The sequence below is a fragment of the Peribacillus sp. 05N428 genome (genome assembly GCF_056397085.1).
Genome location: NZ_JBFTMS010000006.1, coordinates 57672 through 251511 on the forward strand (window position 1 = coordinate 57672; position 193840 = coordinate 251511).

A 193840-nucleotide genomic window follows, 5' to 3' on the forward strand; every position below is an offset into this window, starting at 1 on the left:
TTTTTCCAATAATTCTTGATTGGATAATGAATCTTTGTATAAGTTCGAAACGACCCCAAAAGAGTCCCTGTTATCCAAAAGGTAAGGAATGTCCAATCCATTCGGATCATATAAACCTCCAAGTTCATCCGCTATTCCGACAACCTTAGCCCCCATTTCATGTAAATACAATGCTAAATGACTGCCAACATTCCCGAATCCCTGGATGATTACCCGCATGCCTTCAATAGGAATCCCCTTTAAATCACAAATCATTTGAAGTGTATATAATACGCCCTTGGAAGTGGCTTTTTCCCTGCCCTTCGATCCTCCTAATCTCAGAGGCTTTCCTGTAATGAAGCCAGGTGAATCGAATTCCCTGATGTGATCATATTCATCCAGCATCCAGGCCATGATTTGTGAATTCGTATACATATCTGGTGCCGGGATATCTTTTGTAGGGCCCACTATTTGACTTACTGCCCTGACATACCCTCTGCTTAATCGTTCAAGCTCAGATGAACTCATCTGTCTGGGATCACACACAATGCCGCCTTTTGCCCCTCCGTATGGAAGATCGGTTATTCCGCATTTCAAGCTCATCCATCCGGCCAATGCCTTAACTTCTTCAGGAGTGACATCCGGGTGAAACCGGATTCCCCCTTTCGTTGGGCCGGCTGCATCATTATGTTGAGCACGATACCCTTGAAACATCCTTGTCTCGCCATTATCCATTTGAATAGGAATACAGACTTCCAGAAAACGCATTGGCGCTTTCAGAAAATCAAAAACCTGCTCTGGATAGTCCAAAACATGAATCGCTTCTTTTAAGATATCCTGGAATTCTTGCAATGGATTATCCAATTGACGTTTTTCAATAACCTTAATTTTCTCTGTCATTTTAGCACCTCTCTTTTATTCTTATTACTTATTAAGCAACTTTCATGCCAGCTTTGAGGATATTGTATGAATAGCACCATACCGCCATTTGCCCTCATCCATATCACACATACAATCATCAAGACATATGTATTAATTCATAAGCAATTCAGATTTGCATATGTAAAAAGGGATGATTAAATACAAAAAAGAGCACCAGATAAATGTATAAACATTCATTGAGTGCTCTTTTTTTGTTTATCCTGAAAAAGAAAGTGTTGATCTGTAGCAGATGCCAAATGATGGTACAAATCTAATCAACGGCAGTCAATCCTAGGAACCAACTGTTCAGCTTAAAAAAATACTCTAAATATATATTGAAACTTCTATTTACCAACCAACAGGTTTAACTCATCTACAAACCTTTTTGTGATAATTTCCGGGCGAGTAATGGCCGTTCCTACTACGACTGCAAAAGCACCACTTTCAATAGCTTTTCTAGCATGATCTTTCGTATGAATATGCCCTTCAGCGAAGATGGGGATATTTAAGGCAGAAGAGAGTTTTCGAATAAGGTCATAATCAACCTCCTTCACGTATTTTGTTTCCTCTGTATACCCACACAATGTGGTTGATATTATATCAGCACCGAATTTTTCTGCGATTAGTCCCTCTTCATAAGTCGCACAATCTGCCATTACTAAAATATTGGGATGCTCACTATTGATTTTACCTATGATTCTTTCTAACGTTTCTCCATTAGGGCGCTTTCGTTGAGTCCCGTCTAATGCTACGATTGACGCTCCAGCCTCAATAATGCTTATAGCACTTTCATAGGTAGGAGTAATATATACTTCACATTCTTCGGTCCATTGCTTGTGAATACCTAATACAGGCAATTTTGTTACCTTTTTAATCGCTTTAATATTTTCTGGCCCGTTAGCCCTAATACCAACTGCGCCTCCCTTTTCTGCAGCCTTGCTTAATGCGCCCATGATTTCCGCCCCATACATCGGCCATCCCCTTCTAGCCTGGCACGAAACTATCAATCCATTCTTAATAGATTCCAGTACGTTTTTTTTATCCATAATTGCCACCTAAAAAACCCCCAAGAATTTACCAGCTAATCCTACCATAAAGCAAAGGAGGATTAACCAGTAGATAGCTTTTTGATATTTAAGTAATGCCCATAAGAAACCAAGTGTTAAGAGGAGGGGTAAAAGCCCAGGTAAAATTGAATCAAGAAGTTCTTGTAAATTTATTTCTTTTCCACCAAAGTTCCATTTAGCAGCCACGGCCACTTTAACAAAATTCACTACCATTGATCCTGTTACCATTAATCCTACAATAGTAGCTCCCTGAACAAACTTATTTAGCACATCAGAGTCTTTCATTTTTAGGATTAGGCTTATCCCAAACTGGTACCCATAGACAATACCGTAGTAACGAGAAAAAATATTGAGCAAGACGTTTGGCACAATAAATATAATGGGTCCAAGTGAATTTCCATCCAACGCCAAACCAGCGCCGATTGCAGCAAAAATGGTCATAAAAGTTGCTTTAAAAACAGAATCGCCAATTCCAGAGAGCGGTCCCATCAATGCGGCTTTCGTAGAAGAAATTGTGTCAGATGTGATGGGATTACCTTGTGCTCGTTGTTCTTCAAGTGCAAGAGTAACACCTATGATGGCATTGGAAGTATACGGATGGCAGTTAAAAAATTCATTATGACGAACAACCGATTCTTTTAAATCCTGATTATTTGGATAGAGTTTTTTGAGTGCCGGCAATATCGCATAGCAGAATCCTAAACTGCCATAACGCTCATAATTTATAGACGTCATACTGAAGAAAGTGCGGAAGAATGTTTTCATTAAATCTTTCCTTGTCAGAATCGTCGTTTTAGCTGTACTCTTGCTGGGGGAATCACCGGAAATTCCACTATCATTTCCTTTCGTTCCCACTGCTGTAATGCTGACCGCGATTCCAAGACCCAAAAAGGCTATCGAAAGTACATTTAGTTCCAAGTAGACTGCCAGAACAAATCCAATTAGGAAAAATGACCAAAACTTCTTGAAGTTCATCATTTTCAGGAGCATGGCCATTCCAATTGCGGGTAGGATTCCTGCTGTAATCTTTAATCCTTCCATAAACCAAGAAGGCATTGAGCCTACGATATTATTTACAAATTCACTACCAAAATAAACGGCTAAAAAAGTTGGAATGAACATAACTGTAAAAAAAACGATTATTCCAAAAAGGTGAAGCCGTTCTGCCCTTTTTAGATTTAGCTCTTGTAAAGCATTGTCTGCCCGATGCACTAGATAAATATTAAAATTCCAAGCTAGCATGATTAAAAATTGTGCTAAAATACCGATTGGTAATGCCAGAGCAATTCCAACCTCAGGCTTCCCCCCAGCACTAATCGCGAAAATAGTCCCCATTAGACCAGCAATTTGTGCATTAGGAGGAACACTACCTCCAATGGGCAAGACCCCCATAAACATCAATTCCACACTGGCCCCTACAATCAATCCAGTCTGTAGGTCTCCCATCATTAGTCCTAACAATGGCCCAGCAAAAATGGGACGGCTAATCATCCAATATCCATATCCATAATTTTCGGTCATGAGAATTGCAACAAAACCACTTAACAAAATCGCTGATATTAACTCAATTTCCACTTTTCCTCCCCCTTTTTACACTGACTATCTTTTCGACCATTAAATCTTGGTGAATAAATCAATCGATTTATCATTAGGAGAGGTTCTGATCTCACAAGGGATCCCGTGATCTCTAATCTTGAGGAAAGTAGATTTATCTTCTTCATCCAAATAGACTGTTTTACTTATTTCCTGTTTTCCTGCTTTATAGTACATGCCACCTACATTTATAGAAGGCAGAATGATACCTTTTTCAATGAGAGATAAAAGGACTCGAGGACTTTTTACTACAATAAACGTTTTTTCCTGATCAGACTGCTCAACCAGATATTTGACTGCATCTTCGACAGAAAGGATAGCATATCTTTTCCCCGAAGGTACTGCCAAGCTTAGTAACAAAAGTTGTGTAGGGTCGGTTGCAACCCTATCATCAATTACAATAAATTCTGTAACTTGATAAGCAACACTCCATGAATAAGCAACTTGCCCATGTATGAGTCTTTCATCGATACGGGTAACAACGATACTCATTACAATTCCTCCTTTATGGGGTTAACTGTAGAGTTTATATAGCTAATACTCATAGAGGTATTAGCTATAAGCTCTTCGGGACTTACAGGTGAAAGGCAAGATTCAATAACTAAACCTAAATGAAAACCAGCGATTACTTGTACCCGGCTATCTTTCAACACTTGAAGTGTAGCTGCATTGCATGGGGTACCCCCTTTAATATCTGCCAGAATGATTATTTCTTTGTACCAATCCAACAATTGATTGACTGCCGATTCCAGTTCTCTTGCAAATGAATCTAACGTTACTTGATCATCCATGCTTAATGCAAAGAGTTGATTCTGTTTCCCTGCTATAAGCTCTACACAGTCTTTCATAGTCGAAGCTAAATTCCCATGACTTACAAGTAAAATGGCCCGATTCAAACTATCTCCTCCTTATAACATATTTTTTTGAATATTCATACAAACTCATCTTATTAAAAAAGAATTAAAAAATCAAGTTTTTATTAATAAAATAAGAAATAAAATTTCTTTTATGGCATTTTTTTTTGCATTATGTGCAAAAAACATTTCATTTATGATATAAATGAAACAATAGGGATTTACATCATTTAATAAAATATTTAATAAAGGGGACATATCATGAGCTTAACTTTATTACAAAAAATAAATGAAAAAGCCGATTCCTTGTCTCGTGCTGAACGGCAAGTAGCCAAATATATATTGGACCATGCAGATTTGGTGCAAACTTACACGATTTCTGAAATATCAACCAACGCAAATGTTTCCCAAGCTAGTGTTGTGCGTTTTTGTAAAAGAATGGGTATAGACAGCTTTAAAACCTTTCAACATACATTGGTGAAAGAAATGAGTTCAAATAATGCCAACATTAATGATCTTTCTTTACTGCGTGAAAATGATACGCCCTATCAACTTTTCCAAAAAGTAACTATGAGCAATAAATTTGCTTTAGACTCTTTAGTACAAACTCTTAACAAAAAAGAGTTTGAAAAAGCAGTAGAATGCTTAAGCCTAGCAAAGAAAATTGCATTTTTTGGTGTCGGGGGCTCCTCTACTGCTGCATTGGATGCTAGTAATAAATTTGCTAAACTTGGCGTTACTACAGGAATGAACACTGACTTTCATACAGTGATTTCCTATATTTCCAATTTCACACCAGAAGATGCATTGGTCATTTTTTCCACATCCGGAAAAACAAAAGATATATTGGAGATGGCTTCATATGCGAAAAAGATAAACGTACCAGTATTGGCAATAACCGCTTATACAAAGTCTCCTTTATTGAAAATAGCAAGTATACAACTTTGTTTTCCTGACATCGAACATGATCAACGAATCGGTAGTATAGCATCTAGAATCATGCAACTTAACATGGTTGATGCTCTTTACTTAAGTGTTTTTCATCGAATCGATAAAAAAACCATAGATAAATATCAAAAAGCACGTGAAGAAATTCTACGTCTAAGAAGATAGCCTGCTTAAGGATGTGTTTTACTACATTTCGTTAGAGGCGTGAATATGTATTAATTCATAGTCATTTCAGGATTGCATACAAACTGACGCATCCTTATCGGATGCGTCAGTTTGTAGACAAAAGGAGCTTCCATCTAAAATTTTAAACATAGTTGATTGGAACGGAAGGTGCGAGACTCCTGCGGGAATAGCGAGTCTAAGGGAGACCCCACAGGCGCAATTGCGCCGAGGAGGCTCCCGGACCGCCCGCGGAAAGCGAGTGCCTGAAGTGGAAATTAACGTCCAAATTTGTACAAGCCAAAAAAAAATGTAGACAAACTCGATTTTCATCGAGTTTGTCTACATTCTGAAGCATCCTTATCGGATGCGTTTTTCCTTGCAAAGTCTTATAGCTGAATTTCTTCAACTTGGTATTGGGGCGGTGCCTTCCTGAATGCCTTTGTGATATATAATAGATAACAAAAACCAATAATGAACCAACTTGTCCCCATTATTAGGGAACTTGCCTCAAGGTTGATCCATAGAATGCCAATTGCTATAGCTCCAATTAAAGGCATAATTAAGTATTTGATACACCCCTTTACCGTTCGGTGCTCCTTTTCCCGAATGATAAAATGGCTGATCACTGAAAGATTTACAAAGGTAAAGGCCATTAATGCACCAAAGTTGATCAGTGACGTTGCTGTCACTAAATCAAAGAATAAAGCCGACATTGAAATGACTCCAACTATGAGTACATTAATCGCTGGTGTCTTCCACTTAGGATGAATGAATCCAAACCATTTTTCCGGAAACACTTTATCACGGCCCATAACATACAAAAGACGGGAAACGCTGGCATGCGATGCTAGTCCAGAGGCTAGCGTATTGACGAAAGTCGTACAAAGAAAAATGGATTGAAATAGCTTCCCGCCTACATAAAGGGCGATTTCAGGTAATGCAGCATCCGGTTCCTTAAAACGGGATATGTCCGGAAAAAAGAGCTGAATAAAGAAAGATGCGGTAATGAAGATGATTCCACCCCATAGCGCAGTTAAAAATATCGCTTTTGGTATCGTTTTTTTCGGATCTGGCGTTTCCTCAGATAGGGTCGTTACCGCATCGAATCCCAAAAAGGAAAAACAAAGGATCGTAGCCCCGGTTATTATGGCCGAGAAGTCCATCCCTTCATTTACGAAAGGCATTAATGTAAACACTTCTCCTGTACCTTCCCCATCATTCAAACCTTTGACAACAAGAATGATGAACACTGCCATGATGGCAATCTGAATTAAAACAAAAAGCGCATTAAAGTTAGCAAGTACATTGACGCTCCTGAGATTGAGAATGGTGACGATTGCTACGAATAATACTACCCAAATCCATGTAGGAACTCCTGGAAATAATGCTGTCAGATAAATTTTGGTCAACAATGCATTGACCATAGGTAAAAACAAATAGTCTAACAACGAGGACCATCCTACCAGGAATCCTAAATGCGGGTTTATCGCCTTTTGCGTATAAGTGTAGGCAGAACCTGCAGCAGGAAAAACCTTTACAAGTTTTCCATAGCTGGCAGCTGTAAAAAGCATCCCCACCAATGCAACGATATAAGCAGTCGGCACATGGCCGCCCGTAATCCCAGATACAATGCCGAATGTATCAAATACAACCATGGGGGTCATATATGCTAACCCCATCATTACGATTTGCCATAATTTCAGTGATCTTTTCAATGTAACCTCATTTTCCACCTATCATTCCTCCTTGAAACCGCTTTCAAACTAGTGAGTTCAATTTCTTAACTAGAATAATCCCCATGCCTCCCTCTTTTTTAAAAGTTTTACCTGTATACCTTTATGCAATTTCTGTGCCACATGATTTCGGTTTATTTCGACAAACGAAAAACGCCTTAATTCCTGTATTCTTACCCGCAATTGATTGATTCACAGATATGAAGTCTTCCAGCATCTCTTCATTGACGATTCAATTTCCCATAACTTATTCGCCTTTGCATACACAAAGCCCATGTTATCTTGTAAAAACCCTCATTAAATCACTCACAGTGACTTGGCATGATAATTGCATGATTAATCATCTATAGGAATTCATTTAATGAGTTTCAAAACTACTATAGTTATAAGAAAATGGAGGAATAGAAAAATGAAATATCCTTTATCACCTGATGTTAAACCAGAGTTTTGTACCACCGGATCATTTATGCGCTTACCTTCTACAAGAGAAAATGCCAAATTGGCAGTGGTAGGTATGCCTTTTGATACAGCTGCTTCATTCAGGGTAGGAGCCCGGTTTGCTCCACAGGCAGTCCGCCAAGCATCCATGACGTTGTTTCCTTATCATCCCATTCACAAGGTATTTCCGTTTGACGAATGTAATGCAATTGATATCGGGGATGTTTCGGTGATTCCCCATAATATACATCGAAGCTATGAGTTAATTGAAAAGGCTATGTCAGACTTGATGAAAAACGGCATCATTCCAATAGGCATCGGAGGAGATCATTCAGTAACATTGGCTAATCTAAGAGCAGCCGCAAAAATCCACGGTCCTGTTGCACTTCTTCATTTTGATTCACATACAGATACCTGGGATACTTATTACGAAGAAAAATACTGGCATGGTTCCCCGTTTATCCGTGCATATGAGGAAGGTTTGCTCCAAACGGATAAAGTTTTCCAGATTGGCATCAGAGGTACGCTCAATCATCCAGGAGATTTAGATTCCAGTACAGAACTAGGGTACAATGTGATAACTACGCCCGAGCTGAAGAAGAGAGGAATCGAAGATGTCGTGAAGGAAGTCAAGAAAACCATTGGGGATACACCATGTTTCTTGACATTTGATATTGATTTTGTCGATCCATCCTGCGCTCCTGGAACTGGCACATTGGAGGTCGGCGGTCTAAATAGCTTTGAAACCCTTGAGATGATACGCTCTCTGCAAGGATTCAACTTTATTGGGTTCGACCTGGTGGAAGTCCTCCCGCCGTATGATCCAACACAAATTACATCACTATTGGCAGCCACCATCATTCATGACTTTGCCAGTCTAGTAGCCTTACAACTAAAAGAAGAAGAAGAACAAGAAAAGGAGAATTCAGCCGAAAAAAGTTTATAGGACAAACACTGGCCATATAGGCCGATACTGTTAATCGATCAGATAGAACCAAGCTAATGATATAAAACTCTAAGTACAAAATAAAAAAGTCCTGAAATTCAAAAAGCACCAGTTTATGAAAACAGATGCTCAGACTGTAGACAAATTTGAAGAAAGTGAATTTGTCTACAGTCTTTTTTCTTTAAAAATGTTCCAGCTGATTTCAGAAATCCGCTCCCTTTCCGCCGACTGTCTGCCAAGCCTCCTCGACGCAAGCGTCTGTGGGGTCTCGGCTAGCCAGCTATTCGGCAGGAGTGTCGCAAATTTCTTCCATCCATTGATGATTTCATAAAACAGAAAAAAACATTAAGGATCATCTAATCTTCCTTTAAAATCATGGTTCTATGTGAAATCATTCCGAACCCCCTTTTGTCGACAAACTGAGCATCTTAGGTGAAAGCAGATGCCTTTTTTTCTATGTAATCTTTACCCTTGTCCTGCTGCTTCGACTATAAATCATTCCATAAAACAACTTCGAGCTTCTATCGGTGTGGAAAAATAAAAAACACATCCCTTTGAAAATGGGATGTGCCATCCTTTTATTCGTCTGATTCTGCCCCAGGCCGATTGGATTGTGTTGGCAGGGTGTCCCAAAAGCTTGCATCGACAGTTTCAATTGAATCATCGGCAATAGCTCTGACAGCTGCATCCAAAGTGGTTACCGTTTGCTTAATTAGATAGCCATTACTTTTTTGTCCAAGCGCTACAGACTCGACATTGTGGTCCGACATACCTCGCATCTCAAAGAGCAGTGTGGCAATGTCATAACGGACGGCTGCACCATTACGGCCTATATTTTCTCCAGAACCGCCATCATACCTACCAATATGCCCCCAACCAGTTGGTTCAATGGAGTTATATACGACAGCACCCAATTTTTTTGAGGCTTCTAACACTTCAGGCTTTACGTTCGCGTTTGTAGGATAAAGAATTGAACCTGAAACAAGTTCACCGTCCGTTTCGCTTAGCGTCCCTTGATGATGTAAATCTATCATGTAATCTATATCGTATTTCGCAAATACATTTTTGTGTAAAGCCTTTACTTCTACTTGCATGTTATCAGTTTTTTTATCATGCTCACGGTTTAAGTCGATCCCATTTGCATTTGCCCGTGTTAAATGCCGATCACCTTTTGCTAAATAGTCATCAAGAGGGAAATTAACATCTCCCATGGCTCCATCTGCATTTAACATGGGAATGATCAGTATATTGACATTATCCAAAATACCTTTAGTCTTGTTCGTGCCTAGATGTTTAATGAATTCGAGTGCACCCTCGGTAGTCAGTTGTTCATTTCCATGCTGTTGCGTTAAAAATAGTATGGTAGGATTCTTAGGATTTGACATGTACTTCGCTAGGTAAATGTCCCTTCCTTTTACCGTTTCCCCGATTACTTCCAGTGCCAGCCTTTCTTGTTTTGCATCCTGCGTTTCAAGATAGCTCACCAGGCTTTCATATGTATGAAGATTTGAAGTTGTCACTTGACCATTTCCAGCACTGGGGCCATTTCCAACCGCTCCGACTGGTAACGCAACAGCTGTTACTGCGCCTAACGTCATTAAACTAGATAATGAAACTGATAGAACTTTCTTTTTAAAATTCAAAATAAACCCTCCTTATTAAATATAATAATCAAGAAACATAACTATTATTAATATTCTGACATTTTTACTACTTTATGTTAATAGTGAAAAATGACTATGTTTCCAAATAGTTTTCTTCTACGTAATATAACTTGAAAAGAATTACTTCTACAAAGGCGATATTCAAAAAACATTTTTGTTCCCGTTGAAGAAAATCGAGTTTGTCTATTTTTATGGCTTGTACAATTTGGACGTTGATTGGAACGTAGGGCACTCGCTTTCCGCGGGCGGTCGGGGAGCCTCCTCGGCTTTCGCCTGCGGGGTCTCCCCTAGACCCGCTTTTCTAAGCAGGAGTCTCGAACACCCGCTCCAATCAACTTTGTCTTACCTTTTAGATAGAACACTTTTGCCTAGAGTTCCGTCTGGTTACTTCAATATAGGCTGGAAGTTGATAGAACTATCATTTCCTCAATTTCTATTATTGCCTGCCCTCCGTCAGTGGAATTGACTCGTATTGTTCCGGATTGATTTTATATACAGAGCCATCAGTAACTCCATCAATTATTCCATATAACCCTCTTTCAACCGCTTTAATAAGCATGCCTTTTTTCTTTTGGCCAAAAGATTGTGTTTGACCTCTAACTTCAAAGAGTACTGTCCCACTTCCGTTTAAAGCAAAGGCTCCTAAAGCCGTTCCAGGAAGGTTTTGGTTTTGCGGATATAAGGATATATTCCCATATGGAGAATTACCTTGTTCTTTCATGGCATTATATACCGCCACATTCAATTGTCTGGAAAAATCATAATTATAGTTTTTTGCATATTTGGCATAATCTTGTCCTGAAGGCGAGCTTGGATCAGGTACAAATTGAGCGGAAATCGAGTAGGAGACTAAATCATCCGTTCCATCAACTTCATAATAGGGAGCTTGGTGATGCAAGTCCACAAAAATCTCCACCTTTCCGTATTGCTTCAGTAGAGACTTGTAAACATCACGTGTTGTTTGTGATTCAGGTGTTATGAACCAACCAGGGGTGGATGATTTTCCAGGGAAGTCTTTAGCTTGGGGAATATAATTTAAATCAGGATTAAAGTCACGATTGACATCGAAACCAGGTTTGGACTCATAATCGAATGATTCATTTTTGTATGTATAATAGTTCCAAGATGGATTCGCTCCTGCTAACTGCGGAAACTGGTCGACGACCTCTGCCCAGGTCATATCATTTCCCCTACGGTTCAATTCAGCGGCATCGGGATTCATTTTAGGCAAAGCGACAAGGGTAATTTCTTTACGAATTTTTTCCGCTTCAGGTGAGTTGGTCCCCAAAAACTTCAAGATATTCAAGATGGCATCCGTACCAGTTTTCTCATTTCCATGGATCTCACTTTGAATGAAAACGACTTTGTCGCCAGTTCCCACGGTTGCTTTATAGATTTCTCTATGTCTATTGGAATATCCAGCTACATCCACTTTTACTTTACCTTGGCTATCACTCGCAATTTGTTCTAGCTTTTTCCCTAGTTCAGCATGATCTGTAAAACCTGAAACCGAATAAGTTTGTTGAATGGGTGTTCCCGGGGATGTTTCATTAGCTGCAAATGCTGGTGCCGCAATACTCGCCGATAAAACGGCAACTCCCAGAGTTGAAATAACTTTCCTGTTTTTCATATGACAACAATCACTCCCTTAAAATATTTTTCTATCTCATTATACAAAATGGAAAAGTAGAAATATGTTGGAATTTGATGTCGTATTATGACTATTTTATGATGCTGCCACCAGCTTTAGCTAAAAGTTGGGAGCTGCACTAATGTATACTCTTTTTATGTTAGCTGTGCAAAAATGCATATTTTCCCACAACAACGATTCCGACATTGTTATCTCGGATCGTTGTTGCCGGATGCCTTTAACCATATATATATATTGGCTATGCATTTAGTCGAATTGATGATTTGTACTATAACATCACATTACGTTATAATAAAAGAAAAAAATAAGAGAAAGGGGAAAATATGAAACTCAACACTCATAGTTCTACACCATTATACATGCAATTGAAACAATCTATTATCGAAGATATAAACAAAGGGATATACTCTCCTGGCGAAAGATTACCAACCGAAACAGAATTATGTGACATATATGGGGTAAGTCGCATTACTGTTAGAAAAGCGGTTTTGGACTTGGTGGAAGAGGGTCTTCTAATACGCCAACAAGGAAAGGGAACATTTGTCCAATATCCTAAAGTAAAAAGGGAACTATTTGCTGTTAACGGTCATGCTGAATATATGTCAGAATTAGGGAAGATACCTAAAACTAAAATCCTTTCATTTGGGATCATACCCGCACCGGCTAATATTTCTAAATCCTTGGAGATTACTCCTGAAAATGATGTTCTTGAATTACAACGGATCTTATACTATGATAATCAACCTCTCACCTTGGAAATTTCTCATTATTCCTTAAAGGTTCTGCCTAATTTAAATGAACATGTCCATAACTCCGTTTCCATGTATGACACCATAAAGCATAAATATAATATAACTCCTGTTCATAACACGAAACTTTTAAATATGGTATTGGCAAATGCAGATGAAGCAAAATTTTTAGAGTGCGAAGTGGGAGATCCCCTTTTCAAAGTGGAGAAAGTGGCATATGACGCAAAGAAGCAGCCCATCCATTCCTCTTTCTTATATTATCCTGCCAATCGTGTGACCTTTACGATTGATAGTTCCATGTCGCAAGAAAAAGGTAACGAATCCCCCTCCTAATCCGGGATCTCGTTACCTTTTTCCATCTATAAATCGTTAAACCAGCATATGGTCAGGAATATATTCTTTACCATACCCAAAAGCTCCATAATCCTGACAGGTTTGGGAGGCAGCTAAAGCTCCTTTTTGTAAAGCTATATTTACATCTTGCCCTTGGACATACGATGAGAGAAAACCAGCAATAAATGAATCTCCCGCCCCCAATGTATCTACAACTTTGGTTTGGATAATAGCTTGTTCATATAATTGATTTTCAATTGATAAGAGTGCTCCCTTTTCCCCACGAGTAACACATACCACTTTTGAGCCCAACGAATGCACCTTTTGAATCAGTGCATGGCACTCTGCAGCGTTTAAATTACTTCCTGAAAAAAATGCATATGTCACATACGGACAAACTTTTTGTAAATAGGGTTCCTCTTGATTTGTCGAAAAATCAAAAGAAATGTCAATGAGTTGGCTTAATGATGGGAGGTTATGCTCTATATGGCTATAAACACTTGTATGAAGAAGGTCGTGTTGCCGAATATAATCCAAATCCTCGTCATTCAGTACAATCCCCAATCTGGATTGAATTCCCCCTCTATTGGAACCAATGAAAATTCGGTCCCCGTCCTTATCCAACGCGACGACGGCCATACCATTCTCTCCTACTGCTTGTCTTACTCTACTAATCTCCATCTTTTCCTTTTGCAATACCTCCAACACATGGTCTGCCGCCCCATCATTTCCTACAATGCCAATATATGAAGATTGCTCATCATTTAAACGATTGCACATTACTGCCACATTTAATGAATTGCCGCCGGGATATATCTTTCCTTGGTCTTTATAAAAATCTACTACGTTATCCCCAATTCCAATTAGCTTCATGCCTGTTCCCCCTGTTATCATTTTACACTTCCACTAGCAATTCCACGGATAAAATACTTCTGCATGAATAAAAATAAAATGACGATAGGTGCCGCTGAAATCGTTAATCCAGAAAGCAACACTCCCCAATCGGTTTGCAATGCATCTCGGAATTGCATTAAACCGGCAGGTATCGTACGTAAACTATCATCGTCTATAAAGATGATGGCGAACATGAATTCATTCCATGTATAGTAGGCTGTTAAAATTACCGTCGTTAATAAAATAGGTTTACTCATGGGAATGAAAATCCTAAAAAGGATTCCAAGGTTTGTGCACCCATCCAGCCGGGCAGCCTCTTCCAGTTCTTTCGGAATGGACAGGAAGTAGGCACGAATCAACAAGATGGTTAGCGGAATTCTGTAAGCTACATAAGGTAAGATTAACGCCCAATGGGTGTTATATATCCCAAGCTTCTGAATGATATTATACAAAGGGATCAGGCTTACTTGGGGAGATAGCATCAAACCGCCTAAGCATATGACCAAAATGAAAGCCTTTCCACGAAAATCGAAGCGAGATAATCCGTATGCACCTAACGCACTTACTAAAACCGTTAGCATACAAGTCATGCCAGTAACCATGACACTATTTAAAAAGTAGGAAGAAATCCCACTATTCCAAGCTGTAACATAATTTTCAAACAACCATGTATGAGGAAGTGACCAACTATGGTTAAAAATTTCCTCTGTGCTTTTGAAAGAACTGATGACCATCCATAATAAGGGATATGCAACAACAAGAAAGTAGGCGATTAAACCTGCATAAACAAGGGCTATTCTCATATTATAGGTTTTTCTTTTCCTTGCATACTCTAGATTTTCCACAACTAATTCCGGTACTCCGATCGTTGATTTAGGCATCTCCATTATTAGTCCTCCTTTCCCGTTTTAAATATTTTCATTTGAACAAGAGAAATAAGTAACGTAATAATTAAGATAACCGTTGCTATGGCAGAAGCATATCCCATCATATCTTTTGAAAAAGCCGTTTTATATAAATAGGTACTCAGGACTTCCGAAGAAGTTCCCGGTCCCCCTCCAGTTAAGATATATGGCTCATTAAACACTGTAAAGGCACCTGTCAATGTTAATATTACGGCGACGAATGTCATTTCCTTCGTTGCTGGAACCGTAATGTGAAAAAACGTTTTTATTTTATTCGCTCCATCCATTTCAGCTGCTTCATATAGTTCAGGTGAAATTTTTTGAATGGATACGATATATAGCATGGCTATATAACCTATTGATTGCCACTGTGAGACAGCAATGACTGCATAGATTGCCGTTTCACTATCACCCAACCAGGGCAGTGCTAAATTATTCAATCCAATCATTTTAAGAAACTGATTTAACAATCCTACTTCCGGGTTGTAAAAAAATGAAAACAGTAAGGCGATGACTGTCATTGAAACGACGACTGGTAAAAAATAGACTGTTCGAAATATAGGTGAAAATTTACGGATTAATTTATCTTCTAAAACAGCTGCAACAATTAACCCTCCAAAAACCTGGAAAACAATCGAAATGACAGCATAAAGAATATTATTTTTTAAAGCTTCATAAAATACGGGATCTTTAAATAAAGTAAAGTAGTTATCCATCCCTACAAATGCTTTATCTGGTGAAAATGTACTCCAATTATACATACTATCGCCAATATTCTGGAAAATGGGAATATAAACAAGCAATAAAAAAACTAAGGCTGGAAGAAGATATAGATAAGGTACAAATTTATCGGGTTTTATCATTAAAATATCACTCCCTTAATAAAACGGAAAAATGATTTCCCTTATTTCCCCGCTTCAAATCTAACGGTATCAGCAGCTTTTTGAACATCTCGCATAATCTGCTTAGGTGTTTTATCTCCATTTAACATCATTTGAGTTCCGGTTAAATAGGCATCTGCAATACGCGCATCGATGCTCATGTCAAACCATGGGGCCATTTCTTTTGTGTTTAATATGCTTTGGACCGCTTCCAGCTGTTCTGGGGAAGAATTATTTTCATTCACCGTACCTTTAACTGCACTATACTTGCCCACATCAGTGACTAGTTTTTCTCCCATATGTTTAGTGGTTAGAAACTTTAAAAACTCCATCGCTTCTTTGGGATGCTTTGTCTTGGAAGAAATCATAAAGCCTTCAGGCGATCCCGTTAGATTTGTTTGATTACCCTTTCCTCCTTCTACCTCAGGAAAGTTAAACATTCCAAGTTCAAACTTAGTGGGTCCAAATAACTTGATCTCTGCCGTTTCTGCATAAAACATAGGTGCTTTACCATTTGAAAATTGCTGTCTTGCATATTCATGATCTATTGAATTAGTATTCTCATTAAAATAAGGTAACAACTCCTGGAATTTCTCAAGCGCTTTTATGTAGTCGTCATCCTTGAATTTTCCGGTTTTTCGATTATAATCCATTGCCAGCACTTCAGGACTAACCAGACGTTGATTCAATGTGCCCACATAATGGGAAATTGTCCAAGTATCTTGACTGCCGAATTGAAGAGCTGTGTAGTTATTCTTTTTTAACACTTTTAATACATCGATAAATTCATTCCAGGTTTTAGGTGGGTGTATGTTCAATTTTTCGAAGACATCCTTGTTATAGAAAAACATTTTTCCATCCATTGTTACGGGGACACCATACACCTTATTATTAAATGTATATGGTTTGACTTGGGATGGAACGAGTTGAGAAGACCATGTCGGATCGTTTTTATAATAAGAAGTTAAATCCAAAGCTTTATTGCCTCGCACAAACTGACTGGCAAATTCATCACTCCAAGAGAAATAAACATCAGGTGGATTATTTGTACCTGTCATAACTTTAATTTTGTCTTTATACGAATCGTTTAGGACTGCTTCGGTTTTAATATGGATATCGGGGTTTTGTTTTTCAAATTCTTCTACAACTTCATTAAAGTAGGTTTTTTCCGGTTCCTTTGGCCACCTATGAAAAAATGTTAAGGTAGTTTTTCCATCATTTGATTCTGAAGATGTTCTTTCACCAGAACATCCCCCAAGCATTAAAGATAAACTTAAAAATGATGCGAATAAAAGTTTTGTTTTTCTCATGAATACCCTCCTTTTAATAAATGCTTTTATCACCAGGAAATTATACTATAATGTTATAAAACATTATAGTATAATTCGCAAATAAAATATACAGAATATTAAGTTTTCTGTGACTATCAGTATTCTACTTTCCACATATAACGCCTTTTGCTTAAGGGATGATTACGCGCTTCCGCTAATTCTTCTGCATATTGACGTAATACACGATTTAAGATAAGCGGTGCAATATATCCTTTTACTTCTTCATCAATACCATCAAGATCATACTGTTTTGCATCTAACACCGTTAGCTTTTTGCCATAACGCTGAGAAAAAGATAATGCTCTTTCTTCCAATGGTCTTGTTTCATCCAATCCCAAAAGAATGATAAACGGTACATTTTCGTCAATAATTTCGAATGGTCCATGGAAGTACTCACCAGCATGAATGGCATGTGAGTGTATCCATTGCATTTCCATTAAGATACAAATGCTGAAAGAATAGGCCGTCCCATAGTTTGAACCACTTGCCATTGTATAGATAACAGGTTCTTTTGCATGAGATTGTGCGAATACCCTTGCATTGGAAGCTTCTTGCTCCAGGGCTTTTTCATACACTGGCTGTAAGTTCTCCAAACTTGATACCAGTTTTCCAAACTTTTCATTGTTTTCCGTCATATGAAGTACACCAAAAACTAATTGATATAAAACACTGAGGTTTGTATCGAAGGCGTTTACACCATTCCCCCATTCATATTTAATATAAAGGTCCGCATTTTGGGCCAATGGTGATGCTGGTTCGTTCGTTAATGCCACTGTAAACGCACCTTTACTTTTTGCAAACTTAGCCGCTTCAGCTGTTTCAGGAGTTGTTCCGGACATAGAGCATAAAATGACTAAAGATTCCTTCCCTAGTTGTTGCGGATTGCGATGTATAAACTCATTTGAACTATACAGATCGGAGGTTATATTTTGAGATTCACGATCCAGTATATACTTAGCTGAATACATAATGGCAGAAGATCCCCCGCATGCTACCAAATAAATATTGTTAATTTTCCTACCCTTTAATTGATCCAATACTGTTTTTACATTACTTTTTACATTCATAACCGATTTACTCATTTCCCCACTCCTTTAATATTTGATATACAACATTATGTAATGTTATATATTGTTATATTAAATCATCAACTTTCTTTAGTCAACAAATTTGTCAGAATATTTTATTTACTCCCTTTACATGAATCTGCTTCATGCCGGTTCTGTTCCCATCAAAATTTTCATGGCAAATTTATTTGTTTACAGATGTAAGTAATGTCCACATGAACATGAACATGAACAGCAAAAGTGCTGGAAACCCTTCTTACTTTTTTCTGATTTTCCCAACCATTAATAATAACAATGGCAGAATAAAACATATCGTTAAGGATAATGGTGTCCAAGCTGTAGCCATAAAGTTTTGATAATGCACGATATCGGGATGCGAAAAAATTGTAAAAGTGAGAATTAGAAATGCTAATGGGAATAGAAGAATTTTGTAATTTTTTATTCCTAGCAATTGAGATATTCCTAAAGCGAGTCCATAAAAGCATATGGTCAACTTAAAATACTCTGTAAAAACCCATATGAAGGCCACAATGACCTCGACCCTTTCAAAAAAATTACCAATGCTTATCCTCATTCCCAGTTTATAAGAAGGGTAGGTTAACCTTGCTGTATTATCAGCCCCCAATACAAGGATACAGAAAATGACCACTAAGAATAGAACGCCGCCACCTAATATAGTCCCTAAATAAAAGTTTTTCTTCATTTCAGCCTTTTCATGTACATATGGAGTGATCATTAAAAAGAAAACAAGCTGAACATAAGGCAGGGCTAAAGAGTGATATGACCCCCTCATTATCGGTTTCATGCCTCCTTCAAATACAGGTTGCAAATTTTCGAAATTGATGTCCGGGATAAGAAATACGAATAATATGAAAAGCAGCAGTACAAGCCAAGGAAAAAAGATTAATGCCGTTCTGCAGATGACTTCCAATCCTAGCCGTGCACCAAATAAGCTTGTTACTATAAACAAAATCATAATCATTTCCATAGGTGTCTCAACCAGAACCTGTGTTGAAAAAAAATTCCCAATCTCACTAAGTAGCGCTGAAGAAAGGTAATATAAATATAATAGGAATAGCAGTGCCGAGATCTTCCCGATCCATATCCCAAATATTTTTTCATTAACTTCTATATAATTCATGGATGGGTAAAGTAAGGCAAGCCGGGTAAATAAGAGAACGAAACATAACCCGATGAGAGTAGCTATAATATAGGCAATCCAGCCATCCTGTTTCGCTAATGAAACAAGTACGGAAGGTAAAGTAAGTATCGCTCCTCCAATGGTGAATATGATGACCATTATAAGAAATTCACCAGAGCTGATTTTTCCTTTTTCAAGCATATCCGATACCTCCCTAGGATAAAATGCGATCCATGAAATGAGCGAGTGGACTATATATTTTCGTTATCCAGTCGATAGGGGTCGGAATGGTAATATCCTTGATTATTAAAATACTTAATGTCATGCCAACTAAAAGCAATAAAATGAATGACAATTTCCTTCCAGCATTTCTTTTTAATTAGGGGGGGTATTTCAAAAAATGAAATAATAGCTCCAGTACAAACTGTTCCAATAATTGCCCACATTGGTCTTTACTCCTCAATTTCTTTTTGAAAGGATTCTGATATCGTCCCCAAATTGCGAATCTTTGCTTCAACGGATACATTCACGTCCAAATTTGCGAATTCCTGTTCCCAATTTTCCTGTAAACGTTTCCATTCTTTAGGATCGGTTCTATGAATTTCGTCACCAAAACCGAAGATGTCACTTTGATATTTCTCTTGTAGCGTCTTTATAGATCCTTCTATTTTAGCTTTAATATCTTTTTCGTATCTTTTATTCAATTCTTCGATTTTTTCGGGTTTAGTTAAATCGATTGTGCATTCTACCTCACCTATACTCCCTTCTGAGGTGACATTTATATCAATTTTTGGATTTCCATTTTCCACTTTCCCTTTGATTTTCGTTTTTGAACTAGTCGTGTTGACCGTAATTTGATCACCTTCACATGGTATGTTTACCGCAGTGGACTTAACATGATCTGTAATGTAACTAACACCTTTACTGTCGTTCCTGTTTAACCAGCCGACAAGTTTATCCTTCTTGAATACTCCAAGATAATCCAATCGCAAACCGGATTTCGGGGAGATATTTTGTGCATTCGTAACATTGCTTCCTGATTCGGGATCACCATAAACTAGAATCCCCGTTAGCATGGCCTGTCTGCCTTTGCTGACGATACTGCTGACCAGCTCATCTAAAGTGACCGTCCTTGTCGGCGCCCATCTTCTCTCTGAATTTTCCAAGGCATCAAAAACTTTATTTGCCGGTATTTTTTCAAGGGCCGTTTGGACATTAAGCGTATCATAAGCAGTTGCTCCCTTCGCAACGGTCATATAGAAATCGGAACGCAACTCCTTTTGCCGGGAAAGGACATCCAGAGGCTTTGCAATTCCTGCCCTGGCCATTTCCTCACCAAAGACAATTTCACGAAGATGTGCGACATATAACCTCCTTGGTACATCAGTTGATAGGCTTCTAATTGCTTCAGCAATGGTTGCACCGCTTTTCCTGAAGGTTACAACTTCCGTGCGGCCAGACCTGGCATCACCTGCCAACTCACTCGAATTCAGAACTTGGACGGATACAAGATACCCATCTTCCGTTTTATCAATTCCCATGGCAGTAACGATGGCAAGTTCATTCAACTCAATGCTGCTCCAACAGCCGGATAAACAAATCATAGGTAACGTTAAAAATACCTTTAGCATTTTTTTCATCGTAAAACCCTCATCATCTCATCATTTTATCTAGGTGGTTTCGGAGAACTGACATCTCCTCTGTCGGTATCATTTTTACTGATCAATCGAGGCCGCTTTAATAATGACCAATGTGGCATACGAATGATGTTGTCTTTTTGATCTTGTAAAATGAATGGTGCATTTGGAGCTAAATATGGTAAACCAAAAGATCGTAAGCTATTTAAATGCAGGACCATCACGATCAGCCCCAAAATGATCCCGTATAATCCAAATGTAGCGGCAAGGATCATAAACAAGAATCGAAGCATCCGAAAAGCGCTGGCCATACTATTGGCTGGGAACACAAAGCTGCAGATGGCTGTTAAGGACACGATGATAACCATTGTTGCTGAAACGAACCCTGCTTCGACAGCAGCCTGCCCAATAACTAATGCACCAACGATGGAAATGGATGAACCGATTGCCCTAGGCATCCTCACACCTGCCTCACGCAAAATTTCAAACACTACCTCCATCAGCATCGCCTCTACAAAAGCAGGAAAAGGGACTCCTTCTCGTTGTGAAGCTAGACTTATGAGTAATGGAGTAGGAAGCATTTCTTGATGAAAAGTCGAAACAGCTACATAAAGTGACGGTGTTAGCAAAGCAAGGAAAAAGGATAAATACCGTAATACTCGAATTAATGTGGCAATGTCTGCCCGTTGATAATAGTCTTCACTGGACTGGAAAAAATGCACCATCAGTGCTGGAACGATAAGGACAAACGGCGTTCCGTCAACAAGTATCGCAATCCTTCCTTCTAAAATGGCAGCGGCCACAGCATCAGGGCGCTCCGTATTATAAACCGTTGGAAATGGAGTGTATACTTCATCCTGGATAAGCTCTTCAATGTATCCACTCTCAAGAATCGCATCTATATTGATTCGATTTAACCGGATTTGCAATTCTGAAACCGTTTTATCATTGGCAACACCTTTTAAATACATAATCGCTACGTCTGTTTGCGTTTTTTCTCCAATCTGCTTTGTTTCAAGCCATAAGTTAGGATCTTTTATTCTCCGTCTTATTAAAGCGGTATTTGTTCGCAGTGTTTCAGTAAACCCATCCTTTGGCCCTCTTACTACTGTTTGGGAGGAAGGTTCTTGAACTCCGCGATCGACCCAACCTCTTGAGCCGAGTGCCAATCCTTTTGGGGAGCCGTCCATCAATAACATCGTGTCTCCCGATAAAACATGGTTAAAAAGCTTTTGAAAATCAGTTATTTCCACTATTCCCCCTACAGGAAGAGTATGTGATTTTATTATTTCAAAACAATCATGGACCGCTACTTCCAAGTCAGAGTTCCGAATTTCAACCATCAAAGTGTCGAGGATTAAATCCTGGATGGAAGCAGAATCCGTTAATCCATCTGTGTAAATGATGCCTAATTTAATTTCCCCATTTTTACCAGCTTGGAAATCCCTTATAACGATGTCTGAACTATTTCCTAACGTTTTCTTAATATGGTCTATATTATATTGAAGATCAGGGGATATAAGTTTTGTTTGATGATTCTTTGAGTCCTTCCTTCCGTTTTGGGATTGAACTGGATTTTGGTCCTGATTTTTAGTTTTGCTGGAGTTTGGATTTCCGCTTTGATTTAGGTCTTCTTGTTGTTGTTTATTTTTCACCGATTGTTTATCTTCAATTAACTTCCTCAATGGGATAGGAACTCGAGATTTCAATGCTAACCCCCTCATAACCAAAAGCTTGTTAAAATTATGTTTTCACCTTGGCTGCAATTATATCCATGTAAGTAAAATAAATTGCCGTGCAAAAAACATAATATACATGATAATCGTTTATCAAAATTCTACTTTTCTCCAACAAATTAAAACCACTTCCTACCATCTTTTCAAACTCGGAAACAATTTGCCTTTTGGAGTCAATTCAGCAGGTTGCACAATCTAAATCAAATTCATTGGAAATTATGTATAAAAGGATCCTATGAGTAAATGCATAGATTGCCAATATTCGCATAATCCATTATTGGACTAAATTGAAAGAAAAAAGGATGGTTTAAAGCAAAAAAAACTCTGCAGACTTCCACAGAGTTTTTAAAAGCTTTCAACTAATTTTTGGATGGCTTAGATTAGGGAGCAAAGAACTTTTTTCCTTTAACTTGTTTTCATTCCAAGTTTATTAATACCTGGTTTTTCCAAACTCAACTTTATAATTGTTTTGTCTCCATTTTCCCAATACTCTTGAAGTCGCAACATTTCATTTCCGGTATATATGTATGAAAAAAAGCTACACCCAATAGGTACCCTTCCCCATCCTAAAAAATTGTACATTTATGGGTGACAAGGCGCCGATTTCAAGCTTCCAATGTAATATATTCAGCTCCTTGTTCTTTTGCCCAATTATGTATATAACTGAGCAGATTATATCCAAGGCCACTAGGACGATGATTTACATCAGTAACCAAATCTTGCACATAAACATAGCGTTCATTATATGAATCTTCACGCCAGCTAATACCTGCTAATGCTACGATGCTTGTATCATGATATAAAGCAAATAACTGTTTTCCCTCCTTACGCATTTCATTTAATAAATCTAGATATTCCTTTAATGTCAAATCAGTACGTAACTGACTCAATATAGGATAAGCCTGTAAAAATTGATGTTCTACAGTTAACTCCACTATATTTTCCACTGGTATTTTCATACTAATATTCTCCTAACATTTTAAGTTTAACTGCTCCGTCTTCCCCTTTATGAATCCGGATTAATTTTCTGACATTTAAGCTTATCAAATATGCTCGATAACCTAGAACTTAAATGTTTTTCAATAATTGAGTGTCCAACAGTTTCCCATCCTCTTCCTTTCTCCAAATATTAGATATACCAATAAATCATATGCAAGTATTGTGCCATACCAAAGGATATGTACAAGTTCAGTACAATTAATATCGTCCTGGAAAGTAGAGAAGGGCCTTATCAAATACTATGAGGAATTACTGAAAAATTAGGCCGCAGTTAAAACAATATACGGTTCCTAAACCATTAAAGTTCGGGACTAAGGAATTAAATTACATACTCTTGGACAGGGACAGTAATTCGATGATTGTATAGTAGAGCTATATCAGTAAAAAGGCAGAAAATCGCGACCGATTGATGATACGGGGCTGGATTGTTGAAGATAGGCAATTGATGTCCGTGTGAATAACTTGAACAAGAATAGCCAAAAATAGGGAGTATTAAGAAGGAAGGAACAAACAAATAGGTGAATATAAGGCCTGGCAGTTTCAAAATTTCATCACATCAATTGATGATTTTAATCCTTTTGTATTCGGTAGGAACGGTTATTTTACATACTCCTTCTCCTTTAGCTGGTTTTGCAAAGCAGGATGCGTGGCTTGCTGCATTATTTGGAACAGGAATCGCATTAATTTTTGTATGGTTTTACATCAAGGTTGGAAATTTATATCCTGATCTCGCTTTAGATCAAATAAATGAAAAGGTTTTCGGTAAGTTAGTCGGAAAGATGATCAATCTCACATTTTTCTTCTGGTCTTTTTCAACTGCTGCCGAGACCACTTATTATGTGGGGAATTTCATTAAAACTTTTTGGATGCCGGATACTCCTCTTATAGCTTTAAATATATTGTTAGCTGCAGTAGTGATCTTTACAGTCCGCCTTGGTTTTGAAACTTTTACACGCACGTTGGAAATATTCTTCATACCCGTATTACTATTACTTACTATTTTTTTGGTTTCCATCATTCCTCAAGCAAACATTCAAAACATTCAGCCAGTATTTGAAGGAGGCGCTAAACCATTAATACGGGCGATACTTTTTTATGTCAGCGTGTTCACGCTGTCTCCTGTTATGTTTTTAATGATTTTCCCTTCCAAAGTCAGTGAAAGAAAAAAAGGGGGAAAAGCTTTTTATATTGGCACTTTGATCGGAGGAATCATATTAATTCTGGTTATCATGATGGATATCTTGGTTCTTGGACCCCATAACACCGCAAGAAATATCGCTCCAAGCTATACGATGGCCAAAAAAATAAATGTAGGGAATTTCCTAATGCGGATCGAAGCAGTAATTGCCACTATTTGGATTTTCACAACCTATACGAGGACGGTTATGTATTTTTATGTTTCGGTTGTCGTATTTTCAAACATTTTCAATATAAAAGATTATCGGCCATTTACTACAGCTTTAGGGATGATAATGGTTTTTTATTCATTGATTGTTTTTCCGACGGTCTCTTCATCCGGGGAATACAATAAAAATATATGGTTATTCCATGCAGCGGCTTTTGGTCTGGTCATGCCTTTATTATTGTTTATAACAGCTAAATTTAGAAACATCATTAAAAAGCCCCCACGAATGAGGTGAGTATATTGAAACATAAAATAATCATTATTTTTAGTTTGGTATTTATAGCATTCATGACTGGTTTACTCATCTTTTACCTCAAAAAAGATGATTCTTCCCGATGGATGGTAGCTCTTGGGGGAATATTGGTAAGTGCCATGCCCATTTCATTACTGTTTGTAAAAAATAATCCCTTTAACATTCCTATCATAATCGGCTATTATGTTTTTGTTTTCTGTACGACATTTTTAGGATCCATCGCAAATTTTTATGTTGATTTTAAATGGTGGGACTCTGGACTTCACTTCTACAAAGGCATCTTCGTGGGTTTTGTGGGGATTGCCCTTTATAAACTATACATCCCTCAAAAAGCGAGAAAAGATGTTTCAAGGTGGGTCATTTTCCTTTTTGTTCTCTCACTTTCAGTCACTGCCACTGTTCTTTGGGAAATATATGAGTTCGCAGGAGATCTCACTTTTACTCATACCATGCAGCGAGGCGGTAACAAAGATACCATGTACGATATAATTTTCGGACTAACCGGCGGCCTGCTCATTTCCATTTATTCTAGTGTACAAAAATTAAAATTATGATGATTTGTTGAGGTAATCATATGAATCGTAAGCTAGTTATTTCATTAAGTTTAGTGTATGTACTTTTCATGGGAGCTTTATCTATTTATTACTATACAGCCGATGAAACTTTCAAATCACTGGTTTCGATAGGCGGTGTGGTATGTGGGGCAATTCCCCTTTCACTGGCCTTATTTACCAAGCTTCAATTCAATTTGCCAATTGTCATTTCCTATTTGATCTTCTTATTCGGTTCACAATTTTTAGGATCTATTTTAGGTTGGTATGGATTGGGTTGGTGGGACACATTTTTGCATTTGTTAAGCGGTTCCCTTCTTGCTTTTTCGGGAATTGCTTTATATGAACGATTGGTATACAGAAATGCAGGCAAAGAGATATCCCCTTGGTTCGTCTTTTTGTTTACCCTTTCTTTCTCGGCACTTGGTGGTGTCATATGGGAGATCTACGAATTTTGTTCTGATCAATTATTCGGAATGACACTACAAGGCGGGGGAAATAAAGATACAATGATCGATTTAATCGCGGATACGATTGGAGGACTTATCATTGCAGTGTGGGCCGGAGTGCGGACAAAGATTAAGTTAAAAAAAATATAAAAAATATTCCAGTTGATTTCAGAAATCCGCTCCCTTTCCGCCGACTGTCTGCCAAGCCTCCTCGACGCAAACGTCTCCGGGGTCTCGGCTAGCCAGTTATTCGGCAGGAGTGTCGCAAATTTCTTCAATCTAATGAGGTTTCTTTCTATTTAAATGAATAAAAAGTCATGGTGTATAACCAAGTTTGTTTTGAAATTATGGTATCCATTCCATCAGAAAAATCGTGAAAGGGATTCGGATAAGACCTTTCACCCCTATGCTGTGAACTAACTGAGACCAACATATTCCATTATCGGTCTAAGGTCTTTTAAAAAAAAACATTCCAGTTGATTTCAGAAACCCGCTCCCTTTCCGCCGACTGTCTGCAAGGGGGTTCGGGATGACCATTTATCCCTTTTATAGACAAAAGGAGTTCCATCCAAAAACATTGTTGATTGGAGCGGGTGTGCGAGACTCCTGGGGGAATAGCGAGTCCAAGGGAGACCCCAAAGGCGCAAGTGCGCCGAGGGCGGACCGCGCGCGGAAAGCGAGTGCCCTACGTTCCAATCAACGTCCAAATTTGTACAAGCAAAAAAAAATGTAGACAAACTCGATTTTCATCGAGTTTGTCTACATTCTGAAACGACCATCTTACCGATGGTCATTTTTATGTTCATTTAAATATGATGGAAATTATTTTTTCCGTCGTCATGGCACTATCTACCACATATGTTCCAGGTCGCAATCCGTTGGCCTTGCCTTTCTTTTCAACCGCGTCGGAAAATTCATTGGCATTTTTGATGACTTTAGCTTTTTGTAGGGTTTTACCCACATCGATGCTTGTCGAGCCTTTAGATACAGTAAGAACTGTACGGTATATGATTTTTTCCGTTGGTTCTTTTACCGTTTCTTTTTCCGCCTCCGCCTTATCTTTAACCGACTGTGCTTCAGCAATCTGATCTTCCCATTCTTTTTCGGAATGTATGACATACCCTTCTGAAGCCAGAGACTCTTTCATTTCATCTTCTGATAGTTTCTCTGACGTGCCGGTCACTTCACCTGGACCAAAGAAGTACACTGCACCGCATAAGCCTGCGGCAACAACAAGGCCTCCGGCAAAGCTGCGCATTGATTTAGATGTCATTGGCCACATTTCTCCTTTCATTCGTCGTTTTCATGTAAGGAGTAAGCATCCGTTCTATTTCTTCTTCCGGCTGTTTTGTCTTAAGTGCGATGCTTTCAAATGAATAGCCTCGCTTATGTAGGTCGAGTACTTCACGCAACATGTTTCGCTTTTCGGAAGACATTGCCAGAATGCCTGCCTCTTGCACCGTAATTTCAGCATCTATCTCGATGTTCCTGATTTTTTCCTGTAATACATTCATTTCATCCCCAAAAGTGCTGGCAATCTGTTCCAATTGACTGTCCACTTTTACAGAATCCTTTTTAATAAACGATAAAATGAACAGTAATACTGCTGCAGCGAACAAAATGATCAGAGCCCATTCCATCATTCTATGTCCCTCCTTAATCTTTGAATCTACTATCTCGCTTTCTAATTATATATTGATTTGTTCCAAAACTCGATTTAAAAGTACTAAATACCACAATAGTCACGTATTTATGACAAAAAAAAGGCGCGGGAAGGTCATCCATGATTATTAATAATGAAAAAACGAAAAATAAAGCTTCCATTTGAGGACCATTTTACCATAACCCATTCAACATTTACACCAATGTTAGTATATTAAGGCAACATACTGCAAGAACGCTGTCTAACTAGGTTATTCAAACGTATAAATGGCATTCTTTTCACATCACTGCTTGTACTTTCCCTTTAAAAGATTCCAAGGGTATATTAAATGACAAACATGTTTCCAAACGATAAGATATATATAGGTTCCTTTTCCTATTTCATTAATAGGTACGATTTTACAGTGCCATTTATTTATTGGTGCAAGATAATAAGGAGGAAACAATGAATATCAAAATAAATAATATACCGGGTTTCATGCAAGACGAAATCGAACAACTTCAATTAAAGTTGTCCCCCTTGTTGAAGAAAAATATGAAATACGGTTTTTTTTCAACGGTGATGATAGGCTTTTCCATCATTAATCTTTTTTTTCTTTTATTTAAGAACGACTCTTTACCCATCTCGAAAATCGCACTTGGAATCTATGCATTGGTGGGAGCTGTAGGATTTGCCTTATTAAAAGAAAACAAACACAATCAAAGAGAAATAGTGAAAATGAGTCAGAAATATATGTTGGAGAGAATCAAAAAAAGCAACTATTTAACAGATGCCAGAAAAAACAACTACTTTAAACGAGTAAATGAGCATCCGCTTACTGCCATGAATGTTTTTTTTGAGTTTCTTGCTGAAGAACAACAATGGAAGAACAAATCCTCCCACCCCGAATAAATAAAAGGAAGTTCGCAAATTTCATAACTTTATCGGTGTTCAAATAAGGCAAAAAAGGCAGCAAAAAAAAACAACTCAACCAGTATGCTCCGGTAAACTGCCGAATCACACTGGTTGGTTGCTTAGGTTTTTTGATTTACAAATTCTCCCTGAACGTTCCTTTTTTAGTGCATTCCAATAGCGAGCTCAGTGGTTAGTTCTGGAGCTTATTTTCAATGAGTTCATGAAAATAGACTGCAGCATGTTCTGTTGGAGAAAAGATTCCATTTGTAAATGCCTCGGAACTTAATCCTTTTTGCAGTTTTTCCACTAGATCAAAATCTTCCTGCCGTACTTGATCAACAAATTTAAAATATTCTTCTTTTTCTATGTTTGTTTTTTCATCTAAGGAATAATCCCGATAAATACCTAACGACGTCACAGCATCAACGGGAATTACTTGAATGGTATTCACGTTTCCGTCTCCTGGATAAACGTTAATCATCATATTCGGCCAAACCCAATAAAAACGCGCTTGTTCCCCTTCGCCATTCTTGCTTGCTGTCATATATTGATAGGTGAATTTGTCGTGTGTCGTTGTGCAAAAGTTTGCTAAATCAAAGGATTTTGCAAAACCAGGATGAGCAATGGAACAATGATCACATTCAAGGTAATTGTCAACAACGGCCTTCCAATTAGCTTTTACTTCACGGCGGGTTTCCCTAACTAATTTCAGTGAATCAAAGAATGGATACTCTTTCATTTCCTCTAAAAATTCCTGATATGCTTCTGCCATAGAGGGTGCATTTTTGTCAAGATTGACAAAAATCATGGCATTCTGAACTTCTAAGCGAATGGATTTCATACAGCTGTGTATTCCCAGTTCATTCGTTTTAAAATTAGGGGCTCTATTTACACTTCCGTCTAATTTGAACGTCCATCCATGGTATCCGCATTGTAAAATTTTCTTATTTCCTTTATCGGCGTTTTCTACTTTCATTCCGCGATGAGGGCAAATATTGTAGAAAGCACGCAGTTCACCATCGGTACCATGTGAGACGATAATAGGCTCTCCGGCGATATCTAATGTCATGAAATCGCCTACCTTTTCCACTTGGCTTGCATGCCCCGCCAATATCCAACTCTTTCTGAAGATTTTTTTACTTTCTTCATTGAATACCTCTGGATCGACATACCGTGAATAAGGCAGTGTAGGGCTGAACTGTACATTTTCTTTCGTGGACATATTGAATCCCCCTCCTGTTTTTGATCTAATTTAAAAGTTTAAACACGCTTAGTTCAATTTGCGTTATACCCGATCCATATAGACTGTCTTGACCTCTGTATAGAATTCAACGGCACTCTTCCCTTGTTCACGGCTGCCCGCACTTGAATTTTTACATCCGCCAAATGGCATTTGCGGTTCGGTTCCTGCTGTTTCCGAATTGACATGAACAAGACCCACTTCCACATCTTCAATAAACCGTTGAGCCAATGTTAAATTATTCGTACAAATGGCTGCGCTCAACCCATACTCTGTATCATTCGCCATCTTAACTGCTTCCTGATAATTTCCGGCCTTAAAAAGGGCAATGACTGGTCCAAAGATTTCTTCACGCGCAATGCGGGCATGTTGAGGAACATTTTCAAAGATTGCCGGCTTGACATAAAAACCATTCGCCAATTCCACTTCTGCCGGGATTTCTCCTCCGCACAAAAGTGTAGCTTCTGATTTGCCAACATCGATCATTTCAAGCACGCCATCGCGTTGTGATTTAGATACAGCCGGACCGATATATGTTTCTTCGTTGAGCGGGTTGCCCACCTTTAATTCTTTCGTACGAGCCACCAGAAGATCCCGGAATACTTCATAAATTCCTTCCTCCACAATCACCCGGCTAGTGGCTGTGCATTTTTGCCCTGTGGATTTAAAAGCTCCGCCTATAGCTATTTCCACTGCTTTTTCAAGATCAGCATCGGCGAGGACGACAAGCGGGTTTTTCCCTCCCATTTCCGCTTGCACTTTCTTTCCATGCTCAATGGCTTGTTTTTGAATTTGCTGACCTATTTGATTCGAGCCCGTAAAAGATATAGCCTTCACATCAGGATGTTCCACTAATGCAGCACCAATGACGGAACCCCTTCCGAATACACAATTGATGACACCAGGCGGAAGACCCGCCTCATCAAAGGCTTTTATCACATGATAGACAGACTTAGGTGTAAGATCAGCCGGTTTAATCACGACTGTATTCCCGTAAATCAGGGCAGGCGCCAATTTCCATACAGGGATGGCGATAGGAAAGTTCCATGGTGTAATCAACCCCACCGGACCTAGCGGGGTGCGGATAGTGTATAAAAATGTATTGGCATTGGCTGAAGGAATTACTTCCCCGATTGGCTGCCGGGCTTCAGCAGCATAATATTCAAGTATGCTGGCAGCTCGATTGGCTTCCCCCATCCCTTCCAAGAATGTTTTTCCTTCTTCCTTTATCAAATCTTGACCTACTTCCTGAATATTCTTTTTCAAAATATCAGCTGCTTTCTGCAAGTATGAAGCCCGTTGCTGAAACGACAACTTTTTCCAGTCAGGAAATGAATTTTTTGCGGCTGCCACTGCATCATGTAAATCAGCCGCAGCACTTGATGGAAATTCTCCTAAATTTTCACCATCATGGGGACTAAGATTTTCTCTATACTCTCCTGTAGTGGGTTCTTTCCATTTTCCATTAATATAATTTAAGTAACGCATACTATTTCCTCCGTATTCTATTATTCTACTTCTCTAAATTATAGGTTTTGCTTTTAACTGCACTTCTAAAACGACCGTTTTCTTATATCTTGGATATAATAATCACTATTGAATAAAATCATTGGTCTGTTCATTTGTTAAGGCTGGCACCTCGACGTTCCTTCGCGCATATCTAAAATAGTAAAAAATATAGCAAGCAATGACGAAACCTAATCCCCAATACAACGAAGTTCGCTGTGTCGGATCATAAGCGGTAAACACGAAAATACCTAGACACATAATGATGCAGAGAATTGGGGCAAACGGGAAAAAGGGTACTCTAAACTTCAGATTTTCAACCTTTCCGCCTGTTCTGATATACTGCTTACGGAATCTGTACTGTGCGAACGCAATCGCCATCCAAGTAAGCACCCCTCCAACCCCGCTTATGGAAAGCAGCACAACGAATAACGTTTCTTCCGCTACTACACTAGTAAGCAGCGACAGCAAGGCAAAGACCATGGTGACTAGTAAGGCGTTCATAGGTACACCGCGCCGATTGAGCTTTCCAAATGAAGAATGTGCCATACCGTTTTGAGAAAGGGAGAAAAGGATCCTGGTACAAGCAAACAGACCCGTGTTTCCTACAGAGAGGACCGCCGTCAAAATTACGAAATTCATAATGTCTGCTGCATAAGGAATGCCTACCATTTCAAACACGGTAACAAATGGACTTTCCAGTACCCCAACTTCTTTCCAAGGAACGATGGCCGATAGAACAAAGATTGCTAGTACATAGAAAAGCAGCACACGTATTACGATGTTTCGAATCGCTCTCGGAATGCTTTTTTGCGGGTTTTCCGTCTCTCCTGCTGCAACACCCATGATTTCCGATCCCTGGAAAGCATATACGACTGTCATCATCGATATAAACACACCCGTGAACCCTGTAGGGAATAGTCCATCTCCTATAAAATTGGAAAGGAACGGGGCAGGATGTGCATCCTCCATATGAATCAATCCAAACATCGCTGCTGCACCGATAATTATGAAGAGAATGACGGCAAGCACTTTAATCCCGGAGAACCAATACTCTGTCTCTGCAAAACTTCGCGTAGTCAATGCATTTATAGTGAATAAAAGGACCGTAAATATCACACACCATATCCATACTGGTATATCGGGAAACCATCTGGTCATGAGCAAACCGGCCGCTACAAATTCCAGGCCTACGTAAAGAGCCCAGCTTAGCCAGTAAATCCAGCCAATGACAAATCCAGTGGCGGGACCAATAAATTTCGTTGCATGGACCTGAAAGGAACCGGATACCGGCATCACTACCGATAATTCACCGAGACAAATCATCGCCAAGTACATTAATAAACCACCGACCAAATAGGCAACAATCGCTCCTAAGGGTCCAGCTTCACCGATTGCATATCCTGATCCCAGGAAAAGACCTGTTCCAATTACCCCACCTAAGGAGAGCATGAATAAATGTCTACTCTTCATTGAACGCTGTAATTCTTTTGGCTGATTTTCATGTTCTGTTTGCATGAATTCCCCCCCGTTCCTGATTGATAAACTGCCTGAACACTTTCATGATTAACACAAGTTAACGAGAGTTTCACGATAACGCTTCGGAAGGCACTGCATATTCTGGAAGGTCGCTGATTGTCGGTTTAAATATTTCATAAGCTACTTCTCTTTGATATTTTTTTTGTTTTTTTGCTTGAGTAAACAAATGATACGTATTTTTCCTGCATAGTTTTTCTATATCATCGACGACAGCTTGTGGATTTGGTTTAACTAGTCCGAAAATAACCGCATCATAAAATCTTATCGCCCCCAGGTTGGCAACGAAATCATTGACAACATCTATTCCTCTCTGTCTTATGATTTCGTCTCCCTCAGAAGAAAGGGGAATGTTCGCCGCCTCCACAATCAAGCTCGCTTTTACGCTTTTGGCATTGGATATGTGGATGACATCCTCCAATGCGGACGGAATTAAAATGTCGCAATCTATGTCGAGCCATTCCGTGTTTGGCCTTACATCATAATGCGGTTCAAAAAAGGCTTTATCCATTTCCCCGTACATATTCTTATGATCAATAAGCTTTTGGACATCCAATCCTTCGTCACATGTAACCAAAAGGGCTGCATCGGAAATTCCCACAACTTTATAACCTAACTGGGACATTTTCAATGCGCAACTTGCCCCTACACAGCCGAATCCTTGAATGACAACTCTTGCTCCACCTTTTCCGTTTTTAAATTTCCATGCCTCATCTGCGGAGAAAGCCACACCATAGCCTGTTACGACATCGTTTAAAAACAACCCGTCGATTTTTGTCGTCAACAGTTCATCGAAATCTTTTATCCCTTGCAGAACATTCGGATTCTGCTTCATTGATTTCGTTAGGGGGATATCAATGCCAAATTCATTAAATATTTTGAGTACATCTTCATATTTGGTACCTAAATCACTGCCTAACGATACCCCTATATCTATATAAGGCATCATCGCAATCAGAAATCTTCTTAACACTGCATATGCGTCTGGCGCTTTATAATCATAGGCAATGCCCGCTTTACAACCGCCAGTCGTCTCAGACTCACAGGCTACATACTTATAAGCCATCGCCTCGGCCAGCCTTTCGACCTCTTCTCTTGTAACTGTTGGGTGCATTCTTGTACCGCCGCCTGTGTATCCTTTTACAAAGTTATGGACGACCAGCCAGCCTTTAGCATCTGTTTCCGTATCATTCCATTCAACAACTATATATGGTTTTAACAACTATGATACCTCCCTTACATGCCTTTTATTGGGTCCTGCTAACTTCCAAAGTTAATTGTTAGACACTAACTTTTCGTATACTTCCTTCTTGTCCTGGCCTACAGATAGAATCTTTGGATTGACTGCAACTTCTATTACAGACGGCAGCCCTGAAGTAATCGCCCGTTGCAGCGCTGGCGCAAAATCAATATTTTTTTCAACCTTTTCACCATGTGCCCCAAATAAGCGGGCCAATCCAGCAAAATCAGGATTAGATAAGTCAGTTCCAACGGCCCGGTTTGGAAAATGCCTTTCTTGATGTGCTCGAATTGTTCCGTAAATATTGTTGTTCACAACAATTGATATGGTCGGAATTTTATACCTTACAGCGGTTTCAATCTCTTGGAGAGTCATCATGAAGCCACCATCCCCCGAAATAGAAACAACATGTTTGTGAGGCTGCGCCAGTTTTACCCCAATAGCAGCAGGCAGTCCATATCCCATTGCACCCGACGTTGGCCCCACGTATGTGTTTTCTTGTTCAAAACGATAATATCTTGATAGCCATCCAAAAAAGTTGCCTGCATCATTTGTAATGATGGTATCCTTCGGCAGGCAGACAGCCAGATCATGCATCAATCCGTCCATATCCACGTAATCTTCTGTGTAATCGGCCTTCGGTTCAGAAAATTCCATATATTTATCGTGCAATTCTTTCAGATGATCTTCGCCTGAAATAAAAGATCCTGAATCTGGCGCTTGCAGTGCTTGTTCCAAAAAGCTCTTGGCATCCGCTTCAATGGCAAGAGAAGGAGCATACACTTTACCAAAAATATCGGGACAAATATCCACATGGATCAGCTTTGAATTTTTAGAAAGCAAGGTGTAATCTTGTGTTCCTACTTGGGAGAATCGTGTCCCTAATGCCAAAACTACATCTGCATCCCGGATTGCATCAAGTAAATATTGAGGTGTCCCAAATCCAAGCCACCCTGCATAGCAAGGATGTGAGTTCGGAAACGCGTCAAAACGACGGAAAGCTGTAACGACAGGAAGTTTCATTGCCTCCACAAACTGTACAAGCAACCTGTTGGCCTTAGCATGAATCACACCTCCGCCAGCAATCAATACGGGGCGCTCCGCGTTTCGTATCGAATCCATCGCCTGCTTCACATCTTCCATATGTGGTTGAGGAGGAAGCGAGCGATATGAAGGGGTTATGTTCAACTCTGCCTCGTCTTCCAACATGTCATGCGGCAAAGCCACTAACACAGGGCCCGGACGCCCCGACCTCGCAATATGGAAAGCCCGTTGCAATAATTCCGGGATTCTTTCCACACGATCGATCTCTACCGTCCATTTACATAAATGACTGAAAAAACCCGTCAAATTCACTTCCTGGAATGCTTCCTTTTCTTTAAAAGGGCGTTCGACTTGGCCAATAAGCGCAACCAAAGCGGTTGAATCCTGAGCAGCAGTATGAATGCCGATAGCTAAGTTTGTAGCACCCACTCCACGCGTTGCCATACAGACTCCCACCTCTCCTGAAGCCTTGGCATACCCTTCCGCCATAAAAGAGGCACCTCCTTCATGCCTTGCGGAAATAAGTTCTATTTCAGGATGTTGGTACAGTGCATCCATTACACTAAGATAACTTTCACCTGGTACACAAAAAGCTTTTTTTACCCCTTCTTTAGCCATTACTTCTACGACTGCTCTTCCTCCACTGACTTTCATAATCAAGCCTCCCGCTTTCGAAAACGTGTTTTTATTCTAGTAATCTACGATTATATGAATATTGGACTGATTCCCACTGTCATTTAACAAGCTTTTCCATTCCTGAAGCCTGTTTATTATCTTCTTTCATCCGAATTGAAGTTTTTCTTGTAACGGCACTCACTCCTAAAGTTACTGCGATGTTGATGAATAACACAGCTAACCCTACATCAAGATCTTGTATTGCTTGCGGCAGAGATGGAAATAATGTAGCAAGTGTCGTACCTGATGTGGTCGAGTATACAACAATTAGAATTCCTACGATCATTCCGGCAAATGCTCCTTGAACCGTGACAGGATTCTTTTTCCACAGACTGAAAAATAGTGCTGGAAACAACTGTGCCATGAAGCTATATGCCATAAGATACAGCGTAAAAATCGACTCCCCGCCATTGAACGTAAAATATAGAGTCACTATAGAAATGACAGGTACTAACATCCTGCTCAATCTTTGTAGCTGGTCATCTGATGTATTCGGCTTCCATACCTTATATACATTTTTTGAAAGTATCGTAGCCGTAGCCGTCAAAACGAGTGAACTGGGAATAAGGGCGGCCATTGCCCCTGATGCTCCAATAACTCCGACAAACCAGGGATCAAATGACATCTTCGCCATTTTAAATAAAGCTAAATCTGCTTCTGCTCCCTGTAAATTCGGGACTTGGAGAATCGCAGAAAAACCAATAAATAAAGAAAAAATGATGATTACTTGATAAATTGGCATAACCCCAGCATTCCAACGAAGTGATTTCGGACTTTTTGCTGAGAACACTCCCGCTAACATATGAGGAAACATATAGAATGCCAGTGCTGTCATGATCGTAGCTGATATAAACCAAGAGATACTCAAACCTTGTTCCGGGAAAATCAAAAATCCTTGTTTTGCTGTATCGATTGCTTCAAACATCGGCTGTATACCATCGTAATAATGAAGTGGAAAATAAATCCCCATAAAGACGACAACAGCCAGAATCATGATATCTTTAATGACCGCGGTCCACGCCACTCCATGCATCCCAGATGCCGTTACATAAATTGTGATCGCAATTACCCCAACAACTATAGCCACATTCGGAGATATGGACCCATAGGAGGCTTCCGATACGATTATTCCTAATCCTTTCAACTGCATGATCAGATATGGAATAATTGAAATGACGCTAATTACCGCCACAAGAACACCTAGAGCAGGACTGTTGTACTTTTTGTCATAAAAATCAGATTGAGAAATGACATTATTTTTTTTGGCATACCTCCAAATAGGCGGTAACAGCCAATAGGCGATTACAAAATAGAAGCAATTGAAAGCGTATAAGGCAGGAGGCATACCAGATCGATAAGCTCCGCCGCTTGCCCCCAAAAACGTATATGTCGTAAACATTTCACCTGCTATCAAGAAGAAGAGCAAAAAGCTGCCGAAGCCTCTTCCGCCTATAGCCCATTGTTCCAAACTCATATTTTTACCTTTTCGAGCTTGAAGCCCTAACCAAATACACAGAACCAGAAAGAAAAGGATAACAAGCAGGGCTTCATTCATCAGTCTTCTTCCTCCTCGGTTGCAGGATCAAGTTTATTAGCAATTATCAAAAAAACTGATGTAAGACAGACCCATAATATGGCCCAAAAAAGAACAAATGGCATCCCTAAAACATAAGGTTCAATTCGATTGATAACCACAAGCGAGCCAAGTGCCGGTATTGCACTTATCACATAGATTATTTTCTTCATTTGTTCACCACCCTTATCAACAAATGCCAAACTCGAATTTTCCAAACCTCATTTTTCAGAAAAAACAGATAATTATTAATGTATTATTACATTGACACCCCTTTAATTAAGGGCTCATTTACAGCCCAGTTCGGTTTCGCGCCAGTAAGAACTTGTTCCACCTGCATTGCGGCATGTACAGCCATGCGTACGGAACCTTCCTTCGTCAAAGCGGCATTATGAGGACTGACAATCACATTATCCAATTTAAAAAGTGGATTCCATTTATCAGGAGGTTCAACTTCAAATACGTCTATTCCAGCACCGGCAATCTCGCCTGCTTGCAAAGCGTTTACTAAATCAATTTCCTTCACCACACCGCCCCTGGAAGCGTTTACAAAAAAGGCGGAAGTTTTCATCCAGGAAAACTCACGGCTTCCTATTATTCCTTTTGTTGTTTTCGTTAACGGCAGATGCAGACTAATAACATCAGCGTTTCTGAATACCCATTCTAAATCTGTTGCTATCTCCAGCTCAGAATTCGGGCTGGCTGTAACATAAGGGTCGTAGCCAATTACTTTCATATCGAAGCCTTCGGAAGCCTTTTTTGCCAGTATTCTACCGATTCTCCCTAGTCCGATAATCCCCAAAGTCTTGCCTTCCAAGTCCATGCCAAAAAGTTGATTACGGATAGCAAAATTCCCGCTGCGCAGCTCTTTATCAGCCAAGCTTAAGTTTTTGGACAATGATAAAATTAATGCCATTACATGTTCCGCTACAGAATTCGCATTCGCCTCTGGGGTATTTGTTACATATATGCCACGCTCTGTAGCGGCTTCGATATCGATATTGTCCAAGCCCACTCCATACTTAGCTATTACTTTGAGGTTTTCAGCTGCTGTAATAACTTCTCTATTTATTACAGCCGTTGATCTCGTTAGTACTGCATCACAACCCTTGATTTCTTCCATAAGAATTTCTTGCGACAAATCAGACCCTACTTTAATCTTAAAGCCTTTTTCTACTAAATAACTTTTCCCCTCTTTCTCAATATCTTGAGGAATATACACTAAATGACTCACACATTCCCACCAACCTTTCATGTTAACCTTGAAGGAAAAACCTTTCCTACTACATTGTTTATATACAATTATTGTGCCAAGATAAAAAACATCCGTTTATTCAAGAAAGAAGCCAATTCGTTCTCAAATTAAGAGATAAATAAAGTAAACAAATTGTTTCATAATGAATTAATTTGTTTCAATCCGTTTCAATTTGTTTCAATATTCAAATCTTTCATCTTTCTCCATAAAGTCGTGCGACTCATGCCTAACTCAAAGGCAGCTTTTCCTTTATTAAAATTCACCTTCATTAACGTTTGAACAATTCTTTCACGCTCGGATAAATGTATCCCAGGTGACATATCCATCTCTTCGTTTTGGTCCGAAAACAGTATTTTCTTATTACTTTTATTCGGAAAATACATCTCGATATCATACACATCAATTAATTTGTTCTTATAAAGAGCACATAATCGCTCACAAAAATTTTGCAATTGGCGAATATTCCCCTCCCAATTCCCTTCACTTAGCTTTTTCATGGCACTATCCGTGATCTTGATTTGTTTTTGTTCCGAATGACCTTTCCGAATAAAGGCATTCACCAATAACGGAATATCTTCTCTGCGTTCCCGAAGCGGAGGCAATACAAGGTCCAGCACACTCAAGCGATAATACAGATCCTCCCGAAAGTCATTACTCTTTACCATTTGCATGAGGTCTTTGTTCGTTGCCGACACTATTCTCACATCAACCGGGATTACTTTATCATCACCGATGCGCATGATTTCACGCTCCTGCAGGACACGCAGCAGCCGGCTTTGCATTTTTGGGGAGATTTCTCCTATTTCATCTAAAAAAATCGTACCTCTATGGGCCAGTTCAAAAAATCCTTGTTTTCCGCCTTTCATGGCTCCCGTGAAAGCTCCTTCTGCATATCCGAAAAGCTCACTTTCCAATAGATTTTCGGGAAGGGCTGCGCAATTAATGGCTACAAACGGGTTATTTTTACGGTTGCTATGATTATGTATGCTTTGGGCGAATATTTCCTTGCCCGTTCCAGTTTCTCCAATTATAAGAATGTTTGAATCTACTTCACTATAACGTTGAGCCGTTTCAATCGTCCTCTTGATTTCCGAACTCCGATACAATATATCATCAAATGTGTACTTCGCCACATGTCCGCGTGAATGAAGCTTTCTAAAGAACTTCCCTTCCATCTCCTGAATGCGGGTAACGTCTTGAAAGGCGACCATATCCCCCACTTTTTTACCTTTTAAAAATATCCCGACTTTTTTTACCGATAATTGAATGGATTGGTAAGCAACGGTATCTTTTTCGTATTCATCGTCGCTTAAAAGCATATTACGAAATTTTCCGGGCCTTATTATATCGTATACAGAATTTCCAATTAAGCTCCCCTTGGAAATGGCTAATATCTCCTGAGCGGCCGTATTGAATACGGATATTTGTCCTTTTAAATCTATTGCAATAACCCCTTCATAGGCATAATTAAGAATCGTTTGGTAACGCTTGGTCTTCTCCTGTTCCCTTCTGCTGACAAGAGCTACTCGTTTCGCCTCAATCAACGCCTGCCGAAATGATTCCTTTCCAGTATCAACCAGAATGGCTCCCAACCCTATTTCTTCGGCATATTTACATGTACTTAAACCACTTAACACAACCTCACAGCCATCTCTGGCGGCTAAATCCACTAAACTGACTGAGGACTCGATATCATTTAATATATAGGACTGAATTGGCAAATCAACGATATCCGAAAGGTTTTCAACACCATAAATCATATTTAACGCACCTATGACAGCCACTTTTTTACTGCCAAAACGAGCCTTGCAATCATGCAGGGAACGAATGAGGTCAATGCCCTGTACAGGTATATCAACGATAGGAATGAATTCATTGCATTCTTTTAATAGTTTCGTGATTAATCCCCTTGAGATGATTACATCGGCATCAAGCTTCAACTTCCCAATCTTATCGGCATCCTCAACTACCTCCTCTAATACAAACTTCACCGATCCGTCATCATTGTTTTCCGATGCTTCCAACTTGTTGAATTCCTCAAATCTTTCAAAGGCGTCCGTAATATACCCTTTTCGAGGAACAACGAGTTTTATTTTTATCAAAACACCCACCTCCAACCTAAATCATTTTGCTTTATTGGATAAAGCTCAAAGCCCTGGTCATACAAGGTCTTGATAGTTCGAGTTAGCTAAGAATGCCGTAGAGTTTTTCAAAGCCAGAATATGAAAAGTTAATGCCTTAAGTACGCATGAGATTAATTCCCCATTTTATCAAGATATTCCATCTTTCACTTTTAAAAATAAAAAACCCTGTTATCGTGGGTTTTTTCATTACAAGGGTTTCGATTGGTATTAAATATCACAAAAAGAATGGTCATTCAATTCTTCTCAATAAAACTTGCTTTTCATCACTGGTAACGCTTTTTAACATTATAATCAGTATAATGATTCTCAAGGGGAAAATCATCATGAATAAAATATCTATAATTTCTTAAAGTGGCATCGGCTTCTGCTTTTTCACCATAATCCCCCTCCCTTTCTCGCTAATAGGACTATATTCCTTTATTCTTCATACCAATGTGGAATTCCTTTTGATTTTATCGTTAGTGACAATAAAATTAGCCTCCAAACAGATTAACCCCGTTCAAGAATCCTGAACGGGGTTTTTCAATAAATAAGAGCTGTTTAATTTTGAGTTTGTATGGAGTTTAGTTCTCAAACAATAAGTCTGTTCATTCAAGGTGGTTTTACTTGCAAACTTAAAAAGGGTCGGCTATGACAAGGATTTTCCCTGCTTTAATATCCTCCAGATATTGATCGACTTCGGCTTCCTCCAGTCCAATGTCCAATAATGGCTTTCTCAATCCGCCTGCTCCCGATGCTGCCCCGGCTGCCGCTCCCCCAAAAGTGGCGAAAATCGGTCCTGCTGCCAATATCGGACCTATTCCTGGTACGGCCAATGCACTCATTCCAATAAGCAGGCCTGTCAATCCGACAGCTCCGCCGGCTGCTGCCCCAGCTACTAATCCATCAGTTTTTGCCGGGCTGACTTCCTCGGCTTCATTTGGTAATTTATCGATGTTTTTTGCCAATACTGATATTTGATCGGATGTATATCCTTGTTCCTTTAAGTTTCCGACTGCTGAAATCGCTTCATTTTCATTTTCATATATTGCTATAAACCTCTTGTCCATGGTATCTGCTCCTTTAAAAGTAATGTATTGTACAATACCCTTAATTGAGTTTTAATAACCTTCCATGAAAGAAATGAATCCTATTCCCGGATTTGCCCCTGGCCATAAATGAAGTACTTGCTTGATGTTAATGCAGGTAAACCCATTGGTCCGCGCGCATGCAGCTTTTGTGTGGAAATGCCGATTTCTGCGCCATAACCGAATTCAAAGCCGTCGGTAAAACGGGTTGAAGCATTGTGATAAACGGCTGCGGCATCCACTTTATTCAAAAATGCTGAAGCATTTTGTTCATCCCCGGTTAAGATTGCTTCAGAATGCTTGGAACCGTATCGGTTTATGTGATCAATGGCATCGGATACACCTTTTACAGTTTTCACGCTGAGTTTTAAAGCCAGGTACTCAGTTGACCAATCTTCCTCCGTAGCCGTTTTCGCTCTCGGAAAGGAGCTGCAAACCGCTTCATCTCCATATAATTCAATACCCTTTTCGTCCAGGAGTTCCAGAATACGCACTCCATTTTCTTCAAACCATTTTTCATGGATCAGAAGCCCCTCAATAGCATTGCATACGGATGGGCGCTGAGTTTTACCGTTTAAGACAATTTTCTCGACCATCGTAATATCTGCGGTCTGATCGATGAAGATATGGCAATTGCCTGCACCTGTTTCAAGGACGGGAACAGTGGACTCCTTAATGACCGTTTCAATTAAATTCTTTCCGCCGCGAGGAATCAAAACATCTAAATACTCATTAAGATGAAAAAGTTCCTTAGCGGTTTCACGACTTGTATCCTCGATCAACTGAACAGCTTCTACAGGGATTTCCGTATTCTCCAATGCTTTATGAATGGAAGAGACTAGTGCCATATTGGAGTGTTTGGCTGACGAGCTGCCTCTTAAGATGACAGCATTCCCCGTTTTCAAGGATAATGTAGCTGCATCGATGGTCACGTTAGGCCTTGCTTCATAAATCATTCCGATTACCCCGATCGGCACCCGTTGCTTTTTAATCAATAAACCATTCTCTTTTTCAATCGTCTCCAATTGTTCCCCAATCGGATCATTTAAATCGATTAGAAGCTCAATGGCCGCTGCCATGTCATCAATACGGTTACCATTCAACATAATTCGATCTAATATAGACTCGCTGAGACCTTTTTCCCTGCCATCTTCCAGATCCTTTTGGTTTTCCTTTATCAAAAAATCTTTATCGATAATAAGTTGTTTCGCAATTTTCCCAAGAGCCTCATTCTTCTTTTCCGTACTCAAACCGATTAGCTGATAACTGGCTTTTTTGGCTGCCTTTCCTTTCGCCGTCACTTCACTCATTTCCAAATGCCCCCTTTTTTATTGAAATTGATTTTTTATGCTCTCACCCATTTATCGCGATGGATCACTTCTATGGAAGTGATTATAAGCTCGGATGTCCTCTTTCCCATCGCCTGTTTTAATTCTTCGTCGGAATAAAGAACCTCACCCCGCCCTAATAACCCATTTGCACCAAAGACTTCGACAACATCACCCTTATTGAAGACTCCTTTAATTTCATAAATTCCAGCTGGCAGCAGACTGCTGCCATTTGAAACTAAGGCCCTTTCGGCACCTTCATCAACGAAAATTTTCCCGGATACTTTTGAATGAAGTGATATCCATTGTTTGTTTTTCGTTACCGTCGTCAAGAGATCATTCCCAATATACGTGCCATCACCATTGCCTTCAAGGATTGTTAGAAGTTTATCACTCCCCAAACCAGAACCGATGAATACTTTCACCCCTAGAGACAATGCCGTTTGCGCTGCAATCAGCTTCGATTTCATCCCACCGGTTCCGACATTGGAACCTGCACCTTCTGCCATTTGCAATAAATCATCCGTTATTTCGGATAGCTTATCAAATCGTTTAGCCCCTGGATTTGTCTGTGGATTGGAATCATAGAGCCCATTAATATCCGTTAATATGATCAAGTTGGACGCGTGGACTAATCCGCTTACCAAGGCGGATAGCATATCATTATCACCAAAAGTCAACTCCTCGACCGATACTGTATCATTTTCATTTATGATCGGAAGGATGCCGCGTTCAAGCAATTCCATCAATGTCGCATAGGCATTTTTATATCTATCCTTTTTCGAGAAATCTTTCCTAGTTAATAAAATCTGCGCCGGAACGATTCCAAAGTTCCCTAATTGTTCCATATATGATTGAATCAATAGGCTTTGCCCCACCGCTGCAGCAGCTTGTTTTCCTTTGAGAGTGACAGGTCGCGTAGGATAGCCGAGCTTGCGAAAACCTGTCGCTACAGCACCAGATGAAACAAGGACAACTTCATGCCCCGCTTTCCTTAACGCTGCCACTGCCTGGATATGATCGGAAAATTTGTTTTGGTCGATTTCACCTTGTGTATTGGTCAAAGAACTACTTCCTATCTTTACAACGATGCGTTTCTTTTCCATCGATTACTTCCTCCAATAAATATCTAAGACATGAAAAAAAGCCCTTTTCATCCTCGAAATAAGGACGAAAAGGGCTGCTCTCCGTGGTACCACCTTCATTGAATGCAAGTTCATGCATTCCACTTTGCCTGATAACGCCAGGATTTGCGCCTATGTTTTGCATAGGACTCAAGAAGCAGGTTCTGCGCTTTCCTGTCGCGGGTCTTCCAGCAATCGACGCCGCTCTCTGTCACAGTGATTCTCGCATACTAATCTTCTCTCAACGTTCATTGTTTTAATATAGTATGCAAAAATATCTGCTTGATGTCAATAACATTCCTTCGATGAATGAACCTTATAGCGCCATGGCTGGGCCGAAGAATTCATAGTGGATTTTATCCGTATCTACCCCAAGCTCTTTCAGGTAAGTGATGATGGCCTTCATGAAAGGCACAGGGCCGCACACATAATAATCAGCCTCAGGTTTAACAATACTGCTCAATAATTCCTTATCAACATACCCTTGCTTTGCAAAATTCGGGAGGTTCTTATCATCCTCACTCGGATTTTTAAAGACAAAGGATAATTGATAGTTGGTAAGTTTGTGTCCTAGTTCTGTCAGTTCCATTCTGAACGGCTGTAAATGGCCATTATCGGTTGCATGAATGAATTGTACATCACGCTCAGGTGTTTGTTCAGCTACCGCATGGACCATGCTCATGAAAGGCGTTATGCCAACGCCTCCGCTCAAGAATACTGCCGGTGTTCGTTTATCCAAGTCGATGGTGAAATCACCTGCAGGAGCCGTTACGTCAATACTGTCACCCATCTGAATGGATTCATGCAAGTAGTTAGAGACCCTACCATCAGGAGAGGTTCCCGGCTTTTCTTTTTTAACGGAAATACGGAAATAATCTTTTCCCGGAACATCAGATAAACTATACTGACGGTTGAATAAATAGCGTTCACCCGGTATCTCGATCCGAACGGTAATATATTGTCCTGGAAGAAATGCCGGAACCTTATCTCCATCTGATGGCTTTAGATAAAAGGATGTGATTACTTCACTTTCCCGTACTTTTTCCACCACTGTGAATCGTTTGAAATCAGACCATCCGCCGACCTGATTGGAAGCTTCGTCGTACATTTCCTTTTCGATGCTAATGAAAACATTCGCAATGACTCCATACGCCTCTCCCCAAGCTTGAAGGATTTCTTCTGTAGCCGAATCTTGTAACACTTCTTTGATTGCGCCTAATAGGTGTTCTCCAACAATCGGATAATGTTCGGCTTTGACTGCAAGGCTTCTATGTTTTTGTGCTATTTGCTTCACGGCAGGTAAAATCGTTTCTAGTTGATCTATATATTTAGCTGCTGCCAATACCGTGTTGGCAAGTGCAGTTTGCTGGCGCCCCTTTTTTTGATTGGCATGATTGAAAACATTTAATAATTCAGGATGTGCTTCGAAAAGATTTTTATAGAATACAGTTGTGATAGTTGTACCATGCACTTCTAATACAGGTACGGTTGATTTGATAATATCGATGGTTTTCTGGGATAGCATAGGTAAACCCCTTTTCATAAACAAGTATTTTGAATACATGTTTATATTAGAACTTAAATGCATTAAAAGCAATATTTTTTATACATCTTTTCAGATAATAAGTTTTCATGTTTATAAAATGTTCACATTTATGATATAGTCAAATGGGGATAGAATGTGAGGCGATAAACATGAGGTTGACGAGTTATTCCGATTACTCACTTAGAGTGTTGATTTACCTGGCTACCCACGACCAAAGCAAATTATCAAATATCAAAGAGATTTCTGAAGTATATCAACTGTCTAAAAATCATTTGATGAAAATTGTTCATAATCTAGGTAAATTAGGCTATATTGAGACGATACGTGGAAGAAATGGCGGTTTCCGGCTTGCAAAATCACCCGCTGAAATAAATGTAGGGGAACTTGTGCGGAGAACCGAAGAAGATTTTTATTTAGTGGAATGTTTTAAAGATCACGATAACTGTGTGATTTCTCCCGTTTGTTCATTGAAATTTGTCCTTAACAATGCCTTGGATGCTTTTTTAAAGGTCCTTGATCAATATACGATTGCAGACTTCAGCGAAAATAAAGTAATGCTCAAAACCTATTTTGATTCGGTAAAGCAGAATGACGAAAAGCCCGATTTTTTATAATCGGGCTCTTTTTCATTAACCGATGATTCGTTCGATTTGCCATTCTTTTTCCATTCGTAAATCTATGATCTCTGTACCGGTTTTCAACAGAGCTTTAAGGGGATCGTATGGATCGATCATGATGATCGTCCCGTTTCGTCCATTGGTAAGGGTGACTTCTTTTCCGACTAAAGTGGACATTAATCGGTTTACAAACTCCATTAGGATCTCAGGATTAAATTTACCGAACTTATCGCTGTTCATTTGCTCAATCACCTTATAAAACGGCATGGCCCGATGATATACACGATTTGAAGACATCGCATGGAATACATCGGCTATTGCGACGATTTTCGCATGATGATGGATATCATTCCCCATCAGACCATGTGGATAGCCTTTCCCATCTTCCCGTTCATGGTGCTGAAGGGCTGTTAATGCAATCGATGGTGGGATTCCTGGGATACTTTTAAGTAATTCATAACCATAAATGGCATGGCGTTTCATTTCTTCATATTCTGCCGCAGTCAGTTTACCCGGCTTTTCCAATATACTATCCGGAATCCTTGTTTTACCCACGTCATGCAGTGTGGCTGCCAGTGTCAGTGTTGAAAGGTTTTCTTTCGATAATCCAAGCTTCATCCCTAGATAAGTGGCAATGATCCCGACACCGATATTATGCTTATAGGTGTACTCGTTATTTGCTTGCAGCTCTTCGAAAAGGTAATAAACATCAGGATTCTTTGCAGCTTCTGCAATGACAGGTGCAACTTTTGCTTTAATCAATACAATCTTATCAAGCTGTATTTTTCCTTCATTTCGTATATCTTGAAAGATGTTTTTCAATTGAAGCGAAGCTTCGTTGATTCTTTCCTGAATATTTACGTTAGGTCGTACATGATCTACCGTTAAAGAAGTTGCATCTTTTTTCAATTCTTCCCTTATGAAATCAATTCTGGGTATGGTAAGAGGCGTTTTCGCATTATATAGTTTCCCTCTTCTATTTTTCATTGCTCTCACACTTTTCTCTATTTTTCACCTATAATACCATATCCTTCATTGCCTTGTGTCTTAATGAAAGCAATTTTTGGGCACTTAAGTTCGGTCACTAAGTTCATTGCCCAGCTGTTTTAATTTTTCACCAACCGTGCATTCTGAAATACAGAACTGATGGGCATACGTACGCCCCTTCTCTTTTCGAAAATGCTTTCTTAAAAAACAATCTTGGCAAAATGAAGCGAGAACATCTTCCACTTCTTCATATATTTTTTTCCTGTTCATTGTTGTTATGGCTCCTTTGACCCAGCAATTTCTATTTTACTGAAAATGGCTTTTCCTTGCAGTGCAAGTGTGGCCAGGCGATCGGCTTCCTGGTTTTCCTTTCGAGAAATCGGCTTGCAGACAGGAATGATCTTTAATTTATCCAGTTTCGCTTCAATGCGGTCCAGCCATTTATTTAAGTTTTCTTCCATACAGGGCCATTCACCTGAAAGTTGATTTAAGACGACGAGAGAATCCCCTTTAAAGACACAGCTTTGATGGTGGATTCCAAGTTCGTCCATCTGCCTGACCGCTTCATGAAAAGCCGCATATTCAGCTTCATTATTGGATTCGAATTGCTCGAATTTCACATTGGTGCGTAACCGCCAGAACTTTTTTCCTTGACGATAATAAATGGCAACACCAATTCCTGCCACCTTTTCATCTTTTTGAAAACCTCCATCAAAGAAAACCGTCACATCCTGCGGTTCTTCCTCAATTTCCGTCAGGAGTTTCTTTAACTCCTTCTTGGTCCATGTTGTATCGAATTCATCCTTGAATTCCACTTCTTTCAGCCTTCCTGCCTTTTCAAGATCTTCCGTAATGACCAGTGCAGTCCCGGCATCGAGCCAATCCGAAACGAAATCGGCAGATGGTTTTTTTGAAGCTTGATATGTCCATTGCATAATTACCTTCAAAGATTTCCAGCTCCTTATCCATTCACGATTCATGCAGAACAGCTTACAAATTTCATACCTTTTTTTCGTCATACCCTTTATAATATATTGTAAGCATTTTAATCACTCTTTTAATTATAGTTCCCATATCAGCCTGAAATTCTCATGTTTCAATCTTAATTTTAAATGAAACGTAACATTTTACAGTTAAACTCGAGGAGGAGCACATCTTGATCGAAGTGTATATTGATGGTGCCAGTGCGGGCAATCCAGGGCCTAGCGGTGCAGGTGTTTTCATAAATAATAACGGTGTGGTCGAGAGGCATTCCTTTCCTCTTGGGAATATGGAAAACCATGAAGCGGAGTACCATGCCTTAATCAAAGCATTGGAGATTTGTGTGGCCAATAAGTATCAAGTCGTTTCTTTTCGAACGGACTCCCAAGCCATCAACCAGGCCATTGAAAAAAGATTTGCAAAAAATAAGTATGCCCTTTTGCTGGAACGGGCTTTAAAGCTTTCCGACGAGCTTGATTTATTTTTCATGAAATGGATTCCAAATATCGAAAATAAGTCCGCGGATGAGTTGGCAAGACGGGCCATTCGCTTGAATAAGGCTGAGGAAATTCATGAACAAGACAGCTGATTTTTCATTATTATTCGTTGTATTCATCTGGGGCGTCACTTTTGTCATGGTCCAAAATGCGCTATCTTTTCTTGACCCCTTCACGTTTAATGCCGTCCGTTTTTTCATGGCCTTCGTATTCTTGCTCATCCCTTATTTATTGACTCTACACAAAAAGGGGAAAAACGGGAGCAAGGGCCTTTTTAAAGCTGGGTTTCATATTGGTGTATGGCTTTTTCTCGGTTATGGGCTTCAAACGATCGGATTGAATTATACAACGCCTGCAAAGACTGGCTTTATAACAGGATTAAGTGTTGTCATGGTACCTGTTTTTTCCCTGCTGCTATTAAAGCATAGGCTTTCCCGAAATACAATAATAGGTGTCGCAGCCGCAACCATCGGACTTTATTTAATGACTTTCGCTGACCGCTCCAATTTGAATATCGGTGATTTACTGGTATTTTTATGTGCAATCAGTTTTGCCATGCAAATCATCACTACCGCTAAATATGCCAAGACCCTTCCCGCTTTACCGCTGACGTTGGTTCAGGTTTCCACCGTATCTTTATTATCATTTGTTTCAGCTTTCATTTTCAAAGAGAATCATTCCGTCATCTTCAGCTCAGAGGTCATGTTACAGAAGGATGTATGGACTGCTTTATTGGTTACGGCAGCCCTTGCCACGGCGTTCGCCTTTTTCGCACAAACCTTCTTCCAAGCCTATACGACACCTACAAGAGTGGCGCTGATCTTTTCAATGGAACCGGTTTTTGCAGCGTTATCCTCATACATATTGATAGGGGAAAAATTGACTTCCGCTTCCATCATCGGCTGCGCATTCATATTCTTGGGAATGATTTTTGCAGAACTGCCTGTTAAGAAAAAGAAACCGGTGACACAGGGGTTTTCTTGAAAAGCCCAATAAAATAAATCGGACTTCCAGTTACGAAGTCCGATTTATTTAAGTAGCCCCTGATCTTTTGCAAACGATACCGCTGCACTACGCGTTTCAATGCCATTTTGTTTTAAGTTTTCCAAAAAGGAGATATAAAAGCTGCCATCAAAATTCTTTTGTACCTTCAATGTCAACTCTATTGCTGCATTGACTAAAATATCACTTGCATCCGTGTAGCGCTTACCAAAATAAATAAAACCAATCGCGTCATTACCAAAAGTGAATCCCTTACCCTCTAAAAAACTAACATACTCTTCAGTTGATTTCGCCACTTCTGCATCCACTCCATACTTCATGCCTTATTTTCATCTTACCGTATATAAAAGAATTTGACTATCCATTTTTCGACAAAAAAATCATCGTACAAAATAAAGGACCTCCCATTAGGGAGGTCCCAGACTGTACAATTTGAACGTTGATTGGAACGTAGGACACTCGTTTTCCGCGGCCGGTCCGCCCTCGGCGCAAGCGCCTGCAGGGTCTCCCTTCAACGCGCGGGCTAGTAGAGCCCCAATCTCTTAAATTCAGGCGGAAATTTAAAGGGAATTTCAAAAGGGGAGCTCCCCTTTTTTGATTAGATCATTCGCAGTAAAGTCCTGAATTCATGATCCCTAGCCAGATTTTTGACCTTTTCGCGATCATACTGATAGACCGCATCGTCCAAAGGACATGAAATTGGTACATCACATTTTATTTCTGCTAGCTTTCTGGATAAATGAAGCATATCGACAGCGGATTCAATTTTAGCCCGTTGCCCATTCGTCAATGAAGCAACATTTTCAAGAATGCCTTCGATACTTTGATACTGTATCAATAATTTCAATGCTGTCTTCTCCCCAATTCCTTTAACCCCGGGATAGTTATCAGCTGTATCACCCATTAAAGCTTTTAAATCGATCATTTGCCTTGGTGTAATCCCTTTCCACTCAAAAAAGCTATCGGGATTATGCACCTCATAGTTACCATACCCTTTTTTTAATAATAGTACGGAGATGTTTTCCTCTATTAACTGAAGCATATCTTGATCGCCAGTCAATATACCCACTCGGCTATGCTGTGCAGATGCTTTGGCAATTGTTCCGATACAGTCATCCGCCTCATAACCAGATAGTCCTATGTTAGGGATATCGAATGCTTCAACCGCTTTTTTCGCTAAGTCGAATTGAGGGATCATTTCGACTGGAGCTTCTGATCGATTCGCCTTGTATCCATCAAATAATTCATTTCTGAAAGTCTTGCTGCCCATATCCCAGCATACCGCTACATGACTGGGTGAAAAGTGATTCACCGCCGTCAGCATATGCTTCAAAAAACCTTGAACGGCATTGGTCGGGATGCCTTTGGAGTTAATCATGAATTGACCAGTAACGGCCGTTGCATAAAAAGCTCTAAATAAAAGCGCCATTCCATCGACAAGCATAAAGGATGGATGCTGCTCATTTTCTTTCATTAACACATTATCACCTCTATCATGATGTACTTCCATTTTAACATAACTGTCCCTTTTTTTAAGGATCGTTTAATTGGAAAAAATATTATTCAATTGGATTATCATCATACGATATCCAGTCACTGAAACTGCCAATATAAATCTTCACATCTTTAAAGCCCGCTTCTTTCAGGGCGATATAATTGGGTGAGGCCGTTACACCTGAACCGCAGTACACAATGATTTCCTTATCTTTACCGATGCTTGTAAAATTCGACTGAAGATCTTCCTTCTTTTTAAAATAGCCATTTTCCAAAACGTTCGTCCACACCTTATTTACTGCACCAGGTATATGGCCGGCTTTTTTATCAATTGGCTCCTCGATTCCCTCGTAGCGCTTAGATTCCCGTGAATCCATTAATACGATATCGTCAGATCTATTCAAAGTGTAATCCTTCACTTTTCGAAAAGATGCAAAAACGTGTTCATTTAAATCGATACGATATTCGGTTGGCATATAATTCATTTGAATCGAGTCAATCGGATAGCCTGCATCCCTCCAGGCGCGATATCCCCCGTTCAGGACAAAGACTTTCTGATGCCCAAGGTAGCTTAACAACCAGACAAACCTGGAAGCAAAAGAACCTTCCCCGCCATCATAAGCGATAAGTACAGTATCGTTGGTGATTCCATTTGATTCCAGTTTATTTTTAATGGTTTCCAGATCAGGAAGAGGATGTCTTCCGCCATGTTCTTGAACCTGACCCGATAAGTCCTTTTCAAGATCGAAATAAACAGCGCCTGAAATATGGTCTTTTTTGTAATCATTATACCCTGCGTCAGGAGAGCCTAATTGAAAGCGGCAGTCACAAATTCTGATATCTCTAGAATTCAACAACGGCAACAGCTCTTCTTTTTCGATTATAAAACTCATCTCATATCCCCCTATTCCAAAATGGCCCAAATTAATTCATTAAGTTCCATTTCCATGTTCTTCCCTTGATGTAGCCTAGTTATCTCATTCTTTATGGAAAGTGATTTCCCTTCTATTAGCGAAAGATTATTTTCACTTTCATTATTTATTACACATTCTTCCATTTGTTTTGCTTTAAATATCCGGGTCATCCTGTTTTTCATTCCTTGATCCGTTGAAACCGTATCAAGTAATTCCCATACCGATAATGGTGGCAGAGAACCCCGTTGGATGATATATTCAAGGGTTAAATACGAACGGTATACTTGTACCCATATTTTTAGCTCTTTTCTTTCGGAACCCCTTGTTTTTGTCAATTGTTGAAGATTGTCGCTCATCATCCGATAGTAATGGTGCCCCAGTGCCTTTTTGGAATAGCAACCCGCTATCAAACCAGTCATCTTCCTATAATAATCCGGATGGGTTATCAACCTGATAGGTGACTGAAACAATTCAAATAGAGCAGGGTTACTCTTTAAGGTAAGTCGGGATGATTTAAAGAGATCCCAGCCTTCCATGTCAAATAGGCCTTCTTTCACTTGAATGACTTCAACTGGTTGCCTCAAGCTCAAGTATGATCGCTTATCATTATGAACATATATAAACCGAACATCGTAATCCGATTGGACCGATGATAAACCAAAAGAATGGCTGCCAGTAACAGCAGCCATCAATATGGTTATATCCTCATTCTTTTCCAGGTATCTCAAGCGTGAAATAAGGTTTTCTTTCATGAATGAACCTCGTTTCTATTTCGAATGCATTTTAGCCAATTCCGCTACAGCATTTTCATAATACGGTAAATCAACCGTTTCCTCCAATGCTGCACGTAACCCTGCAAAGATATCCGATACTTCCGTCTTAAACTCTTTTTGAATCGCGAGTAACTCTTGATCGAGGACTTCATTATACATTTCGTAAATCCGCTCACCCTGTTTTTTTGCATATATAAGGGCAGGTTCATCCAAACGCTTCTGAAGACCTTCGCTCATTTTCGCTTTTTCATTCTTTTCAAAGAAAGATTTTGGATTCTTGAATAATGCCAATTCCTTTTTGAATTCCCCTGTATCCAATTGGGCAAAAGCTCCAGTGAATTCAAGGGATTCCCTCTCATTGGGTTCATATGGCTGTAATGAAAGGGTTCTTCTTATTTTTTGCATTTGCTGAAGCAAACTGCCCTGTTTCTCATCCAGTAATTTATTTACGAACATTTCCGTCCTTAAAGCCGTAGCCCGCATTTCCTGGGCAAGGTCAAAGCCTAACGCATCCAATAAGTTCTTCATCGATTGCTTGAGGACAATTTTCAGGTCGCCTCCATCATCTTTTAAAACAGCTGGATTGAACGATTCTTTGAAGAAATCATTAAACCGGAAGAAGACCCGTTGTTTACTATAGAAAGTCAATTCGTCTATCTCTTTTTTCAACCGTTGCTTTTCGGCATCCCCTTTAATGACTGAAAGGAGTTCCGAAATGGCCTGTGACTCATGAGAAAGGGTCTCCAGGGCTTTTCGTTTCGCTTTCTCATCCTGTCTGGAAGCTGTAATTACATCTCGTAGCAATTCTTCGGTTCTTTTTACGGCCGCTTGAGCCGATTCAATCGCAAGTCCAGTTAAATCGTTTTCTATGAAAGAATCGAATTGGCCTTGGAATTCCATGATTCCGCTATTAGGAAGGAATGAATGCTTAAACGAACCAGGCGTTTGTTTTTCCATCAACGCCCCCTTACTCGTAAGCGGGAACAGTTTTGGAAAACGGATACCGAATCCATTCAATTGATCTGTGACATAATCCATCACTTCGTCCAATTCGTCAGTCGTTTGTGCCAGGTCGACGGCATTGACGATGAAAAACATCTTATCCATAGCGAAAGAATCTTTCACACGTCCAAGCTGTATCAGGAACTCCCTGTCTGCGCGGGAAAATGGATGATTATAATAGGTCACAAATAGGATGGCGTCCGAATTCTTTATATATTCGAAAGCTGCTCCTGTATGGCGTGCATTAATCGAATCGGCCCCAGGTGTGTCAACAAGGACCATCCCCTGCTTTGTCATTTCACAGTCATAACGCAATTCGATCAGATCAACAAGACATGACTTGGACTCTTCCGCAGCAAACCGTTTAAATCCTTCAAGGTCTACCGTAACCACATTTCCTAAATCATTTTGGTACTCGGGAAGCCCTTGATGAAACGCCCTAAGAAACGATAAGTGCGTTTTACCCTTATCAACTTCCCCTGCCTTCGCAATGATTTGCCCTGCTAGTTGAAGTGCTTCATCCAGAGTCTTTGCCGATTTATCAAAAGCTGCCAATGCCAGGCTTACATCCTCCAACAGCATCGCTTCGGTCTTTAATTTGACGGTTGCCGTTCCATGTGGATGCTCAGCGTCCGAAGACATGATTTTGTTGATTGCGGCAGTTGTCGGATTTGGTGAGACAGGAAGGACGCTTTCTCCCATCAAAGCATTGGCAAAGGAAGATTTACCCGCACTGAATGCACCGAAGAGGGCAACCGTGAACGTCTGTTGTTCCAAGCGATTTGCCTTCTCTTTCAATTCTTTATAAAGCGATTGAAACCCTCTCAGAGGTTGGATCAGCTCGGCCGCCTGTTTTAAACTCGCTGCAGTTTCCATCAGCTTTTCTTTTCCGCGTAAATCAGTAGCATCAGATGAAGATACAGTCACGGAAGGTACAGCTTCCTTGATTTCTTTAACATGATCACTTACAGATTGTTCGTTGACGGACCTTGAATTACTTACTTTATCGGTTGTCATGATTTTGACTGTAATGTTTTTTTCCTCTTCATTCCATTCAGTTAACAGCATATCGATTTCACGCTCATCGACCAATGATTCAGTTTGATGGGCAATGGCCTCTAAACGTTCCGTTTGGTACTCGATTTCCGCGTTCATCGCAGCAGTAACTTTAAGAGCTTCCGCAAATTCAGAAAAACCTTCAAGTTCCTTATCGATGGACATGGACTGCTGTTCCACTATTCCTTCCATAACGGTAACCATATCATTCAAAAATCCTTCTGATACATCACGTGCTTTCTTTTTGATGGCAGATGCCAAATCATTCGTATAGTTTAAAACGTATTCACCCGTAATATCGACTTGAGGCTTCAAAGAGTTTTTTATGTAAGATTCCGTTACCTCGATCTGAAGTGCCTGAGCCTTACTTTCAAGTGTTAAATCATGGATTTCCGCTTGATTAAGCGTTTTAACCGCCAGTTCTTTAAGATGCCATTCAAGCTGGGTTTTCACCTTTTCTTGTAGATCGCTCAAGAACGCCTTAATACGTGCCTCACGTTCGGCATCTGTTTTTTTCTTGGCAAATAATAGACCCATTTTAAAGTCCGGCTGAGCCGATTCCAAGAATGATTTACCTAGGTCCCGTGTTGCCGCCGGCATGATGTATGCGCCTTTTAAAATGGTTTCCAATGCATCGGCATATTGGCCCTTGATTTCCTCTATGCGTCCAGTCAATGATTTTTTTTCTTTCAATAGGCTGTCCACCTGATTCGTCAGGTGTATCCGCTCTTCATGAGGCAGTTCTGATAATACTTCAAAATCATCGGCATGTTCCTCTTCATACTGCTCCTTCAGCCAATTAAGATGTCTTTCGACAAGGGCATTAGCCGATTGCATGATGGCATCTTTCCCATCATTTAAACCTTTGCCCGCCATGTCATATATGAATTGCTTGACCACTTCTATTTCATTTTCGGTATTGTTCAAGTCTCTTACGGATGTATAAAAAATACCATCAGGATATACATTCCAGTTCGCAAAAGCTTCAGAAACGGAAAGCTTGAAGTCTTGAAATCCAAGCTCGTTCTCATCATGCTTATCGATCATATTGATAATTAAGTATGTCGGTTTTTCAGCCTCCAACAATTCTTTCGTGAATAGGAAGTTCACTTCTGATTGAACGTGATTGTAGTCCATGACATAAAAGACGACATCAGCTAGATGCAGGGCAGATTCCGTAGAAACTCTATGTGCATCGTCTGTCGAATCGATTCCTGGCGTATCCATGATCGCACATGAATCCGGCAGTGAAAAATCATTGGAACTTATCGTTATTGCCGATACTGAATCTCCATCCTTGGCAAATTTCTTGACCTCTTTAAAATCATAAGGTGCAGGAAATAAGACTGGTGGCTGATGATGGTAAAAGACTTTGGCATAGTCTTCCCCTTTTTGTACCTTTACCGTATTTGCACTCGTAGGAATCGGACTTGAAGGCAATACTTGATCACCAAGGAGAAAGTTGATCATACTAGATTTCCCCGCTGAAAAATGCCCGCAAAAAGCAATGATGAACTCCTCATTATTCACTTTCATGATTAACTGTTTCATTTTATCTGCATTGCCTGTATCACCTGCCGATTGAAATTTCTCATACATGGCAGTCAAAATTCCCAATTTGGACTGTTGCTTTAATGTTTCTTGAATCATGAATCCATACCCCTTAATCTATCGTCATTTTGATATTCTTATTGTAAACGATTTCGTTTGTTATTCATACCGTCAGCTTTATTTTTACTATATGATTCATTACAGGCCATGTTCAAAAAAAAACCACCAATTGGTGGATTCGCGCAATTTGATCATATTAGAATGCAAAAAAAAAACCAGGATGTTTACCTGGTTGTTGGGGTGGGGTTAAAAGCAGCTCGGTTTTCCATTGGTGACTCGGTATAAGGTTTTACTGCCTTTGCCGGTTTTTGAATATTATTCAATACATGTTTCATCACAAAACCATATGTAGCGATTGTCAATAAAATGAATACCCAAACCATTACCAACACCATCCTCTTTTATATTGATTAGCTTTTAGTTTTTAGTTTTTAGTTATAGTAAATGTTCGAAATCCGAATGAGAATAATTTTCATCTTCATTTAGAATCTTATCACGAACGATAATCATTTTCAATAAGTAATTAAATTTTTTTATTATTCTCCCTTAAAAACCGTAGAATATTCCGTGTGTTCCTTTAATGCCTTCTCTTCCAGTGGGATTCTTACCATCATCATCCAAACATTCAATAAACTAAAGATGATAGCAGTATAATATGCATTGAATAATAAGGAAATAACTAAAATCTCAGTTGCCACTATGATATAGTTCGGATGTTTGAAAAATTTATAAGGACCTTTAATGACTACATCGGCATCAGGAACCACTATGATTTTTGTATTCCAATGTTTTCCCAATGAACGGATTACCCAAATCCTTCCTGACTGCGCAATTAGAAAAAGGGTCAGCCAAATCGGCCAAAGTCCAGATATACCCCTTTCAAGGGCGCTCACTTCAATAATGAGAACAATAAAAAAACTAAGATGCATTAGAACCATCCATTTGTAATGGGACTCACCGTATTCTATTGCTCCTCCAGCTTTCAACTGTTTTTCATTTTGTTTGGCGATATATAATTCAACAAGGCGCTGTATAGCGATCAAGATAATGAAAATGGCGAAGATCATCACTTCCACCTCATTAACACAAGTTCAGATGAAAACCCAGGCCCCAATGCAGCAGCCAGTCCCACCTCACCTTTATTCCCGCCCCGCTCCATGAACCTCTCCAGAACGTACAAAATAGTTGCTGAGGACATATTGCCGAATTCACGCAATATGCTCATTGACTCTGCCGTCATGCTTTCATCGAACCCGAGGGCTTCGTGATAAGCATCAATTACTTTCTTGCCTCCAGGATGAGCGATGAAATTTTTTACATCGTTTAGATCGAATCCATTCTCCATTAAGAACTCTTGAACATTAGGTTTAAGCCAATCCTTGATGATTGTAGGGATATCTTTCGAAAAAATAACGTATAACCCTTGATCTTTAACATCCCACCCCATAACATCCAATGAATCCGGCATAAGCGTCGATTGCGAATCCAAAAATTGCAAATGTCTAACTTTTTTTGAAAACTGTTCACTCGGCACTTCATCACCGCAAACCAAAACACAGCTTACTCCGTCGGAAAATAAGGAAGTCCCAATTAAATTGCTTTTGGAGATATCATTCCTTTGAAATGTCAGACTGCATAACTCCACGCTTAAAACAATGACCTTCGCAGTCGGGTATGCTTGGCAATATTCAAAAGCACGTGATAGGCCACTCGCTCCCCCTGCACAGCCAAGCCCCCAAATCGGAATCCTTTTAGCATGCGGATTAAATGTAAGTTCATTCATTATCCTGGCATCAATGGTCGGGGTGGCAATCCCCGTGCTTGAGATAAAGAAGAAAGCATCTAGCTCGTTTGCCTGCAGTCCTTCTTTTAAAAATTCTGTGTTGGCTAAGCATTTTTCTATAGCTTCTTTCCCAAATTTGATTGCCTGCTGTATATATAAATCATTCCGATCGGCAAAAGAATGATCCTCTTTAAACCAATCAAGATCATTTGAAAAATATCGATTTTCCACTTGTCCATTCTTAAAGGCCTTTAGTAACCGTTCTATATTCTTAAATGATGCCCCAAATATTTCTCTCGAAAATTCCATGATTTTTTCTTGTGAAAGCAAATGTGGCAGCTTTACATGAGATGCAGATAATAAATATGGCATGATTCCACCCCTAATTATTCATGATATGGTTAATATACCCACCAGGACATCAATTATGCTTTATAGCTAAATGGTTATATGTATAGGCATTTAATAATATTTTTTTAAATTTTCATCTAAATAACTAGGTAATTAAAAATAAAGAATATAACCCATACAAGCGGAGGAATACTTCCACGAATATCACCTTTCATGCCGACAAGGACGCTAATGGATTTCCTGTACGAAAGGCTGTCTTTTGAGGTACGGCTTTTGAATATCCAAGGAATAACGGAGTTAATGATCGAGGGAACAAACGGATGGGCTGAGTAAAACGGTGAAATCATGTTTGGCATGCCGTTAGAAGGTGAAATGCTTAAATCCTTTGCAGCAGAATTCGGCAGCATGCTTGCCGGTAACTATTACCGCCTCTTTAGCAGGAGACAAAGCATTGATTGGTATCATACCCATATGGGCAATATCGATTAAAGGGCGAGGTACCCTTCATATCATCTTAATAATCGAAAAGTATTCACGATAAAATAAAACCCCCTTACCTATAATTTGGTAAGGGGGCGCTTTCAGTCTTCTTTCTTTACTGAAGATTGATTTTGCACTTGTATAATGATGTTTTGAAACTCCTCTTTTCCACACACACTGCACCTATACTCATGGCTTAGTATGGTCCGGCAATGAATACAATATTTTTTCTCCATCCCTATCACTACTTTCCTGAACATATACTATCAATATATTCAAAAAGTGAAGAGAGTTTCCTTTTATCTGACAAAACTCCAAATTCATTATCAATGATATGCTTCGGCCCTAAAAAAAATGCCCAAAATCCTCTTCAACTGAGAATTTTGGGCATGTAAATGGGTGAATCTATCAAGATTACCCGAATCTATTTTTAATCAGGCTACATTTTGCCTTTCAATACGAGCTTCCTTCACCTTCCCTTTTGTAGGGATGATGTTAAAGACGATATTCAAGAATATGGCTGTCAAACTTCCGGCAACAATACCGTTTTCCGTTAGGATTTGAAAGCTTTCCGGAATTTGCGCAAATAGCTCAGGAACGACGGTCACCCCTAGTCCCATCCCTACTGAACAAGCGATGATCAATAAATTTTCTTGAGAAGCAAAATCCACTTTGCTCAACATCTTAATTCCAGCGGCAATTACCATCCCGAACATCGCCACCATTGCACCGCCAAGCACGGATGAAGGGATAATTGTCGTGAATGCACCGATTTTTGGAACAAAACCTATGAAAATAAGAATGCCAGCCGTTGTGTATATGACATTTCTTGTTTTAATGCCTGACAATTGAATCAAGCCCACATTTTGTGAAAAAGCTGTATACGGAAACGCATTGAACAAACCGCCAATCATGATGGCAAGTCCTTCAGAACGATATCCGCGAGCCAGATCGTCTTCTGAAATCTCTTTGTCCGTGATTTCACCAAGAGCATAATAAACACCAGTCGATTCCACCAAGCTGACGATCGCCACCAACGTCATTGTAATGATTGCCGTGACGTTGAATGTCGGGGTTCCAAAGTAGAAAAAATGAGGCATATGCAGCCAAGTGGCACTGACAACCGAGCTAAAGTCCACTTTCCCAAGGAAGAAAGCTGCAAATGTTCCTACCAACAGCCCCAATAAAATAGAGATGGAGCGTACGAATCCTGATGAGAATTTATACATGAATATAATGAATAACAAAGTTCCGAAACCAAGAGCTACATTATTCAAGTCTCCGAAATCAGCAGCTCCTTGGCCACCACCAAGGTTGTTGATGGCAACAGGAATGAGCGTAATGCCAATAATCAAAACGACCGATCCAGTGACAATGGGTGGGAAGAACCTTGCCAGTTTTCCGAAAAACTTACTAATGATAATGACGATCAATCCCGACGCCAAAATAGATCCATAAATGGAGTTGATTCCATATTGCGTACCAATTGCAATCATCGGGCTTACCGCTGTAAATGTGCAGCCCAGGACGACCGGAAGCCCAATTCCAAAGAATTTATTTTTCCATACTTGCAATAAAGTTGCTATCCCGCACATCAAAATGTCTATCGAGACTAAATAAGTTAACTGCGCTGCAGTCAATCCCAGCGCCCCACCGACTATCAATGGAATGACGACTGCACCGGCATACATGGCAAGAACATGTTGTAATCCTAATGAAGCAACTTTTAATGGTGATTGATTAGACATTGACGGCTTCTCCTTCCTTTTCCTCAGCAAACGTTATCTCACCGAATTTCAACTCAGCAATCCGTGCAAGTGATTCCACTTGAAAACCTTGTTCCCTAAGATCCTTACCACCGCTTTGGAATGCTTTTTCAATCACGATCCCGATTCCGGCCACTTCTGCTCCAACCTGCTTACAGATTTCCACCAAACCCCGGGCTGCCTGTCCGACAGCAAGGAAGTCATCGATGATCAAAACCTTATCTCCAGCTTCAATATATTTATTGGAAACCGTAATGGTATTGGTTTCTTTTTTTGTAAAGGAATGAACGGACGCCGTTACTAAATCATTTGTTAAAGTAAGTGATTTACGTTTACGGGCAAAAATGAGCGGAACTTCCAATTCCAGCGCAGCCATCAAACCAGGTCCAATGCCAGAAGATTCAATTGTCAGCACTTTCGTTATTTCCTTTTGTTCGAAACGTTTTACGAATTCTTTACCAATTTCTTTCATTAACATAGGATCCATTTGATGATTTAAAAATGAATCTACTTTTAAAATATCTTCTGATAAAGCTTTACCCTCGGACAAAATTTTATCCTTTAAAAGTTGCATGAAGGTTCCTCCCAATCTTGGATGTTTATTGACCCATAAACCATGCAATTGTTTCCAGGCATATAAAAAAGCCCAAGAAACATTGCGGCACTTTTTTGGAGTGAAGCAATACTTCTTGGGCATGAATGAAAAATGAATCAGCAAAAGCCTTCATTATGCAACAAGATCTATTACTCACCCATAGTCGAATTATTTACGGTAATCCGGTAGAAACTTGCAGGCCATATCCCTGCTATTATACGAGTGAAACTTAATATTTTATTAATATATGAATTATAACAACGCTGACTCTATTTGAAAAGTTATTTTTGTTAAAAACCGAACTTTCAATTAAAAAAATAAGTCATCATTCGTATTATTAGAAAATTGTGAAATCACTAACCCTAAACAGGAATGGATTTACCTATAAAGAAAAAACATCGCGCCTGCGGGGTCTCCCCTGGACTAGTTTTCCCGCAGGAGTCTCGCACACCCGCTCCAATCAACTTTGTTTTAACTTTTAGATAGAACCCTTTTGCCTAAAGTCTTGATTGTTTATAAATTTATAAAACTTGAGGGAATGAGGATGCTTTCTATTATGATTCTTTTCAGCGAAATCAACTTGAAATGATTACTTTAAATCAACTTGTGCCAGCGAATCGTGAAATGGAGGCTGCCATTGACTTCTTTTTCATTTATGATTTGGTGAAAGGTATGTATTCAGAGGTAGGACGCCAAAGTATTGATCCAGTTATATCAGTTAAACCGCCCTTTGGGTGAACTATTAATGTACTCCACGGCTATCGTGAGTACAAATCTCCAAAACACATCTGTGCAACATCCTCATCTTTATCACAGTGTACAAAAAGAATATCTGGCAAACATATGTGGAAGAAGCACATCATCTGCGTCATCATTAAGATGTAAAAACTATATATGCGAAACGTAAAGAAACGATTGATCGTGTATTCGCATATGCAAAAGAATGGTATGCAAAAATTGTCGATGCAGGCGATGCTTACTTTCGCTGCGATTTTTTTAAAAAAGATGGCCAATTGGACATAGTAAGGTCCAAAAAATGGCCTAACCTAGTGGGTTTGTAGAGCCCCAATCTCTTATTTTTAGGCGGAAATTTAAAGGGAATTTCAAAAGGGGTTCGGAATTTTTTAATTCCGGACCCTTTTGTCTACAAACTGAGAAGAGCTTGACATTTAATGCAAGTCCTTCTTCCTTTTATTCATTTGATTTTATAAACTTCTTTATATTTATCTTCAAGATACTTTATTAAATACTGAACATTCAGGCCTTCCCCTGTCGTTTCTTTCAAAATCTCCAAAGGTTTTTTTGCTTTTCCATATTTATGTATCTTTTCATTAAGCCATTCCCTGATTGGCGCAATATCCCCCGCTTCCAACAGTCCATCAAAATCAGGCAAATCTTTAAGCATCGCTTGCTTGATTTGGGCTGCATACATATAGCCCAATGCATAAGAAGGGAAATAACCAAAGCTGCCATCTGCCCAGTGTACATCTTGCAACACGCCCATGGCATCATTTTCAGGAACTATTCCCAAATAATCCTTGTATTTTTCATTCCAGACTCCCGGTAAATCCTTCACTTCAAGTTCTCCATTAAAGAGAGCCTTTTCCAGTTCATACCGAATCATTATATGCAGAGGATACGTCAGTTCATCTGCTTCAATACGGATGAACGATGGTTTCGATTCGTTAATGCCCCGGTAAAATTCATCCAGCGTCACGTCATTGAATTGTTCGGGGGCATATTCTTTTAATAAGGAGAATTTATTTTTCCAGAAGCTATGGTTCCGTCCAATGAAGTTTTCGAAAAATAAAGATTGTGATTCATGGATCCCCATGGATGTCCCGGAATCAAGAAGTGTTCCGGTTAACTCATTGGCGATATTCTGTTCATAAATGGCATGTCCACATTCATGAATGGTACCAAAGATTGCCCCCCTAAAATCATTTTCATCGTATCGGGTCGTCACCCGGACATCGCCCCTATTTATTCTAATTTCGAAAGGGTGAACCGTTTCATCCAGCCTGCCAGCCTTGAAATCGTATCCTAGCTGTTTTAGAATTTCCAAGTTGAGTTGATGCTGTTTTTCTTTAGGAAATTCTTTATAAAGGAACCCTGTTTCAGGTCTATGTTCGCTTGTTGCAATCTGTTTTACCAAAGGAACGATTCTCGACCGAAGCTCACTGAATACGCTGTCAAGTACATCTACAGTCATGCCTGGTTCATACATATCCAAAAGGGTATTATATTTCGTCCCTTCATATCCCCAGTATTCTACAAACCTACGGGTATACGCTACAATTTGCTCCAGATAAGGTTGAAATAAAGAAAAATCAGCTTTTTCCCTTGCCTCTTCCCATGCACTTTCAGAACGCGATTGTAAAATGACGAATTCCTTATATTCGTTAGCAGGAATTTTCTTATTCCTTTCAAAATCTTTCTTACACTCTTGCACCATTTTATTAGTCGTTTCACTAAGAGGCTCCATCGAAAGTTCTGCAATGAAGGATTCCATTTCTTTACTTGTGCTCATATTAAACACCTCGGAGGAAAGCACCCCGATAACTTCGGAACGCTGCTCAACACCCTTTTTCGGTGCACCTGTACGCAAATCCCAAAAAATTAACGCGAGTGCTTCATTATACGCCGAGATTTTCTTTACATATTCTTTAAACTCTTTTTCTATCAGATCGATACCCTTTTTTGTCATATTCACTGCTCCTTCCAACTACACTTTACCATATTATACAAAAATCATTCCTATCAGAACCACTCCGATTAACAAATTAAAATAAAAAAAGAACCAAGGGGCACCTTGGCTCTTTTTAATGGATAGAATGGAGTTAAAGCGTTACAGGAAGAATGGATACAATCTTCTCTTTAACCTGCTCCGAAATATCCTTATCAATCAAAATCTGGACTGTCCCCGAATCATTGCTCGTCCTGATCAAACGCCCTATTCCTTGGCGCAAGCGAAGGAGCATGTATGGAAGGTCCACTTCTTCAAATGCGTCGGTAACCGAGTTGCGTTTGGCCTCGAAAACTGGATCGCGCGGCGGGAATGGCAGGGAGTGTATCACAACATTTTGTAATGAAGGCCCTGGAACATCAAGCCCTTCCCATAAATGATAGGAGAATAGGACAGATTGCTCTTCCTCTTGGAACTTTTTAACCAGCTCGCTGATTTCCGCTTCCCCTTCAAAATAAAATGGATAAGAAGACATTGGGCAGTTTTCCTTGAACCAATGCAATTCTTCTTTTGACTGGAACAACACGAGTGTTCGACCTTCATTTTCCTCAATTGTCTTCATCGTATATTGAAGTTTAGCCAATTGATTTCCATTTTCGAAGGCAGGCATGTTCATTTTCATGACTTCATCGTAATCAAACGGTGATTCAACGGAGAAGCTGTCATACTTTTCTATCCCTAAACTATCTGCAATGTATTGGAAGGATTTATTATCCGATAATGTTGCCGATGAAAAAATGTAAGGGATTTTTTTAGAGAATACCTGTTCAGACAAAATATCCTGTACGAGCCTTGGCATGATGACCAATGTTTTGGTCATTTCATTTTCTTCAAACCAGGAAACGGCCTGTTCATCCTTTACAAATAGAGAAAGGGAGTAGCCCAGCTGCTCTAAATATTCTTCCGTCACTTTTAAATCATAATCATTGATCGTGTACATTTCCGCTTCAAAAACTAGGTTCTCCTCTAATTCCTCAACCTTTTTGTGAAGCTTATGGGCAAAGCTTGTAATTTCTTTGGACATTGGGATTTCATAACGATTAGATCCGCTGACATGTATCGCTTTTTCATCCAACAAATCAAAAAATTCTTCATTGATATCAATTAAATCCTCAATGATGTATAAGGTTTCTTCACGAACCTGATTGGCTGTAAGCAATTCTAAAACCGAGGCAAGGGTTTGTTCCCCAACTTTATAAGTTAAAGCCTTTTGAGCAGCAAATTCCAATAAGTGACCTTCATCAAAGACAACGCAGCTATGATCTGGCAGCAATGGTAACTGTCCTTCACGCTTACGCTTTTCCTTGGTCCATACATGCTCCATGAAGAAGTCATGTGAACAAATGATCAAATCACTTGATTTTCGATAGTGGTCCCGTGATAGGGTTTGCCCGCATCGATGTCGTTTATCACAAGTGAAACAGTTTTGGAGTTGATCCCAGCCAACTTTAGACCAGTCTTCATCATTTAAATATGGGTACTGTTTACGGTCCCCATATGCTGTATAGGCGTTCATGGATGAGTTATCATGGACAAACTTGGGAAGTTCATCATATAGTTGATCTATTCCCTCTGAATCTTCATGATTCACTGCGTAATCCAACTTCTTTAGACATACATATTGATCGTGGTATTTGGCAAGCCGAACATCCACTTCAATACCTAAAGCATTCTTGATTTTTTGGATGTCGCCTTCCTCTTTGACCAGCTGTTCAATCAACGTTTCATCTGCACACGAAATAATGGCCGGTTTATTCGTATATCTCGCATAACAAATCGCATATAGTAAATAGACCAATGTCTTACCGGTCCCTACCCCTGCTTCAGCAAAACTTACATTCTTTTCCTTAAAGGCTTTTTCTAACTGAAATGCCATGAAGATTTGTTCGTCACGCAGCTCAAATCCTTTTTCGGGAAGAATATCGTAAAAAACATCACCGATCCATTCTGAAAGCTTATCGTAAAAAGAATCTTCCTTTGTTACCGAAAAAGGCAGTGTTTTAAGCATCCTGGTCTCCCCTTTTATCTATCATCAGTGTATAGAATTCGAATCATTATAATCTTAGGCAAAAGTATATTATCCTTTATTTCACATTAATAGTCAAGATATTTACCAACCATTAGAAAATGAAACGTTATTATGTATGTTTTTTCTATGCATGCTGCCTGGTTGCCCCATTCGTAAAATAAAAGACAGGCTCCAAAAGAGAGCCTGTCTGTAAATAATATAGGGTTGAATTAAGCTTTGTTTACGTTTGATGCTTGTGGTCCACGTTGACCTTGTTCTACATCAAATGTAACGTCTTGGCCTTCTTCAAGAGTTTTGAAACCTTCGCCTTGGATAGCTGAGAAATGTACGAATACATCGTCTCCACCTTCACGTTCGATGAATCCAAAACCTTTTTCTGCGTTAAACCATTTTACTTTACCTTGTTCCATTTTTGTTGCCTCCTAGTGTGTTCTCCACACATTATATTACTATCCTTGTTCAAAAGAATATTAAGGTATTCCTTAAATCTGAACAAAAATAATTCATTATTAGAATAACAGAAAAGGAAATGATAAGCAAGACTGGAACCTATTATGAATAAATCGTCCTGACTAGCAAAATCCTCCGTTATATTCTACCTACTTATTCACCTTGAGGCTGTCTTGGCGGCCTTTTCCCCCAATATTGATAAAGGTCAGCACGGATGAAACCATTGAACAATTTCCTTTTTTTCGTTGCAGGCTTACCATAATGCTGTTCGAAGTCAGGGTTGGAGGTAATCATGTATACTGACCATGTATCAAGCTTCTTGAAGGCTTGGCCCATTTCCCTATACATCTGCTCAACCGCTTTTTTCTCACCAAGACGTTCTCCATAAGGCGGGTTCCCGACAATGACACCATACTCTTTCCTGGTCGAGATATCCCTCACCTGCATTTGTTTGAATTCAATCAGATCACCAAGACCGGCTTCAAAACTATTAGCTTTAGCTATATCGACCATTCGATGGTCAATATCACAACCGGTTATGTCCAAGTACTGATCATAATCGGCTAAATCTTCAGCCTCGATCCGTGCTTCATCCCAAACCTTGCTGTCCATCCATGACCAAGTTTCAGATACGAATTCCCTATTAAACCCCGGTGCTATGTTCTGACCAATTAAGGCCGCCTCGATGGGAATCGTTCCAGATCCACAAAATGGATCTATGAAAGGTTTATCCGCTTTCCAATTGGTCAGCATGATTAACGCAGCCGCCAATGTTTCTTTAAGAGGTGCCTCCCCCTGCCCGGTTCGATATCCCCGTTTATGCAAACCTGCACCTGAAGTGTCTATGGTAAGTGTCACAACATCTTTTAAAATAGATACTTCAATTTTAAACAAAGGACCAGTCTCGGCAAACCAAGACACTTGCTTGTATTTACTTTTCAATCTATCAACAATTGCCTTTTTGACAATTGCCTGACAATCAGGGACACTGTAAAGCTTTGACTTAACGGATTTTCCACTCACGGGAAACTCGACATCGGCCGATAAGTAATCTTCCCAATTCAATGCCTTTGTTTTTTCAAACAACTCATCAAATGAATATGCTTTAAATTCCGCGACTTTAATTTTCACCCTATCGGCAGTGCGCAACCATAAATTAGAGCGGGCAATGGCGGATTGATCACCTTTATACGTGATTTTACCATTTTCGACTTGACAATCGTAACCAAGATCCCGAACCTCCTTGGCAACAATTGATTCCAATCCCATTGCTGATGTTGCGATAATATCGAATTGTTTCATTAATTCTGCACCTTCTTTCCATTAATCCAAATCAATGGCACCTTTTCACGAATTTCTTCATTTATGTATTTTAGAAGCAGGCATTGATTTTTTACATGTAAACCTTATTTAAAAGGTCCACCGCCTTTTATCTTGTCGTTAGAATTCTTCATTGTTGGCCTAGCTACTATCATGATCATATAGCGGGAACATCTATGGATTACCGTGAAATAAAAGCTTTACTCTATTATCACTGCACCTTAAGATAATCGCTGCAATTATATGCTTGAAATCATCCAAACCAATTATGTATGGTTCCCATCCATAATCCACCTTCATTTTTAGGGCTAACAGAAGAGTTAAGGAACCTTTATAAATAGGATACCCAGAATCAAGGAAATGCTTAACATTCCAACACTATTTTTAAAAACGTTTCCGAAGACTTCATTCAAGCCATTTTCTTTCCGCTGGACACTTTTCGAATGGAATGAAAAACTTGCCAAGTTCTTAGTTTAACACAGCGGAGTTTCCGAAAACGAAAAATAAAAGGAAATGCCCAATCTTTTTATATTAGGGCAATTTCCATAAACAAAAACTCTCCTTTTAAAAGGAGAGTTGTGCTTTTGGTGTAATATGATAACGTTTTGTAAGCCATGTTTTGTTCCTCAGTACTGCAAGCGACTCGCGTCTCGTACTTCGGCGGTAATCATCTATCTACAGAAGCATGTGCTCCTGTCCTTCTCCTCGTTCATTTCCAAGGAAGAAAGCGCCCCTACCATTAATTTGGGTTTCTCGCTCGTGGGGTTTACCTCGTTCCACCCTTTACATTTCTGTAAAGGCTACGTCACTGTGGCACTTTTATAGGTATTCATGCCATATCCAAAAGGACTTAGGCATTTTCCCAGCCGTCAGCAATCCAAGATTGCTGCCCAAGCTTATTTTTTCGCCAGGCACGAACACTACGGACATCGCAGTCCGTGCGAGCATGGACTTTCCTCTACTGCATAAATGCAGCAGCAATTACCCAAACGTTAACATAACATAATTGATTATACTCCATTATTCATGAAAACACAATACCAAAATAATTTTTACTTTTACAATGCAAAACCTCAATCAAAAAGCTTGTTACCAAAAACGTGCTTTTCCAAGTTGGATAACCGTTTAAGGATGTCAAAGTTAGTGGTTCCCGGGGTGGCACTTGGAGCAGGTTGATTTGGACGTTTTGTACTCTCATCGGCTTGTTTTTTCAATTTAAGATTTTCTTGTTTAAGATCTTCAATTTCCTGATGGAACACTTCATAATCTTTAATGATCAGATCCAGGAATTGATCCACATCTTCGGGTTTATACCCGCGCATGGCTGTTTTAAAATCTTTTTCAAGAATATCTTTAGCCGTTAATTTTATCTTATCGGATAGCATAAGACTTCACCTCAATACTTTCGCCAATACAATCGACTTTTTATTATTTTTTCAAATCTGCTTGGGTTTGTCAACGAAACACCTTTTTGTATCTTACTGTTTCAGTGAACGGTATGTATTCCCATTAAAACTGTATCTAAATTTCATAATAATATGATTATGCTTTAGAAACAACTTTTAATCCATAATTATTTTCTCTCATTCTTCGGACCAGCTCGCTTCTTCCGCAGCCGATTGCAAATCATCAAAGTTTATCTGAAAGATGGGGTATGGCTGTGTTTCAGCTTTTTTCAACGCTTCGAAATAAGGATATCGGGCTGATCCTTCTTTTTCGGCTTCGAAAATGATGAGCATGGCATCGCTTTTATGGACCATATACCTATTTTTGATTTTAAGCTGTTCGGGCCCTTCATATGGTTTGTTAAAAATCGATTCAACAAAATCGGCACGGGCCAATATGGATCGGTAAAACTCTTGATTCGTTTCATTCCATGACTCTTCCTGTTTCAGGAAAGGAGTAAGCACACCTAATTTAAGCTGATGAAATTCTTCCTGTAATTCGAAAACCACTTCGGCACCCCATAGTTCCGTACCCAACTGACCTGAGATGATCACCCATTCCAGCCCATCTTCCACCAATGGCAGGAGACGCTGTTTCATCGCTTTTTTTATATATTTTACGGCTTCATGGTCATTTTTAAATATACCGAATTCAAAAGCTTTGTAGCCGGTCATATACAAAACCTTCATTGCATAGTCAATCTCCCTTTTAACATGATTATGTAAGAAAACAAGGGCTTAATAAGCCCTTATTTTTTAGTATCCAAAATGCCTAGGCGGACAGCCTGGGTTATGTGGCGGCCTTCCACAGATCAAGTGTTGATTATAGCACTCGTTCACAACGGATTGAGTATGCGGGAAATAATGCTTAAACGTGTTTACATGTTTATTGACATTTGTAGTATGTGATGGATGAACGACAGGAATCACTGTGTTCGATACATTCGTATTGACATATTGCTGTGTTGGAGAGACTTGCGCTGGGGCAACTTGAGATGGAGATGTTTGTGTTGGACCATATTGCGCTGGAGACACAGCCGATGGACCATATTGCGCTGGAGACACAGCCGATGGACTATAGGCTCCCATTACGTTAGAGTTTTTACCGGTTGACGCCCCCATTACGTTATTGGGGTATTTACCGGTTGATGCGCCCATTACGTTATTGGGGTATTTACCGGTTGATGCGCCCATTACGTTATTGGGGTATTTACCGGTTGATGCGCCCATTACTCCAGGTGCGTTCCCGTATGCTCCCATTACATTGTTGGATACTCCCATTACATTGGGTTTATTTCCTCCACAATTACGAAAAAACATTTATAATACGTCCCCTTTCATCATGATAAGTTTAGTCTTACCATTACAGACTATGAAAAAAAGGGGATACGTGTACTGATGAAATGACCTAATTATACAGAATAAGTATAAAACGATGTATGGCTGTCGATAAGTACACTATTATATGAATGCTATTTCTTCAAATGTACTGAGGGTAATTTTCTACAAAAAGGAATAGAGACTGTCTTTTAATGAAGTAAATAAAACAATCGTTAAACAAAGGACAACAAAAAATAGAAATAAAGTCGTTTTATACATTTCTTCGCTCCGCTTTCACCTTGAATTTATGATGTAAAGGAATGAAATGAACGCTTCCGAATTTCACCCTCAACTCTTTTCATTTTACACATAATAGTTGAAGGCTACAATAATTGTATACATATTTTTTATTTTCATCCTTTAGCACTAAAAGACCATTTCAATTCCCATATTTTATACAGAAATACCCTTAGATTGCTCTTTCTTTTCGAGCCGCTGGATCCTCTTTTCCAATTCCAACTGTTTTTTCCCTGGCAAGGTCCCTTCCCTCACCATTTCTTGATGGGCGATTATTGAACATTTTAGAGCAAGACCGACTTCCTTAAATTGATGTTCGTATAATTTTGCACATTCAATCTGCGCCTGTATCCTTATTTGCACCTTCCCTTTTAAGGCGACTTCCTTCCAAATTTCCAACGCTTCATTGAATTGTTTTTGCTTCTTTTTCTGGAAGGCTAAGGCATGGCCAGCTATTATCCGCTCTTCCTCATTACCCGCTTCCAATATTTTTTGATATGTCTCAACTGACTCCTCTTTTTTTCCCAAATAGTCGAGCCATCGTGCAATCTCCATGGACTCTTCCGTATATCCATCGATTTGGAGGATTTTTCGGGACAAATGAATATACAATGTGATCAGTGATAGGATATCCCATTCATTATGCTTCATGATCCCAAACAGAATTTCCGGATTCTTCCTCTCAACAAAATCAAAATATATCATCGGTGCCAAATATCCAGGAATATCATCCTCTCTTTGTACACCTAGAATATCTGTTTCGACCGCAGATAATTTCACTCGCTCCAATTTGTTTCTCCAAAGGCGTCTTGAAGCATGATACAAATCGAAATGTCCGAACTCCGGTAGTTTTGGTACATGTTCTTTTATCAAGGTATGTCTTGTTTTTAGCTGAGGCCAATCAAAGGATTTACCATTATATGTGACAAGGGTTTCGTAATTGATGTTTTCCAGAAAGCTTTGATAAAGCGGGATTTCACTTCCAGGCTGCGGAAGGATATGTTGCTTCACGACAACTTCTTCACCTTCTAAATACGCATAGCCAAGTAAAAAAATGGTATTGCCCGCTCCGCCTCCAAGCCCTGTCGTTTCCGTATCGAAGAAAAACAGATCTTCACTTTTAACGCCCTTGGCGGAGAGTGGATGCTCCAATGAAGCTTGATTCCACTCTTTTACGACCTTTTTCAGCTCGGAAAATGCATATAAGCCGTGTTTGTGATTTATAGGGTAGCGGACTTCCCTAATGAAACAATAGTCACCATCGAAATGAAAGGAAACGGTATCGTTCTCCAGCCACTTTTCAAAGTAAGGAATTTCTTCATTCTCTTTCTGGTCAATTACTTCTATAGGAGAAGTATGTTTCTCTAGGTTCATATGGGTTTTCATACGGTTTAGTTTATTTTTTAAAGACATGAAATTACACCTCTTTTCACGGATCACTGTAATCTATTAATGTTTTTGCTTACAAAATTGACCTAATAATTGTTTGGCATCACTCTTGGCTGTTTTCGTTGCGGATTCCGTTCCGATACAGGAGGGACAGCCGCTTTCACAAGTGCAATTCTCGATCATTGATATTGTTTCCATCAGGATGACTTCAGAGTTTTCATATACTTTATCACTTAACCCTATGCCACCCGGATAACTATCATAGATGAAAATGGTCGGTTTTTCATTATGCGCTGCCTTAACCTGCGGATACACATGGATATCATGCGGATCGCACATAACATATAGCGGAATCATGTAATTTAGAGCATGGGAGGCTCCTATCATTCCTTGTTCTATTCGATTTTCGTCCCAATTGAATATATCAGAATCCATGGAAAGCATGGCCGAACTCGTATGCAGCTCCATCTCCGGAAGACTGATTGGTCCTGACCCAATATTTTCATGAGTTTCGAATTTGATTTTCTTGAAGATCGTAGGCATTGCCCGGATTGCAACATCACCAAAAGCAGCTGCTGTGGAAGCGAAAGATCGCTGTTTATCGACTTCCAATACAGACAACTGGACAGCAAGGTTAGCATCCGTATAATAGTCGACATTGACTTCTCGTACATAAGCTTTCTTTTCATCCCAATCAAGTTCTTCCACCTGAAATTGAATTCCCTGGTGCAAATAAATGGCTTCATCGTGGAGAAGGGTCATTGCACTGAACGTATCCATTTCCCCGATGACCCGATTAACCGGTGCATTCGTTTGGTCGATGATCACGACATTTTCCTGTGCGGCTGAACGCAGGCTGATATTGCTTGCGGGAAAAGCATCATTCATCCAATGCCATTTGTCCCCATTCAAGTGCAAGACCCTTTCATCTGTAAGGAATTCAAGAACGTCCATAATCTCTGTTTTCCCAAATGGATCGCCTTTTTTAAATGGCAGCTCATATGCTGCACATTTCACATGATCAACCAGGATCAAAAGATTATCCGGATTGATTCTTGCCGTTTCTGGATTTCTGGTAAAGAAATAATCGGGATGCTGTACGATATATTGATCAAGGGCACTGGAACTGCCAACCATGATGATCAATGCTTCACCATGTCTTCTTCCTGCCCGTCCCGCCTGTTGCCAGGCACTCGATATGGATCCGGGGTAACCAGTCATTATGCATACCTGAAGCTGGCCTATATCGACACCCAACTCAAGTGCATTTGTGGATACCACTCCATAAATGGAACCATCCCTGAGGCCTTGTTCAATTTCCCTACGCTGTGTTGGCAGATATCCGCCGCGATAGCCCCTGATTGATTTTGGCCCCAATTGCTTTGACACAAGTTCCTGTAAATATGTCAATAGAATTTCCACACGAACCCTGCTTCGCGCAAAAACGATAGTTTGAATTTTATTTTTCAAAAATTCATTTGCCAGCTTCCTGACTTCCAAAACCGCACTCCTGCGTATGTTCAGCGGTTTATTGACTATTGGGGGATTGTAAAACACAAAATGCTTTTTCCCACTCGGGGCTCCGTTATTATCGATAAGGACCATTTGTTTTTCCGTAAGCTCTTCTGCTAACTCTTTTGGGTTATTGATCGTTGCGGAAGTACAGATGAATACAGGGTCACTTCCATAAAAATTGCAAATCCTTTTTAACCTTCTAATGACGTTGGCTGTATGACTTCCGAAAACGCCGCGGTAAATATGAAGTTCATCGATGACCACATACTTCAAGTTTTCAAATAAAGAGACCCATTTCGTATGATGGGGCAGGATTCCTGAATGGAGCATATCAGGATTGGTGATCACGATATGTCCGGCCTGGCGGATTTTTTGCCTGATATTTGAAGGTGTGTCCCCGTCGTATGTATAACTATTTATTTCAGCATCCATTTCATGGATCATTTCATTCAATTCGCTTTTTTGATCATAGCTCAGTGCTTTTGTCGGAAAAATATAAAGCGCCCTGGTTTTTTCATCTTCCAGTATTTTTTGAAGGACCGGCAAATTATAGCATAATGTTTTACCAGAAGCTGTAGGTGTGACCGCTACAAGGCTATTGCCGCTGACAGCAGTATCAAATGCAGATGCCTGATGGGTATACAACCCATTTATTCCCCGTATTTCAAGAGCATGCTTGATCTTATCATTCATTGCATCGGGAAAAGGAACATGTTTTGCCTCTTTTGCTTCAATGACTTGCCAATGTACTATATTATCTTTAAAATCTTCATTTGTTTTTAGATCCTTGATGACTTCTAATAAATTTTTTCGCAGTTTCATTTAACCACCTCATACTCCTATTCTACCGAATGAACGTTCTATGCAAAAGGGAAACTATTTCCTATTCAAAAAAAAAAGCTGGAAACGTCAACATCTCGTTTCCAGCCCGGTCATTTTTTTCATTTAATTTTTCTCGACAAAGCGAATGATTTCTTCGATTAGTCTGCCTGGAGCTTCCAACATTCCCATATGGCCGCTGCCCTTAAGTATTACTTCATTGATATGGCTCCCTTTTACTGAAAAGGTTTTTTCAACGGGAATCACCTTATCCTGTTCACCTGCAACCAAAAGGACAGGCAACTTCGTATCTTTGAGAACATGATTTCTGTCTACTCTGTTCCTCATGGCATGTAAAGACCCTATCGCACCAATTTCACTTGTTTTATATCCGATTTCCTTTGTATGTTCAATATTGGGATCATCGGAATTAGCGAAAAGCTTTGGTATAAGTCCGTCAATGAAAGCAGGGATTCCCTCACTTTCGATTTTCTCGACTGATTTTAAGCGTCCCGCCTTACCAGTCTCATCATCCGGGAAAGCGGTGGAATGTACCAATGAAAAACCAGACAATTTCCCAGGAAACCTTTCTGCGAATGCCAAGGTGATATATCCCCCTAGCGAATGACCAAACATATATACCTGTCCGATTTCCAGTTCTTCCAAAAATGATGCAATATCAGCAGCCATATCTTCAATCGAGAAAGATTCCCCTATTTCTTCACTTGCACCATGTCCCCGTAAATCAACGGCAATTACCCGATATTCTTCCTTTAATCCAGCAATGATGTCACTCCAATATTCATGGCTTCCGCAAAATCCATGGATAAACAACAATGTTTCCTTTCCTTTCCCGGTATCTATGTAGGAAAGCTTGCTATCTGTCATATTAATCCCTCATTTCCTTTATTAATCATTCAGTACCGTTATTCCCTTTGGACCTGAATCTGAAACCCAACAGTCCATTCACATTTCTTCATTCCTCACATAGCTTATAGGCAAAGGAATTTTTTAGAAAGGAGCACCGTGATGACCTCTTCTGAAAAAAATAATAATCGGAATCGAATAGAACCCTTTTCCCATTTCATTAACAAAATGGATCGGCTGTTTTCCGAAAGGCCTCCTAAAGGCATGTTGAAATCTCTTGACGATTTCTTCGGTTCGGCGAAAGAACGCAGCTTTCCGGTTGATATTCACGAAACGCATTCAGAATATACCCTTACTGCCACCTTGCCCGGAATTCCACGCAGCCAAATATCAATTGATGTACTGGCCCATGCCGTAACCATATCTGCAAAGCATGTAGATAGAAAGCATAAAAATCAAGGATTGTTCCAAAAGGAAGTTTCAGCCGGTACTTTTTCAAGAACCATTTCCTTTCCAAAACCGATTGATGAAGCAAATGTGACCGCTCGACATCGCGATGGCATCCTCACGCTTCACCTACCCAAAATCAGGGGGAATCGGATTGAAATCCATTAGGCATGAATAAAAGCAGACTTAAAAAAGTGGCTGGTCACTTGTAAGTCTGCTTTTTTCTTTTATTCACCATCTATGCCTTGAAGAAGCCCCCTACTCCTTTGACCATTGAAGATACTTGGGAAACTGTATTCATCATTTGTCCAGCTGTATTCATCATCTTCGTTATATCCATGGAGCCATCTTGTGTTTTAAATTGATTCATGACCGATTTGAAACCCGATGGCTGGGGTTTTTGCATGAACTGCTGCTTTGGATATGGATTATGAGCCTGCTGCTGACTTTGCGGAGGTCTTTTAGCTGGCTGTAACGGATTTGCGAACGGACTAAAAGCTTGCGGATGAAGATTGGACTGGATTGGCTGCATTTGTGCCATTGGCTGCATTTGTGCCATTGGCTGCATAACACTGTTGCCCGGATAAGCTCCCACAGGCATCGCCTGCTGCGGGACTGGTTGAAATGGGTGATATGCTGCCTGCTGATAAGGATCATGATATGGCGTCACATAGCCCCCTGTATCCTGGTGATGATATGGATACATAAATGGTTGTTCAAGATTATGATCATTTGGCGGAGGATACGGCATTGGCTGTTGGTATCCTCCCCAATTTTCCGGCATTGATTGAGGAAACTGTCCTTGATTTGGGGAGATTTGGTTATAACCGGATCTCATCATGTCAATGAGCCCTCCTCTTTTTCATTACATGGTTCTGATAATATATGAAAAAAGAAGGAATAAAGTGTAGGTGTTTTTATGATAAAATCCGATCGATTTCCGTTTTTACATTATTAAGGATGAATTCGATCGACTGGACATGGCTTTTAAATCGCTTATAACTTGTTTTAGGAAAAAATGCCTGAACGGCCACATCAGAAAGGTTATGGGCGGTTTGTTCGATTTGCTCGGGGAAAAGATGCCTAAATTCGGTTTCTTTCATCCACTCCTTCATTCCGGTTTCCCATTCGATGCATACGGTCATGACCTGATCTGCAAACGGCTTTACTTCCGAAAAGAAATCCTTTTCCTTTCCTTCCAGGCGTACACCCTCATAAATATCATCTGCCTGGTCCGTATATTTAATCAATTGTTCTGTTAATAGCTGCAGTTTTTCTTTTTGCACAATATATTCCTCCGTACATTTGTTTCCCTTAGTATAATCCAGTTCTTCATAAAATGAAATTCCTGCGGATTATACGTGCAATTCAGTGAAAACCTTGTGTTTTATAATTGTTTTTTCCGGAACAATGGAAAAGGAGTGGTTCACACCTTCAGCATTCACCCAATAATCCTCGGCTTTCTCAATGGCTTCCTGGGCTTCATTAACTAATGTATATTGTTCCGCCCATAGTTTACACCGCACTGTATTTACAGTTTCCCCATATGAAATTTCCAAACGATCCAGGCTGGTACTGATCTCAGCTATCATCCTTAATATCTCTTCTGTTGCGACACTTTTATTGACCATGCTGATCCCTCCCATTCTTTACCTGTACTATTCTTTTTTTTATCTGAAAGCCCTTCATGACTGACAAAACTAGAAGCGAATCGGCAAAGAAAGTGCAATTCACTTAATTTATTATGCCCTTCGACAACAATGGCAGAATGAAGAATGAAGTTTTAAACAAGAATACAGACAGGAGGTGATTTTATGCAGTCGAATGAAAGCAGACAGCAGAAAAACGAAAAACGACAAAAGCCGCCCACTAAAAAGGCAGGAACGGGAAACCCGAAACTTAGTGGAGAAAACCGCCCCTCTACGTAAGTAATAAATACTGAACGATAAACAGGGAAGGCTTCATCGACGCCTTCCCTGTTTCCTATTATAAAATCCAATTTTTGATTATTGCTGCCGTGTGCAGCTGTTTTTGTTTATGATCATACCATTCCGTCAAATGCGGGTCTTCTTCCCATTTAGGTTCAATGAACCATTTTTTTTTAACCTTTTTTTTCATATCCCATTGCTCTGTCTCCCCTGCTTGATGATGAATCAATGGATATACTCCTCTCAGCATCGGGGTTTCATGGTACCTAGGCTTTTTTCGATATTGTTCATAATCATATCTGGCACCCGTTGGTTCAGTCCTGCAGGAGAATTCATAAAATAGTGGAAATAAACCTTCAGAAAATAAAAGCCCAGCCAACCTTTTCCCCAATTCAATCCTTTTATCGATATTTCTAAAATGCGAAACGGACGAGCCATACAGTTCTCCATTGCAAGTAGGAAATAGAATGGTGCTAAAATGCATCCAGTCCTGCAGGAAAAATAGCAGAGAATGAAAAACGAAGGATTGCTTTTTAATAACCGGTTCTTCAATGATGTTTTGTTCATTTATGATAAGCGCAGTGACTAATTTTTCACGATTTCCATGTTTCCAAAAGGAATACCATTCGTTCTTCATGAATTTGGTAATAAAAAAATACTGACATAAGTGAAACAATGGACGTCCATATTTCGTCGAATAATGATAGAGAAGTAATTGCGGATATGCATCTTGGAATATTCTCCAGTTGGCTTCTTCATACGTTAGGAATAATTGACGCCTGTATTTAAGGCCAAGTAAATTGGAAAACCAAATCCCTTCAAGATCACACATATTCCAGCCTGCATTCCTGGAAACCATCCCGGCTAAAAAAGACCATTGTATTTCTGGATGGATTCTAAAAAATTGTTCATATGCTTTCGTTCTTGATATATTATCCCTATTCCCTTTTACAGTTTGGGCTTTTATGGATTGGAGCAACTGCTTTTCCGTCTTTAACATTCGCATCTAGCCTTTCTATAGCAATGAATTGTGACATATAGTTGTACATAAATCCTATCGTTCTAAGAAACAATTCTTTTTATTCACATTTTGGATTCTTTTTTTGCTAATATAGATAAGTGAAAAAAAGGAGGGGTAAAAGTGGCATTTCATTATCCCAACGGACGAAGATTTGTACCGCAGGCTATGGAAGAAAAGAAAAGTCCACTAAAAAAAATCAGTTACAGCAACCGGGGAAAAACATTGGAAGACGATTTGAACGAAACCAATCAGTATTATTTAGCACACGGCATTGCCGTCATCCATAAAAAACCGACACCCATACAAATTGTCGATGTCCACTATCCGAAAAGAAGTGCTGCAGTCATTAAAGAAGCTTATTTCAAACAAGCATCGACCACCGATTATAATGGTGTTTATAAAGGAAAGTACATTGATTTTGAGGCAAAGGAAACGAAAAACAGCAGTTCCTTCCCGCTAAAGAATTTTCATGACCATCAAATTGAACATATGAAGCATATCGTTCAGCATGACGGAATTGCGTTTGTCATCATCCGGTTTTCCGCAATGGATGATATATATTTAATGAGTTCCGAACAACTGAGTTTTTATTGGAAGAGAATGAAAGAAGGCGGACGCAAATCTATAACTCTTCAAGAGGTTGAAAGCAGTTCACGAAAGATTACTCTTGGCTTTCAACCGAGAATTGACTATATTAAAGTAGTAGATTCGCTCATCTCAGAAAATTTTTAGTTTTTTAGAAAGGCAGGTTAGCTGTAATGGCTGAAAAATATAATACTAGAGAAGAACGCCGAAAGCAGGGGCAGACACAAAAAAAGGGACAGAATAAAAGTCCTCAAAAGCCAACCAATATGCTTAAGCGGATTTTCCTTATACTTGTAACAATCGGAATAATAGGCCTGGTTGCCGGAGGAGCTGCAATGGCTTACTTTATAAGCGACGCTCCAGAACTTGACGAAAAGCTTTTGAAAGATCCGGTCACATCCAAGATTCTCGATGAAAATGGTAAATTACTTGCTGAAATCGGAAAGGAAAACCGGGATTATGTAAATTATGAAGACATACCCGATCTTGTCGAAGAAGCTTTCCTGGCAACGGAAGATTCCCGCTTTTATGAGCATCACGGGGTCGATTTCTTACGTCTGGGCAGTGCCGTCATAGCCAACTTCAAAAATGGATTCGGCTCAGAGGGTGCAAGTACATTGACCCAGCAGGTCATCAAGCGTTCTTATTTAACGCCTGATAAGACCATTAAAAGGAAAGTCCAGGAAATGTGGCTATCCATACAGCTTGAAAGAAAGTATACAAAAGAAGAAATTTTCGAAATGTATGTGAATAAGATTTTCTTTGCAAACCGTGCCAACGGGATCTTAACTGCATCGCAAACTTATTATGGAAAAGATCTTAACGAATTGAAATTGAACGAAGCGGCCATGCTTGTAGGATTACCGCAAAGCCCAAGCAGGTATGACCCGTATAAATACCCTGAACGTGCGAAAGAACGCCGTGATATTGTCCTGCACTTAATGAACAAACATGGATATATCACCGAAACGGAAATGAAAAATGCACAAAGCATCGATATAACAGAAGGACTTCAAGAAATCGATAAGAGCCAAATCGATACGACCGCATACGATGCATTCATCGATTTGGTAATTGAGGAAGTCGGGGATATGGGTGACTATAACGTCTTTACCGATGGTTTGGAAATCCAAACGACCATTGATAAAGATGCCCAGGAATATGTTTATAACATGTTGAACAGTGATGAAATCATCAATTATCCAAGTAAAGATCTCCAAGCAGGAGTCACATTACTCGATACAGAAACTGGTGAAATTAAAGCAGTGGGCGGCGGCAGGAACACGACAGTTAAACGCGGCTGGAATTATGCAACGGATGCCAAGCGATCACCTGGTTCGACCATTAAGCCGATTCTGGATTATGGTCCTGCCGTGGAATATTTAAATTGGTCCACCTACCACCAAATCAAGGATGAGGAATACACTTACAGTGATGGAACACCGCTTAAAAATGCTTCCGGACGACATTATGGTACTGTAACGACTCGTGAAGCACTGGCACGGTCATTAAATATTCCTGCCTTAAAAACGCTTCAGGCAGTCGGCTTGGACCGGGCACGTGATTTTGCCACTGATCTTGGGATTCCTTTCGACAAGGAAATTACCGAATCGGCAGCATTGGGCGGCGGTAAGGATGTTTCTACACTTGAACTTGCCGGTGCATACAGTTCATTCGGAAACAATGGTATTTATAATGAACCGCATAGTGTGAAAAAGATTGTTTTACGTGATAAAACAACCATCAAAAACAAGACGGATTCAAAACCGGTCATGAAAGATTCTACAGCTTTCATCGTGACGGACATGTTGAAAAGCGTCATGAAAGAACCTTATGGAACAGGAAGGTTAGCCAATATCCCTAGCCTCCCGGTAGCCGGTAAAACGGGGTCAACCAATTTCACACCTGAGCAGCGTGCAGCGAACAACATCCCATCTTCCGGTGTAAAAGATAGCTGGATGGCAGGTTATACAACCAATTATACAGTCGCAGTTTGGGCTGGTTATGATAATGCATCTGGTGAGCAAATGGAATATCTGGGTGAATCATCTCAAAGAATCCCTAAATCCATCTTTAAGAATTTAATGGAACATATGGCTCAATCAAAAGAAACGAAAGACTTTGATCAACCTGACAGTGTTGTGAAGGTTGGAGTCATCAAAGGTTCGAATCCAGCAGTTAAAGCCAATGAATATACACCAAGCAGTAAAATCACTTATGAATATTATGTTAAAGGTCACGAGCCAACACAGGTGACGACAGAATATGAAAAAATCGACTCACCTGGCATTAGCGCTTCTTACAACCAGGAAAGCAATGAAATCAATTTATCATGGTCATATCCTAAAGGTAATGGGAATACCCAATTCGAGGTTAAGATGTCCGTTGATGGCGGCGCACAGAGCGTATTGAAAAAATCGAAGGATACTAGTTTAACGATCCCTAATCCAACCCCTGGAAGTAAATATACTTTCTCAGTGGTAGCTCTAGTGGATAACCAACAAAGTGATCCTGCGAGTACATCTGTCAAAATACCTGCTGAAGCGGCAGTCCCTGAGGATACTGAGGACGAGGAGATTGAAGATCCGGCCGAAGGTGAGGATACGGAACAAGAAACTCCTGCTGAAGGCGAAGAAGATAAACAAGACGAAGACAAAAATAACAATGGCGAAAACGGCAATAACGATAATAACAACAATAATGGCAATAACGACAATAATGACAATGGCAAAAATGATAATAATGGTAATGGTAATGGCAACAATGATAATAATGGTAATGGCAACAACACGGATGACGGAAATGGCAATAATGGAGAGGATGTCGAGGGCGGGGATGATACCACTGACCCTGGAACGGTAGAAGAGGAAAAACCAGTCGAGACCCCTGATCCCGATCCTAATCCGGACCCAGATCCAAACCAAGATACCGAATAAATATATATGAAGATTGACCTAAAAAAACGTCTAAGCTTTTGGCTTAGACGTTTTTTTGGCTGTTCTTATTTTTGATCATGAACTTTACATATTGTTTTTCAAATTCTCGGAACAACTCACTGAGCTGTCTATAAGAATGAAAAAAAGCGGGTCTAGCAAGGATGAAAGAAAGCCTTTCATCCATGTTCACCGGAATATTGTTAAAGGATTGCATTTGGAACCGGATATCATTCAATGCCACTGGCTGCCCATGCATCCAGAAGACTGCTGTTAAAAATAAACCGATCCCCTGCTTCATGAGTCCCAAGGTCTGTCCCGATTTTCGCTCAGAAAATAGCAAACTGCATTCCGAATCAATTCCCTTCCATCTCTCCAGCAGTTCCTTTACATGCATTGCCCCCTTCGTCCAAGGAGCATACGCTTCTACATTATTATAATAAAGTAACTCGTATGGGAAAGACTCGAATGGAACCGTTTCACTCCAACCTGCATATCGTTCTTTTTCCAAGATGGTTTCCTTTTCAGGAAAAAACAAATGATGGACCAATTCTTCAGGGACTTTTAATGATATGGACTGCGTCAATTGGCTTCTTTCCTTTTCATTCTTTTTTTTCCTTCACGGCATAATTCTAGAAGCGGGCAGGTTTCACATCTTGGTGACTGGGCCTTGCAATGATAGCGTCCAAAGAATATCAGGCGGTGATGCGTAACGGACCACTCATCCTTTGGTATCTTAGCCATCAACGTTTTCTCAACGTCGAGGACACTATCCTTCCAACGGCATAATCCCAGGCGCTTGGAAACACGCTCTACATGGGTATCCACAGCGATCGCCGGCACATCAAAAGCAACGGAAACGACTACATTCGCAGTCTTTCTGCCAACGCCAGGCAATTTAACAAGCTCATCACGGTCTCTCGGAACTTCCTTACCGTATTCTTCGATCAGCATGCGCGACAGCTTTTGTATATTCTTAGCCTTGTTACGAAACAAACCGATTGAGCGAATGTCATTTTCCAACTCTTCAATCGGAACGCTTATGTAATCCTCAGGCGTTTTATATTTCTGAAATAAATCCTTCGTCACTTTATTGACTAATACATCCGTACACTGAGCTGACAGGGCAACAGCAACCACCAATTCAAATGGATTGGAGTGATTCAGCTCACAATGGGCATCCGGAAACATTTCACCCATTGTATCCAGACAATATCGAATTTGAGCTTTATTCAACATATTGGTTCTCCTTCAATTTACATTACTGCTCGAGCCAGTTATAGAAAGGCACATCTTTCAATGGTTGTGCAGTTTCCGTTTTTCGGTCCCTCTTTTGATGAACTCTAAATTTTTGTCCTTGCTCCCTTGCCTGTTCCAAGGTTTTAATTCCATTCTTTTTCCACTCGAATAAAATTCGATCAATGTATCGGAAATTCAATTTTCCGGAAATGACAGACTCCCTCAGAGCTGACTTAATGATTTCAGGTTGATGGTCATCCTCCATCCACATTGCCAATGTCTCACATTCAAAGGGAGATAAAGGGCGGCCGAACTCCTGTTCAAAAATCGTATAAAGGCTCTCCCCCGCTTTTTGGATTTCTGCAGACTCTGCCTGTTTCAAAGTTTTCAAGAAACAGTCCATCATTTTTTCATACAGTGGAGACAACGAATATTTTTCCTGTCCGATTTCTTGGCTCCCCTCAACCACCATTTCAACAAATCCCCTTTGGACCAAACGCTGGATCATGAATAGACATTCCGTTTCCTGCAATGTCATTCGGTCAGAAAGTTGGGATGGTGCAGGGAAATGATTACCTTTATCGATGAAGCTTTGCAATTGTAATAAAAGGACCATTTCTTGTTCATTCAGTCCCATTGTACTATAGTTAGTCAACAAAAAGGATGGAATCGTTATCGTTCCTTCCTTAAACCACGCATATAAATGTTCTTTATTCATGTTTTTGGACACCTCTGGTTTAGTATAACATGAATACGGCTCATCGAATAAGTTTATAATTTTAACAAAAAACGGTTATCTGCCAATAGGCAAGATAACCGCTTCACTACGGAATCAAGGATATAATCGATTTAATAGACGTGGGAACGGGATGGTTTCACGGACATGCTCGACTCCACTGATCCATGCCACGGTGCGTTCCAATCCCAAACCGAAGCCTGAATGCGGCACAGAGCCATATTTTCTTAATTCCATATACCATTTGTAAGCATCTTCGCTCAAGCCATGCTCATTGATTCTCTGTTCAAGCAATTCCTGATCATGAATCCGTTCTGAACCGCCAATTATTTCTCCATATCCTTCCGGAGCGATCAAATCGGCACAAAGAACGACTTCTTCCCTGTCAGGATCTGGCTGCATATAGAAAGGTTTGATTTTGGTTGGGTAATGAGTTATGAAAACGGGCTTATCATAACTTTCCGCTATCGCAGTTTCATGCGGAGCTCCAAAATCATCACCCCATTGAATATCATCAAATCCTTGTTCATGAAGGAACTTAATGGCTTCATCATATGTAATGCGCGGGAAAGGAGCTTGGATTTGTTCAAGCTTCGATGTATCACGGCCCAGTGTATTCAACTCAAGCTCACAGTTTTTCAATACGGATTGGATGATGGAAGAAACGAATTTCTCCTGGACCTCCAGGTTTTCTTTAAATTCGATGAAAGCCATTTCTGGTTCAATCATCCAGAACTCGATTAAGTGTCGTCTTGTTTTGGATTTTTCTGCCCTGAAGGTTGGACCAAATGAAAATACCTTCCCAAGTGCCATGGCAGCCGCTTCCATATAGAGTTGACCACTTTGTGAAAGGTAAGCATCCTCATCAAAGTATTTAGTCGCGAACAATTCACTCGTTCCCTCTGGTGCGCTTCCCGTTAAAATTGGGGGATCCACTTTAACGAAGCCTTCTTCATTAAAGAATTCATATGTAGCACGGATTATTTCATTCCGGATTTTCATGACTGCATGCTGCCGTTTTGAACGCAGCCACAAATGGCGGTTATCCATTAAAAATTCAGGACCATGCGCTTTAGGTGTAATTGGATAATCCAATGATTCATGAATGATTTCAATATCTTTCACCTGTAATTCAAAACCGAACGGCGAGCGTTCATCCTTTTGAATGACACCTGTTACATACAAGGATGACTCTTGTGAAACCGATTTCGCACGAGCGAAAATCTCTTCACCCACTTCAGCTTTCACGACCACCCCTTGAATAAAACCAGAGCCATCACGTATTTGAAGGAAAGCAATTTTCCCACTGGAACGTTTGCTGGCAAGCCAGCCTCCAATGGTTACTTCTTGATCGACGAATTTGCTAGCATCTTTTATTGTAATTTTCACGGAATTTACCTCCAAAAATAACTTAACTTACTAATGAATTTACTCTACTTATTATACCCATAGCCCTGCTTACAAGCAAATAAATCAATTGAAGCGGGGGTTCCATGCCTTTTATATCATTCTTATTATGTTTTTTAGTGTATTCGCTAGATTGCATGGTAGTTTACCATTCACGAACACCCGCTCTTATTACAGTAAAATCATCTCGGTATATGTTATCGATGGACTTTTCCATTTCCTAAACAAATTAACGAATGGTAATCATTTTCGCCTTTAACAGGGTTTCAAATGATGCATATAATTGAAAAGCACTTTTAGGATTTCTTATTTGGCAGGAAAGCAGTTCCTCAAGTCTTTTGATCCGATAGCGTAAACCACTCATTGAAATGTTCAATTCTTTCATACTGCATTCAAGATTTCCACCGCATTGGAGAAATACGTAAAGCGTTTTCAATAATTCTTTCATTTTGGGGTCATCTTCCATCAATAAAGGACCCAGCATTTTCTCAGCTTTTTTCAGTACCGCCGGAGTACTCCCAGTATGCATTAAAATGGATAGCAGATCGACTTCTTCGAATTTGATAATATCCCGAGTTCCTTCATTCATATTCAAAGCGGTTAAAGCTTCTTGAAAAATCTCGTGAGCCCGTTCCAATTCATCACTTATTGTACCAAGTCCCACTTTAAAGTTATATCCGCTGAAAACCGTATATAAATGATCGATGCATTCCTTGGTTCGTAATGGGAATTCATTTCCTGGACTCAGCGGTATTAGCAATACGATATGACCATCCCTTAATGCTGTTAAGACGACTTGATTCCGCTTTTTAAAGAAACTATAAATCTCTTCGATGATTTTCTGCTGAATGAAATAGTCATTCTCTGTCCCCCGATTGGAGGAAAAACGATAGCCCAGCACCGCAATTGTGAAAGGATGATCCAATGAAACGTCTAAATACATACTATTTTTGATTATTTCTTCTTTAGAAGCAAACTCTCCATTTAATATTTGTTCAAGGAATAAACCTTTTACCCTTTCAAGCGCTTCAAAACTGCTTTTCTCATTTAAGAGGAATAAGGAACCAGTCATGGACACCCTCTCAAGAATCATTCGATTGATTTCCAGGTTCATTTTACCTTCAGCTCGATCAGCTTGCACAAAGGCACAATAGCCGTAAGTTTTATTTTGTAATGTAATGGGAGTATAAAGCAGTTCCATCCCATCTTTTACGATTCTTCCGGTCTCCAAAGTGACAGGTCCATTTTCCCTCATTAGTTTAAGCTGATTCCTGACATCCTCTGCCTTCCCTTTGTGAAAACCAGCAAGATAAACTTGATTGTTATTGAAATTCTCCATCAACAAAGGTATTTTTGTTTTCTGATAAACCATCCTCACTATCGATTGAAGGCTTCTTCCGTTAATTAACTCTTCTGTCAGCAAATTATGAATATCCATCACTTTTGACAAACTATTGCGCTCCTCCAGCAGCTTTTCATATGTTACGGCAAGCTCTTGGACAATCGGTTTGGTTTTATAATATTTCAACTCATCCTGAATCTCCATGCCCCATAAATGTATCGATTTACCTTCGTATCTACACGCTGAATACCCTGCTCCCTTACAGTCGCTTTCCTTAAAAATCACTTCATGACCGCAGACCGTTGAATAAAATCCACTTGCATACCCCGTCAATGTATAACAGACTGGCTTTTCCGCGATTCCAGTCTGGGTGATATGTTCCTCTGCCTCATAGGAATTGACCCAAACCCCTTCCACATTTACAGAGTGTACATCCGCATGACCATCCATCGATAATTCCAGTTTCGTCGTATTGACTTTTGTATAGCCTTGCATCATATGTAATATGGGGCCTTGCCTCAGTATCTCCTTAACCGTTGACAAATTCCCTTTTAGTGCTTTTTTAGCATCATTGACGCCAATATTCCAGCCATATCGTATTAAAAAAGACTTCATTCTTTCAAATCCAATATTCTCGATCAGGTCCTTTCTTAAGGTACCGAAAATTGAAGAGGAGGTCAGGATCATCCTCTCATCATTTAAATGAATTTCACCATCATCATTCTTAAGATTCAAAAGATTCGTCATGATTCCCCCGGCTTTCCTTTTACATAATATTATACTTTTTCCACACCTTACCTATCAAGATAAATGTAAACGCATTCATATCATGCCGTGGGGAAAAACCGGTGGGAGTCGATACATACCATTCTTTACACGTTTTCTTAAACAGTTTAATTCATTCGGAGCTGAATCAAATCATTAATGTCTTCATCTTCATTTATCCACTTATCATTTGTCCAGCCATGAAGGTCATAATCGTCCATTGCCAAGTCCACAAAAGCTTTGAATTTATCCGATTGTCCATTTAAATCAGCCATTTTCATGGTTTCAAGCCTAATATTTTCATGGTTACCCGCATAATTGATTTCATATAACTCATTTCTGCCGCCAAATTCCGTTCCGATGGAATCCCAGATAAGTTTCATCAGTTTTACCCTTTCCACTGCCGAAACCGCACCTGAACCCTTATAATATTTATCGAGATATGGACGGACCTCAGGGTTTAAAAAATCCTTGGAGCTTGATGGGAGTTGAATGAGATTACCTGCTACAACCTGTTCAAATATCTGTTTCACCTTCGTCCAAACCATAGGTGCGAACACCCTATAAGCAGTTGCATATGTGCTATTGGGGAGAACAGTGCCATTCGGCCCTTCCATCGGATCTGTAGCCATCGCTGTCGAGATTGCCCAAAACATATTCCTGTAAGCAAGCACTTCCCCGATATTGGCTTGAACTCCCCTGAATTGATTCGTTCCTGCCATTTCCGTAGCCTTCATCAGAAGCCCAGCCATAAAGTCTAATTTCACCGCATAGCGTGTGCAGCCATGAAATGTATATCGATTCATCCACCCAGTCTTGGATCTAAATCCATTTGCAATTTCCACATTATTATAGGCGAATACATTCTCCCATGGCACGAATACATGATCAAGGACGATGACTGCGTCATTTTCGTCGAACCGACTAGAAAGCGGGTAATCGAAAGGAGTGCCTGTCTTGGCAGCCGTTTCTTCAAAAGACTGTCTGCTGATCATTTTTAATCCCGGCGCATTCATCGGCACAAAGAAAATCAATGCATGGCTCCTATCTCCTTCCCCAAGATCGACAGGAGAATAATTCGCGACAAAATTATAATTCGTAAGTGCTGCAGAAGTTCCAACCATTTTGGCTCCGCTTACGATTATTCCATCATCCCGCTCTTCCACGGTACGTACAAATACCTCTTTATTTTCATGCAGCGGTTTATTCCTGTCCATTGCCGGATTTATAATTGTATGGTTACAGAAGGGAACGTCCCTTGTGGTTTTTTCATACCATCTTTTCGCATTATCTTCAAATCCCTTATAAAAATCGCTATAAGGTCCCAATGATCCTGTAAATGCAGCTTTGTAATCAGGGGTACGACCCATGAAACCATAGCTCAACTTTGACCATTGTGCTATGGCATCCCTTGCTTCAAGCAGCTCTGTTGCGTTCTTTGAGGCCTTGAAGAACTTATGGGTAGTATGGCCTTCATCTGTCTTAGCCGTTAAAACCCGTGCAGTATCCGGATCATGTAGAGCATCATATAGCTGCGCAATTGACCTGGCAGAATTGCGATATGCTGGGTGTGACGTCACATCATCTACCCTATCACCGTTCAAGAATACCGTTCGTCCATCTCGTAAACTTTCTAAATACTCTTTGCCATTCATCATCGTAACATCCCCCATTCACAATCTTTCAATTTGAATTCCTAGCTTCATACTAACTAAATGTTCCAGGCATTTTTCTGTTGAAACCCATCTTTTTTCTAACATTTTTTGTCTAATTATACTGAATAATCTAAATATGTTGAACTTAAACAAAAAATCATATACGATATCATATATGATTAATTATAAAATCAAGGGGTGAGTGTCCATGGCAAAAGCAAGAGTGAAACTTCAAAAGTCAGATTATTCAGAAGAAGTGGAAATACTGTCGAACCGCTATATATTAATGAACGGTGTTAAGTATGAGGTATCACGAATCAAGTTGGATAACCCTATTTCAGGAACGGTATATGGAACATTATTAAACTATAAAGGGTCATTGGAAGCATTGAAGGGGAAGATCGACCATCCGCCTTATAATGAACCTCCTAAAGGGCCGATCCTTTATATTAAACCTAGAAACACGTTTTCTTCTTATTCAAATCCAGTTCCCCTTCCAACCGGCATACCTGAATTGGAAATCGGAGCAGCACTTGGAGTAGTGATCAGTAAAACGGCCACAAGAGTCAAGAAAGAACATGCATCGGATTATATAGAAGGTTTTACGATCGCCAATGATATTAGCATTCCTCATGAAAGCGTTTTCCGTCCTGCTATCCGCCATAAAGCCCGTGATGGATTTTGCCCGATCGGTCCATGGGTCGTATCCAAGGAATCCATCTCCAACCCCGATTCTTTAGGACTTCGTGTATATATTAATGGAGAACTAAGGCAAGAAAATTCAACTTCAAATCTAATTCGCTCCATCCCCCGGCTTATTGAGGATGTAACGGACTTCATGACCTTGAGTACGGGTGACGTCCTTCTAGTTGGAGTTCCTGAGAATGCACCGCTGGCCAAAGCCAATGATCAAGTCAGGATAGAAATAGACGAAATCGGTTATTTGGAAAATACGATCATTTCCGAGGAAAAATTATCACTGGAGGGGATTTTATGAAGAGAGCACGTGTAGCCTATTCAGGTGCCATACATCCAGCAAGTGAATATCACGGCCAGCTCCAATTGGCGGATGGCCGGCTTGTCAATGAGCAGGACGTTGTCTGGCTTCCCCCGGTGGAACCACGAACTGTCTTCGCGCTTGGCTTGAATTATGCAGACCATGCGAAGGAACTAGCTTTTAAATCCCCGGAAGAACCCCTTGCGTTCTTAAAAGGTCCCAATACATTCATCGGCCACCGGGGACAGACAAGGCGGCCTGCTGATGCAGCTTATATGCATTATGAATGTGAACTGGCAGTGGTCATCGGTAAAAAGGCGAAGAACATAAAAAAGGAAGAAGCCTTTAATTATGTAAGTGGATATACGATTGCAAATGATTATGCAATACGGGATTATCTGGAGAACTACTACCGGCCAAATTTAAAGGTCAAAAATCGCGATACCTGCACCCCCATTGGTCCCTGGCTCGTCGATGCCGAAGATATTCCAGATCCTTCGAATCTTGCCATCAAAACTTACGTCAACGGAAAATTGACTCAGCAAGGCAACACGAAAGACATGATTTTCGGCATTGCTGATTTAATTGAATATTTCAGCAGCTTCATGACATTGAGTCCAAACGATATCATATTGACAGGCACACCTGAAGGCTTGGCGGATACTGCTGTAGGCGATGAAATCATCACTGAAATTGAAGGTATCGGAAAACTCGTTAGCACAATAGTCGGGGACGATGTATTTACTGAAAACGGGGATCGGCCTCATCTAAAAATCCACAAATAATGGAAGGGACTAATCATATGCCTCATATAATTATTGAATATACGGATAATATCAAAGATGAAATCCAGATTGACGGGTTATTAAGAAAGGTTAATGATGTACTGATATCCTATCCCTCCATCTTTCCAATTGGCGGGATTCGATCCCGGGCCATTGAATTGAAGCATTATCGTGTTGCCGATGGTACAGAGGATGATGCATTTGTTCATGCCATACTAAAAATTGGCGCTGGACGCCAGGACAGTGATAAAACAAAAGTATGTGACCACCTTTTCGAAACGATGGAGTCCCATTTGGCATCCCTCTTTTCAAAAAGATATCTTGCCCTCTCCATGGAACTTACGGAATTCAGTGATTTTGGCACCTATAAAAAGAATAATATCCATAATCGCTATAATAAATGAACAAAGTTTTCATATTTAAAGGCCTTCCACATCATCGGGAAGGCCTTTAAATTAACATGTTTTTCCACCGCTACCTGACTCAGTTGATTTCTGCGAGGTTTTCAGTGCGGTTCAAGAACTCTTTGACACGGTCCACATATTCCTGTTTATCATAGCCGTTATATAAAGCGCTTGCCATACGGACCGGATCCCCAAAAAAGAACCTTTCGTACAGCGTTTGCCTGGATCCAAATGAACTCATGCATACATCCCATGCAAGACGATACAATTTAACCCTGTCATACGCTCCACCATTCGCGGCTTGAAGATATTTATCCAAATCCGGTCGAAGCTCCGAATTGAAATCAGCTTCATTTGGTATCGCCATTAAGCCACTAGCTCCAAGAAGCTGCATTATTTCACTGAATCTAGGGTAAATCTTCGGATAATAATTACGGGCTATGTTTAAAGGTGTGAAATCGGGTGTCATCATTCCCCACTTATCCACTTTCGCATTTGCCTCAGAAGCTGTAATGAAAGCCTTTACCGTTTCAAGCGCTATGATGACTTCCGAGATTTTCTCCTGAACATGCTGGTATTGCCCGATATTGATGGTTTCCACCATTAGCTGCAAAATCCCCAGAATGAACTCGGTTTTGGCGATATTCTTCGATACCACCTGATGGGTCATATGAACAACGGCATTGCTTTCATTATAAGCCTGGTTGCAAATGCCGACATCCCCATATGCAAATACCCGATTCCAAGGTACGACTACATCATCAAAAACGATAATCGTATCCATTTCCTCAAATCGTGAACCAAGTGGATGGTCAAAATGTGATTTGCCATAGTCGAATGATTCACGACAGATGAATTTCAACCCCGGTGTATTATTTGGGATGGAGAATGCGAATGCATAAGGGTTTTCTTCTTCTGATTGTTTAAGCAATGTGGAAGGGAAAACCATGATTTCATCCGTTATTCCTCCTTGTGTAGCTAATAATCTGGCACCCTTTATAATAAGCCCTTCTGAATTCTTTCCGGCAATCCGTGCAGCGATGTAAGGGTCCGGAAGCTTTGCGGCACTTACTCCCCTATTAACCTGGGGTTGAATCAGGGTATGTGTCAACGACAAATCCTTTTCCCGGCAGAGCTCATAATAATCCTTCATATTTTTTGCAAATGCCGAATCCTGAGTGCCGAACATATCAGCTGCAGTACCGTACGCCATCATCCCACTGTTGATATAGTCAGGGGAACGTCCCATCATTCCATTATTATGTCTTGCCCATTCTTGAATCATTTTCCGCCTTTTTTCAAGGTCTTCCTTAGTCCGCGGCTGCATGAATGAGGTTCCTACTCTTTCGTTTGAAGTTGGTGAAATATAAGTCATGATGTCATGTTTCGCGGAATCATGCTGCAAATCATATAATTCGGCCTGTGTTTTCATGACCCCTTTAAAAGCTGGGTGTTGACTGATCTTATCTTTTACTTGCTCTCCATTGATCCATACATTCGCCTTTGCTTTGTCTACCCTATCGATATATTCTTTACCTGTTTTAGCCGGCATAATTACATCCCCCTTAGCATCAAAGTGATGAAGCGCTTACAATTAAATAAATTCCAAATATTGAATTAATTCCTATAACAAAATATACCATGTGTTATGATATATATATAATACTTAAAAAATTCAATATGTATATGTTAATCATATGTATGAGGTGTATATAATGGACATCCGGCAGTTAAAATATTTTGTGACGATCGTTCAGGAAGAGCAAGTAACCAAAGCCGCAAAAAAATTACATATGGCTCAACCGCCTCTTAGCCAGCAACTTAAATTAATGGAAATGGAAATCGGTGAAAAACTTTTCGATCGGAATGGAAAGAAACTTGAACTCACTGAAACTGGAAAGGTCCTTTATAAAAAAGCTGAAGCTCTATTAAACCAGTTCGAAGAATCACTACTGGAAGTGAAGGAAGTCAGTAAAGGGGTAAAGGGCACTCTTTCCATAGGGTCAGTAAAAACTTGCTTTTCTTACATTCCGCAAAGGATGAGAACCTTTAGAGTTAAATACCCTGACATACGTTTCAAATTAATGGAAGGTGATACGTTCCGTTTGACAGAAGGCTTAATAAACAGGGAAATCGAGTTGGCCATTGTAAGGCTTCCTATTAACGGTAAGCAATTCTCATCGATTAACCTTCCGCCGGAAGATTTTGTGCTTGTCACCCCAAAAGATTGGGATATCCCAGACTCGATCGAATTCAAACAAATTAAGGAATATCCCCTCTTATTGCTGCATAGGATTAGCGGTCAAGGCACTTACGAACTTATAGTGGATGAATGCTTAAGACATGGATTTGACCCTACGATTGTATGTGAATGTCCTGATGCTGCAATGATCTTATCTCTAGTGAAGGAAGGAGTAGGCGCTACCATCATGCCACGTACCACGTCCAAATCGTTTTCAACCCAGGGGATAAAAATAGTCGAATTGATAGATTGTGAAGTACAATCGGAAGCCGCCCTTATTTGGCTTGAAGAACGCTATCTTTCCAAAGGCGCCGTCAAATTCCTAGAAACATTTTCTGAATGAATGCCCAGTTACCCTTGAATATTAGTGCACCTGTACCTCAATCTTTGGTATTTTGAAAAGAAAAAAGCAACCCATCAGGAGATGGCTGCTTTTTCAAATCCATTCACAAGTGCGTTGACCTGCGCTTTATTAATAGGCATGCCTTTACATCATTCAATGTCGCAAAACACCCTTAACATCATGACCGGTATTGGACTTTACCAGGATTTCATTATAATTGTCTTTTGCAACCGTTTTCGGACCGGTCCTGCGATTACCGATCAAGGCACCTAAATAGCAGGCGATGAATCCAAGCGGAATGGAAACGATTCCTGGTGAATTCAAAGGGAAAATTGGTTCACCTGTCATTATGGTTGCTCCGGGGACCGGGTTCCAGACATTTGGACTGAGGGCCACGAGCAAAAGTGTACCAAAAAGACCTGTCATCATACCGACTATCGCTCCAGTTTTATTGAATTTTTTCCAATAGATCGTTAGAAGGATTACTGGCAAATTCGAACTGGCGGCCAATGTAAAGGCGATAGATGCCAGAAACGCTACATTGAATTCCTGCAGACCTAATGATAAAACAATCGCAAGTGCAGTCACACCAATGGAAGCCCATCTAGCCATCGTCATTTGCTGTTTTTCCGTCGCTTTTCCATCTTTTAATATTTCATTATAAAAATCATGTGAAAATGCCGTAGCACCTGTTAAAACGATTCCCGCAACTACTGCGAGTATCGTTGCGAAGGAAACGGCCGCAATAAATGCGAATAAGATGTCCCCGCCCACAAGTTGGGCCAATAAAGGTGCAGCCATGTTACCTGCTGGATTAGCGGCCATGATATTCGATGTTCCGACCAACTTCGCAGCACCGAATCCGAGAAAAATGACCATGATATGAAATGCACCCATAATCCACATCACCCAAACAACCGACTTTCTTGCCACTCGTGCATTCGGGACAGTCAAAAAACGTATTAAAATGTGAGGCAGACCTGCCGTTCCCAGAATCAGGCCCAGTGACAAGGATGCTGCATCCCACCCACTGGCATACTTAATTCCTGCCTTCAGGTAATCTGAACCCATGGGTGTCGCTGTTTTCATATCCGTGAAAATTCCGATGAAACTAAAATTCAACTTCCACATGACGATCATGAATAATATAAACACTCCGCCTATCAGCAGGATGGCTTTAATGATCTGCACCCAGCTTGTCGCCGTCATCCCCCCAAATAGAACAAATACCAACATTACAATACCTACGATGATGACAGAGATATTATACGGGATGTCCAAAAGCAATTTAAATAAAGCACCTGCAGCAACAAGTTGCCCCAGCATGTACATGACTGATATCACCAGGGTATTAAAAGCGGTCACTCCCCGGACCTGTTTATATTTAAACCTTGTAGTAACCATATCAGCCAATGTGTATTTCCCTAAGTTCCTTAATGGCTCAGCCACTAGGAATAACACGACAAGAAATGAAACAAGTGCTCCATACATCAGGAAAAATCCATCATATCCCGTTAAGGAAAATGCCCCTATCAACCCTAAAAACGTGGAAGCCGACATAAAATCCCCGGCCAATGCAAGTCCATTTTGCCTAGCGGTCAACCCGCCCCCAGCCGTATAAAAGGAGCCTGCCGTTTTAGTTTTTTTGGAAGCGAAATACGTGATGAAAAGCGTACCTATCGACATTAGCGCAAAGAGAATGATAACTGTCCAATTCATGAATCAAAGCCCTTCTTTCTCGATGATTTCTTTTATTTGTTCATCGATTCTTTCAGATTTACTTACATATATGCTGCAAACCCATACAGACATAACCGTAATGGAGACACCGTACACCCACGCCCATGTTATGTCCCCAATGAAAGGGTGATCCAGGATATCTGTGTAAAAAACTAAGAAGGGCAAAAGCAAGGAATATCCCATAAAGAAAATCATAAAAGGGATGACGAACTTCTTTTTGTCGGAAAGCATATTCTGAAACTCTTTTGAGGCAACAATTTTTTCATAATCCACTAGATCAGTTTGTTCCGATTCTTCAAGTTTTTTTTCCAGCCGAACCATCTCTTCACACCTCTTCTGATATTTATTTTTTCCAAGGACGGTCCTGGGAGTATTCCTCCGATGTCAGCCGCATTCTTCAACGGCACATCCCCCTCCATCCCAGAACACCTACAACCTCATCTTCCCAAAGAGGGTCTGAAGCCAATTCCCTAAGCTTTCCGTACTCCTTTTGTGAAACCGATGAAACTTACAAATAGGGCAGCAGTAAGCTCCCACTGCTGCCCTGTCCCAGACCATATCTTTTAAAAGGCTTGCACTTTCACAATAGTCTTGGCTCGCCTATCCTTCATCTGTTTCGACTTCTTGATACATTCACTTTTCCATTTGATATGAATCCTCTTTCCTTTCAAGTGAAGAGAATCATTGAAATGTAAGTGCCAACTCCCTTGAAATGATCCGTCCATTATTTGATGGGCTATTCCTTATCCAGCAGGCTTCCTTCAACTTTTCACCATTTGCACTGGCGCCCTATTGAAAAGACTATGAGAGTTCATGCATGTTTCGCCTGAATTTTCCATAGTTCATCCTAAATCCCGCTTCTTTTTAGATGATGAATTCAGGCTTACTTTTTGCCAGGATCGGTTCTTTAAGAGGAACTTCTTCTCCTGATATTATATCAAGTACAGAAGATGCCTCATCAAACCATGAATCCGGAGCTTGGGCTCCCCAAAATGTCTGGCGTCTTGGATCATTCAAATCCCAATGAATCGGTTCGGTATCCGGGTCAGATGTTAAGTAATCCCCATTGTATAATTCGATCCTGTGACCGTCCGGATCTCTTAAATATAGGAAGAATGCATTGGATAGGCCATGCCTCCCTGGGCCGCGTTCGATCGACTTCGCATATCCAAGAGATGCCAGTACATCACAGGCATGGATAAGTGCAAGGGGGTCAGGCAGAAAGAAGCCTACATGATGAAGTCTTGGACCGATACCGTTCATGAATGCCTGGTCATGGACCGTTTGCTTTCTATGTAGCCACGTTGCCCATAATTTGCCCGACTCATCCACTGTATCTTCCGAGCAGGCAAAACCTAATTCATTCATATAAAAGTCAGAGGCTTTTTGCACATTTGGCACACAACAATTCACATGATCGATTCTTTGGACCCTCGAACCCCTATGCATATCATATCGTTGCAGCAATCTCTCGGCTTTATCCATTTTGTGAAAAAACTCCACTGGCAATCCTGAAATATCCTGAACTCGCAGTGACTTGCCTAGTGCATGCTGTGTTCCTTCCTGCATCCACTTCATTTTCATTCCCTTGGACAGGAAGAAAGATTCCAACCCTTCAAGGTCTTCCTCTTTTTCAACCTTGTATCCTATTGCTTCAACGCTTGGCTTTTCTGCCTTTTGCAAGATAAGCGAATGATGATGCGCTTCCTCTAAACCACGTAAATATATGTGGTCATTCGTTCTTTCCGTTTCAATAAAACCTAAAGCATCCACATAAAAGGCTCTTGATTTATCTAAATCTGTTACATTAAGTATCGTTCTCGCAACACGAATAATAGAAAAATTCATAGTATTCTCCCCTTCTTTATTGAAACCCGGTTTATTTTTCAGCAGAAGAAACGGCATTTTGTTTTACGTCGCCAAATTTTGGAATGTGATGTTCTCCAATTGCCACGTGGATAACTTGTGTTTCCGTATAGAATTCAAAGCTATAATGGCCGCCTTCACGTCCTACCCCACTATATTTCGATCCTCCAAATGGAATCCGCAAATCCCTAACGTTTTGGGAATTCACCCAGACCATCCCACTATCGACAGCTTGAGCAAATCTATGTCCACGTTTCATATCATTGGTCCATACATAAGCAGCCAGCCCATACTTTACATCATTAGCCATTCTCAGTACTTCCTCTTCAGTCTTGAAAGGAATGACTGCCATGACTGGTCCAAAAATCTCTTCTTGGGCGACCGTCATATCATTTGTACAGTTCAAAAGAAGCGTCGGGGCAATATAATTCCCTTCCTTGAATGCACTTGGGATGGCACCGCTTACAATTTCCGCCCCTTCATCTTTTGCTATATCCAGATATCGGGAGACATTATTAAAATGGTTACGATGGATCAGGGGTCCGATTTCCGTGTCTGGATCCATTGGGTTTCCAATTTTGATATTATGAACACGTTCCTTCAATTCTGCCACGAACTGGTCTATTATCGATTCATGGACAAATAATCTGGAATTGGCTGTGCAGCGCTCCCCATTGAATGAATAGATTCCCCATACCACTGAATCCAGGGCCTTTTCTAAATCGGCATCTTCAAAAATGACTGCTGGTGATTTACCGCCGAGTTCCATGGAAAAACGTTTCATCGTATCTGCACCATTTTTAATGATTTCGGCACCGGTTGTCGTTTCTCCGGTAAAGGATATCAATTGGACTTCAGGATGGGCAACCAAGGAAGCCCCCGCTGTCTCCCCAAAACCGTGAACGATATTGAATACGCCTTTTGGCAGACCGGATTGATCAATGATTTGAGCCAATTTATTGGCAGTCAATGGAGACCACTCCGCCGGTTTAAGGACACATGTATTTCCTGTAGCCAGGGCCGGGGCGATCTTCCAGGTTTCTAACATGAAAGGGGCATTCCAAGGAGTGATTAATCCTGCCACTCCTATCGGTTTATGAATCGTATAATTGATGAAAGTGTCATCCACTTGATATGACTCTCCTATTAGCCTGCTTTTCACCATTTCAGAATAAAAACGGAAATTCTCCGCTCCCCTTGCCGCTTGTTTTTTTGTCTGGCTAATCGGCAACCCTGTATCCAGTGATTCCAAAAAGGAGATTTCTTCGGCATTTTCTTCAATTAGATCAGCAATCCTATTCATGTACTTCAATCTTTCTTCCACTTTCATCGTTCTCCATGGGCCATTATCGAATGCAGCTCTTGCGGCGGCGACCGCTTGATCAATATCCTCTTTAAAGCCTTCTGCCACATTATTGATTGCTTGATTATTAAAAGGGCTTAGATTTTCAAATGTTTTTCCTGAGATACCCTCGACAAATTGACCATTGATGTAATGCTTCACATCCTGCACGGGAAAAGTTTGCATGATAAATCCTCCTTTAAAATTAATTCGGGAAGATGACAATAACCGTTTGGATTTGTGCAATCTTCCCAACTAGCCATTATGACTGGATTTTTTGGTCAATCAACCCGTATGATTGAAGGGTTTCACGCAGTTCTTTTTCCAATGGTTCCGAAGGTGGTCCCATAGGCGGCCTTAATGCGGGATTGATTTTCCCCATCATCCCCATCGCAGCTTTTAATGGTCCTGGATTGGTTTCTTTAAACAAAACATCGTTCAATGGCATTAATTTGTAATGGAGGTCAAGCGCCTTATCTACATCACCCTCCACCCAAAGATTATAAATGTCCGCTACTTCTTTAGGAGTGATATTAGCAGTAGCACTTATATGTCCTGCCCCTCCAATAGCCAACATTGGATAGCATAATAATTCAATGCCAGAATATAAGAGAAAATCCCTTCCGCAATTCAACAAGACACGGTTCACATGTTCGAAATCTTTATTAGATTCTTTTACACCAATAATATTTTCACAATCTTCAGCAAGACGTGCCAATGTCTTCACTTCTAAATTCGTCGCCGTTCTTCCGGGAATGTTATAAACGATCAGCGGGATATCAACAGCATCGGCTACCGTTTTAAAATGATTATAAAGTGCCTGTTGATTCGGTTTATTGTAATAAGGAACGATGACTAAAGCAGCATCCGCGCCCATTTCCTGTGCCCTTTTTGTCAAATGCAATGTTTCTTTCTGATTGGCAGATCCGGTACCTGGTGCAACTGGAACACGGGCTTTTGCTGCTTTAATTGCCGTTTCCATCACTAATTCCCGTTCCTCAATCGTTAGTGAACTCGGCTCTCCTGTAGTCCCGCATACCGAAATTCCATGGGAACCGCTTTCAATATGCCAGTTTACTAGATTTTCAATGGCCTTTACATCAACATCCATCTTGTCATCAAAGGGAGTGACAACGGGTGCGATGGATCCTCTTAAACGACTTTTGATTTCCTCGTACATTTTTTCTACCACCTTTTCATTATTTGAATATTCCGAATAATCTAAGTGAAAAAATCGGCTTTGCTTTTATCAATAATCAATCGACTATAATAAAACAAAGCCTGGGTCATCAAAGTGCCTGATCTTGATTCGTTTCCGCCCTCTGCTTGAAAGTGCTTATCGCATTCAGTTTGTGCTTTCTCACCAATGATTCAATTTCTTCAAAAGATGCTTTTTCCTTTAGGAGCTTTATGATGCTTTCATGTTCGCGAATCGATTGGACTGCGCGTTGCGGCACCATGGTGAACATGGACTTTCTGACTCTATTCATTCTTTGTTGTGCCTGTTTAATTTCCTCCAATAAAAAGGAATTTCCGCACTTTTCATAAATTTCCGCATGGAAACATTCGTTTAATTTACCAAACAGCTCTAATTCAAAGTTATGGAGGGCTTTTTCCATTTCTTTGTTTAAATTAATTAGATTTTCAAAATCATGATCATTCATGGTCAAAGAACTGAGGGCAGCAGCATATCCTTCAAGCAAAGATAAGACAGAAAGAGTTTCAATGTATTCGCTCTCATTTATGCTTGTAACCACCGCTCCACTATAAGGCTTATATTGAATAAGGCCGTCAGATTCCAGTTGCCTGATCGCTTCCCTGACAGGAATTGGACTTAAACTAAGTTCTTTTGCCGTTTGATCGATAATGATCCGCTGTCCAGAACCATATGTTCCATTCAAAATTAATTTACGAAGGTGCTCATAAGCTATTTGCTTTTTGCTGGGGTTTTTGTTTTTCTCTTCCATATTTTCATCATATATGAAATCATATATGATTGCAATCGATTTTCATTAAAAATCATATATGATTTTTTCACATGTTTGTTTTGCATATATGAATGATCTGTGCCTATGAATAGACTGAATGTAACTGAAAAATCCGGCAGCCCACCTTTTCCTTTACAATAGTGAAGTGAGCTAAAATGCACTGTCCCGTCTTCTTCCCGTTTCGAAATATAATCCAACTAAAAAAAACCTGCAGACCCAGTCTGCAGGTTTTTAATAAATTAGGCCATTTTTGAATTAACGAATGAATGTATTCTTTCAACGGCTGCTTCCAGCAGCTCCAGTGAAGTTGCATAAGAGAGTCTGATGTTATCAGGTGCACCAAACCCTGAACCTGGAATAACAGCCACTTGAGCTTCTTCAAGCAACGCAGTCGTAAAATCTTCGACATTGCTGTACCCTGTTAATTCAACTGCACGTTTAACGTTCGGGAATAAATAAAATGCCCCTTGTGGTTTAATGCAGCTTACGCCTGGAATTTCAACCAATTTATCATAGATTTTATTCAAACGGCCTTCAAATGCTTGACGCATTTCCTCAACAGGCTCTTGTGTACCTTCATAAGCCGCAATCGCACCATATTGAGCGGTTGTGGTTGGGTTGGATGTGCTATGGCTAGCAAGGTTCGCCATTGCTTTAATGATGGACTCATCACCGGCTGCATAACCTATTCTCCAGCCAGTCATCGAATGCGATTTAGAAACACCATTGATGATGATCGTTTGCTTTTTCAGTTCAGGTGAAATCTCTGCAATGGATGTATGTTTAGCCTTTCCATAAACCAATTTTTCGTAAATTTCGTCGGAAACGATCAAGATATCATGAGCCAGGCAAACTTCCCCGATAGCCGCCAATTCTTCCCTGGAATAAAGCATGCCCGTTGGATTGCTTGGAGAGTTGATGATAACCGCTTTCGTTTTTTCGGTAATTGCTTGTTCTAATTGTTCTTTCGTGATTTTATATTGATTTTCTTCCGTACCGACTATATAAACCGGCTTACCGTCTGCAAGCTTGATTTGCTCAGGATAGCTCACCCAATATGGTATCGGAACAATGACTTCATCTTCTTCATCCAGGATCGCTTGAAACAATGTGTACAGCGAGTGCTTGGCACCTGAGCCAACTGCAATTTCAGACGGTTTGTAATCCAAGCCCTGATCACGCTTCAATTTAGCCGCAATTGCTTCTTTTAGCTTCGGCAGACCAGCGGATGGCGTGTATTTAGTTTGACCTTCATTCATGGAAAGAAGTGCTGCATCTATGATATGTTTGGGCGTATTATAGTCTGGTTCACCAGCACCCAAACCAATTATATCTAAACCTTGGGCCTTAAGTTCCTTTGCTTTTGCCGTAATGGCCAATGTTGTTGATGGCGTTAATGACTGAACACGGTTCGCTAATTTCATTTTAAATTAATCCTCCATTCTAAATGCTTCGATAATACTTTAGCCATTCCCCAGTTTTAAAATCATAATAGTCATAGTTAAAGCGCTCGGATTCATCAAGATACGTTACTTCCCAAAGCGGGACGTTCTTTTCCATGCCTAGCTTAACCGAAATGATTTTTTGGGGATTAAGCTTTTCTTTGACAATGTTCATGATCTCTTTTTTTGATTTACCATCTTTATAGTTTTCCACTACTATTTCTTTCTTCTTGTCCTCAGGAAGCCAGACTATTTTCTTAGTCCCCTTTTCACCTTCACCAATGATGACGGAGTATGAATCCTGCCCATTATAAAGGTAGAATTCTTCCATGGTCACAAGGCCGCCCTCTTCCTTTGCCTTTTTAAAAGCCTCATTACCAGCCACTTTTTTAGGCTGCAACGCTTTAATATATGCCCCGCTGACAAATCCGATAAAACAAAGGACTAGGATGGAAGCAATAATCAACCATTTTTTCAAAGCTGCTTTTCCTTCTTTCTATGTACGATAAATTGTAAATATCGCTTTTTCTTGATCTTGGGAATCCAATGCCAGACCGAACATCAAGTCATCTTTTTTCAATGTTCGGTTCAAGGAATCCACAATTTTATACAGATCAGGAGAATGTTGCAACCTGACTGTTGAAATTACTTCGATTTTACTTTCCATGAAAACGCCCCTCCATTTTAATAAATTGTCAACAACCACTGGTATGAATAGGATTTGAAGGCTTTACCACCTATCACATTATACCAGTTCAAAGGTTATTTTTCTTTATAAATTCATAAAAATTCCTGGATTAATGAATAATCAAGATCCTTTAAATCCACTCTTCTATCATTTCAGCCATTTCTGATATAGAGCCTTGGTGCCAGTCCACTTTCGGAATGGCCTTTTGAAATTCAGTTCCGTATTTGGCAGTAATGATGCGGCGATCAAGTATAACCAAAATCCCTTTATCTTCTGGAGTGCGTATAAGCCTGCCGAAACCTTGTCGGAACCTTAATAGGGCTTCGGGTAATGAATACTCAGAGAATGGATTGCGCCCCTGCTTCTCGAGAAGTTGGCATTTTGCAGCTGTCACAGGTTCATCCGGTGGCGAAAAAGGCAGCCTGACAATGATTAAACAAGATAAATCCTCGCCTGGGATATCGACGCCCTCCCATAGGCTGGTTGTCCCAAACAGGACCGCTTTCTCGAAGTTTTGGAAATTCCTGAGCAGCCTCATCCGGCTTCCGCCAGAAATCCCTTGTGCAAACAGGGTGAACTCATCCAGAACACCACAATCTTTGACCGAATGATAGGTCGCCCGCAGCATTTCATGCGAGGTGAATAATACCATCATTCTCCCTTTCGCTGCCTGAGCGGCAGCAATAATATGGTTTGCCGCGGTTTCGGAGAATTCCTCCACTGATAAACAATTGATATCTGGCAGATCATTTGGAACCAGTACCTTTACGAGTTCCTTATAAGGAAAGGGTGATGGAAAACTTGCTGTCTGGATCGGCTCATTCTCTAATCCGAGTTGTTCCTTAAAATACTTAAAAGAATCCTTCACCACAAGGGTTGCCGATGTCATGACCACACTTTTTTGACGCCCGAAATAGGAATCCCATAGCCGTTTACTGCCTGCAATCGGCTGAACCGTCAAAGTCACCCCATGCTGAGGTGCTGCATTCGTATAATCAAGCCAATAAATATTTTCTTCGTGGGGCTTGATGAAAAACTCATGCAAAGAGTCCCTGGTATCCTGTAAATGTCCAAGCAGCACCTCGATATCATTCAAGTGAAATAATGAATTTTTTCCTAATGGGGACTCATTATTCAATAAAAGGGCCAATCTTTTCTCTAACCCCTTGATGATATATCCTAATAAATCCACCAACCGCTCAGCGACAAGAATCGCTTTACCCCATCTTCCATCATTTATTTTGAATGAAAGCCGTTTTGGGCTCACAGAACGTGAAAGTTTTTCCGCCTGATTGGAAAGGTAATAAAAAAGCTGTTCGAATTCATACGAAAAATCACTAAGCTTTTGATCTAATTCATGTGAAGACTTTCCATCCGTCAGTCCGTTATTTAAGAGCATCCTGTCCAATTTATATAATAATTGCTTTTGATCAGATGTCCCCAGTCTGTTCAAAATCGTCTTCACCGAAATGTAATTAAGCCTGCTCCCAAGCTGTTTGGATGCAGCCTGTTCCAAATGGTGTGCTTCATCGAGAACCAAATACCCTTTTTTGGGGATCAATGCGTCTTCTGTAAGCAGATCCGTCATTAAAAATGAATGGTTAGTAATGATGATATCCGCCTTGGCAGCTATTTTTTTTGCCCGTTCAAAAAAATCCAGTTCAAGCCAGGGCTGTTTTAAACCGGCGTATGTAAGACCATCACTTTGAAGCCTATTCCAAAATAGCTGACCGCCGCTTGTAAGGTTCAATTCATCTTTATCACCTGTTACGGTTTCAGTAAGCCAAACCAATATCTGCATTTTCGTTAAGGCCGTTTCATAATTATCTTCCTTTTCACGCAAAGCCCTTTCGAACTTTGCCAAGCTCAAATAATTGCTTCTCCCCTTCAGTAAAACAGCTTGAAAGGTAAAAGGAAGGATTTTTTTAAGCTTAGGAACCTCGTTTTGAAGAAGTTGGTCCTGCAGCTGAAGCGTATACGTCGAAACGACGACAGGTTTTTGATGTTTTTTTGCAAAATAAACGGCCGGAAGCAGATAACCTATGGATTTTCCAATACCTGTTCCAGCTTCAATGATTGCATCCTGGCTGGTTTCGAAAGAATTGTGGATCAGGTTCATCATATCAAGTTGTCCGCTTCTTGCTTCGAATGCTGGGAATGCATTTTGAAGCATGGCTATTTTTTCCTCATTGTCGAGCGGGAATTTCGCCCCCGTGTCTTTATGATCACCTTCATGTTCGGCCTTTTTAAAGGCAAGACCCCTATAAGTAATTAGATCAGGTGAATGGACTTCTGCTTTAGCAAGTTTGCTTGCAATGCAAGCATCTATTAATTCGGAAACCTCACTTTGTAAAGAATAAGATAACCGATACAACTGTTTTAGTGTCATGACTGGAAGATTCATCAGCTTTTTTTTCAATTCCAACAACAATAAAGCGGTGGCATATGCATCACTATCCGCTTGATGGGGCCTGGAATGATCTAGGTTTTCTTCTTTAGCCAGCTGGTGAAGCTTATATCCATCGGATGTTGGTTTTAATATTTTCGCTAACTCCACTGTATCAAGGGTGGAACCATAAAACGGCTCAAACCCGCATCGCACTAGTTCTTCCTGTAAAAAAGATAAATCAAATAAAACATTATGGGCAACAAAACAAGCCCCTTCTATAAGCCTGGCAATATTTTCTGCAACATCTTCAAAGTCAGGTGCATTTTTTACCGTCTCGTTGCTTATTCCGGTCAATTCTTCAATAAACAAGGAAATTTCCTGTCCAGGGTGGATGAATGTCGAGTATTCATCCACAATTTGGTCATTTTCGATGACCACTCCAGCAAATTGAATAATTCTATCTCCTTTTTTCGGAGAATTCCCTGTTGTTTCCAAATCAACCACTACATATCGTTGCATCATGAATTGTACACCTCAAACTTCACTTTCTCCACTTCCTGATGGAATTCTCTTATCTTTTTTATACCATAATAATCGTAATAAAGGAAACAAGCCGTTCATCAACAGACGAAAAGGGCCGGCACCTGTATGCATGTTTCATGCACATGTGCCGGCCCTCCGCTTACATGATTGTAGCTGCAGGTTCGTTTGAAATTAAATCAATGATTTTATTGTTTTCATCCATGATCGCAACTTTTGGTTTGTGATCTCCCAGTTTTTCCTCAGAAACCATCACATAAGAAATGATTATCACGATATCATCCGGCTGCACCAGTCTTGCTGCCGCTCCATTCAAACATACGACACCGCTACCCCGTTCACCCGCAATCACATACGTTTCAAGCCTTGCACCATTATTATTATTCACGATGGCGACTTTTTCATTAGGCAAAATGCCCACCGCATCTATTATATCTTCATCAATCGTAATGCTGCCAACATAATTCAAATTAGCTTCAGTTACCCGTGCACGGTGGATTTTTCCATTCATCATCGTTCGAAACATCTCAATTCCCCCTGATCTTATGATTTATTCTATATATAAGGTGATATTATCAATTAGTCTTGCATGCTTGAACTTTACAGCCATTGCAATGATGATGTTTCCTGCCAGTGATTCAAGTGGTTTAAGTTCTGGGTATTGATAGACTTCAATATAGTCGATCACTCCACTTGTTTGGGCAGTAATATGTTCACTAATTAGAGCCGTGACGGTAGCTGCATTTCTTTCACCTGATTCAACCGCCTCTTTGGCCTTCAATAAACTTTGGTACAGCTCTTTAGCCTCCATGCGTTCTTGATCTGACAGGTTCACATTTCGCGAGCTCTTCGCTAACCCATCTTCCTCGCGTACGGTATCTACAGCAACAAGCTGGATAGGGAAATTGAAGTCTTTGATCAGGCCATCTATCACGGCGACTTGCTGGGCATCCTTCTTACCAAAGTAAGCTCTATCGGGAAGGATGATATTGAAGAATTTCGTTAAGACTGTCGCTACACCATCAAAGTGTCCAGGCCTTTGTCTCCCGCATAAAACATCCGTCCTGCTTTGGACAACAACTTTCACAGATGGTTCTTCACCGTACATTTCATGGACTGTTGGATAGAAGAGGTAATCCACTCCCCCATTGGCAGCGACATTTTCATCCCGTTCCAAATCCCGTGGATATGTTTCAAAATCCTCATTCGGTCCAAACTGCATCGGATTTACAAAAATACTCAATACCACAATATCATTTTCTTTGCGGGCCTTTTCCAGGAGGGTTGCATGCCCTTCATGCAAAAACCCCATTGTCGCTACATAGCCAATGCTTTTGTGATTGTTTTTTTCCTCTCTAAGTGCCAATTGCAAATCAGCTGCTGATGTAAAAGTTTTCATCTTTTTCCTCCGTAAAGTTCAGAAAGCTGCTCTTCCTTCATCGTGAATGTATGTTCTTCCGACGGAAAATCTTTAGATTTCACTTCATTCACAAAGCTTGTAATCGATTGGCCAATCAGTTCATTTGCATCTCCATAAACTTTTACGAATTTCGCTAGCCGGTCTACTCCATACTTGATGACATCATGGTAAACGAGGACTTGACCATCCGTTTCTGCGCCTGCTCCAATTCCAATGGTTGGAATTTCGAGGTTCCGTGTGACGAGTTCCCCCACTTGATATGGAACACATTCAAAAACTACTAGCATCGCCCCTGCCGCTTCACACTTTCTCGCATCTTCCAAGAGCTGTGCTGCACTTTCTGCATCTTTTCCTTGCACTTTATATCCGCCCAGAACGCCGACGGATTGAGGAGTCAATCCAAGATGGGCTACAACCGGGATGCCTGCCTTTGTCAATGCTGAGATTTTTTCAACAACATCATCCGCTCCCTCGAGCTTCACGGCGTCCGCATGACCTTCCTGCATGATCCGGGCTGCATTCTTCAGTGTTTCATCCATAGATAGGTGATAACTCATAAAGGGCATATCCGTCACGACAAATGTATTTGGCGCCCCGCGTTTTACTGCCTTTGTATGATGGATCATGTCATTCACCGTAACTGGAATCGTTGAGTCATACCCTAATACGACCATTCCTAAAGAATCACCGACTAAAATCATGTCTACACCTGATTGTTCGGCTAACTTTGCTGACGGGTAATCATAAGCCGTGAGCATCACAATCTTCTCTTGATTTTGTTTCATCTTCAAAAAATCTCCGGACAATTTCATTACGTTTCCTCCTTTTAATGGAGGAGATGAAAACATCAGCTAAAACTGGTGTCTATACATTCATGCGCAAAAAAAGGACTGACTAAAAAAGTATCTGTTTCGCTACGAAAAATGGCATGAAAAGCCACAATTCGATCAATAAACAGCACTTAGCTTTTTAGTCAATCCCTTTGTTTCATCAGAAGTTTCATCCCTCCGTCCCAGTCCAGTTCTCTGGATCAAGGCAGATTTTCAAATAATTTGGTATTTATGGGGGTGCAGTTCAAATAAGATACTGCCCACTTGCATTATATCAAGCAAAAAAGAAATTTTCTATTTAATTTTCACGAATTTGACAAAAATCTACTGAATTTCAATATCTGCAGAATATATCGAATGTACGGTACCTTTTCCGTCTTCGAGAAGTAAAACGCCTGAATCCGTTATGCCCAATGCCTTTCCGACAATCGTGTCATTAACGGTACTGGCTTTGATTACCTGTCCAAGACTGATTGCATAACTCTCCCATAAATCCTTTATAGGCATGAACCCTTGATCCAAATAGAGTTCGTACAAATTTTCAAGACGAAATAATGCTCGTTGAATGACCTTGGACCTCGAAACCGTCCCTCCACTTTCTATGAGAAGGGAAGACGCTTTTTCCTGCAGTTCTTCAGGAAAATCCTCCAATTGCTGATTGATATTCATTCCAATTCCGATAATGACAGAATGGATTCTATCTGACTCCGCCTGCATCTCCGTCAGGATGCCCACCACTTTCTTGCGATTCACCAAAATATCATTCGGCCACTTTATCTGCGGCTTCAAATCAGTGGTATCCTCTATAGCCTGAGCTACAGCGACCGCGGCCAATAATGTAAGTTGTGGCGCCTCATGAATCGGAATTTTCGGTCTTAGGATCAGACTCATCCATATCCCGCTGAATTTTGGGGAATGCCAAGATCTCATTAGCCTTCCTTTTCCGGATAACTGCTCCTCGGCAACGACGAGGGTTCCCTCCTGAACACCTTCATTTGCTAGTTGATGCGCAATTTTTTGAGTGGATTCCACAGTTTCCTGATAATGGATCATTTTGCCGATCGTTTTTGTTTCCAAGCCAAGTTGTATTTCGCTCTCGGACACTTTTTCCGGCGCTGATATGATCCGGTAGCCTTTTTTCCTAACAGCTTCGACATTATACCCTTCACTGCGCAGGTCTTCTATATGCTTCCAGACCGCTGTGCGTGAACAGCCAATGTATTCAGCAATTTCCTGACCGGATATAAACGCACCATCCGCTTTTGAGAGGGCTTCCATCAGCTTTGTTCTTAACTCAGATTGCATTTCACCAGCCACCTCTTAATTTCTTCTTTATCATTTCTTAATTCTTCATTCAAGACAGCTTTCAATATTTTTTCCAAGTATTCCTTGACCCATGGACCTGGCTTTTCTTGATGCCAAATCAATAAATCCGTCCCCGTGACGGCAAGATCCGACATTTGTTTTATAATAAGTCCATTATAGCGGTGGTGTGCATTCTCTTCAGCATCCGATACATTCCCGCCATTCAGTGCAGCTCTGACTTTAGCAGCTTGTACCGTTATGCCATGACCTGCCTGAAATACATCGATGGCTGCTGGTTCCTTACTCTTCACCAGCTTTATCGTACGTTGAACGTTTCTTATGGTTTTCAATGGCAGCTTCCATGCCCTCAAAGCCTCTTCGATTTCTTGTTCCTTTGTGTGAATCATGATGATAGACCATATTTCTGCCGCATTCAGTTGATGAAGCGGCAGGTTCAGTAAGTCCATTAGATGTTCTTTTTTACGTGAGAATAGAGGCAGGTATTGATATAATCCGCTTTCAAGCAAGAGTGAGAAAGCCTTTATCTTATTAGAGCCGGCCGCTAGTTTCTCAAATTCAACCAGGATTCTTTCGACAGCGATTTCACTGATGTTCTGGGCGTTCTCTTTAAGGGAATCAAAGGTTTCATGATCCAGTTCAAAATCAAGTTGACTGACGAACCTTAAAGCACGCATCATTCTCAATGCATCCTCATTAAACCTTTCATGCGGGTTACCAACCGTGATAATCCTTTTTTGTGCCAAATCGCGCTTACCATTAAATGGATCAATGATCTTTCCGGTCTTATCCATTGCTATTGCATTCATGGTAAAATCTCTTCTTTGCAAATCTTCGGTCAAAGAACGGACAAACTCTACGGCATCGGGCCTGCGAAAGTCCGAATACCCGCTTTCCGTTCTAAACGTCGTAATTTCGTATGTACCCGTATCCGTAATGACAAGCACTGTACCGTGGTCGATTCCGATATCAGCCGTATTAGGAAAAATCCTTTTGATTTCCTGGGGTGTGGCGGAAGAAGCGATGTCCACATCGTTTATGGGCCTGCCAAGGATATAATCCCTTACAGAGCCGCCAACGAAATAAGCCTCATATCCTGCTTCTTCAATCAATTCCAGAATGGGTACTGATTTCAAGAATAATCGATCCATCAGCGTCTCCTCCCTATTCCATGGATTTACCTTCAAGTGCTTGAATGTAGATGGCTTCATACTCTGACATAATCGTATCACTATGAAAATCGGTATTGGCCCTTTCAAGCGCAGCTTCAGAAAAGCGTTTATGTAAACTCGGGTCGCTTAAAAGTCCAATCGCTTTTTCAGCAACCATTTTGACATCTCCCAGTTCACAAATATAACCAGTCTCCCCATCAACGATGACTTCGGGTATTCCCCCGATATTCGTCCCGATACAAGGAACTCCACATGCCATCGCCTCGAGCAGCACAAGTCCGAAACTCTCTTTTTCCGATAACAGGAATATCAAATCACTGATTGAATATAATTCCGCAAGGTTATCCTGCTTACCAAGGAACAAGACCGCATCATCGATTCCAAGATCTTTAGCCAATTTCAATACGGTTGTCACTTCCGGCCCGTCTCCTACGAGGAGTAGCTTTGCAGGCAATTTCTTTTGAGTTAAATAAAACGCCTGGATGACATCTTTCACTCGCTTGACCGAACGGAAATTCGAAACATGTATGATCACTTTTTCATCTTCCCTGATTCCGTATTCATCCTTAAGGTAATCGGAATCGGTTTTACGGTACTCTCTTTCATCAATAAAATTATAAACGGTTTTGATTTCCTTATCCGGCGCGATTAATTCGTGCGTTTGCTGAACAAGGGAATTAGATACTCCTGTAACGACATCTGATTGCTCTATGCCGAATTTAATCAAATTGGTCAATGAGGGATCCTGGCCCAAAACAGTGATATCCGTACCATGCAGTGTAGTTACGATCTTTACTTCATTACCTGACATCTGCTTTGCAAGGATCGCACAAACAGCATGTGGAATTGCATAGTGAACGTGTAGGATATCTAATTTCTCCCGTTTTACGACATCCGCCATCTTGCTCGCAAGCGCCAGGTCATATGGTGGATATTGAAAGACTGAATATGAGTTCACTTCAACCTGGTGATAAAAAATATTACAGTACATCTTATTTAAGCGAAAAGGGATGCTTGAAGAAATGAAATGTATTTCATGTCCTTTTTCTGCAAGCATCTTACCTAATTCAGTTGCTACGACACCAGAACCCCCAACTGTCGGGTAACAGGTAATTCCAATTTTTAATTTCATAAGATTATTATTCTCCTAACAAGTCGGCATCGATAAGTAACGGTTTTTTTGTCATGAATCCCTCCGCAAAGGCGACACCCACTTCTTTGCCAAACATCCGCTCCCGTGCCTCTACAGTCTCGATATAGCCATTAACTAACGGTGTTTCTACAGATACTTGACTTTTTTCGAATTGGCTCCCATATGCCCTAAGGCTATCCAGCTTTTTCGATATTGTAGAAGTGATATCCACGACGAAGTCCGGTTTGTGAAACCCATTGATCATATAATAGTGCATATTTTGGACACGATGGGAATCCATGCCTTCTTCTTCCATATACTTTCTTACTCCTGCCGAAAAAACTGCTTCCTCCACTAATTTGGCACAGTTACCATGATCGGGATGGCGGTCTTCCAAAAATGGAGCAAATACAAGTGCAGGTTTATATTGGCGAATGACCTTGATGATTTGATTTATGTATTCCGCCTTCATGTATAGGCCCCTGTCGGGTAGATCAAGGGAAATCCTCTTCACCCCAAGGATTTCAGCAGCCTTATCGGCTTCCTCTTGCCGCAATGGAACGGTTCCATTGGACGACATTTCAGCTTTTGTCAAATCACAAATGACAATTTTCCTGCCTTGTTGCACATATTTAGCGATCGTGCCACCCATTCCGATTTCAACATCATCCGCATGTGCCCCGAAAGCCAGGATATCTATGTTACTTTTGTTTATCATTTATCTCACCTTGTTTTTGCCTTAGTTTTAGCCAGTCCATATATCCGTGTTTCAAACCTTGTATGAGCACTTCTGCAGTGCCCATATTCGTTGCCAAGGGAATTTCATATACATCTGATAGGCGGATAAGCGCCGATACATCAGGTTCATGCGGCTGTGATGTCAAAGGATCGCGGAAAAATAGGACCATGTCCATTTCTCCGCGTGCAATCATTGCACCTATTTCCTGATCCCCGCCAAGAGGTCCTGAATGAAAACGATGGACAGGCAGTGATACTTCTTCCATGATTCGTTTCCCAGTCGTACCTGTTGCAAATAATTCATGCTGCTCAAATACATCTTTATAGGCTGTAACAAATTGAATGATATCTTCTTTTTTCATATCATGGGCAATTAAGGCAATTTTCATCGTAAATCCTCCTGATCCCTATTCAATAATATTTTCCAAGCCGTATACAAGAACATCCAATTTCATGACGGTATCGACAGCAAGTTTGACTCCTGACATGAACGAAGCTCGATTAAAGGAATCATGCCTAACCGTCAATAGCTCTCCTTCACTTCCGAAAAGCACCTGTTGATGGGCAACGAGTCCCGGTAGACGGACACTGTGGATATGCATGCCATCTACATTTGCACCTCTTGCCCCCTGGATGGTTTCTTTTTCATTAGGGTGCCCCTGTTGTTTTGTTTCACGTACCGCTGCAATCATGTCTGCCGTTTTGGAAGCAGTTCCAGAAGGTGCATCCAGTTTTTGATCATGGTGCATTTCTATGATTTCCACATCCGGGAAATACTTTGCGGCCATTTGGGAAAACTTCATCATCAAAATGGCGCCAATTGCAAAGTTTGGCGCGATGATGCAACCAATGCCTTTTTCTTTTGTCAATGAATCCAGCTTTGCTAAATCATCTTTTGTAAAACCAGTCGTTCCCACTACAGGGCGGATGCCATGATTAAGTGCCGTTTCGGTATGGAACATGCCGACTTCCGGTGTGGTCAAATCGATCAATACGTCTGCCTCTACAGAAGAAAAGCATTCATTTATATCAGAAAAAACCGGCGCTTCGATCCCGTGAAAACCTTCTATTGCGGAAAGGCTTTCCCCGTTATGCTTGCGATCTATGACAGCTGCCAATTCAAACCCTTCTGTCCTATGTACAAGCTTCACCGCTTCATTTCCCATTCTGCCTCGTGGACCTGCTACAATCACTTTCACTTTACTCATCTTTACCTTCCTCCTCCATTTCCTCTTCTTTTCTTGTCCATCTATCTTTATCGCGGGTTGTAAATTTTTCCATGACCAAATCATGCGAGTTTTGAAGATCAATCCCTAAAGAATTGGCAAAACAAATCAACACAAAAAGCATGTCCCCCAATTCCGCTTCAATGGTATTCTCTTCCTCTGTCGCTTTCTTTGGTTTTTCACCATGGTAATGATTGACTTCCCTAGCCAATTCCCCAAGTTCTTCAGACATGCGGGCGAGCATGGCGAGAGGGCTGAAATATCCTTCTTTAAATTGTCCTATGTATTGGTCGACTTCCGCTTGCATTTGTTGGATCGTCTTTTGCTTTTCCATATGAGTCACCCATTCTTGATTTTCGTTTTCAAACATCATACCTTCTCCATGTTAGCTAAAAGTGAAACAGATGACAACAGATACGTTTGCGAATCAAAATTGCCCATAGTTGGTTAATTAGTTATAATAAGTAAATTAATGCTATGCAAACCTTTGGAGGTATGGGACATGCTTTTGGGCTTAAAATTGAAAAATATCATATTCATCCTTTTTGGGGCTGGAATATTCGCATTTGGCCTCGTGCATTTTAACATGCAGAACAACTTGGCCGAGGGCGGATTCACCGGTCTCACCTTGATTATATATCAACTTATCGGGATAAATCCTTCTTATTCTAATTTGATTTTGAATATTCCTTTATTTTTAATCGGGTGGAAATATTTAGGGCGCACATCTTTCTTTTATACGATTATCGGAACGGTTGGACTCTCCGTTTGGCTATGGGTTTTCGAGAGATACGAATTTGAAATCAATCTCGGTAATGATTTGATGCTTGTGGCATTGTTTGCCGGGGTCTCGGTTGGTGTCGGCCTGGGCATCATTTTCCGTTACGGCGGTACAACAGGCGGAGTGGATATCATTGCCCGTTTTGCCCATCGTTACTTAGGGATGGGCATGGGTCGGACCATGTTCATCTTTGATGCCGTCGTCATTGGCCTGTCCATCCTTACCTACCTGGATTACCGGCAAGCGATGTATACCCTCGTTGCCGTTTTTATAGGTGCCCGAGTAATCGACTTTATGCAAGAAGGAGCCTATGCTGCTAGAGGTGCAATGATCATTAGTGACAAAAACAAGGAAATTGCCGAAAAAATCATGAATGATATGGAGCGGGGCGTAACTGTATTAAGGGGCTATGGGTCCTTTACACGCAATGACCGGGAAGTCCTCTATTGTGTTGTTGGAAAAAATGAGTTAGTCCGCTTAAAAAATGCCATAACTTCTGTGGACCCTCATGCGTTTGTATCCGTCAGTGAAGTTCATGACGTATTGGGTGAGGGCTTTACCCTTGATGAGAACAAGAATCCCATTGAAAGGTGATCCATTGACTGTACATACCGATTGAATGCAACCCTTATGAATGTTGCCCTGTCCAACTGAATTTTATTAGCAATGTGCAGCAAATACTCTTAAAAATGAGAAAAGGACCCCATCCCAAGATGGTGTCCTTTTCTCATTAATCTTCTTCCCTCATTCCTGTATACATAAGCAGAAGACGAACTAATTCCAGTACGGCTACAAGAGCGGCAGCAACATAAGTCATCGCAGCGGCACTTAATACTTTTTTCGTTTCCCGTTCTTCATCATTCCGGATGACCCCGGCGGAAACGAGTTGATCCATCGCCCTAGAAGAGGCATTGAATTCAACCGGCAGGGTTATCACTTGGAACAATACAGCGGCGGCCATAAATACGATACCCGCCAATAGCAACTCAGGAATTGAAGCTAACATCCCGATTAAAATCAAAATCCAAGATATGTTAGAGCCAAAATTAGCTACCGGTACTAATGCATGACGGAAACGCAAGAATGCATAGGCTTCTTTATCTTGAATCGCATGTCCAACTTCATGGGCTGCAACCGCTACACCGGCAACTGAATGGCCGTGATAGTTATCCGATGATAAACGCACTGTTTTATCCCTTGGGTCATAATGGTCAGAAAGCATTCCAGGTGTCTCTTCGACCCTGACATTGAACAGACCATTTTGATCTAAAATGGCCCGCGCCGTCTCAGCACCACTCATACCGGAAGAGGCCGATACCTTTGAATATTTTTTATATGTGCTTTTCACTTTCATTTGTGCATAAATCGGGATTAAAATGATAATCGCCAAATAAATGAAATACATGGTATCCTCCTATAACTATTATTACTCTTAATTCTATGGATTGAAGGCAACCGTGTCAAATATAGTGTTCTCTTCCCCTGTCTTTTTAATCATTATGTTCTTTCCTTGGTTTTTCCCTATCACCTTTATATTTCCTCCAGCCTACATAAGAAAGCGTCATGATGATGATTGAGCCTGTCGATATGATGACCCACCAAAGGGAAGGATCTGCATCATCTTCCCCCATATCATCAAAAATGGAGGTTAGTTCGTTTTGCAACGCATCCAGTTCCTTTTGACTTTCTCCATCACTGATTACCTCCGGACGGTATTGGTTGATGTATTGAATCCTCGTGTCCAGTTGCTGCATCGTTTCTTTAGAAAGGTCGACTTTCAAGCTTGGATATATCATTTCATATTGTGATAGGAATAAGTTCAATTGGCTATTGAAGGTAATTGTGTCTTGATTGATCGCGGCATTCTTTGTCTGCTGGAAAGAATTCATCATTTGATCCTCCATCTCTGTCCAAAGAGGCTGATGGGTAGACTTGACCGCATCAACAACAAGCCGGAACTTTGTAACAGAATTAACCTTTTCGGAATCTCCCTTGTTCATATCCTTTATTGTCATCAACGCCTCATTATGAGCTACAGTGATAATTCGAAGTTCGTCCATGTCAAGGATCTGCTCTTTCGCTGTCTCTTTTAAAAACCGGTCAGAAAAAAACGTCAGCATCTTTTCCGAATCTCCATATCGCTTCAACTTGGTCATTTCCAAGGCTCTATCGGAAATGTTATCTAATTGCTCCAAACTTGAAGAGGATTCTGCATAGACAGGGAAATGTAAGACGACAAATAAAACAGCAATGGTTAATATGAATTTTTTCAACATGCTACTCGTCCCTCCTCATATCTCTACTAAAACGATATGAAAGAAAAAACATGAGTAGACCTCGTTCAACATAAAAAAGTTAACCCTGCTTTTACAAAGCTGTATTTAGAGTTAACTTTTTAATGGATGATGGATAGGGTGGTCCGCTTTTTTCTATATCCAAAGTACCAGCCGACAAAAATGGATAGTATACTGAGCCAAAAAGTGAAATAACCTATCGAATTCATATATACCAATAAATCACGATAAATTGGCATCATTTCAAAAACATAATCGATTATGTCATTATGTATGGTCCAAATCGCAGCCACTATCAAATGCCAAGGTTTTATTCGATAAAATGGTGCATATAATACCCCTTGTATCGCCATCCCCAAATGAGAAGCCATTAACATATAACCTTCCCATGGCAATGAACCGGTTGTCAAGAAGGTCATCAAATTCATTGCAACCGCCCATATTCCATATTTGAATAGTGTCATGATTGCCAACGCTTCCATAAGTCCGAAATTCCTTCTTAACAGGAACCCCAATAAAACAAATACAAAGAACAGGCTAGCTGTCGGGCTGTCCGGTACAAATGCCAAAAAAATCGCCGGAGTGTTTTCCAATTGACTACCGTACCAATAATATCCATAGGCAGTACCGAATATATTTATTAATAATAACAAAGCGAGCATTTGCCGGCTTGCAAGCAAACTGTAAATAACATTCATTCTTTTACCCTCACTTACATTCTTAAGTATATTCATTTTACAGGCCATCAACCAGAAAACCAAGTATTCATTTCAATTTCTTCTCATATACGCTTCAATTTACCAATAAAAAAGCCGACAACCGTAGTCGTCAGCTTCATTTACAGCCTATGATAGAAATTGATGTTGATGGCTATATTACTTTGTCGATAAACCAGATACAAATTCAGCTAATGTTGCCAATTCTTCATCTGTACCCTTGAACATGCCAGCTGGCATGTTACCCTGGCCTTTGACTGCGATTTTAGAGATTTCTTCTGGACTTAAGCCTGTGTCAATTAAGCTTGGCGCTCCTGCTCCACCAGTTAACTCTGCTCCGTGACAGCTAATACAGCCACTGGAATCCATCAGTTTATACCCATCGCTCTCTTTATCAATGTCTGCACCTTCCACGATCGCTCCTTGTTTCTTGGAAGCTTCCCAATCATGGTGAGCTGCAGACTCCCATGTCAAATAGAATACGCCGGCAATTGCCAATAGCATGAAGCCTACAGCAAAAGGACGTTTTGCCGGGCTCCGCTCTGGACCACGATCTAAAAAAGGTGCCAAGAGCAACGCTCCGAAAGCCAAACCAGGTATTACCAGGGCCCCGATTGCATTATAAGGACCTGAAGCATAGGTATACTTAAGTAATTGGTAAAGGAATAGGAAATACCAGTCTGGCAGCGGAATGTACGCTGTATCTGTAGGATCTGCTATCCTTTCCAATGGTGACGGATGTGCGATTGTCAGGCAAAGATACCCTACAAGAAATACAGCTCCTACCATCCATTCTTTTAAAAGGAAATTAGGCCAAAATGCTTCAGTTTTCCCAGGATATTCTGAATAATCTTTCGGAATATTCGGTTTACGGTTCGCGGAGATACGCGAGTCACCTACGAATTTCATACCTTTCCCACGATGCATAGAACAATTCCCCTCCTTTATGAAAAGGTTTTTTTGGTTCTTGGTTCACCATTCTTTTATAGTGGACCTGAAATACCTTGTTTTCGGATCATCAGGAAATGAGCCGCTAGTAATGCAAATAATGCTGCAGGCAGGAAGAATACATGAATTGCAAAGAATCGTGTCAATGTCTGTGCTCCAACGATGGTTGGATCTCCTGCTATCAATGTCTTGAGTGCCGGTCCCATCAACGGTACCGATTCGACAATTGTCAACGTAACTTTCGTTGCGAATAGCGCTTTCATATCCCATGGCAATAAATAACCAGTCAAGCCTAATGCCAGCATGATGAAGAAAATCAATACGCCGACCATCCAGTTCAATTCACGCGGTTTTTTGTAAGCTCCCTGGAAGAAGACACGAAGAGTATGTAAAAACATCATAACGATAACTAGACTTGCTCCCCAGTGATGCATACCACGGACAATTTGACCGAAGGCAACTTCATTTTGCAAATAATAAACAGATTCCCAAGCGTTTTTAATGTCCGGGACATAGTACATCGTCAAGAACATGCCTGACAAGATTTGGATGACCGTAATAAAGAAAGTTAACCCACCAAAACAATATACGAATGCGGAAAAATGATGTGCGGGGTTAACATGTTCAGGAACCTCATGGTCAGCAATATCCCGCCATAACGGCGTAATATCTAAACGCTCGTCCACCCAGTCATATAACTTTGTTAGCAATGTTTACGCCTCCCCGTGCGGTTTTAGTTGACCCAAATAAAGTATTCCATCTTTTTCTTTCGTGTCAAAGACATCCAATGGTGAAACCGGCGGTGTCCCTTTCACATTAATCCCATCTTTCGTATACCTACCATAATGGCAAGGACAGAAAAATTGATTCGGATTAGTCTTATCCGTATTCCACCCTACCGTACAGCCTAAATGTTTACAGATTGGAGATAAAGCAACGATCTTACCATCATCCGTTTTGTAAACCCAAGCTGTATTTGTTTCTTCAGACTCATACCACCCATCGACCTGTTTAAAACTAAAGTCGACACGGGTCGGTTCGGTAGTCAGATCACCTACCTTCTGCTTAGTTGCAACGTAATCCCCGCCTTTATCAGCTGATAATACAGGATCAATTGCAAACCTAACCATAGGCATCAACATACCGGCCGCCATAAATCCACCAACGCCAGTAAGTGTGTAATTAAGGAATTGACGTCGTGAAACATTATGCTTGCTCATGCGTTTTCCCCCCCTCTATTACTATACTGAGAGCCCAAAGGACCAATAAATAGCGACACTATAAAACTAGGACATTTCCATGATATCTCAATAATTTACCAAGGTCAATATTTGTAAAACCCAAAAGGTGGCAACTATGTGTCAAATAATGCGAAAAATCCTACTTTTTTTCATTTTTCCAATTATAAGAGAAAATATCAAGGATTTGGAGAACTTGCTGGTTAATCATTTCCCTTGCTTGTTCAATTTCAAGCCCTTCCAAGGGAATGGCAGGAATCCATACTAAATTATTCTCTAATTCCCGTTCTTCTTTTTTCCACTCGAAGTCCGATGTAAGAAAGAAAACATGCTCGAAATTATTTTCTTTCACTTCATTGGCCCAACGCTTTAACCGTTCAACCTTATCCATTTCATCACTTAAATAATGAAATGTCGGCAATAAAAGAATTCTACCTTTCATCTGCTTTTCAATTTCCAAGCTTAAAATGGTAAGAAATTCATTCATTGAGCCCGTTTGCTTCATTTGCCCTTTAAAAGATAGGGGAACCAAAGGAATCAAAACGGTATCCACATACTCTTTTGACTGCATATACATGTCAAGATCTTTTGCTGTCCACTTCATGTTTTTTCATCACTCCCGATTTTTTGAATCAACTCCTTATCATTTTACCATTATTTTTATAACATCTTTACCATATACCCATAGTCTTTACAAAAATGTGGATTTTATCAATGTTTTATAAAAAATAAAAACCTTTCCTGATTACGGAAAGGTCAATTTATTTCATCCAAGTACTTTCAATTGATTCAATTGTTCGGTTAAATCCTTAAATGCTTGTTCATCATGCTTATCAAGCGCTTCATCGATTTCCTTAAGCAGACGGTCCCTTTGAAAATACAACATGCTTCTTTCTAAAAATTGTTCAGCTAGCAGCTGATCTTTTTCATTCGATGCCGTCGATTTCGGCATGAAGGGATTGTGCTCGAGTACCGCTGCATATTGATAGGAAGAGTAAGACGATTTAAAATTAAGCTGAATATAAATGTCTTCATCCCGATTTAAACGGATATCATGAAAAGATTTCTCTGCATCGGTCGTCATGATATTAGACTTATAGAACCTGAAAGGGACCTCATCCACACAATGTGTCGACATAATCAGTCCACGTGGGCAATATTGTGCATTTTCTACAAAATGAACCTTTTTCATCAGTTGATCATGACTCATTAAGTAATTCAATATCCACACGCATTCTCTTCGTTTCAGTTGATAATGATTTAAGAACCACCGAATAAAATCCTTCTTCTCATTCACAGAAACAGGGGCAGCCACCATGAATTCCCTCCTCTGTCTTGATTTAGTTTTGTTTCACTTATCTACATTTCCTCTGTGTTTTCACCTAGCCGCTCCAAAATCATTGCATACTCATCATTCGCCGGATTCATCTCAAGCAGCTTATTAAATACTTCTCTAGATGTGGCTCTGTCTCCTTCTTCAATTAAAAAGAAACCATAATCTTCAAGGAAATCTTGATTGCTGTTGAATGAATTATATGCTTTATGATAGCTGGTTAATGACTCTTTAAATTGTTCAGTATGCTGATAAGATACAGCAGCTATCCAGTCAAACTGAGGATCATCCTCTCCATATCGCCTTACTTCACCTATACACTCCAATACATCTTCATACCTTTCTTGGTGCATATACAATTTCAAAAGGGTGAGTGCAGCTTCCAGATATCCCGGATCAATGGCAAGTGCTTCTTTAAATAGATTTTCAGCCTCTTCGTCAAGACCGCTTTTCAAGGCTATTTTACCACCGAAGAAGTAAAGTTCCTTATTGAATTCATCAGCCTTGATTCCTTCTTTGACCGTTTTCAAGGCATTTTCGAGATCTTCAAGATGTTCATAACTCTTTGCCAGGTACAAATATAGTGAATGATATTCATGATCTAATTCTTTCAGTTCAATAAACTTTCGTACGGCTGTCTCATAAAGACCTGCCTGAAAAGCTGTAAATGCATATTCAAATAAAGTATTGATTTCAAGTCCATCCTTCAAGGCCTTCTCAAAGTGCGGAAGGGCCTCCTCGAACTTGCCCGAGCTGCTTAATGCTTCAGCAAGCCTCTGATTGACATTAACACCAGCGATTTCTTGTTCCTGTTCCAAAACCTTTATGTAATTTGCAATGGCTTCCTGATCCCTGCCTTGATGAAAGAACAGTTCAGCTAGTGCAAAATCAATGATGATCTCATCCGGAAGCATTTCCTTAGCCTGCAGTAATTTCCGTTCGCTGACCTCATCCATCCCCTGTAATTGATAAAGGTCCGCTTCCAAAAGCAAAGCACTTGGATATACTTCATCATCTGCACTTACTTTTTCAAGCATCAGCATCGCTTCATCTTCCTGGTCCATATCAATCAGGATTTCCGCCAACGAAACAATCAATTCTCCTTCATCGGGATAGAGTTGCAGCAGATGTTCAAAAAGATCCTTTGCCTCTTCCGCAAAGCCAAGCTGGAGCATTTCTTCGGCCAGCAATAAAATGTCCTCTGCTGACTCTGATGATTTAATTCGATTTATATGTTTAAGAGCTTCTGTTAATTCCCCTTTTTTTAAATGCTGTATAACTTGTTCCACTGTGTTCATTGTTGAATCCTTCCTTTTGCATGATAGACTTGGTCCCTAGTCATACACACTCACGCCATAATGTAACATACTCTGCCATTAAGAACAAAATACCATGTAATCGCGAGATGCATAGTAAACAGTATTCATTAGTTTACCATACTGCAGCCTTGTATTCCATCGATGAAGTCCCCTCCCATTCTCATTAAAAAAAGGTTACTAGTTAATTCTCCACGCTGTGGTAAATCTCCTTTTTGATCATGAACCCCTTTTTCATTATTTTCATGATCCATACAGATACAAAATAGCCCTGATGTTAGCGCTTTCAACACTTTTGAGCATTTAAAAAAAGTTTACAGACCAAATAAGGTATGTAAACTTTTTTTATATTTACTTTATCAATTGCGTCAAATGCCCAAAAAATTGTGGATACGATACATCGATGGCATCAGGGTCGGCAAGTTCCACTTCCCCATCCGTTATCAAAGCCGCTACAGCAAGCATCATCCCGATACGATGATCCCCATGGCTTGTAACCGTACCTCCATTCAGGGCTTTACGGCCTTTGATGATCAATCCGTCTGCTGTCGGGGTTATATCTGCCCCCAGGATGGAAAGCTCATTTGCAACAGTATCAATTCGATTCGTCTCTTTCACTTTTAATTCTGCTGCATCCTTGATTGTCGTTACCCCTTCTGCCTGTGTCGCCAGAAGTGCAATTACCGGTATTTCATCGATGAGACGGGGAATTAAATCACCGCTGATGGTCGTTCCTTTTAATCGGGAGCTTCTGACCGTGATGTCACCTGCAGGTTCGCCCTCGCTCGTCTTCTTCTCTATCGTGATATCAGCCCCCATCGATTTCATGACTTCGATGATTCCAGTCCTTGTCGAATTAAGGCCCACATTCTTTAATACCACTTCACTATTTTCCGTAATCGCTGCAGCCACCATGAAGAAAGCTGCCGAAGAAATATCACCCGGCACATGGATGGCCGTCCCTTTGAAGACTTGATTTCCGCTTACTTTAATCGTTTGGCCGTCTTTTTCGATTTTCCCGCCAAACTCCTGGATCATTCGTTCTGTATGATCACGGGTCTCTTCCGGTTCGATAATGATCGTTTCACCTTCTGCCTGTAAACCAGCCAAGATTATCGCAGATTTCACCTGTGCACTCGCTACAGGCAATTCGTAGCGAAATCCTTGTAATTTGCCTCCTCTTATGGCGAGGGGAGTATATTCTGCTCCTTTTCGGCCATCAATGGCTGCTCCCATCTGACGAAGAGGGTTGACTACCCGGGTCATTGGACGTTTGGCTATCGATTCGTCACCTGCCAAAACGGCTGAAAAATCCTGTCCTGCCAATATGCCCATCATTAACCTGATCGTGGTACCAGAATTTCCGACATCCAGTACTGATTCAGGTTCCTTTAATCCATTAAAACCTTTGCCTTCAATTTTGACGTGCTGGCCATCTTGTTCAATATGGACTCCAAGCTGCTTAAAACAGGAAATCGTACTTAAACAATCAGCTCCTGGAAGAAAATTAGTTACTGTCGTTTCCCCTTCGGCAAGGGCTCCAAACATTATCGAACGATGGGAGATCGACTTATCTCCAGGTATGGCAATCGAACCACGCAATGTTTGGATGTTCGTTTGTAATTTTTTAGTATTCATAAAACCATCCTTCCCTATATTATTATGCCAGGATCGTTTCATAATCTGTATGTCTTGAAATACACTCCGCAGCTTTTATCCGATCAACATCCGTTTGGAAACTGATGACCAGCACACCGTATATCTCTTCCCTGGTTTCAATGATCCTTATGTTTGTAATGCTGATACCTTCTTGTGCCAAATATCCGGTAATCTCAGAAATTATTCCGGCATAATCCGGTATATCGATATATAAATCATAAAACGCTGGTATGGCGCCTTTCGCATGTGTCGGCAAATCATCCCTGAAAATCTTGGCATCGGTAAAGAATCGAAGGATTTCTTCACTATCTTCATTCGCAACCAGACCTTTTATATGCTCCATTTCATTCAGCCAATCATTCATTAATTCAAGCAGCACATCCCGGTTATGTAACAAAATGTCACGCCACATTTCCGGACTGCTTGAGGCGATTCTGGTAATATCCCGGAATCCACCTGCTGCGAGCCTTGAAATCAACTTGTTTTCCTTACTATAATTTTCTGCTTGCTTAACGAGCCCCGATGCGACAATATGCGGAAAATGACTAATGACCCCAGTCAGCTTATCATGTGTGGCAGGACTAACAATAAGAAAGTTAGCTCTTGTCCCCTGCAGCCACCCTTTCAGCTGCTCAACCTTTTCTTGTTTGATGGAATCCCCCGGAGTAAGCAAATAAAATGCATGTTCGAATAAATGTAATTTGGCTGCCGCAGCGCCGCTCTTATGGGAACCAGCCATAGGGTGCCCCCCGATGAAGGCCACCCCTTTATCTATCAATGGTTTCGCTGCTTTAACGACTGTATCCTTCGTACTTCCTGCGTCAGATATGAGGACATCACTTTTTAAATCCATATCAGTCAATTGAGCTAAAATCTTTACGGTTTCATTGACAGGCACAGCAAGTAGAATCAAATCAGCTTCACATGCTCCCGCTTCCAAAGATGATACAGAATCATCAATGATCCCCAATAGCATCGATAGTTGAATATTCTTTTCACTTAGGTCCATACCAACAATAACGGCTTCAGGATGCGCATGGCGTACAGCCATGGCCAATGATCCGCCTATTAGACCTAAACCTATTACAAAAACCTTACCCTTCACTCTTCTCTCCCCCGCATCTTTTATGCTCCTCTAGGTTTGATGAAACGTTAAAGCAGCGAATCAGAAGGTGCCTCAACTTCATTCAAAAAAGCTTTAATAGCATGGATCATTCCTTCATTTTCTTCCGTAGAACCAATCGTTACCCTTAGGCTGTTAGGAAAACCGAAAGATTTCCCCGACCTTGCGATGAAGCCGCGCTCAAGCAAATATTGAAATACCACATCGGCATCCTGTTTAAAATGGATAAAGATGAAATTACCTTGTGACGGGTAATAAGCCAAATTTTCCTTATTGCAGAATTCATAGTACTGTTTTAACCCTTTTTGATTTTCTTCCTTGCATTTTTCAATGAAGGCCTGATCTTCCAAAGCGACGATAGCAATATTCTGTGCAAATGTGTTCACATTGAATGGTTCCCGGGATGGATCTAATTTCTGGATGATATCCTCATCCGCCAAACCGTACCCTACCCTAAAACTGGCAAGTCCATAAATTTTCGAGAAAGTCCGGAGTATGATCAAATTTTTATATTTATTAATCCATTGATTCGTTCTCGGGTAATCCTCAGCGGTTGCATATTCACAATAAGCTTCATCCAAAACGATAAGAACATCTTCCGGCACTTTTTCGATGAACGATAATAAGTCCTGTTCCGAAATGTATTTACCTGTTGGATTATTTGGTGTACAAAGCCAGACAACCGCTGTTTCATCATCTATTACTTTAAGCATTCCTTCTAGATCATGAGCACCGTCAATATGAGGAACTTCCCTGATTTCCGCTCCTTCTAGCGTGGCGTTATGGCGATACTGCGAAAAAGTGCCTGTTGCCATGACCGTATTCTTTCCAGCTCCCAATAGACTCCTGGAGATGATTTGAATGTTCTCATCAGATCCATTTCCAAAAATAAGCTGAGTTTCTTTCACACCTGTATGTTTCGCAACAGCTTCCCTTAGCATCGTTGCATATCCATCTGGATAGATGGCAAACGAATGGGTTGAATTCCTAACGGATTCCTTGACCTTTTCCGAACAGCCAAAGGGATTTTCATTTGAAGCTAATTTCGTGATTTTTTCCAACCCGTATAATTTTTTCACTTCATCAGTGGATTTTCCCGGTTGATAAGACTTCAAGGAAAGGACCGCTTCATTCCATTTCATGTCAATCACCTCTATATTTTTATCACTTTAAAGTAAGAAAGTGTGAGAATAGTATATCATATTCATAGATTTGTAATCATCTTATATCCGCTTTGTCAAGTCTGGCCGTAATACGGTAGCCCCTGCCTGGTAAACATGCTGTATCTCTTTTTGAGATTTTGTCGTATTTACGTGGATCATGACCCGGATGCAAAATGGCAAGGAATTGCTCACCGGTATTTCTTTCATGCATGTAACCGGTACATAAGTCCAGCCTTCGAATTTCCTCAAGGCTTTGGCAGGGAAGACAGAACGAATCTCTTCCGTAGCAGAAAAAAATACAGAAGCTACCATATCGGGATCAATTTCATTGACCTGAATGATCTCGGCCATCAACTTTTCGACAGCAGAAATCACTTCCATTTCTGTGTCTCTTTCTACTGTAGTGGCACCCCTTATTCCTCTTATCACACATAGTCCCCCTTCTCCTGAACTCTAAATCATCTCCGTCATTTCCTCTATCAGCTCAGAGTCGTCTATATCCATTAATAGCGGTGACCCCACTTCGTTTAGCAGGACAAAGGTAGCTGCATCATTGACCGATTTTTTGTCTGTTTTCATTAATTCAAGCAGCATTGCATGTTCAAGTCGGGTTGGAATGGTTATTTGATAACCTAAAGAAGAAACCCAGTCAATAAACTCATCTAGTTTAAAATCGAGATCCACTTTCTTTCTGCTTAATTTAAGTGCATATACCATCCCGATTAAAATCGATTCCCCATGCGTAAAGTTTCCGTATCCCATTGAACCTTCCACTGCATGTCCAAGCGTATGACCAAAATTCAAAAAGGCACGAATGCCGTTTTCTTTCTCATCCTCTTCGACAATTTTAGCTTTAATGCCAATCCCTTTTGTAATCATGGTAAGGAATTGCTCATCCGTTATATCATTCAAATCAACAATATTCGACTTTAACCATAGATAAAGCTCATTATCTGCTATCAAGGAATGTTTAATGACTTCTGCAAAACCTGACCTTAATTCTTTAAGTGGCAGAGTCTTTAAAAATTCCAGATCATAAATGACCGCTTCAGGCTGATGAAAGGCCCCAATCATATTTTTCCCTAGCGGGTGATTGATGGCAACCTTGCCGCCCACTGCACTATCGTGGGCAAGCAAAGTCGTCGGAACCTGTATAAATGGAATCCCTCTCATAAAAGTAGCTGCAACGAATCCAGCCAAGTCACCGACTGCACCGCCGCCAAGGGCGATGATCAATGACTTGCGATTAATCTGTTGGGATAAGCAGAAGCTTTGGCATTCATAAAACACATCGAATGTTTTAGCATGCTCCCCTTCTGGCACTACATGATGCAAGATCGGTTTTCCCGTCTTGAGCAGGGCATCCTTCACGGTCTGCAAATGAAGTGCCGCCACTTTCTCATCAGTTATGATCAGAATCTTGTTTAGATGATTCAGTTCATGTGTTATTAATTCGGGCAATTCATTGATTGCCTTCTTGCCAATTAAAACCGGGTATTGCTTGGAAGCCGTTTTAATTTGGATGGATTCCATGATTTAAAACCCCTTTACTTCTTCCCGATATGATCTTATGTACTCTGCTAATTGCTCATAACGATCTGAAGGGAATTGATCAACGATGGCAACCGCCAGTTCCCATGCCACTACCGCCTCAGCTACCACTGCTGCTGCAGGGACCGCACAACTATCGGAACGCTCGACACTTGCTTCAAACACTTCCTTCGTATCGATATCAACACTTTTCAAAGGTTTATATAAAGTGGGGATCGGCTTCATCACACCGCGTACAACTATCGGCATTCCAGTTGTCATACCGCCTTCAAAACCGCCAAGGCGATTGGTTTTCCGGTAATAACCCTGTTCTTCATCCCATGCGATTTCATCATGGACATCACTGCCGAATAGATGGGCCGCTTCAAATCCTAGACCTATTTCCACACCTTTGAATGCATTGATGCTCATTATCGCTGCGGCTAGTTTTGCATCAAGCTTACGGTCATAATGCACATAACTTCCCACTCCCACCGGCATTCCTTCTACAATGACTTCGACGATTCCGCCGATGGAATCACCTTTTTGTTTCGCTTCATCAATTGCATCCTTCATCTGCTGCTCAACGTTTTTGTCGAAACATCTAACGGAAGATTCTTCTGTTACTTGTTGCAATTGCTGGATCGTTTCGTATTTTGGCGGTTCTGCCTTCACTCCGCCAATTTCCAAAACATGCGATGCCACTTCAATCCCCAATAAAGACAATAGTTTTTTTGCGACAGAACCTGCTGCCACCCTTACTGTCGTTTCACGGGCTGAAGATCGTTCCAGAACATTTCTCAAATCGCGGTGCCCATATTTAATCCCGCCGTTCAAGTCGGCATGACCAGGACGAGGCCGGGTGATTTTACGTTTAATTTCTTCAGCTTCCTCTTCTGAAAGCCCTTCACTTCCCATAATCTTTGTCCAATGTTTCCAATCATCGTTCTCGACCACCAAAGCAACCGGTGAACCGAGAGTGTAGCCATGTCTGATTCCTGAAGAAATAAAAGCCTGATCTTTCTCGATCTGCATCCTTCTTCCACGTCCATGCCCTTTTTGCCGGCGTCCCAATTCTTGATTGATATCCTCATTCGAAATCGGCATTCCCGCCGGTAATCCTTCAATGATAGTAGTCAGTTGCGGACCATGTGATTCTCCCGCTGTTAAATATCTCATCTTCCAGCCCCCTTTTAGCACTTTAAAGTGTATATGTATCAATATACCACAATTTTATGAAATGTGGGTATATGTAAAACGTAAAAACCATATTGTTTGAATTTAATCACTTTTCATTCTATTTTACAAGTACTTAAACATTTTCGATATAGTTTAATCTTTCAAATCAGAATTCTGTTGGATTTACTATTACTCGACAAACGAAAAGGACTGAACGCCCATGAGCAGAATCAGTCCCTTTTTTAAAATTATTTACTTTTTCTTATAAAAAAATGTGTCGATCGTTTCAAATTGATATTTTCCAGGGGTGAATATTTGCTCTGTACTTCCTACAAAAAAAACCCCGCCGCTCCTTAATGATGCACTGAATTTTTCATATAACAAATTTTTCGCTTCTTCCGTGAAATAAATTAGCACATTGCGGCAAATGATTAAATCGAACCCTTGTTCAAATCGATCAGCGAGAAGGTTTTGCTTTTTAAATGTTACCCTTCTCTTGATTTCTTCATCGACACGATAAAAATCCGCTTTTTTTTCAAAGTATTTCCTTTTGATTTCTTCAGGCACTTCATTTAAGGAACGCTCAGGATACATCCCCAATTTCGCTCGCGCCAACACATTTTCATCCAGATCCGTCGCCAATATCTCTATCCGGCTAAGTGGAACCAGATTGGATAAAATCATGGCAAGCGTGTATGGTTCCTCACCAGTTGAACAGGCCGCGCTCCAAATCTTCAACTTTTTTTTGCTTGCTAATAACCCAGGAAGGATTTTCCGCTCCAACACTTCCCATCTTTTCGCATTTCGATAAAATTCGGAAACATTGATTGTCATTCTATCCAGAAACTCATTTAAAACTTCGGAGTTGGTTTGAATGTCTTTATAGTATTCACGAAATGAATGATATCCTCTTTTTTCATATAGAGATGTCAGTCGCCTTTTCATTTGCCCTTCCTTATATAATGCCAAATCAATGCCTGTCAACGTCTTGATATTGCGAATAAACTCTTCATATTCTTGAGGCATTCCTACGACTCCCCTGCACATAATTATTTTAAGTGGTCCTTCCCTTTATATATCGGAGAGTGCCATATTTTCTTTAAACTGCAATAATTCCTTACCATGCCGGGAAGCTTAAAAAGCAATGCAAAAAAAACGGGTTCCATCGCATAATGCCGATGGAACCCGCTTCCTATATAGTGATGAGTACTAATTAATAAACCCACTCGTTTACAAGTTTAGAATACTCAACAAGTTCTTCTTCTTTGAAGAATAAACCGATTTCACGTACAGCGCTTTCAGCTGAATCAGATCCGTGAATGATGTTTTTGCCGACAGTTACGGCAAAATCGCCACGAATTGTTGCTGCTGCTGCATCTTTAGGGTTAGTAGCACCCATCATTTGACGTGCTGTAGCGATTACATTTTCGCCTTCCCAAACCATTGCGAAGACAGGACCTGAAGTAATGAAGTCCACTAATTCGCCAAAGAAAGGACGTTCTTTGTGCTCGCCATAATGTTGCTCAGCCAATTCTTGAGAAATGACCATTAATTTTGCTCCTGCAAGAAGGAAGCCTTTCTTTTCGAAACGGGAAACGATTTCACCGATTAAATTGCGTTGAACGCCGTCAGGCTTTACCATTAAAAATGTTCTTTCCATGAATGTCACTCCTAATATGTATCATTGTTATTTGCCTATATAAGGCAATACTTTTAGAATATTACCATTGTTTGATGAGTTTCGCAACTCCCATTATCAAAACTTTCTTTTTCCGATATTTTTCGCGATATCCGATAAAGTTTTTCTAGCTTTAATGGCAGGAAGACCTTTCAACTCAGTAAAAGCTTTTTCTAAATACATATCACTGATCCTCGCTGCCTGTTCAATGGCACCGGAAGTTTTTATCGCATTGATTATATGGGACATTTCATCTTTTGGCGTATCTTCCCGAACAGTTTCGATAAGCTTTTTTAACTTTGGATCCTCCATAGCGATCAAAACGGGTAAAGTGATATTACCTTGAATCAAATCACTCCCCGCCGGTTTACCAAGTTCTTCTTCCGACGCCGTAAAATCCAATATATCATCGGTGATTTGATAGGACATACCGACATAATATCCGAATTTAAATAGCTTTTCGTGAATTCCCTCGTCAACACCTGCTGAAATGGCTCCCAACTGGCAGCTGGATGCAATGAGCAATGCCGTTTTCCGTTTGATCCGTCTAAAATATATCCGCCAATTCTGTTCGAAATTATACTTATCTTTAATTTGTTCAATTTCCCCAAGACATAGTTCAACCATGGTATCAGCGAGAATTTGATGCGCAAGCGGAGACTCGATGACCGCCATCATTTCCAGAGCACGAGCAAAAATGAAGTCGCCTGTGTACATGGCGACACGATTATCCCATTTCGACTTGATGGTAGCCGACCCCCTGCGTAAATCCGCATCATCCACAACATCATCATGTACAAGGGAAGCCGTATGGATCAGTTCCAAAGTCGCTGCGACATGCTTTACGACATGAATATCATAGTTGCCAAACTTCGCACCCAATAGGACGAATACCGGACGGATCCGTTTTCCACCGGATTGCAGTAAATGCAGGGAAGCTTCCCTTAAAACCGTGGAATCCGCTTCAATTGCGGCTTCCAGTTCTTTTTCTATTAATTGCAAATCTGCATTCAAAAATGAATACATCATTTTAAATTTCATACATTCCACCCAGCTTTGTCCATTGCTATTCTGCTTATTTTGAAGGCTTGTACCCGAAATGTGTTGCTGCTACCCCACCGAAATGGGCTTTATAACTGACATTTTCCATTCCTGCCTGCTTAAACATGTTTTCAAGCTTTTTCATGCCTGGGAAATCTCGAGCCGATTCCTGCAGCCATGAGTATTCACTATAGCTTTTTGCGAATAATTTGCCGAACATGGGCATGATGAAACGGAAATAAAAATAATAGCCCTGTTTAAAGCCTAGCATCGTTGGCTGTGACGTATCCAGGCAAACGACCATACCACCTGGCTTCGCTACACGGTTTAACTCTTTAAGCACTTTCATGTAATCAGGGACATTCCGCAGCCCAAAACCGATCGTGACATAGTCAAAGCTATTATCCTCAAAAGGAAGTTCCATTGCATTCCCATGCATTAGGGAAACTTGATCCAGATTGAGTTCCTTCACCTTTTGTTCGCCGATTTTCAGCATGTTTTTACTAAAATCCAGACCAACAACCTTTCCTTCTGGTCCTACTTCATTAGCAAGGGCAATGGTCCAGTCCGCTGTTCCACAGCATACATCCAGTGCATGGGCGCCTTTTGGGACATTCATGATGGCCATTGTAGCCTTCCGCCATTTAAGATGCTGTTTAAAGCTGATGAGGGAATTCATCTTGTCATAATTTCCGTAAATCTTTTCAAAGACATGATGAACTTTTTGCTCTTTAGACTGCTCCATGATTCACCCTTCTTTCACATATGAATTTGCCATACTCTCTGTTTGTTCCAAAATGGCCTTCACTCTTTCCAGTAGTTCATCATCCAACTTTGCCAGCTTCCGCATCGAGCGCTCTACGGATTGCCGGGCATCCCTCAGGCACTTGTCGAATCGGGTGCGTACCTGTTCTTCCTTTTCCGAAATGGGAACATCCCCACCGGTCGAGTCATCAAAAGGCATTTCCCTTAGGACATCAAAAACTATTGATTCCCCCGACTTCATATAACTGCTCTTCTCGGCATGCAACCGTTTTAAAAGCAGCAGGTCTTCCGATACTTCTATCCAGGCAGGCTCATTATAGTAATCCGCCAGTTTCTGAATCAGCGAAGCCTCTATCGCTTTTACCGTCATTAAAAGCGTTGGTACATCATGAATCGATCCTTGTTGGTATAGAATGATTTTATTATCATTTATTTTTTTTATCGCGCTTGAAAGGATACGGATCATATCAACATTACCTACACTGGCAAGCCCTTGATAATATAAGCCGCTATAGTAATCACCGGCAAGCACTTGTAATTGACGATTTTTCAATACCTCGGGCGACTCGATTCCTTCACCCGAATTCGAGACGATTTCATGGGTATCCAGAGCTATTTGCACTAACATGGTTGAAATGATGTATTGATTCCGTTTTTCGCTTGTAACGTCCAAATCGTTAAACAATCCCCAAAGCAACATCAGTTTATCTTCGTCCAAGCTTGGCTTTTGTATATACTTCAACAAATATGGATGTTGAGCTTTCGTTTCTATTAATCGTTTTAATTGCCTTATGTCGTCCGTAATGTTTAACAATTGAGATCACCCTTGCATCCCCGAAAGATAATTTTTTTCATACATATTGGTTTCTGTCTGTGTAAAATACACATTATTATACCATAAAAACAATCAGATGAAATGGTCAACGTTTATAAAATGAAACTTCCAAAAACAAGGAAATTATCGACTTTTGCTCTTCAAAAAAATGGATGCGGGAAATTTACAGCTTGTTAAACGCGATATCAGGTGATTGATTTATAATGAACCAAGCATTGAGAAACGATCATTTGTCAGGTGAATTCTTTTTGGAATCACTTTCTATCTCTCCGAATGGAGTATAGACCTTTGCATGGCCCCTGATTTTAATTGCCGAGGTATGCTCCGTGAATTGTGCGATCATCACCTCTCCTGAGTCCAGTTTTTCGGAGTGATGAAACTTGGTGTCCGTTCCCCTTGTCAACCCGATGACATTCACACTATCCTCAATGGCTTTGATTACGACAAAATCATTCAGAATCTTTTTATCATTCATTTTTTCCTGCCCCCATATCCTTAGTCTTTAATGAATGCCAGTACTTCAGCTCTCGTACGGTGATCCTTCGCAAACGTTCCCCTTACAGCTGAAGTCACTGTTTTAGATCCGGGTTTTTTTACGCCTCGCATGGTCATGCACATATGTTCAGCCTCTACTACAACCATTACACCATGAGGCTCGAGCTTTTCCATTATCGAGTCTGCAACTGTAGAAGTGATGCGCTCTTGAAGCTGCGGCCGCTTCGATACAGCCTCAACCGCCCGTGCCAATTTGCTTAAACCAGTCACTTTTCCGTTCTTCGGAATATATGCTACATGGGCTTTCCCGTAAAAAGGGACTAAATGATGTTCACATACCGAGTAAAACGGAATATCCTTTACAAGTACGAGTTCTTCATGGTCCTCCCCAAAAACAGTATCGAAATATTCCTTTGGATCCTGATTAAGTCCAGAAAAAATTTCTTCATACATTCTGGCTACACGAGCAGGAGTATCCAGCAGTCCTTCCCTCGTTGGGTCTTCCCCTACAGCCTCGAGAAGCATTTTAACCGCTTCTTCTAATTTGGCATGATCAACATTAGCCATTTTTTGTACCTCCTAAAAAATCAATAATATTATGTATTCAGATAAAAAAACCAAAGCGCGTTGCACCCGGAAATCCATAATTGCAATTATTAAAGCTACCGATTATCCATAGATTGAATTCCTTTAAAGGCAGTTTCGCCGGAAGCGGTTTCGGATGGTTATTTTCTTGTGACAGATTTACCATCTGAAGCGTTTCTAAAATATTCACTGTCTTTTATATTATCACAGATGGAAATTAAGAAGCAAAAAAAGGACCGCGTTTTCACGCGGCCCTTTTCGGTTAAGCACCCGTATGTAATGGTAGAATTACTTCACTGCATCTTTCAGCGCTTTACCGGGTTTGAAAGCTGGCACTTTGCTAGCTGCAATTTCGATTTCGTCACCAGTTTGTGGGTTACGGCCTTTACGAGCCGCACGTTCACGAACTTCAAAGTTACCAAAACCAATCAATTGGACTTTATCACCGTTTTTTAGAGCTTCTAAGATTGTATCAAAAACAGCATCAACAGCTTTTGTAGCGTCTTTCTTAGATATTTCAGTTGCTGTAACAACTTCATTAATTAATTCTGTTTTGTTCATGCCATTCACCTCCTCCCAAAAGGAATCTTTATAAAAAATCATTATTACAACACTATAATAGTGATTTGATATTAGCTTCGGTCAAAAAATTTTCACTCCCTGACAATCAGGGATTACCAAGCCGGTTTAATTTCCAAATTATTCATCCAGAAATGTATAAATAGGTTGAAATCGCTGTTATAACGCGTTTTCTGTATGTAGATTATCACAAATCCTATAAGCTTAGCAAGGGAATTCAAAAAATAATGGGAATCTTTTCATTAATAATTGTATATATTATAAATTTTGTCTTTCGCTATTCATCATTTCCCTTTTTTATAGAAATTAAACTTATTATATTGCTGAAAATCGCTTAACCACAGGGTTTTTTCAAGATTATACTAAAAAACAGCAGGTTAATTCAAATATTAGCGTTCATAAATGATATTTTTCTTGCGATCCTGCCATTTCTTTCATGTAAAAAGACCAATCCATAAATGGAGTTGGTCCAGCCTTAAACGTTTTCTATAAGATGATGGCAATCAAACCGCCACTGCCCTCATTAATAATCCTCTCAAGTGTTTCTTTCAATTTATAGCGTGCATTGTCTGGCATCATCGCTAATTTCACCTGTATGCCTTCCCTTACGTAGGAACTTAGGCTTCTTCCAAAAATATCGGAGTTCCAAATGGAGAGTGGATTGTCTTCGAAATCCTGCATCAGATACCGTACCAATTCCTCACTTTGCTTTTCCGTACCGATGATTGGCGAGAATTCGGATTCGACATCGACCTTGATCATATGGATGGAAGGAGCTACGGCTTTTAGCCTGACACCGAACCTGGCTCCCTGGCGGATGATTTCCGGTTCATCAAGACTCATATCGTTAAGGGATGGGGCTGCGACACCATATCCAGTTTGTTTAACCATTCTCAATGCATCGGCCACCTGATCATATTCTGCTTTCGCATACGCAAAGTCCTGCATCAATGATAACAGATGATCCTTGCCCCGAATCTCCACACCGACAATTTCCTTCAGAATATCATCATAGAGTTCATCCGGAGCGTATAGGTCTATTTCTGCAACCCCCTGCCCCATCTCAATGCCTGCAAGCGCTGCACGGTCAATGAACTCGAATTCATTGAAATGACCGACTACACGATCAACATCCCTCAGGCGCTTAATGTCCTTGACGGTCTCTTTAACCGCTTCCTGGTAACTTTCCCTTAACCAATGATCCTCGCGCAGAACCATTACCCAGCTCGGGAGATTAACATTTACCTCAAGAACAGGAAATTCGTACAAGGCCTCGCGCAGTACGCTGTAAACATCCGATTCCCGCATTCCTTCGACACTCATGGCCAATACGGGGATATCATACTTTTCCTGCAAGGATTCCCTCAGTGCTACCGTATTCGGGTGGTGAGGCTGAACGGAATTGACAATCATGATAAATGGCTTGCCAACCTCCTTCAATTCTTCGACGACCCTTTCCTCGGCCTCTAAATAATCACTTCGAGGGATTTCTCCTATCGAACCATCCGTCGTAACGACCACGCCTAATGTGGAATGATCCTGAATTACTTTGCGAGTGCCGATCTCGGCAGCTTCATTGAACGGAATCGGCTCTTCATACCAAGGCGTGTGAATCATGCGGGGACCATTTTCATCTTCATACCCTTTTGCCCCGGGTATTGTATAACCGACACAATCGACTAAACGGATGTTCACGTCGAGACCTTCAGCTACTTGAATCGATGCTGCCTGGTTCGGTACGAATTTGGGTTCCGTCGTCATGATCGTCTTTCCGGCAGCACTTTGAGGCAATTCATCCTGTGCCCTGGCACGGTCCGCCTCAGACGGTATATTCGGAATGACGACTAGCTCCATGAATTTTTTAATAAATGTGGATTTTCCAGTCCTGACGGCACCGACCACCCCCAAGTATATATCGCCACCGGTCCGTTCAGCTATATCTTTAAAAATATCTACCTTTTCCAAGGTATCCCCTCCCGAATTAGAGTTTTGGGATTTCGTTTATCCATTTGCATTTATTTAGGACAATATATATCTATGATGTTGTCCTAAAAATTTATTCCATTTATTTCCCTGGTTCAATCCCTTCCTCCACCAGAAATTTTTATATAAGGGTTGTTATTTTAAAAGTAAGATGAAATAAAGATAAAAGAAATAACCCTTCCCCTACAATATATTTTGCAGAAGAAGGGTTATGCCTATTTTGTAAGAAATATTGGAGTATTTGTTTTTTCATCAATTGTATAAGGTAACGAATAGGCAGGGACGAAATCCGAACTCTGCACCAGCAGTTCCCGGATATCTTCACCTTGCTTGATTTTCCCCTCATGCTTCTTCAATGCCTCAAGTAAATCCGGGGTATAATCAACAAAAATGCTGCCTTGACCATCGACTACAAGGTATAAATCTTTTTGTGAAAATGGACTCGTGACCGTCGGAGCTTCCTTCAGGCCCATCTTTTCATAATCAAGCGTGAAGACATTATCGGATAACCTTTCCTTAAACGGCGGGTATCCGTTGCTTTGCTGATAGGCAGTCAATCTCAAGGAAACATCCTGAATCTTCTGCGCCATTCTGACATCCAACAGCTTTACAGTCGGGTCTTTTTCAACATTAACGAGGATGTATTGAAAGACACCCCCTGATTCAAAGGCATTGTCCGGCGGTTCAGCCATATACCTCGGCGAAATCTTAGAAAATTTTATGACATATTTTTGATAAATCGGTGTCCCTGCATCTTTAGTAACTATCGGCAGTATGCCGCCTTCATCTTTCTGAAATTGATCCACTGCACTTTGGACGGATTGTAATTGCTCTTTATAAGGCAGTTGGTTTTGCATTTTTTGCTTCTCCGGATATAAGCAGCCAGCTAATGATACAGAGATGCATAATAAACATAATATTTTGAAAAAATTTCTCATCATTTCTCCTCACCTATCAAGTGGTTGGCCCGCTAAGTACAACGATAAGGATGATCAAGCCGGCCAGAATCATAAGTATGTATGCGATAATTGCTGTCAAGACTCTCCAAAAACCTTTTAATTTATAGCGGCTTAAGTAGATTAGAAATATAGAGATAACCATAAAGCCCATAGCTATAAAGGATATCCACATTTTTTGCAGGGCAGGTGTCATATCTTCATCACTCCTTTTTCCAGAAATTATTATAACATACCAAATTACGTTAAAGGAATTAAATCCTTGTCCAATCTGTGTAATTCCTTACTCGTTCTCGTGAAAAAAAATTTCTGAGATCCAGTTATATAAAGAGAAATATGTAATTATTCCCTCCTCCAAGCAACAAAAAACAACGCAAAGACTGTTTCGATTTATAAACAAACTCGATAATAATTGAGTTTGCCGACCGTTTTTTAAGGTGTTTAAAATTTGACCGTTGATTGGAATGTTGGGCACTCGCTTTCCACGGAAGGTCCGCCCTCGACGCTATTAGCGCCTGTGGGGGTCTCCCTTGGCCCCGCTTTCCCGCAGGAGTCCCGTAAGTTCCGTTCCAATCAACTTTGTGTTAACAGGAAGATAAGCTCCTTATTTAAGGATGAAAGCTCGAGGTGATGAGGATACCATTGATCAGCTTGAAATGTTTACTTTAGACAACCTGGTGCAGTGAACTATTTGACTAGTAAAATGGAGGCTGCCATTGATGTAAAGAAGATGGCCACCTGGACTTGACGAAGGGTGGAAATGGTCGAAATAATGACCTTGGAGAGTTCATCAATCTCTAAAACTGCTACAAATTCAAAAAGGTTTCGGAACGATACCATTCCGAAACCTTTTTATCTACAGTCTGAATCAGCCCAAAGGCTGTTTTTCTGCTTTTTTTAATTAAGATTGAAGCGTCGGCAAGACTTCTTTAAACGCTTTAATGACTGTATCGACTTCATCCAGCTTAATAGTCAATGACGGCTCGATCCTGATTGTTTTGGAATTAATAAGCGTACCTGCCACCAAGATGCCTTTATCAAAAAGGGCTTTTGAGAATTCATAACCCACTTCATCTTTATGGAATTCAATACCGATCATTAAACCTTGGCCGCGGATTTCCAGCACCTTATCTTTGTGCTCAGCAGCCACTTCCCTTAACCCATTTAAGAAGTATTCTCCAACTTCTGCAGCACGCTGCGGTAAGTTTTCTTCCAAAAGTACGTCGATCGTAGCAATTGCCGCAGCACAAGCTAGTGGATTTCCACCAAATGTCGTAGTATGCATGAATGGATTGTCGAACCAGCTTTTAAATACTTTCTCATTGGCTACAACAGCGCCTGCTGGCATTACTCCGCCACCAAATGCTTTCGCTAAACAAATAATGTCCGGAACAACATCATATAGCTCAGAAGCGAACATTTTACCTGTCCGTCCCATTCCTGTTTGCACTTCATCCAAGATCAATAACGCATCATATTCGTCACATAATGCACGAACCTGCTTTAAATAATCTTGCGGAGGCAGAATGACCCCTCCTTCACCTTGAATAGGCTCCAACAGCACAGCAGCAACATCTTCACCGACCAATGCACAACTTTCAAACGTTTTTCTCATCATATCCACATCACCGAATGGTACATGGCGCACACCTGGTACCAACGGGATGAACGGTTTTCTGAACATGCCCTTTGCCGTTGCCGATAGGGAACCAAGGCTTTTCCCATGAAATGATTTTGTCGTGGAAATGATCGTGTATTTGTCACTGTACATTTTAGCCAGCTTAAGTGCAGCCTCCACGCTCTCGGTACCGCTGTTCGTAAAGAATGAGTATTTTAGATCTCCCGGTGTGATTTCAGCAAGGATCTTGGCAAGCATTGCACGTAATGGATCAAGCAAGTCCTGGCTATGAAGGGCTTGTCTTTGCAATTGATCGGTTACGGCCTTTACTACTTTAGGGTTACGATGGCCAACATTATAAATACCAAAGCCACCTAAACAATCAATATATTTTTTTCCATTTACATCTGTAAAACAGGAATCTTGATCAGACCACTCCACCGAAGCGAATTGAGTATCTTTAGTGACCGTCTTCCGATATTCCAAAAATCCAGGGTTTACATGGTTACGGAAATTCTCGACCGTTTCTCTTGTTACCCACTGTGCATCTTCTTTTGAAATTTCTTTTTGCTCGATTAATTGAAGCACCTTTTTAATATAATCTTGAGTTGCTGATTGGTTAGCTTGAGTGTTTTTACTTTCTACGTTAATTGACATTTTATAATCTCCTTTTTTTATAGCTTTAGTTGATGGGTTAATTAAGTTTGCTTTTTTTATGAAACTTTGATGCTTACCTCCCTTTTTTCTTATACTTACTAATCAAGCAAGAACCATGCCAAGTTAATTAACCAATAAAAACGCATTTTTTTAAAAAAATCACTCTAAAACTATGCAAATATGCATATCGTTATTTCACTTTGCATAATCGAGTTTGGGAAATCATTGAAAAGCTTCGAAAATGCCTTCATAAAAATAAAAGCCGTTGACAAGTGATTTTCATCACTCGGCAACGGCTTTTAATCAAAATGCATCATTTTCGATTTTCTTACTTTGTTCAGCTAACACTTTTTGATACTTCCTGCTCACTGACGATTGACTTATCCCGAGCGCTTTAGCCGCTTTGGTCGTGGTTTTATACTGTTTCATGGCAAGCATGATCAATTGTTCTTCCACATGATCCTGTGCTTCCTGCAGCGGAAGGATTCTCGTAATGATGGGTTTCGTTTGTTTAAAGTCACTGCCCACAGGTATGAACCTTTGAATGAAGTCAGCATCGATCATCTCTTCATCTGCAGAAACAACCAATCTTTCAATCATGTTCTGCAACTCACGAATGTTTCCCGGCCAAGTATAGACTTCCAGTATATTTAATGCATCGGGGGAAAAGTGATAATTCCGCTGATACCTTTCATTCAGTTTTTGCAGGAAATGAAAGGCTAGCGGCGGTATATCCTCCGGCCTTTCCCTTAATGGGGGCACATGTATGGGTATGACGTTCAATCGATAGAATAAATCTTCTCGGAACGTGCCCATCTCGACCATTTTTTCCAGACTCTTATTCGTGGCCGCAACAATTTGAACATCAATGGAAATGGGTGTAGTGCTGCCAATCGGTATCACTTCCTGTTCCTGGAGTACCCGCAGCAGCTTGACTTGCAGATGTATGGGCATGTCACCCACTTCATCCAGGAATAAAACACCCTTATTGGCCTGCTGAAAGTATCCTACCTTCCCGTTTTTATCCGCTCCTGTAAAGGAACCCTTCGTATAACCAAACAATTCACTTTCGAGAAGGTTTTCCGGAATCGCCCCGCAATTTATCTTCAGGAAAGGTTGTTTAGATCGCCTGCCCATTTTATGAATGGCTTCAGCTATCACTTCTTTACCTACTCCCGACTCCCCATTGATTAATACAGTAGATGAAAAATGGGCGATTTTCTTGACTTGGCTGATTATCTGCTCCATTTTAGGACTTGCAAAAACCAACTCTTTATAAAATTGATCCTGTTTTTTGAATGAGTCCAGTTCTTTCCTCATTTCATTTAATTCCGATTTCAATTTTGTCGTTTCCGTTATATCCCTTGATGCAATGACTATTCGATCTATTTCCCCTTTTTCATTGAACACAGGGGTGCCGACGGAAAGGACTTTCTTATTCATTTTCGTATCTTGGACAATCGATACTTTCTTTTTTTGTTCAAGGACTAACCGGGTTACCGAAGGATTAAAAATCCCTTCATCCTCTAATTGCAAGAGATTCTTCCCGATATAATCTTTTAAGTCCTTCCCCCAGAATCCCGAGATGATGCTGTCACTATAGCGCAGCAGCTCTCCTTTTTGATTGACTACAAGTATTTCATCATAGATATTCGCTAAAATGGCATTCAAGTCTTTATTCGAGCTTTTTATCAATTCTATTTCCATGGCCATTTCCTCAACCATCGGTAAATCCTGAACGATGATGATCAGGCCTTCGACTTCTTTTTCATGGTTCAGAATCGGGCTATAGTCGACAAGCACACTCATGACATCAGTAATCTCCAACTGATTCAGAATACTGCTCCCGCTGGCAAACACGCTATGTATATGCTGCTTATTGAAGATGTTCGCAGCAGGTTCATTAAGGACTTGTTCAGAAGGTTTTTTTATCATCTTCAAGCCTGATTCATTGAAGTTCACGATATTCTTTTCTTTATCAGCCACAAATATCCCCATAGGAATGGAGGTTAATATAACATTTAGCAGGTCTAAATTTTGTTTGCTGTCCTGCTTGAATAATTCAGCTAATACATCTTCCCTTTTTACATAACCGGTTAGCATGCCATCATCCGTTTTTATCAGCACGATAGGTTCACCGATAATTTGAAACAGATGCGGCAAGGAAATGTTAGGGTGCAATTTACAGACATTATCAATCGAAAAAGCATACTGTAAAAGCTGATCGACTGTCGTTATTTTTTCATTTAACGGGAGGTCATCCATACGGATATACGCAAACACTTGATTTTCCTTCATAAGAAAGAAGAAAGGTTCCTGTATCTCATGAATATTTTGGTCTGAAAATGTAGGCTGATCAATTGTTATAGTTATGAATGGTCTAATTTTATCATCCGGAATAGATAACACAGTTTCACTCTCCTTTTGTAACCTAACCTATATTTTATCACAATTCCGAATTGCAAGATAAAAAATAAGAAGCACCATTACTCATATCCAGCATTTACCTTTACTTGTTCCACGACAAAAGGGTCCTTTAACGGACCCTTTTGACCTAAAAACCTGATATGCAGCTTAGACTTATTTTATAAAGGACCGTCCACCTTATCTTATACATTCCAATCATGTTTGACTTTTGCTTATTCCTGTTTGTTATGATTCGTGGATGGCCGTCCCCTGCTAAGGCTTTTTATACAGATAGGACAGCTCTCGCCATACCGTCATTACGGCTCCATACCTGTTTGCAACACTATAAGGTACCAAGGGTAAAATGTAGCTTCCAATGCTTCTGCCCCCGTCACTTTTCCTTATTCATTCCCCTACGTAATTTTCCAGAAAGATAAATACCATCAAAAGGCAAGGCGACGAACGTTAGTACCGCATTTGCATTCGCACCCATTTTCCTAACCATGACACAGAAACCGTCACAATAATCAGTAAATTCAATGCTTATGGAAAGGTCAGTAAAGAAGGAAATTTATTAAAAGCAATATAATTGAAATGAATAATTAATCCATCAGTATCGATTAGCCTACAAAAACAGGCATATGCATGAATGGACTTTGCATATGAACCTTTACCGATTCCTGCCGAAGGAATGACTTTTCCAACATTACATAACTGTACACCATGAAAAGCATCACCATGAAAGCTCCCGGGAACCAAACTAAGCGACATATTCTTGCTCTAAGCGCTGAATACATGTTGCTAACGGCATGAACGGGATAGAACAACAAGCAACATTACTGACCTCTTCATTTCTCATCAGCCATATAACACCCTCCTTCGTGTAATGAAACAGTAGATTAAATTCACTGTGCTTTTTCAAAATGAAATAGCGGAGGGGATTCCGTAAACCATTTGGTCCGATACAGAAGATAACCAATCCCAATTACCGCCCAGACTATTCCTAAAATCAAGGAACTCATCTCGAGATTAAGCCAAAGGATGAAGACTGAAGCCGCGCCTAAAACCGGGGACAGAATAGTTGAAAGAAAACCTCTAATCGTTCTGAAGCTTTTGTTTCTTATCGAATGGACGATTACGCAAATATTCACGAAGGTAAAAGCGATTAATGCCCCAAAGTTTATGAGGGAAGTGGCCGTAACCAAATCAAGGAATAAGGCAACCAGTGATATCGACCCGACAAAAATGACATTAAAAAATGGCGTGTTGTACTTGGGGTGGACAAACCCAAATAGTTTTTTCGGGATCATTTGGTCACGCCCCATGACATATAGCAACCTAGAAACACTAGCGTGAGATGCAAGACCGGAGGCAAGGGTACCGCATAAGGTTCCTGCAAGAAAGAATGCCTGAAATAACTTCCCGCCCACGAAAAGGGCAATTTCCGGAGAAGCTGCTTCAGGATCGCTAAAACGGGAAACATCCGGGAAAAATAACTGTGTAAAAAATGATGCTGTCACGAATAAAACCCCTCCGATCAGGGCAGTCAAAAAGATGGCCCGGGGGACCGTTTTGGATGGATTCGGTGTTTCTTCCGATAAAGTAGTGACTGCGTCAAACCCCAAAAAAGAAAAACAAAGGATTGTAGCACCAGTTATGAGCGTCGAGACTTCCATATGGGGCCCGATGAATGGCTGAACCGACAAGACCTCTCCAGTCCCTTCTCCACCCATGACTCCTTTAACGACAAGTACGCCAAAAATGACGATGACCAACATTTGAAAAAAAACAAGGAAGCTATTAAAGTTGGCCGCAAAATTAACATTGAATAAGTTAATGACTGTCATTAAAAGGACAAATGCCACCACCCAAATCCACGGGTATACTTCCGGAAAAAGAGCAGTTAAGTATATTTTTGTCAAAATGCCGTTCACCATCGGTAAAAATAAATAGTCAAGTAACGAAGACCACCCGACAAGGAAGCCTAAATGCGGACTGATCGTTTTTTGTGTGTACGTATAGGATGAACCTGCCTGCGGATATATTTTAACCATTTTTCCATAACTGGCTGCTGTAAACAACATTGCCAAAAGAGCAATGATATAAGCGGTCGGCACATGCCCCCCGGTTTTTTCGGAAACTATCCCGAATGTATCAAAAACAACCATCGGCGTCATATATCCAACACCGAGCAATACGATATGCCACAAGTTTAAAGACCTTTTCAGATTACCTGTTTGCATGTATCATTCCCCTTCCTTTTTAAGCGAGAAAATAGTAACAAACTTTTCTCGCCTCCCCTTAAAATTTTTTGGTCATATTACACTTCGCAATTTTCATACCAAAAAAAAAGGGTCGATTTTTAACAAAAAACAAGGAAATATGTAGAATGATTTATGCAAATTTGAATAATCTATTCAATTATTCATAAACAGAAGATTTTTTGCCCATAAAAAAAAGCAGAAGATATTTAGATATCTTCTGCTCATTTGACTAAATCCCCCGTGCCGAGGTCAAATTACTAGTTTACTTTCGTTGCATTGTATGCTGATACACGGCAAGGCGCATCATCAAATGCCTAATTTAATGAAATTCTTTTATGAAAATCAACAGATTGGGGATTAATCCTGCTGCCTGCTATCCAATATGTTAAAAAGTTCTTCCATCTCATTCGTTTTTGAACGATTCATCAAAAGGTCAACTGCCTTTTTCACTTCTTCCCCATTGAATAAAACATCGTACAGGGCTTCGGTGATCGGCATATTCACTTCGTACTTTTGGGCTAGTTGATAGGCGGCTTTAGTGGTTCTGACACCTTCAACGACCATCCCCATGTTTTCCAAAACTTCTTCAAGCTTTTGCCCTTTACCAAGCATATTCCCAGCTCTCCAATTACGGGAATGAACGCTTGTACAAGTGACGATCAAGTCGCCAATCCCAGCTAAACCTGAAAACGTTAGTGGGTTAGCCCCCATAGCCACCCCTAGACGGGATATTTCAGCCAACCCTCGAGTCATTAATGCAGCCTTGGCATTATCCCCATAGCCTAAACCATCCGTGATGCCGGCAGCCAAAGCAATGATGTTCTTTAAAGCCCCTCCGATTTCAACACCAATCAAGTCCGGATTCGTATATACACGGAAATTATTATTGATAAAGATGTCCTGAACCCTTTCGGCAGCTTTCATATTCTTTGAGGAAACGGCAACTGTTGTCGGGTGACGTAAACTGACTTCTTCTGCATGGCTCGGTCCTGAAAGAACCACTATATCCTTAAGCCATTCTGACGAAGAGACTTCTTCAATCATTTCCGATATACGAAGCAGGGAATCAGGTTCAATTCCCTTACTCACATGAACGATTGTCAATGGTTTATCATGAGCCTCTTCAATCTGACCAAGCACTTCCCGGTAGGCTTTTGTCGGAACAGCCAAGATTATTATTTCAATCCCTGCCAATGCTTCCTTAATGGAAGAATAACCTTTAATCCCCAAAGGCAAATCAATCCCAGGCAAGTATTTTTCATTCGTATGATTTTGATTGATTTCATTGATTTGATTCTGATTATGTCCCCATAATCTTACTTCATGCTGGTTATCAGCGATTACAAGCGCTAAAGCAGTCCCCCAGCTCCCAGCTCCAATCACTGCGATACTTTCTTTTTCTTTTACCACGGTATAACCACCTTTACTATTTTCTCTGGCGTCCAAAAATTCGTATTGGTGTTCCTTCAAAACCAAAGGCATCCCTAATTCGATTTTCTAAAAATCTCTCATATGAGAAATGCAATAACTCCGGATCGTTAACGAATACGACGAAAGTTGGCGGCTTGATGGCTACCTGTGTCGTATAGTAAATTTTCAAACGGTTTCCATTATGAGTCGGTGTCGGATTCATTGCCACGGCATCCATTACCACTTCATTCAATACATTTGTCTGAACCCGGATAGCATGATTCTCACTAGCCTGATCAATGACCGGTATTAAGGTATGTGTCCGTTTTTTCGTTAAGGCAGAAAGATAAATGATTGGCGCATAATCCAAGAACAGGAAATGAGCCCGGATCTTTTCTTCAAAATCCTTCATCGTTTTTTCATCTTTCTCGATGGCATCCCACTTATTGACGACGATGATGACCGCCCTACCCGCTTCATGGGCATATCCTGCAATTTTCTTATCCTGCTCACGAATTCCTTCTTCGGCGTTCAGGACTACAAGAACAACGTCTGAACGTTCAATTGCCCTTAATGCACGAAGTACGCTATATTTTTCCGTACTTTCATACACCTTGCCTTTTTTCCGCATCCCTGCTGTATCAATAATGACATACTCTTTGCCATTGTACTTATACGGAGAGTCAATCGCGTCACGAGTCGTACCTTCAATATCACTGACAATGACGCGTTCTTCACCTAACAATGCATTGACCAGAGAAGATTTACCTACGTTCGGTCTTCCAATCAAACTGAATTTAATGACATCATCAGCATAATCCGGGCCGTCGAATTTAGGGAAATGTTTAGCCGCTTCATCCAGAAGGTCACCAAGACCAAGTCCATGAGACCCGGAAATCGGGAATGGATCGCCAAAACCTAACGCATAGAAATCATAAATTTGATCTTTCATTTCTGGGTTATCGACTTTATTTACCGCAAGGACAACCGGCTTTCTTGACTTATAGAGTATCTTTGCGACCTCTTCATCAGCTGCCGTTACACCTTCACGACCATTCGTCATAAAAATAATCACATCAGCTTCGTCAATGGCAATTTCAGCCTGCTGGCGAATTTGTTCTAGGAACGGCTCGTCACCGATATCAATTCCACCTGTATCAATAATGTTGAAATCATGTGTCAACCATTCACCCGAACTATAAATCCTGTCCCGGGTCACTCCAGGAACGTCTTCGACAATCGAAACCCGTTCTCCAACTATTCTATTAAAGATTGTCGATTTTCCCACGTTCGGACGACCGACTATCGCAATTACCGGTTTTGGCATTGCTATTCACCCTTTCTGCTACTATATCTCTGTCAAAGTCACGAAATTCATGAATGCATTTATTACGGTTGCTTTGCATTATTGATTTTCATAATTTCCTTTTAAAGGAAAAGGTTGTATTCATCATCATTTAAAGGAATCTTTCATCAGTAAGAATAATCCCAACTGATGTTCAGTTAAACTCATCAGGTATTCACGGACGGTTTGTCCACTTGACGCCCCGGTTCCTTAGGTGACATGAAGCTGAACCCTCTGCATGCTAAAACATGATTCTAAACAGCCCCAAAAAATGAAGAAAGCTTCGGCATACGGCTTCCTTTTTAATTGTTTAGAGCATTTTACGATTTATCTACAGACCTCTAACTATCCTATAGTAACAAATTTCTCGCCAATCAACAATGATTGTATGAATAAAAGCCTTCCAATTCCAATTGGTTCCATTTATATTTCTGCCTTTTGATAAAACAGCTAATACCCCATTTTAATTTTCTCCATACTCATTGATTAAAATTCTCTTTTCCTTGTTTTGATAAAAATCTCGAATGGGAAATTGTATAAATGTATTGGCCAACCAGTTCCAACATTCTCCACAGTATGTTTGCTCCCAATACCAGCACGGCATTATCATGCCATGCGTAAGCAAGGGCCACATAAGGTAAAGAGTGGTAAGCAAGTAATCCGGAATATATGATATCTCCCAGCAGCATCCCAATTAAAAGGACGAACAATCGATGTTTCCAATTTTTAAAAAGTAATAATATAAGATAATTCAGGAAAATACACAAAAGATAAGAGGGTTTCATTATGAGCCATATCGGATCAAGTAAAGAAAAAAGTTGAAAACTCGCATAAGCGAGAGTGATAATAAGACTTCCGCTGATCAGTTCCATCATCTTGATGATTGATTTCTTCCTAATATACACACACAGAATAAAGAAAAGATACGGTCCGCTCAAATGCACGGAAACCAACGGAGCCTCCAGTTTATAGCCCGCTAATACCATTACGGCTAATAGATGAAAAAGAAAATCAAAACGAAAGGGAACCGTTTTCGGAATAAAATACATGACAATGACCCAAACTATCCATGAAATCCAATAAAATATAATTCCATCCATGCAGCGTCCCCCCTTTAAGGAACATTATGGCTTGTTTATTCAAAGTATAAACGTTAAGCACGGCATTTAATGAGGAAACCTTCCCCCTATCATGTAAAAAGGAGGTGTGAACATGGGAAAAGATCGACAAGAGAAGAAATTGAGAGAAAGTAAACGGGTGGAGTCCGACAGGGACCAATCACTGGGTCATAAAGGGGCAACAAGTATGGAAAGCCCTGAAAAGGCACGAAAAAGGAATAGTTAAGTCTATCCATGAACAAAAAGGAAGCATCTCCATTCGTTTCAATGAGATGCTTCCTTTTTGTGGTCATTCATTTAGCATATGCCGAACAATCAATGCCTCTTTGAGATAACCAATGATAGGTATTTCCTTTGATGACCAATTTCGATTTTCTTAGCTCTGAGATATTACCGCATCCGAGTGCAGTCATGATGACCTTTAAATCTTCATGTATGTAATGTATTTCTTTAATCAATTGTTCCAAGCCCAACTCTTTATATAGCTTGAGGAAATGTCCGGCCAATCCGACACCTCTTGCTCCTAGCGCCAGGCTTTTTGTAATTTCCAAAGGGCTTTGAATGCCACCCGACCCTATGACTGAAAGCTGTGGTGAAACATTTACCGCTTCGACAATCGACGCGGCTGTCGGGATGCCCCATTCATTAAAGTATCCGAGTATTTTTGCACGTCTTTCATTCTCGATTTTAGCAAAATTCGTTCCGCCAAACCCGCCTACATCAATGATTGAAACACCTACGGAATGTAATTGCTGCACCGTCTCCATACTCATCCCAAATCCAACTTCTTTTACGATGACAGGGATTCCGATCGTTTTATTGATTTTTTCTATTCTCGAAAGGGTACCCGCAAAATCCCTGTCCCCTTCAGGCATCGTCAATTCTTGGATGACGTTAATATGTATTTGAAGGGCATCGGCCCCGATCATTTCGCTTGCCCGCTTAGCCTGTTCGACTGTTGCTTCACCACCGAGATTACCAATCAACACACCATCAGGATTTTCCTTCCTTACAACTTTGAAAGAAGCTTGCTGGCTAGGATCCTTGATGGCTGCCATTTGCGATCCTACCGCCATGGCGATTCCCGTTTCCCTTGCAGCAATGGCTAGGTCACCATTCAATTTTTCCGTTTCAGGGCCTCCGCCTCCGGTCATGGCATTTATAAAAATTGGCGAACTTAATTCAAGTTCGCCAACTTCTGCTGTGAGGTTCACATTATTCAAGGAAATACCTGGTAAGCTTTGGTGAATAAACGAAATATCTTCTAGTCCGGTTTGATGCTGCTGTCCTGTCTTAAGCGCAAATTCTATATGATCTAATTTTCGTTGTTTTCTCTCCAAGGCCATCACCATTATTATCTTATTTTAGTTTTTTCAATTGATCACCGATCATTTCACCTAGCTGAAAACCCTTCGATTCTTCAGGCATCTCATAATCTGATGTGTTGTAATTGGATTGAGGTTCTTCAAGTTCCTTGATGCTCAATGATAAACGCTGATCCGTTTCATTGACTTCGAGCACTTTCACTTCGACAGACTGGCCTTCTTTAAGTACTTCTTGCGGTGTGGCAATATGCTTGTGTGAAATTTGTGATATATGGACAAGCCCTTCTACGCCTGGAAAAATTTCCACGAATGCACCGAAAGAAACAAGGCGTTTGACGATACCTTCCAGTGTAGAGCCTTTGGCAGCTTTTTCTGCAATTCCTGCCCAAGGTCCAGGAAGGGTATCCTTGATGGAAAGTGAAATCCTTTCATTATCACGATCGATGGATAGCACTTTCACCTGCACATTATCCCCTTCAGAAACGACATCGGATGCCTTGTCGACATGCTGATGGGAAAGCTGTGAAATGTGGACAAGGCCGTCTACGCCACCAATATCCACGAACGCACCAAAATCGGTAATCCTTTGGACCACACCCTCAAGCACTTGCCCGCTTTCAATCTTATCCAAGACATTTGCTTTTTGCTTTTCCTTTTGGTCCTGGACCACAGCCCGATGTGAGAGGATTAAGCGATTTTTGTCTTTCTCAAGCTCAACGATCTTGAATGTTAAAGTTTTGTTTTTGTAATCAGAAAAGTCTTCAACGAAATAGTCTTCTACTAGAGAAGCTGGAACAAAACCACGTACGCCTAGATCTACGACAAGCCCGCCTTTGACGACATCTTTAACTTCAGCCTCAAATACGTCTCCATTTTCAAATTTCAATTCCAGGTCATCCCATGCCTTAAGAGCGTCAATTTTACGTTTTGATAGAATGAGAGCTTCTTCTTCGACTTTAATGACTTCCAGCTCCAATGCATCACCTTCCGAAACGGCATCTGACGCCTTTTCGACATGCAGGCTTGAAAGCTCACTGATAGGTATGATTCCATCAGTTTTGCTGTTTTCCACATCGACAATGACCTGTTTTTCTTCTACCTTTGAAACGGTTGCTTTAACTTGATCCCCAACTTTGTAATCGTTCACTTCTACTTGGTTCATATCTTCTGTCATTACTAACTCCTCCTTAACCCATGACTGATCAGCAAATTTCCTCTTCATCGGCCACATATTTTATTTAAAGTGGTTCAATAAAAACACTTTCCTAATAAAGATAAAAACAGTTTTTTTTAGAGTAATAAAGTTATATTCCTTTTCATCGGCAATAAGGAACAATACCCTTATTTTATAAATTCTAACAAAATCAGAAAATTGTCAAGTATGAAGGACTATTTATGCTCGGAAATCAATTTCCCAATATGCTCCATGATGATCCTGGTGGCTTCATCGGCTGATATTTTCTGTTCACGATATTCGGTAAAATTTATTGGAGGACCGTAAACGACCTTCAATGGACGTAAAAATTTATATGGGCCGATGATTGCACACGGTATGATAACGGCATCAGACCGCAACGCGAAAAATCCGGCACCCGCCAAACCTTCTCCCAATTCACCGGTCTTGCTTCTGGTTCCCTCGGGAAAAAGACCAATCGCCTTGCCCTCCTTCAAAAGCTTTAAGCCTTTTCTAAGGGATTCCCGATCGCTATTGCCGCGTTTCACGGGAAATGCATTTACTCTTGGTAATATACCCTTTAAAACAGGTGCATGAAACAACTCTTCTTTCGCCATGAAATGAATATCCCTTGGAGACGTCATGCCAACTACGGGCGGATCCAAATTATCAATGTGATTGGCACAGATCAATACCCCGCCCTCTTTAGGGATATGTTCCTTTCCGAGTGCTTTAACCCTAAACGAAGGCGTTAAAACGCCTTTTACGATGTTTTTGGCAAATGTGTAAAAATCCAATGTCATCTTTTCCTCTCTTCTATTAAAGACATGATGCTTTCTGCGACTTCCTGAATCGATAATGAGGTCGTATCGATTTCGATAGCATCCGCTGCCTTTTTCAGTGGCGAAACCTCGCGTTCGGAATCCAGCTTGTCCCTTGTTGCGATTTCTTCCCTTAATTTTTCGATATCTGATGGAAAACCTTTCAATATATTTTCCTGATGCCTCCGCTGTGCCCTTTCATCCACAGAAGCGATTAGAAATACCTTTACTTCGGCGTTTGGTAACACATGCGTACCGATGTCCCTGCCATCCATGACGACACCGCCATTTTCACCAAGGATTTGCTGCCTGCGAACCAATTCCTCCCGGATGCTCCGGTGCTTGGCCACTTCCGAAACGGAACCAGTCACTTCATTGTTCCTGATTTGGGCTGTCACGTCCTCGTTATCCAAGAACACCAACTGCCCATTTTCACTTGGTCTTAATTCGATTTCCGTATTGATGAGAACTTCTGATAATGCTTGTTCATCATCAAGAAGAATCTTTTGATTAAGGGCCTTATAGGTAATGGCCCTATACATTGCCCCTGTATCCACATATATGTAATTGAACTTTTCTGCAACAATTTTAGCAACCGTGCTTTTTCCAGCAGCAGCTGGTCCATCGATTGCGACTGATAATTTTTTTTTCATAAATCCTCCCAAGAATCCTACAATCATGCTGATTATTTAGTACCTTTTCATTTTATCACAACTAGCGGGAAAATCATTAATAAAAGGGATGTCTACGTTTAAAATCACCTTTGTTCTTTTTTGATCCCTACAGCCATCATAAGTTATCCTTTTATTGAAAATCTTCTTACAAAAAAAAGCGGATCACCGCTTTTACTTATGGGTTCCATTGAATGTTTCAATGATTTTCGTATAATTATTGCTGTTGACACCTTCATACCTCGAGAGCTTGGTCAAATCAAAGATTTGGTCCTCCCTGCTCAAAAGGAATTGGAAAAAAAATAAGCAGGCCAATTGGATGATGATCACTTTAATTAATAGTCTTTCAAATGTTTTCATATAAGCCGCACCCTCCATCCGTTTATATTAGCAGTATGGATGGAATCGCTGTTTTTCATTCAATCATGTTAAACATGCAAGCCTTTTTTCTTTAAATCCACCTGCTTTTCAAATATAAACCTCATTAATGTCTGTATATCATTTTTTGAAGGTTCAAGAAATTGGACGTGCAGCAGCATATTTCCATGTTCTTTTTCCGTTACGCGAATGACTTTGCTTTTTACCCTTAAATAATGAATCTCACCTGATTTCATCGTAAGCGCCATCCACAGGTATAATTGCGAAACCGATTGAATAGCAGTGCCTTTTAAAAGCCTTATGGAAGCTCCGCCAGCGCTGATATCCTTCGTTAATGCACGAAAAGGGGTAAACTCGGAATGTTCTGGATGAATGGCGGTATCCAAGGTTACATCCAGGCGCACGAATTGTCTCCGCTGGAATTTAACAAACGTTTCTGGTTCGGACAGCAATAGTTGCATCATGGGTATTCTACCTTTCACTTTTCCAAGCACTTCAGACTCGAATACATAAACAGCCTGCTCTTCATTGGAAAATGTGACATTGAACTGTGTCCCATCAATAAGGAATGCAATTTTCCCAGTCTCTTCATCGATGGGAAAGTCCGTATAGAAACAACCCGTCCCCATTTCTACAACCATACAATTGAACTTTTCCTTCTGTGATGTGTATTTCGGTTCGAGCATTAATATATCACCAATTCTAAACATCGTCGTCCACGTCCTTTTCGATAGGGAGGAAACCACATAATATTACCTATGAAATTCCCCATATAATCCAATAATCATGAAGTTATTATGTCATGAAATAAGAAAAAGGGAAAGTGACTAAGCACATTTCCCCATAACTTATGATTGACGATTCTTTTAAATTAAATTCTCGTATACCGGTTCGGAATTCTTTAATTTTTCAACCTTTTCTTCTTGACCGGTATCTGCATTAATGAAAATACGGTAGGTATCGTCTTTAATCGTACCGAGAAATTCATAACAAAGAACTTCTTCACCAATATCATTGGTGATTAACGCCTTTCCTTCTTCCATTATTTTTACGTTGCTGTTGATTTTGTCCTTAGCCTCTTTCTCGGATATTTTCGGATTCCCTAATTCCCTGGTTTTATGTGATTTTAAATACTCATCAGCTGAAAACCCTATAACGGATCCATCATCCAATGCGATTTTGACCTTGACTGAATCCGGATAAATCTTGACCCCATTTTCTGATGTCACGAAATTCAATAATGCGATATTATCGTATTGAGCACTCTCAAATAATTCAAGTGAACTGAAATCATGTTCCTTTAAAAAAGCTTCGGCTTTTGTATAGGCTTGATTCAAATCAATATTTGTTTTGTTCACATCTCTATTATTGATATACCAAATAGGGTAACCGCCTTTTTTTGTCAAATCCATATTCAATTCAGTATCGGAATCTTTATCGAGGATGCTCACACTATAAAATCCATAATCGGAACCTTTTCCGTTTTCTTCCACATTCACCTTCAAATTTTTGCTTTTTGAGTGTGCATAGTTTTTTGCTGTCGCGATTGCTTCTTCTTTCGTAATGGTTTCACCTTGCAAATTTTTGAAGTTTTCATCCCTCTGTTGTGCAGAAGTAAAAGTCGGGTTCATCTCATTCGTTTCCCCGTACCCAGATACTTTTTTCTCTACCGTCTTTAATCCGTCAATGATCGTGTTATCCGAATTTTCTTTCCCTGATGCAAGAGCCATTTCGACATCCATCCATCTTAAATTGTTTTTAAGGACTAGATACTGCACTTTCCTTAACTCGCCCTGGATGTCTCCTGCCTGTGTGTACAAGGATTGCAGTGTCGCATATTCCTTATCATTCAATGGTTCTTTTTCAAGGTCCCGTACCGCTGTTTTATAACTGAAGTCCGCAATTTTTGATAAAAATTCCTCTGTCTTGTTAAAAGGAAGCAAGGTCAATGGCAACTGCCCGACATCACTTTGGGCTTCGGAAGTGATACGCCAAACATCTGTTAACGCCGGACTTAATGAATAACGTGAATTCATGGCCAAAGTACTGCCGACCTTATCGTGCAATAAATCCACTTGATAGCTTAAATCATGAAAGGCTCGCTGATACGTATTTTCCGCGTTTATTAATACAGCATTTTTTTCCTTATGTTCTTGATAACCCCAGAATGCAGTTCCCGCAACAACTACAACAAGCAGGGCAATCACTATATTCCTGATCATTTCCCTTCACCTCTTTACTTACAAAAGATATGTTTTCCGATTCTTTTAATTTGTTCCCTTGACCAGATCCATTTGCTTGTTGCCGTATCGGGATTAAAGTAATATTCTGCATTACCGGTTGGATCCCACCCATTGATAGCATCCACCACGGCTTCTTTCGCCCTTTCGTTCGGTGTAAGCCAAATCTGTCCATCCGCAACAGCCGTAAACGCCCCAGGTTCAAAAATTACTCCCGAAATGGTATTAGGAAATGCAGCACTTTCCACCCTATTCAGGATTACTGCTGCAACGGCAACCTGACCAGTATATGGCTCCCCTCGCGCCTCTCCATAAACGGCATTGGCCATCAGTTGTATATCGTTTTGAGAATACCCCCCTGGAAGATTGGCAGATGTCGTTGGTTTGGAAGGGGCCTTTCCGGTAGCGGTCCCTCCAGTTCCAGTTCCTTTCGCTTTTACCTGTTTTTCAATGGGGACTCCCCCATAATAGGTGAACTCGTTTCCTTTATTGATTTGCTCATGAACCCATGCTTTATTGAAATTAGACGCATTCGCCAACTTCTGTTTTGTTGTAGTGCCTGCTAAACCATCGATTGGAAGCCCGAAATCTTGTTGAAAGTTTCGAAGTGCCCAATAAGTGCCCCATCCATAGGCTCCATCAATCTTTCCCTTATAGTAACCGATGTTTTGCAGGCGTGCCTGCAGTTCAATTACATCATTTCCAACCGCACCTTTTTGAATGACTTGGCTCGAAAAGGCATTTGTTCTTGTTTCCGGGTAAATTGCGAAACATATAGTTATACACGAAAACAGCAAAAGCCATTTCCATTTTGACGAAATTCCTTTCATCAAAAACACTCCTCTTTTTCTTGAATTAATGTAATTCTATTTTCTTCTTTACTGGCTTTTTTATTCCAAACATAAAAAAAACGGAGCGGGCAAAATATGCCAGCACTCCGTTTTTTGATAGTATTCGTCATTTGCTAAGGTAATGATTCTGTGAAAGTTTTTCTGCGTGAAAGTCAGACAACAAACGTGCTTTCTTTACTTTTTTCATGCCTAACCACCATAGATAAATCATGAATGGCATAATAAAGTACACCCAAAATTTTTGGGAAACCAAAATATAATCGTAAACCCCATGTAACGAAATTGGTATGATCAATGCCAATAATAAATAGACCCTATTATTCGAAGCCGAAAATTTCGCCTTGCCCAAATAATATCCCATGATCACACCGAACAAAGCGTGACTGGATACAGGGAGAACGGCCCTGAGAAAAGCGTGTTCCACCCCGTTGGCCAGCAGGTACAAAATATTCTCCATTGTGGCGAATCCAAGGGAGACTGCAGCTCCGTAAACAATCCCATCATAAGGCTCATCGAATGCCACATGCTGATAAATAACGTAAATGAGTATGAACCACTTGAAGAATTCCTCAAGCAGTGCAGCCCATAAAAAAGCATTTGCTAAATCCGTATTCAAGATATGTTCGGTTTCGAGCACATACTGTATGAACATAATCGGAAATACAAGAAAAACACCGAATATAAATGTTTTGACCACAACCGATATCGGTTCGGTCTCATATTGATCTTTCAAATAGAAATAGCTCAGTAGCGCCAATCCTGGCGCAATGGCCGCTGACAACATGACCAGCATTAGCTGACCCTCTTTTCATCTTCGTTTCCTTAATCGTACCATGGAATGAAGAAAAACTGAATCCAAGAATCAACTCTTCCATATTTTATTTAATCCTTCAGTACTTAAAGAAGGTCTCATCTATAGGGTTTTCGCTTGCCAGCATGACAGCTAACTTGATTCGTGCCTTCTTGCTGTCATAATCAGCGCCTAAAATCACACCGCGTTGTTTTAGATCAAATGCGCTGCCTTCATAATCATAAGCAGGGTACACTTTTCCTTCTTCTGCACTTGTAGTCATGATGATCGTTATTCCTTTATCGATTGCAGCTTGTATGGAGGTTACCATTACAGGGGTGACTTGTCCCCTTCCTACACCCTCGAGCACGATGCCTTTCGCACCGTTTGCAACCGCAGCATCAATAAAGAGGCCGTCAGCTCCTGTATGGCACTTGATGATATCCACCCTTGGGATGCGATTCTGAATATCATAACACTCCCTATGTAAAGGTTTCTGATAGATGCTCACGACATCATTATCAATTATCCCTAAATATCCATAGCCAAAAGATTCGAATCCCTGTAAATTGGAAGCATGCACTTTTTTGACATACTTTGCTGAATAGATCCGCTCATTAAAAACGACCACTACCCCAACATCCCTAATAAGATCACTCGCAGCGCATAATATCGAATTCCTTAGATTGGAATATACATCGGTGCCCACTTCTTGGGGAGAACGTTGGGAGCCGGTTAATACGATTGGACGTTGATCTTTACTCGTGACATCAAGGAAATATGCCGTTTCTTCAAGTGTATCCGTACCGTGTGTCACGACGATTCCCGTAACTTCAGGATCCTCCAATTCCTTTTGTATGGCTGATTGAAGCTGCTGCATTTTCTCAAAGGACATGGACATGCTTGAAATCTGGAAAAGATCAACCACTTTAACCTCAATATCGCTGGGCAATTCGCAAAGAGATGCCAACTCATGGCCAGTCAATGCACCAGAGGCCAACATCCCATTCGCAGTTTCTTTACTGGCAATAGTCCCACCAGTCGTTATTAATGATATTTTTTCCATACGGTCACAGCTCCTCATTCATATCATTCACTTTTCTTTAACGGCCAAATGATAGGCAATCAATCCACCATGAAACCTGCCGTTCTCGATGAAGATTTCGTTCGCATTATTTCCGGCTGCCAGAACTCCTGCAATATAAAGACCTTTAACGTTCGTTTCCATCGTTTCCTCGTTATATGCAGGCCTTCCGGTCTCCTTATCAATAGTAATGCCCATTGCAGCTAAAAAGGAATGGTCAGGATGGTAACCAGTCATTGCAAATACAAAATCATTTTTAATGACTTTTTCCTCATCACCTACATGATAAATCACGCTGTCTTCCGTTATCCTGTCGACATTCGCATTAAATTCCATCTTGATCGTTCCATTGCGGACTAATGATTCGAATTCCGGAAGAATCCAAGGTTTGATACTTGGAGAGTAATCCGATCCTCTATAAAGGACTGAAACCCTTGCTCCTGATTTGACCAATTCCAAAGCTGCATCCACACTTGAGTTTTTGCCACCGATGACTGTAACATCACAATTATAGTAGGGATGGCCCTCCTTGAAGTAATGAAACACTTTAGGGAGCTGTTCGCCCGGTATGCACATATAGTTAGGATGATCATAGTATCCGGTCGATATGATCACATGCAGAGCTGTATATTCCCCTTTCGATGTCTTGACCAAAAACTGGCCATCTTCTCTTTTTTCCACTTTTTCCACTTTTTCCACTTTTTCGAATGTATTGACCCGCAATTCTTTCCTTCTGACTACCTCCCTATAATAGGCTAGCGCCTGATTGCGGACCGGTTTACGGTTTTCGATTATAAAAGCGACATCACCAATTTCCAGTTTTTCACTCGAACTGAAAAATGTTTGATGTGTCGGATAACGGTAAATGGAATCAACCACATTTCCTTTTTCAATGATCAGGGACTGTATTCCCACTTCTTTAAGAGCGATCGCAGCAGCCAATCCACACGGGCCCCCACCTATGATAATGACTTCTTCAACATTCATCTTTATTCTCCACTGCCTTTCCATCCACTATGTGTGATACGTTCGTCTAAAAATAAAAACTCCTATCAATACATGATAGGAGTTTTTACAATTCATTTCAATGATAAAGCAATGAACATGAGTTAACTATATATTAATACTGATTTGAATCCTTTTAGATCCAACCACGGAAGCGGGAAGCTTCAGCCATTTTTCTTACGCCGATCATATAAGCCGCTAGGCGCATATCAACGCGTCTTGATTGAGCAAGTTCATAAATGTTATTAAAAGATTTTACAAGGATTTTTTCCAGCTTTTCGTCCACTTCTTCTTCAGACCAGTAATACCCTTGATTATTTTGTACCCATTCGAAGTAAGAAACCGTTACACCGCCAGCAGAAGCAAGCACATCAGGAACAAGAAGGATTCCGCGATCCGTCAGGATTTGTGTCGCTTCAATTGTTGTAGGTCCGTTAGCTGCCTCGACAACGATCGATGCTTTGATATCCGCAGCATTTTCTTCAGTGATTTGGTTTTCGATTGCAGCCGGAACTAAAATATCACATTCCAATTCAAGCAGTTCTTTATTTGAAATTGTGCTTTTAAACAATTTCGTTACGGTTCCGAAACTATCTCTCCGATCGAGAAGATAATCGATATCCAATCCCTCAGGATCATGGAGTGCACCGTATGCATCTGAAATACCAATGACTTTAGCTCCTGCGTCATGCATGAACTTAGCTAAGAAACTACCTGCGTTACCGAAACCTTGAATGACGACCCGTGCCCCTTTAATATCGATGCCGCGTTTCTTGGCAGCTTCATTGATACAGATCGTTACACCCTTAGCAGTGGCTGATTCACGGCCATGAGAACCACCAAGCACTAGCGGTTTACCCGTAATGAATCCTGGCGAGTTGAATTCATCCATACGGCTGTATTCATCCATCATCCAAGCCATGATTTGAGAATTTGTAAACACATCAGGTGCCGGGATATCTTTAGTCGGCCCCACGATTTGGCTAATTGCGCGAACGTAGCCCCGGCTCAGTCTTTCAAGCTCACGGAATGACATATTACGAGGATCACAAACGATACCGCCTTTACCCCCGCCGTATGGCAAATCTACGATGCCGCATTTCAAACTCATCCAAATGGATAATGCCTTCACTTCACGTTCCGTTACATTAGGGTGAAAACGGATACCGCCTTTTGTAGGCCCAACAGCATCGTTATGCTGTGCACGGTAACCCGTGAAAATTTTAACCGATCCATCATCCATGCGTACCGGTATCTTCACCGTCAATAAACGCAAAGGTTCCTTCAACAGCTCAAAAACTTCTTCCGGGTAACCCAGCTTATCCAAAGCTTTATGTATTACAGTTTGGGTTGACCTCAGTACGTCGTGTTTTTCTTCTTCATTTACATGGCTATTGCCTTTTGCCGATTCCATTAAAAGTACCTCCTAGAAAATCTCATCCGTATATAAAATTATAATGTACAAATAGTCCTCTTCATGTGCTAGTATACACCTTCGTTACATTTATGCAAGAGTAAAAATGGGAAATTAAAAGTTGGAAATATTCTAAAAATGAAAACGTTATCATATCAACTGCTTTCTTACTCTTTTACCGTATATCTTGTTCGGCCGAAAGTTGACACAAAAAAAGGCAAACCACATTTTTTCACCGTAATGCGGCTGCCTTGTCTCATTTGTCTTACGTCAGCTAAAATGTGTGAGCAAAACATGTATCGCTTCATTTTCGATTATACATGTTCCATATTCATTGATGCGGCTGAGTGTCAATGTAGATGCATGGCCATACTCAGCCGCTAGAGATATGACCGTGTCATATGTCGTGTCTTTAACATTTTCGATAAGTAAATAGTATCTACCCTCAAAATGATAAAGGGTACTTTTAAGCAAACCTTGAAAAGATAATCTATGAGATAATTGGACGATATCTTCAAAGTCATCGAAAACATAAAGAATATGGGGGAAGTCATCAATTTTCACCTGTAAATCCAAAAATTCCTCTTCGTCTGCCAATAGTTCCTCTTCTTCCTTTGTCACAATGATTATCAACCCTTGTGCAGGCAAGGAGAAAATTTCGATTGCAATGGAGCCACTCATTTTAAAGCTGAGTTCTTCGCACGCTTCTTCGACCATATCCTGAAATAGCTTGTGGACCTTTAAGGAATTCCCTAAAATATCTTCTTTCGTTATGCCTCTATCAATTAAATCATCAAGGGTCAAAAAAATCTTGATTTTATTATTAGTTAATCGTTCCAGCTTCATAAAAAAATGCCCCCTGGTTACCATCTTCATACATCATATGAAGCCTTGGTCGCAGGGTGCATATCCATTATTTCTCCTAAGACGGCCGTCGCTAACCCTTCAGCCACTCCTCCCATTTCGATTGCGTGTCCCCCATTAAGACTCCGCTGAAGGCAGTTCGGTCTTCTTCAGAAATAAGGCTCAAAGCCGCACCGCCAATACCCACCTTCAAATCCGGAAAATCCTTTATTAACGCTTCAACAAGCTTAAATGTTCCAGCAAGATTCTCTTTCAGTGAACATGACATGAATAGGTAAGAGGGCTTAATGATGTTTAAAACGGTGAAAAGGTCCTTATCAGCAATGGATTCTCCTAAATAAATGGTTTCATACCCTTTCCGCTTCAAAAAAATGGTGAAGATTAATAGTCCAAATTCATGTTTTTCACCGGGAGCACAAACGGTAAGGGCTTTCGGAAGAAAACCATTAGTCGGAATTGTATGCATAACCGAACTGATCCTGGATTTTATTATGTTCGACGCAAAGTGTTCATGAGCGGAAGTAATTTCTCCCCTTTCCCACTTATCCCCAATCTGAACCAATATTGAACCGAGTACATCCACTATGGTTTGTTCGATTGTATACATACTGAATGCTTGGCTTATCAGCATATGGGCTTTATTTTCATTGAAATTCAATAGAGCTTCGATTAATTCATCCGATAACTTAATCGCTTGTTCATCCTTACGGTTCGTTTCAGGAACTCCAGGCGCTAGGGTGCCAGTACTTTCGAGAAGAGAAACGGCTTGGCTTATTGTAAAACCTTGCTTTGTTTTAGTAATGAGCCACTTAAGGATTTGCAGGTGTTTTTCAGTATACAGCCGGTGCCCCGATTCATTCCTGATAGGTTCGATAAATTTATAGCGCCTTTCCCAAGCCCTAAGGGTTCCCGACTGAATGTCCAGCAGTTTTGAAACTGCCTTTATATTATATTTACCTTCTTGCATGGTTTTACAAGGCCTCCAATAACTGTACGATCATTTGATGAAATTATAGTGGATTTTTCAAGGTCTGTAAAATCCCGGTATGCTCGCTTAAAAGCAGCCTAATAGGTTTTTTCCACAGCTTCGCCTATTTCAGTGTCTGTCCCCCTTTTCAGGGTGAAGAGGTGCGTTTCAGGCTTAGCTTCAAGCCTTAAAGGCACTGCGCTTGTCCCATAGCCATTACTCGTCATATATATACATTCCCCCTCTTTTTTAACACTTCCGATCTGATAGGGCCCGAATCCGAATAGGCGAATCTGCCCGCCATGGGTGTGACCTGACAGGACAAGACTAATATGGTGTTCCGGAGTCAACTGTTTCTTGACCAATGGATTATGGCTCACCAAAATCCGGAAATCTTCATTCCCGCAATCCGACAGGGCAAGGTCAAGCCTATCACGTTCTTCCGATATATCATCAATGCCCAGAAGAGCGATTTTGCTGCCATTCTGAGACTCAAAAGAAACAGCTGTATTATCAAGGATTTTCACCCCATGTTTCAAAAGAGTCGCATCCAGTTCATGGAAGTCCCCTTCATAATCATTATTACCCCAAACAAAATAAAGGGGACCAAGTTCTTTTAGTTTTAATAAATTTTTTTCCACACGTTCTAAGGGAACCCCGCTTTCCCTAATGTCACCGCCGATTATCACCAAATCTGCCTTGTCACGTGTTTCCTCAATCAATTTATCCGCAACGATCCGCCGATGAAGATCGGATATAAAAAAAATCCGCACATCGCCAAAGTCTTCAGGAAAGTCTTTAAAATATAGGTCTTGAGAAATCACCCTATCTTGCATAGCCGTACGCCACATGTAAAAGATCGTGGCAAATGACAGCAGGATGATGATTAAAAATAATCCAGATAACCATAACATCTTCGTTAAACCTTCTTTCCATCCTTATCCAAACGTACTTTCATATAACCATAAAACGGTATTACCCGCAATTAAATATGATTTAAAGCAACCATCATTTATTTTCATGATATAAGTTAATATCATAATTCTTCTTCATCATTTCAAAAACCTTATGGCGATTTTTCCATTCTTCCTCTTTTTCCCACAATTGCTTACTTTTATTAATGATTTCACAGCGTAGCAGTTGAAACTCCTTTTCAGCTTTATCTAGCTTTTTTTTAATTAAAACCATATATCCATATAGACCAATTGCTGCCGCCAAAAAAAGGAAATGGCTAAAATGGTCGACGAAAACACTAAACATGCTGAAAAAGGAATAGGAATAAGGTACAACGATATAAAAATAAAGATAAATCATAAAAAGGACAGCAACAATCATGGTTGCCCACAAGCTTTGAAGATGCTTCTTTTTAAGTGCCTCGAATTTTTTCTTCCGATCCACGACATTTTGAAGCATTTGTTTTGTTGCTTGATCCGTTTTCTCATCCAGTAAAATGATTGTCGATTCCATCGCATTTCCTCCTCTGCTCTTTCAAATCATGATATGAAAGAGTAGAGGAAAAAATGATAATGTACCTGTCACTATTGCTTTCATACTTAACCAAGTTGAACAATATTAAAAATACCCTGCCTATAAAGACAGGGTCAGACTAGAGACAAACTCGATAATAATTGAGTTTGTCTCCAGCTTTTTTAGGTTTTTAAAATTTGAATGTTGATTTTCACTTCAGGCACTCGCTTTCCGCGGGCGGTCCGCCCTCGGCGCCATTGCGCCTGCGGGGTCTCCCTTGGACGCGCTTTTCCCGCAGGAGTCTCGAACACCCGCTCCAATCAACTTTGTTTTAACATTAAGGTAGAACTCCTGTTGCCTAAAGTCTTTTTTGTTTTGAAATAGAAGGATTTAAAAACTTGATTTTTTCTAAAGGTGCCTTTTCATTATTTCTTGATTGGAATTTTCAATACCTGACCTTTGGAAATTTCATTGCCATTCAGCCCATTCCACTCCCTGATCAGAGCAATCCCTTCCTGTGATTTGTAGTAATTCATGGAAATGCGAAATAATGTTTCTTCACCTTGAACAGTATGTAAGACAACTTTGTATCCCTCTTTATCCGGTTTAGCGGCTTGTACATTTTTCTTTTCTGCTGCTGCTTTCTTTGCCTTTTCCTCAGCTTCTTGCTGCGCTTTGGCTTTAGCCTCAGCTTCTCGCTGCGCTTTGGCCTTTTCCTCAGCTTCTTGCTGTGCCTTGGCTTTTTCCTCAGCTTCTTGCTGTGCCTTGGCTTTTTCCTTAGCTTCTTCCTGCTGCGCTTTGGCTTTAGCCTCAGCTTCTTCTTTTTCTTTCTCCGCTTCAGCCTTTGCCGACTCTTTTTCCTTTAAGTCCTCTGCCGTTGCTGTAGTTGGAATCGATTCTATATCTTCCTCTTTTAAGACGACTTGGTCACTTTTAGTAACAGGTAAAGGCCTATCCTGAAAATATGTATAAAGGCTGTAAAATCCAATTGGAAGCAAAATGAAAAATAACGCTAATAATTGTATCATTGGAAGTTTAATCTTCACTTTACTTTTTTTCTTTTTATTCTGATGGACTTTGCTCCGTTTGGGCAATGATGACTTAGCCTTCTGGCGTTCAATTCGCGAACGAAGTTCACCAGCCTGATCATTTTCTTTTTCATTCTTTTGCACCCGGCTCATTCAAGTCACCCCCTTTCTTGCTAAACCCTCTTTGCTTTTTGTTCCTGATTAAAATACCAAGGATAAAGTCAATCAAAAAGTGGGCCGTAATCGTCACGATGATATTATTAGTCATTTCAAATAGAAACCCGATAAAGAAGCTCAAAACCAATACATTTAAAAATAAAAACCAATTAAAAAGGTAACGATAATGAACGGCTGCAAAAATGAGGCTCGTAAGAAGCAAACCAAAATGTGTTTGCAGCACTCCCCGGAATAATACTTCTTCACTTACCGCTACCACTAAAGCTACGACAAAAATCATCGGGTATGACAAATTACTGAAAATGCGTTCGTTAATACCGCCATCATCCTGATAGGAAGATGGTGTCACTTTCATAAGCAATATGTCAATTAACACGACAATGACTCCAGCAGGAACACCAATCAGCAAAATGTTCAGGTCATCAAAGATAAATAAGTCGAAAAAAGCAGAACGGTCTTTAAATAAAATAATACCTAAAAAGATGGCTAACGTTAAGAGAATAATTTGTGTAAGAAACAAATTATATAGCAACTGTTTATCTGTAAGTTGTTTAATTAATTCAGCTTGCTTATTTTTCATTGCCATTTTCCTTCTTTAGTAAGATATAAGCCAATTCCTTTTTCCAAGTGGAAAAGGTATTAGCCGGATCCACCTTTACTTCCGGCCATACATCAGCCATTTTTTCGGCATCCATCCCACAGATATCACAGCAGATGGGGTTCGCTTCCCGATGCTTTTCTCCAAAATAGTCCAGTATCCCTGAACGGCGACATTCCTGTGCATATATCCAGTGAAGGAATTTATGCAGCTTTTCTTGATTACTGGTTTTCCTCTTTTGACAATACTCTTTCATCTCTGCCACTTGATCCTGGTTATTGCCCATAATAAACTGGGTAAAAAAACGGAGCTGGATTTCGTTCAACGAAAAGGATTGCGACAGCTGCTCTTTTTCTGAGGGGGTCAAATTCGCCAGATTCTTTTGTGATTCATTAAGGAAAGAACATACACCATCGATTTGCGAATCCGTAGGCAACTGTTGCTCCATCAAATGAAGGGGAAGCCCTTCATCCCCTTCGCTATATAATAAGACAGCCACACTTTGTTTCCGGTCTCGCCCCGCCCTGCCAATCTCCTGAAGATATGCTTCCATCGTGGACGGGATATGAAAATGGATAACATATCTGACATCCGATTTATTCACACCCATTCCAAAAGCGCTTGTTGCGCATATGATTTTCAACTGGCCGGAAATGAATTGCTGCTGAATGAGCATCCTTTGTTCCTGCTCCATTCCACCGTGATAATAATTGACACTATCGATCCCGTTATCCTGTAAAAAACCAGCGACTGATTCCGCCACTTTTTTAGAGGAAAAATAAATAATTCCGCTTCCGGTAAATTTCCTGACAAGCTCCAGCACACGGGCTAGCTTCTCATCATAGCTGAACATTCGCTCGATAATAATGGCAATATTTTCACGATCAACGGATGAGACCATTTCCTCGGCCTGCCCAATGTTAAGTTTAACAACGATGTCCCTCCGGACCTCATCGGTTGCAGTTGCCGTCAGGGCAAGCGTCAACGGATCATTCAGTTCACGCCTCACTTCTCCTAAATTCAAATAATCCGGACGGAAATCGTACCCCCATTGTGAAATGCAGTGTGCTTCGTCTATGACGAACAAGCCTATTTCTATGGATTTCAAGGATTTTATCACACCATCGATGCTCAGCATTTCAGGAGATAAAAAGATAAAACGGTAACTATGTAACCTATCGAAAGCTTTCCTTTTTTGATTAAGCGTCAAAAAAGAGTTGAGGGTCAATACACTTTTTTCGCCGCTCATCTTCAGCTGATCCGCTTGATCCTGCATTAAAGATAATAACGGGGAGACAATTATTACAGTCTTATTTACCAGATAAGCCGGCAGCTGATAACATAATGATTTACCTGACCCGGTTGGGAGCATCGCTAATGTATGACGGCCGGACATCAATGATTCAACCACTTCCTTCTGTCCAGGACGAAATTCATCAAAACCGAATTTTTCTTTGAGGACTCGTTCCATGTTCATCATCTCTCACCTATTTTCGCAAGTACAAGTCTTATTTGAAAAAAGCTTATTTGTTTATTATCGACCATCTGCTTGATAGCTTTAAGCTTTTTTGTACCAAGTTGCTTAATCGCTTCAGCAATTTCCCTCTCATCCTCGATTTTCACATAATCGGAAATCGGAAAATCTTTTTCCGATAAAACAATTTCTACGAGGTGATCTTCGATGGTGTTGACTTTCAATCTGCGGATTTCAGCTATTTCACCGAGGTTTTTCCCTTCCTGGATGTATCGTAAAGTAGTCTTTGTAGATTGTGTCAAATGAGGATTACCACTTCTTTTCCAATCATTGGTTAATGAGGATAAGAGAGGGTAATCACTACCCGTTTCCATTTCTGCAAGCATTTGATGCAATGAGTCAAGGAATGTATAGCGAACATACTCTTCTTCCGCATTTTTCCTTTTTGCAATCTGTTCAAACGTTAGTCCAATCCTGTTTATCCCGGTCAATTTCAAAATGAAAATGTCTCGTTTCATATCACTTTGATCTTCTAAAAGGGATACCAGTTCATCATATAGATGTTGGGCAATCAACGCTCGATCCTGACGATTGGCATGTAAAAATTCCTTTACGAAGAATTGGATTTTGGGATTTCGTTGTATCGGATAAAAACGTCTTTCATTGTGGACAATATGGGATATGGTTTGAATGAGTAAGTTTAACCTTCCCCAAAAAACAGGGGTGATATTGTGATACTTCCAACCATTTAAATACTCCGGAAAAGGATTATTTTTAAAGTAATCGACCAACATTCGTTCACCTTGCAAACTAATTTCATAAGCATCTGGTTTATCCGTTAAATTGATCAAGTCATGCTTAAGCGAATGTTCAATGTTTTGATTTAATTGCTGACGGGTAAATCGAGGTATTGTCCCAAAAATATCCGTTAACCCGAATAAGTGGGCATCTTGAATCGTTTGTGACGATTTCTTACCCTGCAGCATATGGTATATAGCATAAATGGAGCGCTCACCTTGAAATTTTTTTATCGCATATAGAATGATGGCCTGTAGATAATTATTCATGGGACTCACATCCTTGTTTCATTTAACCAATAAACCCATTGTAACAAAAATCTGCAAAAACCGCCGTTATTATTGATGAATACAACAGAAATTATGTGACTAAATGACGAAACATGGAAAGGACCAAGTTAATTATTTCGATGTTTTTCGTTGACTTTCAGCTACATGATAGTTATTATCAATACAATTTCTATTGAAAAGTTTGGCATTCGGTCTTACAATAAGAAAGAGATAATAATCTGAAATAAAAAGATTATCAGTTGTTAATCAACTTAGGAGGGGTTATATTCATGGCTAAATTTACTATTGTGGATAAAGAAACATGCATAGCTTGTGGAGCTTGCGGAGCAGCGGCACCAGATATATATGATTATGATGACGAAGGGATTGCATTTGTTACCCTTGACGATAACGAGGGTATCGTTGAAATTCCAGATGTACTTATAGACGACATGATGGATGCATTTGAAGGATGCCCAACGGATTCCATCAAAGTTGCTGACGAGGCATTTGACGGAGATGCACTAAAATTCGAATAAAGGTACAAGCCATTTTCAATCGAGAATGGCTTTTTCTTTTGGCCAAGGCACATACCAAAAAACAGGCATAAAAAAACAACCGGATATGGATATCCGGTTGTTTTTTCATATCTATCGTCAATGCCATTAAGCATTTTTATATAATGTTTGCTTATTGATCCATGTCTGTAATTTAATGAACAGCAACATGAATACAGATGTGATGAGCACGCCTTTAATCACGTTGAAAGGCAAGATTGCCGTCGTAACGAACTTTCTTGACTCGGGCGCCGACATGGCATCCCATCCCATAAAGAAGGTATAAGCCGGTAAAAAGACAAAATAGTTTAATACGCTCATGAATACTGCCATGGAAACTGTTCCCGCAAGTAAGGCGAACGTCATTCCTTTTTTTGAATTGATTTTCTGAAATACATAATAAGTCGGCAAGACAAACAGTATTCCGGCTATAAAGTTAGCGATATGCCCCACAGGCACAGCAGTCAAGGTCCCTGTCATGACTAAATCCAATAGGTTTTTAATGAACTCGACTAGAATTCCAGCCATCGGACCGAAAATCAATGCCGCCATCAGTGCTGGTATGTCGCTAAAATCAACATTGAGAAAAGGCGGGAATCCCGGAAACGGGAAATTTAAAAGCATCAATAAATACGATATGCTTCCCATCATGGCAAGTGAGACCATTTTTTTCACTTTGTTCTTTTTCATAGTTCTCTCTCCTTCTTTTCCGATCTACCTGAAAAAGAGGTTAGGATTCCAAAATATGTTGATGTTCAATAAAAAACCTTTAATTCCAATGGAATTAAAGGGATAAATTAAAGGTTACATCAAACAAACGTTCAGCAAATAACTGTTGAAACGCACTAAGGAACCTCCATCTTCTCCCATCCAGACTATACTGTCGGCTTTGGAATCACACCAAATCCTGCCTTGTAAGGCTCGCGGGCTTAGAAGTAGAAATTCCTTCATCACCGCCGGTGGGGAATTGCGCCCCGCCCCGAAGATAGACCTATAAAATTTTTTATACTTCCCATTATATCTGAAATACCTTTTTTTTGATAGCATTTTTTCTCATTTGATGCATGTAGGATGAATATCGATCGTCGCAGTGAACGGCTTAAAACGAATGGCGGATTTACAATATGACAATTCGAAAATTTTTCGCAAAAGAAGACGAAGCTATTTATATCGCCGCATTAAACGGATGATCAGATGAAAATCATTTGTTTAAGCGCTTTCATTCAGATAAGCCAAATTGACATTATCAGCATTTCAATTGTAAAATTAACTGAAATTTAAGATAATTTTTTCCTTAGGAAGGTGTTTAGACGTGTATCGGATTTTAGTAGCAGACGCCATTAAACCAGAAGGACTCGGACCGCTTTCAGAGGCATCCAATATTCATCTCATTCAGAAGACCGTAGAGGAAGCTGCAAACGAACTTGATCAGATCGATGCAATTCTTGTGAGAAGTGCAACAAAGGTTTCGGAAGATTTAATGAACCGTATGCCGCAGTTAAAAATTATAGCACGCGCTGGTGTCGGTGTTGATAACATAGACATCCCCGCAGCGACAAAACGCGGGATTGTCGTGGTTAATGCACCTGACGGCAACACCATTTCAACAGCTGAACATACATTCGCGATGATGGCTTCATTATTGCGCCACATTCCGCAAGCTTATGCTTCATTGAAAAATGGGGAGTGGAAACGTTCTTCATATACGGGAACTGAACTTCGTGGTAAAACATTAGGCATAGTTGGCTTTGGACGCATCGGAGGGGAAATTGCCAAACGTGCTAAAGTGTTTGGCATGGATGTCATTGTCTATGACCCGTTCCTGACTGTAGATCGTGCAAAGAAAATGTCCGTAACGGCCCTGCCATTGGATGAATTGCTTCCTAAAGCAGACATCATTACTGTCCATACACCACTAACGAATGAAACTAGAGGATTAATTAATAAAGTAAAACTGCTTACCTGTAAAAAAGGGGTTTATGTACTGAACTGCGCCCGCGGTGGAATTCTAGACGAAGATGATTTATATGAAATGTTAGTTCAAGGGCATGTTGCAGGGGCAGCACTGGACGTTTTCGTCGAAGAACCTCCACTTGGCCATAAACTGCTGGAACTGGATAGCGTCATTGCTACACCGCATCTAGGCGCTTCCACGAAAGAAGCCCAATTAAATGTCGCCGTACAGGTTGCCCAAGAAGTATTGACCTATTTCGAAGGAAATCCAGTATCAAGTTCAATCAACCTTCCGGCCATATCTAAAGAAGTGTTTGAAAAGGTACAGCCATTCCATCAACTCGTTCAGCAAATGGGATCGATTGCTTCCCAGTGCATGAATGAAGGAATTCAGGAAATCTCCGTTACATATGCAGGAGAATCTTTGGATTTCGATACCGCGATTCTTACAAAAAGTCTAATCTCCGGCTTTTTAAGATCAAGAGTCGATGCATCAGTCAATGAAGTGAATGCCTTGTTGATCGCAAAAGAGCGTGGCATAACCATTGGCGAAAAAATCTCTACGGACTCTTTAGGTTACTCGAATTTGATCAGCCTTAAAGTAAAAGGTGACAACCGAGAATTAACAATAAGTGGGACCTATATCGAAAACTATGGTTCTCGAATTGTAAGTTTGAATGGTTTCAAAATCGACTTTCATCCAGAATCGAATTTACTTTATATCCAGCATACCGATAAACCCGGTGTAATCGGTAACGTAGGTAAGATTCTGGGTGATCACGGAGTGAATATCGCCACCATGCAGGTTGGCCGAAAAGAAGCTGGCGGTGAAGCCATCATGGTTTTGAGCTTCGATTTACCATTAGAAGACAACATGAAACAGTTTTTAATGGAAACAGAAGAAATTACGTTCATGGCCCGTATTTCATTATAAGAAGAAAAAAGTGCCCCGCAGCGCGGGCACTTTTTTCTGTTAATGCATTCAATTCACTTGGTTCGGTGCTTCTGGCACCAATATGTCTTCAGTTAAATTCAACTGGCCCACCTCTTCAATAGGAACATTTTCAAACTTCACTTTTTCAAAACCAAAATCCTTAGCTATGAAGAGTATGGCTTCTAAAGCTTGAAGGGTTTCCTCACTATTTTCAATAACAGCTTGATCTGATAGATGAATGATCACAAGATCTCCATTAGAGCTTATCCTTTCCCATTTCAGGTCATGGGGGATTGCAGGTGAAATTCCCTCGATGTCCGCCTCCCCTTTTCCGGCTTGCAGCGCCTCCTCAAAGTCCCGATAACCCATATTGCTTGGAACAAGGAAACTTGGAGAGGACTCATCCCTTTGATAAAGAAGGTATGTGCGTTTTTTTTGATGAGGTATATCCATCTCCTTTAAATATCCCGCATGTGCAAACCTGGCACCTTGCTTACCTTCTGTGGAAAATGTCATTTTCTCTATATTGTTATAGGAAAGCGTTTCTTCCATCGAATGGAGAAAAAGTGTATCTTCAGCCAACAGTTGGCTTTTTTCTGGAAAATCAATATGGGCAGTGTTTATATCGTTTCCTTGGCTAATCTTTATATCAAGCGGAAAATAGTCAGATAGCCCATATTGCGCTTCATCGATATCGGACATTTGATTAACTAACTGATTCAGTGTATCACTTTCATCATGATGTTTAAGTTTAATTGAAATGGGAACGATGAAATTCATTTGATCATCTGGGACACCCATCGTAATGATCGAGGCATTTTTAAGGTCATCCTGATAGATCGCTTGTTCAAATGTTTTTTCCTTTTCCCCTTTTCGCGGTTCCATTTCTGAAAACTTGTCTTTAGATTCGATTTTCGCTTGGTTACTCGAAAACTCTTGAGCTTCCTGTTTATCTTCTGAGGGCTTTTCTTGGTTACTTGTATCCTTCCGTTCAAGATCTGCCATTTCCTTACTTTCAGATAGAGATAATTTCCCACTGCTGCCGCTGTCTTCTCGACTTGTCGTTCCTTTTATTTCAATAATGAACGATGATGCCAAAACAACCATTAAGAATAAGGAGGCAACACCCGCGAATAGAGGTATCCAGTGTTTCTTTTTCTTTTTATCATGTATTCTCGCATACACCTCTGCCTTGGTTCGGTCATCTTTTAATTTCGGAAGCTCGCGCAGCATGTCTTCAATTTCGCTTTCTTTCCAACGGGATCTCCTCAATGCGGTGGCCCTCCTTTCCTGATAAATCTTCCATCAACTTTTTAATAGCCTTCAAAGCTCGGTGCTGGGTCGTTTTTACCTTACTTTCACTCCAATTCAATACTTCAGCAGTTTCCGTAATGGACAATCCCTGAATATATCGTAAAATGATTACGGATCTTTGATTCGTGGTACACCGGTTTAAGCATTGGTAAATAGCTTGGATTTCATCGTTCTTGATAGCCACTTCCTCGGGAATGGGCTCTTCATCTTTTAGCAATTGCCTATCCCAATCAAAATTAGGAAAGATTTTGTCTTTCCACCCTTTTTGTTTCCGAAAGTGATCAATCGTCACATTTCTTGCAATCGAATACATCCACGTTTTTTCACTGCTTTTTCCTTCGAAGCGTTCATAGGCCTTCATCACCCGGATATAGACCTCCTGAACAAGGTCTTCGGCGGTTTCTCGATTTTTAGTCATATAAAAAATGAATTGATATATTTCCTGATGATATTTTTCATAAAGATCGTGGAAAACGGAATCCATCATTTCCCCACATCCGTTCATAAATATAGTCGTCAATCCTAAACAAAAGTTACATACTTCGGCTTTAATCTTATTATAAAATTCCGTTAATTTCCACATATCAGGGACTTCTTATTTGTTTCCTAAAAAAACAAAGACAAGTTGGAAAGAAATCCACTTGCCTTTGTCTTCGCAGTTCTTTATGAAACAAGATTATCTGGCGATCCACCTGTCATTCATTCAGCGTTTTCCATAATTCGAGGCAAAATGATACTGAACGTCGTCCCTTTATTAGGTAAACTGTTTACCGAAATGTAGCCATCATGGGCATTGATTATATTTTTTACGATTGCCAAACCCAATCCGGTACCCGAACGGCCGCGGGTCCTTGCTTTATCCGCTTTATAAAACCTCTCGAATACAAAAGGCAGATCTTCTTCGGGAATTCCAGATCCAGAGTCCCTCACATCAATGATCAGTCCCCTTCGATCACTTGTCCTCTGAATGACATCAATGTTACCGCCTGGGGGAGTATGACGAATCGCATTATCAATTAAATTGGTCAAAACCTGTTCAATACGGTCCGGATCGAAGTGCCATTGAATCTGATCGTCTTGCAGGCTGGCTGATATGGTAATCCCTTTTTCTTTAGCCAGCCCAGAAAACTTACTTGTAATCCTCTTTAAATATGGAGAAATAGGTACACATTCATAGCTAAGATTCATTTTACCCGATTCCAATTTAGCTAGATCGAGAAGATCATTGACTAAACGTCCCATTCTCAAAGATTCATCATAGATGATGCGGGCCATTTCCACCTTTTCCTCTTCACTGCCCGCAATGTCATCTACAATCGCTTCACTATATCCTTGCAACATTGAAATCGGGGTCCTTAACTCATGGGAAACATTCGCTATGAAATCAGTCCTGAGTTTGTCCATCCGTCTTTCATCACTCATATCCCTTATGATGGCCACCGCTCCCCGAATATTGTCGCCATTTGTATATAGCGGACTGACAATCAATCCCCAATTACGGCCCTGCAAGGTAATCTCACCGACTTGTTCCTTATCGAAGGACTCTGATTCATCAAAAAGATTCATCAAAACCAAAGGAACATTCACATTATCTTCCCGGTTATAGCCTTTTTCAAAATACCAGGATTGCAGAAACCTTTCCGCTGGCGGATTCGTTTCAAGAATTGTGCCGTCTTTATTGAAGGTGATGACCCCATCTGCCATACTGCTAAGAATGCTTGAGAGATGTTCCTTTTCCTGACTAAGTGCATTCATATTGAATTTCAGTTGCTTCCTCATCTGATTAAACGCTATGGCCAGCTCACCGATTTCATCTTGGGTCAGTATTGGAACCTTTGTATCAAATTTCCCCCGGGCAATCGCTAGGGCGGCTTCCCTCATCTTCACCAATGGAGCATTGATTCTTGTAGATAAAAAGAAAGCAAAAATCGTTGTCAAAATAATGGCGATGCCTGCTGCCAATAAAATGAACTGTGTAGTGGATTTTGTGGTTTCTTCCATGGACTCCAACGATTGAAATAGGAACACTTCATCCTGTTCCCCATTCAATTCAAGCGGAATGCCTACCACGATTGCGGATAATCCCTCGTTTCCCGCATCCTCCGATAGCGCCATTTCCTTTTTTACAGTCTTTCTTTCCGTAAAAACCTTGAGCAATTCGGGGTCATTTTTAATGAGTTCCGGCGTAATTTCAAACTCATTATCTCCACCGATGGATGAGAATACCATTTTGTCATCATTAAGAATGATCATTTTCGTTTCATTGCCTATTAATTCCGAAGCTATTTGTAATACCTCATTGCTTGATCCCTGATGTTCATTGGTCACCTTAATGATTTGTTCAGCCGTTTTGGTTAAATCATTTTCAATATTTTCAATTTGGAAATTCTCAAAGAATTCGACCAGCAGAACGGTTAAAACAATTAATACAAACGACACGAGCAATAGGATCGTTGCCCATAGCTTCCCTACAACACTGCCCCATAGCATCAGTCATTAATGACTTCGAACTTGTAACCTACACCCCAAACGGTCACAATCATCTTGGCTGCGTTTTCGGATATACGGTTTAATTTTTCACGCAAGCGTTTAACATGCGTGTCTACAGTTCGAAGATCTCCAAAGAATTCATAGTGCCATACTTCTTTTAACAATTGCTCCCGGTCAAAAACCTTATCTGGGGATTTCGCCAAGAAATATAACAATTCATATTCTTTCGGTGTTAATGAAACCTCTTTGTTATCAGCAAGTACACGGTGGGCATCATTATCTATTGTTAGATGCGAGAAGACGATCACATCTTTTGCCGTCGTTTCCGTCTGCATGTAACCTGTGCTTGAAGAGCGACGCAATAAAGCTTTAACCCTTAACACGACTTCACGGGGACTGAACGGCTTTACGATATAATCATCGGTCCCCACTTCAAATCCTTGAACGCGGTTCACTTCTTCCCCTTTAGCCGTCAGCATGATAATTGGAGTCGTTTTCTTTTCCCTTAATTCACGGCAAACTTCGATTCCATCTTTCCCAGGCATCATAATATCCAATAAAATCAAATCATAATCATTTTCAAGGGCTTTTGTTAAAGCCATATCTCCATTTTCAGCTTCATCGATTATGTATTCTTCTCTTTCCAAATACATCTTTAGCAGCCGGCGGATTCTTTCCTCATCATCCACCACGAGAATTTTAATAGCGTTATACATTATGTAATCAGCCTCCTATCATATATTCTACAAAATGAATACTTCCATGACTAATACTTTTTCCTTACAAAGTACGATAAAGAGCCATTTTCGAGTGGCTTCCATGAACCTTTCACCATTTTGTCACAAAAAAGACTCCGACCGCTCATTAAGAATGGATAATTGCTTTTTCACCGAAATATTCTTATTAAAAGGGATGAAAGGAAAAAGGGATCATTCTCTAGAAAAATCGATAAGCCAACTCCTCGACGTTTCTATCAAAAGACCCCCTTCATCTAATTATTACAATACAGAATCAAGCATATGAATGCAAACCAGCAATAACAAGATTGACGAATATCAGGTTAAACATGATGATGGCAAAACCGATGACGGCAAGCCAAGCCGATTTTTCCCCTTGCCACCCTTTAGACATCCGCAAATGCAAGAAAGCCGCATAAAACAACCAAGTAACCAGTGCCCAGACCTCTTTCGGATCCCAGCCCCAGAATCGTGTCCAGGCCACTTGAGCCCAGATCATTGCAAAAATAAGGGCACCGAGTGTAAAGATTGGAAAACCAATAAGAACCGAACGATAACTAATCTCGTCCAATAAATTCAAATTCACATTTTTAACGATCGGTTTAATCAGTGCTGCCACTCTTTTGCGAGCAATCAACCTTATTAAACCATACAGGACGAGTCCCATACCGAATGACCAAAGAACGGTATTCAGTTTCTTGGCATTGATCAGTGCAGGCATGTCCACCAGCGGTTCAAATCGATCCGTCTCAATGAGTTTCCCTTCATTGGGACCTACCAATGCCGGCAGGTTGAATTCCTGTTTGACTTCGGCACCTTTTTTATCGACCCAATCAAAATTCGCCTTATAATCCATGGCAGCAAAAGAAGAAGTGATGATGACGAAACCGATGGTGCAGACTAATGTGAACATGATGACTTCAAGCCAGAACGTTCTTTTGCTTGATTGTGTCTGATCAACGAATTTGATTAAATAAATGATGGCAGTAACGAAACTTATGGCAAGGATCGACTGTCCTGCCGCTGCGGTCGTTACATGAATATGGAGCCAATCGCTCTGCAAAGCAGGAATGAGTGGCGAAATCTCTGTAGGGAACATACTTGCATAAGCGATTATCAATAATGCAATCGGTAAAGCGAATAGCCCAAGGGCAGGTGTTTTATAAAGAAAATAAATTAATATGAAAGCACCGACCAGCATCATTCCGAAAAAGGTCGTAAATTCAAACAGGTTACTTACCGGGGCATGTCCGGCAGCAATCCATCTGGTGATGAAATACCCAATTTGCGCTGCAAACCCGAGAATGGTGACGAAGATGCCCAGTTTTGCCCATTTGTTTTGTTCTTTTTCCTCCGCACCGCGTTTATCCTTGATCGATCCCCCGAATAAAAAGGTAGCGATCAGATATAAAATGAAAGCTGCATATAAAAGGTTACTGCTTAATTCAGCCATTTAAAACTTCCCCCTTACTAGAAGATTTCTCCTCTTCAAGTTGATCCATTGGTTCGGAAAGTGATGTTGATTCTATCGCTTGTTTTATATCTCTTTTAATGCCGTGCCAGTTTTTGTTTGTATGGCCGGCCAAAAGTATCTCATCATCTTTCCTTTTAATCCATATACGCCGGTGATTCCAATAAGACCCTTGGACAACGCCGATCATGAAGATGATTCCACCCGTGAATAGAATCCAAAGGGTTAAATCCTTCCTGACGGTCAAAGCCGTGACATCTTGGGTTTCCACACCATTAAAAGCCATTTTATAAGTGTTTTCCCCTAAAGGCTCCACAGTCTCCTTAATCGCTACGAAACTGACTTCACCCTCTGGCTTATCCGGGGTATGCATCTTAAAGATAAATGCTGGATTATTCGGAATCTTCGATATCGTTCTAGGTTCGCCTTTTTCATCGAACTCGAAATCAGGGAAGTAACTGATCAAGTCAACGGAATATCCTTCTTTCAACTCGTATTTCTTTTGAGGGTTGTTCAAATCAACCTTTAAGCTTCCATATTTCTCTTCGGTTTTTTTATTTATCAAATTAAAAGCCATCGTACTGAGCTCATCCAATTTATAGTCTACTTGGTAGAGGGCATAATGATCATGTTTCAGAGGTTCATTGACTTTGATTTTATAATCTTTAAGCTTATCAAGGTCCACTTTTTCCCCTGGTAAGGTTTCTCCCTTGCGCTCATAGAGCGTAACATCGGATTGATATGTTTTTGCGATCGTACCGGTTTTATCAATTGCAGCACTGTACTGCTTATCTTCTTCACTCTCTTTGTCATACACCTCTAAGGTAAATTCATTATTCTGAAGATAGTATTCACCATTTGTACCGGGGATTTCTTTCCTCTCGCCTTCACGCAGCCAAAGTACTTTGTCGATATACATCCCAGGGACGGAACGCAATAATGCTCCAATTAAGAAAATGATAAGTCCAATATGATTGACATAGGGTCCCCAGCGTGAAAAACGACCTTTTTCGGCAAGTATATGACCGTTTTCCTCCCGTATATGATAACGCTGCCTTTTTAGTCTATCCTTTACTTCTTCAAGGTTTATATCTTGTTCTTCAAGCTTTGTCACCCCATAAATCCGCTGACGTTTCATGAAACCGTCATGACGTGTGACCCCTTGCTTTTTTAACGATCGATATAACGGAAAGAACCGGTCGATACTGGCAATCAATAGTGATATGCCCAGCATGCCTATGATAATCAAATACCACCATGAACTATACAAGTTATGAAACCCGAGTTCATAATACACCCTTCCGAACCAGCCATATTCCAGTTCATAATGCTCTGCAGGCGTCGCGGTTGAAGGGATGTACATCTCCTGGGGTAAAATCGTCCCGATAGCTGAAGCGATCAAAGCAATGACAATGAGCGTCACCCCGACCTTAACGGAAGAAAAGAAATTCCATATTTTATCGATGATCGTTTTTTTATATGTTTGTGAACGCCTGGCACTTCCTTCATATCTCATATCAATAAGCTTGTTCTCTTTTTCGTTACCAAGCACCATTCCGCATTTCCCGCATATCTTTGTGCCAAACGGATTTACATGACCACAATCGCATTTTACTTCTTTCATGTCAAAAACTCCCCAATATTATGGTTTAATTCTCTCCATATGCTTTTGGATGCTCTCTTCTGTCAAAGCTCCGGTGATGATATCTATCACTTTCCCCTCTTTATCAACCAAAAAGGAGACAGGCAATATATCCACGCGGTAAGCATTTTCCACTTCCCTACCTTTATCGATCATGACAGGAAAGGTAAGATCATGCTTTGTAATGAAATTATTGACAGCATAGTCAGATTCCCCGACGTTAACGGCCAATATCTCAACGCCCTGGTCTTTAAAGTTTTTATATTGATTTTCCATATAAGGCATTTCATATTCACACGGCTTGCAATATGTACCCCAAAAGTTCAGGAAGACGCCTTTTCCCTTGTAATCTGAAAGTTTATGCTCTTTACCTTCCATATCAGTCAAGACGAAATTGGGTGCATCGGATCCTTTTCTCAGGCTTTCATTCTTATCTTTAGTGAAGTTCGTATAAAGGGCAAACACTAAAGCTGCACCTAAAAGCAGGAGAATGATGGTTCTGCTAATGAGGCGTCGCTTCTTTTTATCCATAGAGATCCTCCTAAGGCCACACTAAATTTAACCATACCATTATACCATTTAACGCCATGTCCTTTATATTTACATTTCTGAAGGTTTTGTGACATTCTTTCCCGATTCATGAAGGAAAAGGTATTTACAGGTTGTTTTCCACCACCCATTTCTTCCAGGGGAAGAGTAGGGGTAGTGGTTTCAACCTATCAATACGGGAAAAAATACTAGCTTACATTCTCCGCTGTTTAGGCTCGGTCGTTGCTAAAGTCCGCATTAATTTAACTTCATGTGGAGTCAGCTCCCGGGAATCCCCTGCAGTTAAACCGTCCAAGGTCAAGAAACCATATTGTTCCCTCTTCAATTTAATGACGGGATGGCCAATTGCTTCGAACATCCGGCGGACTTGCCTATTCCTGCCTTCATGTATTGTGATTTCAACTATGGCCGTTTCCTTTTTCTTGTCGGTAGACAATACCCTTGTCTTGGCCGGAGCAGTCTTGCCATCCTCCAACTTGATACCCTTATCCAGCTTTTTCAAGCTTTCACGCAAAGGCATCCCTTTCACTTTTGCCACATACACTTTATCCACTTCATGCTTCGGATGCATTAACGTGTTTGCAAATTCCCCGTCATTGGTTAAAATCAACAAGCCCGAAGTATCGTAATCCAAGCGGCCAACTGGATAAATCCGTTCATTGATGTAAGGGAAAAAGTCCGTTACGACTTTTCTGTTCTTATCATCGGAAACGGCCGAAATGACGCCGCGCGGTTTATAGAATAGGAAATAAACCGGAGCTTCTTTTTCAAGCGGGACTTCATTAACCTCAACCTTATCATTAGGCCCCACTTTCACACCTAATTCCTTCACTACTTTGCCGTTCACTTTTACCTTACCTTCTAAAATCAACTCTTCTGCTTTACGGCGGGAAGCCAGTCCAGCATGTGCAATCACCTTTTGTAATCGTTCCATCTATCTTCACCCCATAGTATAATCATTCGTTTGTTATTGTCTATACATACACAATCATACAATTATTACATATTGAGAGGCAAAAACAAAAGGTTTTTCGCGATTAAGAGCTTTTCTTTTATTATTACACCAATAATGGGACGGTTAAATGGGTTGGTTTCCATAATGAGTGTAACATAGCTTATTTTTCCATACAAAAAAATGTTTCTTTTGATGAAAGTTTGAATACACCTTAATAATGGAGGGCTGCTTTTAAGAAAAAAGACAAAAAAAAGAAATGGAATCGTCCATTTCCCTACCTTTTAATTCATACCGAAAACCAGTGTGACGACAATAACGGCAGCTATGATTCCAATCAAGTCTGCCAAAAGGCCGACCTTAAGGGCATCACCCATTTTTTTGATTCCGACGGCTCCAAAATAAACGGTCAATACATAGAAGGTGGTATCTGTACTTCCCTGAATCGTGGCAGCCAAGCGGCCAACAAAGGAATCCGGTCCATAAACCGATATCAGGTCGCTGGTGATTCCTAAAGCTGCTGTTCCGGATATTGGTCTAATAATCGCAAGGGGTAAAACCTCAGAAGGAAAATGAAGAAGGGAAAGCAAGGGATGCAGTGATTGTACAATGAAATCCAAGGCCCCTGATGCCCTAAATACTGAAATTGCCACAAGCATCCCCACCAGGAAAGGGATGAGGGAAAAGGACATGCTGATTCCTTCTTTCCCCCCCTCAACGAAGGTCTCATAGGTGGGAACTCTTTTCAATGTGCCATACAGTAATATACCGAGGATCAAAACCGGTATCATCCAAATTGAAATGGTAGTCATCCAGTGCAACATCCTATTCCCTCCCGCTCCTCTTTCTCCTGTAATAAAAATATCGATCTATCGCGATTCCCCCAACGGCAGAAATGGCCGTTGCTATTATGGTCGGAAATACGATGTCCGTCGGGGAGTGGGCATCGTAGTTCATGCGGATCGCAATGACAGTGGTTGGAATCAACGTTACGCTTGAGGTATTGATTGCTAAAAAAGTGACCATCGAGCGGCTGACCGTTGCTTTTCCTCCATTTAGTTTCTTAAGCTGTTCCATGGCTTTTATACCAAGAGGCGTAGCTGCATTCCCCAATCCGAATGTGTTTGCCATCATATTGGAAAGTATATACCCCATTGCGGGATGATTAGGAGGCACTTCAGGGAATAGCCATCTCATGAACGGCTTGAACAAGTTGGATAGTTTATCTAACAGCCCCGATTCCTCCGCTATTTTCATCAAACCCAGCCAAAAGACAAGTATGCTCATCAGTCCCAGGCAAAGGGTGACCGCTTCCTTTGCGCTGACAAATAGAGCTTCATTCACCTGATCCATCGTTCCATTAATCATGCCAAAGACTATACCGATCACGAACATCCCGACCCAAATGTAATTAACCATTGCGTCCGATTCCCAATACCGCTTCAAATACTTCAGCCCAAGAAGATTGGAATGATTGTTGCTTGAAGCTTTCTTTTGCTTCTCCATAAAAAATTGAGCGAGTGCCTATTTTCTTCCCATCAAGATAGATGGATGCTCTGCCGACCACTTCCGGGATTTTCCTTTTATCATCCCAAGCCTTCTGGGGCTTCAGCAATTTCATTTTCACTTTGACCAATTCTCTCTCTTCGTTTGTCAGTGGGTATGAAAAATCATTTTTAATGTAGACATGTCCTTTATATATTTTATTTTCCATGTTTTCCACCATGCCTGTGGGTAAAATTTCTGTTGGCTTGTAATCCTTAAAGGCGGATTCGTACATGTGAATATGATCATTCCAATCATCCGGACCATTCAATGTCACAGCAATCAGGTCATGCTCGTTTTTTGTTGCCGTCGTAACCAAGGTACGTTTTGCTAGTTTCGTATACCCTGTTTTCCCCCCTGTGCAATACTCATATAATTGTGTAAGAAGGCGATTTTTGTTCTTCCAAACATAATCCCATTGTTCTGTGGAATTAGGTGCCCTGTGTTCCTTTGTGCCGGCAATCTTCACATACGTTTCATTTTGCATGGCATAACGAGTGAGAATGGCCATATCATAGGCGGTTGAATAATGGTTCTTCGTATTATCCAAACCATGTGGATTTGAAAAATGGGTATTTTTCATCCCTATTTCTTCCGCCTTTTGATTCATCATCCAGACGAATCCATCCAGGCTTCCGCCAACCTTTTCGCTGATTGCCACTGCTGCATCATTACCTGAACGAAGCATCAAGCCATATACCAAATCTTCGAGCTTAATTTTTTCTCCTTCTTTTAAGTAAAGGGAAGATCCCTCCGTCCCGACAGCATTGCTGCTCACTTTCACTGTCTCATCCATTTGTCCCGATTCAATAGCCAAGATAGCCGTCATTATTTTCGTAATGCTTGCTATGCGATTCTTTTCATGAGCATTCACTTCATAAATGACCCTTCCGCTATCCTCATCCATTAAAATCGCGCTATGGGCACTTACGGATACATTTGCATTGACGCTTTGTACAGGTGCCATAAAAGACAACAGGAGAATGACGATACATAAACTCGATAACCCTTTATATAGAAAACGCATGAGTGCCCCCTCGTCTCTTTACTTGTTTTTGTACAAGTTTATGCAAAGGGACAAGGGTTATGAATAAAAGTATCTAAACCTTCATGATATCTACTGTTTTCAAGGGAAGTTTTCCAAAAAAAAATCGATAGGGGCCCCTATCGATTTAGTGTTCTATTATACTAATAGTGCAGCGATTTCATCAATTTTCTTAGCTCCGAATACCACTTGTTCATCATTGATGATCATGGCCGGCACGCTCATGACTTTATATTTCTTCTTGATTTCCTGGAAATTGCTTATATCGACCATTTCAGCTTCAACGTTAGGGTTTTCAATCGCTATGCGCTGTGCACCCACAACAACGTCTGGACAGTAGTGACATGACAATGAAACCATGACCTTAATGTTCGCTTTTTTACTGATTCCCTTAATTGAATTCAATACGGCTGAATCCAATGCTTGACCAGGTCCAGCCAGGTTATAGATGGCCAAAATGAAGGAATTCAACTCATGGCCGCCTGGTACACCGTGGAATTTGACGCCACTGTATTCACCATTTGAATTTAAGAGGGCAACGACAGGGAACTTATCCGCATTGATTTTTTCTTCGATTTCCGCATTTTCCCCTTTATTGTATAACTCAAGATGAAGCTTATCTCCCAATTCCGCAACATCCAACAGGAAGTCTCGCAATTCGACTGATTTTGGCAAACTTTCATCGACAATGGACACCATAGTAACGCCGCTCTCCATCTTACCGAAGATTCCCTTTAATTGGCCACGTAACGCATCACTTAATAAAGCGCTCTTGCCTGCTGGGACAGCGGCCTGTTCTTTTTTCGCCGGTTTTTCAACTTCAGGTTCATCCTTGATTCCCAGGCGATCTTTTTCTTCCTCAATATATTTGCCGGCATCCGTTGCTGCAATCGCTCCATCGGATACAGCTGTGATAATCTGGCGCAAGGATTTTGGCCTTAGGTCGCCCGCCGCATAGACACCATTCACATTAGTCTTCATATCATCATCGGTTAAAATGTAACCAGCATCATCCATTTCGATATGGCCCTTGAATATCTCTGTTTTCGGCTCGTAACCTATGAAAACGAATACGCCAAATGTATTGTCTTCTTCCTTCGCCTTATATTCAAATTCTTCTTTGGTAACGTTATTGATGAAACGCGCACTTTGAATCATCCCGTCTCCATGAACCCCTAGGATTTCCGTATTGAATTTCACTTCAATCTTATCATTTGCCATTACTTTATCAACAATGGACGGGGCACACGAGAAGCTTGATTCACGGGCGATGATTGTAACTTTTGTAGCAAAACGTGTCAGGAATATCGCTTCTTCAGCGGCTGCATATCCTGCGCCGATAACGAAAACTTCCAACCCTTCAAAGAATTCACCATCACATGTTGAACAATACGCTACACCGCGGCCAGTGAATTCCTCTTCACCTGGAAATCCTAGCGTTCTTGGAGAAGCACCCGTTGCAATGATGACGGCGCGTGCATGGTAGTCCCCGCCAAGGGTTTTAACGACTTTCACCTCACCGGAGAAATCCACGCCCGTTACATCGGCTTTGGCGAACTCAACGCCAAAATCTTCGTTTTGAAGCTTCATTTCTTCAACTAACCTAGGACCCGATATATGACGGATACCAGGATAATTGGCTATTTCCGACGTAGTTGCAGCTTGTCCGCCGCCAGTTCCTTTTTCTAGGATTATTGTTTTTAACTTAGCTCTTCCTGCATAAACACCGGCTGAGAGGCCTGCAGGACCGCCACCTATAATTAATAAATCATATATTTTTTTCATCTTTTGTGCTCCTTGCTGAATGATTATAACGTGCTAAACTGATTATTTTGAAAAACAAAAGGCACTTATTTTAGGTAAGTGCCTTTTGTCATTAGATCATGTCGGACGATTTGTCCAGTAATCGTAATCAATGCTTGGTATGTCCATTACCAGTAGAAATGGACCCTCCCATTAAAAATTAAAGTTTACCTACAAGGTCTAGGCTTGGTTCAAGAGTATCTTCTCCTGGAGTCCATTTTGCAGGGCAAACTTTATCTCCATGTTCCGCTACGAATTGTGCAGCTTGAACTTTTCTTACAAGTTCTTCTGCATTACGGCCAATTCCTAAATCATTGACTTCGTATGCTTTAATTTGTCCTTCTGGATTTACGATGAAAGTTCCACGTAGAGCCAAACCATCTTCTTCAATCAATACACCGAATTGACGGGATAAAACGTTTGCTGGGTCAGCTAACATTGGATATTGGATTTTTCCGATTGTATCAGTAGCATCAGCCCATCCTTTGTGGCTGAAATGAGTATCTGTTGAAACTGAGTAAACTTCACAACCAATTTCCTTGAATGTTTCATAGTTATCTTGAAGATCGGCTAATTCAGTTGGACATACGAAAGAGAAGTCAGCTGGGTAGAAAAAGAATACTGCCCATTTCCCTTTAACATCTTCAAGTGTAACTTCCTTGAATTCTCCTGCATGGTAAGCTTGTACTTTAAAATCTTCAACTTGTTTATTGATCAATGACATAATAAATTCCTCCAATAGCTATTTTTTTATCTGCTCCTGTTTATAATAATTATTAAATAGAAACTAGTCAATAAATATACCTTAATAATTTTTAAGTTCACAAATTGGTCACAGTTTTTATATTAATATAAATTAATTATTTTTAAAATCCCATAGTACTTCAAATTAGCATTTTCAACACATTTCCAATATTATTTCTAGGATACAAATAAGACAAATGCTCATTATTTCGTGAGATGATTTCCTCTCCTTTTCAATCTAATTATAATATCCAAATGAGAATCATAAGTTGCTTTCAAATAAAATTTTCAGGTTTCCCTTCATATCTTTCCCATATTCCCCCTAAAAAATTCTTGTTTCGAAAAAAAAAACGAACCTTGACGGCCCGTTTAGCTGTAATTGGTTCTCCAAAGACATTTCTATATTTTATCAGTTATTGCTTTTTCCAAATAAGCTTTTTCGCTTCGGTGAACCTTACGGCTACTTTCGGCCAGTTTACAACGTCCCACCACTTGTCCACATAGCCTGCCCGATTATTTTTATATTGCAGGTAATAAGCATGTTCCCATACATCAAGAACAAGGATTGGGATCGTATCCCACTGGGTCAAAACCATGTGCAATTCCGATTGAAGTATTTCTAGCCGCCGCGCACGCGGAGACCAGACTAATATCGCCCAGCCAACACCTTCTACTTGTTTGGCAGCCTCACTAAAATGACTTTTAAAAGCTGCAAAGCTTCCAAAATCCTTCTCAATCTGTTTAAGTAAATCCCCCCTTGGCTGTCCGCCCCCTCCCGGAATCATCACTTCCCAGAACAGCGTATGGAGATAATGGCCTGATCCATGAAAGGCTGCTTCCTTTTCCCAATGTTTCAACAAGGAAAAATCATTCGTTTCTCTCGCTTTTTTCATCATCAATTCCGCTTTATTCAGACCATCGACATATGCTTGATGATGCTTATCATGGTGCAGATACATGATTTCCCTTGAGATCGTCGGTTCCAACGCTTCATAGGCATAAGGTAACGGCGGTAGCGTATGCTTCCCAATCGGCACTGATTGCCTTTCCTGTATATTGAATTCTCTAGCGAGTTCTTCAATTTCCTCGTAGACCCGAGCCATCTCTTCTTCAATCAGGACCATATCCTCATAATCCATTTCTTCCTCATCCATATTCTTAGCCAACCCGGAAAGCCGTTCAATATTTGACAGCAACGGCGAATCGGTGATATCGATCTTCTCAAGATATTCCATCACTCCATCAACCCAATCACTTACCTCTTTAGCATAATCTCTTACCTCAGACATCTTGCAACCTCCCCCTATTCCCATGCACATAAATCATCAAAGTATTTTATGTTTCGATTAAGCGGAGATTCCATTTATAGCTAAAAAAAACAGCAAGGCTTATTAAGCCTTGCTGTTTCATTATCTTGACTGTAACATTTTCGTCCGGTAATCCGTTTCATAAAACTCCAATTCTTCACGCATGGTCTGGAATCCACTTTCCACGGCCTTCAGAATGGATATTATGCTGTCAGGTACACTTTGGTGAAATTTAATCGAGTTTTTTCCTGTATAGGCAGATCTGCTGTCCTCAAACCACCGATCTGATTTTGGGGAAAAGTATTCTTCGATACATTGATGATAAACTCTATAAAGCGTCTTTTCAGCTGCAGCTTTATTGAAAACATCATTTTTCAGAACGATTTGGCAAGCCTCCAGGCCCTCTTCACAACTTACAAGCATTCTTCTTAAACTTGAAAGGATTCCTTTATAATAGGTTTCATCCCCGCTTTTTTCTTCTTGCAGCTTAGAATAGGTCGTCTCATTTATAAATTCTTCCAGTTGAGCCACTGTCGTTTCCAAAAAGCCCTTTACATCCTCAAGCTGAGATTTTACCAATGTATTCCCCAACCGTGAACCCTCCTCAAATTGATTAAGATTAAATATAATAGTCAACATGTGATTCTATATCATATGGTTTAGCTTGGTCAATAGATATAAACACTTTCTCCAATTTTTCAAAATCTATATTTTCGAAATAACCAGCCAGGTCTTTTTCTGCATTTATATATATTCGTTTTCGGTTAACCAGGCTCGGGTCTTTGAGTAGACAGACCATGGCGATGATGTCAGCCATATAAATATCTCTGTTAGGGCTTTTGAATAGGGGATTGGCGGGATATGGGGTCCAAAGAGTGACCATCTCATCAAAATAGCGAAGATACAGTACATTCAGCGTCTTTTCTTCTCCATCCTTTATGTATTGTATAACGGATCGATTAAAGAAGTCCTCAGGTGAATTTGACTTTTCCTTTTCAAGCCCAAATCCATTGCATGCTACAATTCGCACCCGCAATCCCCCCGCATTCATTTTTTTCTATATTATCACAATTCAAAGAAAAATGTTATTCGATTGTTTGCTGAAATTTTTCAAAAAACAAATCGGCTTCACCACTTTCAAAGCTATCATCCGAATTATCGGCGAGAGGCGGTAATTCATCTATGGAATTCAGGCCGAAGTAATCCAAAAACTCTTTTGTTGTCCCATATAAATAAGCCCGGCCCGAGCCTTCAGCACGTCCAACCTCTTTAATTAAGACTTTGGTGACAAGTGTATGAATGGGGCGTTCCGTTTTCACTCCGCGTATTTCATCAATTTCAGCTCTAGTTATCGGCTGCTTATAAGCAATGATTGCGAGTGTTTCCAATGCCGCCTGGGATAAGCCTTGAGTGCTTGATGTTTCGACTAGTCTTTTCAAGTAATCCGAGTGCTCTTTTTTTGTCGTCATTTGATAAACGCCCGCTATTTCGATCACTTGAATCCCGCGTACATCCGATACATATTCTTCCTTTAAACTTTCAACGATGTCCGTTGCTTGATATTCCGTAATTTCCAGGACCGAGGCAATTTGTTTGACAGAGAGCCCTTCATCTCCGGCAGCAAACAATAATGCCTCAAGAATCCCTTTCCAATTAATAACTTCCAACTGGTTCTACACCTTCCTTAGCAGCAATCATGATTTCCGAAAAATTACCTTCCTGTTCAACGATGATTTCATTAAGTTTCATCAGTTCCAGCACCGCCATGAAAGTGATGACGATATGCTCCTTGACCGGGAGCGAAAACAGTTCAAAAAAACTTTTCTTCCCTTTAATGGACTGTAACTCAATCTTGATTTCATCCATTCGTTTCTCTATCGATATCTCTTGTTTCGTTACTTTCGTGTAAAGCGGCTTTTGAATTTTTTGCCTTCTCAGCAATTTTTGCAGAGCCCCCAACATATCATATAGACTTATATTCAACTCTTGTTTATCACTTTCCGCTTCTTTAACATAAACAGATAGATCACTTGGGGGTTTGGTGAACATCAAGCTTCTTTCTTCTTCCATCCCTTTAAATTCTTCGGCTGCATTTTTATACTTTTTATATTCTAATAGTTTTTCCACAAGCTCATCCCGTGGATCTTCCTCAAATATTTCCCCATCTTCATCAATCATTTGCTCATCTTCATGCTTTGGAAGCAGCATTTTACTCTTGATGGCAAGCAGTGTTGCAGCCATCACCAGATATTCGCTGGCCACATCCAATTCCAGATGCTGCATCGTATGGATGTAACCTAGGTATTGATCTGTAATATCAGCCATCGGAATATCGTAGATGTCTATTTCCAGGCGATTGATCAAATGCAGGAGTAAATCCATCGGACCTTCGAAAGCGTCAATTTTTATGTTATAACCCATTAAATTACCTCATTTAAATCTAATTGGCCGATATAGACCTATTTATTTTACTAATCAAGTATAGTGGATTGCCGCCCTTTATCCAAATAATAATTTACTGTCCATAGAAAAGTTTTTATTTGGGGTTACCGTCAAATGGGTCGATGCCCAATCACATTCTGAAATCCAACATAACCTAGAAATGTAAGAATAGCAGAACAAAGGAGGTACTCATTATGGGTGCAGGTGGTTTTGGAAACGGCGGCGGATTCGCGTTTATTGTAGTATTGTTCATTTTATTAGTTATCGTCGGTGCTTCTTGGTGTTAATGGAAGACTGATGAATCAGCTGATTGCCTTGCAATCAGCTTTCTTTATTTTCCAAGAAAAAATTCTATGCTAAACTTAGTGAGTATACATAGCGGATGCTAAGCTATAAGAAAATGGCTTTTTGCCATACTTTAGTTGATTCCATCAAACAAAAGGGGTGCTCCTATTGACTTACGCGGAAGACTACCTTTCTTTCCTTGTCCATTTCCATGGAACGAGGGATTACTTCGAATGTCATGAAATCCTTGAAGAATATTGGAAGGAAACCGCACCAAAAGAGCGTGACTCTCATTGGGTCGGGCTCATTCAGATTGCGGTTGCCCTGTATCATGATCGCAGGGGAAACAAAAAAGGGGCTGCAAGGACCCTGTCTAAAGCCTTGGCAAATCTCCACCTAAAAAAGGCCGAGCTCCTGAAGTTGGGACTCGATCCAGAACGACTGTTCAAATTGCTCGAGGATACCCATGAGCGAATGTTATCACAAAAGCCATATAAAAGCATCAATCTGCCCATATCGGATCAAAGACTGATCGAAAAATGTCAATCCATGTGTTCGCAAGAAGGATCCATATGGGGTGCGGATAGCGACATGACCAATACATCGATAGTTGATAAGCACCTAATGCGTGACCGTTCGGATGTCATTTCAGAAAGGGCTCGACAGCTATCCCTTCGAAAAACAAGAATGGAGGACCGCCCTTAAAGGCGGTCCTCCATTCAAGCTTTCATATTCAAAAATCTTCACACCTGTCAAGAAAGCTTTCCGTAAACTCATTTGCTTTTAATTCTTTGTCAGGATATTGCTCCTTGATGGCCCTGACCATCGTTTTACCGATACCTTGCTTCCGGAAGGATGGATTTACAGATATATGTTGTATCTCAATGTGGGTTGGAGAGACTTCTATACCGATCAGGCCCGTAATCTCTTCATCTTTCCATAAGAACAGCTGTAGGTTTTCATCCGTTTCATAATTCTTCATCGTATTCCGAAGCGTTTTTATCTCTTTTTCATTTGGCATGAAAGATAATAATCCCATGGCAAACTTCTCATAACTTTTCTTATACTTAATCAACATAATATCCCTCGTTACTAAATAACGTTTTTATTATCTTCCTGTTTCCAATTAATTTGCTTTGAATAATAATCCTCACATATAACATTTACATCATACATAAAAATCCCGTTCGTTTCAACATCACTTTCAGCACTTGATTTATCAATGGGCTATGTGCTAAGCGATAAACAGCCAGTATACGATTCCCCACATCAAAGCGATAATAAGCATCATAAGTAAAAGAGTCTTATTACTTTTCCTCATCCCATACTCCCTTTATGAATGGTCCAAATATTTAAATAACGAATTCATTCTACTATAACTTAACACAATCTGACAAATATCCTTGCAATCTTGCTTCGATTTTACTACATTGGTAAAGTGATCTAGGTTCATAGAGTGCCATCTTAGGTATAAAAGACAAAGATACACCCAACTTCTTCGTTAAAATGAACGTAGTTATTTTGGCTAATAAATTTTTTCAGGAATATATGTATCTTTTTTAGCCTTTGTTTCGTCAAATACTATGAATCTGATTTAAAGTGCCGCCCTTTTATTGAAAGATTCCCAATTCAGCAGGAAAGTTAAGGAGGATTATCATGAAAAAAATGAATAAATGGGTCATTATAACCATTTTATTATGTCTATTATTGCCATATAAGGCTTTTGCAGATGCAGCTGTTGGTGAAATGATCGTCACACTTGGTGAAAATTTGACAAATGAACAAAAAAATATGATTTTATCAGAAATGAAAGTACCAAATGATGTTGAGGTTTTAACCGTTACAAATGCGGAGGAACATGAATACTTAGGAGACTATATCGCTAGCCGTCTAATCGGTACAAAAGCGATTTCATCCTCTGCGATCACTTTGGAGGAAAAAGGTACCGGTCTTAAACTGGAGTCGAAAAACATTAACTGGGTTTCCGATGAAATGTATATCAATGCACTGGCTACTGCAGGAGTAAAAGATGCTACCGTTTATGTCACCGCACCTATACCAGTTTCCGGTACAGCGGCTTTGACAGGAGTCATTAAAGCCTATGAAATCTCTGCCGACAAGAAGATTCCTGAAAATGTGAAACAGGCAGCGAATGAAGAAATGGTGAAAACAGCAAAATTGGGTGATGAAATCGGTACGGAAGAAGCCTCTGCACTTGTTACGAAAATCAAAGAGGAAATGGCTGCAAATCCACCAGCCAATACTGAAGAGGTCCGCGAGGTTGTCGAGTCTTCAGCAAAAGACCTTGGAATCGCCTTAAATGAAGATCAAGTACAAAGTTTAATTGATTTATTCAATAAGCTAAAAGAATTGAATATTGATTGGAACGCTGTCGGTGATCAGCTGACTGCAGCTAAAGATAAACTTTCCAATTTTCTTGAATCCGAAGAGGGTCAATCATTTCTGGATAAATTGAAAGAAGTGTTCAGTAGTTTAATAGACGCGATCAAATCACTTTTCAGCTGATTCAAATAATAAAAAGGATGGCCAATGCCATCCCTTTCAGACTGTAGGTAAACTCGATTTTCATCGAGTTGATCTGACCCAATAAAGTWAGACATATAATTTAAGCAGCTTCTAAGACCTGWGTTCGGTATTSTATCGGACTCAGGTCTTTTAATTTTACCTTCATTCGTTTGTGGTTATAGTAATGAATATAATCATCTAATTCCTTTTCAAAGTGCTCCATACTTTCAAACTCTTG

At 40.4% G+C, this 193840-nt stretch carries 185 protein-coding genes, 1 other RNA gene, 2 pseudogenes, 2 riboswitches and 1 other annotated feature (1 of these 191 running past the window's edge); of the genes and pseudogenes, 26 read left to right on the forward strand and 162 right to left on the reverse strand.

Features of this window, described 5'->3' with window-relative positions; all coding sequences use genetic code 11:
* The 5 genes from AC1DIV_RS07925 to AC1DIV_RS07945 form a co-directional block, all read right to left on the reverse strand.
* Nucleotides 1-879, reverse strand: the 5' portion of a protein-coding gene (locus tag AC1DIV_RS07925; protein WP_048687572.1) for a Glu/Leu/Phe/Val family dehydrogenase. The gene continues 399 nt to the left of window position 1, outside the view; the window shows 879 of its 1278 coding nt (coding positions 1-879); the start codon lies at nt 877-879; the stop codon falls past the left edge of the window.
* Nucleotides 880-1244: 365 nt separating this feature from the next.
* Nucleotides 1245-1946, reverse strand: a complete 702-nt coding sequence (locus AC1DIV_RS07930; RefSeq protein WP_340876768.1) for an N-acetylmannosamine-6-phosphate 2-epimerase — start codon at nt 1944-1946, stop codon at nt 1245-1247.
* A gap of 9 nt (nt 1947-1955) precedes the next feature.
* Nucleotides 1956-3542 carry a PTS system mannose/fructose/sorbose family transporter subunit IID gene (locus tag AC1DIV_RS07935; protein ID WP_340876770.1) on the reverse strand — a complete coding sequence of 529 codons (1587 nt, stop codon included), beginning with the start codon at nt 3540-3542 and terminating at the stop codon, nt 1956-1958.
* 39 nt (nt 3543-3581) lie between these two features.
* Complete coding sequence (locus AC1DIV_RS07940) at nt 3582-4052, reverse strand: PTS sugar transporter subunit IIB (RefSeq protein ID WP_340876772.1); 471 nt, start codon at nt 4050-4052, stop codon at nt 3582-3584.
* Nucleotides 4052-4456, reverse strand: coding sequence for a PTS sugar transporter subunit IIA (locus AC1DIV_RS07945; protein WP_340876774.1), 405 nt, complete (start codon nt 4454-4456; stop codon nt 4052-4054). Before AC1DIV_RS07945 ends, AC1DIV_RS07940 begins: the two co-directional genes overlap by 1 nt.
* Nucleotides 4457-4672: 216 nt before the next feature.
* Here AC1DIV_RS07945 and AC1DIV_RS07950 point away from each other — a divergent pair, with 216 nt between their 5' ends.
* Nucleotides 4673-5527, forward strand: a complete 855-nt coding sequence (locus AC1DIV_RS07950) for a MurR/RpiR family transcriptional regulator (protein WP_422121646.1) — start codon at nt 4673-4675, stop codon at nt 5525-5527.
* Nucleotides 5528-5913: 386 nt separating this feature from the next.
* Here the strand turns inward: AC1DIV_RS07950 and AC1DIV_RS07955 are convergent, their stop codons facing one another.
* Nucleotides 5914-7260, reverse strand: a complete 1347-nt coding sequence (locus AC1DIV_RS07955; RefSeq protein ID WP_048687571.1) for an APC family permease — start codon at nt 7258-7260, stop codon at nt 5914-5916.
* A 409-nt stretch (nt 7261-7669) separates the two neighbouring features.
* On the opposite strand from AC1DIV_RS07955, the gene speB reads away from it, so the two are divergent.
* Nucleotides 7670-8644 carry an agmatinase gene (speB, locus tag AC1DIV_RS07960; protein WP_340876775.1) on the forward strand — a complete coding sequence of 325 codons (975 nt, stop codon included), beginning with the start codon at nt 7670-7672 and terminating at the stop codon, nt 8642-8644.
* Nucleotides 8645-9222: 578 nt separating this feature from the next.
* On the opposite strand, the gene AC1DIV_RS07965 is transcribed toward speB, so the two are convergent.
* Together AC1DIV_RS07965 and AC1DIV_RS07970 are read right to left on the reverse strand one after the other, a co-directional pair.
* Nucleotides 9223-10287 (reverse strand): M14 family zinc carboxypeptidase, encoded by a 1065-nt coding sequence (locus tag AC1DIV_RS07965; RefSeq protein ID WP_340876776.1) that lies wholly within the window; start codon nt 10285-10287, stop codon nt 9223-9225.
* Between the two features lie 457 nt (nt 10288-10744).
* Complete coding sequence (locus tag AC1DIV_RS07970) at nt 10745-11938, reverse strand: M14 family zinc carboxypeptidase (protein ID WP_048680271.1); 1194 nt, start codon at nt 11936-11938, stop codon at nt 10745-10747.
* A 344-nt stretch (nt 11939-12282) separates the two neighbouring features.
* On the opposite strand from AC1DIV_RS07970, the gene AC1DIV_RS07975 reads away from it, so the two are divergent.
* Complete coding sequence (locus tag AC1DIV_RS07975; RefSeq protein ID WP_340876778.1) at nt 12283-13041, forward strand: GntR family transcriptional regulator; 759 nt, start codon at nt 12283-12285, stop codon at nt 13039-13041.
* A gap of 36 nt (nt 13042-13077) precedes the next feature.
* On the opposite strand, the gene AC1DIV_RS07980 is transcribed toward AC1DIV_RS07975, so the two are convergent.
* From AC1DIV_RS07980 to AC1DIV_RS08025, 10 genes are all read right to left on the reverse strand, one after another.
* A complete protein-coding gene (locus tag AC1DIV_RS07980; protein WP_340876779.1) occupies nt 13078-13914 on the reverse strand; it encodes a PfkB family carbohydrate kinase in 837 nt (278 codons plus the stop codon).
* Nucleotides 13915-13931: 17 nt separating this feature from the next.
* On the reverse strand, nt 13932-14738 hold the full coding sequence (locus AC1DIV_RS07985; RefSeq protein ID WP_226990416.1) for a carbohydrate ABC transporter permease: 807 nt from the start codon (nt 14736-14738) through the stop codon (nt 13932-13934).
* Nucleotides 14739-14824: 86 nt separating this feature from the next.
* Entirely contained in the window at nt 14825-15703 is an 879-nt protein-coding gene (locus tag AC1DIV_RS07990; protein WP_034307788.1) for a carbohydrate ABC transporter permease, read from the reverse strand.
* A 41-nt stretch (nt 15704-15744) separates the two neighbouring features.
* Complete coding sequence (locus AC1DIV_RS07995) at nt 15745-17031, reverse strand: ABC transporter substrate-binding protein (RefSeq protein ID WP_340876780.1); 1287 nt, start codon at nt 17029-17031, stop codon at nt 15745-15747.
* 116 nt (nt 17032-17147) lie between these two features.
* Entirely contained in the window at nt 17148-18134 is a 987-nt protein-coding gene (locus AC1DIV_RS08000; RefSeq protein WP_477576132.1) for an SIS domain-containing protein, read from the reverse strand.
* Nucleotides 18135-18375: 241 nt separating this feature from the next.
* Nucleotides 18376-19461 carry a GerAB/ArcD/ProY family transporter gene (locus tag AC1DIV_RS08005; RefSeq protein ID WP_477576134.1) on the reverse strand — a complete coding sequence of 362 codons (1086 nt, stop codon included), beginning with the start codon at nt 19459-19461 and terminating at the stop codon, nt 18376-18378.
* A 50-nt stretch (nt 19462-19511) separates the two neighbouring features.
* Nucleotides 19512-19706 (reverse strand): hypothetical protein, encoded by a 195-nt coding sequence (locus tag AC1DIV_RS08010; RefSeq protein ID WP_477576136.1) that lies wholly within the window; start codon nt 19704-19706, stop codon nt 19512-19514.
* Nucleotides 19707-19712: 6 nt separating this feature from the next.
* Nucleotides 19713-20900, reverse strand: coding sequence for a Ger(x)C family spore germination protein (locus tag AC1DIV_RS08015; protein WP_477576138.1), 1188 nt, complete (start codon nt 20898-20900; stop codon nt 19713-19715).
* A gap of 26 nt (nt 20901-20926) precedes the next feature.
* On the reverse strand, nt 20927-22606 hold the full coding sequence (locus AC1DIV_RS08020; protein WP_419721576.1) for a spore germination protein: 1680 nt from the start codon (nt 22604-22606) through the stop codon (nt 20927-20929).
* Between the two features lie 632 nt (nt 22607-23238).
* A complete protein-coding gene (locus AC1DIV_RS08025; RefSeq protein WP_048680278.1) occupies nt 23239-23592 on the reverse strand; it encodes a GNAT family N-acetyltransferase in 354 nt (117 codons plus the stop codon).
* 558 nt (nt 23593-24150) lie between these two features.
* Between AC1DIV_RS08025 and AC1DIV_RS08030 the strand changes: the two genes are divergently transcribed.
* From AC1DIV_RS08030 to AC1DIV_RS08040, 3 genes are read left to right on the forward strand one after another with little or no spacing between them, the layout of a single operon-like run.
* Nucleotides 24151-25272 carry a GerAB/ArcD/ProY family transporter gene (locus AC1DIV_RS08030; RefSeq protein ID WP_477576140.1) on the forward strand — a complete coding sequence of 374 codons (1122 nt, stop codon included), beginning with the start codon at nt 24151-24153 and terminating at the stop codon, nt 25270-25272.
* Complete coding sequence (locus tag AC1DIV_RS08035; protein WP_252266965.1) at nt 25269-25844, forward strand: DUF2238 domain-containing protein; 576 nt, start codon at nt 25269-25271, stop codon at nt 25842-25844. Before AC1DIV_RS08030 ends, AC1DIV_RS08035 begins: the two co-directional genes overlap by 4 nt.
* A 20-nt stretch (nt 25845-25864) precedes the next feature.
* Nucleotides 25865-26440 carry a DUF2238 domain-containing protein gene (locus AC1DIV_RS08040; protein WP_336864395.1) on the forward strand — a complete coding sequence of 192 codons (576 nt, stop codon included), beginning with the start codon at nt 25865-25867 and terminating at the stop codon, nt 26438-26440.
* Between the two features lie 652 nt (nt 26441-27092).
* Here the strand turns inward: AC1DIV_RS08040 and AC1DIV_RS08045 are convergent.
* Nucleotides 27093-27563 carry an endolytic transglycosylase MltG gene (locus AC1DIV_RS08045; protein ID WP_063593962.1) on the reverse strand — a complete coding sequence of 157 codons (471 nt, stop codon included), beginning with the start codon at nt 27561-27563 and terminating at the stop codon, nt 27093-27095.
* On the reverse strand, nt 27553-27933 hold the full coding sequence (locus AC1DIV_RS08050) for a hypothetical protein (RefSeq protein WP_222619893.1): 381 nt from the start codon (nt 27931-27933) through the stop codon (nt 27553-27555). The genes AC1DIV_RS08045 and AC1DIV_RS08050 overlap by 11 nt, the downstream gene beginning before the upstream one ends.
* A gap of 464 nt (nt 27934-28397) precedes the next feature.
* Between AC1DIV_RS08050 and AC1DIV_RS08055 the strand changes: the two genes are divergently transcribed.
* A complete protein-coding gene (locus AC1DIV_RS08055) occupies nt 28398-28844 on the forward strand; it encodes a DUF5392 family protein (protein WP_048688486.1) in 447 nt (148 codons plus the stop codon).
* A 193-nt stretch (nt 28845-29037) separates the two neighbouring features.
* Here AC1DIV_RS08055 and AC1DIV_RS08060 read toward each other — a convergent pair whose 3' ends face one another.
* The 13 genes from AC1DIV_RS08060 to hmpA form a co-directional block, all read right to left on the reverse strand.
* Entirely contained in the window at nt 29038-30069 is a 1032-nt protein-coding gene (locus AC1DIV_RS08060) for an aromatic ring-hydroxylating oxygenase subunit alpha (RefSeq protein ID WP_048688483.1), read from the reverse strand.
* Nucleotides 30070-30132: 63 nt separating this feature from the next.
* Complete coding sequence (locus AC1DIV_RS08065; protein ID WP_477576142.1) at nt 30133-31575, reverse strand: aldehyde dehydrogenase family protein; 1443 nt, start codon at nt 31573-31575, stop codon at nt 30133-30135.
* A 105-nt stretch (nt 31576-31680) separates the two neighbouring features.
* The gene (locus AC1DIV_RS08070) at nt 31681-33111 is read right to left on the reverse strand and encodes an amino acid permease (RefSeq protein WP_063593964.1); all 1431 of its coding nucleotides are present in this window, start codon (nt 33109-33111) and stop codon (nt 31681-31683) included.
* Nucleotides 33112-33181: 70 nt separating this feature from the next.
* Entirely contained in the window at nt 33182-34351 is a 1170-nt protein-coding gene (locus AC1DIV_RS08075) for a Glu/Leu/Phe/Val family dehydrogenase (RefSeq protein ID WP_318291245.1), read from the reverse strand.
* Between the two features lie 51 nt (nt 34352-34402).
* Nucleotides 34403-36067 carry a thiamine pyrophosphate-dependent enzyme gene (locus AC1DIV_RS08080; protein WP_477576144.1) on the reverse strand — a complete coding sequence of 555 codons (1665 nt, stop codon included), beginning with the start codon at nt 36065-36067 and terminating at the stop codon, nt 34403-34405.
* Nucleotides 36068-36146: 79 nt separating this feature from the next.
* Nucleotides 36147-37643, reverse strand: coding sequence for a sodium:solute symporter family protein (locus AC1DIV_RS08085; RefSeq protein WP_252266970.1), 1497 nt, complete (start codon nt 37641-37643; stop codon nt 36147-36149).
* On the reverse strand, nt 37643-37834 hold the full coding sequence (locus AC1DIV_RS08090) for a DUF3311 domain-containing protein (protein WP_034307824.1): 192 nt from the start codon (nt 37832-37834) through the stop codon (nt 37643-37645). Before AC1DIV_RS08090 ends, AC1DIV_RS08085 begins: the two co-directional genes overlap by 1 nt.
* 86 nt (nt 37835-37920) lie before the next feature.
* Nucleotides 37921-38895 (reverse strand): hydroxyacid dehydrogenase, encoded by a 975-nt coding sequence (locus tag AC1DIV_RS08095; RefSeq protein ID WP_477576146.1) that lies wholly within the window; start codon nt 38893-38895, stop codon nt 37921-37923.
* A gap of 188 nt (nt 38896-39083) precedes the next feature.
* Entirely contained in the window at nt 39084-41018 is a 1935-nt protein-coding gene (locus AC1DIV_RS08100) for a sigma 54-interacting transcriptional regulator (protein ID WP_477576147.1), read from the reverse strand.
* A 656-nt stretch (nt 41019-41674) separates the two neighbouring features.
* Nucleotides 41675-42109, reverse strand: coding sequence for a general stress protein (locus AC1DIV_RS08105; RefSeq protein ID WP_095389609.1), 435 nt, complete (start codon nt 42107-42109; stop codon nt 41675-41677).
* Between the two features lie 80 nt (nt 42110-42189).
* Entirely contained in the window at nt 42190-43437 is a 1248-nt protein-coding gene (locus tag AC1DIV_RS08110; RefSeq protein WP_477576148.1) for a glutamate-5-semialdehyde dehydrogenase, read from the reverse strand.
* 35 nt (nt 43438-43472) lie between these two features.
* Nucleotides 43473-44561: a glutamate 5-kinase gene (proB, locus tag AC1DIV_RS08115; RefSeq protein ID WP_477576150.1), complete on the reverse strand. Its 1089-nt coding sequence runs from the start codon at nt 44559-44561 to the stop codon at nt 43473-43475.
* Between the two features lie 57 nt (nt 44562-44618).
* Nucleotides 44619-44833, reverse strand: a binding site (T-box leader).
* Nucleotides 44834-44895: 62 nt separating this feature from the next.
* On the reverse strand, nt 44896-46104 hold the full coding sequence (gene hmpA, locus AC1DIV_RS08120; protein WP_477576152.1) for an NO-inducible flavohemoprotein: 1209 nt from the start codon (nt 46102-46104) through the stop codon (nt 44896-44898).
* A gap of 170 nt (nt 46105-46274) precedes the next feature.
* Here hmpA and AC1DIV_RS08125 point away from each other — a divergent pair, with 170 nt between their 5' ends.
* A complete protein-coding gene (locus tag AC1DIV_RS08125) occupies nt 46275-46739 on the forward strand; it encodes an RrF2 family transcriptional regulator (protein ID WP_048688442.1) in 465 nt (154 codons plus the stop codon).
* Nucleotides 46740-46754: 15 nt separating this feature from the next.
* Here the strand turns inward: AC1DIV_RS08125 and AC1DIV_RS08130 are convergent, their stop codons facing one another.
* From AC1DIV_RS08130 to AC1DIV_RS08140, 3 genes are all read right to left on the reverse strand, one after another.
* Nucleotides 46755-47729: an HD-GYP domain-containing protein gene (locus tag AC1DIV_RS08130; protein WP_477576153.1), complete on the reverse strand. Its 975-nt coding sequence runs from the start codon at nt 47727-47729 to the stop codon at nt 46755-46757.
* Between the two features lie 84 nt (nt 47730-47813).
* Nucleotides 47814-47999, reverse strand: coding sequence for a zinc-finger domain-containing protein (locus AC1DIV_RS08135; protein WP_034307842.1), 186 nt, complete (start codon nt 47997-47999; stop codon nt 47814-47816).
* A gap of 5 nt (nt 48000-48004) precedes the next feature.
* Nucleotides 48005-48676 carry a ribonuclease H family protein gene (locus tag AC1DIV_RS08140; RefSeq protein WP_477576155.1) on the reverse strand — a complete coding sequence of 224 codons (672 nt, stop codon included), beginning with the start codon at nt 48674-48676 and terminating at the stop codon, nt 48005-48007.
* 209 nt (nt 48677-48885) lie between these two features.
* On the opposite strand from AC1DIV_RS08140, the gene AC1DIV_RS08145 reads away from it, so the two are divergent.
* Nucleotides 48886-49299: a reverse transcriptase-like protein gene (locus AC1DIV_RS08145; RefSeq protein ID WP_053535537.1), complete on the forward strand. Its 414-nt coding sequence runs from the start codon at nt 48886-48888 to the stop codon at nt 49297-49299.
* Nucleotides 49283-50191: a DMT family transporter gene (locus AC1DIV_RS08150; protein ID WP_323597714.1), complete on the forward strand. Its 909-nt coding sequence runs from the start codon at nt 49283-49285 to the stop codon at nt 50189-50191. The genes AC1DIV_RS08145 and AC1DIV_RS08150 overlap by 17 nt, the downstream gene beginning before the upstream one ends.
* 44 nt (nt 50192-50235) lie before the next feature.
* On the opposite strand, the gene AC1DIV_RS08155 is transcribed toward AC1DIV_RS08150, so the two are convergent.
* The 8 genes from AC1DIV_RS08155 to AC1DIV_RS08190 form a co-directional block, all read right to left on the reverse strand.
* On the reverse strand, nt 50236-50529 hold the full coding sequence (locus tag AC1DIV_RS08155; RefSeq protein ID WP_477576157.1) for a DUF6123 family protein: 294 nt from the start codon (nt 50527-50529) through the stop codon (nt 50236-50238).
* 278 nt (nt 50530-50807) lie between these two features.
* Nucleotides 50808-51683, reverse strand: a complete 876-nt coding sequence (locus AC1DIV_RS08160; RefSeq protein WP_057277833.1) for a 5'-3' exonuclease — start codon at nt 51681-51683, stop codon at nt 50808-50810.
* An 85-nt stretch (nt 51684-51768) separates the two neighbouring features.
* Complete coding sequence (locus AC1DIV_RS08165) at nt 51769-52596, reverse strand: sulfurtransferase (RefSeq protein ID WP_477576158.1); 828 nt, start codon at nt 52594-52596, stop codon at nt 51769-51771.
* Between the two features lie 11 nt (nt 52597-52607).
* Nucleotides 52608-53369 carry a nucleotidyltransferase domain-containing protein gene (locus AC1DIV_RS08170; RefSeq protein WP_477576160.1) on the reverse strand — a complete coding sequence of 254 codons (762 nt, stop codon included), beginning with the start codon at nt 53367-53369 and terminating at the stop codon, nt 52608-52610.
* 15 nt (nt 53370-53384) lie between these two features.
* Nucleotides 53385-57098 carry a dynamin family protein gene (locus tag AC1DIV_RS08175; protein WP_477576162.1) on the reverse strand — a complete coding sequence of 1238 codons (3714 nt, stop codon included), beginning with the start codon at nt 57096-57098 and terminating at the stop codon, nt 53385-53387.
* Nucleotides 57099-57283: 185 nt separating this feature from the next.
* The gene (locus tag AC1DIV_RS08180; protein ID WP_202315735.1) at nt 57284-57448 is read right to left on the reverse strand and encodes a hypothetical protein; all 165 of its coding nucleotides are present in this window, start codon (nt 57446-57448) and stop codon (nt 57284-57286) included.
* Nucleotides 57449-57595: 147 nt separating this feature from the next.
* Nucleotides 57596-58126: an isoprenylcysteine carboxyl methyltransferase family protein gene (locus tag AC1DIV_RS08185; protein WP_477576163.1), complete on the reverse strand. Its 531-nt coding sequence runs from the start codon at nt 58124-58126 to the stop codon at nt 57596-57598.
* Nucleotides 58126-59214, reverse strand: coding sequence for a type III polyketide synthase (locus AC1DIV_RS08190; protein ID WP_477576165.1), 1089 nt, complete (start codon nt 59212-59214; stop codon nt 58126-58128). Before AC1DIV_RS08190 ends, AC1DIV_RS08185 begins: the two co-directional genes overlap by 1 nt.
* A gap of 315 nt (nt 59215-59529) precedes the next feature.
* Between AC1DIV_RS08190 and AC1DIV_RS08195 the strand changes: the two are divergent.
* Nucleotides 59530-59613: pseudogene (locus AC1DIV_RS08195) on the forward strand (chemotaxis protein CheX); the annotation flags it as partial.
* 494 nt (nt 59614-60107) lie between these two features.
* Here the strand turns inward: AC1DIV_RS08195 and AC1DIV_RS08200 are convergent.
* Entirely contained in the window at nt 60108-61421 is a 1314-nt protein-coding gene (locus tag AC1DIV_RS08200; protein ID WP_477576166.1) for a nucleobase:cation symporter-2 family protein, read from the reverse strand.
* On the reverse strand, nt 61414-62013 hold the full coding sequence (locus AC1DIV_RS08205; protein ID WP_340876805.1) for a xanthine phosphoribosyltransferase: 600 nt from the start codon (nt 62011-62013) through the stop codon (nt 61414-61416). Before AC1DIV_RS08205 ends, AC1DIV_RS08200 begins: the two co-directional genes overlap by 8 nt.
* Nucleotides 62014-62174: 161 nt before the next feature.
* Nucleotides 62175-62276, reverse strand: a riboswitch (purine riboswitch).
* Nucleotides 62277-62790: 514 nt separating this feature from the next.
* Between AC1DIV_RS08205 and AC1DIV_RS08210 the strand changes: the two are divergent.
* Nucleotides 62791-63057: pseudogene (locus tag AC1DIV_RS08210) on the forward strand (transposase); the annotation flags it as partial.
* Nucleotides 63058-63229: 172 nt separating this feature from the next.
* Here the strand turns inward: AC1DIV_RS08210 and AC1DIV_RS08215 are convergent.
* The 11 genes from AC1DIV_RS08215 to AC1DIV_RS08265 form a co-directional block, all read right to left on the reverse strand.
* A complete protein-coding gene (locus AC1DIV_RS08215; protein WP_340876806.1) occupies nt 63230-64741 on the reverse strand; it encodes a carboxypeptidase M32 in 1512 nt (503 codons plus the stop codon).
* 133 nt (nt 64742-64874) lie between these two features.
* Complete coding sequence (locus tag AC1DIV_RS08220) at nt 64875-66788, reverse strand: ATP-dependent DNA helicase (protein WP_340876807.1); 1914 nt, start codon at nt 66786-66788, stop codon at nt 64875-64877.
* Between the two features lie 230 nt (nt 66789-67018).
* Entirely contained in the window at nt 67019-67219 is a 201-nt protein-coding gene (locus AC1DIV_RS08225) for a cold-shock protein (RefSeq protein ID WP_034307871.1), read from the reverse strand.
* Nucleotides 67220-67412: 193 nt separating this feature from the next.
* Nucleotides 67413-68561, reverse strand: a complete 1149-nt coding sequence (locus AC1DIV_RS08230) for a THUMP domain-containing class I SAM-dependent RNA methyltransferase (RefSeq protein ID WP_048688389.1) — start codon at nt 68559-68561, stop codon at nt 67413-67415.
* A gap of 621 nt (nt 68562-69182) precedes the next feature.
* Nucleotides 69183-69572, reverse strand: an RNA gene (rnpB, locus tag AC1DIV_RS08235) — RNase P RNA component class B.
* A gap of 80 nt (nt 69573-69652) precedes the next feature.
* Complete coding sequence (gene gpsB, locus AC1DIV_RS08240; protein WP_034307876.1) at nt 69653-69964, reverse strand: cell division regulator GpsB; 312 nt, start codon at nt 69962-69964, stop codon at nt 69653-69655.
* A gap of 198 nt (nt 69965-70162) precedes the next feature.
* The gene (locus AC1DIV_RS08245) at nt 70163-70714 is read right to left on the reverse strand and encodes an SLOG family protein (protein WP_289350344.1); all 552 of its coding nucleotides are present in this window, start codon (nt 70712-70714) and stop codon (nt 70163-70165) included.
* Nucleotides 70715-70780: 66 nt separating this feature from the next.
* Nucleotides 70781-71344, reverse strand: coding sequence for a CotD family spore coat protein (locus AC1DIV_RS08250; RefSeq protein WP_477576168.1), 564 nt, complete (start codon nt 71342-71344; stop codon nt 70781-70783).
* A gap of 453 nt (nt 71345-71797) precedes the next feature.
* Nucleotides 71798-73054: a ribonuclease H-like domain-containing protein gene (locus AC1DIV_RS08255; RefSeq protein WP_477576170.1), complete on the reverse strand. Its 1257-nt coding sequence runs from the start codon at nt 73052-73054 to the stop codon at nt 71798-71800.
* A 36-nt stretch (nt 73055-73090) separates the two neighbouring features.
* Nucleotides 73091-75367 (reverse strand): DEAD/DEAH box helicase, encoded by a 2277-nt coding sequence (locus tag AC1DIV_RS08260; protein WP_477576172.1) that lies wholly within the window; start codon nt 75365-75367, stop codon nt 73091-73093.
* Between the two features lie 123 nt (nt 75368-75490).
* Entirely contained in the window at nt 75491-76252 is a 762-nt protein-coding gene (locus AC1DIV_RS08265; RefSeq protein ID WP_477576174.1) for an alpha/beta fold hydrolase, read from the reverse strand.
* Between the two features lie 141 nt (nt 76253-76393).
* Between AC1DIV_RS08265 and AC1DIV_RS08270 the strand changes: the two genes are divergently transcribed.
* The gene (locus AC1DIV_RS08270) at nt 76394-76846 is read left to right on the forward strand and encodes an Hsp20/alpha crystallin family protein (RefSeq protein ID WP_048688374.1); all 453 of its coding nucleotides are present in this window, start codon (nt 76394-76396) and stop codon (nt 76844-76846) included.
* Between the two features lie 70 nt (nt 76847-76916).
* Here the strand turns inward: AC1DIV_RS08270 and AC1DIV_RS08275 are convergent, their stop codons facing one another.
* The 4 genes from AC1DIV_RS08275 to AC1DIV_RS08290 form a co-directional block, all read right to left on the reverse strand.
* Nucleotides 76917-77519 carry a YppG family protein gene (locus AC1DIV_RS08275; RefSeq protein WP_477576176.1) on the reverse strand — a complete coding sequence of 201 codons (603 nt, stop codon included), beginning with the start codon at nt 77517-77519 and terminating at the stop codon, nt 76917-76919.
* A gap of 76 nt (nt 77520-77595) precedes the next feature.
* Nucleotides 77596-77964 carry a YppE family protein gene (locus AC1DIV_RS08280; RefSeq protein WP_048688372.1) on the reverse strand — a complete coding sequence of 123 codons (369 nt, stop codon included), beginning with the start codon at nt 77962-77964 and terminating at the stop codon, nt 77596-77598.
* A gap of 69 nt (nt 77965-78033) precedes the next feature.
* Nucleotides 78034-78309: a hypothetical protein gene (locus AC1DIV_RS08285; protein WP_048688368.1), complete on the reverse strand. Its 276-nt coding sequence runs from the start codon at nt 78307-78309 to the stop codon at nt 78034-78036.
* A gap of 355 nt (nt 78310-78664) precedes the next feature.
* The gene (locus AC1DIV_RS08290) at nt 78665-79606 is read right to left on the reverse strand and encodes a DUF2515 family protein (protein ID WP_477576177.1); all 942 of its coding nucleotides are present in this window, start codon (nt 79604-79606) and stop codon (nt 78665-78667) included.
* Between the two features lie 141 nt (nt 79607-79747).
* Between AC1DIV_RS08290 and recU the strand changes: the two genes are divergently transcribed.
* Entirely contained in the window at nt 79748-80359 is a 612-nt protein-coding gene (recU, locus tag AC1DIV_RS08295; RefSeq protein WP_034307899.1) for a Holliday junction resolvase RecU, read from the forward strand.
* Nucleotides 80360-80385: 26 nt separating this feature from the next.
* A complete protein-coding gene (locus AC1DIV_RS08300) occupies nt 80386-83148 on the forward strand; it encodes a PBP1A family penicillin-binding protein (RefSeq protein ID WP_340876816.1) in 2763 nt (920 codons plus the stop codon).
* Nucleotides 83149-83191: 43 nt separating this feature from the next.
* Here the strand turns inward: AC1DIV_RS08300 and AC1DIV_RS08305 are convergent, their stop codons facing one another.
* The 6 genes from AC1DIV_RS08305 to AC1DIV_RS08330 form a co-directional block, all read right to left on the reverse strand.
* Nucleotides 83192-83731 (reverse strand): YpoC family protein, encoded by a 540-nt coding sequence (locus AC1DIV_RS08305; protein ID WP_340876817.1) that lies wholly within the window; start codon nt 83729-83731, stop codon nt 83192-83194.
* Nucleotides 83728-84384 carry an endonuclease III gene (gene nth, locus AC1DIV_RS08310; RefSeq protein WP_063593994.1) on the reverse strand — a complete coding sequence of 219 codons (657 nt, stop codon included), beginning with the start codon at nt 84382-84384 and terminating at the stop codon, nt 83728-83730. The genes AC1DIV_RS08305 and nth overlap by 4 nt, the downstream gene beginning before the upstream one ends.
* Nucleotides 84385-84406: 22 nt before the next feature.
* Nucleotides 84407-85102 carry a DnaD domain-containing protein gene (locus tag AC1DIV_RS08315; protein ID WP_048688355.1) on the reverse strand — a complete coding sequence of 232 codons (696 nt, stop codon included), beginning with the start codon at nt 85100-85102 and terminating at the stop codon, nt 84407-84409.
* Between the two features lie 114 nt (nt 85103-85216).
* Complete coding sequence (asnS, locus tag AC1DIV_RS08320) at nt 85217-86509, reverse strand: asparagine--tRNA ligase (RefSeq protein WP_054400296.1); 1293 nt, start codon at nt 86507-86509, stop codon at nt 85217-85219.
* A gap of 247 nt (nt 86510-86756) precedes the next feature.
* Nucleotides 86757-88616: a XylR N-terminal domain-containing protein gene (locus tag AC1DIV_RS08325; RefSeq protein ID WP_340876818.1), complete on the reverse strand. Its 1860-nt coding sequence runs from the start codon at nt 88614-88616 to the stop codon at nt 86757-86759.
* A 146-nt stretch (nt 88617-88762) separates the two neighbouring features.
* Nucleotides 88763-90292, reverse strand: coding sequence for a 4-hydroxyphenylacetate 3-hydroxylase family protein (locus AC1DIV_RS08330; protein ID WP_340876819.1), 1530 nt, complete (start codon nt 90290-90292; stop codon nt 88763-88765).
* Between the two features lie 205 nt (nt 90293-90497).
* Here AC1DIV_RS08330 and AC1DIV_RS08335 point away from each other — a divergent pair, with 205 nt between their 5' ends.
* Genes AC1DIV_RS08335 through AC1DIV_RS08345 form a run of 3 tightly spaced genes read left to right on the forward strand, consistent with a single transcriptional unit; the run spans nt 90498 to nt 92475 of the window.
* Nucleotides 90498-91286, forward strand: coding sequence for a fumarylacetoacetate hydrolase family protein (locus tag AC1DIV_RS08335; RefSeq protein WP_318291214.1), 789 nt, complete (start codon nt 90498-90500; stop codon nt 91284-91286).
* Nucleotides 91283-92071: a fumarylacetoacetate hydrolase family protein gene (locus AC1DIV_RS08340; RefSeq protein WP_477576179.1), complete on the forward strand. Its 789-nt coding sequence runs from the start codon at nt 91283-91285 to the stop codon at nt 92069-92071. Before AC1DIV_RS08335 ends, AC1DIV_RS08340 begins: the two co-directional genes overlap by 4 nt.
* 17 nt (nt 92072-92088) lie before the next feature.
* A complete protein-coding gene (locus tag AC1DIV_RS08345) occupies nt 92089-92475 on the forward strand; it encodes a 5-carboxymethyl-2-hydroxymuconate Delta-isomerase (protein ID WP_034307909.1) in 387 nt (128 codons plus the stop codon).
* 79 nt (nt 92476-92554) lie between these two features.
* Here the strand turns inward: AC1DIV_RS08345 and hpaB are convergent, their stop codons facing one another.
* Nucleotides 92555-94027, reverse strand: a complete 1473-nt coding sequence (hpaB, locus tag AC1DIV_RS08350) for a 4-hydroxyphenylacetate 3-monooxygenase, oxygenase component (RefSeq protein WP_048681584.1) — start codon at nt 94025-94027, stop codon at nt 92555-92557.
* A 163-nt stretch (nt 94028-94190) separates the two neighbouring features.
* On the opposite strand from hpaB, the gene AC1DIV_RS08355 reads away from it, so the two are divergent.
* The gene (locus tag AC1DIV_RS08355; protein WP_251540779.1) at nt 94191-95060 is read left to right on the forward strand and encodes a LysR family transcriptional regulator; all 870 of its coding nucleotides are present in this window, start codon (nt 94191-94193) and stop codon (nt 95058-95060) included.
* Between the two features lie 153 nt (nt 95061-95213).
* Here the strand turns inward: AC1DIV_RS08355 and AC1DIV_RS08360 are convergent, their stop codons facing one another.
* The 20 genes from AC1DIV_RS08360 to AC1DIV_RS08455 form a co-directional block, all read right to left on the reverse strand.
* Nucleotides 95214-96779: a solute symporter family protein gene (locus tag AC1DIV_RS08360; protein ID WP_340876822.1), complete on the reverse strand. Its 1566-nt coding sequence runs from the start codon at nt 96777-96779 to the stop codon at nt 95214-95216.
* A gap of 3 nt (nt 96780-96782) precedes the next feature.
* Nucleotides 96783-97121: a DUF485 domain-containing protein gene (locus AC1DIV_RS08365; protein WP_340876823.1), complete on the reverse strand. Its 339-nt coding sequence runs from the start codon at nt 97119-97121 to the stop codon at nt 96783-96785.
* 543 nt (nt 97122-97664) lie between these two features.
* On the reverse strand, nt 97665-98648 hold the full coding sequence (gene hpaD, locus AC1DIV_RS08370; protein WP_323597733.1) for a 3,4-dihydroxyphenylacetate 2,3-dioxygenase: 984 nt from the start codon (nt 98646-98648) through the stop codon (nt 97665-97667).
* 31 nt (nt 98649-98679) lie between these two features.
* Nucleotides 98680-100194 (reverse strand): 5-carboxymethyl-2-hydroxymuconate semialdehyde dehydrogenase, encoded by a 1515-nt coding sequence (gene hpaE, locus AC1DIV_RS08375; RefSeq protein WP_289350358.1) that lies wholly within the window; start codon nt 100192-100194, stop codon nt 98680-98682.
* A 76-nt stretch (nt 100195-100270) separates the two neighbouring features.
* A complete protein-coding gene (gene hpaI, locus AC1DIV_RS08380) occupies nt 100271-101188 on the reverse strand; it encodes a 2,4-dihydroxyhept-2-ene-1,7-dioic acid aldolase (RefSeq protein ID WP_340876824.1) in 918 nt (305 codons plus the stop codon).
* 109 nt (nt 101189-101297) lie between these two features.
* Nucleotides 101298-101975, reverse strand: coding sequence for a GntR family transcriptional regulator (locus tag AC1DIV_RS08385; protein WP_048681607.1), 678 nt, complete (start codon nt 101973-101975; stop codon nt 101298-101300).
* A 260-nt stretch (nt 101976-102235) separates the two neighbouring features.
* Nucleotides 102236-103420 (reverse strand): pyridoxal phosphate-dependent aminotransferase, encoded by a 1185-nt coding sequence (locus tag AC1DIV_RS08390; protein WP_340876825.1) that lies wholly within the window; start codon nt 103418-103420, stop codon nt 102236-102238.
* A gap of 19 nt (nt 103421-103439) precedes the next feature.
* Complete coding sequence (locus AC1DIV_RS08395; RefSeq protein WP_340876826.1) at nt 103440-103916, reverse strand: cell wall elongation regulator TseB-like domain-containing protein; 477 nt, start codon at nt 103914-103916, stop codon at nt 103440-103442.
* Nucleotides 103917-103934: 18 nt separating this feature from the next.
* Nucleotides 103935-104105 carry a YpmA family protein gene (locus AC1DIV_RS08400; protein WP_065310840.1) on the reverse strand — a complete coding sequence of 57 codons (171 nt, stop codon included), beginning with the start codon at nt 104103-104105 and terminating at the stop codon, nt 103935-103937.
* A gap of 151 nt (nt 104106-104256) precedes the next feature.
* The gene (gene dinG / locus AC1DIV_RS08405) at nt 104257-107037 is read right to left on the reverse strand and encodes an ATP-dependent DNA helicase DinG (RefSeq protein WP_252266997.1); all 2781 of its coding nucleotides are present in this window, start codon (nt 107035-107037) and stop codon (nt 104257-104259) included.
* A gap of 160 nt (nt 107038-107197) precedes the next feature.
* Entirely contained in the window at nt 107198-107581 is a 384-nt protein-coding gene (gene panD, locus AC1DIV_RS08410) for an aspartate 1-decarboxylase (RefSeq protein ID WP_048681619.1), read from the reverse strand.
* A 24-nt stretch (nt 107582-107605) separates the two neighbouring features.
* Nucleotides 107606-108454, reverse strand: coding sequence for a pantoate--beta-alanine ligase (gene panC, locus AC1DIV_RS08415; protein ID WP_057276302.1), 849 nt, complete (start codon nt 108452-108454; stop codon nt 107606-107608).
* Nucleotides 108451-109287 carry a 3-methyl-2-oxobutanoate hydroxymethyltransferase gene (gene panB, locus AC1DIV_RS08420; RefSeq protein ID WP_053535578.1) on the reverse strand — a complete coding sequence of 279 codons (837 nt, stop codon included), beginning with the start codon at nt 109285-109287 and terminating at the stop codon, nt 108451-108453. Before panB ends, panC begins: the two co-directional genes overlap by 4 nt.
* A 342-nt stretch (nt 109288-109629) precedes the next feature.
* Nucleotides 109630-110610: a biotin--[acetyl-CoA-carboxylase] ligase gene (locus AC1DIV_RS08425; protein ID WP_048681627.1), complete on the reverse strand. Its 981-nt coding sequence runs from the start codon at nt 110608-110610 to the stop codon at nt 109630-109632.
* Nucleotides 110595-111779 (reverse strand): CCA tRNA nucleotidyltransferase, encoded by a 1185-nt coding sequence (locus AC1DIV_RS08430; RefSeq protein WP_340876828.1) that lies wholly within the window; start codon nt 111777-111779, stop codon nt 110595-110597. The genes AC1DIV_RS08425 and AC1DIV_RS08430 overlap by 16 nt, the downstream gene beginning before the upstream one ends.
* Before the next feature lie 13 nt (nt 111780-111792).
* Nucleotides 111793-112932 carry an N-acetyl-alpha-D-glucosaminyl L-malate synthase BshA gene (bshA, locus tag AC1DIV_RS08435; protein ID WP_340876830.1) on the reverse strand — a complete coding sequence of 380 codons (1140 nt, stop codon included), beginning with the start codon at nt 112930-112932 and terminating at the stop codon, nt 111793-111795.
* Between the two features lie 7 nt (nt 112933-112939).
* Nucleotides 112940-113650, reverse strand: coding sequence for a bacillithiol biosynthesis deacetylase BshB1 (gene bshB1 / locus AC1DIV_RS08440; protein WP_054400281.1), 711 nt, complete (start codon nt 113648-113650; stop codon nt 112940-112942).
* A complete protein-coding gene (locus AC1DIV_RS08445; protein ID WP_048681639.1) occupies nt 113634-114059 on the reverse strand; it encodes a methylglyoxal synthase in 426 nt (141 codons plus the stop codon). Before AC1DIV_RS08445 ends, bshB1 begins: the two co-directional genes overlap by 17 nt.
* An 18-nt stretch (nt 114060-114077) precedes the next feature.
* A complete protein-coding gene (gene dapB, locus AC1DIV_RS08450) occupies nt 114078-114878 on the reverse strand; it encodes a 4-hydroxy-tetrahydrodipicolinate reductase (RefSeq protein ID WP_048681640.1) in 801 nt (266 codons plus the stop codon).
* Nucleotides 114871-115266, reverse strand: a complete 396-nt coding sequence (locus AC1DIV_RS08455) for a nucleotide pyrophosphohydrolase (protein ID WP_238141515.1) — start codon at nt 115264-115266, stop codon at nt 114871-114873. Before AC1DIV_RS08455 ends, dapB begins: the two co-directional genes overlap by 8 nt.
* 132 nt (nt 115267-115398) lie before the next feature.
* Between AC1DIV_RS08455 and AC1DIV_RS08460 the strand changes: the two genes are divergently transcribed.
* Nucleotides 115399-116271 carry a YitT family protein gene (locus AC1DIV_RS08460; RefSeq protein ID WP_034307964.1) on the forward strand — a complete coding sequence of 291 codons (873 nt, stop codon included), beginning with the start codon at nt 115399-115401 and terminating at the stop codon, nt 116269-116271.
* 136 nt (nt 116272-116407) lie between these two features.
* On the opposite strand, the gene AC1DIV_RS08465 is transcribed toward AC1DIV_RS08460, so the two are convergent.
* The 33 genes from AC1DIV_RS08465 to AC1DIV_RS08625 all read right to left on the reverse strand — a co-directional run bounded on the left by AC1DIV_RS08465 (nt 116408) and on the right by AC1DIV_RS08625 (nt 149893).
* Entirely contained in the window at nt 116408-117082 is a 675-nt protein-coding gene (locus AC1DIV_RS08465) for a zinc metallopeptidase (RefSeq protein WP_034307967.1), read from the reverse strand.
* 85 nt (nt 117083-117167) lie between these two features.
* Nucleotides 117168-117953, reverse strand: coding sequence for a sporulation protein YpjB (ypjB, locus tag AC1DIV_RS08470; RefSeq protein WP_034307968.1), 786 nt, complete (start codon nt 117951-117953; stop codon nt 117168-117170).
* A gap of 119 nt (nt 117954-118072) precedes the next feature.
* Entirely contained in the window at nt 118073-118669 is a 597-nt protein-coding gene (gene lhaT, locus AC1DIV_RS08475) for a lipoprotein heptaprenylglyceryl N-acetyltransferase LhaT (RefSeq protein ID WP_048681648.1), read from the reverse strand.
* 177 nt (nt 118670-118846) lie between these two features.
* A complete protein-coding gene (locus AC1DIV_RS08480) occupies nt 118847-119614 on the reverse strand; it encodes a menaquinol-cytochrome c reductase cytochrome b/c subunit (RefSeq protein ID WP_340876835.1) in 768 nt (255 codons plus the stop codon).
* 56 nt (nt 119615-119670) lie between these two features.
* Nucleotides 119671-120345: a menaquinol-cytochrome c reductase cytochrome b subunit gene (qcrB, locus tag AC1DIV_RS08485; protein ID WP_034307974.1), complete on the reverse strand. Its 675-nt coding sequence runs from the start codon at nt 120343-120345 to the stop codon at nt 119671-119673.
* Between the two features lie 3 nt (nt 120346-120348).
* A complete protein-coding gene (locus tag AC1DIV_RS08490) occupies nt 120349-120855 on the reverse strand; it encodes a Rieske (2Fe-2S) protein (RefSeq protein ID WP_048681654.1) in 507 nt (168 codons plus the stop codon).
* A 160-nt stretch (nt 120856-121015) separates the two neighbouring features.
* Entirely contained in the window at nt 121016-121477 is a 462-nt protein-coding gene (locus tag AC1DIV_RS08495) for a YpiF family protein (protein ID WP_053535588.1), read from the reverse strand.
* Between the two features lie 162 nt (nt 121478-121639).
* Entirely contained in the window at nt 121640-122191 is a 552-nt protein-coding gene (locus AC1DIV_RS08500; protein ID WP_034307987.1) for a ReoY family proteolytic degradation factor, read from the reverse strand.
* Nucleotides 122192-122232: 41 nt separating this feature from the next.
* Nucleotides 122233-123504, reverse strand: coding sequence for a tetratricopeptide repeat protein (locus AC1DIV_RS08505; protein WP_323597742.1), 1272 nt, complete (start codon nt 123502-123504; stop codon nt 122233-122235).
* Nucleotides 123505-123873: 369 nt separating this feature from the next.
* Nucleotides 123874-125160, reverse strand: coding sequence for a 3-phosphoshikimate 1-carboxyvinyltransferase (aroA, locus tag AC1DIV_RS08510; RefSeq protein ID WP_252267000.1), 1287 nt, complete (start codon nt 125158-125160; stop codon nt 123874-123876).
* Between the two features lie 22 nt (nt 125161-125182).
* Nucleotides 125183-126286: a prephenate dehydrogenase gene (locus AC1DIV_RS08515; protein ID WP_340876836.1), complete on the reverse strand. Its 1104-nt coding sequence runs from the start codon at nt 126284-126286 to the stop codon at nt 125183-125185.
* Nucleotides 126287-126333: 47 nt separating this feature from the next.
* Nucleotides 126334-127446, reverse strand: coding sequence for a histidinol-phosphate transaminase (hisC, locus tag AC1DIV_RS08520; RefSeq protein ID WP_289350370.1), 1113 nt, complete (start codon nt 127444-127446; stop codon nt 126334-126336).
* An 81-nt stretch (nt 127447-127527) separates the two neighbouring features.
* Nucleotides 127528-127896: a chorismate mutase gene (gene aroH / locus AC1DIV_RS08525; RefSeq protein ID WP_048681675.1), complete on the reverse strand. Its 369-nt coding sequence runs from the start codon at nt 127894-127896 to the stop codon at nt 127528-127530.
* Nucleotides 127897-127920: 24 nt separating this feature from the next.
* Nucleotides 127921-129000: a 3-dehydroquinate synthase gene (gene aroB, locus AC1DIV_RS08530; RefSeq protein WP_340876838.1), complete on the reverse strand. Its 1080-nt coding sequence runs from the start codon at nt 128998-129000 to the stop codon at nt 127921-127923.
* Between the two features lie 3 nt (nt 129001-129003).
* Nucleotides 129004-130176 (reverse strand): chorismate synthase, encoded by a 1173-nt coding sequence (gene aroC / locus AC1DIV_RS08535; RefSeq protein ID WP_477576181.1) that lies wholly within the window; start codon nt 130174-130176, stop codon nt 129004-129006.
* Between the two features lie 252 nt (nt 130177-130428).
* The gene (locus AC1DIV_RS08540) at nt 130429-131202 is read right to left on the reverse strand and encodes a CheR family methyltransferase (protein WP_340876840.1); all 774 of its coding nucleotides are present in this window, start codon (nt 131200-131202) and stop codon (nt 130429-130431) included.
* A 187-nt stretch (nt 131203-131389) separates the two neighbouring features.
* Nucleotides 131390-131836 carry a nucleoside-diphosphate kinase gene (gene ndk / locus AC1DIV_RS08545; RefSeq protein ID WP_034308008.1) on the reverse strand — a complete coding sequence of 149 codons (447 nt, stop codon included), beginning with the start codon at nt 131834-131836 and terminating at the stop codon, nt 131390-131392.
* Between the two features lie 96 nt (nt 131837-131932).
* On the reverse strand, nt 131933-132895 hold the full coding sequence (gene hepT, locus AC1DIV_RS08550) for a heptaprenyl diphosphate synthase component II (protein WP_048681687.1): 963 nt from the start codon (nt 132893-132895) through the stop codon (nt 131933-131935).
* A 34-nt stretch (nt 132896-132929) separates the two neighbouring features.
* Nucleotides 132930-133640, reverse strand: a complete 711-nt coding sequence (locus AC1DIV_RS08555) for a demethylmenaquinone methyltransferase (RefSeq protein WP_034308012.1) — start codon at nt 133638-133640, stop codon at nt 132930-132932.
* A gap of 3 nt (nt 133641-133643) precedes the next feature.
* Nucleotides 133644-134474 carry a heptaprenyl diphosphate synthase component 1 gene (locus AC1DIV_RS08560; protein ID WP_340876842.1) on the reverse strand — a complete coding sequence of 277 codons (831 nt, stop codon included), beginning with the start codon at nt 134472-134474 and terminating at the stop codon, nt 133644-133646.
* Nucleotides 134475-134721: 247 nt separating this feature from the next.
* On the reverse strand, nt 134722-134970 hold the full coding sequence (mtrB, locus tag AC1DIV_RS08565; protein ID WP_034308017.1) for a trp RNA-binding attenuation protein MtrB: 249 nt from the start codon (nt 134968-134970) through the stop codon (nt 134722-134724).
* Between the two features lie 20 nt (nt 134971-134990).
* On the reverse strand, nt 134991-135557 hold the full coding sequence (gene folE, locus AC1DIV_RS08570; protein ID WP_034308020.1) for a GTP cyclohydrolase I FolE: 567 nt from the start codon (nt 135555-135557) through the stop codon (nt 134991-134993).
* Nucleotides 135558-135863: 306 nt separating this feature from the next.
* Complete coding sequence (locus AC1DIV_RS08575) at nt 135864-136136, reverse strand: HU family DNA-binding protein (protein ID WP_034308023.1); 273 nt, start codon at nt 136134-136136, stop codon at nt 135864-135866.
* 504 nt (nt 136137-136640) lie between these two features.
* Complete coding sequence (gene spoIVA / locus AC1DIV_RS08580) at nt 136641-138119, reverse strand: stage IV sporulation protein A (protein ID WP_034308024.1); 1479 nt, start codon at nt 138117-138119, stop codon at nt 136641-136643.
* A gap of 233 nt (nt 138120-138352) precedes the next feature.
* Entirely contained in the window at nt 138353-139078 is a 726-nt protein-coding gene (locus tag AC1DIV_RS08585; protein ID WP_251540827.1) for a hypothetical protein, read from the reverse strand.
* 13 nt (nt 139079-139091) lie between these two features.
* Complete coding sequence (locus AC1DIV_RS08590; RefSeq protein WP_048681698.1) at nt 139092-139289, reverse strand: DUF2768 domain-containing protein; 198 nt, start codon at nt 139287-139289, stop codon at nt 139092-139094.
* A gap of 491 nt (nt 139290-139780) precedes the next feature.
* Complete coding sequence (locus tag AC1DIV_RS08595; protein WP_323597745.1) at nt 139781-139933, reverse strand: hypothetical protein; 153 nt, start codon at nt 139931-139933, stop codon at nt 139781-139783.
* A gap of 61 nt (nt 139934-139994) precedes the next feature.
* On the reverse strand, nt 139995-141368 hold the full coding sequence (locus tag AC1DIV_RS08600; protein ID WP_048681701.1) for a putrescine aminotransferase: 1374 nt from the start codon (nt 141366-141368) through the stop codon (nt 139995-139997).
* A 303-nt stretch (nt 141369-141671) separates the two neighbouring features.
* Nucleotides 141672-143777 carry a sigma 54-interacting transcriptional regulator gene (locus AC1DIV_RS08605; RefSeq protein WP_323597746.1) on the reverse strand — a complete coding sequence of 702 codons (2106 nt, stop codon included), beginning with the start codon at nt 143775-143777 and terminating at the stop codon, nt 141672-141674.
* 902 nt (nt 143778-144679) lie between these two features.
* Entirely contained in the window at nt 144680-146017 is a 1338-nt protein-coding gene (locus AC1DIV_RS08610) for an APC family permease (protein ID WP_202186201.1), read from the reverse strand.
* 378 nt (nt 146018-146395) lie between these two features.
* Nucleotides 146396-147448, reverse strand: coding sequence for an NAD(P)H-dependent glycerol-3-phosphate dehydrogenase (locus AC1DIV_RS08615; protein ID WP_323597748.1), 1053 nt, complete (start codon nt 147446-147448; stop codon nt 146396-146398).
* Nucleotides 147449-147464: 16 nt separating this feature from the next.
* Nucleotides 147465-148775, reverse strand: coding sequence for a ribosome biogenesis GTPase Der (der, locus tag AC1DIV_RS08620; protein WP_034308039.1), 1311 nt, complete (start codon nt 148773-148775; stop codon nt 147465-147467).
* 497 nt (nt 148776-149272) lie between these two features.
* Nucleotides 149273-149893, reverse strand: a complete 621-nt coding sequence (locus AC1DIV_RS08625) for a YphA family membrane protein (RefSeq protein ID WP_251540832.1) — start codon at nt 149891-149893, stop codon at nt 149273-149275.
* 112 nt (nt 149894-150005) lie between these two features.
* Between AC1DIV_RS08625 and AC1DIV_RS08630 the strand changes: the two genes are divergently transcribed.
* On the forward strand, nt 150006-150137 hold the full coding sequence (locus AC1DIV_RS08630) for a YpzI family protein (RefSeq protein ID WP_340876844.1): 132 nt from the start codon (nt 150006-150008) through the stop codon (nt 150135-150137).
* 67 nt (nt 150138-150204) lie between these two features.
* Here the strand turns inward: AC1DIV_RS08630 and fni are convergent, their stop codons facing one another.
* The 20 genes from fni to AC1DIV_RS08730 all read right to left on the reverse strand — a co-directional run bounded on the left by fni (nt 150205) and on the right by AC1DIV_RS08730 (nt 169306).
* Nucleotides 150205-151251, reverse strand: a complete 1047-nt coding sequence (fni, locus tag AC1DIV_RS08635; protein WP_251540834.1) for a type 2 isopentenyl-diphosphate Delta-isomerase — start codon at nt 151249-151251, stop codon at nt 150205-150207.
* 19 nt (nt 151252-151270) lie between these two features.
* Nucleotides 151271-152410 carry a 30S ribosomal protein S1 gene (rpsA, locus tag AC1DIV_RS08640; protein WP_340876845.1) on the reverse strand — a complete coding sequence of 380 codons (1140 nt, stop codon included), beginning with the start codon at nt 152408-152410 and terminating at the stop codon, nt 151271-151273.
* A gap of 215 nt (nt 152411-152625) precedes the next feature.
* Nucleotides 152626-153213 (reverse strand): lysophospholipid acyltransferase family protein, encoded by a 588-nt coding sequence (locus AC1DIV_RS08645; protein WP_340876846.1) that lies wholly within the window; start codon nt 153211-153213, stop codon nt 152626-152628.
* On the reverse strand, nt 153210-153884 hold the full coding sequence (cmk, locus tag AC1DIV_RS08650; RefSeq protein ID WP_048681724.1) for a (d)CMP kinase: 675 nt from the start codon (nt 153882-153884) through the stop codon (nt 153210-153212). The genes AC1DIV_RS08645 and cmk overlap by 4 nt, the downstream gene beginning before the upstream one ends.
* Before the next feature lie 192 nt (nt 153885-154076).
* Nucleotides 154077-154262, reverse strand: a complete 186-nt coding sequence (locus AC1DIV_RS08655) for a YpfB family protein (RefSeq protein WP_340876848.1) — start codon at nt 154260-154262, stop codon at nt 154077-154079.
* Nucleotides 154263-154330: 68 nt separating this feature from the next.
* Nucleotides 154331-154990 carry a flagellar brake protein gene (locus AC1DIV_RS08660; protein WP_340876849.1) on the reverse strand — a complete coding sequence of 220 codons (660 nt, stop codon included), beginning with the start codon at nt 154988-154990 and terminating at the stop codon, nt 154331-154333.
* A 156-nt stretch (nt 154991-155146) separates the two neighbouring features.
* Complete coding sequence (gene ypeB, locus AC1DIV_RS08665) at nt 155147-156502, reverse strand: germination protein YpeB (protein ID WP_340876850.1); 1356 nt, start codon at nt 156500-156502, stop codon at nt 155147-155149.
* Nucleotides 156503-156516: 14 nt separating this feature from the next.
* Nucleotides 156517-157341: a spore cortex-lytic enzyme gene (gene sleB, locus AC1DIV_RS08670; protein WP_445670166.1), complete on the reverse strand. Its 825-nt coding sequence runs from the start codon at nt 157339-157341 to the stop codon at nt 156517-156519.
* 136 nt (nt 157342-157477) lie between these two features.
* Nucleotides 157478-158164: a glutamic-type intramembrane protease PrsW gene (gene prsW / locus AC1DIV_RS08675; protein ID WP_063594034.1), complete on the reverse strand. Its 687-nt coding sequence runs from the start codon at nt 158162-158164 to the stop codon at nt 157478-157480.
* 97 nt (nt 158165-158261) lie between these two features.
* Complete coding sequence (locus tag AC1DIV_RS08680) at nt 158262-159227, reverse strand: asparaginase (RefSeq protein WP_063594035.1); 966 nt, start codon at nt 159225-159227, stop codon at nt 158262-158264.
* A 27-nt stretch (nt 159228-159254) separates the two neighbouring features.
* A complete protein-coding gene (locus tag AC1DIV_RS08685) occupies nt 159255-160232 on the reverse strand; it encodes a YpdA family putative bacillithiol disulfide reductase (protein WP_340876853.1) in 978 nt (325 codons plus the stop codon).
* Between the two features lie 154 nt (nt 160233-160386).
* Complete coding sequence (locus AC1DIV_RS08690; protein WP_048681753.1) at nt 160387-161664, reverse strand: Glu/Leu/Phe/Val family dehydrogenase; 1278 nt, start codon at nt 161662-161664, stop codon at nt 160387-160389.
* A gap of 270 nt (nt 161665-161934) precedes the next feature.
* A complete protein-coding gene (locus AC1DIV_RS08695) occupies nt 161935-162510 on the reverse strand; it encodes a genetic competence negative regulator (RefSeq protein WP_095389680.1) in 576 nt (191 codons plus the stop codon).
* Between the two features lie 91 nt (nt 162511-162601).
* The gene (locus AC1DIV_RS08700; RefSeq protein ID WP_063594038.1) at nt 162602-163495 is read right to left on the reverse strand and encodes a MerR family transcriptional regulator; all 894 of its coding nucleotides are present in this window, start codon (nt 163493-163495) and stop codon (nt 162602-162604) included.
* Nucleotides 163496-163593: 98 nt separating this feature from the next.
* A complete protein-coding gene (locus AC1DIV_RS08705; protein ID WP_477576183.1) occupies nt 163594-164409 on the reverse strand; it encodes a metallophosphoesterase in 816 nt (271 codons plus the stop codon).
* Nucleotides 164410-164503: 94 nt separating this feature from the next.
* Complete coding sequence (locus tag AC1DIV_RS08710; protein WP_034308074.1) at nt 164504-164962, reverse strand: YpbF family protein; 459 nt, start codon at nt 164960-164962, stop codon at nt 164504-164506.
* A 425-nt stretch (nt 164963-165387) separates the two neighbouring features.
* Nucleotides 165388-166143, reverse strand: coding sequence for a LysM peptidoglycan-binding domain-containing protein (locus AC1DIV_RS08715; protein ID WP_340876855.1), 756 nt, complete (start codon nt 166141-166143; stop codon nt 165388-165390).
* Nucleotides 166121-166747: a CPBP family intramembrane glutamic endopeptidase gene (locus tag AC1DIV_RS08720; protein WP_323597756.1), complete on the reverse strand. Its 627-nt coding sequence runs from the start codon at nt 166745-166747 to the stop codon at nt 166121-166123. The genes AC1DIV_RS08715 and AC1DIV_RS08720 overlap by 23 nt, the downstream gene beginning before the upstream one ends.
* Nucleotides 166737-168242 (reverse strand): RecQ family ATP-dependent DNA helicase, encoded by a 1506-nt coding sequence (locus AC1DIV_RS08725; RefSeq protein ID WP_340876857.1) that lies wholly within the window; start codon nt 168240-168242, stop codon nt 166737-166739. Before AC1DIV_RS08725 ends, AC1DIV_RS08720 begins: the two co-directional genes overlap by 11 nt.
* The gene (locus AC1DIV_RS08730) at nt 168242-169306 is read right to left on the reverse strand and encodes a YpbB family protein (protein WP_477576185.1); all 1065 of its coding nucleotides are present in this window, start codon (nt 169304-169306) and stop codon (nt 168242-168244) included. Before AC1DIV_RS08730 ends, AC1DIV_RS08725 begins: the two co-directional genes overlap by 1 nt.
* Nucleotides 169307-169596: 290 nt before the next feature.
* Between AC1DIV_RS08730 and AC1DIV_RS08735 the strand changes: the two genes are divergently transcribed.
* The gene (locus tag AC1DIV_RS08735; RefSeq protein ID WP_034308087.1) at nt 169597-169845 is read left to right on the forward strand and encodes a ferredoxin; all 249 of its coding nucleotides are present in this window, start codon (nt 169597-169599) and stop codon (nt 169843-169845) included.
* A 126-nt stretch (nt 169846-169971) separates the two neighbouring features.
* On the opposite strand, the gene AC1DIV_RS08740 is transcribed toward AC1DIV_RS08735, so the two are convergent.
* Nucleotides 169972-170553, reverse strand: coding sequence for an ECF transporter S component (locus tag AC1DIV_RS08740; protein WP_034308089.1), 582 nt, complete (start codon nt 170551-170553; stop codon nt 169972-169974).
* Nucleotides 170554-170717: 164 nt separating this feature from the next.
* Nucleotides 170718-170854: riboswitch (FMN riboswitch) on the reverse strand.
* Nucleotides 170855-171175: 321 nt separating this feature from the next.
* Between AC1DIV_RS08740 and serA the strand changes: the two genes are divergently transcribed.
* Nucleotides 171176-172750 (forward strand): phosphoglycerate dehydrogenase, encoded by a 1575-nt coding sequence (gene serA / locus AC1DIV_RS08745; RefSeq protein ID WP_477576187.1) that lies wholly within the window; start codon nt 171176-171178, stop codon nt 172748-172750.
* A 48-nt stretch (nt 172751-172798) separates the two neighbouring features.
* Here serA and AC1DIV_RS08750 read toward each other — a convergent pair whose 3' ends face one another.
* The 18 genes from AC1DIV_RS08750 to AC1DIV_RS08835 all read right to left on the reverse strand — a co-directional run bounded on the left by AC1DIV_RS08750 (nt 172799) and on the right by AC1DIV_RS08835 (nt 190770).
* Entirely contained in the window at nt 172799-174022 is a 1224-nt protein-coding gene (locus AC1DIV_RS08750; protein ID WP_477576189.1) for a GerMN domain-containing protein, read from the reverse strand.
* Entirely contained in the window at nt 173988-174548 is a 561-nt protein-coding gene (gene sigX / locus AC1DIV_RS08755) for an RNA polymerase sigma factor SigX (RefSeq protein WP_477576194.1), read from the reverse strand. Before sigX ends, AC1DIV_RS08750 begins: the two co-directional genes overlap by 35 nt.
* A gap of 215 nt (nt 174549-174763) precedes the next feature.
* Entirely contained in the window at nt 174764-176557 is a 1794-nt protein-coding gene (locus AC1DIV_RS08760; protein WP_048680105.1) for an ATP-binding protein, read from the reverse strand.
* Complete coding sequence (locus AC1DIV_RS08765; RefSeq protein WP_034308096.1) at nt 176554-177270, reverse strand: response regulator; 717 nt, start codon at nt 177268-177270, stop codon at nt 176554-176556. Before AC1DIV_RS08765 ends, AC1DIV_RS08760 begins: the two co-directional genes overlap by 4 nt.
* A gap of 295 nt (nt 177271-177565) precedes the next feature.
* On the reverse strand, nt 177566-178744 hold the full coding sequence (gene ccsB / locus AC1DIV_RS08770; protein ID WP_072273192.1) for a c-type cytochrome biogenesis protein CcsB: 1179 nt from the start codon (nt 178742-178744) through the stop codon (nt 177566-177568).
* Entirely contained in the window at nt 178737-180386 is a 1650-nt protein-coding gene (gene resB / locus AC1DIV_RS08775; RefSeq protein ID WP_048680112.1) for a cytochrome c biogenesis protein ResB, read from the reverse strand. Before resB ends, ccsB begins: the two co-directional genes overlap by 8 nt.
* 18 nt (nt 180387-180404) lie before the next feature.
* The gene (gene resA, locus AC1DIV_RS08780; protein ID WP_034308103.1) at nt 180405-180935 is read right to left on the reverse strand and encodes a thiol-disulfide oxidoreductase ResA; all 531 of its coding nucleotides are present in this window, start codon (nt 180933-180935) and stop codon (nt 180405-180407) included.
* A gap of 211 nt (nt 180936-181146) precedes the next feature.
* Complete coding sequence (gene rluB / locus AC1DIV_RS08785) at nt 181147-181887, reverse strand: 23S rRNA pseudouridine(2605) synthase RluB (RefSeq protein WP_034308106.1); 741 nt, start codon at nt 181885-181887, stop codon at nt 181147-181149.
* Nucleotides 181888-182189: 302 nt separating this feature from the next.
* A complete protein-coding gene (locus AC1DIV_RS08790; RefSeq protein WP_048680121.1) occupies nt 182190-182729 on the reverse strand; it encodes a spore maturation protein in 540 nt (179 codons plus the stop codon).
* Nucleotide 182730: 1 nt separating this feature from the next.
* Nucleotides 182731-183324: a nucleoside recognition domain-containing protein gene (locus AC1DIV_RS08795; RefSeq protein WP_048680124.1), complete on the reverse strand. Its 594-nt coding sequence runs from the start codon at nt 183322-183324 to the stop codon at nt 182731-182733.
* Nucleotides 183317-184477 carry a D-alanyl-D-alanine carboxypeptidase family protein gene (locus AC1DIV_RS08800; protein ID WP_477576191.1) on the reverse strand — a complete coding sequence of 387 codons (1161 nt, stop codon included), beginning with the start codon at nt 184475-184477 and terminating at the stop codon, nt 183317-183319. The genes AC1DIV_RS08795 and AC1DIV_RS08800 overlap by 8 nt, the downstream gene beginning before the upstream one ends.
* Before the next feature lie 156 nt (nt 184478-184633).
* On the reverse strand, nt 184634-186280 hold the full coding sequence (locus AC1DIV_RS08805; protein WP_323597762.1) for an FAD-dependent oxidoreductase: 1647 nt from the start codon (nt 186278-186280) through the stop codon (nt 184634-184636).
* Between the two features lie 178 nt (nt 186281-186458).
* Nucleotides 186459-187022, reverse strand: a complete 564-nt coding sequence (gene ahpC, locus AC1DIV_RS08810; protein ID WP_034308115.1) for an alkyl hydroperoxide reductase subunit C — start codon at nt 187020-187022, stop codon at nt 186459-186461.
* A 433-nt stretch (nt 187023-187455) separates the two neighbouring features.
* Nucleotides 187456-188331: a superoxide dismutase gene (locus AC1DIV_RS08815; protein WP_323597763.1), complete on the reverse strand. Its 876-nt coding sequence runs from the start codon at nt 188329-188331 to the stop codon at nt 187456-187458.
* A 120-nt stretch (nt 188332-188451) separates the two neighbouring features.
* On the reverse strand, nt 188452-188940 hold the full coding sequence (locus AC1DIV_RS08820; RefSeq protein ID WP_034308117.1) for a YpuI family protein: 489 nt from the start codon (nt 188938-188940) through the stop codon (nt 188452-188454).
* 28 nt (nt 188941-188968) lie between these two features.
* On the reverse strand, nt 188969-189379 hold the full coding sequence (locus AC1DIV_RS08825) for a hypothetical protein (RefSeq protein ID WP_048680137.1): 411 nt from the start codon (nt 189377-189379) through the stop codon (nt 188969-188971).
* 55 nt (nt 189380-189434) lie between these two features.
* Nucleotides 189435-190016: an SMC-Scp complex subunit ScpB gene (gene scpB, locus AC1DIV_RS08830; protein WP_034308120.1), complete on the reverse strand. Its 582-nt coding sequence runs from the start codon at nt 190014-190016 to the stop codon at nt 189435-189437.
* The gene (locus tag AC1DIV_RS08835; RefSeq protein WP_053535632.1) at nt 190003-190770 is read right to left on the reverse strand and encodes a segregation/condensation protein A; all 768 of its coding nucleotides are present in this window, start codon (nt 190768-190770) and stop codon (nt 190003-190005) included. The genes scpB and AC1DIV_RS08835 overlap by 14 nt, the downstream gene beginning before the upstream one ends.
* Nucleotides 190771-190985: 215 nt before the next feature.
* Between AC1DIV_RS08835 and AC1DIV_RS08840 the strand changes: the two genes are divergently transcribed.
* Nucleotides 190986-191078 (forward strand): YjcZ family sporulation protein, encoded by a 93-nt coding sequence (locus AC1DIV_RS08840; RefSeq protein ID WP_072273196.1) that lies wholly within the window; start codon nt 190986-190988, stop codon nt 191076-191078.
* Between the two features lie 166 nt (nt 191079-191244).
* Complete coding sequence (locus AC1DIV_RS08845) at nt 191245-191781, forward strand: DUF309 domain-containing protein (RefSeq protein ID WP_048680145.1); 537 nt, start codon at nt 191245-191247, stop codon at nt 191779-191781.
* A 28-nt stretch (nt 191782-191809) separates the two neighbouring features.
* Here AC1DIV_RS08845 and AC1DIV_RS08850 read toward each other — a convergent pair whose 3' ends face one another.
* Nucleotides 191810-192154: a GNAT family N-acetyltransferase gene (locus AC1DIV_RS08850; RefSeq protein ID WP_034308124.1), complete on the reverse strand. Its 345-nt coding sequence runs from the start codon at nt 192152-192154 to the stop codon at nt 191810-191812.
* A gap of 578 nt (nt 192155-192732) precedes the next feature.
* On the opposite strand from AC1DIV_RS08850, the gene AC1DIV_RS08855 reads away from it, so the two are divergent.
* A complete protein-coding gene (locus AC1DIV_RS08855; RefSeq protein WP_477576193.1) occupies nt 192733-193602 on the forward strand; it encodes a DUF1002 domain-containing protein in 870 nt (289 codons plus the stop codon).
* Between the two features lie 100 nt (nt 193603-193702).
* On the opposite strand, the gene AC1DIV_RS08860 is transcribed toward AC1DIV_RS08855, so the two are convergent.
* Nucleotides 193703-193840 (reverse strand): IS3 family transposase (locus AC1DIV_RS08860; RefSeq protein WP_477576196.1); only part of this gene is annotated, 138 nt, incomplete at its 5' end.

What these genes read in the sequence shown, in the direction of transcription:
- AC1DIV_RS07930 (WP_340876768.1), bottom strand. Translation starts at nt 1,946, where the DNA reads ATGGATAAAAAAAACGTACTGGAATCTATTAAGAATGGATTGATAGTT.
- AC1DIV_RS07940 (WP_340876772.1), bottom strand. Translation starts at nt 4,052, where the DNA reads ATGAGTATCGTTGTTACCCGTATCGATGAAAGACTCATACATGGGCAA.
- speB (WP_340876775.1), top strand. Translation starts at nt 7,670, where the DNA reads ATGAAATATCCTTTATCACCTGATGTTAAACCAGAGTTTTGTACCACC.
- AC1DIV_RS07970 (WP_048680271.1), bottom strand. Translation starts at nt 11,938, where the DNA reads ATGAAAAACAGGAAAGTTATTTCAACTCTGGGAGTTGCCGTTTTATCG.
- AC1DIV_RS07975 (WP_340876778.1), top strand. Translation starts at nt 12,283, where the DNA reads ATGAAACTCAACACTCATAGTTCTACACCATTATACATGCAATTGAAA.
- AC1DIV_RS07980 (WP_340876779.1), bottom strand. Translation starts at nt 13,914, where the DNA reads ATGAAGCTAATTGGAATTGGGGATAACGTAGTAGATTTTTATAAAGAC.
- AC1DIV_RS07985 (WP_226990416.1), bottom strand. Translation starts at nt 14,738, where the DNA reads ATGAGAATAGCCCTTGTTTATGCAGGTTTAATCGCCTACTTTCTTGTT.
- AC1DIV_RS07990 (WP_034307788.1), bottom strand. Translation starts at nt 15,703, where the DNA reads ATGATAAAACCCGATAAATTTGTACCTTATCTATATCTTCTTCCAGCC.
- AC1DIV_RS07995 (WP_340876780.1), bottom strand. Translation starts at nt 17,031, where the DNA reads ATGAGAAAAACAAAACTTTTATTCGCATCATTTTTAAGTTTATCTTTA.
- AC1DIV_RS08000 (WP_477576132.1), bottom strand. Translation starts at nt 18,134, where the DNA reads ATGAGTAAATCGGTTATGAATGTAAAAAGTAATGTAAAAACAGTATTG.
- AC1DIV_RS08005 (WP_477576134.1), bottom strand. Translation starts at nt 19,461, where the DNA reads ATGCTTGAAAAAGGAAAAATCAGCTCTGGTGAATTTCTTATAATGGTC.
- AC1DIV_RS08010 (WP_477576136.1), bottom strand. Translation starts at nt 19,706, where the DNA reads ATGTGGGCAATTATTGGAACAGTTTGTACTGGAGCTATTATTTCATTT.
- AC1DIV_RS08015 (WP_477576138.1), bottom strand. Translation starts at nt 20,900, where the DNA reads ATGAAAAAAATGCTAAAGGTATTTTTAACGTTACCTATGATTTGTTTA.
- AC1DIV_RS08025 (WP_048680278.1), bottom strand. Translation starts at nt 23,592, where the DNA reads ATGAAAATACCAGTGGAAAATATAGTGGAGTTAACTGTAGAACATCAA.
- AC1DIV_RS08040 (WP_336864395.1), top strand. Translation starts at nt 25,865, where the DNA reads ATGAATCGTAAGCTAGTTATTTCATTAAGTTTAGTGTATGTACTTTTC.
- AC1DIV_RS08045 (WP_063593962.1), bottom strand. Translation starts at nt 27,563, where the DNA reads ATGACATCTAAATCAATGCGCAGCTTTGCCGGAGGCCTTGTTGTTGCC.
- AC1DIV_RS08050 (WP_222619893.1), bottom strand. Translation starts at nt 27,933, where the DNA reads ATGATGGAATGGGCTCTGATCATTTTGTTCGCTGCAGCAGTATTACTG.
- AC1DIV_RS08055 (WP_048688486.1), top strand. Translation starts at nt 28,398, where the DNA reads ATGAATATCAAAATAAATAATATACCGGGTTTCATGCAAGACGAAATC.
- AC1DIV_RS08060 (WP_048688483.1), bottom strand. Translation starts at nt 30,069, where the DNA reads ATGTCCACGAAAGAAAATGTACAGTTCAGCCCTACACTGCCTTATTCA.
- AC1DIV_RS08065 (WP_477576142.1), bottom strand. Translation starts at nt 31,575, where the DNA reads ATGCGTTACTTAAATTATATTAATGGAAAATGGAAAGAACCCACTACA.
- AC1DIV_RS08070 (WP_063593964.1), bottom strand. Translation starts at nt 33,111, where the DNA reads ATGCAAACAGAACATGAAAATCAGCCAAAAGAATTACAGCGTTCAATG.
- AC1DIV_RS08080 (WP_477576144.1), bottom strand. Translation starts at nt 36,067, where the DNA reads ATGAAAGTCAGTGGAGGAAGAGCAGTCGTAGAAGTAATGGCTAAAGAA.
- AC1DIV_RS08085 (WP_252266970.1), bottom strand. Translation starts at nt 37,643, where the DNA reads ATGAATGAAGCCCTGCTTGTTATCCTTTTCTTTCTGGTTCTGTGTATT.
- AC1DIV_RS08090 (WP_034307824.1), bottom strand. Translation starts at nt 37,834, where the DNA reads ATGAAGAAAATAATCTATGTGATAAGTGCAATACCGGCACTTGGCTCG.
- AC1DIV_RS08105 (WP_095389609.1), bottom strand. Translation starts at nt 42,109, where the DNA reads ATGGACAAGAGGTTTATAGCAATATATGAAAATGAAAATGAAGCGATT.
- AC1DIV_RS08110 (WP_477576148.1), bottom strand. Translation starts at nt 43,437, where the DNA reads ATGAGTGAAGTGACGGCGAAAGGAAAGGCAGCCAAAAAAGCCAGTTAT.
- proB (WP_477576150.1), bottom strand. Translation starts at nt 44,561, where the DNA reads ATGGAAAAGAAACGCATCGTTGTAAAGATAGGAAGTAGTTCTTTGACC.
- hmpA (WP_477576152.1), bottom strand. Translation starts at nt 46,104, where the DNA reads ATGCTATCCCAGAAAACCATCGATATTATCAAATCAACCGTACCTGTA.
- AC1DIV_RS08125 (WP_048688442.1), top strand. Translation starts at nt 46,275, where the DNA reads ATGAGGTTGACGAGTTATTCCGATTACTCACTTAGAGTGTTGATTTAC.
- AC1DIV_RS08130 (WP_477576153.1), bottom strand. Translation starts at nt 47,729, where the DNA reads ATGAAAAATAGAAGAGGGAAACTATATAATGCGAAAACGCCTCTTACC.
- AC1DIV_RS08135 (WP_034307842.1), bottom strand. Translation starts at nt 47,999, where the DNA reads ATGAACAGGAAAAAAATATATGAAGAAGTGGAAGATGTTCTCGCTTCA.
- AC1DIV_RS08150 (WP_323597714.1), top strand. Translation starts at nt 49,283, where the DNA reads ATGAACAAGACAGCTGATTTTTCATTATTATTCGTTGTATTCATCTGG.
- AC1DIV_RS08155 (WP_477576157.1), bottom strand. Translation starts at nt 50,529, where the DNA reads ATGAAGTATGGAGTGGATGCAGAAGTGGCGAAATCAACTGAAGAGTAT.
- AC1DIV_RS08160 (WP_057277833.1), bottom strand. Translation starts at nt 51,683, where the DNA reads ATGAAAGAAAATGAGCAGCATCCATCCTTTATGCTTGTCGATGGAATG.
- AC1DIV_RS08165 (WP_477576158.1), bottom strand. Translation starts at nt 52,596, where the DNA reads ATGAGTTTTATAATCGAAAAAGAAGAGCTGTTGCCGTTGTTGAATTCT.
- AC1DIV_RS08170 (WP_477576160.1), bottom strand. Translation starts at nt 53,369, where the DNA reads ATGAAAGAAAACCTTATTTCACGCTTGAGATACCTGGAAAAGAATGAG.
- AC1DIV_RS08175 (WP_477576162.1), bottom strand. Translation starts at nt 57,098, where the DNA reads ATGATTCAAGAAACATTAAAGCAACAGTCCAAATTGGGAATTTTGACT.
- AC1DIV_RS08185 (WP_477576163.1), bottom strand. Translation starts at nt 58,126, where the DNA reads ATGATCTTCGCCATTTTCATTATCTTGATCGCTATACAGCGCCTTGTT.
- AC1DIV_RS08190 (WP_477576165.1), bottom strand. Translation starts at nt 59,214, where the DNA reads ATGCCATATTTATTATCTGCATCTCATGTAAAGCTGCCACATTTGCTT.
- AC1DIV_RS08200 (WP_477576166.1), bottom strand. Translation starts at nt 61,421, where the DNA reads ATGTCTAATCAATCACCATTAAAAGTTGCTTCATTAGGATTACAACAT.
- AC1DIV_RS08205 (WP_340876805.1), bottom strand. Translation starts at nt 62,013, where the DNA reads ATGCAACTTTTAAAGGATAAAATTTTGTCCGAGGGTAAAGCTTTATCA.
- AC1DIV_RS08215 (WP_340876806.1), bottom strand. Translation starts at nt 64,741, where the DNA reads ATGACAAAAAAGGGTATCGATCTGATAGAAAAAGAGTTTAAAGAATAT.
- AC1DIV_RS08220 (WP_340876807.1), bottom strand. Translation starts at nt 66,788, where the DNA reads ATGCTTAAAACACTGCCTTTTTCGGTAACAAAGGAAGATTCTTTTTAC.
- AC1DIV_RS08225 (WP_034307871.1), bottom strand. Translation starts at nt 67,219, where the DNA reads ATGGAACAAGGTAAAGTAAAATGGTTTAACGCAGAAAAAGGTTTTGGA.
- AC1DIV_RS08230 (WP_048688389.1), bottom strand. Translation starts at nt 68,561, where the DNA reads ATGAAACAATTCGATATTATCGCAACATCAGCAATGGGATTGGAATCA.
- gpsB (WP_034307876.1), bottom strand. Translation starts at nt 69,964, where the DNA reads ATGCTATCCGATAAGATAAAATTAACGGCTAAAGATATTCTTGAAAAA.
- AC1DIV_RS08245 (WP_289350344.1), bottom strand. Translation starts at nt 70,714, where the DNA reads ATGAAGGTTTTGTATATGACCGGCTACAAAGCTTTTGAATTCGGTATA.
- AC1DIV_RS08250 (WP_477576168.1), bottom strand. Translation starts at nt 71,344, where the DNA reads ATGTTTTTTCGTAATTGTGGAGGAAATAAACCCAATGTAATGGGAGTA.
- AC1DIV_RS08255 (WP_477576170.1), bottom strand. Translation starts at nt 73,054, where the DNA reads ATGTCTTTAAAAAATAAACTAAACCGTATGAAAACCCATATGAACCTA.
- AC1DIV_RS08260 (WP_477576172.1), bottom strand. Translation starts at nt 75,367, where the DNA reads ATGAAACTGCGAAAAAATTTATTAGAAGTCATCAAGGATCTAAAAACA.
- AC1DIV_RS08265 (WP_477576174.1), bottom strand. Translation starts at nt 76,252, where the DNA reads ATGACAGATAGCAAGCTTTCCTACATAGATACCGGGAAAGGAAAGGAA.
- AC1DIV_RS08270 (WP_048688374.1), top strand. Translation starts at nt 76,394, where the DNA reads ATGACCTCTTCTGAAAAAAATAATAATCGGAATCGAATAGAACCCTTT.
- AC1DIV_RS08275 (WP_477576176.1), bottom strand. Translation starts at nt 77,519, where the DNA reads ATGATGAGATCCGGTTATAACCAAATCTCCCCAAATCAAGGACAGTTT.
- AC1DIV_RS08285 (WP_048688368.1), bottom strand. Translation starts at nt 78,309, where the DNA reads ATGGTCAATAAAAGTGTCGCAACAGAAGAGATATTAAGGATGATAGCT.
- AC1DIV_RS08290 (WP_477576177.1), bottom strand. Translation starts at nt 79,606, where the DNA reads ATGTTAAAGACGGAAAAGCAGTTGCTCCAATCCATAAAAGCCCAAACT.
- AC1DIV_RS08300 (WP_340876816.1), top strand. Translation starts at nt 80,386, where the DNA reads ATGGCTGAAAAATATAATACTAGAGAAGAACGCCGAAAGCAGGGGCAG.
- nth (WP_063593994.1), bottom strand. Translation starts at nt 84,384, where the DNA reads ATGTTGAATAAAGCTCAAATTCGATATTGTCTGGATACAATGGGTGAA.
- AC1DIV_RS08315 (WP_048688355.1), bottom strand. Translation starts at nt 85,102, where the DNA reads ATGAATAAAGAACATTTATATGCGTGGTTTAAGGAAGGAACGATAACG.
- AC1DIV_RS08325 (WP_340876818.1), bottom strand. Translation starts at nt 88,616, where the DNA reads ATGACGAATCTTTTGAATCTTAAGAATGATGATGGTGAAATTCATTTA.
- AC1DIV_RS08330 (WP_340876819.1), bottom strand. Translation starts at nt 90,292, where the DNA reads ATGATGAATGGCAAAGAGTATTTAGAAAGTTTACGAGATGGACGAACG.
- AC1DIV_RS08335 (WP_318291214.1), top strand. Translation starts at nt 90,498, where the DNA reads ATGGCAAAAGCAAGAGTGAAACTTCAAAAGTCAGATTATTCAGAAGAA.
- AC1DIV_RS08340 (WP_477576179.1), top strand. Translation starts at nt 91,283, where the DNA reads ATGAAGAGAGCACGTGTAGCCTATTCAGGTGCCATACATCCAGCAAGT.
- AC1DIV_RS08345 (WP_034307909.1), top strand. Translation starts at nt 92,089, where the DNA reads ATGCCTCATATAATTATTGAATATACGGATAATATCAAAGATGAAATC.
- hpaB (WP_048681584.1), bottom strand. Translation starts at nt 94,027, where the DNA reads ATGCCGGCTAAAACAGGTAAAGAATATATCGATAGGGTAGACAAAGCA.
- AC1DIV_RS08355 (WP_251540779.1), top strand. Translation starts at nt 94,191, where the DNA reads ATGGACATCCGGCAGTTAAAATATTTTGTGACGATCGTTCAGGAAGAG.
- AC1DIV_RS08360 (WP_340876822.1), bottom strand. Translation starts at nt 96,779, where the DNA reads ATGAATTGGACAGTTATCATTCTCTTTGCGCTAATGTCGATAGGTACG.
- AC1DIV_RS08365 (WP_340876823.1), bottom strand. Translation starts at nt 97,121, where the DNA reads ATGGTTCGGCTGGAAAAAAAACTTGAAGAATCGGAACAAACTGATCTA.
- hpaD (WP_323597733.1), bottom strand. Translation starts at nt 98,648, where the DNA reads ATGAATTTTTCTATTATTCGTGTTGCGAGAACGATACTTAATGTAACA.
- hpaE (WP_289350358.1), bottom strand. Translation starts at nt 100,194, where the DNA reads ATGCAAACTTTTCCCGTGCAGGATGTGAAGCATTACATCAATGGTCAA.
- hpaI (WP_340876824.1), bottom strand. Translation starts at nt 101,188, where the DNA reads ATGTACGAGGAAATCAAAAGTCGTTTAAGAGGATCCATCGCACCCGTT.
- AC1DIV_RS08385 (WP_048681607.1), bottom strand. Translation starts at nt 101,975, where the DNA reads ATGGAAGAGAAAAACAAAAACCCCAGCAAAAAGCAAATAGCTTATGAG.
- AC1DIV_RS08390 (WP_340876825.1), bottom strand. Translation starts at nt 103,420, where the DNA reads ATGAAATTAGCGAACCGTGTTCAGTCATTAACGCCATCAACAACATTG.
- AC1DIV_RS08400 (WP_065310840.1), bottom strand. Translation starts at nt 104,105, where the DNA reads ATGGAAAGTAAAATCGAAGTAATTTCAACAGTCAGGTTGCAACATTCT.
- dinG (WP_252266997.1), bottom strand. Translation starts at nt 107,037, where the DNA reads ATGATGCAACGATATGTAGTGGTTGATTTGGAAACAACAGGGAATTCT.
- panD (WP_048681619.1), bottom strand. Translation starts at nt 107,581, where the DNA reads ATGTTTCGAACGATGATGAATGGAAAAATCCACCGTGCACGGGTAACT.
- panC (WP_057276302.1), bottom strand. Translation starts at nt 108,454, where the DNA reads ATGAAAACTTTTACATCAGCAGCTGATTTGCAATTGGCACTTAGAGAG.
- panB (WP_053535578.1), bottom strand. Translation starts at nt 109,287, where the DNA reads ATGAAATTGTCCGGAGATTTTTTGAAGATGAAACAAAATCAAGAGAAG.
- AC1DIV_RS08425 (WP_048681627.1), bottom strand. Translation starts at nt 110,610, where the DNA reads ATGCAATCTGAGTTAAGAACAAAGCTGATGGAAGCCCTCTCAAAAGCG.
- AC1DIV_RS08430 (WP_340876828.1), bottom strand. Translation starts at nt 111,779, where the DNA reads ATGGATCGATTATTCTTGAAATCAGTACCCATTCTGGAATTGATTGAA.
- bshA (WP_340876830.1), bottom strand. Translation starts at nt 112,932, where the DNA reads ATGAAATTAAAAATTGGAATTACCTGTTACCCGACAGTTGGGGGTTCT.
- bshB1 (WP_054400281.1), bottom strand. Translation starts at nt 113,650, where the DNA reads ATGATAAACAAAAGTAACATAGATATCCTGGCTTTCGGGGCACATGCG.
- AC1DIV_RS08445 (WP_048681639.1), bottom strand. Translation starts at nt 114,059, where the DNA reads ATGAAAATTGCCTTAATTGCCCATGATATGAAAAAAGAAGATATCATT.
- dapB (WP_048681640.1), bottom strand. Translation starts at nt 114,878, where the DNA reads ATGAGTAAAGTGAAAGTGATTGTAGCAGGTCCACGAGGCAGAATGGGA.
- AC1DIV_RS08455 (WP_238141515.1), bottom strand. Translation starts at nt 115,266, where the DNA reads ATGTTTGAAAACGAAAATCAAGAATGGGTGACTCATATGGAAAAGCAA.
- AC1DIV_RS08460 (WP_034307964.1), top strand. Translation starts at nt 115,399, where the DNA reads ATGCTTTTGGGCTTAAAATTGAAAAATATCATATTCATCCTTTTTGGG.
- AC1DIV_RS08465 (WP_034307967.1), bottom strand. Translation starts at nt 117,082, where the DNA reads ATGTATTTCATTTATTTGGCGATTATCATTTTAATCCCGATTTATGCA.
- ypjB (WP_034307968.1), bottom strand. Translation starts at nt 117,953, where the DNA reads ATGTTGAAAAAATTCATATTAACCATTGCTGTTTTATTTGTCGTCTTA.
- lhaT (WP_048681648.1), bottom strand. Translation starts at nt 118,669, where the DNA reads ATGAATGTTATTTACAGTTTGCTTGCAAGCCGGCAAATGCTCGCTTTG.
- AC1DIV_RS08480 (WP_340876835.1), bottom strand. Translation starts at nt 119,614, where the DNA reads ATGCATCGTGGGAAAGGTATGAAATTCGTAGGTGACTCGCGTATCTCC.
- AC1DIV_RS08490 (WP_048681654.1), bottom strand. Translation starts at nt 120,855, where the DNA reads ATGAGCAAGCATAATGTTTCACGACGTCAATTCCTTAATTACACACTT.
- AC1DIV_RS08495 (WP_053535588.1), bottom strand. Translation starts at nt 121,477, where the DNA reads ATGAAGTGGACAGCAAAAGATCTTGACATGTATATGCAGTCAAAAGAG.
- AC1DIV_RS08500 (WP_034307987.1), bottom strand. Translation starts at nt 122,191, where the DNA reads ATGGTGGCTGCCCCTGTTTCTGTGAATGAGAAGAAGGATTTTATTCGG.
- AC1DIV_RS08505 (WP_323597742.1), bottom strand. Translation starts at nt 123,504, where the DNA reads ATGAACACAGTGGAACAAGTTATACAGCATTTAAAAAAAGGGGAATTA.
- aroA (WP_252267000.1), bottom strand. Translation starts at nt 125,160, where the DNA reads ATGAATACTAAAAAATTACAAACGAACATCCAAACATTGCGTGGTTCG.
- hisC (WP_289350370.1), bottom strand. Translation starts at nt 127,446, where the DNA reads ATGAAATGGAATGAAGCGGTCCTTTCCTTGAAGTCTTATCAACCGGGA.
- aroB (WP_340876838.1), bottom strand. Translation starts at nt 129,000, where the DNA reads ATGGAATCCATCCAAATTAAAACGGCTTCCAAGCAATACCCGGTTTTA.
- aroC (WP_477576181.1), bottom strand. Translation starts at nt 130,176, where the DNA reads ATGAGATATTTAACAGCGGGAGAATCACATGGTCCGCAACTGACTACT.
- AC1DIV_RS08540 (WP_340876840.1), bottom strand. Translation starts at nt 131,202, where the DNA reads ATGCCTCAAGAATATGAAGAGTTTATTCGCAATATCAAGACGTTGACA.
- ndk (WP_034308008.1), bottom strand. Translation starts at nt 131,836, where the DNA reads ATGGAAAGAACATTTTTAATGGTAAAGCCTGACGGCGTTCAACGCAAT.
- hepT (WP_048681687.1), bottom strand. Translation starts at nt 132,895, where the DNA reads ATGAAATTTAAAATGATGTATTCATTTTTGAATGCAGATTTGCAATTA.
- AC1DIV_RS08555 (WP_034308012.1), bottom strand. Translation starts at nt 133,640, where the DNA reads ATGGAGCAGTCTAAAGAGCAAAAAGTTCATCATGTCTTTGAAAAGATT.
- mtrB (WP_034308017.1), bottom strand. Translation starts at nt 134,970, where the DNA reads ATGAATGATAAAAAGATTCTGAATGATTTTGTCGTAATCAAAGCCATT.
- folE (WP_034308020.1), bottom strand. Translation starts at nt 135,557, where the DNA reads ATGGCTAATGTTGATCATGCCAAATTAGAAGAAGCGGTTAAAATGCTT.
- AC1DIV_RS08575 (WP_034308023.1), bottom strand. Translation starts at nt 136,136, where the DNA reads ATGAACAAAACAGAATTAATTAATGAAGTTGTTACAGCAACTGAAATA.
- AC1DIV_RS08585 (WP_251540827.1), bottom strand. Translation starts at nt 139,078, where the DNA reads ATGATGAGAAATTTTTTCAAAATATTATGTTTATTATGCATCTCTGTA.
- AC1DIV_RS08590 (WP_048681698.1), bottom strand. Translation starts at nt 139,289, where the DNA reads ATGACACCTGCCCTGCAAAAAATGTGGATATCCTTTATAGCTATGGGC.
- AC1DIV_RS08595 (WP_323597745.1), bottom strand. Translation starts at nt 139,933, where the DNA reads ATGGTATCGTTCCGAAACCTTTTTGAATTTGTAGCAGTTTTAGAGATT.
- AC1DIV_RS08600 (WP_048681701.1), bottom strand. Translation starts at nt 141,368, where the DNA reads ATGTCAATTAACGTAGAAAGTAAAAACACTCAAGCTAACCAATCAGCA.
- AC1DIV_RS08610 (WP_202186201.1), bottom strand. Translation starts at nt 146,017, where the DNA reads ATGCAAACAGGTAATCTGAAAAGGTCTTTAAACTTGTGGCATATCGTA.
- der (WP_034308039.1), bottom strand. Translation starts at nt 148,775, where the DNA reads ATGCCAAAACCGGTAATTGCGATAGTCGGTCGTCCGAACGTGGGAAAA.
- AC1DIV_RS08625 (WP_251540832.1), bottom strand. Translation starts at nt 149,893, where the DNA reads ATGGATGGAATTATATTTTATTGGATTTCATGGATAGTTTGGGTCATT.
- AC1DIV_RS08630 (WP_340876844.1), top strand. Translation starts at nt 150,006, where the DNA reads ATGGGAAAAGATCGACAAGAGAAGAAATTGAGAGAAAGTAAACGGGTG.
- rpsA (WP_340876845.1), bottom strand. Translation starts at nt 152,410, where the DNA reads ATGACAGAAGATATGAACCAAGTAGAAGTGAACGATTACAAAGTTGGG.
- AC1DIV_RS08645 (WP_340876846.1), bottom strand. Translation starts at nt 153,213, where the DNA reads ATGACATTGGATTTTTACACATTTGCCAAAAACATCGTAAAAGGCGTT.
- cmk (WP_048681724.1), bottom strand. Translation starts at nt 153,884, where the DNA reads ATGAAAAAAAAATTATCAGTCGCAATCGATGGACCAGCTGCTGCTGGA.
- AC1DIV_RS08655 (WP_340876848.1), bottom strand. Translation starts at nt 154,262, where the DNA reads ATGAAAACATTTGAAAGACTATTAATTAAAGTGATCATCATCCAATTG.
- AC1DIV_RS08660 (WP_340876849.1), bottom strand. Translation starts at nt 154,990, where the DNA reads ATGTTTAGAATTGGTGATATATTAATGCTCGAACCGAAATACACATCA.
- ypeB (WP_340876850.1), bottom strand. Translation starts at nt 156,502, where the DNA reads ATGATCAGGAATATAGTGATTGCCCTGCTTGTTGTAGTTGTTGCGGGA.
- prsW (WP_063594034.1), bottom strand. Translation starts at nt 158,164, where the DNA reads ATGCTGGTCATGTTGTCAGCGGCCATTGCGCCAGGATTGGCGCTACTG.
- AC1DIV_RS08680 (WP_063594035.1), bottom strand. Translation starts at nt 159,227, where the DNA reads ATGGAAAAAATATCATTAATAACGACTGGTGGGACTATTGCCAGTAAA.
- AC1DIV_RS08685 (WP_340876853.1), bottom strand. Translation starts at nt 160,232, where the DNA reads ATGAATGTTGAAGAAGTCATTATCATAGGTGGGGGCCCGTGTGGATTG.
- AC1DIV_RS08690 (WP_048681753.1), bottom strand. Translation starts at nt 161,664, where the DNA reads ATGGAATCGGCAAAAGGCAATAGCCATGTAAATGAAGAAGAAAAACAC.
- AC1DIV_RS08695 (WP_095389680.1), bottom strand. Translation starts at nt 162,510, where the DNA reads ATGAAGCTGGAACGATTAACTAATAATAAAATCAAGATTTTTTTGACC.
- AC1DIV_RS08700 (WP_063594038.1), bottom strand. Translation starts at nt 163,495, where the DNA reads ATGCAAGAAGGTAAATATAATATAAAGGCAGTTTCAAAACTGCTGGAC.
- AC1DIV_RS08705 (WP_477576183.1), bottom strand. Translation starts at nt 164,409, where the DNA reads ATGTTATGGTTATCTGGATTATTTTTAATCATCATCCTGCTGTCATTT.
- AC1DIV_RS08710 (WP_034308074.1), bottom strand. Translation starts at nt 164,962, where the DNA reads ATGGAATCGACAATCATTTTACTGGATGAGAAAACGGATCAAGCAACA.
- AC1DIV_RS08715 (WP_340876855.1), bottom strand. Translation starts at nt 166,143, where the DNA reads ATGAGCCGGGTGCAAAAGAATGAAAAAGAAAATGATCAGGCTGGTGAA.
- AC1DIV_RS08720 (WP_323597756.1), bottom strand. Translation starts at nt 166,747, where the DNA reads ATGAAAAATAAGCAAGCTGAATTAATTAAACAACTTACAGATAAACAG.
- AC1DIV_RS08725 (WP_340876857.1), bottom strand. Translation starts at nt 168,242, where the DNA reads ATGAACATGGAACGAGTCCTCAAAGAAAAATTCGGTTTTGATGAATTT.
- AC1DIV_RS08730 (WP_477576185.1), bottom strand. Translation starts at nt 169,306, where the DNA reads ATGAATAATTATCTACAGGCCATCATTCTATATGCGATAAAAAAATTT.
- AC1DIV_RS08735 (WP_034308087.1), top strand. Translation starts at nt 169,597, where the DNA reads ATGGCTAAATTTACTATTGTGGATAAAGAAACATGCATAGCTTGTGGA.
- AC1DIV_RS08740 (WP_034308089.1), bottom strand. Translation starts at nt 170,553, where the DNA reads ATGAAAAAGAACAAAGTGAAAAAAATGGTCTCACTTGCCATGATGGGA.
- sigX (WP_477576194.1), bottom strand. Translation starts at nt 174,548, where the DNA reads ATGGATTCCGTTTTCCACGATCTTTATGAAAAATATCATCAGGAAATA.
- AC1DIV_RS08765 (WP_034308096.1), bottom strand. Translation starts at nt 177,270, where the DNA reads ATGTATAACGCTATTAAAATTCTCGTGGTGGATGATGAGGAAAGAATC.
- ccsB (WP_072273192.1), bottom strand. Translation starts at nt 178,744, where the DNA reads ATGGCTGAATTAAGCAGTAACCTTTTATATGCAGCTTTCATTTTATAT.
- resB (WP_048680112.1), bottom strand. Translation starts at nt 180,386, where the DNA reads ATGAAAGAAGTAAAATGCGATTGTGGTCATGTAAATCCGTTTGGCACA.
- resA (WP_034308103.1), bottom strand. Translation starts at nt 180,935, where the DNA reads ATGGATAAAAAGAAGCGACGCCTCATTAGCAGAACCATCATTCTCCTG.
- rluB (WP_034308106.1), bottom strand. Translation starts at nt 181,887, where the DNA reads ATGGAACGATTACAAAAGGTGATTGCACATGCTGGACTGGCTTCCCGC.
- AC1DIV_RS08790 (WP_048680121.1), bottom strand. Translation starts at nt 182,729, where the DNA reads ATGTTGCACTGGATGACTACCATTTCAATTTGGATGATACCGGTTTTG.
- AC1DIV_RS08795 (WP_048680124.1), bottom strand. Translation starts at nt 183,324, where the DNA reads ATGGTTAATTACATTTGGGTCGGGATGTTCGTGATCGGTATAGTCTTT.
- AC1DIV_RS08800 (WP_477576191.1), bottom strand. Translation starts at nt 184,477, where the DNA reads ATGCGTTTTCTATATAAAGGGTTATCGAGTTTATGTATCGTCATTCTC.
- AC1DIV_RS08805 (WP_323597762.1), bottom strand. Translation starts at nt 186,280, where the DNA reads ATGAAAAAAATATATGATTTATTAATTATAGGTGGCGGTCCTGCAGGC.
- ahpC (WP_034308115.1), bottom strand. Translation starts at nt 187,022, where the DNA reads ATGTCATTGATCAATAAACAAGTTGAAGATTTTAAAGTACAAGCTTAC.
- AC1DIV_RS08815 (WP_323597763.1), bottom strand. Translation starts at nt 188,331, where the DNA reads ATGTCTGAGGTAAGAGATTATGCTAAAGAGGTAAGTGATTGGGTTGAT.
- AC1DIV_RS08835 (WP_053535632.1), bottom strand. Translation starts at nt 190,770, where the DNA reads ATGGGTTATAACATAAAAATTGACGCTTTCGAAGGTCCGATGGATTTA.
- AC1DIV_RS08840 (WP_072273196.1), top strand. Translation starts at nt 190,986, where the DNA reads ATGGGTGCAGGTGGTTTTGGAAACGGCGGCGGATTCGCGTTTATTGTA.
- AC1DIV_RS08850 (WP_034308124.1), bottom strand. Translation starts at nt 192,154, where the DNA reads ATGTTGATTAAGTATAAGAAAAGTTATGAGAAGTTTGCCATGGGATTA.
- AC1DIV_RS08855 (WP_477576193.1), top strand. Translation starts at nt 192,733, where the DNA reads ATGAAAAAAATGAATAAATGGGTCATTATAACCATTTTATTATGTCTA.